General features: G+C 28.4%; 201 protein-coding genes, 1 other RNA gene, 2 pseudogenes, 1 CRISPR repeat array, 2 riboswitches and 3 other annotated features (1 of these 210 running past the window's edge). Of the genes and pseudogenes, 29 read left to right on the plus strand and 175 right to left on the minus strand.

Features of this window, described 5'->3' with window-relative positions; genetic code table 11:
* Both recX and IC218_RS08190 read left to right on the plus strand, forming a co-directional pair.
* A protein-coding gene (gene recX, locus IC218_RS08185; protein ID WP_227432519.1) for a recombination regulator RecX crosses the window boundary here: on the plus strand, window positions 1-142 show its end. The gene continues 497 nt to the left of window position 1, outside the view; 142 of the gene's 639 nt are visible here — the last part of the coding sequence; its start codon lies off the left edge, out of view; the stop codon is at window positions 140-142.
* Between the two features lie 162 nt (window positions 143-304).
* Window positions 305-2,308 carry an alpha-amylase family glycosyl hydrolase gene (locus IC218_RS08190; RefSeq protein WP_227482865.1) on the plus strand — a complete coding sequence of 668 codons (2,004 nt, stop codon included), beginning with the start codon at window positions 305-307 and terminating at the stop codon, window positions 2,306-2,308.
* A 103-nt stretch (window positions 2,309-2,411) separates the two neighbouring features.
* On the opposite strand, the gene IC218_RS08195 is transcribed toward IC218_RS08190, so the two are convergent.
* The 10 genes from IC218_RS08195 to IC218_RS08240 form a co-directional block, all read right to left on the minus strand.
* Window positions 2,412-2,723: an antibiotic biosynthesis monooxygenase gene (locus IC218_RS08195; protein WP_227824191.1), complete on the minus strand. Its 312-nt coding sequence runs from the start codon at window positions 2,721-2,723 to the stop codon at window positions 2,412-2,414.
* Window positions 2,724-2,801: 78 nt separating this feature from the next.
* Window positions 2,802-3,620 (minus strand): helix-turn-helix domain-containing protein, encoded by an 819-nt coding sequence (locus IC218_RS08200; RefSeq protein WP_227432516.1) that lies wholly within the window; start codon window positions 3,618-3,620, stop codon window positions 2,802-2,804.
* Window positions 3,621-3,719: 99 nt separating this feature from the next.
* Window positions 3,720-4,244, minus strand: a complete 525-nt coding sequence (locus IC218_RS08205; RefSeq protein ID WP_227432515.1) for an ECF transporter S component — start codon at window positions 4,242-4,244, stop codon at window positions 3,720-3,722.
* A gap of 25 nt (window positions 4,245-4,269) precedes the next feature.
* Window positions 4,270-5,412, minus strand: coding sequence for a pyridoxal-phosphate-dependent aminotransferase family protein (locus IC218_RS08210; protein WP_227824192.1), 1,143 nt, complete (start codon window positions 5,410-5,412; stop codon window positions 4,270-4,272).
* 321 nt (window positions 5,413-5,733) lie between these two features.
* Window positions 5,734-8,118, minus strand: a complete 2,385-nt coding sequence (locus tag IC218_RS08215; protein WP_227482866.1) for an ABC transporter permease — start codon at window positions 8,116-8,118, stop codon at window positions 5,734-5,736.
* Window positions 8,111-8,794 carry an ABC transporter ATP-binding protein gene (locus IC218_RS08220; protein WP_227432512.1) on the minus strand — a complete coding sequence of 228 codons (684 nt, stop codon included), beginning with the start codon at window positions 8,792-8,794 and terminating at the stop codon, window positions 8,111-8,113. Before IC218_RS08220 ends, IC218_RS08215 begins: the two co-directional genes overlap by 8 nt.
* A 115-nt stretch (window positions 8,795-8,909) precedes the next feature.
* Window positions 8,910-10,220 carry a sensor histidine kinase gene (locus tag IC218_RS08225; protein WP_227824193.1) on the minus strand — a complete coding sequence of 437 codons (1,311 nt, stop codon included), beginning with the start codon at window positions 10,218-10,220 and terminating at the stop codon, window positions 8,910-8,912.
* A complete protein-coding gene (locus IC218_RS08230) occupies window positions 10,214-10,921 on the minus strand; it encodes a response regulator transcription factor (protein WP_227432510.1) in 708 nt (235 codons plus the stop codon). Before IC218_RS08230 ends, IC218_RS08225 begins: the two co-directional genes overlap by 7 nt.
* A gap of 338 nt (window positions 10,922-11,259) precedes the next feature.
* Complete coding sequence (locus IC218_RS08235) at window positions 11,260-13,167, minus strand: bifunctional metallophosphatase/5'-nucleotidase (protein ID WP_227824194.1); 1,908 nt, start codon at window positions 13,165-13,167, stop codon at window positions 11,260-11,262.
* A gap of 207 nt (window positions 13,168-13,374) precedes the next feature.
* Window positions 13,375-14,259, minus strand: a complete 885-nt coding sequence (locus IC218_RS08240; RefSeq protein ID WP_227824195.1) for a DUF4846 domain-containing protein — start codon at window positions 14,257-14,259, stop codon at window positions 13,375-13,377.
* 206 nt (window positions 14,260-14,465) lie between these two features.
* Between IC218_RS08240 and IC218_RS08245 the strand changes: the two genes are divergently transcribed.
* Window positions 14,466-15,383, plus strand: a complete 918-nt coding sequence (locus IC218_RS08245; protein ID WP_227432507.1) for a ribonuclease Z — start codon at window positions 14,466-14,468, stop codon at window positions 15,381-15,383.
* 159 nt (window positions 15,384-15,542) lie between these two features.
* Here the strand turns inward: IC218_RS08245 and IC218_RS08250 are convergent, their stop codons facing one another.
* Window positions 15,543-16,877, minus strand: coding sequence for a CoA-disulfide reductase (locus tag IC218_RS08250; protein WP_227824196.1), 1,335 nt, complete (start codon window positions 16,875-16,877; stop codon window positions 15,543-15,545).
* A gap of 338 nt (window positions 16,878-17,215) precedes the next feature.
* On the opposite strand from IC218_RS08250, the gene IC218_RS08255 reads away from it, so the two are divergent.
* Window positions 17,216-18,604 carry a cation:dicarboxylate symporter family transporter gene (locus tag IC218_RS08255; RefSeq protein ID WP_227432505.1) on the plus strand — a complete coding sequence of 463 codons (1,389 nt, stop codon included), beginning with the start codon at window positions 17,216-17,218 and terminating at the stop codon, window positions 18,602-18,604.
* A 58-nt stretch (window positions 18,605-18,662) separates the two neighbouring features.
* Here the strand turns inward: IC218_RS08255 and IC218_RS08260 are convergent, their stop codons facing one another.
* From IC218_RS08260 to IC218_RS08330, 15 genes are all read right to left on the minus strand, one after another.
* Entirely contained in the window at window positions 18,663-19,871 is a 1,209-nt protein-coding gene (locus IC218_RS08260) for an alginate O-acetyltransferase AlgX-related protein (protein WP_227432504.1), read from the minus strand.
* 15 nt (window positions 19,872-19,886) lie between these two features.
* Window positions 19,887-21,305, minus strand: a complete 1,419-nt coding sequence (locus tag IC218_RS08265) for an MBOAT family O-acyltransferase (RefSeq protein ID WP_227432503.1) — start codon at window positions 21,303-21,305, stop codon at window positions 19,887-19,889.
* A gap of 16 nt (window positions 21,306-21,321) precedes the next feature.
* Window positions 21,322-22,398 carry a hypothetical protein gene (locus tag IC218_RS08270; protein WP_227824197.1) on the minus strand — a complete coding sequence of 359 codons (1,077 nt, stop codon included), beginning with the start codon at window positions 22,396-22,398 and terminating at the stop codon, window positions 21,322-21,324.
* Window positions 22,399-22,408: 10 nt separating this feature from the next.
* Window positions 22,409-24,712, minus strand: coding sequence for a glycosyltransferase (locus IC218_RS08275; protein WP_227482872.1), 2,304 nt, complete (start codon window positions 24,710-24,712; stop codon window positions 22,409-22,411).
* A 4-nt stretch (window positions 24,713-24,716) separates the two neighbouring features.
* On the minus strand, window positions 24,717-25,688 hold the full coding sequence (locus IC218_RS08280) for a glycoside hydrolase family 5 protein (RefSeq protein WP_227824198.1): 972 nt from the start codon (window positions 25,686-25,688) through the stop codon (window positions 24,717-24,719).
* A gap of 261 nt (window positions 25,689-25,949) precedes the next feature.
* Window positions 25,950-27,698, minus strand: a complete 1,749-nt coding sequence (locus IC218_RS08285) for a DUF4091 domain-containing protein (RefSeq protein ID WP_227824199.1) — start codon at window positions 27,696-27,698, stop codon at window positions 25,950-25,952.
* A 54-nt stretch (window positions 27,699-27,752) separates the two neighbouring features.
* Window positions 27,753-28,562 (minus strand): carbohydrate ABC transporter permease, encoded by an 810-nt coding sequence (locus IC218_RS08290; protein ID WP_227824200.1) that lies wholly within the window; start codon window positions 28,560-28,562, stop codon window positions 27,753-27,755.
* Window positions 28,563-28,577: 15 nt separating this feature from the next.
* A complete protein-coding gene (locus tag IC218_RS08295; RefSeq protein ID WP_227432497.1) occupies window positions 28,578-29,495 on the minus strand; it encodes a carbohydrate ABC transporter permease in 918 nt (305 codons plus the stop codon).
* A 98-nt stretch (window positions 29,496-29,593) separates the two neighbouring features.
* The gene (locus IC218_RS08300; RefSeq protein WP_227845603.1) at window positions 29,594-30,910 is read right to left on the minus strand and encodes an ABC transporter substrate-binding protein; all 1,317 of its coding nucleotides are present in this window, start codon (window positions 30,908-30,910) and stop codon (window positions 29,594-29,596) included.
* 264 nt (window positions 30,911-31,174) lie between these two features.
* Window positions 31,175-31,699, minus strand: a complete 525-nt coding sequence (locus IC218_RS08305; protein ID WP_227432496.1) for a hypothetical protein — start codon at window positions 31,697-31,699, stop codon at window positions 31,175-31,177.
* A 3-nt stretch (window positions 31,700-31,702) separates the two neighbouring features.
* Window positions 31,703-32,200: a pantetheine-phosphate adenylyltransferase gene (gene coaD / locus IC218_RS08310; RefSeq protein WP_227432495.1), complete on the minus strand. Its 498-nt coding sequence runs from the start codon at window positions 32,198-32,200 to the stop codon at window positions 31,703-31,705.
* Window position 32,201: 1 nt separating this feature from the next.
* The gene (gene rsmD / locus IC218_RS08315) at window positions 32,202-32,756 is read right to left on the minus strand and encodes a 16S rRNA (guanine(966)-N(2))-methyltransferase RsmD (RefSeq protein ID WP_227432494.1); all 555 of its coding nucleotides are present in this window, start codon (window positions 32,754-32,756) and stop codon (window positions 32,202-32,204) included.
* Between the two features lie 58 nt (window positions 32,757-32,814).
* Window positions 32,815-34,872 (minus strand): ATP-dependent DNA helicase RecG, encoded by a 2,058-nt coding sequence (recG, locus tag IC218_RS08320; protein ID WP_227432493.1) that lies wholly within the window; start codon window positions 34,870-34,872, stop codon window positions 32,815-32,817.
* Window positions 34,873-34,952: 80 nt separating this feature from the next.
* A complete protein-coding gene (locus IC218_RS08325) occupies window positions 34,953-36,596 on the minus strand; it encodes a DAK2 domain-containing protein (protein WP_227432492.1) in 1,644 nt (547 codons plus the stop codon).
* Window positions 36,597-36,614: 18 nt separating this feature from the next.
* Window positions 36,615-36,965, minus strand: a complete 351-nt coding sequence (locus IC218_RS08330; protein WP_227432491.1) for an Asp23/Gls24 family envelope stress response protein — start codon at window positions 36,963-36,965, stop codon at window positions 36,615-36,617.
* A gap of 359 nt (window positions 36,966-37,324) precedes the next feature.
* Between IC218_RS08330 and rpmB the strand changes: the two genes are divergently transcribed.
* Complete coding sequence (gene rpmB, locus IC218_RS08335) at window positions 37,325-37,513, plus strand: 50S ribosomal protein L28 (protein ID WP_003416297.1); 189 nt, start codon at window positions 37,325-37,327, stop codon at window positions 37,511-37,513.
* A gap of 160 nt (window positions 37,514-37,673) precedes the next feature.
* Here rpmB and IC218_RS08340 read toward each other — a convergent pair whose 3' ends face one another.
* Together IC218_RS08340 and IC218_RS08345 are read right to left on the minus strand one after the other, a co-directional pair.
* Window positions 37,674-37,826 (minus strand): hypothetical protein, encoded by a 153-nt coding sequence (locus IC218_RS08340; RefSeq protein WP_009893656.1) that lies wholly within the window; start codon window positions 37,824-37,826, stop codon window positions 37,674-37,676.
* A gap of 97 nt (window positions 37,827-37,923) precedes the next feature.
* Window positions 37,924-38,400 (minus strand): Rpn family recombination-promoting nuclease/putative transposase, encoded by a 477-nt coding sequence (locus IC218_RS08345; RefSeq protein ID WP_227432490.1) that lies wholly within the window; start codon window positions 38,398-38,400, stop codon window positions 37,924-37,926.
* A 218-nt stretch (window positions 38,401-38,618) separates the two neighbouring features.
* Here IC218_RS08345 and IC218_RS08350 point away from each other — a divergent pair, with 218 nt between their 5' ends.
* A complete protein-coding gene (locus IC218_RS08350) occupies window positions 38,619-39,374 on the plus strand; it encodes a MerR family transcriptional regulator (protein ID WP_227824201.1) in 756 nt (251 codons plus the stop codon).
* A 102-nt stretch (window positions 39,375-39,476) separates the two neighbouring features.
* Here IC218_RS08350 and IC218_RS08355 read toward each other — a convergent pair whose 3' ends face one another.
* The 23 genes from IC218_RS08355 to ltaE all read right to left on the minus strand — a co-directional run bounded on the left by IC218_RS08355 (window position 39,477) and on the right by ltaE (window position 63,624).
* The gene (locus tag IC218_RS08355; RefSeq protein ID WP_227824202.1) at window positions 39,477-41,819 is read right to left on the minus strand and encodes a sensor histidine kinase; all 2,343 of its coding nucleotides are present in this window, start codon (window positions 41,817-41,819) and stop codon (window positions 39,477-39,479) included.
* Window positions 41,791-42,507 carry a response regulator transcription factor gene (locus IC218_RS08360; RefSeq protein WP_227432488.1) on the minus strand — a complete coding sequence of 239 codons (717 nt, stop codon included), beginning with the start codon at window positions 42,505-42,507 and terminating at the stop codon, window positions 41,791-41,793. The genes IC218_RS08355 and IC218_RS08360 overlap by 29 nt, the downstream gene beginning before the upstream one ends.
* 401 nt (window positions 42,508-42,908) lie before the next feature.
* Window positions 42,909-43,565, minus strand: coding sequence for a nitroreductase family protein (locus IC218_RS08365; protein ID WP_227432487.1), 657 nt, complete (start codon window positions 43,563-43,565; stop codon window positions 42,909-42,911).
* A gap of 56 nt (window positions 43,566-43,621) precedes the next feature.
* Window positions 43,622-44,251 (minus strand): HAD family hydrolase, encoded by a 630-nt coding sequence (locus tag IC218_RS08370; RefSeq protein WP_227824203.1) that lies wholly within the window; start codon window positions 44,249-44,251, stop codon window positions 43,622-43,624.
* A 130-nt stretch (window positions 44,252-44,381) separates the two neighbouring features.
* Window positions 44,382-45,023, minus strand: coding sequence for a thiamine diphosphokinase (locus IC218_RS08375; RefSeq protein WP_227432485.1), 642 nt, complete (start codon window positions 45,021-45,023; stop codon window positions 44,382-44,384).
* An 8-nt stretch (window positions 45,024-45,031) separates the two neighbouring features.
* Entirely contained in the window at window positions 45,032-45,703 is a 672-nt protein-coding gene (gene rpe, locus IC218_RS08380) for a ribulose-phosphate 3-epimerase (protein WP_227432484.1), read from the minus strand.
* A 4-nt stretch (window positions 45,704-45,707) separates the two neighbouring features.
* Entirely contained in the window at window positions 45,708-46,592 is an 885-nt protein-coding gene (gene rsgA / locus IC218_RS08385) for a ribosome small subunit-dependent GTPase A (RefSeq protein ID WP_227432483.1), read from the minus strand.
* Window positions 46,593-46,688: 96 nt separating this feature from the next.
* Window positions 46,689-47,432 carry an elongation factor P 5-aminopentanone reductase gene (ymfI, locus tag IC218_RS08390; RefSeq protein WP_227432482.1) on the minus strand — a complete coding sequence of 248 codons (744 nt, stop codon included), beginning with the start codon at window positions 47,430-47,432 and terminating at the stop codon, window positions 46,689-46,691.
* Between the two features lie 107 nt (window positions 47,433-47,539).
* Window positions 47,540-49,546, minus strand: a complete 2,007-nt coding sequence (gene pknB, locus IC218_RS08395) for a Stk1 family PASTA domain-containing Ser/Thr kinase (RefSeq protein WP_227824204.1) — start codon at window positions 49,544-49,546, stop codon at window positions 47,540-47,542.
* 16 nt (window positions 49,547-49,562) lie between these two features.
* The gene (locus tag IC218_RS08400; RefSeq protein ID WP_227432480.1) at window positions 49,563-50,315 is read right to left on the minus strand and encodes a Stp1/IreP family PP2C-type Ser/Thr phosphatase; all 753 of its coding nucleotides are present in this window, start codon (window positions 50,313-50,315) and stop codon (window positions 49,563-49,565) included.
* Window positions 50,316-50,334: 19 nt separating this feature from the next.
* Window positions 50,335-51,366, minus strand: coding sequence for a 23S rRNA (adenine(2503)-C(2))-methyltransferase RlmN (gene rlmN / locus IC218_RS08405; RefSeq protein ID WP_227824205.1), 1,032 nt, complete (start codon window positions 51,364-51,366; stop codon window positions 50,335-50,337).
* A gap of 8 nt (window positions 51,367-51,374) precedes the next feature.
* Entirely contained in the window at window positions 51,375-52,700 is a 1,326-nt protein-coding gene (gene rsmB / locus IC218_RS08410) for a 16S rRNA (cytosine(967)-C(5))-methyltransferase RsmB (protein ID WP_227432478.1), read from the minus strand.
* 61 nt (window positions 52,701-52,761) lie between these two features.
* Window positions 52,762-53,463, minus strand: coding sequence for a zinc metallopeptidase (locus IC218_RS08415; RefSeq protein WP_227432477.1), 702 nt, complete (start codon window positions 53,461-53,463; stop codon window positions 52,762-52,764).
* A 69-nt stretch (window positions 53,464-53,532) separates the two neighbouring features.
* Window positions 53,533-54,285 (minus strand): DUF116 domain-containing protein, encoded by a 753-nt coding sequence (locus IC218_RS08420; RefSeq protein WP_227432476.1) that lies wholly within the window; start codon window positions 54,283-54,285, stop codon window positions 53,533-53,535.
* 9 nt (window positions 54,286-54,294) lie between these two features.
* Window positions 54,295-55,224 carry a methionyl-tRNA formyltransferase gene (gene fmt / locus IC218_RS08425; RefSeq protein ID WP_227432475.1) on the minus strand — a complete coding sequence of 310 codons (930 nt, stop codon included), beginning with the start codon at window positions 55,222-55,224 and terminating at the stop codon, window positions 54,295-54,297.
* Between the two features lie 14 nt (window positions 55,225-55,238).
* The gene (gene def / locus IC218_RS08430) at window positions 55,239-55,679 is read right to left on the minus strand and encodes a peptide deformylase (RefSeq protein ID WP_227432474.1); all 441 of its coding nucleotides are present in this window, start codon (window positions 55,677-55,679) and stop codon (window positions 55,239-55,241) included.
* Window positions 55,680-55,696: 17 nt separating this feature from the next.
* Window positions 55,697-58,186, minus strand: a complete 2,490-nt coding sequence (priA, locus tag IC218_RS08435; protein ID WP_227482878.1) for a primosomal protein N' — start codon at window positions 58,184-58,186, stop codon at window positions 55,697-55,699.
* A 280-nt stretch (window positions 58,187-58,466) separates the two neighbouring features.
* On the minus strand, window positions 58,467-59,666 hold the full coding sequence (gene coaBC / locus IC218_RS08440) for a bifunctional phosphopantothenoylcysteine decarboxylase/phosphopantothenate--cysteine ligase CoaBC (protein ID WP_227824206.1): 1,200 nt from the start codon (window positions 59,664-59,666) through the stop codon (window positions 58,467-58,469).
* Between the two features lie 4 nt (window positions 59,667-59,670).
* The gene (gene rpoZ / locus IC218_RS08445) at window positions 59,671-59,937 is read right to left on the minus strand and encodes a DNA-directed RNA polymerase subunit omega (RefSeq protein ID WP_227432471.1); all 267 of its coding nucleotides are present in this window, start codon (window positions 59,935-59,937) and stop codon (window positions 59,671-59,673) included.
* A 2-nt stretch (window positions 59,938-59,939) separates the two neighbouring features.
* Entirely contained in the window at window positions 59,940-60,557 is a 618-nt protein-coding gene (gene gmk, locus IC218_RS08450) for a guanylate kinase (RefSeq protein WP_227432470.1), read from the minus strand.
* A 29-nt stretch (window positions 60,558-60,586) separates the two neighbouring features.
* Window positions 60,587-61,468, minus strand: coding sequence for a YicC/YloC family endoribonuclease (locus IC218_RS08455; protein WP_227482880.1), 882 nt, complete (start codon window positions 61,466-61,468; stop codon window positions 60,587-60,589).
* A 3-nt stretch (window positions 61,469-61,471) separates the two neighbouring features.
* Window positions 61,472-62,302: a diaminopimelate epimerase gene (dapF, locus tag IC218_RS08460; RefSeq protein WP_227482881.1), complete on the minus strand. Its 831-nt coding sequence runs from the start codon at window positions 62,300-62,302 to the stop codon at window positions 61,472-61,474.
* Window positions 62,303-62,589: 287 nt separating this feature from the next.
* A complete protein-coding gene (gene ltaE, locus IC218_RS08465) occupies window positions 62,590-63,624 on the minus strand; it encodes a low-specificity L-threonine aldolase (RefSeq protein ID WP_227824207.1) in 1,035 nt (344 codons plus the stop codon).
* A gap of 310 nt (window positions 63,625-63,934) precedes the next feature.
* On the opposite strand from ltaE, the gene IC218_RS08470 reads away from it, so the two are divergent.
* Window positions 63,935-65,710: an NFACT family protein gene (locus IC218_RS08470; protein ID WP_227432466.1), complete on the plus strand. Its 1,776-nt coding sequence runs from the start codon at window positions 63,935-63,937 to the stop codon at window positions 65,708-65,710.
* Between the two features lie 189 nt (window positions 65,711-65,899).
* On the opposite strand, the gene cplR is transcribed toward IC218_RS08470, so the two are convergent.
* From cplR to IC218_RS08535, 13 genes are all read right to left on the minus strand, one after another.
* Window positions 65,900-67,558 (minus strand): ABC-F type ribosomal protection protein CplR, encoded by a 1,659-nt coding sequence (gene cplR / locus IC218_RS08475; protein ID WP_227824208.1) that lies wholly within the window; start codon window positions 67,556-67,558, stop codon window positions 65,900-65,902.
* 292 nt (window positions 67,559-67,850) lie between these two features.
* Window positions 67,851-69,059: a uracil-xanthine permease family protein gene (locus tag IC218_RS08480; RefSeq protein ID WP_227432465.1), complete on the minus strand. Its 1,209-nt coding sequence runs from the start codon at window positions 69,057-69,059 to the stop codon at window positions 67,851-67,853.
* A 284-nt stretch (window positions 69,060-69,343) separates the two neighbouring features.
* On the minus strand, window positions 69,344-69,877 hold the full coding sequence (pyrR, locus tag IC218_RS08485) for a bifunctional pyr operon transcriptional regulator/uracil phosphoribosyltransferase PyrR (RefSeq protein WP_227432464.1): 534 nt from the start codon (window positions 69,875-69,877) through the stop codon (window positions 69,344-69,346).
* Between the two features lie 362 nt (window positions 69,878-70,239).
* Window positions 70,240-71,187, minus strand: coding sequence for an RluA family pseudouridine synthase (locus IC218_RS08490; RefSeq protein ID WP_227862632.1), 948 nt, complete (start codon window positions 71,185-71,187; stop codon window positions 70,240-70,242).
* Entirely contained in the window at window positions 71,156-71,602 is a 447-nt protein-coding gene (gene lspA / locus IC218_RS08495) for a signal peptidase II (RefSeq protein ID WP_227432462.1), read from the minus strand. The genes IC218_RS08490 and lspA overlap by 32 nt, the downstream gene beginning before the upstream one ends.
* A gap of 302 nt (window positions 71,603-71,904) precedes the next feature.
* Window positions 71,905-72,684, minus strand: coding sequence for a polysaccharide deacetylase family protein (locus IC218_RS08500; RefSeq protein ID WP_227432461.1), 780 nt, complete (start codon window positions 72,682-72,684; stop codon window positions 71,905-71,907).
* A gap of 50 nt (window positions 72,685-72,734) precedes the next feature.
* The gene (locus tag IC218_RS08505) at window positions 72,735-73,217 is read right to left on the minus strand and encodes a TraR/DksA C4-type zinc finger protein (RefSeq protein ID WP_227432460.1); all 483 of its coding nucleotides are present in this window, start codon (window positions 73,215-73,217) and stop codon (window positions 72,735-72,737) included.
* 182 nt (window positions 73,218-73,399) lie between these two features.
* The gene (locus tag IC218_RS08510; RefSeq protein WP_227432459.1) at window positions 73,400-74,821 is read right to left on the minus strand and encodes a carbon starvation protein A; all 1,422 of its coding nucleotides are present in this window, start codon (window positions 74,819-74,821) and stop codon (window positions 73,400-73,402) included.
* Between the two features lie 145 nt (window positions 74,822-74,966).
* Window positions 74,967-75,737, minus strand: a complete 771-nt coding sequence (locus IC218_RS08515; protein ID WP_227432458.1) for a LytR/AlgR family response regulator transcription factor — start codon at window positions 75,735-75,737, stop codon at window positions 74,967-74,969.
* A 4-nt stretch (window positions 75,738-75,741) separates the two neighbouring features.
* Window positions 75,742-76,944, minus strand: coding sequence for a sensor histidine kinase (locus IC218_RS08520; protein WP_227432457.1), 1,203 nt, complete (start codon window positions 76,942-76,944; stop codon window positions 75,742-75,744).
* A 531-nt stretch (window positions 76,945-77,475) separates the two neighbouring features.
* Window positions 77,476-78,477 carry a tryptophan--tRNA ligase gene (trpS, locus tag IC218_RS08525; protein ID WP_227824209.1) on the minus strand — a complete coding sequence of 334 codons (1,002 nt, stop codon included), beginning with the start codon at window positions 78,475-78,477 and terminating at the stop codon, window positions 77,476-77,478.
* A 23-nt stretch (window positions 78,478-78,500) separates the two neighbouring features.
* Complete coding sequence (locus IC218_RS08530; RefSeq protein ID WP_227432455.1) at window positions 78,501-79,199, minus strand: 5'-methylthioadenosine/adenosylhomocysteine nucleosidase; 699 nt, start codon at window positions 79,197-79,199, stop codon at window positions 78,501-78,503.
* A gap of 42 nt (window positions 79,200-79,241) precedes the next feature.
* Window positions 79,242-79,482 (minus strand) — a binding site (T-box leader).
* A 93-nt stretch (window positions 79,483-79,575) separates the two neighbouring features.
* Entirely contained in the window at window positions 79,576-80,979 is a 1,404-nt protein-coding gene (locus tag IC218_RS08535; protein WP_227432454.1) for an APC family permease, read from the minus strand.
* A 472-nt stretch (window positions 80,980-81,451) separates the two neighbouring features.
* Between IC218_RS08535 and IC218_RS08540 the strand changes: the two genes are divergently transcribed.
* Window positions 81,452-82,528 carry a M24 family metallopeptidase gene (locus IC218_RS08540; RefSeq protein WP_227432453.1) on the plus strand — a complete coding sequence of 359 codons (1,077 nt, stop codon included), beginning with the start codon at window positions 81,452-81,454 and terminating at the stop codon, window positions 82,526-82,528.
* An 88-nt stretch (window positions 82,529-82,616) separates the two neighbouring features.
* Here the strand turns inward: IC218_RS08540 and IC218_RS08545 are convergent, their stop codons facing one another.
* Window positions 82,617-83,459 (minus strand): DegV family protein, encoded by an 843-nt coding sequence (locus tag IC218_RS08545; protein ID WP_227482886.1) that lies wholly within the window; start codon window positions 83,457-83,459, stop codon window positions 82,617-82,619.
* Window positions 83,460-83,643: 184 nt separating this feature from the next.
* Here IC218_RS08545 and IC218_RS08550 point away from each other — a divergent pair, with 184 nt between their 5' ends.
* On the plus strand, window positions 83,644-84,216 hold the full coding sequence (locus tag IC218_RS08550) for a TetR/AcrR family transcriptional regulator (protein WP_227432451.1): 573 nt from the start codon (window positions 83,644-83,646) through the stop codon (window positions 84,214-84,216).
* Between the two features lie 143 nt (window positions 84,217-84,359).
* On the opposite strand, the gene IC218_RS08555 is transcribed toward IC218_RS08550, so the two are convergent.
* The 9 genes from IC218_RS08555 to IC218_RS08595 all read right to left on the minus strand — a co-directional run bounded on the left by IC218_RS08555 (window position 84,360) and on the right by IC218_RS08595 (window position 93,026).
* Window positions 84,360-84,632 carry a hypothetical protein gene (locus IC218_RS08555; RefSeq protein WP_227432450.1) on the minus strand — a complete coding sequence of 91 codons (273 nt, stop codon included), beginning with the start codon at window positions 84,630-84,632 and terminating at the stop codon, window positions 84,360-84,362.
* A gap of 111 nt (window positions 84,633-84,743) precedes the next feature.
* A complete protein-coding gene (locus IC218_RS08560) occupies window positions 84,744-85,616 on the minus strand; it encodes a YitT family protein (protein WP_227824210.1) in 873 nt (290 codons plus the stop codon).
* 326 nt (window positions 85,617-85,942) lie between these two features.
* Window positions 85,943-89,050 (minus strand): isoleucine--tRNA ligase, encoded by a 3,108-nt coding sequence (gene ileS, locus IC218_RS08565; protein ID WP_227432448.1) that lies wholly within the window; start codon window positions 89,048-89,050, stop codon window positions 85,943-85,945.
* A gap of 89 nt (window positions 89,051-89,139) precedes the next feature.
* Window positions 89,140-89,372 (minus strand) — a binding site (T-box leader).
* Between the two features lie 173 nt (window positions 89,373-89,545).
* Entirely contained in the window at window positions 89,546-90,073 is a 528-nt protein-coding gene (locus tag IC218_RS08570; RefSeq protein WP_227432447.1) for a DivIVA domain-containing protein, read from the minus strand.
* A 34-nt stretch (window positions 90,074-90,107) separates the two neighbouring features.
* Window positions 90,108-90,893 (minus strand): RNA-binding protein, encoded by a 786-nt coding sequence (locus IC218_RS08575; protein WP_227482889.1) that lies wholly within the window; start codon window positions 90,891-90,893, stop codon window positions 90,108-90,110.
* A 9-nt stretch (window positions 90,894-90,902) separates the two neighbouring features.
* The gene (locus IC218_RS08580) at window positions 90,903-91,160 is read right to left on the minus strand and encodes a YggT family protein (RefSeq protein ID WP_054274603.1); all 258 of its coding nucleotides are present in this window, start codon (window positions 91,158-91,160) and stop codon (window positions 90,903-90,905) included.
* A gap of 18 nt (window positions 91,161-91,178) precedes the next feature.
* A complete protein-coding gene (locus IC218_RS08585) occupies window positions 91,179-91,637 on the minus strand; it encodes a cell division protein SepF (protein ID WP_227432445.1) in 459 nt (152 codons plus the stop codon).
* A gap of 39 nt (window positions 91,638-91,676) precedes the next feature.
* Window positions 91,677-92,381 (minus strand): YggS family pyridoxal phosphate-dependent enzyme, encoded by a 705-nt coding sequence (locus IC218_RS08590; RefSeq protein WP_227432444.1) that lies wholly within the window; start codon window positions 92,379-92,381, stop codon window positions 91,677-91,679.
* Window positions 92,382-92,390: 9 nt separating this feature from the next.
* On the minus strand, window positions 92,391-93,026 hold the full coding sequence (locus IC218_RS08595) for an HlyD family efflux transporter periplasmic adaptor subunit (RefSeq protein WP_227482890.1): 636 nt from the start codon (window positions 93,024-93,026) through the stop codon (window positions 92,391-92,393).
* Window positions 93,027-93,385: 359 nt separating this feature from the next.
* Here IC218_RS08595 and IC218_RS08600 point away from each other — a divergent pair, with 359 nt between their 5' ends.
* Complete coding sequence (locus IC218_RS08600; protein WP_227432442.1) at window positions 93,386-94,426, plus strand: PTS sugar transporter subunit IIC; 1,041 nt, start codon at window positions 93,386-93,388, stop codon at window positions 94,424-94,426.
* A gap of 466 nt (window positions 94,427-94,892) precedes the next feature.
* Here the strand turns inward: IC218_RS08600 and IC218_RS08605 are convergent, their stop codons facing one another.
* From IC218_RS08605 to IC218_RS08640, 8 genes are all read right to left on the minus strand, one after another.
* Window positions 94,893-96,248 (minus strand): PFL family protein, encoded by a 1,356-nt coding sequence (locus IC218_RS08605; RefSeq protein ID WP_227432441.1) that lies wholly within the window; start codon window positions 96,246-96,248, stop codon window positions 94,893-94,895.
* Between the two features lie 25 nt (window positions 96,249-96,273).
* Window positions 96,274-96,543, minus strand: a complete 270-nt coding sequence (locus IC218_RS08610) for an ACT domain-containing protein (RefSeq protein WP_227432440.1) — start codon at window positions 96,541-96,543, stop codon at window positions 96,274-96,276.
* A 291-nt stretch (window positions 96,544-96,834) separates the two neighbouring features.
* Window positions 96,835-98,811 (minus strand): Ig-like domain-containing protein, encoded by a 1,977-nt coding sequence (locus IC218_RS08615; RefSeq protein ID WP_227432439.1) that lies wholly within the window; start codon window positions 98,809-98,811, stop codon window positions 96,835-96,837.
* A 66-nt stretch (window positions 98,812-98,877) separates the two neighbouring features.
* Window positions 98,878-100,809 carry a hypothetical protein gene (locus IC218_RS08620; RefSeq protein ID WP_227432438.1) on the minus strand — a complete coding sequence of 644 codons (1,932 nt, stop codon included), beginning with the start codon at window positions 100,807-100,809 and terminating at the stop codon, window positions 98,878-98,880.
* Window positions 100,810-100,991: 182 nt separating this feature from the next.
* A complete protein-coding gene (gene spoIVA / locus IC218_RS08625; protein ID WP_227432437.1) occupies window positions 100,992-102,467 on the minus strand; it encodes a stage IV sporulation protein A in 1,476 nt (491 codons plus the stop codon).
* Between the two features lie 170 nt (window positions 102,468-102,637).
* Entirely contained in the window at window positions 102,638-103,933 is a 1,296-nt protein-coding gene (locus IC218_RS08630; RefSeq protein ID WP_227432436.1) for an MFS transporter, read from the minus strand.
* Window positions 103,934-104,095: 162 nt separating this feature from the next.
* Entirely contained in the window at window positions 104,096-105,550 is a 1,455-nt protein-coding gene (locus IC218_RS08635; RefSeq protein WP_255612845.1) for an amino acid permease, read from the minus strand.
* Between the two features lie 14 nt (window positions 105,551-105,564).
* The gene (locus tag IC218_RS08640; protein WP_227432434.1) at window positions 105,565-106,704 is read right to left on the minus strand and encodes a M24 family metallopeptidase; all 1,140 of its coding nucleotides are present in this window, start codon (window positions 106,702-106,704) and stop codon (window positions 105,565-105,567) included.
* A gap of 318 nt (window positions 106,705-107,022) precedes the next feature.
* Between IC218_RS08640 and IC218_RS08645 the strand changes: the two genes are divergently transcribed.
* Window positions 107,023-107,673: a TetR/AcrR family transcriptional regulator gene (locus tag IC218_RS08645; RefSeq protein WP_227482894.1), complete on the plus strand. Its 651-nt coding sequence runs from the start codon at window positions 107,023-107,025 to the stop codon at window positions 107,671-107,673.
* Window positions 107,674-107,747: 74 nt separating this feature from the next.
* Here IC218_RS08645 and IC218_RS08650 read toward each other — a convergent pair whose 3' ends face one another.
* From IC218_RS08650 to yfmF, 33 genes are all read right to left on the minus strand, one after another.
* Entirely contained in the window at window positions 107,748-108,767 is a 1,020-nt protein-coding gene (locus IC218_RS08650) for an NAD(P)H-dependent glycerol-3-phosphate dehydrogenase (protein WP_227432432.1), read from the minus strand.
* Between the two features lie 30 nt (window positions 108,768-108,797).
* Window positions 108,798-109,412 (minus strand): glycerol-3-phosphate 1-O-acyltransferase PlsY, encoded by a 615-nt coding sequence (plsY, locus tag IC218_RS08655; protein ID WP_227432431.1) that lies wholly within the window; start codon window positions 109,410-109,412, stop codon window positions 108,798-108,800.
* Between the two features lie 33 nt (window positions 109,413-109,445).
* Window positions 109,446-110,771 carry a ribosome biogenesis GTPase Der gene (gene der / locus IC218_RS08660; protein ID WP_255612844.1) on the minus strand — a complete coding sequence of 442 codons (1,326 nt, stop codon included), beginning with the start codon at window positions 110,769-110,771 and terminating at the stop codon, window positions 109,446-109,448.
* A 27-nt stretch (window positions 110,772-110,798) separates the two neighbouring features.
* Complete coding sequence (locus IC218_RS08665) at window positions 110,799-112,127, minus strand: DUF512 domain-containing protein (protein WP_227482895.1); 1,329 nt, start codon at window positions 112,125-112,127, stop codon at window positions 110,799-110,801.
* A gap of 236 nt (window positions 112,128-112,363) precedes the next feature.
* Window positions 112,364-112,564 carry a capping complex subunit for YIEGIA gene (locus IC218_RS08670; RefSeq protein ID WP_227432429.1) on the minus strand — a complete coding sequence of 67 codons (201 nt, stop codon included), beginning with the start codon at window positions 112,562-112,564 and terminating at the stop codon, window positions 112,364-112,366.
* A gap of 1 nt (window position 112,565) precedes the next feature.
* Complete coding sequence (locus tag IC218_RS08675) at window positions 112,566-113,498, minus strand: YIEGIA family protein (protein ID WP_227432428.1); 933 nt, start codon at window positions 113,496-113,498, stop codon at window positions 112,566-112,568.
* Between the two features lie 45 nt (window positions 113,499-113,543).
* A complete protein-coding gene (locus IC218_RS08680) occupies window positions 113,544-114,476 on the minus strand; it encodes a YIEGIA family protein (protein WP_227482896.1) in 933 nt (310 codons plus the stop codon).
* 58 nt (window positions 114,477-114,534) lie between these two features.
* Window positions 114,535-115,821: a HAMP domain-containing sensor histidine kinase gene (locus tag IC218_RS08685; protein WP_227482897.1), complete on the minus strand. Its 1,287-nt coding sequence runs from the start codon at window positions 115,819-115,821 to the stop codon at window positions 114,535-114,537.
* Between the two features lie 29 nt (window positions 115,822-115,850).
* Window positions 115,851-116,543 (minus strand): winged helix-turn-helix domain-containing protein, encoded by a 693-nt coding sequence (locus tag IC218_RS08690; RefSeq protein ID WP_227432425.1) that lies wholly within the window; start codon window positions 116,541-116,543, stop codon window positions 115,851-115,853.
* A gap of 14 nt (window positions 116,544-116,557) precedes the next feature.
* On the minus strand, window positions 116,558-117,319 hold the full coding sequence (pgeF, locus tag IC218_RS08695) for a peptidoglycan editing factor PgeF (RefSeq protein WP_413926659.1): 762 nt from the start codon (window positions 117,317-117,319) through the stop codon (window positions 116,558-116,560).
* Window positions 117,316-117,777: a transcriptional regulator NrdR gene (gene nrdR / locus IC218_RS08700; RefSeq protein ID WP_227824212.1), complete on the minus strand. Its 462-nt coding sequence runs from the start codon at window positions 117,775-117,777 to the stop codon at window positions 117,316-117,318. The genes pgeF and nrdR overlap by 4 nt, the downstream gene beginning before the upstream one ends.
* A 21-nt stretch (window positions 117,778-117,798) precedes the next feature.
* Window positions 117,799-118,062 carry a YlmC/YmxH family sporulation protein gene (locus tag IC218_RS08705; RefSeq protein WP_227432422.1) on the minus strand — a complete coding sequence of 88 codons (264 nt, stop codon included), beginning with the start codon at window positions 118,060-118,062 and terminating at the stop codon, window positions 117,799-117,801.
* Window positions 118,063-118,166: 104 nt separating this feature from the next.
* Entirely contained in the window at window positions 118,167-118,940 is a 774-nt protein-coding gene (gene sigG, locus IC218_RS08710; RefSeq protein ID WP_169468424.1) for an RNA polymerase sporulation sigma factor SigG, read from the minus strand.
* Window positions 118,941-119,031: 91 nt separating this feature from the next.
* Window positions 119,032-119,754 (minus strand): RNA polymerase sporulation sigma factor SigE, encoded by a 723-nt coding sequence (gene sigE, locus IC218_RS08715; protein WP_227432421.1) that lies wholly within the window; start codon window positions 119,752-119,754, stop codon window positions 119,032-119,034.
* A 24-nt stretch (window positions 119,755-119,778) separates the two neighbouring features.
* Window positions 119,779-120,624, minus strand: a complete 846-nt coding sequence (locus IC218_RS08720) for a sigma-E processing peptidase SpoIIGA (protein WP_227432420.1) — start codon at window positions 120,622-120,624, stop codon at window positions 119,779-119,781.
* A gap of 324 nt (window positions 120,625-120,948) precedes the next feature.
* Complete coding sequence (locus IC218_RS08725; RefSeq protein ID WP_227824213.1) at window positions 120,949-122,223, minus strand: ABC transporter substrate-binding protein; 1,275 nt, start codon at window positions 122,221-122,223, stop codon at window positions 120,949-120,951.
* Window positions 122,224-122,484: 261 nt separating this feature from the next.
* The gene (ftsZ, locus tag IC218_RS08730; protein ID WP_227432418.1) at window positions 122,485-123,645 is read right to left on the minus strand and encodes a cell division protein FtsZ; all 1,161 of its coding nucleotides are present in this window, start codon (window positions 123,643-123,645) and stop codon (window positions 122,485-122,487) included.
* A 189-nt stretch (window positions 123,646-123,834) separates the two neighbouring features.
* Entirely contained in the window at window positions 123,835-124,188 is a 354-nt protein-coding gene (locus tag IC218_RS08735; RefSeq protein WP_227432417.1) for a small basic family protein, read from the minus strand.
* Between the two features lie 98 nt (window positions 124,189-124,286).
* Window positions 124,287-124,961: a DUF881 domain-containing protein gene (locus tag IC218_RS08740; protein ID WP_227824214.1), complete on the minus strand. Its 675-nt coding sequence runs from the start codon at window positions 124,959-124,961 to the stop codon at window positions 124,287-124,289.
* Between the two features lie 4 nt (window positions 124,962-124,965).
* Window positions 124,966-125,664: a DUF881 domain-containing protein gene (locus IC218_RS08745; protein WP_227824215.1), complete on the minus strand. Its 699-nt coding sequence runs from the start codon at window positions 125,662-125,664 to the stop codon at window positions 124,966-124,968.
* Between the two features lie 22 nt (window positions 125,665-125,686).
* On the minus strand, window positions 125,687-126,427 hold the full coding sequence (locus tag IC218_RS08750; protein ID WP_227482900.1) for a cell division protein FtsQ/DivIB: 741 nt from the start codon (window positions 126,425-126,427) through the stop codon (window positions 125,687-125,689).
* A gap of 269 nt (window positions 126,428-126,696) precedes the next feature.
* On the minus strand, window positions 126,697-127,914 hold the full coding sequence (murG, locus tag IC218_RS08755) for an undecaprenyldiphospho-muramoylpentapeptide beta-N-acetylglucosaminyltransferase (protein ID WP_227482901.1): 1,218 nt from the start codon (window positions 127,912-127,914) through the stop codon (window positions 126,697-126,699).
* Between the two features lie 17 nt (window positions 127,915-127,931).
* On the minus strand, window positions 127,932-129,062 hold the full coding sequence (gene spoVE / locus IC218_RS08760; RefSeq protein ID WP_227432412.1) for a stage V sporulation protein E: 1,131 nt from the start codon (window positions 129,060-129,062) through the stop codon (window positions 127,932-127,934).
* A 51-nt stretch (window positions 129,063-129,113) separates the two neighbouring features.
* Window positions 129,114-130,469, minus strand: a complete 1,356-nt coding sequence (gene murD / locus IC218_RS08765; protein ID WP_227824216.1) for a UDP-N-acetylmuramoyl-L-alanine--D-glutamate ligase — start codon at window positions 130,467-130,469, stop codon at window positions 129,114-129,116.
* An 18-nt stretch (window positions 130,470-130,487) separates the two neighbouring features.
* Entirely contained in the window at window positions 130,488-131,456 is a 969-nt protein-coding gene (gene mraY / locus IC218_RS08770; RefSeq protein ID WP_227432410.1) for a phospho-N-acetylmuramoyl-pentapeptide-transferase, read from the minus strand.
* 40 nt (window positions 131,457-131,496) lie between these two features.
* On the minus strand, window positions 131,497-132,870 hold the full coding sequence (locus tag IC218_RS08775; RefSeq protein WP_227432409.1) for a UDP-N-acetylmuramoyl-tripeptide--D-alanyl-D-alanine ligase: 1,374 nt from the start codon (window positions 132,868-132,870) through the stop codon (window positions 131,497-131,499).
* Window positions 132,871-133,037: 167 nt separating this feature from the next.
* Complete coding sequence (locus tag IC218_RS08780) at window positions 133,038-135,017, minus strand: stage V sporulation protein D (protein ID WP_227432408.1); 1,980 nt, start codon at window positions 135,015-135,017, stop codon at window positions 133,038-133,040.
* A gap of 11 nt (window positions 135,018-135,028) precedes the next feature.
* Window positions 135,029-135,376, minus strand: a complete 348-nt coding sequence (locus tag IC218_RS08785) for a hypothetical protein (protein ID WP_227432407.1) — start codon at window positions 135,374-135,376, stop codon at window positions 135,029-135,031.
* Window positions 135,377-135,572: 196 nt separating this feature from the next.
* Entirely contained in the window at window positions 135,573-136,154 is a 582-nt protein-coding gene (locus IC218_RS08790; RefSeq protein ID WP_413927243.1) for a TVP38/TMEM64 family protein, read from the minus strand.
* 277 nt (window positions 136,155-136,431) lie between these two features.
* The gene (gene rsmH / locus IC218_RS08795) at window positions 136,432-137,367 is read right to left on the minus strand and encodes a 16S rRNA (cytosine(1402)-N(4))-methyltransferase RsmH (protein WP_227432406.1); all 936 of its coding nucleotides are present in this window, start codon (window positions 137,365-137,367) and stop codon (window positions 136,432-136,434) included.
* Between the two features lie 29 nt (window positions 137,368-137,396).
* Window positions 137,397-138,143, minus strand: coding sequence for a prolipoprotein diacylglyceryl transferase (gene lgt, locus IC218_RS08800; RefSeq protein WP_227482904.1), 747 nt, complete (start codon window positions 138,141-138,143; stop codon window positions 137,397-137,399).
* A 369-nt stretch (window positions 138,144-138,512) separates the two neighbouring features.
* Window positions 138,513-139,799, minus strand: coding sequence for an EF-P 5-aminopentanol modification-associated protein YfmH (gene yfmH, locus IC218_RS08805; RefSeq protein ID WP_227432404.1), 1,287 nt, complete (start codon window positions 139,797-139,799; stop codon window positions 138,513-138,515).
* A gap of 14 nt (window positions 139,800-139,813) precedes the next feature.
* Window positions 139,814-141,079, minus strand: a complete 1,266-nt coding sequence (yfmF, locus tag IC218_RS08810) for an EF-P 5-aminopentanol modification-associated protein YfmF (RefSeq protein WP_227824217.1) — start codon at window positions 141,077-141,079, stop codon at window positions 139,814-139,816.
* 315 nt (window positions 141,080-141,394) lie between these two features.
* Here yfmF and ychF point away from each other — a divergent pair, with 315 nt between their 5' ends.
* Window positions 141,395-142,492, plus strand: coding sequence for a redox-regulated ATPase YchF (gene ychF, locus IC218_RS08815; protein WP_227432402.1), 1,098 nt, complete (start codon window positions 141,395-141,397; stop codon window positions 142,490-142,492).
* A gap of 568 nt (window positions 142,493-143,060) precedes the next feature.
* On the opposite strand, the gene IC218_RS08820 is transcribed toward ychF, so the two are convergent.
* Together IC218_RS08820 and IC218_RS08825 are read right to left on the minus strand one after the other, a co-directional pair.
* Complete coding sequence (locus tag IC218_RS08820) at window positions 143,061-145,328, minus strand: EAL domain-containing protein (protein ID WP_227824218.1); 2,268 nt, start codon at window positions 145,326-145,328, stop codon at window positions 143,061-143,063.
* Between the two features lie 295 nt (window positions 145,329-145,623).
* On the minus strand, window positions 145,624-147,078 hold the full coding sequence (locus IC218_RS08825; protein ID WP_227482909.1) for a UDP-N-acetylmuramoyl-L-alanyl-D-glutamate--2,6-diaminopimelate ligase: 1,455 nt from the start codon (window positions 147,076-147,078) through the stop codon (window positions 145,624-145,626).
* A gap of 154 nt (window positions 147,079-147,232) precedes the next feature.
* Here IC218_RS08825 and IC218_RS08830 point away from each other — a divergent pair, with 154 nt between their 5' ends.
* Window positions 147,233-148,111: an AraC family transcriptional regulator gene (locus IC218_RS08830; RefSeq protein ID WP_227482910.1), complete on the plus strand. Its 879-nt coding sequence runs from the start codon at window positions 147,233-147,235 to the stop codon at window positions 148,109-148,111.
* 185 nt (window positions 148,112-148,296) lie between these two features.
* Here IC218_RS08830 and ptsG read toward each other — a convergent pair whose 3' ends face one another.
* The 4 genes and pseudogenes from ptsG to IC218_RS22185 all read right to left on the minus strand — a co-directional run.
* Window positions 148,297-150,378, minus strand: a complete 2,082-nt coding sequence (gene ptsG / locus IC218_RS08835) for a glucose-specific PTS transporter subunit IIBC (RefSeq protein ID WP_227824219.1) — start codon at window positions 150,376-150,378, stop codon at window positions 148,297-148,299.
* A gap of 289 nt (window positions 150,379-150,667) precedes the next feature.
* On the minus strand, window positions 150,668-151,510 hold the full coding sequence (licT, locus tag IC218_RS08840) for a BglG family transcription antiterminator LicT (RefSeq protein ID WP_227483783.1): 843 nt from the start codon (window positions 151,508-151,510) through the stop codon (window positions 150,668-150,670).
* Between the two features lie 256 nt (window positions 151,511-151,766).
* Window positions 151,767-153,806, minus strand: a complete 2,040-nt coding sequence (locus IC218_RS08845; protein ID WP_227824220.1) for a cation:proton antiporter — start codon at window positions 153,804-153,806, stop codon at window positions 151,767-151,769.
* 208 nt (window positions 153,807-154,014) lie between these two features.
* Window positions 154,015-154,098 (minus strand): annotated as a pseudogene (locus IC218_RS22185) (hypothetical protein); the annotation flags it as partial.
* Window positions 154,099-154,231: 133 nt separating this feature from the next.
* Here IC218_RS22185 and IC218_RS08850 point away from each other — a divergent pair.
* Window positions 154,232-154,426, plus strand: a complete 195-nt coding sequence (locus tag IC218_RS08850; protein WP_227824221.1) for an ABC transporter permease subunit — start codon at window positions 154,232-154,234, stop codon at window positions 154,424-154,426.
* 476 nt (window positions 154,427-154,902) lie between these two features.
* On the opposite strand, the gene IC218_RS08855 is transcribed toward IC218_RS08850, so the two are convergent.
* Entirely contained in the window at window positions 154,903-155,805 is a 903-nt protein-coding gene (locus IC218_RS08855; RefSeq protein WP_227824222.1) for a LysR family transcriptional regulator, read from the minus strand.
* Window positions 155,806-156,157: 352 nt separating this feature from the next.
* Between IC218_RS08855 and IC218_RS08860 the strand changes: the two genes are divergently transcribed.
* From IC218_RS08860 to IC218_RS08885, 6 genes are all read left to right on the plus strand, one after another.
* On the plus strand, window positions 156,158-157,336 hold the full coding sequence (locus tag IC218_RS08860) for an acetyl-CoA C-acetyltransferase (RefSeq protein ID WP_227824223.1): 1,179 nt from the start codon (window positions 156,158-156,160) through the stop codon (window positions 157,334-157,336).
* Window positions 157,337-157,344: 8 nt separating this feature from the next.
* Window positions 157,345-158,001, plus strand: a complete 657-nt coding sequence (locus IC218_RS08865) for a CoA transferase subunit A (RefSeq protein ID WP_227824224.1) — start codon at window positions 157,345-157,347, stop codon at window positions 157,999-158,001.
* Window positions 158,001-158,666 carry a 3-oxoacid CoA-transferase subunit B gene (locus tag IC218_RS08870; protein ID WP_227824225.1) on the plus strand — a complete coding sequence of 222 codons (666 nt, stop codon included), beginning with the start codon at window positions 158,001-158,003 and terminating at the stop codon, window positions 158,664-158,666. The genes IC218_RS08865 and IC218_RS08870 overlap by 1 nt, the downstream gene beginning before the upstream one ends.
* 97 nt (window positions 158,667-158,763) lie before the next feature.
* Complete coding sequence (locus IC218_RS08875) at window positions 158,764-159,540, plus strand: 3-hydroxybutyrate dehydrogenase (protein WP_227483788.1); 777 nt, start codon at window positions 158,764-158,766, stop codon at window positions 159,538-159,540.
* 63 nt (window positions 159,541-159,603) lie between these two features.
* Window positions 159,604-160,938, plus strand: coding sequence for a GntP family permease (locus IC218_RS08880; RefSeq protein ID WP_227432389.1), 1,335 nt, complete (start codon window positions 159,604-159,606; stop codon window positions 160,936-160,938).
* A gap of 409 nt (window positions 160,939-161,347) precedes the next feature.
* Entirely contained in the window at window positions 161,348-162,277 is a 930-nt protein-coding gene (locus IC218_RS08885) for a CAP domain-containing protein (protein WP_227824226.1), read from the plus strand.
* Between the two features lie 239 nt (window positions 162,278-162,516).
* Here the strand turns inward: IC218_RS08885 and IC218_RS08890 are convergent, their stop codons facing one another.
* The 6 genes from IC218_RS08890 to IC218_RS08915 all read right to left on the minus strand — a co-directional run bounded on the left by IC218_RS08890 (window position 162,517) and on the right by IC218_RS08915 (window position 170,737).
* A complete protein-coding gene (locus IC218_RS08890; RefSeq protein ID WP_227824227.1) occupies window positions 162,517-162,873 on the minus strand; it encodes a hypothetical protein in 357 nt (118 codons plus the stop codon).
* Window positions 162,874-163,157: 284 nt separating this feature from the next.
* On the minus strand, window positions 163,158-166,697 hold the full coding sequence (nifJ, locus tag IC218_RS08895; RefSeq protein WP_227432386.1) for a pyruvate:ferredoxin (flavodoxin) oxidoreductase: 3,540 nt from the start codon (window positions 166,695-166,697) through the stop codon (window positions 163,158-163,160).
* Window positions 166,698-167,211: 514 nt separating this feature from the next.
* Entirely contained in the window at window positions 167,212-167,781 is a 570-nt protein-coding gene (pduL, locus tag IC218_RS08900) for a phosphate propanoyltransferase (protein ID WP_227432385.1), read from the minus strand.
* A gap of 72 nt (window positions 167,782-167,853) precedes the next feature.
* Window positions 167,854-168,462 carry a flavodoxin family protein gene (locus IC218_RS08905; protein ID WP_227824228.1) on the minus strand — a complete coding sequence of 203 codons (609 nt, stop codon included), beginning with the start codon at window positions 168,460-168,462 and terminating at the stop codon, window positions 167,854-167,856.
* A 7-nt stretch (window positions 168,463-168,469) separates the two neighbouring features.
* Window positions 168,470-170,233: a GAF domain-containing SpoIIE family protein phosphatase gene (locus tag IC218_RS08910; RefSeq protein WP_227432383.1), complete on the minus strand. Its 1,764-nt coding sequence runs from the start codon at window positions 170,231-170,233 to the stop codon at window positions 168,470-168,472.
* 42 nt (window positions 170,234-170,275) lie between these two features.
* Window positions 170,276-170,737, minus strand: a complete 462-nt coding sequence (locus IC218_RS08915; RefSeq protein WP_227483794.1) for a hypothetical protein — start codon at window positions 170,735-170,737, stop codon at window positions 170,276-170,278.
* Between the two features lie 191 nt (window positions 170,738-170,928).
* Here IC218_RS08915 and IC218_RS08920 point away from each other — a divergent pair, with 191 nt between their 5' ends.
* Window positions 170,929-171,390, plus strand: a complete 462-nt coding sequence (locus tag IC218_RS08920; protein WP_227432381.1) for a hypothetical protein — start codon at window positions 170,929-170,931, stop codon at window positions 171,388-171,390.
* A gap of 97 nt (window positions 171,391-171,487) precedes the next feature.
* On the opposite strand, the gene IC218_RS08925 is transcribed toward IC218_RS08920, so the two are convergent.
* The 5 genes from IC218_RS08925 to hpt form a co-directional block, all read right to left on the minus strand.
* Window positions 171,488-171,658, minus strand: a complete 171-nt coding sequence (locus tag IC218_RS08925) for a hypothetical protein (RefSeq protein ID WP_003416012.1) — start codon at window positions 171,656-171,658, stop codon at window positions 171,488-171,490.
* Window positions 171,659-171,847: 189 nt separating this feature from the next.
* Complete coding sequence (locus IC218_RS08930) at window positions 171,848-172,069, minus strand: alpha/beta-type small acid-soluble spore protein (RefSeq protein ID WP_227432380.1); 222 nt, start codon at window positions 172,067-172,069, stop codon at window positions 171,848-171,850.
* Between the two features lie 83 nt (window positions 172,070-172,152).
* Complete coding sequence (locus IC218_RS08935) at window positions 172,153-173,379, minus strand: NAD(P)/FAD-dependent oxidoreductase (RefSeq protein WP_227483795.1); 1,227 nt, start codon at window positions 173,377-173,379, stop codon at window positions 172,153-172,155.
* A gap of 70 nt (window positions 173,380-173,449) precedes the next feature.
* Complete coding sequence (locus IC218_RS08940) at window positions 173,450-174,382, minus strand: phosphatase PAP2 family protein (protein WP_227432378.1); 933 nt, start codon at window positions 174,380-174,382, stop codon at window positions 173,450-173,452.
* 88 nt (window positions 174,383-174,470) lie between these two features.
* Window positions 174,471-174,998 carry a hypoxanthine phosphoribosyltransferase gene (hpt, locus tag IC218_RS08945; RefSeq protein WP_227432377.1) on the minus strand — a complete coding sequence of 176 codons (528 nt, stop codon included), beginning with the start codon at window positions 174,996-174,998 and terminating at the stop codon, window positions 174,471-174,473.
* A 228-nt stretch (window positions 174,999-175,226) separates the two neighbouring features.
* Between hpt and IC218_RS08950 the strand changes: the two genes are divergently transcribed.
* A complete protein-coding gene (locus IC218_RS08950; RefSeq protein ID WP_227824229.1) occupies window positions 175,227-176,303 on the plus strand; it encodes a pyridoxal phosphate-dependent aminotransferase in 1,077 nt (358 codons plus the stop codon).
* A gap of 119 nt (window positions 176,304-176,422) precedes the next feature.
* Here IC218_RS08950 and IC218_RS08955 read toward each other — a convergent pair whose 3' ends face one another.
* From IC218_RS08955 to IC218_RS08965, 3 genes are all read right to left on the minus strand, one after another.
* Complete coding sequence (locus IC218_RS08955; protein WP_227483798.1) at window positions 176,423-177,634, minus strand: dicarboxylate/amino acid:cation symporter; 1,212 nt, start codon at window positions 177,632-177,634, stop codon at window positions 176,423-176,425.
* 374 nt (window positions 177,635-178,008) lie between these two features.
* Window positions 178,009-178,392: a BlaI/MecI/CopY family transcriptional regulator gene (locus IC218_RS08960; protein WP_227483799.1), complete on the minus strand. Its 384-nt coding sequence runs from the start codon at window positions 178,390-178,392 to the stop codon at window positions 178,009-178,011.
* A gap of 32 nt (window positions 178,393-178,424) precedes the next feature.
* Window positions 178,425-178,814, minus strand: a complete 390-nt coding sequence (locus IC218_RS08965) for a BlaI/MecI/CopY family transcriptional regulator (protein ID WP_227483800.1) — start codon at window positions 178,812-178,814, stop codon at window positions 178,425-178,427.
* Between the two features lie 220 nt (window positions 178,815-179,034).
* Window positions 179,035-179,131, plus strand: a riboswitch (cyclic di-GMP riboswitch).
* Window positions 179,132-179,166: 35 nt separating this feature from the next.
* Here IC218_RS08965 and IC218_RS08970 point away from each other — a divergent pair.
* Both IC218_RS08970 and IC218_RS08975 read left to right on the plus strand, forming a co-directional pair.
* On the plus strand, window positions 179,167-179,343 hold the full coding sequence (locus IC218_RS08970) for a hypothetical protein (RefSeq protein ID WP_227483801.1): 177 nt from the start codon (window positions 179,167-179,169) through the stop codon (window positions 179,341-179,343).
* A gap of 82 nt (window positions 179,344-179,425) precedes the next feature.
* Window positions 179,426-179,629 carry a hypothetical protein gene (locus IC218_RS08975; protein WP_227483802.1) on the plus strand — a complete coding sequence of 68 codons (204 nt, stop codon included), beginning with the start codon at window positions 179,426-179,428 and terminating at the stop codon, window positions 179,627-179,629.
* Between the two features lie 589 nt (window positions 179,630-180,218).
* Here the strand turns inward: IC218_RS08975 and IC218_RS08980 are convergent.
* The 15 genes and pseudogenes from IC218_RS08980 to IC218_RS09050 form a co-directional block, all read right to left on the minus strand.
* Window positions 180,219-181,835, minus strand: a complete 1,617-nt coding sequence (locus IC218_RS08980) for a DUF6765 family protein (protein ID WP_227824230.1) — start codon at window positions 181,833-181,835, stop codon at window positions 180,219-180,221.
* Window positions 181,836-182,105: 270 nt separating this feature from the next.
* The gene (locus IC218_RS08985; RefSeq protein WP_227824231.1) at window positions 182,106-182,963 is read right to left on the minus strand and encodes an N-acetylmuramoyl-L-alanine amidase; all 858 of its coding nucleotides are present in this window, start codon (window positions 182,961-182,963) and stop codon (window positions 182,106-182,108) included.
* Complete coding sequence (locus IC218_RS08990; protein WP_076639254.1) at window positions 182,963-183,220, minus strand: phage holin family protein; 258 nt, start codon at window positions 183,218-183,220, stop codon at window positions 182,963-182,965. Before IC218_RS08990 ends, IC218_RS08985 begins: the two co-directional genes overlap by 1 nt.
* A 3-nt stretch (window positions 183,221-183,223) precedes the next feature.
* Window positions 183,224-183,511 carry a hypothetical protein gene (locus IC218_RS08995; RefSeq protein ID WP_143476988.1) on the minus strand — a complete coding sequence of 96 codons (288 nt, stop codon included), beginning with the start codon at window positions 183,509-183,511 and terminating at the stop codon, window positions 183,224-183,226.
* 104 nt (window positions 183,512-183,615) lie between these two features.
* Complete coding sequence (locus tag IC218_RS09000) at window positions 183,616-185,391, minus strand: glycine rich domain-containing protein (RefSeq protein ID WP_227824232.1); 1,776 nt, start codon at window positions 185,389-185,391, stop codon at window positions 183,616-183,618.
* Between the two features lie 135 nt (window positions 185,392-185,526).
* The gene (locus tag IC218_RS09005; protein ID WP_227824233.1) at window positions 185,527-185,709 is read right to left on the minus strand and encodes a hypothetical protein; all 183 of its coding nucleotides are present in this window, start codon (window positions 185,707-185,709) and stop codon (window positions 185,527-185,529) included.
* Window positions 185,709-186,002, minus strand: coding sequence for a hypothetical protein (locus tag IC218_RS09010; RefSeq protein ID WP_227824234.1), 294 nt, complete (start codon window positions 186,000-186,002; stop codon window positions 185,709-185,711). The genes IC218_RS09005 and IC218_RS09010 overlap by 1 nt, the downstream gene beginning before the upstream one ends.
* Window positions 186,003-186,022: 20 nt before the next feature.
* On the minus strand, window positions 186,023-186,706 hold the full coding sequence (locus IC218_RS09015; protein WP_227824235.1) for a hypothetical protein: 684 nt from the start codon (window positions 186,704-186,706) through the stop codon (window positions 186,023-186,025).
* 13 nt (window positions 186,707-186,719) lie between these two features.
* Complete coding sequence (locus IC218_RS09020; RefSeq protein WP_227824236.1) at window positions 186,720-187,619, minus strand: phage tail protein; 900 nt, start codon at window positions 187,617-187,619, stop codon at window positions 186,720-186,722.
* A complete protein-coding gene (locus IC218_RS09025; protein WP_227824237.1) occupies window positions 187,612-188,259 on the minus strand; it encodes a YmfQ family protein in 648 nt (215 codons plus the stop codon). Before IC218_RS09025 ends, IC218_RS09020 begins: the two co-directional genes overlap by 8 nt.
* Window positions 188,256-189,392 (minus strand): baseplate J/gp47 family protein, encoded by a 1,137-nt coding sequence (locus IC218_RS09030; protein ID WP_227824238.1) that lies wholly within the window; start codon window positions 189,390-189,392, stop codon window positions 188,256-188,258. Before IC218_RS09030 ends, IC218_RS09025 begins: the two co-directional genes overlap by 4 nt.
* An 8-nt stretch (window positions 189,393-189,400) precedes the next feature.
* Window positions 189,401-189,858 (minus strand): annotated as a pseudogene (locus IC218_RS22190) (DUF2634 domain-containing protein).
* A complete protein-coding gene (locus tag IC218_RS09040) occupies window positions 189,833-190,198 on the minus strand; it encodes a hypothetical protein (protein ID WP_227824239.1) in 366 nt (121 codons plus the stop codon). Before IC218_RS09040 ends, IC218_RS22190 begins: the two are co-directional and overlap by 26 nt.
* A complete protein-coding gene (locus IC218_RS09045) occupies window positions 190,191-191,153 on the minus strand; it encodes an XkdQ (protein WP_227824240.1) in 963 nt (320 codons plus the stop codon). The genes IC218_RS09040 and IC218_RS09045 overlap by 8 nt, the downstream gene beginning before the upstream one ends.
* Window positions 191,150-191,821 carry a LysM peptidoglycan-binding domain-containing protein gene (locus tag IC218_RS09050; RefSeq protein WP_227824241.1) on the minus strand — a complete coding sequence of 224 codons (672 nt, stop codon included), beginning with the start codon at window positions 191,819-191,821 and terminating at the stop codon, window positions 191,150-191,152. Before IC218_RS09050 ends, IC218_RS09045 begins: the two co-directional genes overlap by 4 nt.
* A 192-nt stretch (window positions 191,822-192,013) precedes the next feature.
* Window positions 192,014-192,831: a CRISPR direct-repeat array (repeat unit 29 nt; unit sequence CTTTACATACCACATAGTTAATATAAAAC).
* 329 nt (window positions 192,832-193,160) lie between these two features.
* Between IC218_RS09050 and IC218_RS09055 the strand changes: the two genes are divergently transcribed.
* Complete coding sequence (locus tag IC218_RS09055; RefSeq protein ID WP_227824242.1) at window positions 193,161-194,279, plus strand: site-specific integrase; 1,119 nt, start codon at window positions 193,161-193,163, stop codon at window positions 194,277-194,279.
* Window positions 194,280-194,445: 166 nt separating this feature from the next.
* Here IC218_RS09055 and IC218_RS09060 read toward each other — a convergent pair whose 3' ends face one another.
* From IC218_RS09060 to IC218_RS09085, 6 genes are all read right to left on the minus strand, one after another.
* A complete protein-coding gene (locus IC218_RS09060; RefSeq protein ID WP_227824243.1) occupies window positions 194,446-194,835 on the minus strand; it encodes a DUF1232 domain-containing protein in 390 nt (129 codons plus the stop codon).
* A 191-nt stretch (window positions 194,836-195,026) separates the two neighbouring features.
* Entirely contained in the window at window positions 195,027-196,028 is a 1,002-nt protein-coding gene (asnA, locus tag IC218_RS09065; protein ID WP_227432373.1) for an aspartate--ammonia ligase, read from the minus strand.
* A 58-nt stretch (window positions 196,029-196,086) separates the two neighbouring features.
* Window positions 196,087-196,342: a binding site (T-box leader), on the minus strand.
* Window positions 196,343-196,479: 137 nt separating this feature from the next.
* Window positions 196,480-197,670, minus strand: a complete 1,191-nt coding sequence (locus IC218_RS09070) for a MalY/PatB family protein (RefSeq protein WP_227824244.1) — start codon at window positions 197,668-197,670, stop codon at window positions 196,480-196,482.
* 283 nt (window positions 197,671-197,953) lie between these two features.
* Window positions 197,954-199,075, minus strand: coding sequence for a M20 peptidase aminoacylase family protein (locus tag IC218_RS09075; RefSeq protein WP_227432371.1), 1,122 nt, complete (start codon window positions 199,073-199,075; stop codon window positions 197,954-197,956).
* Between the two features lie 59 nt (window positions 199,076-199,134).
* Window positions 199,135-199,620 (minus strand): YjiG family protein, encoded by a 486-nt coding sequence (locus IC218_RS09080; RefSeq protein ID WP_227482732.1) that lies wholly within the window; start codon window positions 199,618-199,620, stop codon window positions 199,135-199,137.
* A 1-nt stretch (window position 199,621) separates the two neighbouring features.
* Window positions 199,622-200,290 (minus strand): nucleoside recognition domain-containing protein, encoded by a 669-nt coding sequence (locus IC218_RS09085; RefSeq protein WP_227432369.1) that lies wholly within the window; start codon window positions 200,288-200,290, stop codon window positions 199,622-199,624.
* Between the two features lie 387 nt (window positions 200,291-200,677).
* Between IC218_RS09085 and IC218_RS09090 the strand changes: the two genes are divergently transcribed.
* On the plus strand, window positions 200,678-202,702 hold the full coding sequence (locus IC218_RS09090; RefSeq protein WP_227824245.1) for a sigma-54 interaction domain-containing protein: 2,025 nt from the start codon (window positions 200,678-200,680) through the stop codon (window positions 202,700-202,702).
* 151 nt (window positions 202,703-202,853) lie between these two features.
* On the opposite strand, the gene IC218_RS09095 is transcribed toward IC218_RS09090, so the two are convergent.
* From IC218_RS09095 to IC218_RS09105, 3 genes are all read right to left on the minus strand, one after another.
* Window positions 202,854-204,041 (minus strand): DUF3798 domain-containing protein, encoded by a 1,188-nt coding sequence (locus IC218_RS09095; RefSeq protein ID WP_227824246.1) that lies wholly within the window; start codon window positions 204,039-204,041, stop codon window positions 202,854-202,856.
* A gap of 203 nt (window positions 204,042-204,244) precedes the next feature.
* The gene (gene brnQ, locus IC218_RS09100; protein ID WP_227432748.1) at window positions 204,245-205,516 is read right to left on the minus strand and encodes a branched-chain amino acid transport system II carrier protein; all 1,272 of its coding nucleotides are present in this window, start codon (window positions 205,514-205,516) and stop codon (window positions 204,245-204,247) included.
* 140 nt (window positions 205,517-205,656) lie between these two features.
* Window positions 205,657-206,310 carry a pentapeptide repeat-containing protein gene (locus IC218_RS09105; protein ID WP_227824247.1) on the minus strand — a complete coding sequence of 218 codons (654 nt, stop codon included), beginning with the start codon at window positions 206,308-206,310 and terminating at the stop codon, window positions 205,657-205,659.
* Between the two features lie 332 nt (window positions 206,311-206,642).
* A riboswitch (purine riboswitch) is annotated at window positions 206,643-206,744 on the plus strand.
* 71 nt (window positions 206,745-206,815) lie between these two features.
* Here IC218_RS09105 and IC218_RS09110 point away from each other — a divergent pair.
* Both IC218_RS09110 and IC218_RS09115 read left to right on the plus strand, forming a co-directional pair.
* The gene (locus IC218_RS09110) at window positions 206,816-208,159 is read left to right on the plus strand and encodes an NCS2 family permease (RefSeq protein ID WP_227432365.1); all 1,344 of its coding nucleotides are present in this window, start codon (window positions 206,816-206,818) and stop codon (window positions 208,157-208,159) included.
* Window positions 208,160-208,314: 155 nt separating this feature from the next.
* Window positions 208,315-209,679 carry an amidohydrolase gene (locus IC218_RS09115; RefSeq protein ID WP_227824248.1) on the plus strand — a complete coding sequence of 455 codons (1,365 nt, stop codon included), beginning with the start codon at window positions 208,315-208,317 and terminating at the stop codon, window positions 209,677-209,679.
* 367 nt (window positions 209,680-210,046) lie between these two features.
* Here IC218_RS09115 and IC218_RS09120 read toward each other — a convergent pair whose 3' ends face one another.
* From IC218_RS09120 to IC218_RS09150, 7 genes are all read right to left on the minus strand, one after another.
* Complete coding sequence (locus tag IC218_RS09120) at window positions 210,047-210,214, minus strand: hypothetical protein (protein WP_227432363.1); 168 nt, start codon at window positions 210,212-210,214, stop codon at window positions 210,047-210,049.
* A gap of 69 nt (window positions 210,215-210,283) precedes the next feature.
* Complete coding sequence (locus tag IC218_RS22195; protein WP_227824249.1) at window positions 210,284-212,149, minus strand: HIRAN domain-containing protein; 1,866 nt, start codon at window positions 212,147-212,149, stop codon at window positions 210,284-210,286.
* A 171-nt stretch (window positions 212,150-212,320) separates the two neighbouring features.
* Complete coding sequence (locus tag IC218_RS09130; protein WP_227824250.1) at window positions 212,321-213,103, minus strand: shikimate kinase; 783 nt, start codon at window positions 213,101-213,103, stop codon at window positions 212,321-212,323.
* 63 nt (window positions 213,104-213,166) lie between these two features.
* Complete coding sequence (locus tag IC218_RS09135) at window positions 213,167-214,384, minus strand: MFS transporter (RefSeq protein WP_227432360.1); 1,218 nt, start codon at window positions 214,382-214,384, stop codon at window positions 213,167-213,169.
* A gap of 220 nt (window positions 214,385-214,604) precedes the next feature.
* The gene (aroE, locus tag IC218_RS09140) at window positions 214,605-215,468 is read right to left on the minus strand and encodes a shikimate dehydrogenase (RefSeq protein ID WP_227432359.1); all 864 of its coding nucleotides are present in this window, start codon (window positions 215,466-215,468) and stop codon (window positions 214,605-214,607) included.
* A gap of 83 nt (window positions 215,469-215,551) precedes the next feature.
* Entirely contained in the window at window positions 215,552-217,474 is a 1,923-nt protein-coding gene (locus IC218_RS09145) for an FAD-dependent oxidoreductase (RefSeq protein WP_227432358.1), read from the minus strand.
* Between the two features lie 82 nt (window positions 217,475-217,556).
* The gene (locus tag IC218_RS09150) at window positions 217,557-218,405 is read right to left on the minus strand and encodes a sugar phosphate isomerase/epimerase family protein (RefSeq protein WP_227432357.1); all 849 of its coding nucleotides are present in this window, start codon (window positions 218,403-218,405) and stop codon (window positions 217,557-217,559) included.
* 413 nt (window positions 218,406-218,818) lie between these two features.
* Between IC218_RS09150 and IC218_RS09155 the strand changes: the two genes are divergently transcribed.
* On the plus strand, window positions 218,819-219,700 hold the full coding sequence (locus IC218_RS09155; protein WP_227432356.1) for a LysR family transcriptional regulator: 882 nt from the start codon (window positions 218,819-218,821) through the stop codon (window positions 219,698-219,700).
* Between the two features lie 210 nt (window positions 219,701-219,910).
* On the opposite strand, the gene IC218_RS09160 is transcribed toward IC218_RS09155, so the two are convergent.
* From IC218_RS09160 to rnpB, 8 genes are all read right to left on the minus strand, one after another.
* Window positions 219,911-220,720 carry a DUF3800 domain-containing protein gene (locus IC218_RS09160; protein ID WP_255613040.1) on the minus strand — a complete coding sequence of 270 codons (810 nt, stop codon included), beginning with the start codon at window positions 220,718-220,720 and terminating at the stop codon, window positions 219,911-219,913.
* Between the two features lie 211 nt (window positions 220,721-220,931).
* Window positions 220,932-222,866, minus strand: a complete 1,935-nt coding sequence (locus IC218_RS09165) for a cell wall-binding repeat-containing protein (RefSeq protein WP_227824251.1) — start codon at window positions 222,864-222,866, stop codon at window positions 220,932-220,934.
* Window positions 222,867-222,976: 110 nt separating this feature from the next.
* Window positions 222,977-223,990: a UDP-glucose 4-epimerase GalE gene (galE, locus tag IC218_RS09170; protein ID WP_227432353.1), complete on the minus strand. Its 1,014-nt coding sequence runs from the start codon at window positions 223,988-223,990 to the stop codon at window positions 222,977-222,979.
* Window positions 223,991-224,012: 22 nt separating this feature from the next.
* Window positions 224,013-224,888, minus strand: a complete 876-nt coding sequence (galU, locus tag IC218_RS09175) for a UTP--glucose-1-phosphate uridylyltransferase GalU (RefSeq protein ID WP_285894577.1) — start codon at window positions 224,886-224,888, stop codon at window positions 224,013-224,015.
* 193 nt (window positions 224,889-225,081) lie between these two features.
* Window positions 225,082-225,402 (minus strand): hypothetical protein, encoded by a 321-nt coding sequence (locus tag IC218_RS09180; RefSeq protein ID WP_227432352.1) that lies wholly within the window; start codon window positions 225,400-225,402, stop codon window positions 225,082-225,084.
* Complete coding sequence (locus IC218_RS09185) at window positions 225,392-227,383, minus strand: hypothetical protein (protein WP_227824252.1); 1,992 nt, start codon at window positions 227,381-227,383, stop codon at window positions 225,392-225,394. The genes IC218_RS09180 and IC218_RS09185 overlap by 11 nt, the downstream gene beginning before the upstream one ends.
* A gap of 122 nt (window positions 227,384-227,505) precedes the next feature.
* The gene (locus tag IC218_RS09190) at window positions 227,506-230,016 is read right to left on the minus strand and encodes an SPOR domain-containing protein (protein WP_227824253.1); all 2,511 of its coding nucleotides are present in this window, start codon (window positions 230,014-230,016) and stop codon (window positions 227,506-227,508) included.
* Window positions 230,017-230,292: 276 nt separating this feature from the next.
* Window positions 230,293-230,627: RNase P RNA component class A (rnpB, locus tag IC218_RS09195), an RNA gene on the minus strand.
* Window positions 230,628-230,686 lie beyond the last annotated feature (59 nt).

Below are 230,686 nucleotides of genomic sequence, written 5' to 3' on the forward strand. Positions count from 1 at the left end.
AAGATATGAAAGGGTAAAAAAAGAAGATAAAAAGAAAATATATCAAAAAATTTCTCAACATCTTTCCTATAAAGGCTTTGATTATGATATTATTAAAAGAGTTTTAAATAAACTTTTAAATTTTGATGAATCTGATATATAAGTATATTTTTAAATATACTAAGGAGGTAAATTATGAAACTAATTATTGGTGGTTTAAGCTTTTTATTAGGATTATATAATATATATCAATTATATAGAGAAGATAGTATGAGATAAGTATTATTTTATTAAAATATAATACTTATTATGGAGGGAAAATCAAATGAAAAGTCAAGAAAGATTTAAAATTTTAGACGTTGATGTTTATCTACAACCATTTGAGTCTGACATAAAAAAAAGGATGAAACACTATGAAGATGTAAAAGCAAAAATATTAACTAGCTGTGAAGATTTTAATTCTTTTGCAAATGGTCATCTTTATTATGGATTCCATCAAACAAATGATGGATGGTTTTATAGAGAGTGGGCTCCAAATGCAGATAGTTTATCATTAATTGGTGACTTTAATAATTGGAATAGAAAATCCCATCCTCTAAAAAAAATAGATTCTGGTAATTGGGAAATTTTTATACCTGATAAAAACAGCTTACCTCATAAATCTGAGGTAAAGGTACAAGTCACTACAAATGGGGAAACATTTGACCGCATACCATTATACATAAAGAGGGTAATCCAAAAGGATTCTGGTAGCTTTAATGGGCAGATATGGCAACCAAAAACTCCATTTAATTGGACTGATAATGAATTTGATTTAAAAAACATAACTTTCCCTTTAATCTACGAATGTCATATAGGTATGGCTACTGAAAAAGAATCTATTGGAACTTATAATGAATTTACTGAAAATATACTTCCTAGGATAAAGAAAGCTGGATACAATACTATTCAACTTATGGCTATCATGGAACATCCATATTATGCTTCTTTTGGATACCAAGTTTCAAACTTTTATGCAATTTCATCTAGATTTGGTACTCCTGAAGACTTAAAAAACCTTATAAATACAGCTCATTCAATGGGAATTGCTGTTTTATTAGACTTAGTTCACTCTCATGCTGTAAAAAATACTTTAGAGGGAATAAATGAATTTGATGGAAGTGAACATCAATTTTTCCATTCAGGTTCAAAAGGTAATCACCCTGCTTGGGGAACAAAACTCTTTAACTATGGTAAGCCTGAGGTAATTCATTTTTTACTTTCAAATATAAAATTTTGGCTAAATGAGTATCATTTTGATGGTTTTAGATTTGATGGCGTAACCTCAATGCTATATCATAACCACGGTCTTGGAGTTTCATTTGACAGTTATAAAAAGTATTTCAGTGCAAACACGGATATGGAAGCTATAACATATCTTCAATTTGCAAATGAATTAATAAAAGAAATCAAACCTAATTCAATAAGCATTGCAGAAGATATGAGTGGAATGCCTGGAATGTGTATACCTATAAGAGATGGTGGAATTGGCTTTGACTATAGATTAGCAATGGGAGTACCTGATTTTTGGATAAAAACTATCTCAAAATCTTCTGATGAAAATTGGGATTTAGGCAAAATGTGGTACGAGCTTACTACTAGACGTCCTGGTGAAAAAAACATTGGATATTGTGAATCTCATGACCAAGCATTAGTTGGTGATAAGACAATTATATTTTGGTTAGCAGATAAAGAAATGTATTGGAATATGGAAATAAACTCAAATAATCATATTATTGATAGAGCCATGTCTCTAAACAAATTAATTAAATTAGCAACATTTTCTCTAGCTGGTGAAGGATACCTAAATTTTATGGGAAATGAATTTGGACACCCTGAGTGGATTGACTTTCCACGTGAAGGAAACAATTGGAGTTATAAATATGCTAGAAGACAATGGAGTCTTTCAGAAAATGATAACTTAAAATATAAACAACTATTGAACTTTGATAAATCTATGCTTGAACTTACAAAATACAGTGATATTTTTGCACAGAATAGTTATGAACTTATACATATAGATAATGATAAAAAACTTTTAGTATACAGTAAGGGTAAATATTTATTTATATTTAATTTCCATCCTAATCTGATGCAATCAGTAGACATATCAAAATTCCAAGACAAAAAATACAAGACAGTATTAAGTACTGATATGATAGAGTTTGGAGGAAAAACAAGACCAGAAAACTTAATAGACTACGATATCTATTTTACTTCTACTCCTCCATCTTCTAAAATACCTATTGCATCTCTCACAGCAATAGTATTTTTAAATAATATTATCTAGATATAAATAACTACTAAAAGCCAAATAACAATTTTGATTTTAATACAAAATGTTATTTGGCTGATTTATTTTCTTGCTAATTAATTATTTTTTATATCTGACATTATAACTTCCAACTTTTAATTTGTGGAATTATATTCATCTTAACAGTCTGTGCCTTTAGAGCATTTCTAAATTTTTCAGTAGATGTATTTTTAAACATTTTACTAGAAGCACTTTTAAGATTTTCTATAGAATCCCAGTGTTGTATCATAATCCATTTTTGAGTTTTTTCATCATATAAAAGTTCAGTATCAATAAAGCCCGATTGAACAGAGTGAAAATTTATTTCTAAATCATTTACAATCTCTACAAATGCATCTTTTGATAAATGCTCTTCCACATTAAATTCTACTATTTCTGTAATAATTTTCATATACAAACCCTCCTATTTATCTTTCTTACATCATAACAAGAAGTAAATTAAAGGTATTGTAAAAAATCGACAATATAATTATAAATAGTTGTACGTTGTGTTTTCTTTAATAGTTTTATTCTCTTTAATAAATTTAATTGGCGATACTCCTGAAAACTGTTTAAATTCTTTAATAAAATGAGCTTGGTCATAATATTCATTTTCATAAATTAAGTCAAGAAAGTTATTATTTTTAGAGCTATAAATAAGCTGATTACTTACCATTTTAAATCTATATATTTTCCTTAGTATTTTAGGTGTATACCCAGTATATTTTAAACAAGCTCTTTCTAAAGTTTTAATATTTATGTTCATCTCATCACAAAACAATTTTATAGTGCTATATTGATTATTGTATATAAATAAATCTAGGAGATTTATCATCTTATTTATAACCAAATTTTCATCTAATACAGATACTAATATTTTTTCTAAATGTAAAACTATATCTTCTATTGATAATATTTGATTTAATGTACTTTCCAATTTCCCAACAAAACCTTTTGATACTTGTTTTAAGTCAACAAGTTGACCCTTAAACTCTGAAATTGGTATCTTTAAAAATGGATAGAGCCCAAATGGATAAAAAGAAATACCCATCACACGTATATTTCCACGTTGAATAACAAATCCATGCTTATCTCTTATTCCATTAAAATGTATATTACTTGCATTATAATTTTGATTTTCAATCTTATATTCCATAACATCAGAAAGATTAATGATAATATCTATACTATCTGTAGGTAATAACTTATTATTTAGCAATATATTTGATTTTGTTTCAAGGTACCAAATAAACTTTACCCAGGGTTTTAAACGAACATTTCTAACTGCATACCTTGTAACTGATAACATTGTAATTAACCTCTATCCTAAATTTTTTTATCATTATATACTTTATCTTTATATTATACAATATAATTTATCCTATCAAAAACTTAATCTATTCCATATCTATCTTATACATTTTTTTAATGCTTTAGAAATAGGAAGTGCTATTATAAGACCTATTAACACCTGCATTAAATTGCCTGGTATTGAAGTAAGTGGAATTATAAAATTACCATAAAGTATAACCTCTGTTACATAATATCCAAACAACATCCAAATTGATGAAACTACTACTCCTATTACATTAATCAAAAAATTTTCTCCATTCTTGCCATTTGCCCATACAATCTTTCCAAGTAAATACCCCATAATACCTCTAACTATAAATGTAAATGGAGCCCATAGAGTCCACCCAGATATCAAATCAAAAAGAGCCATCCCAATAGCACCTGATAACGCACCTTTTTTACTTCCAAATACTATTGCTGATATAAATAACATTGCTGTTCCTAAATGTACAAGACCTCCATTTATAGATATTGGCAATCTTATATTTATAAACTTGGTTGCAACAAATACTAACGCTATTAATAGTGACGTTTCTACCAAATCTTTTGTTGTAAATTTCTGTTTAGCTGTAGCTTCCATGCCACATCCTCCTTTTATATTGTGACTAAAAATAATATTTATTAAATAAATCTACTAAACTTCCATTTGTATTAAATTCTAATACTTTTAAACTTTTATCCAATACATTTAATATGTGAACTATTTTATCAAGACTAGCATTTTCCCCCATATGACCTATTCTCAAAATAGCATCCATATATTGATTTAATGATGTTGCAACAAGTGTATTGTAATTTTTAAGCATATAATCAGTAAGTTTTAATGCTCCTATACTTTTAGGTATTTTTATTGCTGTCACTGTATTAGAATATCCTTCTTCTAAAAACAATTCTAAACCATATTCTTCAACAGCTTGTCTTACACTAGAAGCTATTTTCTCATGTCTACTTAATACCTTTTCCACACCCTCTTCTAGTATATTGTCTAAGGCTCTATCAAGACCCATTATGTCACTTATTGGCATTGTATAAGGGAAATATTTTTTTTCGTAATATCCTTCCCATATACTTAAATTACAATAAAAACCTACTATGTCTGTTTTTCTATTTTTTATACAATTTTTTGCATCTTGACTTATACCGACTATAGTAAGACCCGCAGGTGCAGAAATAGCTTTTTGAGAACCGCCTAATATTACATCTATTTTAGATTCATCTACATTTAACCTTTCACCCACCATACCTGCCACAGAATCCACTACAGTTAAGATTCCATATTCCTTCAATAGCGGACATATCTCACTTACATCATTTAATACACCTGTTGGAGTATCACAATGAACCACTGTTGCATATTTAAAGTTATTATCCTTTTCTAAAAACTTTCTTAACTCATCAACATCTATACTTTTTGTATATTGACTTGAAAAAAGCACATACTCTCCACCATACATTTTTACAAAGTCTTTAAATCCTTCTCCATATATACCATTGTCAATTACAAGAACTCTATCACCCTTCTCTGTCAGTGAAGCACAAGCTGCTTCAAGTCCCAATATTCCTTCACCACTTAATATGTAAATATCATTCTTTGTACCAACTATATTTCCGAACTTTTCACATGTCTTCTTATAAAACTCAACAAAATCAACATCTATATCTGGGTTAGTTGTTTTCTCTGCTCTTATTAGCCTTACATTTTCTCTAGTTTCTGTTGGTCCTGGTGCATAATTAATTTTATTATTCATATATATCAGCTCCTTTTTATTTTCTATACGATTATTATACAAAATTTTCATTTTTCATGGTACAATTTTATATTTTTTTAGAATTGTACCAATACATTTTTTTCTGATAACAATCTTCTGAACATTAAACACACTATCACTTACAACTTAAATTGATAAGTTATATTAATAAGAATTTTATAACAGTAAAAACAACAAAATACAGGACATATGAACATTTAAGCCACTTGCCCTGTATTTGTATATTATTAACCTATTTAACTCTATTTTTATATCTTCTATAATCCTGTTTAAAAATTAAATATAGCTTTTTATATATTTTTATTCACTATATCTTACTCTATCAATAAGAGATTCTTTGTTAAAGCTTCTTCCTATTAAATAAGTTGTTATAAATTGAGCTATAAGGATAAATACAACCATAAATAAAATTGGTACTATTGGTAATGCATATGTTGCATAAGATAATCCAGTTTTTCTTAAAAATACAACTGCAATGTATCCTAATATACCTCCAAAGACAATACTTCCTATCATCATTCTAGAAGTATAATATATAGCTTCTGAATTAAGCATTTTTACTAATTGTCTATTAGTAAGTCCAATTGCTTGAAGCATACCAAGTTCTTTTTTTCTAGTAACTATACTAGTTATCATTGTATTTACAAGATTCATAAATCCAATAACACCTATTATACCAGTTAAAGTATAGCCCATTATTTTTATAAATGAAATCATCATCTTATTTGATTCTATTCTACTATCTAAAAAATCCGCTTCTAAATATCCATTAGATTTAGCAATTTTCTTTATAGCATCTTTAACTTCTTGATATTTTCCTTCTTCAGTATATATTCCAATGGTACTTGTTGTATCATATTTCAAAGCTCTATCTATAAAATCTTTTCCTATACCAAAACTTGGAGTTCCCATAGCTATTGCTTGAACTTTAAATTCTTTTTTTATCTCTTTATCTCCATCATATAGAGTTAATTTTATTTTATCTCCAGCCTTTACACCCATTTCTTTTGCTGTATCAAGGTGAGTAATGACTATTTCGTTTCCTGTTTGTAACCCTTCAAAATTTATTTTTCCATCTATTAGGTTTTTATTTAAATCCTTCACATCATTTTCATTTATGCTCTGTAAAAGGTCATGTTTAAACTCAACATTATAATCCTCCATCCCAATTTTTACAGAATTTCCTAATTCAGTTTTTTTGACTCCTTCTATACTCTTTACTTGGTTTAAAAAGTCTTTACCTAATGGATTATTCATTTGTAGAATATTCAAATTACTTTCAGGATTCTTGTCGCTATCCATTTCATATCCAGTAAATCTAACTTCTATATCATAAGGAAAATGCTCTCTAGCCATCTTCTCAGCATTAAAACTTTCTAAAGCAGTAGATACTGTTATAAATATAGTTCCACTTAACATAAGAGATGTCAGTGTCATATAAGTACGCTTTTTATTTCTTTCTAAATTTGCTTTTGATAAATTCTTTAAATTTATATTTTTATGTCCTTTTCTATCATTTTTACCACTTATTTCATTTCCAGTATATCTTACTGCATCAACTATAGATACCTTTGAAGCTACTTTCATTGGTTTCAAAAGTGATAAAACAACAGATATAAAACTTATTACCACAACCAATAATAGCACTGGTAATTGTGATGATTTTACATCTACATCCATAAATGATTTTATTATAATATTTGCAAGTGCATAACCTAAAATTGTTCCTACTGGTATTGCTATTCCTGCTAATATAAAGCCTTCCTTAAACACTATTGCTTTTACTTGTTTTTTAGTTGCACCAATTGCTCTAAGTTTTCCAAACTCTTGTACTTTAGTAACTATTGAGATGTAGAATATATTGTATATTACCAATATACTAGACAATACAATTACTAAGCCTATAAGAACTCCTCCTATCATTGTTTCACTATCTGGTTTTAAAGCATTTATATAATTTTCATTTACAAGTATATTATTAGTATCTAATCCTATATCATTTGCAATCTTATTTAATTTTTCTTTTGCCTGTTCTATAGATAAATCACTCTTATCTTTTAATTTAACATATATATTGAAATCTTCTTGTGACATATCTCTAGTATTTTTCATATATGTTTCTGATATAATAGCAGAATAATTCTTTCCTGCTTCATATATTTCACTAGTTTCTAAGATTCCAGTTATTATAAATTCTTTTTCTATTCTTTTGTCGCTTTTATAATCATCATAAGGTACTTTTATTTTTTCACCTAATTTTTGACCATGACCTAATGCTTTTAAAGCTCCACTATCTAGTACTATTTCATTTTCTTTTGTTGGTAATTTTCCTTTTATAAATTCAAAATTATTTAATTTTAAACCCTCTTCATTCATATATGATAATGAAATGGTTGTATCATCTTCTAGCTTCTCAACACCCACTCCATTCATTTTTCCAGCTAGTTCAATATCTGCATGATTACTTAATATTTCAGCTTGTTTTTCATTTACATTTGCTAATACTCCTTGATAATTGCCTGAATACTTTATTGTATTTTCCTTTTGATATTCTCTTGTATCGACAATATAAATACCTATAGATGAAAGCATCAATGTTGAAAGTATTATAGTTATTATTATTAATATACTTTTTGATTTATTTTGTTTTACATTACTTTTTGCTATTTTAGTAGTATTAATCATTTTTGTCACCAACCTTTGACACCTTACCATCCTCTATAAATATAACTCTATCAGCCATTTGAGCTATACTATCATCATGAGTTATCATAACCAAAGTTTGACTATATTTCTTAGACATAGACTTTAGTATACTCATAACTTCATCTGATGTTTTGGAATCCAAGTTTCCAGTTGGCTCATCAGCAAGTATTATGGCTGGTCTTGTTGCCAAAGCTCTTGCTATTGCTACTCTTTGTTGTTGACCTCCTGATAATGTATTTGGTAAAACATCGTGTTTATTTTCAAGCCCCAAAGATTTTAAAAGGTCTTTTATAAATTGTTCATCCACAGTTCTACCATCTAGACCGATTGGTAATACTACATTTTCCCATACATTAAGAGATGGAATTAGATTGTAGCTTTGAAATATAAAGCCTATTTTTCTTCTTCTAAATACGGCAAGTTCTTCTTCTTTCAATGTAAATATGTTTTTATTATCAATGTATACCTTGCCAGATGTAGGTATATCAAGACCACCTATCATATGTAACAATGTACTTTTTCCAGAACCAGATTTACCTATTATAGCTACAAATTCACCTTCATTTATTTCTAAATTTACATCATCTAAAGCTTTTACTAAACTTTCTCCTTCTCCATAATGTTTTGATAAACTTTCAGTATATAGTATTTTCATAAAATTATCCCCTCACTCTAAGTTATGTTGCTCCTTAATCATCTACTTCTAATTTGTGGAGCTGTTTATACTTATATAATATATGTAGAGGATTACATTCTCCTTTCAGTAAACATTACATAGTTGTAAGAAACAAAGAAAACTTACTTCCTTTTCCTAGATTAGAAGATACCATGATATTACCACCTTGTTCTTCCAAAATTTTTCTACTTAAATACAATCCTACACCACTACCTTCTATAGATTCAATTTCTTCATCTGTTCCTCTATAAAAACGTTTAAATATGTTATTAAATTCATTTTTTGCAATTCCTTTACCATTATCCTCTATTATGATTTTAAAATAGTTTACAGTCTCTTCTATGGATATATTTACTTCTCCATTTCTTTCTGTATACTTAACAGCATTGTCTAATACATTAAAAATACTTTCCTCAGTCCATTTTTTATCGTGAGGTATAATTCTACTATTAAATTCATTTATTTTTAATGTTATATTTTTAATTCTCGCTTTAGGAGTTATACTTTCTATAGCATTTAAAATAGTACTTTTTATGTTATTATCTTCTTTTTTTATGCTTATCATACTAATCTCTAGTCTTGATATGTTAACTAAAGAATTTATTAAATTTTCCAATTTATTTATAGAATTTTTATTAGTTAATAAAAACTCATGTGCTTCATCTTCGTCTAAGTCTTCTTCTATAAGTAATGTATTATATAATTTTAATGATGCTAAGGGAGTTTTTAATTGATGAGAAATGTCTGTTACTAATGATTTTACACTTTCCTTTTCTTTTTCTAATTTAATAAATTTTATCTTTAAACTTCTATTTAACTCATACAGGCAATTGTTAATCTTACTAAATGTACCCTCTTTAAAATACTCATTATATTCTACCAAATAACCAGAATTATCTAACTTGCTACCTTCTTTTAAATAATTTTCTTGTGCCATTTGCTCCACTATAAAATAAATCTTGCTTAATCTTTTGTTTATGTATCTTATAAAATAATATATTATTCCTGTAACGGCTATAAACATTATTAAAAAAACAAAAATTGATTCTTTAAAAAAAGATTTTAAATATATGCCAAAGTTTTTATCATTTGACATTTTATTTTCTAGCCCATATCCAAATTTTTCAAGTGCTTTTTCTCCAACCTCTGCATTACTATAGTCAAAATTATAAATAGACTTTACTATATCTACCTCATCATCTGGATATTTTTCAATCAACATACCTGCCATACTTTGAGTATTTTTTATTTGATGTTCATATAAAACATATAGTCTATTATATTCAAAAAATATAAATGCAAGTGTTACCACAAGCATGGATAAAATAGAATATATAACAGCCTTTTTCATTATATAGTCCTCTTTAATACTAAAATTTTCTTTGGTATTTATATCTTTTAACATTTTTTTATACTCCTTTCACCCCATATATATCCAACTCCTCTTACTGTTTTTATATACTTAGGTTCAGAAGGATTCTTTTCTACTTTTTGTCTAAGTCTTCTTATATTTACTGCAACTGTATTATCATCTACAAAATTACCACTACTATCCCATAAAGATTCTAATAGTTGTTCTTTGGTCAAAGCTTGCATTGAATTTTCCATCAAATATCTTAATAGTTTAGTCTCTGTTTTACTTAAAATTATTTCTTCTTCCTTGTCATCATTTTTTATAATCAGTTTATTTTCTATATAATAAAAAAACAAATCATCACAAACCAGTAAAGTGTAATTTTTTACTGTATTTACCCTTTTCATAAATGCATTTACTTTTGAGATTAATACCATCAAACTAAATGGCTTTGTAATATAATCATCTGCACCTAAATCATAACCTGTAACAATATCCACTTCTTCATCAAGTGCTGTAAGCATTATTATATAAACATCACTTTTCTTTCTAATCTCCTCACAAAAATCAAACCCACTTCCATCTGGTAAACCTATATCAGAAATAATTAAATTTATATCCTCTTTAAAAAAAATACCTCTTGCCTCTTCTATACTAAATGTATTAAAAACATTGTATCCCTCTTTTTTTAATTTAAAGCTAATCCCTCTATTTAAAGATTTATCATCTTCTAAAAGTAATATATTATTCATGTTTTTCTCCTCCATTATTATGTATACTAGCTAAATTATATCATACTAACTAAGCCATTTTATTTGACAATTTATAAATATTTTTTAATCATCAAGAAGATTTTACACACTTAGATAATAAAATAAACATACCAATGATAAGTTAATAATATATTTGTTTTTAATCAAGGGTACAATTATTGATTCGATATTACTATACATAAATAAAAAAACAAAGGTAATCCAGTATTTAAACATCCAATTACCTTTGCTTAGGTTTGTATTTTATATAATAATCAATACCTATTTATCAATAAATAATTATTAATTCTATTTTATTATTGATTTTATTACTAATTTTATTTTACTTTTTTATTTTTTAAATTTATCTGATTATTATTGAATAAGTAAATTAAAACACTCGAAGCTACAAATATAAACATACTATCTTTGATACCTAAATCGCCTGTTTTAGGAGATTTTTCTTTAATTTCTGCTTTAGATGCTTTTATATTAGAACTTTCTCTAGCTTTCATTTTATCTAAATTTTTACGTTTATTCTCATTTGAGTTTTTAGTATCCTCATTATTTGCACTGTCTTCACTATCATTTAAATTATCTTCATCACCATTTAATACTAAGTTACTCTCATTACTTTTAATTATCAATTCTTCCTTAGTTTTAATGCTAATTCTTCCATCTACACTCTTGCAGATTTCTTTTTTATACTCTATATACTCAATTACTGCGCTTTCTAAACTTCCAAAATCTTCTAAGATTGGTTCTTTTGATAAGCAAGGAAATTCATCTCCACCTAGTGCTATATAATCATTGGTTGCAACTGTATACTCTTTATTCATGTCAAGTGATTTTCCATCTTTCATAATACCAGTTATTTTTTCTCCTTCTTTCTGCTTTGGGTCAAAATAGTATGAGATTCCACACACTTGTAAAAAGGCTGAATTTTTTTCTGGATACAGTTTTACTCCATGTTCTAAAACACTTTTAATTTGTTCTCCTGTAAGTTTTTTAGTAACTATAGTATTGCTAAAAGGGAATACATCTGCAATACTTCCTATTGTTATATCCCCTTTTTCAATTGTATCTCTTATATTCCCCCCATTAAATAGCGAAATATCTGCTTTAGTTTTATCTAATAAGATATCACCTATTAAATTTCCTAGATTCGTTTCTTTTGTCCTTACATTTTCATATGAGCCATCTAGAGTATTTTTTGTTACTCCTATCACTTTATCTAAAACTTGTTCCTGCTGTTTCTTTATTTCACCAATCTTTTCACTTATGTTAGAATCAAGCTTATACTCTAATGCTTCTTCTTTTTCAATTAATCTTGCTGATTTATTTTCTATTTTTATATGTTCTGTATCATTAGTATCCAATGTTAACTTTACTTCACCAATATGTTCTAGATATTGCCCTGTGCTTACAATCAGTGTATCACCAACCTGTTTACCATTTTCAAACTTAGTATGGCTATGACCATCAATAATTAAATCAATACCATTAACTTTATTTGCTATATCTATACTATTTGGCTTACTTAAACTATTAGTTCCAATATGTGATATTGCAACTATTACATCAGCACCTTTTCTTTTTAATTCATTTACTTGCTCTTTTGCACTTTCTATAGGATTTCTAAACTCTAATCCTTCTACATTTTTAGAGCCTGTCTTACTTTTTGTTTCTTGGGTTGTAAGCCCAAAAAATCCTATTTTTATACCATCTATTTCTTTTATATCATTACTGTCAAATATGTTCTCATCATCTTCAAATATATTTGATGCTAAAAATTTTAAAGTTTTATCTCCTGAATTAGCAATTTTAGATAGCTCTAATAATCTATCCTTTCCATAATTGAAGTCATGATTTCCTGGAGTAATATAGTCATATCCAACACTTTTAATTAATTTAATTGCATCTTCACCTTTATTCATATTTACTATTGGTAACCCATGTAAGCAATCTCCTGCATCTACTAAAATTGAATTTGGAGTTTCCTTTTTTAATGTAGCTAGATTACCTATTTGTATATATTCATCACCTTCAGCATATCTTCCATGTATGTCATTAGTGTGAAAAATTGTTATTTCTTTAGATGAGTTTTCTATTTTGTGCTTAAAGTTATTTAATTGTTCTACACTTTTATAACTTTCTTCAAAACTCTCTAGTCCATAAGAAATAAAACTCTGGCCTGTTGTAATTAGAATTATAATTACTAAAATTAAATATCTTCTAATTTTCAATATAAGTTATCCTCCTAAAATTAGTTTCAGCTTTAAAATAAGACTCTTATTTTAAGATAAAGCTTTTTAGATAAATATTAGAATATATGAAGTTAATCATTTCGATTTTAATATTTATCTATCAATTTAATTTTGTCCATATCCAACAAGTTTTAATCTAGTTACATTTTTTCACACTTATATTTTCATTTATTTTATATGTATTTTTTAGAACCTTTTTAGCTGGTCTCTTTTAAAAGTCCATTGAGGAACTGTTAAATCCCCCTCAAAATTCAAGTTATACCAAGGACTTAAATTTGGTTGTTTACGATTAATAAGAAGCTGAGTTTGTTGAGCAGGCATATAACTTTGAGCTATCATAAAGACCTTTTCTCCGGTTTTTTCATTTTCTGCCATATCCATAATTATACTTGCATGTCCTGGACTGCCTCCAACTATAAAAACATCCCCTATTTTCATATCATCAAGTTGCACAGGTTTTAATTCTTTTTCAAGTGATAAAGTGCCTGAATAAGCAAATACTATATCCATAAATTTTCTAAAACTATCATATGATGTTGAATATTCACTTGCTTTATACCAACTTGAACCACTATCTTTTACTGAAATCCTATATCCTTCTGCCCATTTTGAATACTTAGCCTTAAAACCATCCACAAAGTCAAAGCTTATTTCATCATATCTCTTATTCTGATACAGGTATTCTGCTCTCATAAGCATAATTGCATCTGCACATTGATGCAAATCTCTATCACCAATATTGACATCGAATACACTATCATAGATACCTTTTGATTCCTTAGTTCTACCATCGTAATACTTAACTTTCTCACCATAATTTTTTAACTTAGTATTCCTCAAAAAACTTTCAAAGCTACCTTTTTCTACATCAACCCTTTTAAATCCTTTTGGTGGCTCATACCTATCTTTTAATATATTTTCATCTTTATGTACTACGATAGATTGCTCTTCTTTTTTAGAATTTTGAATATGGTTAGAACCTTCAACTGTTTTTTTACTTTCCCCATTACTGCATCCAACTAAAGTCAATATCATCAATGATAAAATAGTAATTTTCTTTGACGGTTTCATTAGATTTACCTCCTATAAATTTTTCAAAAATAAATGCAAAGTTATACTTATAGAGTTCTTGTATACTATTATACAAAATTTCTATTTACTAATATTTCTTGACTCAAATGCACATTTATTGTTGTATTTAATGTTAAAATAATTATAATAGGATATCATAATAAAAACAAACAACAGATTTGTGTTAATTTTAGAAAGGGGAAAAAATGATAGATTTAACTTTACTTGGATGTGGTGGAAATGTACCCATGCCACATAGATTTTTGTCTTCTGTATTCATGAATTATAAAGGCAGAAAAATACTAATTGATTGTGGTGAAGGCACTCAAGTATCTATGAAGTTGAAAAAATGTGGCTTTAAAGATATAGACTTGATTTGTATAACACATTTACATGGTGACCATATATTTGGACTTTTAGGGCTTCTATCAACGATTGGAAATAGCGGTCGTACAAGTGATTTAACTATAGTTGGTCCTATTGGAATAATTGATTGTATTCGTTCTATGAGAAATTTAGTAGAATACATACCCTATACTTTAAAAATTATAGAAAATCCTCAAGGTAGTTTTTCTTTAGATAATGAGTATTTGAAAAACATAGAGATTTCAACAATCCATTTAGAACACTCTATAGAGTGTATAGGATACAGTTTTAATTTTAAACGAAATCCTAAATTTGATATAAATAAAGCAACTCAAAATAAAGTTCCTAAAACAATATGGAAAAATCTTCAGGATGGTCAAAGTGTAGTTTTAAATTCAAAAAAATACACTCCAGACATGGTTTTAGGAGAACCAAGAAAAGGAGTTAAAGTAAGTCTTACAACAGATACAAGACCTATAGACTCAATACCTAACTTTATAAAAGATAGCGATTTATTTATATGTGAAGCTATGTATGGTGATGATTTAGATATTTCAAAAGCTGTCAAAAATAAGCATATGACTTTTAGAGAAGCTGCAAACCTTGCAAAACTAGGAAATGTTAAGCAACTTTTATTGACACACTTTAGCCCATCATTAGATATGCCTAACATGTACTTAGAAAATGCTACTAATGTTTTTGAAAATACGATTATTGGTGAAGATAGACTTAGCTTACACTTAAATTTTGATGAATAATTAATTTTACAGCTTTAGTAAAAATTATACTTAATAAAAATTTAGGAATGAACTTACCTTAGATAAAATTATTTTAGGGTAAACTCATTCCTTTAATATTTATTACTGTTATTTAATTTATTAATAGTTACTTAATTATTAATAGTTATTTAGATAAAATTATTTAGATACATTTCCAGCTACATTTAATACATCCCAGGTTCTTGCAAATGGTGGAGCATAACATAAATCTAACATCCCAAGTTGACTTGTGGTCATTTTTCCAAAGATAGCAGCTGCCAACACATTAGTTCTTTGAACAGCATCTTTAAAACCAGCTACTTGTCCACCTAAAATAACTTTTGTCTCTGCATCGTAAATAAGTTTTACATATATTTTATTTCTTCCAGGATAATAGTGAGTTTGATTATAATCAGAAATAAATTTGGATTTGAAGTTTAATCCCAAATCACTAGCTTGTTTCTCTGTAATTCCAGTTGAGGCAGCCTCCATATCCATAACCTTTATACAACTTGAGGATAGAGAACCTTGATAAGAGACTTCTTTACCTGCTAAGTTTTCTCCTACTATCCTACCTAATTTATTTGCTCCAGTTGCTAAAGGTATATATGCATTTTCATTACTCACTATATTCTTTATAGTTGCACAATCACCAGCAGAATATATATCTTCAACAGAAGTCCTGCCATATTCATCAACTACTATAGCTCCATTTTTTAATGTTTTTATATTTGTATTTTGTAAAAATTCCGTGTTAGGTTTTACACCAGTAGCAATTATCACAACATCTGTATCTATTGTACCTTTATTTGTTATTACTTTTTCCACTTTATCTTTTCCAGACAATTCTACAACTATCTCATCCAAATACAATTTTACATCGTGATTTCTTATTTCATCCTCTAAGACATCTGTAATTTCCTTATCAAATACTTGTGGTAATACTCTCTCTTCCAATTGAACTACATGTACATCTTTACCTAATTTTTTGCATGCTTCAACTGCTTCTAATCCTATAAATCCAGCACCTATTATTGTTACTTTTTTTATTTCTTTTCCACTTAATAATTTTTTTAGATATTCTCCATCATATAGGCTTTTTAGTGTAGAAACATTTTTTAAATCTATATTTTTTATAGGAGGCAGAATGCTTCTTGCCCCAGTTGCTATCATCAATTTATCATAGTAATCTTCGTATATCTCATCTGTTTTTACATTTTTTATTTTTATTTTCTTAGACTTAGTATCAACTGCAACAACCTCTCTAAATATATTTAAATCAATGCCCGATTCTCTAAGTTTTTCAGGTGTTCTTGCCAATAAATCATTAGCATCATCAAAAAAACCACCTACAAAATATGGCAACCCACAAGCTCCAAAAGACACTATTTCAGTTTTTTCATAAACTACAACCTCGTATTCAGGTTTAATTCTTTTTAATTTCGCTGCAGCACTCATACCAGCTGCAACACCACCAATTATTATTACTCTCATTTTATCTCTCCTTAGACGTCTAATTAATTTCTCTACTTAGTTTAAACTTTTCATTTAATATCTATTCTATGTATATATTTTCATGATAATTTTAGTTATTTTTTTAACATCTTTTTATTTGAAATCAAATTTTATAAAAGTTGTTCTTACATCCATTAATCTAATTCAAAGTCTTTAAACATATATTATACCCCCTTTTCATCTATTTAATCATATTTTGATAAATTAAATTATTTTATTCTATCTCGGTAAATTGTGATATAATATTGACATTTTTTTAATATATTGATATCATTTAAGCTTAGAAAAATTTATTTTTAGACAAAGGAGAAAAAATATTGGAAAACTCATTCTTATCACAATTTCTTATGATTACAGATTTTAAAACGATTTTTTTCATATTATTACTTATAGGTATATTTTTTATTGTTAGACAATTTGAAAAGAAAAAAATCAAATTTTCATTGAGAACAATATATGCTACAATAATTGGTCTTATATTGGGAATTATTATTCAAGCTTTTGCTGGTTTTCCTACTGATACAACTCAAATTACTTGGTTACAAGAAGTAAGCAAATGGTATAGTTTATTTGGTTCTGGATTTATGGACTTATTAAAAATGTTAGTAATACCTTTAGTTTTCTTATCAATTATAAAAGTAATTATTAACATGAAAGATAATAACCTTGGAACTTTGACATTTAAATCTTTAGGAATGCTCCTTATTACTACGGCTATAGCAGCAATTGTTGGAATTGTTGTTGCAAACACGATGAGATTAGGAGTAGGAGCTGATTTATCCAGTTTAGGTGGAAATCAAGAGCTTAAGGAAATAAACTCTCTTGTAGATACTTTAAGAGGATTATTACCATCAAATCCTGTAATGGCTATGGCAAATGGAAATATTGTAGCTACAATAATATTTGCTACATTTATAGGTACCTCAGTAAAGAGACTAAGTAAAAAACATTTTGAAACTATAAATCCATTTATAGATTTTATAGAAGCATCTTACAAGATAATTGTTAGTGTATCTATGACTGTTATCAAATTTATGCCTTATGCTGTAGTTGCACTACTTGCTAATACAATAACTTCACAAGGTATTAGTTCAATAATTTCTGTTTTATATTTTATATTAGCTCTTTATATATCAGTTGCAATATTATTTGTTATACATTTAATTTTTATAACTTTAAATGGTCTAAATCCTATTACTTATATAAAAAATTCAACTGAAGCTCTACTTCTAGCATTTACTTCACGTTCTAGTTTGGGAACATTACCCGTTACGATAGAAAGTTTAGTACAAAATCACGGAGTTGATGAGGGTGTATCAAGCTTTACAGCAAGTTTAGGTGCAAACATGGGTATGAATGGTTGTGCTGGCATATATCCTGCTTTAATGGCTGTTACTCTTGCTAATATGGCTGGAGTAAATATGGATATCAGTTTTTATGTTATGCTGTTAATTGTTATAACAATTAGTTCACTTGGAATAGCAGGTCTTCCAGGAACTGCTACAATAGCTGTTTCAGTTGTTATTTCTGGAGTAGGTCTTGGCTCTTATTTCCCACTAGTTGGTGGAATACTTGCAATAGACCCTATACTAGATATGGGACGTACAATGATAAATGTCAATGGTGCTATGGTATCTTCAATTACTGTAGGTAAGTCACTTGGAAAAGTTGATAAAGAAGTATTCAATAAGAAAAACATTTCTTAAAAAATATTATAAAAATAAATGGCTAACATAGTACAAAGTTAGCCATTTATTTTTTATTTTATTTACAAAATGGAAAAAATTCTTTTGTAAGGTTTTGAGGATATACAGATATAAAAACAAAGTCATAATCTTGAGACTTTGCATATTCTAATATATCTCCATCATAGTATCTAGGGTCTATCATATCCATAGTTGAACAAACAGAAGAAAAGAATGCTGCTGTTGGTACAATTAATGAGTCCTTAACAAATAACACTTTTAATCCTTCTGGATTTTCTATATTTTTAATTTTAACTAGTGGACGATTCCCCAATAAGTATGTAAAATATTTATCTGATTGTCCATCCATTAAATTAAGGTCAGCATTAAAAGGGTATGATAATATCAAACTCTCTTCAAACCTTCCTTTTAATTCAAATTTTTGAGATTTAGAATCTGTATAGTATGTATAATTCGTCTTAAATTTAGGATAAATTAGTGTAAAATCATCTATTCCACCATATAAAATTCCCGTCTTCCTTCCCATAGAACCAAGAAATGACCTAGGATATACAATCGAATTATAGTTTTCTTTATCTCTATAATAATAATTTTCATCTAATTTCATGTTATATTTTTTATTAAGCTGTTCAATCAATTCTCCAAATGCCCAAAAAGAAGTCTCTACTTTCCAATGGTGGTCTGTTTTAAAGAATAACTCATCTTTTGAAATACCACTTTTTAAAATATTTTTTCTAAAATCTATATAGTCAACATTATCATTTTTTAGTTCATTTAAAAAATTATCTGCTGTCTCATTACTATAGGAATAAGGTATGCCTTTAGGAAACTGTGTTACTCCTTTTATATATTTATCTGGAGTCATTAAATAAACTAATTTAGTATTTTGTTTATCCATTTCCTTAGAGAACTTACTTACTCTGTCTGACAATACATCAACTTGATTTGGAGATTTAGCAAAATATGTGTAATGCATTTTGCCAGAAGTATCTTTCACAACACTAAACTTTGAAAATTCATTTTTACCCATTAGTTTTTGCAAATATCCATAAGTTTCAATAAAAGTATTTTTATATATCACTTTGTCATTTACTGTATTATCAATAGACGATATAGTATCCTTTAAACTATTCTTATCATTAATTGATTTTTTTATTTCTTGTATCATATCTTTTCCAGAATAACAGATATTAGAGATAGAGAAGGTGAATAAAACAACTAAGAATATAATTGTAGTTATTAGCCTTACTTTAAAAAATCTATTCATACTTTTCCTCCTCAGCTAAAAATTAAAGTAAATAAATGGATTATAACTTCCAGTTACTAAATATGTCACAGAAATAAAGAACAATAAAATAGAACAAATTGGATAAAATAAATTAAATAATGTACTGTATTTAGCTTGTTCAACAACAAATTTATTAACTTTTTTTGCAATAGGTACACTAAAAATAAATGCAAATATAAAGAAAATCAAATATTCTTTCAAGAACATATATGTATAGTCACTCCACATAACTCCACTTGCACCAAACATAGCTTTAAAATAGTTATATGCTTCATTTAAATTTGGAGCTCTAAACAGTACCCATCCAAAGTTTACTACTAGTAAAGTATAAATATGTTTTATGAGATTATGATTTTCAATCTTTTCAAACATTATAAATCTCTCTATAATTAAAAAAACAAAATTCAAAATCCCCCAAATCACAAATGTCCATTCTGCACCATGCCATATTCCAGTAAATAACCATACTATAAACATATTTCTAATCATAATGTCTTTATTTAAAACTCTAGAACCACCAAGTGGAAAGTATATATAACTCTTAAACCACATTCCTAAAGAAATATGCCATCTTCTCCAAAACTCAGAAATTGATTTTGAAATATATGGATAATTAAAGTTTTCTTCAAATTTAAAACCAAACATAAGACCTAAACCTATGGCCATATCTGAATACGCAGAAAAGTCAAAAAATATTTGTAAAGTATAAGCTATTGAACCAAGCCAAGCCAACGATGTAGCTATTGAACCTTGACTATTCATAGTGTAAATATAATCTGCTACTATTGCCATATTATTAGAAATTAATATTTTTTTACCTAAACCAGTTATAAACCTACATGTTCCAATAGAAAATTTATTCCATGTTTCTTTTCTGTTATGAATTTGTTCTGCAACACTTTCATATCTAACTATAGGCCCTGCTATTAATTGTGGGAAAAAAGCTATATATAATCCTACATAAAAAGGATTCTTTTGAACTTCTCCATGTCCACGATAAACATCTATAACATAAGACATTCCTTGAAAGGTAAAAAATGAAATACCTATAGGTAAAACAATGCTTGGAATCGCAAGTTCTGTGTTAATAAGCGAACTAATATTTCTTAGTGCAAAAGCTAGATATTTAAATATAAATAGAACACCTATATTATATATACACATCAAAATCAAAATAATCTTTACTTTTACTTTACTTTTTCTATATCTGTCTACTATCAAACCAAATATATAATTCATTATTATAGAAGCTATCATAATAACAACAAATTTCGGCTCTCCCCAGGCATAAAAAAATAAACTAACAATAAGTAATATCATATTTTGGATTGTCCGATTAAATCTAAATAAATAATATAATACCAAAGTTATTGGCAAAAAATAAAATAAAAAAATCAAACTTGAAAATAACATGCTATACCTCCTCTCTTTACTCAGTTTTTAAGTGTTTTTTCCAATATAAGTATATCCCTAAGCATATTGCTAATAAGGATATAAATAAAATGCGAATAAAATTTACACTATTATTCATAGCATTTACTGTTTTCATATTTTGTACGGTTGGTGATTGTTTAGGGGATACTAAGGTATACGGAACACCATCTTTATCTTTTTGATTAATACTCCAAGACTGAGTCAATACTATCTTCTTTCCAACTTTAAACTTGTCATCAACATTAACTTTTAAAATAATTTCTCCAGGTTGTACTTCATTATTTAATGTTAATTTACCTTCCTGAGATATATTTACATTGTTTTGTTTTTCTACAAATGAGTACTTAATTTTTGAACTCTGTTCCAGTCCTGACACTTTATATTGACTTATACTTTGACCCAATACAGGTATTTGTACTTCTTCATCGCCAATTATTTTAATATTATGCAAGGATTCAAGTTGCTCCTCTAAAAGTAAAGATACTTTTCTTATAGTAATAACATTATGTTCTTCACTAGATGGAATAAATGTGATTCCCCACCCGTTAATATCTGATAGAACATCTGAATCTAACATGACATTATTTTTATCATTTATAAAACTGCTAAAATTCACATAAATTTTTCCTTCAAACTCACCTGGTATATCTATGCATCCATCTTTTATTTTATCTGAATATATTATATTTTGATTTTCAATAAATATTTCGCTACCTTCTTTTAACTTAAAGTCAAGCGTATCCTTACTTTGTATGTTTAAATTAATTCGCTGAGGACTTTTATTCTTATTTTGAATCTCAATATAAAAATTATGGAATACATTCCAGTCATCTTTTATATTTTTATAAATATATAGATAACGTTCTTTATTATTTTTAGAACTATCTGTCTCTATTTTTATACTTGTATTTTCATGTATAATGTTAGCACTTAAATTACTTTCCACCTTTTTAAAAGATAAATCTAAATTTTTATTACTTATTCCTGAACTTGTAAAAGTACTGTTTATAAAAAAAATAAACACTAAAATAAAATATTTTAAATAACACAAAAATACTTTTAAAATTTTCATTTTATCTCTCCTAAATATATTTCATTGGCTCAAACTCATCTGTGCATTCGTCTTTCTTTTCATTAGGTTTTGAAATTATAATTGTTTTATGTTGTAATATCCACTCCATCATTTCCTCTCTTAAAAATAAATTTTGCATTATACTATCAATATTATTTACTTTGTATAAAACACCCCTCATATCGGCTTTACCTTCACATAAATCACACTCAAGTATAATATTTTCATTAAGTTCTATTTCTATTTTTTGAGGATAAATATCTTTATTTTCAAAACCTAGTAATACATACTGATAATTAAAATTTACCAGTTTTACCTTACCTATATTTTCTATATCACTTTGGAAATCTGTATTAATTCTTGGACTTCTTCTCGATAAAGTTTTAGATTTTTCAATACGTTTTTTTACATTAATTTGCAAGTCATCAAAAAAACCTAATTGATTAGATATTGTCATTGGCAAAGTCGGCACCCTATCATGAACAATACACATCCAATTATCAAATTGATTATCTTCAATGTGTGTAATGTAACATGCATACTTCCACTTTGAGTTTATTTCCACAACATTAACTATCTTTGCCTTCATACTAGCTATATATATTTCATTTCCTGATTTTTCTTTAAACTCTACCTCAAATTCTTCTGGAGAAATATACTCTGGATTTTCCAATAAAAACGCAAATCCATTTTCTGATATATCAATTGTTTTTGAAGAAAGAATGTACGAATTTTGCTTTAGTTTAAAATCAATTTCAGCAACATAACGCTCAGATTTTCTTAATTGTTGTCTTCCTGATATAAACAGCATAGCCATAATAAGATTAAAAAGATTTCCAATTAACCAAAACAGTACGACTGAGTATGTCATTGAATTCATTTTAAATATTGATATAAACATCTTTAAGATTCCTATTATAGATAGCACTATGTATATAAAATATGGTGCTCCTTGCAAAACCTTATATATTCTTTTTTCTTCTGCTTTACTCTTATTGGTCACTGAAAATTTATTCTTAGATATTGCAAATGTTTCAAGTATTACTGCTGGCATTAAAGACTGAAACATTATAGTTTCATATATATTAGTCCATCTTGTGTTTCTTATATTTTGAGAAAATATTTTAAGGGATAAACTACTTAAAATATACATAGGTAACCAAAATATTAATACTTGAAGTAATGTGCATTTTACAACAATTACATTAAAGACTGAAAATAAAATGGGAGCCATTATATAAGTAAAGCGTTTTATACTTGCATACCAATAAGTAATTGAAGAAATATAACTTATTTTCTGCCAAAATCCTAAACCTTTTCTAAACAAAATATTCAATCGTCTACCTGTCTGTATGCATCCACGTGCCCATCTTTCACGTTGTTTAATAAGGCTTTTTAAATCTATTGGAGATAATCCTGATGCATGTACTTCTGGAATAGCATAGCATCTATATCCTTTACTTTGAATTAAAATCCCTGTTGCAAAATCTTCTGTGATAGAAAAAGTATAAAATCCTCCAACTTCATCTAAAGCTTCTCTTGAAATAACTGTATTACTACCGCCATAAATTACAGAATTGGTTTTATTTCTAGCTAACTGAATATCTCTATAAAAATAATCTTGTTCATTTGGAATTCTACCTTCAGAGTGTAAATTAAATTGGAATAAATCTGGATTATAGAAACTTTGTGGAGTTTGCACAAAACCAATCTTTTCGTATTGTTCTTTTTCTCCATCTTTTTTAGCCTGTTCATTTTTTAAAAAGTATGGTACTGTATCAATTAAAAAATCATGCATTGGTATCATATCTGCATCAAATGTAGCAATCAAAGGAGAGTTTGTATGCTGCATTGCATTATTTAGGTTTCCAGCTTTGGCTCCTTCTCTTTCTGTTCGAGTTATATAATTGACACCCATTTTTTCTGACAGAAGACGCATTTCTTCACGATTACCATCATCACATATATATATATGTACCTTTTTCTTATCAGGATATTGCATATGAAGACATCCATTTATTGTTTTTCTTACCAAGTCAACAGACTCATTATATGTTGCAATAAATACATCCACAGGTGGATAAAGTTCTTCACTTATAATTGGCTTTTCAGGATACTCAATATTAGACATTCCATAGTAATGTACAAACATTTCCATCATCCCTATTAACTCCACTGAAAGTAGTATTATCGCACAAATTAATGCAAACATCCCTTCTTCTTTAGGTATTGTATAAAAAATTCTCCACAATATATATATAATATTAGTAATAATAGTTAAGGTTATAAGTACCTTTTTTGAATTTTTCTTCATCAAATCACCTCTTTCCTACTAGTGCATTCAATATATCTTCATCCCAAGTACCTTCAACTTGATTATATATTCCAAATCCAGAGGCAAGTTCCCAGTAAGCCCATGAAAAATTTCGTTTTTCAGCCTCTTCTCTTACTGCTTTTATCCAAGCTACTCTTGAAGCTTCTGGTGCCTCTTTTGTTATTCCAAACTCTCCCAATAAAACTTTTACATTATTTTTATTAGCCCATTTCTCTACTGTATCAAATCTTTTCTTTAGATACTCAAGTTGTTCATTTGTTCCTTCCCAAGTAATATTGCTTAAGTTCTCAAACCCTTTATGATAGATATTTCCTTGGAATGCAAAATCATTTGGTTCATAATAGTGAAATGAAACTACTATATTAGAATTTTTAGGAATATTTAAATCCTTTAAATAATCAATTTGGTAGTAATTGTATGGACCCACTATAATTGTCCTTTTAGGATTAGTTTTTCTAATTATATTTATAGCTTCTTTAAAGTATTCATTTAGTAACTGTGGAGATAGGCTTTCTTTAGGCTCATTTAATAATTCAAAAACCAATTTTTTATCATATTTTTGATATCTATTAGCTATTTGTTGCCATATTTTTAAAAACTTCTCTTTATTAATTTGTGGTTCTTTCATAATGTCTTCAAAGTGATGTAAATCTAACACAACTACTAACTCTTTATCCAAAGCATACTTTATATGCCCATCAATCTTTTTGAAGAATTCTTCATCAATTTTATAATCATTAGAATCTGAAGTGTAATCAGAAAATCTTACTGGTATACGGACTGTATCAAAACCTGCCATTTTTATATCATCAAAATACTTATCTGACATTTTAACATCCCAAGGAAAATTTTTTGGTGATTCTAACGCATTACCTATGTTTATTCCTCGTTGCATTGTAACTTTATCATTATCTCCTCTTATTATAAAATAAAATCCAATAAAAGCTATACTCAAAAAGGCTGCTATACTAATACCTATTCTTTTTATGTTCCTCTCCCCCTAACTTATTTTTTGTATAATATTACTTTACTAGTTTTAGTCTATCTATAGAAGCTTTAATATCATTAGTACCCTATTATAACAAATTAAATTATATCATGTTATCTCTAATTATGCTTCTTTATAAATTTTATTCTAAATATACTTTTAAAAAAATATAAGGCAGTATATCTTAAAATAACTTTGATTATTTCTCGATATAATGCCTTATATTTTTTATAACTTATCTAACAAATCTAAAACTTGTTTTTTGACCTTATCATATCCAAAATTATCTAGTGAATATCCAAGCTCTATATTTCCGAAACCTTTAATTTCAGCATTTTCTTTTTTATTTAATAGAGTTTGCATAAGCTCAACTTCTATATATTCTCTTCCCTTTTCTTTTTCTAACATAGTAAATAACTCAAAATCTTGTATGCCAAATCTTAAGTTTTCCATTCTAACACTTCTAACAGGCTTTAAATCTTTTCCAGGATAAACAAAGAACATATCTCCAGCTTTCCAAATAGGGAATTTGTAACTTGCGTCTTTCCAAGGGTCTTCTGTCCATAAATTATAATCCCATCTTAAAAATCCATCAAGACCAAAATAATAAGTGTACCACCCTATTATTCTATTTTCTACAAAAGGAGAACTTATAAAACTATTTGGTTTTTCTGGGAAACAGCAAACAAACCAAGTCAATATTCCACCTTTATCATGCATTTTTTTCTTTAGATTTTCTATATCTTTATAATTTTGAATAGTAAGTTTTAAATTTATTGACATGTCATCAACTTCATCTTTAGCTCTATCTAAAAAGTTTTGGTCATGAGTTGCTGATTTATATTTAACTTGATGAGTACTTACAGTAGAGTTTATAAATTTGATACACTCTTTTACAACCTCTGGATTATTTGGTTCATCGGCTATAATTCTGATGCTATCCCATAGACCACATTCTATTAAATGATTTAATACTAATCCTATATACTCTTTTAAATCATCTGTATTATTTATGAATTTAAACACTTTGTCTTTTTCATCAAAGTATCTTACTCTTATAGGGTCTTTATAGCCCTCTATAGGGTTTCCAAACTCTCCAGCACACCAATTACCTAACAGACCAAATAAATCTATCTCCTGAGCCATTTTGTACTTACTAGCTATACTTATATACTTGTCCATGCTTTCAAAATTACACTTGATATTTCCATCTAAATCTTTTGAGACACCTACCATGTTGTATTCATATAAGTTTGATGGATTTTTATAGACTTTATAACAACTTTGACCTGCCCATGGATAATCTGAAACTATAACTGTTGCAACTTTTTCTCCTAAAGATGCTAGTTCTTTGAGATAATTATCTATTATCTCAAAATGTATATCAGACCACAATTCAACTTTATACATTCTAGCTAGACAACTTGGATGTTGCCATAAATCTAAAAAGAATTTACTTTCGTCCAAAGGCTTTAACACAACATTTTTTACTTCTATAGGCACATCAACTGTAAAAACTTTTTCTTCATCTTCATAACCAAAACTTTTGAATATATCAATACTTATATTAAACTTATTTCCTAAAAAATCCTCAGGTACTTGCCCTTCAATCCAAAACGTTTGAGGCAAATATTGTTCCACTAGTACATCTTTATCTCTCAAAATAGCATCATTTACAAATGCTTTTGTATCATCTTGAACGTACCCTAATATATTTATACTAAAATTATTTTCTAATCCATCAGGCACATTTAGACCTAATCTTACTCTATTTCCCAAGCCTTTCCATGATATAGTACTACTACCATCAATTGTGCAATTAAATTCTTCTGTAGCTTTCAGCATAATTTGAAATGCAAATTTTTCACCTTTAGCTACTACAATATTTAAATCCTTATGTTCCCAAGTTTCAGCTTCTATAACTGAGTATTTATTGTGTTTAAATGTGCAATCTTTCAATATATATGAAATTTCCATGTTTTGATTTCCTCCGCATCTATAGTTTTATTTTGTATTTTTAAATTAGACTATTTAACCTTTTATACCAGATAAAGATACACCCTCAACAAATTTACTTTGTAAAATTAAATAGAAAATAAATGGAGGTAAAAATGTTATTGTTGCTCCTGCCATCATTTGTCCATAATTTGTTATCTGGAATGTCTTAAGAGTGGATAACCCTACTGTTAATGTCCTCATTGCATCTTTAGTTGTTGCTATAAGAGGCCACATAAACTCATTCCATGCTCCCATGAAAGTAAATATAGCTAGTGTAATTAATGCTGGTTTGATTAGAGGTAACACTATTTGTACTAAAATTCTAAGGTCTGAACAACCATCTATTTTTGCTGATTCTAAGAGTTCTTTTGGTACTCCTAAAATAGCTTGTCTCATTATAAATACACCAAATGCAGTTGGTATTGGCATAATAAGAGCCAAATAACTATTTATCCATCCTAAGTGTTTCATTATTATATAAAGTGGTATCATTGTAACTTGAGATGGTATAATTAAAGTCATTATCATAAATAAAAATAACTTATCACTACCTTTAAAATCCATCTTCGCAAAAGAATACCCTGCTAATGTACTAAATACTAAGTTTAACAGTACTCCTGAAAAAGATACTATGGCTGTGTTTAAAAAATATTGCGTAAATCCTTTTTTAGTAAATATATCTATATAGTTTTGAAGTGTTACTGTTGAAAAAGATATATCCAAATTGTATGAATTATATGTTACCTTTAATGATATTATCAACATGTATATAAATGGTACTAAGCTTGTACATGCTATAAATAATAGCAACCCATCACTCAATAATCTCTTTGTTGTTTTCATATTATACCTACCTTTCTAAAAATCTGAACTGTCTCGTTTTACAAGTTTATTTTGTAAAATTGAAACTACTGCTATCAACAAAAATAATACATTTGCTACAGTCATTGCATATCCAGAATTGAAGTTTTTAAAGTTTAAGTTAAATGCATGCATAACTATACTCATAGTAGATATCCCTGGACCTCCACCTGTCACAGTATAAACCAAGTCAAATACTTGTAACGACCATATTGTTCCTAAAAACACAACCATTATTGTAGTTGGCTTTAGTAGTGGAACTGTTATTTTCATAAATTCTTGAAGTTTTGTAGCTCCATCAACCTTTGCTACCTCATAACAATGTTTTGGTAAATTCATTATAGCTGAAATATAAATTACCATAAAATATCCTATATTTTTCCACATAGATATAAACATAAGCGTAGGAAGTGCTGTTTTACTATCTCCCAAAAGTTTAGATGATTCTATTCCAAAAGCACCTAACAATTGATATATAATTGAACCTTCTCCATTTAATAAAGCTCTCCATACCATACCAATCAAAACCATAGACGACAATACAGGTATAAATATAGCTCCTTTAGCAAATGAAGCTATTTTACTATTTCCTTTTCCTGTAATCCAAACTGCCAAAATCAACGATAAAATAGTCTGGCAAGGTACTACTATAATAGCAAATTTAATCGTATTTATAATAGATACTTTTAATGTCTCATCTGTAAATAATTTTTTATAATTTTCTAAGCCTATAAATGTTGCTGGACTAATAATATTGTACTTTGTAAAACTAAAGTATATTGACATTATTATTGGTAATACATAAAATGCCACTAAAATTATGCCCAATGGTAATATGTATATATATGGTTTAATATTTAATTTTAATTTTTTTCTTGTTGAATTTTCTTCAAACTCTCTAACTAAGTTATTCATTTTTATCCTCTCCAATATAAATATTAGCATTGTACTTATAAATACAATGCTAATTTTAATCTGTAAAGTATTTTATAACATCTTACAGCCTTAAACTTTTATTGTGCTAATAAATCATTTGAATATTTTGCAGCATCATCTAACGCTTGTTTTGGAGTTTTATCTCCTGAAATCATAGTTTGAAGTTCTTTCCATAAATATTCATATATTTCAACACCATGTGGTCCTACTACCAATGGTCTATATACATCCTTATCATTTTCAACCATTGCTTTAAATCTTTCATCACCTTGATATGGTTCCCCTTTTGTTATTGGTGCTCTTGGTATCGCTTTATGGAATTCTGTCATTGATTCAACACTTAACATATGTTGTATTAATTTATATGCAAGTTTTTTATCTTTTGCTGATGACATTAAAGATAAATGGTCTACTGCTCCAAAAGTTGCAGCTTTCTTGTCTTCTAAACCAGTTACAAATCCCCAATTTAAATCTGGGAATGACTTATCAAATACACTTGTTGCAGCAGAAGACAACATTATAGTAAAGGCTGCTTTCCCTGGTCCAAATACACTTTCTATCATTTCATTGCTATCTTTAGATAAAGAATCTTCAGGTACATATGCTTGTAATTCTTTTAAGAAATTAGCTGCTTCTAAACCACTCTTATCATTAAATTTAACTGATTTTAAATCATCATTAAATATATCTCCACCAGCTTGCCATAAATATGGATACCAGTTCCAGTTCATGTTACCAAAAGTTTTAGCTCCCCATCCTTGAGCTAATCCCCATTGGTCTATTTTTCCATCGCCATCAGTATCCTTTGTTGCTTTTTGGCAGATTCTTTTAAAATCTTCCCATGTTTTAGGAGGTTTTTCTCCTATTTTATCTAGAATATCTTTGTTGTAGTATAATACACCTGGATTTGCTGCTTGGAATGGCATTCCATACATTCCACCCATCATTTCAGATGTTTTTATGTAAATAGATTGTTCTTTATCCTCTTTAGTTGCATAGTCAGTTAAATCTTCTACTGCTCCACTTTGTATAAACTGAGGATACATTTCTGCATACATATATCCAACATCAGGGCCTTCATCAGCACTTATGGCTGTTGCAAATTTTTCTGAATAATTTTCCCAAGGAATTATCTGTAAATCTACTTCACAGTTATTTTTTTCCTCAAATTTATCTAAAATAGGGTCCCAAACTTCCTTCATATTATCTTCTACTGGTGGCATCCAAAGAACTAGCTTTTCTTTTTCCCCATCCTTTTTTGCATCTTTTCCACTACCACTTGAACACCCTGTTATAAGTGTTGTAGTCATAATTGCCACCATAGCTAGTGAACACAATTTTTTCAACATACTCACCTTAATTCCCTCCATCTTGTTTGGTTTTTCTTTTTTCATTGTAATTCTACATAATTTTACTCCATTTAAAATATTATCAAAGCATGTATTTCTTGTCTAATCAGTTTTTTCTATATATTTTTTTTTATTATAGTTTTTTTCTATAGTGCCATTTTTAATTTTATTTTTTATAGCAATAAATATAGTTAAAATAAACTAGAATCTTTTAGTAAAATTTTTAATTTTAAAGTCTCTTTTATTAAATTACAACACAAAAAATAGACCATATAATTATATGGTCTGTTTTCATCTACTTAAAAAAGTTTATTTTTTAGGTCTAAGTTCAGCTTTATCTCTTTTTATTTCTTCTAATATTTCTTTTAAATTATACTCAACACTAGAAAGCACATCTTCTGCATATTCAATTGAACCAATTCTTATCTCATTGGCTATTCTTTCAGCCCTATCAACTATATCCTTAGCTCTTTGGTCTGCTTGAACAACAGGTTCACTTGACTCTACATAGGCTTTTACTACATCTTCAGAATTTTTCTTTAATTCTTCTATATTTTCTTGATATTCTTGCTGTATTCTTTCAGCTTCTTTTTGTGCTTGTTCAACTATGTTTGTAGCATCTTGTTTAGCTTGGCTTATTATTTTATTTCTTTCTTTATTTATCCAGACTGCCTGTGTTACTTCCTCTGGTATTAAAGTTCTTATATCATTAACTATTGCTAAAACTTCATCCTTATCTACAGTGCATTTATGAGAAAACGGAATTGTAGAAGCACTTCTAAATATCTCCTCTAACTGATCAAATAGTTCAATCATTTCTAAATCTATCTTCATATATCAATTACCCCCAGTAGTTTTTTTCTTTAATTCTTCCAAAACAATTTTTGGAACCAAATTTTTTATATCAGCATCAAAGAGCAAAACCTCTTTTATTAAAGATGAACTTATAAATGAATATTTTGTACAACTTGGTAAAATTATAGTCTCTATATCTGGATTAAGCTCTCTATTCATATGAGCCATTTGAAGCTCATAATCAACATCTGCACCACTTCTTACACCTCTAACTAATGCTCCAATTCCATTTTCTTGACAGTAACTTATTAATAGCCCATCAAAAGTTACAACTTTTATATTCTCTAGATGGCTTGTACTTTTTTTTATAAGTTCTACTCTTTCATCAAAGCTAAATAGACCTTTTTTATTAGGATTATTTAGGACTCCTATTTGTAATTCGTCAAATAACTTCGAAGCCCTGCAAATAATATCTAAATGTCCATTAGTGATTGGGTCAAAGCTTCCTGCAAATATAGCTTTTCTAGGTTTATTTTCCATTTTATGCCTCCATCTTATAAAAAGTTAATGTAGTATTTCCATATTTTTTATCTTTAGTTTTTTCTAACTTACATATTTTATCTGGAAATAAATCATTAGTATCATGTTCTACAACTATTATTCCATCTTCATTCAATAAATTGGAATTATCAATTTTTTCAATAGCTTCTATAAACATATTTTTATAATACGGAGGGTCCATAAAAATTATGTCAAATTTACTATTTTGTAACTTAAGCTTATCTATAGCAGTTTTAAAATCAAGGTTTAAAATAAAACTCTCATTTTCAACCCTTGCTTTTTTTATATTAGATTTAACAATTTCTATACTTTCTTTACTAATATCTACAAAAGTACATTCTTTGGCACCTCTTGACAAACACTCTATCCCTAAAGAACCAGTTCCAGCAAATAAATCTAGAACTTCACTTTCCATTATATATGAATTTATTATATTAAATAAAGACTCTTTTACTCTATCCGTTGTTGGCCTTACATCTTCATTTTTTGGAGTATTTAATTTTAATCCTCTTGCTTTTCCTGAAATTACTCTCAATATGACAATCTCCCTTCAGCACATTCTTACATCAATAATATTTTAACATAAATTAAAATCAATTTAATGAAATTTCTTCCAATGTATCTTTAAATTTATCTATAATTTCCTTTTTAAGTGGAATATTCTCTTTCAATTGTAGATTATTATCTTCACCTAATATATATCGAGCTTCCTGCTGTGCTAATTTTAATATTTTTATATGCTTAAACAAATTTGCTACTTTTAATTCTGGAAGTCCATGTTGTCTGGTCCCAAAAAACTCTCCAGGTCCTCTTATTTCTAAATCCTTTTCTGAAATTCTAAACCCATCATTTGTTTCTTCCATTATAGACATTCTCTGCCTGCATACATCTGTTTTAGAGTCGTAAATTAGCACACAATATGACTTATGGCTTCCTCTCCCAACTCTACCTCTAAGCTGATGTAATTGTGCAAGTCCAAACCTTTCAGCATTCTCTATTATCATTAGAGTTGCATTTGGCACATTGACACCAACTTCTATAACTGTTGTTGAAACCAAAATATCTATTTCTTTATTCTTAAAGTTACTCATTACTTCATCTTTTTCACTTGATTTCATTTTCCCATGAAGAAGTCCAAGTCTTAAATCTGAGAAGTATTCAGCTCTTAATTCCTCTACTAATTCAACAGCTGACTTAGCTTCTATTGATTCACTTTCTTCAACTAGTGGACATACAATATATACTTGCCTTCCCGATTCAACTTCTCTTCTTACTAGGTTATTGTAAGCTCTATCTCTCTTGCTCTTTTCAATAGCAAGTGTTTCTATTGGCTGTCTACCTGGGGGGAGTTCATCTATAATAGAAATATCTAAATCTCCATAAAGTATAAGTGCTAATGTTCTTGGTATTGGTGTTGCTGTCATTACCAGTATATCTGGATTTATTCCTTTTAATGAAAGTCTACTTCTTTGCATAACTCCAAATCTATGCTGCTCATCTGTTATAACTAGACCAATATTATTAAATTCAACTTTATCTTCAATTAATGCATGTGTTCCTATCAATATATCAATTTCATTATTTTTAATTTGTTCTAATACCATATCTTTTTGTTTTTTTGTAAGACTACCTATTAATAGACCTACATTTATACCAAAATCTTTTAAGGTTTCAGTAAGTGAAATATAATGCTGTCCTGCTAATATCTCTGTAGGTGCCATCAAAGCTCCTTGATAACCATTTAAGACACAATTTGCAAGTGCTAAGAGAGCAACTACTGTTTTACCACTACCTACATCACCTTGAACTAATCTATTCATTATTTTATCAGAATTCATATCATTTATAATTTCATCTAATGCTCTATTCTGAGCTTTAGTCAATTTAAATGGTAAAGAACTTATTATATTCTTTAAACTTTCACTTGTTGTAAATTTTATTCCGTTTTCTTTATTTCTTCCACTTTTAAATACAAACAGTCCCAACTGTAATATAAGTAATTCTTCAAATACAATTCTATATAAAGCTATTTTTAACGATTCCTTATTGCTTGGTGAATGAATATTTCTAACTGCAAAATCTATATTACATAATCTATATTTTTCTATAATTCTTTGTGGCATATATTCTTGTATAATTAATTCCTTATCTTCAAGTACAGTCTTAATTATGCTCATAATCTCTTTATTTGTAACACCATATGTAAGTTGATACACTGGCATAAATCTACATGTATTTTTAGGTGAATTAGTAAGGTACTCTAATTCACACGATGTAAGTTCTAAGTTATTAAATCTTTTCTTAACTTTTCCAAAAACTAATATTGAATCTCCAGGTCTAAATGTATTTTTTATATAAGTTTTATTAAAAAACACTAGTTTAGCCGAACCAGTTTCATCTTTTACATCAATCTTTGTTAAAGTCATTCCTTCTTTTGGACTAAATGTATTTATATTTGATATTACTGCTTTTATTGTAGCTTTTTCATCATTCTCCAACTGCGCTATTTTCTTAAGATTGTTTCTATCTTCAAATTGCCTTGGAAAATAATACAATAAATCTTTTAATGTGAATATACCCAGCTTATTTAGCTTACATGCCTTTTTAGGTCCTATCCCTTTAACATATTGAACATCTTTATATAAATCCAACAAATATATCACCTACTACACAAAAATCCTGTACAACCAACTTTATAAAAGCTACATGGTCATACAGGTTCTTATAATCATTATTCAACTGAAATTAAGTAATAATAAAGAGGTTGTCCTCCATAATATAATTCCACATCTACATCTTCAAATTTTTCTTCTAAAGAAGTACGAAGTTCATTTGCCTGAGATTCTGTAACATCTTCACCAAAGAATAAAGTTATTATAGCAGTATCCTCATCAACCAATTTTTCAATAAGATTTGATGTTACTTCATCTACATAATCCCCTGCTGATAATAATTTACCTTCTGCAATTCCAATTATATTACCTTCTTTAACATCAATTTCATTCATTACTGTATCCCTAACAGCAAAAGTTACTTGACCTGATTTAACTGAATTTAAAGCATTCATCATAGCTTCTTCATTTTCATCTTCACTTAATTCTCCATTAAATGTTACTAATGCAGCAAATCCTTGAGGTGTGTTTTTTGTAGGTATAACTATTATATTTTTATCACTCAATTCTTTAGCTTGGTTAGCAGCCATTATTATATTGCTGTTATTTGGGAAAATAAATATATTTTTAGCATTTATATCCTTTATGGCATTCATAAAATCTTCAGTACTTGGATTCATAGTTTGACCACCTTCTATTATATGGTCAACACCAAAGTCTTTAAATATATTTGCTAATCCTTCACCCATTGAAGTAGCTATGAATCCAAATTCTCTTTCTTCTTCTAAAGGCTCACTATCATTTTCTTTTTTTTCTTCTACTTCCAATATTGTATTTTCATGTTGTAACTTCATATTTTCTATTTTTATAGTTAATAATTGACCATACTTTAGAGCTTCTTGAAGCACGTTTCCTGGGTCATTAGTGTGTACATGTACCTTTATGACTCCATCATCTCCAACTACTGCTAAACTATCGCCATAAGCCATCATTATATCTCGTATTTTCGTATCTTCTACTTTAGAACTTTCTAGTATAAATTCTGTACAATAACAGTATTTTATATCATCTGTGCCAGTACTATTCTTTGGGAAGTCTATATTTGTTGCAATATTAGTGTCTAGGCTAGTATTTTTTATTTCTATATTGTTACCTTTCATAGAAGCCAACATACCTTCATATATAAGTACAAGCCCTTTTCCTCCAGAATCAACTACACCAGCATCCTTCAGATTTTTTAGAAGGTCTGGAGTTCTTTCTAGTGAAGCATTTGATTCCTTTACAAGCATACTTAAAAACTTTACTACATCTTTTTCTTTTTTAGCAGCTTTTACTGCAAACTCTCCGCTCTCTCTAACTACAGTAAGTATAGTTCCTTCAATTGGTTTTATTACAGCTTTATAAGCTGTATCAGAACCATTTTTAAAAGCTTTTGCTAAATCATCTGTTGATAATTTACTTTTTCCCTCTATAGACTTAGCTATACCTCTAATTATTTGTGAAAGTATAACTCCTGAGTTTCCTCTTGCACCCATTAAAGAACCTTTAGATAGTGCTTTTCCGATGTCTGATATATTATCATTGTCTACTTTCGCTAACTCTTTTAAGGCATAAGATATAGTTAAGGACATATTAGTCCCTGTATCTCCATCTGGTACAGGGAATACATTTAATTTGTCAACTAAATCTTTATTGTTTTGGAGATTGTTTGCACCTGAAATGAACATCTCTCTTAACCTTTTACCATCTATATACTGAATCATTTCTTTCCTCCTATAAAATTACTTCACTCTTATTCCTTGTACATTAATATCAATTTTAGTGACTCTTACACCAGTCATCTTTTCAACTACATATTTAACTCTATCTATTATGTTATTTGCAACTGTAGATATATTTGTACCATATTGTATTATAACATAAAGTTCTATTGCTATGGCATCTTCTTCTACTTCTTCTACTCTAACACCTTTAGTAGCATTTTCACCTTTTAATAATTCTACTATTCCTTTAGATTTAGATGCTAAACCTACTAGACCATAACTTTCCATTGCAGCTCTATATGTGACTTGAGCTATTACTTGATTATCTATTTCTATACTTCCATATTGATTCATTACCTTTGCACTCATGGTTGACCCCCTTAAGTTTTTTTTATTAAAAATGTTTCTTAATTTATTTTTTACTATTTTTACTTATTTATTATATAAAATTATAATCATATCATACTATAAATATGGTATAATTTAAACCTAGAAAAGTTTTTGGATAAAATTTCTTGTACTGTCTATATATTTAAAGAAAAATAATAATTATTTTTCAAATATATTTACTTTATATAAAATTATATATATAATTTTATATGATAATGAGAAATTCTTCAATATATGTAAGGCAAATATATATTTCTATTGCAAATTTTTGTTATTTATGATAATATAAATATGTTTTTAGTCTTTAAATAGTTATCATTTTAAGGAGGTGTGCGTAGATGGCAAAAGTATGTAGCGTATGTGGTAAAGGTAAGGTTTCTGGAAACCAAGTATCACACTCAAATAAACATAATAAAAGAACATGGTCAGCTAATTTAAGAAGCGTAAGAGCGATTATAGATGGAGCTCCTAAGAGAGTAAAAGTTTGTACTAGATGTTTACGTTCTGGTAAAATTGAAAGAGCTTAATAGCCACGTTTAAAAGCCTACTTCCGAAAGTAGGCTTTTTAAATTTAATCATTTTTACTCTTTCTCATAAATTTTAAAACTATGTTTGAAATCCATTTTGGTAACTTTATTGTTACTACTTTCATCAATACTCACCCCACACTTTATAGTTAAAATTATTTTAACAAAAAAATAATAATGCTCCACATCCAATAAGTATTAATGCGGTAAGTGCTGACCAAATCCAGCCAGGAAGCAACATAGATAAAATTACTGCCATTCCTGTTGCTAGACACAGTATTCCTAGCAATACCTTAGACTTGTTATTTCTCATGGAACACCTCCACATAGAACTTGTATCTACAAATATTTTCATATTTAAGTTTATGCGATAAGTTCCTATTTTAGACCGATAAATACATTATGTAATTTTAATTTTTTATACTGGAATTATTACTATCTTCTGATGCTGATTCTATAATATCTAAAATACCTCTTTTTTTACTTAACCTTTCAGGTCCACTATATAGAACTACTGGTATAACTTTTGGGAGTTTAAAATCTTTGCTTTCTATTTCTTCAAGACTCTTTTTCATTATAAAGCTTTTCCAAATTTGCTCTCTGTATGATTTTAATCTTGGTACAATCTCAGTATCCATTTCTGTTTGAAACTCCAACACTATATAGTGTGAAATTTTACGATTTTTAGAAAAAACTTTATAAATTATATCTACTTCCTTTCCTTTATATTCACATATAAAAGATGTTTCTAACTCTATACTTTTAAGAGTTAATTCCTTTGCTATTGAGACGCTTGTAAAATTTTGAATCAAACTTAAAAAACTTTCTTTATCTGAATATAACCTTCTATATTCTTCACGTTTTTCTTTGCTTCTTTTTAAATTCATACAATTCCTCCCAGGTTATAGATTCTCTATCTTTTGATAAAAATAATCTATAAATTTTATTTTTTAATTTTCACTAGTGATTATTGACACTTATGATTAAAATATCCAATAAAGATATTTTTTTATATTTTTATTAAAAGATATGAATTTTTATATTTTAATATATTGACATTGACGTTGCGTAAAAGTGTATATTTAATTTATAGGAGGTATTACTTATGGAATATACAGTTCAGAAATTAAGTAAAATAGCTGGTATAAGTACTAGAACCCTTAGATACTATGATGAAATCGAGCTTCTTAAGCCACTTAAAATAAATTCCTCAGGTTATCGTATATATGGTCAAAATGAAGTTAATAAGCTACAACAAATACTTTTTTATAGAGAGTTAGGCATTAGCTTAGAAAATATAAAAAACATTATAAATTCACCAACTTTTGACAGTCTAAGTGCATTAAAACAACATCATAGCAAATTACTAGCTAAAAGAAAACAAATTGACTTACTGATAGAAAATGTAACTAAAACTATAGCATTAAAGGAGGGAAAATATATTATGACAGATTTAGAAAAATTTGAAGGTTTTAAAGAAAAGATGATTGATGAAAATGAAAAAAATTATGGAACTGAAATTAGGGAAAAATATGGTGAAGATGTAATCAATCAATCAAATAGAAAATTTAAAAATATGTCTAAAAAAGATTATGAGGACTGGCAGGATTTAAGTACTGAGATAATTAGTAAACTCAAAAAAGCTTTTAAAACTGGTGATGCATCTAATGAACTTTCTCAAGAAGTTGCGAGATTACATCATAAATGGTTGAGTTACACTTGGAATGCCTACTCTAAGGAAGCTCATGCCGCTTTAGCACAGATGTATGTAGATGATGAACGTTTTACATCATATTATGATAAAGAACATCCTGGACTAGCAAAGTTTCTAAGAGATTCCATAGTATTCTATACAAGATAATAATCAATTTAAAGTAATAAAAAGAGTGCTACTTTAAAATAGCACTCTTAAAAAATTTTATTTTTCAAATTATATAGCTATAATCTGTGATAAAAATCTAACTTAGTTTTTATTAAAAGTAATTGTAACTTTAAATAAATCTCCATCTATATCTATCTTCATTTTACCACCTTGTAGCTCTACAAAACTTTTTGCTATTGCTAGACCAAGTCCAGAGCCTTCTGTATTACGTGACTTATCTCCTCTTACAAATCTCTCCATAATATCATCTACACTAAAATCAATTTCAGTTGCTGACATGTTTCTAAGCATGATTTTTACTTGTCTATCTGTTTCTAAAATATCAATATATACTCTTGAATTTGGCATTGCATATTTACTTATATTTATTATAAGATTCTCAAATACTCTAAATGTACGTTGACTATCTAATGGTAATATTATTTTTTCGCTAGAAAAATTATTTTTTATTTTCAGTGATGACTCTGCTATCTTATCATCTAATTCTAGTAATGTCTGTTTCATTAGAGATATAATATCTACATTTACTATGTTTAAGTGTACATCTCCACTATTTACTTTACTCACTTCAAATAAATCTTCTATTAAGTGTTGTAGTCTTTGTGACTTTCTATCCAATGTATCAATATACATTTTACGATTTTCATCTGTTATATTTTCATCCTTTAGTAAATCTATATAAGTGATTATAGATGTCAAAGGTGTTTTTAAGTCATGTGACACATTTGATATAAGCTCTGTTTTCATTTTTTGACTTTTAACTTCTTCATCTACAGCTTTTTTAAATCCAGATTGAATATTTCCAAGCTCATCTTTAATAGGATTAAAGAACCCTAAATCATCTTCCATATTTGCTTCTAAATTTCCATCTGAAATTTTCTTTGTAACATCTAAAAGTTGATTGTATTCACGTATTGTTTTCTTAGAGTAATCTGACAATACCTTAAATAAAACTATTGAGTAAATTAATGCAAGTATTATTCCAAAGAACCACATACTACACATTATAACTATAATTAATAAGTTTACTGCTAAAATTATAGCTATAGTTTTATTTGGCTTTTCTTTTAAATTTGTCATTCTAACTTGATTAATAACTACTTTACTTGATTTTTTAAACCATTTTAGAAACATCCCTGTCAAAGTATTTTTTACAAAGTACTCTTTTATTCCAACGTTTAGAATATGTTTTAAAAGTACTATAAATACAAATATTATTGAGAAGATTACAAACCAATAAATTAAATTCATTGAGCTTACTAATATATTTGCCATTTTACCACTTATATCATTTTTTATTAGATACTCGACATAATTTCCATTCAATGTGTTACTTATTATATCAGTAGGATATAAAGCTACAATACTCTGTATAATAACAATAGCAATAAAAAGTAACTCTAACGGTATTCTTGTGATTATCTCAAACCCTAATAACTCTTTAGATTTTCTATATGGAAATGCTACAGCTACAATTACAACTATAGATATTATGATTTTTATAATCATTGCAGAAATTTTATAATAAGAATTATTCTCTACATTATTTATATATCTACTTATATCATCACTACTATAAATCATCCCATAATTATTATATGAGCTATATGAATTATCTTGGCTTATTACTTTAGGTACCGCATATACCAATGTTTTATTTTTTATTGGAGATAATTTATATGAGATTGAATTTCCACCTAAATCTGTCTCCATCAAATCTTCTCTAGATTTAGATAATAACATTTGGCTGATAATCTTTTGGTCTACTCCATAAGAGTCTACAATATTTACTTTTCCATCTTTATCAAAATTCATCACAAGGTAAAACCTATAATTTGCTTTTATATTTTTAATCTTTTCTTGTCTTTCCTCATCATTCATAGTTGTCTCTTGAGGCTGCTTTTTATCAGATTCCTCTTTTGAAGTGTCATTTTTTGTTGTATCCAGTGCTTTTAACTCTTTATTCTCATTAAAAAGCTCAAAGTTATTTTCTTTATCAACTAAATAGTATTTTAAGTTTTTACTTGAATTATCAATAAAAGATTCCCATTCATCAAATTTTTCATTAAAATCTGCATTAATACTCTCATCAGTGTAATAGGTTTCTGAACCTTCATATGCGCTTTTCTCTTTACTAGTATTTTTTATATAATTTATAGTTTCTTCACTTAAAAAAAGCTTCGAAGGTTGTATCATCTTACCTTCTTGTTCTTCTTTCATATTGTGGTCTAAAACATAACTTCCTTTATATATGCTATCTACAAATCCTTCTTGCTCAAATGGATTTTTAGCTCCACCTTTAGCAGCTGACTGTATAGTCGAATATTGGCTAATCATACCTAATGATGCTGATAACATAAGTATAAAGACTATCACACTGATTATATATTTTTCCTTAAATTTTTTCGATTTTATATCCAACACCCCACACCACCTTTAAATATTTTGGATTTTTTGGGTCAATTTCTATCTTCTCCCTTATATTTCTAACATGTACCATAACTGTATCTGTGTTTACAGCATTTTCATTCCAAACTCTTTCATATATTTCGTCTGCAGAAAAAACCCTTCCTGCATTTCTCATAAGTAAACTTAATATCTTAAATTCTATAGGAGTTGTTTTTATATAATTTCCATCAATACTGACTTCTTTTGTATTTTCATTTAATTCTAATCCACCTATTACAAATATACCTTCATTATTTTCTGAACTTTCTTCTTTATTTTTTATCATATTTAGATACTTAGTATATCTTCTAAGTTGCGAATTAACTCTAGCCAATAACTCTAATGGCTTAAAAGGTTTTGTTACATAATCATCCGCTCCGATGTTAAGCCCCATTATTTTATCAACTTCTTCTGATTTTGCAGATAACATTATCACTGGAAAATTATGATTTTCTCTAAGTTTCATTGTAAGCGTTATTCCATCCATTTGAGGCATCATTATATCAACTATAGCTAAGTGTATTTCTTGGCTTTCTATAATTTTAAGACCTTCCAATCCATTGTAACCTTTAAAAACATTATACCCTTGATTTAAAAGGTATATTTCTATAGCATCTGCTATTTCCTTTTCATCTTCTACCACCAAAATATTATATGAATTCATTTTAATCTCCTTTATATCAATTAATTTATAAACTACCTTTACATATATGATTATACAATATGATAGAAGTTTTTCCATTTTTTTATAAATTTATAGTGGTCTATTCTAATTATTTATCTTTGATGTCCATTTTAGAACCCTCCCTTTAATTTAACTTCAATACTGTTTTACTTTATTTATATATCTAATATTAAAGCTAAAAACTTAAGATATTATATATACTTTTCTAAAGATTTTCTAAAGATTTAAATTTACTTGTTTTAATATACACAAAAAAAGTAGGCATTATTGTATTAATTAAATCAACAACCTGAAACATAAATTTAATATCAATAAAATCTACTTTTTAGTTTTTGCATACTTATTTTTAGTTTATTTACTTTTTATAAAAATTCTTGTTTTTATTTTATAAATGTACATATGTCTTCCACTGGTTTTTTAGATGGACTTCTTAAGTTGTCTTCTGGTACTCCAAGTGCTAACATTGCACCTAAGAAGTATTCGCCTTTTTCAAACCCTGTTTCTGCCTCTAAAACAGATTCTATCTCATCTGCTGCATAGTTTTGACTTGTCAACCAACAAGAACCATACCCAAGTTCAATTGCTGATAATGTAAAGTTTTCAATTGCTGCTCCTAAACTTTGCATGCCTGGATTTCTTATAAATAACTTATCTATAGTCTCTTTAGGTGCATTTATAAGTTCTAACTCATAATAGCCTGATGGGTTGTATACCTTTGTAAAAACTAATACCAAAACTGGAGCTTTTAAATAAAATAAAGTAAAGTTTGGCACAAATTTTCTAAATCTATTAGCTTTTTCTACTGATACTTTGTCCATCTCTACAAGTATTTCTTGTTGTTTTTTAGTTATCACATCTGCTATCTTTTCCATTAAATCACGACGCTTTATAACTACAAAATGCCAGTTTTGAATGTTTTTACCTGATGGAGCTGCCCCTGCTGCTTTTACCATTTTCAAAATATCTTCATCTAAAACATCTTGTTCTTTAAATTTTCTTACACTTTGTCTTTTGTAAATAGTATCTTGTAATTCCATTTTTAAGTCCCCCTGTAGATTATTTTTTTAATTTAAAAACAAACTTTAAACTTCCCTTATTTTAATATATCATGTTCTAACAAATCTTTAAATGACTCTATAGAATAATCATACTCATCCACATTTCCAAAACCATATTTTGCATATACAAAAGGAATCCCAGCAAATTTAGCACTATTTGCATCCCCTTGAGTATCTCCAATATAGATTGGATTAGTTAGTTTATTTCTATCAATTATGAGTTTATTATTTTCACCTTTATGCAATCCAGTATTTCCAGGACACTCAAAATCTATAAAGTAATTTTCTAGCTTATGTGCTTTTAAAAAAGATTCTATATATCCTTTTTGACAATTACTTACTATAAATAATTTATATTTTTTAGATAATTCTTCAAGAGTATTTTCTATGTCTTCAAATAATTTGCCTCCATATTCAGATAAGTAATCACATTCTCTTGCAGAACATTCATCTAATATATTCATTCTTTCTTCTTCATCTAAATCTGGAAAGAAACGCTTTGCTATTTCATCAAATGAAAGACCCATAACACTTCTAAATAATTCTACTGTAACATTTAAACCTATATCCTCACGTTTATCTAAGACCTCTTGCCATACCTTACATACTCCTTCAGTTGAATCCCATAGAGTTCCATCTAAATCAAAAATAATACTGTCTATCACAAAAAATCCCCCTTGCGTCAAAAATTATTATTTATTTATAATTATATATTAAAAAGCAGATACAATTATAAATATATTTTACTTGATTGTATCTGCTCTGTAATATAAAATCAATTATTAAAGTCCATTTTTATAAATTTCTAATTACAAGTACACATCCCTGCTCTACTTTAATTTTACAAGAATTCCCTAACATAACATTGGATATTCCAATAGGTACTGAATACTTCATATAATAATCATCCAAAGGATATTCCAAGCCAGTAAGTGTTACTCCTTTAGCATCTCCTTTTACAGCTATTACAGAAATAGTATCTCCTTTGTTTCCAAACAAGGTAAATTCTTCATTTTCAACTATATACATCTCTTCTTTATCTGAGAGTATCCTAGAATATATGCCATCTTCTTTTAAATAATATAATAGCTTTATATTTGCAAGGGTATGGTCAATTCTCCCACCTAAAGCACCAAAAAAATCAATATGGTTAGCTTTAAGAGTTTTAGCTAAAAAAAGACATAGTTCTGTATCAGTTTCATCCTTTTTAGATGGAAATTTTTCAAATTTAACACCTTGATTTCTATAGAAATTTATCTTGTCTTCTTCTACTGAATCTAAATCTCCCAAAATATAATCTGGTATTATATCCATTTTGTAGGTGTGATTTGCTCCTCCATCTGCACATATTATGCAGTCATAACATTCTTTAAGTATAATATCTCTTGTAATTTTATAATCTTCAATTTCACCATTTAAAACAATACAGATTTTCATACCTAAGTCTAAACTAATTCTTCAAGAGAAGCATTCTTTCTAAATAAATTAACTGTTTCTTGAATGTCATCACTTCCAAATATTGCAGAGCCTGCTACTATTACGTTAGCTCCTGCTTGCACAACTTCAGCCACATTTTTAGGACTTATACCACCATCAACTTCTATATCAATATTTAATCCTTTACTATCTATAAGTGTTTTTAATTCTTTAATTTTATCTAACACACAAGGTATGAATGATTGTCCTCCAAATCCAGGATTAACAGACATTAAAAGCACCATATCTAAATCAGATAGTACATGTTTAATAGTATCTATTGGTGTTGCTGGATTAAGCACTACACCTGCCTTTATTCCATGTGATTTTATATTTTGTATAGTTCTATGTAGATGTGTACAAGCTTCCTGATGAACAGTTATTATATCACATCCTGCTTTTACGAACTCTTCAATATATTGGTCTGGATTCTCTATCATTAGATGAGCATCAAATACCATATTTATATTCTCTTTTTTTAAACTTTTAACTACAAGTGGTCCTAGTGTGATATTTGGTACAAAATGTCCATCCATTACATCGATATGAAGATATTCACATCCTGCACTTTCCACTTTTCTTACATCCTCTAATAATTTTGCAAAATCTGCTGATAATATTGATGGTGCTAATTTAATCATGTTTCTAATACCTCCTACTGTTATTTTGTCTTATTTCATTTAGTAGCTGTATATAACTATCATATCTTTCTTTAGATATTTCTCCATTTGCAACAGCTTCTTTTATAGCACAATTAGGTTCATTTTCATGAATACATTTTGAACCAAACTTACAATCATTAAATTTATCAAATTCTATAAAATAATCTTTAAGTTCAACTTCTTCTATGTCTTCAAGTGCAAGTGAACTAAAACCTGGTGTATCTGCAACCATTCCACCAAACTCCAACTTTAAAAGTTCAGCATGACGAGTGGTATGTTTTCCTCTTTTTATTTTATCACTTACTACACCTGTTTGCAGTTGAAAATTTTCATCTATTTCATTTAATAAACTCGATTTTCCAACTCCAGACGGTCCTGCAAATACTACTACATTTTCTTTTAATTCATCTTTTACTTTATCTATATTTAACTTAGTGACATTACTTACAGGAATAACCTTATATCCACTAAGCTCGTATATCTTTTTAACATGCTCTAATATGTTATCATCATCTAAATCTGCTTTTGTAAGGATTATTACAGTTTCTAAATTTTCTTTTTCTGCCAAAACTATAAATCTATCTAAAAGAGATAAGTTTGGTTTAGGATTTTTTATTGCAAATACTATTAGTGCCTTATCTACATTTGCTATAGGTGGTCTTATAAGTTCTGTGTCTCTACTATCTATTTCTTCCACAATTCCCTTTTTTTCATCTTCATCAACAACACTTATTTTAACTCTGTCACCAACTAAAGGTGTTACTTTTTGCTTTCTAAATATACCTCTAGCCTTACATTCATAAAGACCTTTTTCTGTATCTACATAATAAAATCCGCTAATCCCTTTTATAATTTTTCCTTCTAGCATCAAATACCTCCCTTTATAAAATTATATAAACCTATACTGTTTATGAGTAGTATATAGTGTTATTCTTTCCTATTTTTATATAATACCACATTTTTTTTAAATAACAAATCCTCCGTTTGGGCTAATTACCTGACCAGTAATAAAACTTGATTTATCAGATGCTAAAAAAATAGCACAATTTGCTATATCTTCTGGTGTTCCTAATCTCATTAAAGGAGTTTCCTCTACAAGAACATCTATCTCATCTTCATTATATTCAGATAACATATCTGTATTAATAACTCCTGGTGCTATGCTATTTACTCGAATATTTGATGGAGCAACTTCTTTAGCTAATGCCTTTGTCATTCCTATTATACCTGCTTTTGATACAGAATAATGTACTTCACAAGAAGCACCTGATATACCCCAAATTGAAGATATATTAATTATGTTTCCTTTTTTTTCTGATATCATGTATTTTAAAGCAATTTGTGAACAATAAAAACTTCCTTTCAAGTTAATATTCATCATATTATCCCAATCTTCATCAGTTATATCTGTAAATAACTTATCTTGGCTTATACCAGCATTATTTATAAGTACATCTAATCCTCCAAACTCCTTTATACAATAATCTATCATATTTTCGACTTCTTCTCTATTTGAAATATTAGCTTTAAATAATTTTACAGAAAAACCCTTTTCGTTTAATACAGTGTATAATTCTTTAGCCTCATTTTCTGATTTATTAAAGTTTATTAATACATTATACCCATCTTTTGCAAATATTTTAGATATTGCTCTTCCAATTCCTCTAGAGCCTCCTGTTACCAAAACTGTTTTATTGTTTTTATTCATAAATATTTATCTCCCTTATAATTAATCTAATATTTTATACAAAACAAACTGCCCCTTTAAAGAAAATAATTTCTATAAAAGGACAGCTTTTTATTTTTAGCTACTATTTATTCTGATTTACCAATATTTCCACCAGTTCCTGCTGGAGTTTCTCCACTATTTCCTGAGTTTGAACCTCCTGAGTTATCTCCACTATTTCCTGAGTTTGAGTCTCCTGAATTATCTCCATTATTTCCTGAGTTTCCTCCACTATTTCCTGAATTATCTCCACTATTTCCTGAGTTTCCTCCACTATTTCCTGAATTTCCTCCGTTAGTTCCTGAGTTTGAACCTCCTGAACTTCCTCCACTATTTCCTGAGTTTGAACCTCCTGAACTTCCTCCACTATTTCCTGAGTTTGAACCAGGTGTTGTTGTATCATTCTCATCTGGTGTTGTTGGAGTCTTATTTGGTGTTGTTGGTGTTGGCGTATTTGATTTCTCTGAGCCTTTGCTAACATATAGGTCTATTTCATCACCTTCTTGAACACTTGATGAACCAGAACTAGGGCTCTGACTTAAAACTGTACCTTCTTTATATACTGAACTATACTCATACTTGACAGTTCCAACTTTCAATTTATTTTCCTCTATAATTTTTTTTGCATTAGTTAAAGTAATACCTACTACATTGGGAACTGAAGCTTCGTTTGCACCTTTACTTACAACGACATTTATGGTGTCACCTTTTTTAATATTTGTACTTCCACCTTCAGGTGTCTGCGATATTATACAATTTTTATCTACCTCACTGCTATACTCTTCACTTTTTACACTTAAGGACAATCCTTCTTTTTCAACTGCACTCTGTGCTTCCTCTAATGTCATATTCACAAGATTAGGAACAGTTAAATCTTTACTACCAAATCCTCCAGCAAATAAAAATTTATATGCTAAGAATACTTGTGCACATAAGATTACTATCAAAACTGCCGCGACTACTTTTAGTCTTTTTCTAGCTTTAGGACTTTCTTGTTTTTTCTTCTTTTTCTTAGCCCTCTTACTTTGAGTATTCTTAGGTTTTTGATTCTTTTTAGCTCTCATTATCTCTTCCTCATCTTCATCTTCTTCATCTTCTTCTTCATAAAAATCATCATAATAATCTTCATCTTCATCTAAATCAGCAACTTCTATAGGTTTAACTACTTTTTCCGGAACTGGCTTTGCAAGTACTGGATTTACAGCTTTATTAATCTCTTTTTCATCAATTTTCTTCGTTGCAAAATCATCGTATTCCTTTATAAAATCTAAGTCAATATTTTTTTCTATATAATCTATATCTTCTATTAACTCTTCAGCAGTTTGGTATCTATCTGCACTAGATTTTTCTGTAAGCTTTTTTATTGTAGTTCTTACACTTTGAGGAATCCTAACTTTTTCTTCTGATGTAAAATCTATATCATCATTGATATGTTGAAGTGCTATAGAAATTGGGCTATCTCCTCTAAATGGTACTTTTCCTATCAGCATTTCATATAAAACTATACCTAAAGAATACAAATCTGCATTATTAGTTACAAACTTTCCTTTAGCTTGCTCTGGTGAAAAATAGTGTACTGAGCCTATTATACTACCAATATTAGTCATAGTTGAATTTGAGACAGCTTTGGCTATACCAAAATCAGCTACTTTTACTACTCTTCCTTCATTGGATATGAGAATATTATGAGGTTTTATATCTCTATGTATAATCCCCTTTTTATGTGCAGCACTAAGTGCCATAGCTATTTGTTTTGTTATATCCAGTGCGGTATATTCGTCTAATATCCCTTCATCCTGTATAATTTCCTTCAAATTTTTTCCATCTACAAATTCCATTACAATGTAGTGAACTTTTCCATCTTCCCCAACATCATATACATTTACTATATTTGGATGTGAAAGGCTTGCTACTGCTTCTGCTTCTCTTTTAAATTTTGTTAAAAATTCATCGTCATCTACAAATTCAGGTCTGAGTACTTTAAGTGCAACAGTCCTGTTTAATAATCTGTCTTTAGCCTCATATACAAAGGCCATTCCTCCATCACCAATCTTCCTGATGATTTCATATCGATTTCCTAAAATTGTATCTCCCACAATATCACCGTCCTAATTATACTTTTATTACTATCACCGAAACATTATCTTTACCAGAAACATCATTGGCCATGCTTATCAATTCATCACTTATATCACTAATTCTCTCATATTCGTAATCTAATATTAAACTTCTTATATCTTCGTCATAAATAAACCCAGTTAATCCATCTGTTGCAAGAAGTATTATATCACTTTTTTTGATTTCCTTCTTAAAAATATCTACAACAACCATATCATCTGTTCCAATTGCTCTAGTTATTCTATTTCTCTGTGGATGTCTTCTCGCTTCTTCTTCTGTAATAACATGAGCCATCATAAGTTCTTCAACCACAGAATGGTCTATAGTTATTTTATCAAATTTTTCATCTGTTAACAAATAACATCTGCTATCTCCAACATTTGCCACATATAAGACATTATTATACACTATAGCTGTAACTAATGTAGTTCCCATTCCTTCAAATGCTATATCTTCCATAGATTTCTTGTGCACAATTGAGTTTACATTATTATAAGCCTGTTTTAGTATATCATCTATATAGTCTATTTTTACATTATCATGCTGTAATAAGTTTTCTTTTAGAAAATCAATTATATTTTCTACTGCTAACTTACTGGCGACTTCCCCCTTTTTATGTCCACCCATTCCATCAGCTATGGCAAATATTCCTATTGGACCATGTTCTGTATCTATAACTTCTCCCTCACAATAGTCTTCATTGTTTTTTCTTACTTTTCCTATATGGGAGGCACAACTATAAACCATACGACTTCCTCCTTACATATTACTTGTATTTTCTTCTCAATTGGCCACAAGCTCCACTAATATCAGAACCCATAGACATTCTAACTGTAGCAGGTATATTATTTTTCTCTAAACTATCTCTAAACTTATAAATAAATGCCTTGTCTGGCTTTTCATATTCTCTTTCTTCAACCTTATTTATTGGTATTAAATTTACATGGCATAGCATACCTTTTAAAAGCTTTGCTAATGCCTTTGCTTCATTTTCTGAGTCATTTACACCCTTTATAAGAGAGTATTCAAATGTAACCCTTCTATTTGTCTTTTTTATATAATATCTACAGGCATCTAGTATTTCTTTAATAGAATATGCATTTGCTACAGGCATAATCTTTCTTCTTTCTTCATCATATGGTGAATGAAGTGATAAAGCCAAATTTATAGCTATTTTCAAATCAGCCAACTCGTACATTTTAGGCACTATCCCACAAGTTGAAAGAGTTATATGTCTATACCCTATATTAAGACCATTTTTTTCATTAATTATTTTTAAAAATTGTTTTGTATTTTCAAAATTGTCAAGTGGCTCACCACTTCCCATTAAGACAAGATTTGATACTCTTTTTCCAGTATCTTCTTGAATTTTAATAACTTGGTCTAAAATCTCCCATGGTTCTAAGTTTCTAATCAATCCATCCATTGTAGATGCACAGAAGTTACATCCCATTCTACAACCTACTTGATTAGAAACACAAACAGTGACCCTACTGTCATAATCCATCATCACAGTTTCTATTATATTTCCATCATCTAATAAAAACAAATATTTTTTTGTGCCATCTACCTTAGATTCTAACTTTAATTCTATATCTATATGACCTATACATGAAACTTCTTCTAATTTATTTCTCAAACTTTTTGGTATATTATTCATGTCATCAAAAGTTTTTGCACCTTTGTATATCCAAGAAAATATTTGGCTCCCTCTAAAAGGTTTTTCATCTATAGTTTTCATAAATTCCTTGAGTTCATCTTCAGTAAAGTTTTTTAATACTATTTTTTTATCTTCCATTCTATTCACTACCTTATTCTCTTTAATTTTGCTATAAAAAACCCATCTATACCATGAATATTAGGATATATTTTTAAATATCCTTTATCTTGATTGTCTAAATCTACGTTTACTGTGTCAATTGGAGTCAATTCAAAATTATTATATTCTTCAATAAAAGAAGTAATTATATTTATGTTTTCCATATCTTGAACTGTACATGTACTATAGACTAAAGTTCCTCCAATTTTAACATACTTTGATGCATTTTCTAATATTTTCTTTTGTATAGAAGTAATATCTTCCAACTCTTCTTCTTTCTTATATTTAATTTCTGGTTTACGTCTTATTATACCAAGACCAGAACAAGGAACATCTGCTAAAACATAATCAAATTTATTTATGCTATTTTCATCAATTTCAGAAGCATCAAATCCTTCTACACATACATTTTTTAGACCAAGTCTATTTACAGTAGCTTTTATAAGCTTTAGTTTATGCTCAAAAATATCTCTAGCTATTACTTGACCTGTATTATTCATTAAAGTGGCTAAATGAGTAGATTTTCCACCAGGAGCACTACATACATCCAAAATCAATGAATCTTCCTTTGGATTAATTACTTTCCCTACTATCATAGAACTTATATCTTGAATTGTAAATAAACCAGCCTTAAATAACTCATTATTTTCTATATTTTTTAATTTTTCGACTTTTATAGCTTCTTCCACCATAGGGACTTTCAAACACATAATACCCTTTTCATTTAATTTTTCAATAAGCTCTTCTCTGCTAATTTTAAGTGTATTTGTTCTTATATAAATACTAGGCTTTTCATTGTTTGCTTCTAATAAATCTTCAGTAAATTCTTGTCCAAAATTTTCTATCCAATTTTTTATAATCCAAGAGTTATAAGAATACTTTATAGATAAGTATTTTACACTATCTTCCTCAGTTATGTCCATTATAGTATCTTTATTTCTTATTTCATTTCTAAGAATAGCATTTATAAAACCAGAAGATTTTTTATCATATTTTTTAGATAACTTCACAGTTTCATTAACTGCTGCATAATCTGATATACTATTTAAAAATAAAATTTGATATGTTCCCATTCTTAAAAAGATTTTAACATAAGTTGACATTTTTTTTACTTTTATTTTTGAAAGTTTATTAATTATATAATCTAAGTAATATTTATTTTCTACTACTCCATAGATTAACTCTGTTGCAAGTCCTCTATCCATATCGCTTATTTCTAAGTTTTTAAAATGCTTATTTATTGCAATATTTGAATAGTTATTATTTTTCTCTATATCACATAATACTTTAAATCCAATTTCTCTTGCATCCATATAAATTTCTCCCTTTTATTAAACATAAAAAAGGGTTGTTTCTAAACAACCCACTTTATTTTTAGTCATCTCTTCTTTGAGCTATTAGTAACAATCTAAGTAATTGAAGTATTGAAACTAGTGCTGCTGCAACATATGTTAAAGCTGCTGCTGAAAGCACTTTTCTACTTTGTCTTACCTCACCCTCATCTATAATACCTAGATTTCCAAGTTGAACAATTGCTCTACTAGAAGCATTAAATTCTACAGGCAATGTTATTATTTGGAATAGTACTGAAGCTGAAAACAATAGTATTCCAATTTTTAGAAATGGTCCAGCCATAATAAATCCTAGAAATATTAAAAACCAAGAAATACTTGAAGCAAAGTTTACTACTGGCACCAAACTACTTCTTATTTGAAGAGGTGCATAACCTTTAGCATGTTGCATTGCATGACCACATTCATGTGCAGCTACTGCAACAGAAGTTATTGATGTTCCATAATATACATCTTCTGATAATCTTACAGTTTTTCTTCTTGGGTCATAGTGGTCACTTAAATGACCTCTAACCATTTCTATCCTTACATCATACAAACCATTTGAATCAAGTACTCTTCTTGCTGTCTGTTCTCCAGTATATCCTCTACGTGTATTTACTCTTAAATACTTGTTTGTTGTTGAGCTCACTTTAAATTGAGCATATGCAGTGAATAATATAGCTGGAATTAATATAATCATCGTTGGGTCAAATCCCCAAAAGCCGCCATATACAGGGTACATAAATAACACTCTCCTAAAATATATTTTTATTATACATCCTCTTTAATATTCACATAACTTAAAAACAGTTTAATTACAAGCTAATATCTCTTTTCCTGTTAAAAAACTTATAGCTTTTTCAATATCTACTATGTCTACATTAGTATTTATACAAGGTCCATTAGGTCTTTTATTAAATACTCCTAAAACAGGAATTTTTTTTATATCTTGTATTCCAGATGTTAAATCTCTCTCACATGCAACAGCTATAACAGCTTTAGGTTTATTGTCAATTATAATTTTTCTAGCTAGAGTCCCTCCTGTAGCTACAAATACTTTTACTTTAACACTTTTATTTAGCTCAGCTAATTCTCCTATATTGCATTTTCCACATTTTTTACAATTATCTATATCATTAGTAACTTTTAGTTTGCAACTATTCTCTTGAATACAATGAGGTATTAAAATTATTATATCCTCTGGATTAAAATTATATTTATTACTGTATATATATTCATTATTTAACTTTATATATATTCTTCTAATTTCACTTTTTGACATACCAAATGATGATGCAATAAAAGATATAATGGGAAATAATACACTAACAATTTTAAAATTTATTTTCATTATATTTGAGTTAACATTTTTTCCTTTAATTACTCTATACGTAACTATTGTTGAGCATAGTATTATAAGTATTAGTGATATTACTACAGCATTTATTCCTAAGGAGAATATTTGAGTCAAACTAATTATAAAAAAGTTTGCAACTCCCATTAAAATCCCTAATATTAAGACTAAGATACCAACACTTGTTAAATACTTTTTTATATCTGTCATACTTTTCACCTAACTCAATACTACACCAATTTCTATAGTATTTCCTTTTATATATTCTCCAACTAGCATTCTCTTTTTATTTGGCATCTGAATTTCTTCAATTAAAAGTACCTTATCTTTAGTACTTACTTTTATGCCATCTTTATTTACCTCAATTATTGTACCTGCTTCTTTGTTACTTTCTTCCTCTAATACTTTAGTTTTCCAGATTTTCATCGTTACACCATTATAAGTAGTATAAGCACTTGGCCATGGATTTACACCTCTAACTAGATTGTGTATTTCCTTAGCATTTTTTGAAAAGTCTATATTACCTAGTGATTTATTCATTATTGGTGCATAAGAAAATTCCTCATGATTTTGTACTTCTCTTGGAGCAGTTCCTGCTTCTATCAACTTTAATGTTTCTTTTAAAGTTTCTGCTCCTATATTCATCATTTTATCATGAAGTTCTCCTGCTGTTATATTTTCATCAAGATTTACTTCTGTCTTTAATATCATATCTCCAGTGTCTAACCCTTCATCCATATACATAGTTGTAACACCTGTTTTTTCTTCGCCATTGATTATTACCCAATTTATAGGCGCCGCACCTCTATATTTTGGAAGTAAAGAAACATGGACATTTATACATCCAAACTTAGGAATTTCTAATATTTCTTTTGGAAGTATTTGCCCAAAAGCTACAACTACCATTACATCTGGCTTTAAAGATTTCATTGTATCTATAAAATCTTTGTCTCTAGCTTTAATTGGTTGATATACAGGTATATTATTTTCAATTGCAAGTTCTTTTACTGGACTCATGCCAAGTTTTTTACCTCTTCCTTTTGGTTTATCTGGCTGAGTTACAACTCCTAGTATTTCATACTTTTCATCTATTATTTTTTGTAAACAAGGAACTGCTATATCAGGAGTTCCCATAAATACTATTTTCATCAAATCAACCCCTACTATTTTTCTATTTTATCAACAAACAATATTCCCTCTAGATGGTCTATTTCATGACAAAACGCTCTAGCTAAAAGTTCTTCCCCTTCTAGCTCTATTGTTTCTCCATTTCTATTTAAAGCTCTAACTTTTACATAGTTTGGTCTTTTAACCTCTCCAGATTCTCCAACAACACTTAAACAACCTTCATCATCTATTTGTTCTCCAGATGTTTCTATTATTTCTGGGTTTATAAGTTCTATAAGTTCTTCTCCAATATCAATTACTACAACTCTTTTTAAAATTCCAACTTGAGGTGCAGCTAGTCCAACACCATCTGCATCATACATAGTTTCTGCCATATCGTCTAACAATTGTATTATTTTTGCATCAATTTTTTCAACTTTTTTTGATTTCTTTCTTAGTACTGGTTCTCCTATTTGAACTATTTGTCTTAAAGCCATTACACTTCCTCCTAAATTTATAATACACTATTTGGATTAATATCTATAGATACATTAATATTCTTATTAAATATCAAATCTCGTTTTGTTATACATATATATTTTATTATACCCTTTAAGAGATTAATTTCAATATTTTCATCTTTAAAGAGTATTTGCCATCTATAATTTTGATTTATTTTTGATATTGAGCATGGATTGGGTCCTAATATAAACCCTAAGTCGTTTATACCCCTTTTTTCTAATAAATAAATCAAAGATGCATGCATATTTTTTATATTTTTTATAACTAATCTTTCATCTTCACCACTAACAACTACGCTTAACATGTTATTAAAAGGAGAATATCCAAATGCCTTTCTTATCTTTATCTCATCTTCATAAAAACCTTCATAATTATACTCTATGGCATGCTTAATAGCATAATGCTCAGTATCATATGTTTGAAGTACTACTTTGCCTTCTTTGTCTGCTCTTCCTGCCCTTCCAGAAACTTGAGTTATCAACTGAAAGGTTGTTTCAAAACTTTTAAAATCAGGAAAATTTAGTATCATGTCTGCTGACAAAATACCTACTAAAGTTACATTATCAAAATCCAATCCTTTACTTAACATCTGTGTTCCTATCAATACATCTGCTTCTTTATCTTTGAACTTATTTAGTATTTCCTCTAATGAACCCTTTTTTGATGTTGTATCTTTATCCATTCTCAAAGTTTTTATATTTGGAAAAATACATTTTAACTCTTCCTCAATTTTTTGAGTTCCTACTCCAAATGGCTTAACATAATTACTTCCACATTCTGGGCATTCTTTTGGAATTTCTCTTTCATATCCACAATAATGGCATCTTCCAATATTACTTTTTTTATGATATGTCAAAGATATATCGCAATTTTCACATTGAAACACATAGCCACACTTTCTACATGATACAAAATTTGCATAACCTCTTCTATTTAAAAATAGTATTACCTGACTATTTTCTTCAATCGCACAACTTATTTCTCTTTGAAGTTTTAAACTAAATATACTTCTATTACCTATATCTAATTCATCTTTCATATCTACAACTTCAATATTTGGAAGTGGTTTATTGTTTGCTCTATTTTTTATATTTATAAGTTTATATTCACCAGTTTTTGCTCTATAATACTCTTCAATTGAAGGTGTCGCTGAACCTAAAATAAGAGTTAGATTATTTTTTAATGTCATAAATCTAGCTACTTCTATAGCGTTAAACTTAGGATTTTTTTCAGACTTATATGATGACTCATGAAATTCATCAATTATTATCAATCCTAAAGAATTAAAAGGAGCAAATAGTGCTGACCTAGCACCAATTAAAACTCTTATCTTGCCAGCTTTAACAGCTTTATAAACGTCGTGTTTTTCTCCTTCAGATAGTTTACTGTGAAACACTCCAACTAAATCGCCAAACCTACTCTTTAATCTATCTATCGTTTGGGGAGTTAATGCTATCTCAGGAACCAAAAATATACTATCTAAACCTTGGCTTAATGCAAATTCTATTATTTCCATATAAACTTCAGTCTTTCCACTTCCAGTTATACCATGAATTAAATATGGCTTTTTATCATCTATAAACATACTTGAATTTATCTCATCAACCGCTTGTTGTTGCTCATTGTTTAATTTTATACTTTTTGATATAGATTTGTAAATACTTTTTGGCTCTCTATAATAATCTTTAAATTCTAAAGTTATTAACTCTTTCTTACTCAAAGAGTTTATACTCTGCTTTGAAGCATTTAATAAATCCAATAAATCATTTATCTCTACATTTTCATTATTTTTAAGAAAATTTAATATCTCTTTTTGCTTGCTTCCTATGCTTATTTTATTTTGTTCTATATAATCATCAATTTTATCATTTTCTAAACTCAAAGATACATAGCATACTTTCTTCTCATTTTTATGATTTTTGTATTCCCAACATAATTTTATAATTCCATTTTTATTCATTGTATATAGATAATTATTTAGATTCGCTATATATTTTAACTTATCAACCTTAATTTTTCCTTTACTACCAACTACTTTTTCTACTATCTCTCTATTTTTATCACTCAGCTTTGATATCTTTTCATATAATTCAGTCTCACTTAATCCATTTAGCTTTTCACCTAGTAAAACTACTTTGTAATTATTTAGTTTATATCCTTTTGGATATATCAAATTTATACACTCTATATAAGTACACAAATATCTATTTTTCATCCAGTAAACCAACTCTAAATCTTCTTCTCTAAATATTGGATTTTCATCTAATATATCTATGATTTCTTTAGTCTTTATTTTTTCATCTAAATTATTTGTAAGTTGAAATACAAAGGCTTCTGTTGGTTTATTACCTCTTCCAAATGGCACTAATATTCTATGCCCAACACTTATAACTTCCTCTAAAAATACAGGAATTTGATATGTAAATAAATTGTCTGTGTATATAGTATTGCTTCTAACTATTACCTTTGCATATTTTTTCATTGTAAAACTCCTACTTAAAATTAATCTACTGCTCATATTTTAACACATTTCATAACATATCAAAAAAATCTCAGCATATCTAAAAAGTTTCAAGTTATTACTAATATTAGATATATCTTAATAATTAACTATTAATCATATTTTATACTTTACAGCAAAATAAATGCTGAAAACCACAATTTAACTGACATTTGCGAGTTTTTACTCGCTAAAAGTAAATTGCAGCTTTCAGCCACTTTAGCTGTGATAAAATACACAAATATCATATTTAAAAAAGTTCTTATTTCTCAAGTAACACTTTAATCTTATTTAATATAACATTAGCTACTTCTTCCTTTTTCATTTTAGGGTACTCAGTAATATTTCCTTCTGTATCTATTATTTTTACAATATTAGTATCAGTTCTAAAGCCAGCTCCCTCTTTAGTTAAATCATTTGCCACAATAAAATCTAAATTTTTCTTTTCAATTTTTCCTTTGGCATGTTCTATTAAGTCATTAGTTTCAGCAGCAAATCCAACTAATATCCTATCTTCCTTTATTTTTCCTATTTCATAAGCAATGTCATAATTCCTACTTAATTCTATTGATAAATCATCATTATTCTTTTTAATTTTTTTGTCAGAATAAGTTTTTGGCTTATAATCTGCAACTGCTGCACTTTGAATTACTATTTTATTTTCTTTTAAATTTGATACTACTGCCTCATACAAATCTTGTGCTGATTCTATTTGTACAAATTTTTTAAGGTTTTGTGGAATAGAGAGATTTGTAGGACCTGATATTAATGTTACATCAGCACCTCTAGATATAGCCTCTTTAGCTATAGAATATCCCATTTTACCAGAAGACCTATTAGTTAAATATCTTACTGGGTCTATACTTTCTACAGTTGGTCCAGCTGTAACTATTATACTTTGACCTTTCAAATCTTGCTCTTTCGTAAGATTGGCTAAAACTGCCTCTACTATTAAATCTGGTTTAGCTAGTTTTCCTGCTCCAATATCTCCACATGCAAGTCTTCCACTTTCTGGTTCTATAAATTTATATCCAAATTCCTCTAAAGTTTTTATATTTTTTTGGACAATTGGATTTTCATACATATTAGTATTCATAGCTGGTGCTATTAAAACTTGTGCTTTTGTTGCCATAACAGTAGTTGTTAACATATCATCAGCTATACCATTTGCAATTTTTCCTATAACATTTGCACTTGCTGGTACTATTAGAAACAAATCTGCCTTTTTTGCTAATGATATATGTTCAACTTCCCAAGATTTTGGTTCTTCAAACATATCTTCTACTACATAATTTTGACTTAGTGATTGAAGTGTAAGTGGTCTAACAAATTCTGTTGCTGATTTTGTCATTATAACATGGATATTTGCATTTAATTTTTTTAATTTACTTACAACATCACAAGCCTTGTATGCAGCTATTCCGCCGCTTATGCCAATTACAACAGTCTTATTTTTTAGCATGACCTTACTCCTCTTCTGAAATTTGTTGATGTTGCTCAGCGTAGTGTCTAGCTTCTTCTATCTCTATTTCTTCTTCTGTCAATAATCTATATGTTATTTTTCCACTTGCAACTTCCTTAGTAGCTACACATACGGGTTTTTCCTTAGCTTTGTTTGGAACATATGGTTCGTCTCCATCAATTAACTTTCTTGCTCTCTTTGAAACAGTCCCTACTAAGTAATATCTGTTGTCTATTTTTTCTAGTACCTCATTGATAGATGGTTTTAACATAATTATAATTCCTCCTTAAATTTCTCTATTATAATATTTTTATATCTGCTAACTTTATTCTTTTCAGATGATATTATACCTTCTATTTCTTTAGCAGATGTTTTCACATCTTCATTAAATATAAAATAATCATAATCCTTAATCATTTTTATTTCTTCATATGCACAACTAAATCTCTTTTCTATTTCTTCTTCTGTCTCTGTACCTCTTCCAACAATTCTATTTTTTAACTCTTCAAGTGATGGAGGTAATACAAATATAAATACTCCTTCTGGACAAACCTCTTTTATTTGTTTTGCTCCTTGCATTTCAATTTCTAGTAGCACATCCTGTCCTTTTTCTAAACATTCCATTATTGCTGCTTTTGGAGTTCCATAAAAATTATCATAAATTTGAGCATACTCCAAAAACTCACCTTTTCCTATCATATCTTCAAACTTTTCTTTACTTATGAAGAAATAATTTACTCCATCAACTTCTCCTGCTCTTGGTTTTCTTGTAGTAGCTGATACAGAAAGTTTTATTGTATCATTCTCTCTAAGTAATTCTTTGCAAATAGTACCTTTTCCTGCACCTGATGGACCTGATACAACTAGCAATAATCCTTTTTTTGTAAACATTTAAATATTCCCCTTCTAATATTGTATTCTTACTCTATGTTTTGTATTTGTTCTCTTATTTTTTCTAACTCACTTTTCACTTCTACTACTAAATTAGTTATATTTATATCAGATGATTTTGAACCTATTGTATTAGTTTCTCTGTTCATCTCCTGTATTAAGAAATCAATTTTTCTACCTATAGAATCGTCTTTAAATATAGTTTTTTTAAGCTGACCAATATGACTTTTAAACCTAACTATCTCTTCTGTTATACTACTTTTATCTGCATATATTGCAACTTCTTGTGCTAACCTATTTTCATCTATTATACTTGGGTCTTCTAGCATTTCACTTATTCTTGAATTTAGTTTTTCTCTATAGTCTTCTACAACACTACTTGAATATTTTTCAATTTCTTCTATATGATTTTTTAATAAGTCACATCTCATGGTAATATCTTCAGCTAGTTTTTTACCTTCTTCACTTCTCATTTCTCTTAGTTTTATCATTGCATCTTCTACAGCTTGATTTAACATCGACCATAGTAAATCTTCATCTTCATCTTTTTCTTCTATTTTTATAATATCAGGAAATCTTGCAACATTCATAACACTAATATCATCTATAATATCAAATTTGTCTTTTATTTCCTTTAAGATATCTATATATTGAGATGCTAATCCTTCATCAAAATTTAAGTTTACATCTTCTTTGCCTAATAAGTCAAATTTTATGTATAAATCAACTCTTCCTCTTTTTACATAGTTTTTTACTAAATTTCTAACTTTATCCTCTAAAAATGAAATTTTTCTTGGAAGACGTATATTTATATCTGAATATTTATGATTTATTGTTTTACATTCTACTAAAAAATAATAGTTGTCGTCTTTGTATTCTCCTCTTCCAAAACCAGTCATACTTATAGCCATTACCTAAACCTCCAAAACACCTTCACATATTTTTACTGCTGGACCTGTCATATAAGAAAACTCTCCTATATCTATTCGTACTGTTCCACCTTGAGAAGTCACATTTACACTATTTTCTACCATATCAAGTAAATTACATACTATTGCTGATGCAGTCATACCTGTTCCACATCCTAAAGTATATCCACAACCTCTTTCCCAAGTATAGACATGTATATTATACTTATCTTCTACTTTTACAAAATTTACATTCGTCTTTTTCGGAAATATTTTATTATTTTCAATCTCTTTTCCATATTTACAAACTTCATCTACATTTAATTCATCCACTATAACCACAGTGTGAGGAACCCCCATCAACATAGATGTAATCTTAAACTCTTTATCTAAAACTTTTATATTTTCTTGTACAAAACGTTCTTCATCAGTTAACACAGGAACATCTTTAGCTAAAAAACTTCCTTTTCCCATATTAACTTTTATAGTATTTATTTCTCCATTTATAGTGTTTATTTTTATATTTTTTACACCATCTAGTGTATCTACTGTAAAGTTTTCTTTTTTAACTATGCCATTATCATAAACAAACTTACAAAAACATCTAAGTCCATTTCCACACATAGCTGCTCTTGAACCATCAGAATTATAATACACCATTTCTACATCTGCAATTTCTGAATTTTTTACAACTAGTAACCCATCCGCACCTACAGAAAATCTTCTATGGCATACTTTTTTTGCTAAAACAGTATAATTTGATGAATCTATTTGGTCAAATCTTCCATCTATTGCAATAAAATCATTGCCTATTCCATGTAGTTTCCAAAATTTCATAAGTATCGCTCCTTTGTAAATTAACACTTAAACTATTATAACATAAAAAAATTCCCATAAACTTATAATTTATGGGAAAAGTTTTGTAATGACAACTATAATTTGAGGATGTGAGGGAGAGTTGCCATTACAATTAGGGTAATTATATTATGTTTTTAAGCTAGTTCTTTCTATGTTTATATAATAATATTTCTATATGAATTTTATGTATAGTTTATTTAAACTGTATATGAATTTTTTAAATAAAATATTTAGCATCTTCTATTTAGTTTTTTGAACATACCTAATTAGCATACACCTATTAATTCTTTAAGTGTTTTTAAAACATAATCTAAATCTTCTCTAGTAATATCTACATGAGTTACAAATCTATACTCCCCATTTTCCATTTTATTGATTTTTATATTTCTTTCAAAAAACTCTTTTATTAAAACATCTTCTTTTATTACATCTTCACTCATTTTAAAGAATACCATACTCAGGTCTGGACTAGTGTTATTTACTTCAATTCCTTCAATTTTATCCAACTCACAAGCTAAATATTTTGCATTATCATGGTCCTCATTTAATCTCAGTGTCATTTTTTCAATGGCAATTATACCAGCTGCTGCAACTATACCAACTTGTCTCATGCCTCCACCCATAACTTTTTGCTTTCTTCTAGCTTTTGCTATAAATTCTTTACTTCCAGCAAGAATAGAACCCATTGGTGCAGCTAAACCTTTTGATACACAGAACATAACACTGTCACAACATTGTGCAATTTCTTTAGCTTCTACACCTAAAGTTAATGCTGCATTGAATAATCTTGCTCCATCTAAATGCACTGGTAAATTGTGTTTTTCAGCTATTTTTTTAATTTCTTTTAAATTGTCAAGGCTTACAACAGTTCCACCTGAATATGCATTTTCTACACATATAAGACCTGTTTGTGGTTCATGTATATCATCTCTCCTAATAGCCTTCTCAACAAGCTCAGGATTAAGAGCTCCACTTTCATCTTCATCTATAGTTCTAAGTTGAACTCCAGCTATTACAGCAGGTGCTCCAACTTCATGAGTCACAATATGATACCCTTTACCAATAATGATTTCTTGACCTCTTAGGCAGTGAGTAAACAAAGATAACTGATTTCCAAAAGTTCCACTTGGAAGGAAAATAGCATCTTCTTTTCCAACTTTAGCTGCTGCTAATTCTTCAAGTTTATTTACAGTAGGGTCATCTCTAAAGATTGAATCTCCAACAGGAGCCTTTGCCATGGCTTCTCTCATTTCATCAGTAGGCATAGTAACAGTATCACTTCTTAAATCAATAAATTTCATTTTTTCAACCTTCTTTCATATTCATATACTATACAGCTTTAATATTTATTTAGCTTTGTAAAGTTTATATACTTTTATAAGTTATTCTTTACACACTAATTATACTACATTTGTTTTATATTTAAGCAAATTTAAATTATTAATTTAAAAATATACTTCCTATTCTCTTGTGAGTATATCCTGTAAGTATAAATAATTATAAAATTTACACATTAATCCATGTTGTTTAAATTCCCCCTAGTCATAGAGCATATATTATGTGTATAATTAATTTACTGACTTATTTTGGTCAAAGAAAGGGGTGCTATACATGGCATTAGATGGATTAGTTATACATTCAATAGTAGATGAATTATCATCAAAGCTTACAGGTGGAAAAATAGATAAGATTCATCAACCTGAAGATGATGAAGTAATTTTTAATATAAGAAACAACAAAGAAAATTTTAGATTGGTTTTAAGTGCAAGTGCTTCAAATCCTAGGGTTTATTTAACAAGCAATTATAAAAAAGAAAATCCGCTAAAGGCGCCTATGTTTTGTATGTTGCTTCGAAAATATATACAAGGTGGAAATATTATAGAAATTTCTCAAATTGGTTTTGAAAGAATAATAAAAATCAGTGTTGAATCTTTAGATGAATTAAAAGAAAAGACAATCAAAAATATTATAATTGAAATTATGGGAAGACATAGTAATATAATAGTAACTCATAATGAAGATGATAAAATTATAGATTCTATAAAAAGAGTGCCTTTTAGTATAAGTAGAGTTCGTCAGGTTTTACCTGGACATAGTTACTCATTGCCACCAAAGCAAGATAAACTTAACCCTCTTGATAATATATCTAAAGATTCTTTTATTAACAATCTAAATGAATTTGATGGACCTATTTTTAAGTCTATATATTCTAAATTTTTAGGTATAAGCCCTACTATCGCCAAAGAAATTTGTTATAGAGCAGATGTAAATCAAAACGCTATTAGCAAAGATATATCTAGTCAACAGTTTGATTCTTTATACAAAGAATTTTGTAGTTTATTTAATGATATAAATTCTAATAAGTTTTCACCTTGTATTGTTATAGATAAAAAATTAGATAAAGTCGTTGATTTCAGTTGTGTCAATCTTACATTGTTTAATGATTTATCATATATCAATAAAGAAAGCATCTCTAATATACTAGAGGATTTCTACAGAACTAAAGATATTAAAGATAGAATCAATCAACGTTCATCTGACTTAAAGAAAAGCATATCTGTTAAACTGGATAGACTTTATAACAAACTTAGAAAACAAGAAGAAGAATTATTAGAGTCTGAAAATGCAGATATTTATAAAGTAAAGGGTGAACTAATTACATCTTATATATATATGGTAGAAAAAGGGATGGAAAGTGTTGATGTTGCCAACTTCTATGATGAAGAGTGTAAAAATGTAACAATAGAATTAAATAAAAATTTGACTCCATCTGAAAACGCTCAAAAATATTTTAAAAAGTATACTAAAATGAAACATGCCAAAGTTGAAATATCTCACCAAATTTCATTAAACAAAGAAGAAATAGATTACTTAGAAAACATAATTTTGAGTATTGAAAACTGTGAAAATTTGGCTGAATTACAAGATATAAAAGAAGAACTTGGTAAAGTTGGATATATCAAAGCCCAAAAGAAAAGTAGTAAAAAAGACACTATTCCTTCTACAAAACCTCATGAATTTATTTCTTCTGATGGATTTAAAATCTTGGTTGGAAAAAACAACAAACAAAATGATTATCTTACATTAAGGCTTGCTGATAATGATGACTTATGGATGCATACAAAAAATATTCCAGGTTCTCACGTAATAATAAAATGTGCTGGTAAAGAAATTACTGATAATACTATATTTGAAGGAGCTATGTTAGCTGCATTTTTTAGCAAATCAAAGATTTCTTCTCAAGTACCTGTGGACTACACAAAGAAAAAAAATGTAAAGAAACCTAGTGGTTCTAAACCTGGCATGGTTATCTATGAAACTAATAGTACTATTTATGTTACTCCTGAAGAAGAAATGGTAGCTAAGCTTAAAATTAAATCCGAATAAAATATATCTCATAGATATAAAAATTTCTGACTGGTAAATAATAATATATTTATCATATTAACTAAAAGTAGTGGCATTCTTATTGTATAAGAATGCCACTTTTAAATTTGTTTATTTTTAGTTTTTTAATAATCAATACTTATATTTAAATTGATTAATTTCTATTTTTATAAAAAAACAACGATTAGTTTAATTTTGAACATTATTTTTTATACGTCTAATTTTTTCTAATAGCTCATTATATTCTAATTCATAACACTCTTTTTTTGCATTATCTTTTTCTATTGACAGCATAGATATAATGTTTGTAAGTCTATTTTCTAATACTAAAAGATTTTCTTGTTTAACTTTACTTTCTCTACTAGAAGTTTTTTTATTTCTACTAATGATATAATCACTATAGTTACAATCAAACTCCTTTATATTCTTATCTTTTATTTCTAAAAAATAGTCACAAATATGAGATATAAATACTCTATCATGAGATACTATAAGCATAGTTTTATCAGTATTTATCAATGCTTTTTCCAATGCTTCCATAGATTTTATATCCAAGTAATTAGTTGGCTCATCAAGAACTAAAAAATTATTATCTTCTAGTATTATTTTGCATAAAGCTATCTTTACTTTTTCACCCCCACTAAGAACTTTAACTTTTTTATAAACAGTATCACCTTTAAATCCAAATAAATTTAAATTTATTCTTATAAAAGACTCAGCAAATGAACTATTTGCTTTGATATTGTACAAAATACTCTTTTCCTCATCTAACAAATCTTGATTTTGGTCAAAATAACCTATCTTTACTTTGTTATTTATCCTTATACAATCATTTTTATTACTAAGTATTTCTTTTATCAGAGTACTTTTTCCACATCCATTATCGCCTAATAAAGCTATTTTCTTACCTCTTTTTACCTTGAAAGAAATATTATCTAGTAAAAGCTTTTTTCCCACATTTAAACTTAAATCCTTTAATTCCACTAAGTTTTTGCTGATTATTTCCATACCATCCTGTATTTTAATATTCATATTTGTACAAACTTTAGGCTTATCCTTTACTTCCAATTTCTCAATTCTACTTTTTAATGCTTTTACACTTGAATCTATTTTTTTCTTATTTGTTTGACCACCCATTTTATGGAGTCTAGCTTCTGAATTCCCCATTCGTTTTGGAGTCTTCCTTATACCATCACTTAAAGCTTTTTTGCCTAAAAGAGCTTTCTCCAATCTTTTTTTTTCATTTATATATTCATGATATTCAAAGTCAGATCTTTTTGTATCCGCATCCTTTTGTTCTAAATAATCAGTGTAATTACCTTTATAAACTTTTAATTTGCCACCTTCCAATTCCAATATAGTTGTACATAATTCATCTAAAAAACGTCTGTCATGAGATATTAATAATAATGCTCCTTTATGTCTCTTAAACATATTTTCCAAAATATCTATACTCTTTTTATCTAAATTTGAAGTTGGTTCATCTGCTATTATTATATTTTTCTTATTATTCAGTGCATCTGCTATCTTTAGCTTAACTTTTTCTCCTCCAGATAAATAATCTTCAAATTTATCTGGCGCATTTAATAGACTTTTTTCTTTACTATCATTACATTTTTCAATATTATTTTCACTCTGACTTATATATGAATAGCTATCTGTAAGATAAACACAACCTTCATCAATTTCTATTTCACCCAATATTGCTTTTAATAAAGTTGTTTTTCCCTGACCATTTGAACCCACTAAACCTATTCTCTCATTCTCTAATATTTCAAGTTTATCTATATCCAAAATTAATTTATCAGCATAATATTTTTTTAAATTTTCTACTTTTATTAACATCATAAAAAAATCCCTCCCTGGTATACTTAAATATAAGGAGAGATTTACATAAATAGGCACAATAACTAAACGTATAGACTATAATCTACTCTCCTTAATTTAAGCATTATAAATAAAGCCACCAATATAGGCTTTTCAAAATTTACAATACTTTAAATTATAAAAAATAGATTATATTCTCATCTTCCCAGTTACCTTACCCTTTCTTTTATTTATTTTTAATCATTATATCAACATTGATTGCCAATGTCTATAAAAAATTGATTATTTAAAATAATATATACTTAATTAATTATTATTTTTCAACTTTAAAATCTTGATTATTCAATATTCTATTTAGTACAATACCTACAATCGCAGCCAAACTAAGACCAGTTATCTTTACAGTACTTGTTATAGGAATTCCTATAGAAATCCCTTTATTAGATAAGTAAGTTGTTCCAAGACCTATCAATAATATAACTGCTATTATCAATATATTTACTTTACTTTCTACACAAGAACTATCTTTTATAGTTTTTAATCCAACATAAGTTATCATTGAAAATAACATTATACTGATTCCACCCATAACTGAACCTGGTATACTTTGAAGAAATCCTCCAAACTTCCCTACACATGCAAGCAATATAGCAAATACTGCTGTACGTCTAAGTATTGAAGGGTCATAGTTTTTAGTTATCGCCAGTACTGCTGTGTTTTCCCCATAAGTAGTGTTAGCTGGTCCACCTAAGCATCCTGCTACTATAGTTGCAAATCCATCACCAAGTAATGTTCTGTTTAATCCTGGATTCTCTATAAAGTTTTTTCCTACAACAGCACCATTAGTAGTCATATCTCCTATATGCTCCATAAATACAGCTAAAACAACTGGAGATATAATCACAATTGCTCCTAAGCTAAATTTAGGAATTGTAAAGTCAGGTATAGCAAGTAAACTTGCTTCTGTAATTGTAGTTATATCTACTAATCCTAGTACCAAACATATTATATATCCAGAAAAAACAGCTATTAATATACCTAATTGTTTTATAAATCCTCTACCAAACTTATTAGTCAAAATTGCTATTGCTAAAGTCAAAAAAGCTATTATAAAATTAGCTGAAGCCATATTAAAAGCCGTTGGTAATAAATTCAAACCTATAACTGCTATCATAGCTCCTGTAACTTGTGCTGGAAAATATAACTTAATTTTATCAACCCCAACTAATTTTACTATAATTGACATTATAATATAAATTAATCCTGCTACTATTATACCACCCTGAGCATATGCCAAATCTCCTCCATAAGCTTCTTTAGCTGCTAGTATAACAGGAATAAAAGCAAAACTTGAACCTAAAAATGCAGGTACTTTTCCTTCTGTACAAAAATGAAATATCAATGTACCAACACCAGCGCAAAAAATTGCAACTGATGGATTAAAGCCTGTTAAAATGGGAACTAATACTGTCGCTCCAAACATGGCCAATAAATGTTGTAAAGACATTATCGTTTTTTTCATAAAAACCTCCAAAAATTATTATATATGAATAAATCCTTTGTTCAATTAATATCTTTTAATTAATTATAATTCCCTAGATTCTATTTTTTAATCTCTATATACTTACTGTACAAACTATCATTTTTTTACATTTTACGACATTGAAAACCAAAATAAAGGAGAATAGAGACTACATTAATATACACATTAATAAACTTGTATTATTTATTTTGTGCAATATATGTAAGCTTTATCCTCCTCCATGACTATACAATGCTGAGCTTTTATATAATATTAAAAAACCACTATTCTTTGATTGTAACTGAATCTTCTCCATCAATTTCTAATAAACTAACAGATATAATTTCATGTCTTGAAGTAGGGACATTTTTTCCTACATAATCTGCTCTTATAGGCAATTCTCTATGTCCTCTGTCCACTAATACTGCTAATTGTATTGATTTAGGTCTTCCTATATCAATAATAGCATCAAGTGCTGCTCTTACAGTTCTTCCTGTATATAACACATCATCAACTAAAACTACTGTTTTATCATCTACATTAAAATCTAGATATGTTCCTTTGACTACTGGTTCAACATTAATTTTTTCTAAGTCATCTCTATAAAGTGTTATATCAATATCACCAGTATCTACTTTTGTTCCTTCTATTTGTTCTATTTTTTTAGATATTCTATTTGCGATTGGTACACCTCTAGTCTTTATTCCAACTAAGACTAGGTTTTCTACACCTTTATTTCTTTCAATTATCTCATGACTTATCCTAGTAATTGCTCTTGCTATAGCCTTTTCATCCATTAATTGAGCTTTTTCTACCATATCATAACTATTGTCAAAAAAATATATTCTCTTTTATTTTGACAAATCTACTCCTCTCTCTTAAATTTTTATAGAACCACTTTATTAAAATTTTCAATTTAAACAACAAAAAACTTCTCATCACAAGACAAGAAGCTTTTATATAAAAAAATATATAGTCTAATTCAGCAATTGTCTTACGATATCTCTGTATCGTTTAAAGATAATTTTTATACTCCATTAACTCAAATTATATATTTATATTTCAAATTTTTCAAGCTTTTTTAATCAAAATACTTTAATATAAAATATTTTAGCTAAACTTCACTAATTTTATCACTTGTATAAATCTAATTAGATGATTTATAATATCATACAAACTTTTATTTAATTTTTCTAAGAACTTCCTTAAAGTATTCTGGTAATTCTGAATCAAATTCAATATATTCCTTAGTGGTAGGATGTATAAATCCCAATTTCTTAGCATGTAAAGTTTGTCCCTTTAGTTTAAACTTATTTTCTTTAGGTCCATATACACTATCACCTAAAAGCGGATGATTTATAGATGAGGCATGAACTCTTATTTGATGAGTTCTACCAGTTTCAAGTCTAGCTCTCATATGAGTAAATTTATCAAATCTTTCTACCACTTCAAAATGAGTTACTGCATTTCTTCCATCTTTTACTACAGCCATTTTTAATCTATCCTTAGGATTTCTTCCTATTGGTTTGTCTACAGTTATTTTATCTTCTTTAACTACACCATAACATATAAATTCATACTCCCTAGTTATAGAATGCTCTTTTAATTGTTCTGCTAAAAAATTATGTGCATAATTATTTTTAGCTACCATAAGAAGACCAGAAGTATCTTTGTCTATTCTATGAACTATACCAGGTCTAATAACACCATTTATTGATGATAACTTATCTTTACAATGATACAAAATTCCATTTACCAATGTATTTTCATAATTTCCAGGAGCAGGGTGAACAACCATATCCTGAGACTTGTTAATTATTAAAATATCATCATCTTCAAATACAATATCTATTGGTATATTTTGAGCTACAACCTCTAGAACTTTAGGTTCTGGTATTTCTATAATAATCTTATCTTCTTCTTTAACTAAATATTTTGCTTTTTCTACTTTATTATTAACTTTTACTTTACCATCTTTTATAATTTTTTGTATGTAGCTTCTTGACATATCTCCTAATTGTTCTGCTAGATAAACATCAAGTCTAACCTCTTCTTCTTCTTCAAGCACTAAAAACTCTCTTACATTCTCCATCAAATCACCTACTTTTACTTTCAAAAAATAAAACATATATACATAAAAATACAGTTCCTACAACTACAAATACATCAGCTACATTAAATACATACTCCCATATAATCCTAAAGTCAAAATAATCTACTACAAACCCTAATCTAACTCTATCAATTAGATTTCCTAATGCACCAGATATTATTAATATGATTCCCAACTTTCCAGATGTATGTACTTTTCTTGTATTGAGATAATATAACCCAAATACTGTTGCAATTAGTGCAACTATTATAAATATCCATTGATTATTTTGTAATAGTCCAAATGCTGCACCTCTATTTTCAACATAAGTTAGATGAAATACATTCTTTATTATTGGTATTGTAGATACATTCACCAAATTATTTAACACCCATAGTTTAGACAATTGGTCTAATCCTATAAGCAGAATTATTATTAACACATATAACAATGATTTTTCCCCCTATAAATTATTTAAAAATCAATTTTGATTGAAATTCACTATTACCATTATACAAAAAAAATACTATAAAGAGCAACTCTGTTAAAATTGAATTTTTTAGTAAAACTAATCAAAAATAATATTAACCCTTCTATATTATAAATTGCTACAAATTTAAAATTACATTATTATGTATAAAAAATTTCAAAATACTCTATTATTCAATACTTTTTGTGTATTTTATAGCTTAAAGATTAATGATGCTTGTATTTTAGATTTACAAGCATCATTAGTCTTTAAACAAATATCTTTTATTTTTGTACTTGTTGATTTTTATCTAAATGTTGTATAAGTTCAGATACTGTTACAAATTTATACCCTTTTTCTTTTAACTTGGGAATTACTACTTCCAAAGCCTGTATAGTCTGTGATTTATTGTTTCTTTTATTATTATAATCATGTAGAAGTATTATATTTCCATTTTGTACTTTTGTAAGAATAGTATTAATAATACTATCAACGCCAGGATTTGACCAATCTCTAGGGTCCAAGTTTGACCAAAGAATTATATTCATACCTTTAGAAACTATAATATCACATACACTTTTGCTCATAGCTCTATATGGAGGTCTAAATATTTTGGGCTCTACTCCAATTACACTCTTTACAGCATTTTGTGTATCTGTTATTTCTTTTTCTACTTTATTATAACTATTTTTTTCAACATTTATATGTGTAAATGTATGATTACCTATCTCATGCCCTTCCTCATACTGTCTTTTTAGTAATTCCTTGTTATATGCAACTTTTTCTCCAACCACAAAAAAAGTTGCTTTTACATTATTTTTCTTTAGTATATCAAGTACTTGTGGTGTAAAGTCTTCATCTGGCCCATCATCAAAAGTCAATGCTAAAATTTTTTCGTCCTCATTTCCTTGCTTGATTATTACATCTTCATAATCGTTCTTTATATTGTCATTTAGACTATAAGCTTCTTTTACGCTATTTTGATTATGTGTATTATGACTATATGTATATACGCCTACTATTGATAATACACATATACATATACCCCACATTACTTTTTTCATGTCATTACCTCTTTTCTTAATTCGTTCTAACAATATATGATGTCAATTTTTTAATCTCTTAATGTTCCGTTTTTGTTTAAATCAGTTAAATTTGTTAGGTCTGTTGAATAAAAATTAGAATCCTCCACTTCAGGAGTTTCACTTGCGTGTCCTAATAAATCCTCTTCTTTTTTTGCACACTCATTGCATAAATTTGTATCAGGTAGTATATCCAATCTTTCTAAATCTATTTTATTATGACATAAATCACAAAGTCCGTATGTCCCATTTTCTATTTTAGATAATGCCATATCTATTTGATACAATCTACCTTCTTCATGATTTATTAAACTATTTTGCATATTTTGCATATATAAATCTGTTCCCATATCTCCTATATGATTATCATAACTAGATAACTCTCCTGATGAATACTTTTCACTGGTATGTTTATTTGTATCTCCAAATAAAGTATTGTCTTTCATATCTCCCACTAAATTAGTCAAATTTGCTCTTTCTTTCAATAATTTATCTTTGTATTTTTTAGTATCCATTTTTAACACCTCTAATTTTAATATTTATATCATAAAAATAGTATGTGGAAAACTAAATTAAAAATACAATAAAAAGTAAGATTTGATTTTTTCAAAAAAAAATTGTAGGCAAATTTTAAATTCACCTACAAATTTTTAAAACACATTTAAATGTTATATTTTTATTTTTTATAATAATTATATTAACTTGCTAATTTATGAGTATTTTGTTCTTTTATATCTTTAGCTTTTTTAAAGAATAAAATACCAAGAATTATTGCAACAGCAACACCTATTCCATTAGATATATTTACTGGTAGTCTAAAACCTTCTTTTGCCTGCATTATATAACTAAATGTTACTACAGTCATAAAAAGCGCTGGCAATGTAGTTATGTAGTGGTTTTTATTTGCTTTAACCAAATATGCAGAACCAGTCCATAACATTATCATAGCAAGTGTTTGATTTGCCCAAGAGAAGTATCTCCAAATTATATTAAAATCTATAAATGTAAGAGCAACACCTACTGCAAATAGTGGTAAAGCTATTAAAAATCTATTTTTAACTGCATCTTGATTGTAGTTCATTGCATCAGCTATTGTTAATCTAGCACTTCTAAATGCTGTATCACCTGAAGTTATAGGACATGCTACAACACCAAGTATAGCCAAAGCTCCTCCAATAGGCCCCATCAATCCAACAGATACTGTATTAACAACAGTAGCTGCTCCACCATCATTAAATATTACATTAAGTTGAGGTATACCATGGAAGTATGACATAGCTGCTGCTGCCCAAACTAAAGCTATTATTCCTTCTGCAACCATTGAACCATAAAATACTGGTCTTGCTTCACTTTCTCTTTCAACACATCTTGCCATAAGTGGTGATTGTGTTGCATGAAAACCTGATATTGCCCCACATGCTATTGTTATAAATAAATATGGGAATAGGGGTGTTCCATTTGGATTCATATTTTGTAAATTTATATTTGGTATGTTATATCCCTTTATTATTAATCCTCCTGCTACACCTACTGCCATAATTAATAAAGCTGCTCCAAATAAAGGATATATTTTTCCAATTAACTTATCTATTGGCAAAACAGTAGCCATTATATAATAAAGAATTATTACTCCAACCCATATTTGTGTATTTACTCCTGTTAATGTTTTTAGTAATCCTGCTGGACCTGTTATAAAAACAACTCCAACCAATACCAAAAGAATAACGCTAAATATTCTCATTGCTATTTTTGCACTATTGCCTAAGTAAAGACCTACTAACTCTGATGCAGATGTACCTTTATTCTTCATAGATAAATATCCAGAAGCAAAGTCATGTACACCACCTGCAAAAATTGTCCCAAATACTATCCATAAAAATGCTGATGGCCCAAATAATGCACCTTGTATAGCACCAAATATAGGACCTAAACCTGCGATATTTAAGAATTGAATTAAGAAAATTCTTTTCCATTTCATTGGAACATAATCTACACCATCTCTACAAGCTATAGCTGGAGTTTGATTTTTATCATTAATTCCAAAAACCTTTTCTACAAAAGTACCATAAATAAAATAACCTACTATAAGTACCACCATTGAACCTAAAAAACTTACCATAAATTCATCCCCTTAGTTTTTTTATAATTGCTTTATAAATTTTTATAAGTTTAAGAAAACTATTTCCAGTTCAAATAGTAATACTTTTTTGTACTAATATAAATGTTAATCACATTAAGTGCATATTTAAATACATGAAATGACTTTATATGTGCATTAATAGCCTAAATTCTTTTATTCTACTTCTACTTACAGTTACTTCATAATCACTATCTTTTAACTTCAATATGTATGTGTTATTAAACCATGGGATAATTTCTTTTACTTTAGTTAAATTTACTATGTAAGACCTGTGTGTTCTAAAAAAAGTTTTATCATTTATTATATTTTCTACTTCTGATATACCCTCTTTTAGTATAAATGTTTCCTTTTCAGTATATATAAATGTCTGTCTTTCATTAGCCTCACAGTAATATATATCATCAATATCTATTACAACCAATTTATCACCTTTCCAAAGGCTAATTTTATGTGTTATTTCCTCTATATTTTGATTTATTATACATTTTTTATCACTAGATATATAATTATTATCACTAGATATTTCACTACTATTTGTTTCACTTTTCTCTAACTTATCCAACATTGATGTAATCCTATCCTCAGAATAAGGCTTAAGTACATAGTCAAATACACCTAATGAAAAAGCATCTACTGCATAATTTTCATATGCTGTTATAAATACTATTTTAGGTCTTGCTTTAAATTGATTTAATGTTTTTGCAAGTAACATTCCATCAAGATGAGGTATATTTATGTCCAAAAAAATTACATCTATTTTATTTTCTTGAATAAAATCTAGTACTTCTATGCCATTAGTAAATTCACTTACTACCTCAATCTCGCTTTTATTTTCAATAAAATATCTCAATTCTTTTCTTGCTGGAAACTCATCCTCAACTATTATTGCTTTCATATTCTTACTCCTTTACGTAAAACATAATTAAAGTTCCTTTATCAGTTCTTCTCATATTAAGACCACTTCCATACATTAGCTTAAGTCTTAAATGAACATTATAAAGTCCAATCTTATTTTCTGGCATATTATCTTGATATACATTATTTATAACTTCTTCACTTATACCTATACCATTATCCTCAATCGATATTCTAATAGTATTTTCTAATGAATGTTGTAATTTTTTTATAGATATTTTTACCACACCAGCTCTTCCACTTTCCAAAACTCCATGTATAATTGCATTCTCTACTATTGGTTGTATAATTAAACTTGGAATTTTTATATTTACATCATCTATATCATAAATTATAGTTAATAAATCTCCAAATCTAGCCTTTTCTATTTCTACAAAAGATTTAACTTGCTCAATCTCTTTATTTATGTCTATCAAGTTATCACTATATTCAAGATTGTATCTCAAGTAAGTTGATAAATTTATTATGAGTTCTCTAGCTTTATCTGGATTAAATCTTATAAAGGATGCTATTGTATTTAGAGAATTAAATAAAAAATGCGGATTAATTTGCCTTTGAAGTGCTTTTATTTCTGCTTTATTTCTTGCTTCTATATCCTTTTTATCTTTTTCAATTCCCTCAACTATAGATATAACAAATCCTATACCAATTTGTCCGACAATTAGAGGCAAGTATATTCCATTAATTATTTGAATTGCCAGAGAATGAGGCTGTGATATTAAATATATAAGTAATATAGTAAAACTTTCAGAAATCATACCTACTAGTATTCCATATATCACTCTATGCTTCTTTGGTATCTTCTTATACAAAAATCCTGATAACACACCTGCTAGTATACTTGATAAAAGGCATGGCATGGATGTTATACCTCCAATATCCATAAAATACCTATGTATACCTGATAGCAACCCTGCTGTAATACCTACAATTGGTCCAAATAAAACGCCTCCTGATACTATAGATATTATTCGAGTATTTACTATTGACCCCATATAGTTTATGCCATTGTAAGTACCAAATATAGCTAGAAAAGTAAAAACTAAAGATATACAAATCAAATCATTTAAGCTATATTCTTCTTTTTGAAATATTTGTTTAAATGTTTTTAGCTTTGTTATTAGAAGAAATAATACTACAATAAGGCTTGTTTTTTCTATTAATGCTATTAAAATTGATGTTTTCATGTTTTTTCCTCTTATTTTTCCTATTTAAAATAATTTTTACATATGTTATTGGTATTATTTTTATGGCTTATTAAATACATAAAAAATAATTGCCTTAATTATTGTATCATATCAGTTAAACATAAAATCAAACTCATTTAATTATATATATAAATTTTTTTAAAACGTTTTTTTGATATATTATTGACAATTTTCTTTATAAGAGTTAAAATTAATTCATAAATTACATATTGAGTATAAAGTATAATGGATGTATGTTCAAGGTTAGTTCAGAAGGCTCTGGTTTTCTGATTTTTTTATGCTCAGTAGTGATATGCAAAAAAGAACAAAGTTAACGTCAGTTAACTTTTACCTTTATTCTACTTTCCCCAAAGTAAGAATAATCTAACCCCTTTGAGATGAGCAAAAGCTCATCTTTTTTTATTACAAAACTAAAGAGGATATTATCTTAATAATATCCTCTCTATTTCCTATCATATACTTTTTTAATAACTTTAAATATTTATTTACTAAAGAAGATATATAATATAATTAATATCTTCTCTCTATAAACCCAACCTTTTTATAAACTTTTCTAAGAGTTTTTCTAGCTTGCTTTTCAGCCTTTTCAGCTCCCATAGTATAGATTTTTTCTAAATAATCTTTATTATTAAGAAGGTCAACGTATTTTTCTCTTATTGGTCTTAAAGCTTCTGATACTACTTCAGCTACATCTTCTTTAAATACTCCATAACCTTTACCTTCATACATGTTTACAATTTCTTCTACACTCTTTTTACTTAAATTAGAATATATATCAAGTAAGTTTTTAATACCAGGTTGTTCATCAGTATACTTTACAACACCTAAAGAATCAGTAACACTTCTCTTAATCTTTCTCTTTATAGTATCTGAATCATCTGCCAATAATATAAATGCGTTGTCATTTGAATCAGATTTACTCATTTTCTTAGTTGGTTCTTGTAAACTCATTACTCTTGCTCCACCTTTTGGATAGTATCCTTCTGGGACTACAAATGTAGGTGAAAATCTATTATTAAATCTATTTGCTAAATCACGAGATAGCTCTAAATGTTGTTTTTGGTCATCTCCAACTGGAACCAAATCAGCTTGATATAATAGTATATCAGCAGCCATAAGAACTGGATACGTAAATAATCCTGCATTTAGATTTGCTTCACTCTTTTGTGATTTATCTTTAAATTGAGTCATTCTACTTAATTCACCCATATAAGTCATTGTATTTAATACCCACATAAGTTCAACATGCTCTTTAACATGTGATTGTATAAATATAGTATTTTTTTCTGGATCTAATCCACAAGCTAGATATTGAGCAAGTAATTCTATAGTATTAGCTCTCAAAACTTTAGGGTCTTGAGGTACTGTTATTGCATGTAAATCAACAATACTATAATAACAATTATAATTTTCTTGAAGTTCAGTCCAGTTTTTTATAGCTCCTAAATAGTTTCCTAGAGTCATCTTACCTGATGGTTGTGCACCACTAAATATAACCTTTTTTTCACTCATATGATTTGTACCTCCTTATATATTTATATTGATTTTAACATGCTTAATACGATATCTTTAGAATTGTTGGCGGCCTCATGTACAAATACTTCATATGCAACTCCAGCACTTCCATCTGCTTTATCAGACATTGCTCTTATTATGACAAATGGAACATTATTTAAGTAACATACATGAGCTATAGCTCCACCTTCCATCTCTCCACAATACCCGCCAAAATCATTTACTAACTCTTCTTTTAATTCTTTAGAGTTTATAAATATATCTCCTGTTACTACTCTTCCTTTTAATACTTTATGCGTTTTTGTTTCTTCTACAGAAGATTTATAAGCAGCTTCTACGAGTCTTTCATCTGCTTTAAATACAGATGTTTCCATTCTTGGTATAACACCTTTAGGGTCTCCAAATGCAGTAGTATCTATATCGTATTGTATCGCATCAGTTGAAATTACTATATCATTGACATTAAGATTTTCATTTAAAGCCCCCGCAACACCTGTATTGACAATAGCATCAACTTCAAATTCACTTATTAATATTTGTGCACAAAGAGCAGAGTTAACTTTTCCTATACCACATTTTACTAAAACAACATTTTTTCCTTCTAAAGTTCCTTTATGAAATTCTAAGCTAGCTTTTTTTACAATTTCTTTAATATCCATTAAATTCACTAATATACTTACTTCTTCATCCATTGCACCTATAATTCCTATTACGTTCATCTTTCCTCCTAAATTTTATATATTAAAAAATCCGTCCTAAATCAATAGGACGGATATATTTTCCGTGGTACCACCTAAATTTATATATACTCAAAGCTGAATATATATATCTTAATATGTGCTATAACGTGCACACACGATATCAGATAATCTACAGTCTTAAACTGCATTTCACATTACTCCTCAAAGACCCATTCAATAAATACTTTTTATTAAGTTCTCAGCACCCTTAATTCTCTGTGTAAAAGTCTATTTATTTACTCTTTCTTATCCCAGGATTTAATTTATTAATTTCTTTATTTTATAATATTCCTTATGATATAAATTGTCAACTATATATATAATAATATCCAAAATATATATTTAAAATACATTTTTATTTAGCTGTTCTCTTTTCATATCTATTCCATAACCATAGACCAGATAAGATAACTAGAAGACCTCCACCAATCATTTCTATTTCATATATGATATTTTCAGCAAATGTAGGCATAACTGGTGCTGCTGATAATAATATACCAACTACAGTTACAGTTAAAACCATTTTCGCTAAACCTATACAAGTACCTGTTGATTTTGCCATAGTATATGGTCTAATTTCATCTGGTCTCTCTTTTCTTAGCTTAATATAAGAAGCATATAACAATACATATGGGAATAATGCAGTTAATGCTGTCATAGTTACAAGAACATTGTATATAGCATCAACAGAAGGCATTAATGTAGTCACTAATAATATTATAGTAACTATTATTGCTTGAAGTATAACTGCTTTCGAAGGTATCTTGTGTTTATTTACTTCTACCAAACTATCTGGAAATACTCCTTTTTTAACACTACCAAATAACATTTTTATTGGTGATGCTATATAAAGAACTATTGCTCCTAATATTGAAAAAGCTATACCAAAAGCTATCAATTGAACTAACCAAGAACCTATTCCTAAAGATTCACAAACAGCTGCAAGCGCATCTAACACACCTTTAGAAGCAGTAATTTGGTCTGGTGGTATTATCATTGTTATTGCAATAGAACCTAATACATATAATGAAGCAACTATTCCAGCTGATATTAATATAGCTTTAGGGAAGTTCTTTTCAGGCTTATCTATCTCTGTTATAAAGTTAGCTGCAGTTTCTGCTCCTGCTAAACCAAACATTATAGCTGATATAGCAACAAATGCATCCATATTAAGTTTTGGAGTCATTGAAGCTATTGTATATGTTGAAGCCATATCATGTTTTTTCAATACTAATACTGCTAAAAATGAAAATATTATAAGTATAGCACTTGGTATTGTTGAACCTAATGCACCTGTATTAGTAAATATTTTTGTAAAGCTTATTCCTTTAGTTGCTATAATAGATAATATCCAGAATATTACTAAAGATAATATAAGTACAAATATCTTATTATCTGCAAGTGCTGGATTTCCTATTGTATAAGAAACATTTACTGCTAAAAAAGTTAGGAATGAAGAATACCAAAATATTTTAGCTGTCCAGTTTAACCAAGAAACTAAAAAGCCATATTTTTCTCCAAAGGCTTCCTTAACCCAATCATATAAACCTCCATCACCTTTTTGATATGTAGAAGCTAATTCAGCACAAATTAAAGCTCCTGGTACGAAATATATAAATGAGAATAATAACCACATAGGTATTGCACCTAATCCTAAACCGAAGCTTGACGCTGTCGACTTAGCTATCCATCTTATACCATATAAAGCTGATACATTCATAAATACCAAACTCCATAGGCCTATTTTTTTCTTTTCCATCCTATTATAATTTCCCCTCTCTTTATTAATTAAAAATTGATTTCATAACAGTTAAAATAACTTTAACCTATAAAATACTTTAAATAAAAATATTTATACCTCAAATTTAGATATTTTGAAATCAAAATTTACTAAAAGTGATAAATTTTGAAAGTTCTATCACTTTCTCTTTAATGATACTAAATTATTAAAATTGTTTCAATATTATTTTAATATAAAAATTTTTTTATTAATTTTCATAATTATATAACTATCTCAAATATATATTTTTACTTATTCAAGTTATTATTTTTATAAAATTTTCACAATATAAACTTATTTTACTTTTCTTTTAATGTAAAATAGGGAATTAAATTTAATATAAAAAATATATGTTAAAATTTTTTTATATTTCTAGAAGAAAAGTATACTAATTTTTGTTTAATAGTGCTAAAATTGATTTGTATCGAATTTTGATTAGGAGGAAATTATTATGAAGACTCAAAGATTAAATGCTGTACTTGAACAAATGAAAAAAGATGATATTTCTCAAATGTTGGTAAGTGATCCTACTTCAATATTTTATTTAACAGGATTACTAATCCACCCAGGTGAAAGACTGTTAGCTTTATACTTAAATTTAAATGGTAATAATAAATTATTTATAAATGAATTATTCCCAGTTGCAGAAGATTTAGGTGTTGAAATGGTTTGGTTTAATGATACTCAAAATCCAATAGAAATAGTAACTGAACATGTAGACAAAAACGCTACTATGGGTGTTGACAAAAACTGGCCAGCTAGATTCTTATTAAGCTTAATAGAATCAGGTGGAGGAAGTAAATTTGTAAACTCATCTTATATAATAGATACTTTAAGAATGTGTAAAGATGAAGAAGAAAAAGAATTAATGAGAATAGCTTCAAGATTAAATGACAAAGGTATGGAACAACTTAAAGCTACTGTTTCTGGTGAACTTACAGAAAAACAACTTGTTGGTAAATTATCTAAAATATATGAAGACTTAGGTGCTGATGGATTTTCATTTGACCCTATAATAGGATTTGGTCCTAATGGAGCTAATCCACATGGAGAACCAGGAAATGCTCTTGTAAAACCTGGTGATGCAATAATATTAGATATAGGTTGCATAAAAGATAATTATTGTGCTGATATGACAAGAACTGTATTCTATAAAGAAATACCTGAAAAAGGTAGAGAAATATTTGAAATAGTTCTTGAAGCCAATAAGAGAGCTGAAGCTATTGTAAAGCCAGGAGTTAGATTCTGTGATATAGATGCAGCTGCTCGTGATTACATAACTGAAAAAGGATATGGACAATACTTCACTCATAGAACTGGTCACTCTATAGGACTTGAAGTTCATGATAAGGGAGATGTATCTTCTATAAATACAGATACTGTACAACCAGGAATGATATTCTCTATAGAACCAGGTATATATTTACCAGGAGAGTTTGGAGTTAGAATAGAAGATTTAGTACTAGTTACTGAAGATGGTTGCGAAATACTAAACAAATATGACAAAGAAATATGTGTGGTTGGTTAATTATAAGATTAACTTAATAACATCAAAATAAGCTGTATAAAAATGATTTTATTCATTTTTATACAGCTTTAGCTTTTTAGTTTATTGTTTATATTGCAGTTATCAAAATTGCACCTTTTGAAGTATATGTTCCCATTACTGAACCAACTTCACAGATTACAACGTCTTTATATTTAACATCTTTTTCCATAGCTTCTCTTACTTTTTGAGCTTTTTCAGGGCAGTTAGCATGTCCTATAAATAAAACCTTCTCTTCTTTATCTATAATTTTTGATTCTACTAACTGAATCAGTTTTTTCAAGCTATTCCCTTCACCCCTTGCCTTATCTATTGGAGTTACAATCCCATCTGCAACTTGTATTATAGCCTTAAAATTTAATGTATTTATAATTTTTCCTGCTATTGGATTTATTCTACCTCCTTTTATAGCATTTTCTAATGTCTCTAGAGTTCCATAAAATGGTGGATTGTCTTTATATCTATCTATTATTGAAACAATTTCTTCAAGTTCTTTTCCTTCTTTTATTAATATTGCCGCTTTTAATACTAATTGTCCTATGCCAATTGACCCACTAAGTGAATCTATAATTTCAATTTTTTTATTATTTCCTTCTTTTTCGAACATGTCTTTTGCCAAAAGTGCACTATTATAAGTTCCAGATAATCCTGAACTTATGCTAATTACTAATATACTTTCCTCTTCGCATTGATATGCTTCTAAAAACTTATCTGGTGAAGGACATGATGTTTTTGGCAATAATTTACTTTCATCCATTTTTCTGTAGAAAGTTTCATTATCTATTTCCTTCCCAGATATATAGTTCTCTTCTCCAAAAGATACATTTAAACCAATAACTTCAATATTGTATTTCTCTATTATATGATTAGGTAAGTCACATGCACTGTCTACTATCAATTTTATTTTATCCATATTAACCTCACTATAAGATATTGTTTTTGTTTATTCAGTCGGTCGTACGACCGATTTAATTATTATTTTATATTTTGGATGAAAAAAAGTCAATAGATATAGATTCTTGCTTTATTGACAATAATTTTCTATAAGCTTATAATGTTATTAATTTGTTATAAATATACATAGAAAGGTAGGTTTTATGAAAACAAATAATATGAAACAAGCTATTTTATTATCTGCTACTAATTTAATAGCAAAAAATGGAGTTCAAAATACCAGTCTTGCTGATATTGCAAAAGATGTGAATATAAGTAAGGGTACACTATATTATCACTACTCATCTAAAAATGATATTATATATGACATTGCTGATACTCATTTAGAAGTTATAACTAGTGCTATATTAAACTGTGTAAAAAATGTCAAATCCAAAAATTCTCAAATAGAAATGGTCAACTTAATACTAGAAAAAATATCTACTATAGAAAGTCGTGGTAGAGTACATATGTATCTTATTTGTGAAGCTATTACTTCAAATGATGATTTAAAAGAAAGAATGAGATTGAAATATATTGAATGGCGAGCTACCCTTAAATCTGAAATTATTGAATCTCTTGAAAAATATAGTGGTGATGAGAATGAACAGGATGCTGAATCCTTTTCTTTTTTACTTATGTCTATAGTTGATGGTTTAGTTGTCCAAAGCTTGTTAAAAACAGAAAAAATGCCTTATGAAAATATCGCTTCTTTTTTAGTTAACCATTGGATTTAAACTTGATATTTTAATAATTAATAAAAGTGAACTATTAAAGTTTTTTAATTTAACAGCTCACTTTTTTATTTGCTATGAATAATTTTTATTTAAACCTTCATGGAATAACAAAATAAAAATCATTTTATTAATTTAAAATACTTCTATTTATGTTGATGTGTATGCCCATCTAAATGTTCATGCCCATGTATATGTGTATGTTCATGCCCATGCTCATGAGTTCCTGAAAATCCATCATCATGATTATGGTCATGACCTACACCATTTACATGCTCATGTTCATGTCCATGACTGTGAGAATGCTCGTGTGAATGTTGATGGTTATCTCCCCCACAGCATCCTTCTCCTCCAGTTCCACAGCATCCATTAGCATGTGGATTATGATGATTTCTTACTACAAATCTCTCTCTTAACATATTATTATACCTCCTAGTATATTATTGAGCACTTCATGTGCCCCATTAGTTACAGTATACATCTAACTAGGTACAATAACAAGATATATGGTATTTTTTAACACTTATATCTTATAAAAATTTATCCTTAAAACCTCCACCTTTTACTTCTTCTACATTGTTTACAGAAATAAAAGCTTCACTATCCATATCATAAATTAAATCCTTAAATTTACCTACTTCATTTGCAGATATGATACAGTAAATCATTTTTTTCTTATTCTGCGTATATGCTCCTTCTGCTTCTAAAAAAGTTACTCCTCTACCCATCTTATTCATTATTACTTTTGATATTTCTTCATATCTATTTGATATTAAAAGTATAGATTTTTTTCTATCAAAGCAATCTTTTGCTATATCCATTGTAAAAGAAATTATATACATAGTAATTAGAGTGTACATTACCAATTTTGCTCCAAATAAAAATGCACCTGCACATACTACAAAGAAATTAATAAATAAAAATGTATTTTTCATTGGTATATCGTACTTTCTTTTCATTATAGCTGCTATTATATCAAGCCCTCCAGCAGTAGCTCTTGCTTTAAAGGTCAATCCCATACCTATACCAGTTAAAACACCACCATAAATAGATTGTAGCATAGTATCATCTATTGGAAAATATTTAGCAATATCTTGTGTTAAACCAAGTGCAACAGAAAATAGTAACATATTTACAAAACTTATTAACAAAAATTTATTATCAAAATACTTCTTAGCTATAATAAATATTGGTATATTCATCAAAAAACTAGATAATCCCTGATTTATACCAAATAACTTATATAATATAACACAAATTCCAGCTACTCCTCCACTTAACAACTTGGCTGGTGCTAGATATAAATTTATTCCTAAGGTTGATAAAATCATTCCCAATATAATAAGACCATATTGCAAAAATATGTTATTATCAATACTTAGTTTTTTGCTTTCACCATACATCAAAACGCACCCCTTTGCATAATAAATAAACCACCCTGCATAATACACAATAAATTTAAAAATAAATTTACCAGAAGTAGCTCACTCTAAAATATTATTCATCCTCACTTAAACGTTTATTCACTAACATTTTATCATATGCTATAAATAATTTATATGATTTATATAAATTTATTTGTTGTAAATTTTGGAATATTAAAACATTTAATTATTGAAGTACAAAAACAATTAATTAAATAAAGAAATAAGCTATCTTTTTAAAAAAAGCCCTATAGAAATTTACAAATCATTTTCTATAGGACTCTTAATTAACAGCTTGTTATTTTTTATTTTCTTGTAACTTTTATACCTGTCATATGGTCATTTAAGTTTTGTTCTTCTAAAGATTTATCATCCACTCTATTTATTTCTAAAGCTAAAGTCTCAGACTTGATGTATTCATCAAAATGCTCAACAGCTTTAGCAATCTCATCATCACCACAGTAATCTATTACTATGTTGTCTAGTACTTCAAAGTTATTAGATTTTCTCAATTGTTGTACTTTAGATATAAATTCTCTAGCATATCCTTCATCAACTAACTCATCAGTTAATTTAGTATCTAGTATAACAAAAAGATTATTTTCAACAGATACATTAAATCCTTCTTTAGCAGTTATACCTATTAATACTAAGTCTTTATTAAATTCAAATGCTTCTCCATTTAAATCAACTGTTAAAGTTTCACCATTTTCAAGTTTATTAGCAGTTTCATGTGCATTTAACTTGTTTAATGCTCCTACAAATAAGTTCATCTTAGCGCCTAATATTGGTCCAGCTTCTTTAAAGTTTGGTTTTAGGCTAAAGTTCATATATTCATCTAAATCTTTAGCAAATACTACCTCTTTAACATTAAGCTCTTCTTTTATTAAATCAACTACATCACTTATTGTGTCTTCAAATTTACCATCTACTAATACTTTTTGTAATGGTTGACGAACTTTTATTCTCTCAACTTCTCTTGAAGCTCTACCTAAAGTAACTAGATTCTTAGCTAAATCCATTTTTTCTTCTAATTTAGTATCAACTAAACTCTCATTAAACTTAGGATATTCAGCTAAATGAACAGATACTTCTCCAGTTAGGTTTCTATACATTTCTTCTGACATATATGGAGCAAATGGTGCTATAGCTCTGCAAAGTCCATGTAATAATTCATAAGTTGTATTGTATACAGCTTTTTTATCTTCTGTTAATTCAGTTGCCCAGAATCTTCTTCTTGAACGTCTTATATACCAGTTAGATAAATCATCATTTATGAAATCTTGTATCATTCTTAAAGTTTTATTTAATTCAAATATCTCTAAATTTTCTTCTACATCTTTCATTAAATTATTGAATTTAGATAGTATCCATCTGTCAAGTTCTGGTCTATCTTTGTATTCTACAAAGAATTCAGTTGGATTTATATCATCTGTATTTGCATATAAAGTAAAGAAGTTATATACATTTTTCATAGTACCTATAAATTTACTTTGGATTTCTTTTAATCCATCCATATCAAATTTAGTTGGAGTCCATGGTGGAGAAACATATAGTAAATACCATCTTAGCGCATCTGCTCCATATTGATCAAACAACTGCATAGGATTTACTGTATTTCCTCTTGATTTACTCATTTTCTTTCCATCTTTATCAAGTACAAGGTCTGGAACTAAGACACTCTTATACGGTGCTTTTCCTAATACAAATGTTGATACTGCAAGTAATGAGTAGAACCAACCTCTAGTTTGGTCTATACCTTCTGATATATAATCAGCTGGGAATAGCTCATCAAAGTTTTCTTTGTTTTCAAATGGATAGTGGTGTTGTGCAAATGGCATAGCTCCACTATCAAACCAGCAGTCTATAACTTCTGTTACTCTTGTCATTGGTTTTCCACATTTTTCACACTTCAAGTGTATATCATCTACATATGGTCTATGAAGTTCTACAGTTTCTGGGTTTACATCTTCTATAGCTTTTTCAGCTAATTCTGCTCTTGAACCAACTGAATCTGTATGACCGCATTCACATCTCCATATAGGAAGTGGAGTTCCCCAATATCTAGTTCTTGATATTGCCCAGTCATTTAGATTTTCTAACCAGTTTCCAAATCTCTTTTCACCTACAAAGCCTGGGAACCATTTTACACCATTATTATTTTCTATTAATTTATCCTTAAGCTTAGTCATTTCTATATACCAGCTTGGTTTTGCATAGTACACAAGTGGAGTTTGGCATCTCCAACAATGTGGATAATTATGAACTACTTTTTCTTTACTATATAGTTTATTTTCAGAAGCTAGCCATTTTATTATTTCAACATCTAGCCCATCTTCCATTACAAATCTACCTTCCCAAGGAGTAGTTGTAAATTTACCAGTTTCATCTACTGGCTGTACAACTGGTAAATCGTATCTTTTACCTGTATTGTAGTCATCTTCACCAAATGCTGGTGCTGTATGAACTATTCCAGTACCATCTTCAGTAGTTACATAATCTCCTACTGTAATGAAAAATGCTTTTTTATCAACTTCTACAAAAGGCATTAATTGTTCATATTCTAAGCCTTCTAAATCTTTACCTTTCATTTCTTCTAAAACTTCATAGTCTTCACCTAGTACTTTATTAGCTAAAGGTTTAGATACATAATATACCTCATCACCTTTTTTAACTTTTAAGTAATCAACATCAGCATTCACTGTTAATGAAACATTTGATGGTAAAGTCCATGGAGTAGTTGTCCATGCTAAGAAATATTCATCAGCATCTTTTTTCTTAAATTTAGCTACAACTGTATTTGTCTTTACTTCTTTATATCCTTGTGCAACCTCATGACTAGCAAGACCAGTTCCACATCTTGGGCAATAAGGAAGTATTTTATGCCCTTCATATATATATCCTTCTTTATTGAACTTATTCAATATCCACCATACAGATTCTATATAGTTATTATCTAAAGTTATATATGGATTATCTAAGTCAACTTCATAAGCCATTCTCTCAGTCATTATTCTCCATTGTTTTTCAAATGAGAAAACTGACTCTCTACATTTTTGGTTAAATTCAGCTATTCCATATTCTTCTATTTGTTGCTTGCTAGTAAGACCTAATTCTTTTTCTACTTGTATTTCAACTGGCAATCCGTGTGTATCCCAACCAGCTTTTCTCTTTACTTGATAACCAGACATTGTTTTATATCTACAAACAGAATCTTTAAGTGTTCTAGATAAAACGTGATGTACTCCAGGATTTCCATTAGCTGTTGGAGGTCCTTCATAAAATACAAAACTTGGGTCGTCTTTACCTTTTTCTAGAGTTTTTTCAAGTATATCTATGTCTTTCCAATAGTCAAAAACTTGTGCTTCTGCTTGTTTCACAGAACTGTCCACCAATGGCTTAAATTTTGCCATGTAAATCACCCTTTCCTACAGTTATTATAATTCCAAAGTTTTTATTCTTTTACGTAAATTTGAATAATAAAAAACTCGTCCCCTTTAAACAAAGGGACGAGTTATCAATCGCGTTACCACCCTAATTCTATATGTGAACTTAACAATAGTCACATATAACACTCTAATAGTATAACGGCACTAACCGGCACAGCTTAATAAAGTTTAATCGTTCAGCCTGCAGCTCAAGAGTGATTCTCATCTTTATAAATTCCTTGGTTCTCAGCATACCCAATTCTCTGTAAAATTATCTAAAGATAATTGTCTCTATCAACGCTTTTAAAAATTTATCTGTGTTTATATGAAATTCTATAACAAATAATTTGAATAGTCAATATATTTTTGAAAAATATAATAATTTATATTTTTCTTACATATTTATCCTATTTTTTGTTTTTGTTATAGTATTCTCAAACTTAAACAATAATTCTACCTAAAATCCAGTAAAATTATTGTTTATTCTAAAGTTGTAGCAGCTTCATCATTACTATAATTATACACTGATGTACCTTCAAATGCATTTACACATTTTTCATCTACATCATAAAAAATCTCATCGACACTTCTTATTTCATCTTCTAACAATGATTTGAATTTATTTCTAAATATCTTAAATTCTTTAACTAAAGCATCGTACTCTTTTCTTATCTCTATAACACGATTATTAGCTTGTTCTATAATTTGTCTAGCCTTTAAATCTGCTTCTTCAACGATTATCTTAGCCTTTTTATTTGCTGCACTACAAGTGTCTTCTGCTGCACTTTGAGCAGTTATTAAAGTAGCTTTTAGTGTTTCTTCAATATTTTCATATTTATTTACTTGATCTTGATATAATCCTAATTTTTCTTTAAGAGCTGTATTCTCTCTACATAGAGATTCATAATCTTCTTTGATAATATCTAAAAACTCATCCACTTCTTCATCTCTATAACCTCTTAAACCTTTTTTAAACTCTTTATTTTCTATCTCAATTGGAGTTAGCATTACATTTCCTCCCAGCTATAATTTTAATTAGTCCTTATACAATTAATTTTGCTTGAACTTTTATTCTTCCTTTTTTAGTAATATCTCCTATTTGTGTTACTTTAGCTCTTCCTTTACCTCTAATAGAAATTAAATCATCATTTTTAATTATTTTAGAAGTTGAAGTTATCTTTTCATAATTGACATGGACTTTTTCTCCATTTATGTATTTTGCACTATCTTGCCTAGATATATTGTAAAGACTACTTATGATACAATCTAACCTATCTGAAGATACTGTAAATGATACTTCTTTATATTTTGAAGAACTATTAACAATATTTTCTCTGGAAATTTCCTTTACAATTACACTATTTCTTGAAACTTTCTCTAAATTTATGATTATAAAATCACAAATATCACTACTTACAACTACTTGACAAAAACTATCATGTATAATTATATCTCCAATTTTGTCTCTTTTTATACCTAGATTCAAAATTGCTCCTAAATAATCTTTATGAGATATACTTTTAAATTTAAAATTTCCTTCTATTTGTAAAAATCTAAGAGTATCTTCTATATCCTCATATTCCATGTAAAATGGATAAATAAATACAGTGCTTCTTTCAGCTTGTTCATAACCTCCATCCACACTGTATTTTATTTCATTAGTAGAATTTAATATATCTACAGCATTTCTCACTTCATATGGATTAAGAAACTCAGTAGACTTAACATCATAGTTTTTTATACAACTATTAGCCTTGTCTATTACTTTAAACATTTTATTTTTCAAGTCTACATCCTTTATGTGATTTGTCAATTTCAATTTGTCCATGTTATCACCTTAGAATATAACCAATACTAATTGTCTTAGGAACATCAATAATACTATTGCAATTAAAGGAGAAAAATCTATCGGCCCATTTGTGTATTTGTACATTATAGACCTGATTGGACCTTCTATTGGCTCTGTAAGATTTTCTAAAATCTCAAAAATTTTGCTTTGTCTTCCATTTGGAAACCAAGTCATCAAGCTTTTTATAACTATCATCCATGCTATTATGTCTAAAAGATAATATAGTGCAATTCTTATTGTTCCCATACATTAACCGCCTTTTTACTATTTATTTTGCCAAGGGAAGAATGCTTTGCTTTCTAATTCTTTTTTCATATTTGCATCTATATCTACATTATTAGGAGCTAGTATAAATATTGACTTAGAAACCTTTTGTATACTTCCATCTAAAACATAAACCGCTCCATTCATAAAATTAAATATAGATTTACGAACTTCAGAATTAGTCAATCCTTCCAAATTCACTATAACTGCCCTTCTTTGTTTTAGATGGTCTGCTATAGTTGCAGCTTCATCATAAACTTTAGGTTCAACTATTACAACTTTCATTTGAGAAGTTGTATGTAAATTTACAATTTTATTTGCTTTTGCAGCACTAAATCCTCCATTTATTTCTTCCTCTTGAACTATATCTTCCATACCACCTTCATATTCATCTTCAACATAATCTTCATCTTCATCAACTATCCAGTTCTTAAATTTAGATATTATTCCATTTGACATTATTAACTTCCTCCTTAGAATTTATTCAGATTTGAGTAATTATTTTTTATTGTAATTTCTTTCTCCAAAGATTGATGTTCCAACTCTAACAATGGTAGCCCCTTCCTCTATAGCAATTTCATAATCGTGACTCATTCCCATTGATAAAACATCCATACCTACATTAGATATGTTTAATTCTTTTATTTGTGTTGATAAATCTTTAAGACCTTTGAATACACCTCTTATTTCATCTTCATCTGCTACAAAAGGTGCCATTGTCATTAGACCTTTTATTTTTATATTTTTATATTTTTCTGACACTTCTTTGACAAAATCTATAACTTCTCCTTTGTCAAGTCCATGTTTAGATTCTTCTTTAGATATATTCACTTGTACTAAGCAATCTATTTCTCTATTTATTTGCTCAGCCCGTTTTTGAATTTCCTCGCATAATGCAACTCTATCTAAAGAATGTATCATACAAACTTTATCTATTATGTACTTAACTTTATTTGTTTGCAAAGTTCCTATTAAGTGCCAATTTAGTTTGTCACCTATAATATCATACTTTCTAGCTAATTCTTGAGGTTTATTTTCACCAACAGAAGTAATTCCTTCTTCCATTGCTTCATTAACTAAATCTACATCAACAGTTTTAGTAACTGCTAAAAGAGTGATTTCTTTACTATCTCTATTTACTTTTTTTGCAGCTTCATCAATTTTACTTCTTATTTCAGATAAATTCTCTTTAACAGAACCCATTATTATCACCTACTTTATCCTTATATTTGTGTTTATTTTGTTAGGTCTTAAAATTATTTTGTCATATAGATTAACACTTTTAACTCCATTTATGTCATTTTTATAATAATCCACAAATACAGAAGATTCATTTTCATAAGTTATCCCTTCTAGTATGACAAATTTTACACTTTGTGATTGTTCATCAATTACATATACACCACGTTTATTGTCTTTTGTTTTTATAGAAGTTTTAGGTATTTTTAAACATTCCATCTGATTATATATTATATCAAATTCTTCGACACTTGTATCCTGATTTCCAATAATTTGGTTACTTATTTTTAATTTTACCATTATTTTATTATTATTTTTATATATTTTGTAAACTTTTGCATCTATTTTTTGTTTGTCATATTCAATTACGACATCTTGATTTTTTTCAAATCTTTTATAATCTTCTTTATCAACATATATTGATAAATAACTACTCTGGTCATTAAAGTCTTTTTCTAGAGTACCTTCTGTACTAATTTTTGCATCGACTACTTCAGATTTTAATACTAATGTATCTACATTCTTACTAATAATCATTACTAAAATATTAAATACTAAATATATAAGAATACCAAGTATCACTAATCTGGTATATTTAACCTTTTTCAAAGACTCTCCCCCTATATAATTTCTTTCATTATAAATACTTCTTCTAAAAAAGGTTTATTCCTTTTTTATATGATAATAATTGTTTTTTTTCATATTAAATTTATTTTTTATCAATCTTCCTATACAAGATTGTATTATTTATATATAATTATATTGTAAAGTATAAGTTTAACTTAGATTTTAAACTTGCTTTATATACCTTTATAGTTATTTTTATTTTTAGATACAATATAAAACCAATTAAAATTTAAAATTACTTTTGTTCTGTTGTCATTAATTAGTTAATTATTTACACATTAGGATAACGTTATCATAAGCAAAAGTTTATGTCCTAAAAAAAATACAAGGAGGATTTTCTTATGTCAGAAATTTTATTAGGAACAGGTTTACTTTTATTGGTTCTATGTTGTTTCACAATTTTTAGTTACAAAGCTCCATATGGTATGAAAGCTATGGGAGCTCTTGCAAGTGCTGCTTGTGCTACTTTCTTAGTCGAGGCATTCAATCTTTCTTTACTTGGCGACGTTTTAGGTATGGAATTTTTTAGAAGTGTTGGAGCCGCTAATGGTAGCCTTGGTGGAGTTGCTGCTGCTATACTTGTGCCATTAGCTCTTGGTGTATCTCCAGTTTATGCTGTTTTAATAGGATTATCATGTTTAGATTTTTCTATATTATCTGGATTCGTTGCTGGATACTTTGTTTCTTTCTTAATTAAGTTTATAGAGAAAAAGGTACCACCTGGAGTGGATTTAGTAGTTGTAATCCTTCTATGTGCACCACTATCTCGTCTTATAGCATCAAATGTAGACCCATTAGTTAATAGTACACTACTACAAATCGGACAAGTTTTAATAGAGGCTACTAATATTAGTCCTATAGTAATGGGAATTATATTAGGAGGCTTAATAACAGTAGTTGGTACATCTCCACTTAGTTCAATGGCGCTTACGTCTATAATTGGTCTTACTGGTCTTCCTATGGCAATAGGAGCATTAGGTGCTTTTGGTTCAGCTTTTATGAACTCAACATTATTTGCAAGATTGAAGTTAGGATCTAAAAAAGATATTATATCTGTTGCTATTGAACCATTGACTCAATCAGACATAATTTCGGCAAATCCAATACCTATATATTGTACTAATTTCTTTGGAGGTGCTTTTTCTGGTATCATTGTAGCTTTGATGGGTCTTGTAAATATGACTCCAGGTACAGCTACACCTGTAGCTGGATTTGCTATAATGTTTGCCTATAATCCAGTTAATCAAGTACTCATAACAGCTGGCTTATGTGCCTTATTTAATGTAGCTGCAGGATTTTTAGGCTCGAAAATATTCAGTACTTTTAAAGTTCTTACTGCTGGTGAAATACGTGGTACTGATGTAGAAAAAGAAATTGCTTAAAAATAATAAGATTTATAAATTAATATTTTAAGTTAATATTTTAAATGATAAAGTTTTATATTGTAGGCAATTTTATTAATTGCAAGCGTTTTATTTTTATATTTATTTATGATTATTATGTGTGTTAAATATTTAGATAGTTTTTTATTTTTTTAATTTACTTTTTATTTAGTTTTTTATTTAGTTGATGTATTAAAAATAAATGTTAGTATAATTTATTACTATTAGATATCATAACTTTTAAGGTACATAAAAAGTTCTATTTAATAAAATTAAATAATATTAAAAAATAAAAGCGATACATGACCTTTTAAAAAGTCTATGTATCGCTTTGTTGTTATCACAATCTCAACAAAAATTTTAAAATTTATTATTTTAATTATAATCTTTCAATATATAGACTCACATAGACAACTTTAATTCTGTCATATAAATCTTTATTTGAATATTATTATATGTAATGTACTTAGTTTTTAAATGAATGTATAGGAGCTGGAATTCTTCCTCCTCTTTGAGTAAACAGTTCAGATGAATTTTTATTTATAGGCATTACTGGTGCTCGTCCTAAAAGACCTCCAAACTCGACCATATCACCTACATCACATCCTGGTGCTGGTATAATTCTAACTGCTGTAGTCTTATTATTAATCATACCTATTGCTGCTTCATCAGCTATCATAGCTCCAAGTGTACCTGCTGTAGTATCTCCTGGCACAGCTATCATATCAAGACCTACAGAACAAATTGCAGTCATAGCTTCAAGTTTATCTATACTTAAAGCACCCTTAATAACAGCATCAATCATACCTGCATCTTCAGATACTGGTATAAACGCTCCACTGAGTCCTCCAACATGTGAACATGCCATAACTCCACCCTTTTTAACTGCATCATTTAAAAGAGCTAGTGCTGCTGTAGTACCATGAGTACCAACAACTTCAAGTCCCATCTCTTCTAATATATTTGCTACTGAATCTCCAATTGCAGGTGTAGGGGCTAATGATAGGTCTATTATTCCAAATGGAACATCTAGTCTACTAGAAGCTTCTTTCGCTACAAGTTGTCCAACTCTTGTAATTTTAAACGCTGTCTTTTTAACAGTTTCTGCAACAACATCAAATGGCTCTCCTTTTACCTTTTCTAAAGCTCTCTTAACAACACCAGGACCACTTACACCAACATTGATAATTCTATCTGCTTCACCAACACCATGGAATGCTCCTGCCATAAATGGGTTATCTTCTACTGCATTACAAAATACTACTAGTTTTGCACAACCAAATCCTTTTGCATCTTTTGTCATTTCTGCAGTTTCTTTTATAATTTCTCCCATTTCTTTTACTGCATCCATATTTATACCACATCGTGTAGAACCTACATTTACTGAAGCACATACCTTATTAGTACTTGCCAAAGCTCTTGGAATTGATTTAATTAATATCTTATCACCTTTTGTATATCCCTTTTGAACCAATGCTGAGAATCCACCAATAAAGTCTATTCCTAAATCCTCTGCTGCTTTATCTAATGTCTGTGCGAATTTCACATAATCTTCTTCATCTGTTGCACCTGCAATAATGGATATTGGAGTTACTGATACTCTTTTATTTACAATTGGAATACCAAATTCACGTTCTATATCCTTACCAACTTTTACTAAGTCTTTAGCAGAATTCATAATTTTATTATATATTTTTTCTCTCGCTTTATCTCCATCAGGGTCTATACAATCTAGTAATGAAATCCCCATAGTTATAGTTCTTATATCTAACTGTTCTTCATCTATCATCTTGATTGTTTCAAGTATATTTCCTACATTCACTGTTATCACCTCCCCTTACTATTTACTACAGATTATGCATTGAATTAAAGATTTCTTCTCTTTGAATTTTTACATCTACTGATAATTTCTTTCCTCTTTCAATTAAATCTTCAACCGTTTGCTCAAAAGAATTTAATGCTTTTTCTAAATCAACTACCATAATCATTGTAAAATATTCTTGAAGTATTTTTTGTGAAATATCTACTATATTAATATTTTGCTTGTATAGCTCATCACTAATTCCTGCTACTATACCTGGTTTATCCTTTCCAATCACTGTTAAAATTGCTCTCATAATAATATCCTCCCTTATTTTTTTATAAATCTTACATTTTTACAAATTGAACTAGTTGCTAACATATATTTCATTTATTTGTTGGTAAATCACTTTTTATGTATATATTTAATATATTTTAATACCTATATATTCATTTGTCAATTTTTTTTCAATATTCTATTATTTTTATACTATTTAACCAAACTGTATATTATATATCATTTTATTAATAGTTATATATAGTTTTCATAATAATGAAAGGCATTACTTAGTAGCTTTATAATTTACTAAATAATACCTTTTTAAAAATTATTTTTTTATTTGTATGAATTCTATTACATTTTTTCTTACACTTGGATTTACAGCTAATATAGAAACAATCATAGTTGGAGTTAATATACAAAGTAAAAAGAAAATCTCTCTATTTAAATTATATTTTTTAAATATAGATTTAAGATTCTCATTGTCATTTGCTATTTCATCATAATTATTTACTCCTGATTTTTCATTGTTTATTTCTTTATTTCCGTTTACAAAAGCCTCTCCATAAGAGAAATATTGATTATTATTGCTAAATACTGATTTCTGTTTTAAATTATAATTGCTATCATCTTCTATCATTAAATTTTTACTATTAAATTTATTTTTATACTCATAATCATTTTCTTTATCAGCATTTATATCAGTATTTTCTTTATTATTTTGATGATTTTTATTATCGACACCACCAGCACTTGGTCCTATGTTATCTTCTGAATCATTTGGTTTTCCTCCATTAGAATCATTATTTTCATTACTACCATTGTCAGTATTTTCTTTATTTTCATTATTATCTTCTTCTTTATTTTTATTGTTATTACCCTCATTTTCACTACTGCCATCTCTATCTGGGTCATCTCTACCACCACCTCCACGATCACCTCCATCTATAATAACGTCTCGGTCATCTTCTGGTGTCATCTGACCATTGCCTCCACCCATCACAAATCCTGGTTTTAAAAATATATTTGAATATCCGTCCCTTAATCCACCTTCTACATTTACTCTAAAACATCTCAATTTAAAATCTTCAAAATCAAGTATAGTTTGGTTACTAATATAATTTAATTCTTTGCTTACCCAATTTATACCATCATCAGAATATTCTACAAATACCTTCTTGGCATTATATGGCATACTGTAATCTAAAATAGCTGAATAACCCTTTTTTGAGTTTATAAAAGATACTTCTAAATCGTTTATAGGTCCTTTATTTGTAACATGAACATATAAAATAGGCGCAACATTATGATTTAGCACTATATTATTTTCATTTAGATATTCTTCTTTAAATTTTCCTTTTATCACGAACTCTGCATTTTTATTTAAATCAGTATAGTAATTTGATAAATCCCAGTCCACATCTAACCTTTTAAACTTTCCACTAGAAGTTTTTAAAGTTACAGTTTGAGGAAATTTTAAATCTTCTATTTTATCTTCTTTTGTTATCATTATTTCCTCTTCAAAGACTCCAATACCTCTGCAATTACACCTTATAATATTATAATCATCATCTTGAGGTATATCTGGCATTATTGTATTTTGCTCTCCTATAATATAGACATTCTTGATCTCTGATACAATTGACCGTCCTTTTTTATTGTTACTTCTTAACCCTAAACTTTGCTGTTTATTATCATCATTGACAATTACTGAAGTATCCTCTATTTCGACTTCTCCCTTAGAATAAATTCCTATAGCATTTTCTCCATCAACTTCAATCGTTTTACAGTCTACTCTAACATTATTTTCCGAATAAATTCCTATAGCGTTTTCTCCACTTGCTTTTATGTTTCCAACCTCACCATAATATGTATCTATAATTAAATCAGCTTCTTCTTCTGCATACAAAGCAGTTCCATTTAAAGCAGTTATATTATCTATCCCTATCCTTAGCTTTCCTCCTCGTTCTACATGAATTACACCGTCTGTTTCACCTTCTCCAATTATATTTAATTCATTCCCATTGATAAAAAAGTTCCCTTTATCTTTTATGAGTATTTTATACTTATTGGTATCTATTGTAATCTTAGTTCCATATGGAATACTAAGTTCAAAATAACCATCTATTACCATATCACAAGAAAGAGTGTAAACTATTTTTTTATTATTATATTCATTTTTCAAAATCCAACTTTTAAAATCATTCAGACAATTATTTTCTTGGGAAAAACTCTTATTTGGGAAAAGTGCAAAAATCATAATTAACAAATTTATAAGAATAAAAGCTTTGTTTGTTTTGCTCATATTTTTCTCCTACTAATTCTCTTATCAAATAAAATTGAGTTATTTTAAACAATTTTACTTATTTTACTATTTAAATTTTATAAATTTATTTATATACTTTATGATACCAGGATTTACTGCTATTATTGAACATAGCATGATTAAAACTACAATTCCAATTCCAATGATGATTCCACTATTAAAATTTTGAGTTTTATTCTGTGATTGAGAAGGAGAGTCTAATTTATCATTAAACTTACCTACTTCAGAAGTATCTTCTCGATTTAAGGCATTATCGTCATTAAATGTATTTTGAGGAGATTTATAATTTTCATTATGACTTTCTGTTAATATTTCCTTTAAACTACTTTCAATTTTATTTTTCATGATTAAATCATTACTCTTAAAGTTTTTGTCTTGATTATTAATGTTTTTGTTTGTTTCATTCTCTGTCTTAATATCTTTTTCATCTGACTTATCATTTTTTTCATCTTGCTGAAGTTTATTGTCTTTTTCTTCATCATTAGATTCTGTATCTTTATTAGAATCTTCAGGTCTTTGCTTATCAATAGCTTCATTCTCATTATTGTCATTTGTATCTCCAATAATCTCAGAATCTTCTCTATCTGGGTCATCTCTACCGCCACCACCACGGTCTCCATCAATATCATCATTTTCCCGTTCATCATCTGGTGTCTCTTGGCTATCGCCACCTCCCGTTATAAATCCTGGTTTAAAAACTATATTTGAATACCCTTCTTTTAATCCTCCTTCCACTCTTACTCTAAAACAACGCAGCTTAAAATCTTCAAAGAAAAGTATAGCTTGGTCTCTAATATCCTCCTGTTCTTCAGATATCCAATTTATTCCGTCACTTGAATATTCAACAAAAACTTTACTTGCACTATATGGCATGTCATAATACAAAGCAGCTACATATCCATTTCTTGTATTTTGAAATTCCAATTCCAAATTATCTATTGGTTTTTTCTCTATAACAGATATATTCAAAATAGGAACAACATCATCATTTATTATAATTTTTTCTTTATTTAATGTTTCTGTTTTAAACTTTCCTGTTATACTAAAATTTTCTTCTTTTTTTAGCTTTTTATAATAATCAGTAAAATCCCATTCTACATCTATATCTATTTGATTACTACTAGATGTTTCTAATACCATATCTTTGGGAAATTTTATATTTTCTATTTTATCATCTTTACTTACTTTTATTTCTTCACTAAATACATTAATTCCCCTATGACAACATTTTACAATATTATATCCAGAATCTTCAGATATGGCTGGTATAAACTCATTATAACTATCAATTATATAAATATTTTTACTTTTTGATACAATTGATTTAACAGTTTTATCTGAACTTCTTAATAATCTAGTTTTGTTGTCATTATCATAAGCTCTTACTGATGTGCTTTCCAACTCAATATCACCTTTACAATATACTCCTACAGCATTTTTCCCTCTTACCTCTATATCCTTATATGGCACTCTAATGTCATTTTCAGAATAAATTCCTATAGCATTATTTCCATTTGCCCTTATATTTCCAATACTTTCATAGTATGAACTAAATCTTAAATAACCTCCTTCTTCAATATATAAGGCAGTTCCGTTGGTAGCAATTATATTATCTATACCTATATTTAATCTCCCTCCTTTTTCTACATGTATTACTCCATCTTCTCCACCCTCTCCTACTATATTCAATTCATTTTCTTGAATTATAAAATTCCCTTGGTCTTTTATTAAAATTTTATATTTATTAGTATCTATTGTGAGTTTAGCTTCATCTGGAGTGAAAAACCTATATTCTTCATCTATCACCATATCACAAGAAAGAGTGTAGACCATCTCTCCAGTATTGTTTTTATTTTCTTGATACCATATTTTAAAATCTTCAAGGCAATTATCCTCTTGTCCAAAGACTTTATGTGGAAAACTTATAAAACATAAAAATATTATATTTACAAAAATAAATATCTCATACTTTCTCATACTACACCTCTAGAATTTTTTTAGCTTAAAACAGCCTTGTCTAAAAATATACTTTACTCATTATAATTTTTCCACAATTATCAATTATTGTCAATTTATATAAAAACTTTTATTGATTTTTATAAATAAAAAGCTACTTGTTAAAGTAAACAAATATTTTACTTTAACAAGTAGCTATATTTTTATAACAAAATAGTTATGATATTAGAACTTCCTTCATTTACAATTTTTTGTAGAGTCTTTTGCATCTTGACTCTTATTTCCTCTGGCATAGTATACAATTTACTTTGAAGCTGTTCTTTTACTAAATCATGAAGTGACTTCCCAAACATATTTGATTCCCATAAATCTGCTGGTTGCTCTTCAAATACCTCCATAAGATATTTTATCATCTCCTCACCTTGATTTTGATTTCCAACTATAGGAGAAACTTCTGTAGATATATCTGCTTTTATAATGTGAAGTGATGGTGCGTTAGCTTTTAACTTAATACCATACTGTTTTCCTTGTTTCATTATTTCTGGTTCTTCCAAGCTAAGTTCTTCTAAAGAAGGGGCTACTACTCCATATCCTTTTATCTTAGCATCTATTAAAGCGCTTTCTATCTTATCATACTCATTTTTAACTTTAGATAGTCTAGTTATCAGGCTAAGTAATTGATAATCCCCTTCAATTTTAAATCCACTTTTTTCTTCAAGGACATTATAGAATAAATCTTGCTTTGTTTGTAAGTCAATGTTTATGACACCTTCCCCTAACTCTACATGGTCAACACCTGTATCATCTAAAAAATCTAACTCAGAGAAACCTTGCATAATTCCTTCTATATCTCTTATTTTACCTATATCTATAATGCTCTGTTTTAATGTTGTTATTATACTGCTTTTTATCCAGTGATTTCTCTCAAGACCTTCCACCCATTTAGGTAAGTTTATTCTTATTTCTGTAAGTGGGAAATCATATAGTACAGTTTCCATAACTTCTTCTATATCCTCATCTTCCATTTCAACTATATTCATTGGAAGGACTGGAACCTCATATTTTTCCTCTAATTCATTTCTAAGCAGACTTGTTTCTTCACTTCTAGGACTTAACGTATTTAAAACTACAGCAAATGGTTTTTTAAGATTTTTTAATTCTTGTATAACTCTCTCTTCTGGCTCTACATAGCTTTTTCTATCAATACCAGTAACTGAGCCATCTGTCAAGACAACTATTCCTATTGTAGAATGGTCTTTTATAACTTTTTTAGTCCCTATCTCTGCTGCTTTCTCAAATGTCATAGCTTCTTGTGACCAAGGAGTGGATACTAATCTTTGCTTTCCACCTTCCTCATGACCTAAAGCTCCTTCAACTATGTATCCAACACAATCTACCATTCTCACTTTTAAAGATACTGTGTCTTTTATTTTAATTTCTACACCATCTGCTGGTACAAATTTTGGCTCTACTGTCATTATAGTTTTGCCTGAACCACTTTGAGGTATCTCATCTCTTGTTCTATCTTTTTTGAACTCATTGTCTATATTTGGGATAACCAACTTTTCCATAAACTTTCTTATAAAAGTTGATTTTCCTGTTCTTACAGGCCCCACTACTCCAATATATATATCCCCCTGAGTCCTTTTGGATATATCTTCGTATATGTTATTATTCATATTATTCCTCCTATACATCTAATCTTATTAAATTATATTTAGATTTCGAGGTTAATATTCTTAAAATAGAAAAATAAAGACCAGCAATATTAATTTAGTTTACATATAGAAATTTGCAAATTTCAATGTAAATTAAATTATAATGCTAGCCTAAATAGTAATGTATTATATTAACTAACTTTAGTAGTATTTTCATTTGACTTACTATTCATTTCAATAAGCTCTTTACGTCTTTCTTTAGTCATATTCATCCATATAAATGTAAACACCAATCCAATTATGGCTACTATAGTAAGAACAATGAAGTAGTACTTATATCCAGTTACACCTGGAAATGCATCTAATATCTTTCCTGCTGCTAGAGGACAAAGTACTTCTGGAAGATATCCTAATGTAGCAACTATACCTATAGCAGTTCCTGATATTGATAGTGAATAATTACCTTCTTCAAGTAATGAATAATGTAAACCTTGAATTGCATACATAGATACATATATTGCAACACATCCAATCAATAGTACATAAATCATAGAAGATTTCGTTGGTGTAAAGATTACACCTAAAAGTCCTGCAATCATAAGTATAAATCCATAAGATATAATCTTTGATGAACCAACTTTATCTCCAAGCAATCCAGAAGCAGCTGATGCTACTGGTCTACAGTACTGAGCTAATATTGATATTGCAGATGCAAATACTACAGTAGCTCCAAATGCTTCAGTTGAATACGGCGTAAAATAATAAAATGACATATTAGCTGAATATGAACAAAACATTATTATTGTTATTATCCATGTATGAGGCATTTTTATTACTGTAAAGAAAGCTTCTTTATCAAATTTGGCTGATACCTCTTTTTCATTATCTTTTAACTTAAAAAATACTAATAATCCAACTATTACATTTATAGCTGAATACAGTACTATAATAGCTGTAAGACCAGATTTATCACTTACTTTTGATGAAATATATCCAAATAATATTAAGACTATAGATAAATGAATTGCATTGGTAATTCCACGACCACTTTCCATAAATCCAAAAGCTTTTCCTTGTTCATTTTCAGATGCTAACATCCTGACAGCTTTTACAAGAGCTGGCCAAAAAGTAAGTATTGTTGTTATTCCCCATAAAGCATGGATTAAAAATACAACAATATATGGAGGATAAAGCGTTAATACAAGACCAGATACCCCTGTAATAATTAAAGAACCTGAAAGTAGTTTTCTGGCTGAAATACGGTCTGCTAAGAAACCACCAAAAAGGTATGATACCATTGCAAGTAGACCATAAATGCTTCCTAAACTCCCCATTTGTGTATTTGTAAGATTAAATGCTTGTGCAAAAGTGTCATAGTAATAATTCTTTAAATATGGTAAAGCATATATAAAGGCTCCTGCTACAAAGAGTATTATCAAGACTTTGAAATTTTTCCAAATGCTTGGTTTATTCACTTCAACTGACATATTTCCTCCTTATGTAAATACTCATAAATTTTTATGACAACTAATTATTGATTTTTTAACATTTCAATATATTATAGATTTATTGATATGTTAAGTTAATTTATCCATAATTTTTAGTGAACTAAAGAGATACGCTTTTAGTTCACTAAAATAATTATATTTTTATTTATAGGAATCTCCAGAATTATTAGATACCTTCTTTTCATAGTTCTTCCATATCATTAAACCTGTTATTATAACAAAAAGACCTCCACCTATCATTTCAATCTCATAGACTATATTATCCTTTAAAGTCTCCATAACTGGTGCTGTTGAGAAAAGTATCCCTACTACAGTCACTACAAGTACCATTCTGGCTATATTGATACAAACTGAATCACTTTTTGCAATTGAGTATGGTCTTTCTTCGTTTGGTCTTGTCTTTCTAAGTCTTATATATGACGTAAAAAGTAATACATATGGAAACAAGGCTGTTAATGCTGTCATAGTTACAAGGACATTATATATATTATCTACTGACGGCAGTAAATTTGTTCCTATAAGAAGTAGACTCACTATTATAGCTTGAATTACTACAGCATTTGATGGTATATTGTGTTTATTTGTAACAGTTAATTGCTTAGGAAATACACCTTCTTTTACATTTCCAAAAAGCATCTTTACTGGACCTGCTATATAAAGTATTAGTGCTCCAAGTACTGATAAAGTTATCCCAAATGCTACTACTCTTATAAACCAGCTTCCTATTCCTAAATCTTGTGCAACTTTAGCTAGCGCATCTAGTATTCCTGTCGATGCTGCAATTTCATCTGGAGGAAGTATCATTGTTATTGCTACTGAACCTAGGATATAGATTCCTCCTATTAAAACAGCTACTGTCAATATAGCTTTAGGGAAGTTTTTCTTAGCATTATCCATTTCGGTTATGAAATTAGCAGTTGTTTCAGCTCCTGATAGTGCAAATATTATAGCAGATATAGAAACTAGTGAATTAGCATCTATCTTTGGTATTATATTTTGGATTGTATATACAGATGCTGATGGAGCTTTTTTGAGAATAACTACAGACATAAATGCCATCACTATAAGTAATATAGCAGGAATTGTAGAACCTAATGCTCCTGTATTTGTAAAGAATTTTCCAAATGCCATTCCACGAGTACTTACTAAGGATAACATCCAGAATATTATGAGTGAAAGCACTAAAATAAACATCTTATTGTTTGATAGAGCTGGATTTCCAAGCATATAAGCAATATTTATAGCTAAGAATGTCAAGAATGAGGAATACCAAAATATCTTTGATGTCCAATTTAACCATGACACCATAAATCCCCACTTCTCTCCATAAGCCTGTTTAACCCATTCTCCAAGTCCACCATCTTTTGGATATGTTGCAGCCAACTCTGCACATATAAGTGATGCTGGAACAAAGAATATAAAAGCAAACAATAACCAAACTGGTATCGAACCAAGACCCAACCCAAAACTAGAGGCAGTAGATTTAGCTATCCATCTAATCCCAAATAATGCTGATATATTCATAAATACTAAATCCCAAAATCCAATCTTCTTTTTCACTGTAATTCCTCCAATTTCAAATTTACTTAAATTCATACATATGTACTAATTTAAATATCAAGTATAAGCTCTTCAACACTTCTTGGATAATTAGTTATAATTGTAGCACTATTTTTACCTACTATTGCTGTATCTGAATGTCTAAATCCTCCAATTCCAGGTATATATATTCCTGGTTCCATAGAAAATACCATTCCTTCTTCTAATATTAATTCATTGTCAAATCTTAAATATGGTTCCTCATGTTCTGATAAACCTAAACCATGACCAATTCTGTGATTTGAATATAACTCTAGACCATGCTTTGCAACAACAGCTCTTGCTGCTTCATCCACCATTCTTGCTGGTATACCAGCTTTTATTGTATCTAATCCAGCTTGTTGAGCTTCTACTGCAATCTTAAATACTTCCTTTTGTCTTTCTGTTGGCTTACCTATAATAAAAGTTCTTTCATTTTCTGCTCTATAGTTTTCATACCAAACCTGTCTACTATGTATTACTATATCTCCTCTTTGAAGTATCCTAGTATTGGAGTCTAAATGTGGTTGTGCTGTTCTATCGATGCCTGAACAAGTCCAGTTTGCAAATCCGATATATGTATCAGGATAATTTTCAGATACATATTTTAGTAAAGCATTATCCCCTGCAACGTCAAATTCCAATTCACTCATCCCAACTCTAACATTTTCCAAAGAACCTTTTATTCCTATATCAGATAAGTAACCAGCTATCTTTAAAAATTCTATCTCTCTTGCATCTTTTACATATCTCATTTCAAATATTTTACTTCCAACATCTTTAATAGCAAATGATTTCTCAGTTATATATTCTGAAAAGCTTGCAGATACTATATCTTTTTCTATCCCAACAGTTATTCCTTTAGGATATCTATTTAAAATTATATCTAAGTAATGTTTATGTGATATTCCATGTTCTTTCATCTCTGGTATTTCATAATATACATATACATTATCAACTTTTGCAACTTCTTTAGCATGTAGCTCCTCTAATCCAGGTACTATTAATTCTATTTTATCTTGAGTTACTACTGTTACAATTGGTCTAGAGTAAGTTATTGCTTTAAATCCACTAATATAAAATTGGTTGTCTGGTTCAAATATTAGGGCAATTTCGATGTTTTTTTCATTCATATACTTTCTTAATCTTTCTAGTCTCATATTATTTGACATAGTGCACCTCTTTCTCAATATTTAGATAATTTATTCAACACAACAAAGATAAACATATTATTTTAAAATTATTAACATTTTTATTAATTGTTGTATTCGTATGTAAATTAAATTTATTTGTGATTATTTTATCATAATCATGATTATTTTGTCAATCATGATTTAATTTTAAAATATTTTTTATATTATTATGATTTTAAATTATCTAAAATATAACAAGTATACATTATATTTTGGAATATTATTCTTGATTTATGGTAAATTTAATGATAAAATCACGATTATATAAACTATATTGATTATTTGTAGGTGAATAAAATGACAAATAAAGAGTTACAAAAGAAAAGGATATTGATGTATTTCATAGAAGCTGCTCAAAACATTATGGAAAATGAAGGAATAGAAAATATTACACTTCGTAAGGTTGCAGATATGGCTGGCTATAACAGTTCAACCCTATACAACTACTTTAAAAATTTAGACCATCTAATATCATTTGCATCTATAAAATATTTTAAAGATTATAACTTGAATATTTCGAGGTGTATAGAGAATGTAAATGATGAATATAAGAAATATATAATTATGTGGAAATTATTTTGTAAACATTCTTTTGAAAATGCCCAAGCTTTTTATCAGGTATTTTTTAACTTGTCCAGTGATGAGCTTAGTTATATAACAAAACAATATTATGATATGTTTCCAGAAGATTTAGGTATTCATGACAGTGATATATCTTTAATGATTACAGGAAAAAGTATAAAAGAAAGAAATAAAATACTGTTGAACAATCTTGTAGATACTGGATATATACCAGCTAAAGATTTAGACATAATCAATGATATAATTATTTCTTTTTATCAAAATCTATTATTCTTAAAAAAGAACACAGGAAAAAATTCTAATGATGATGAATTAACTATGAAAATGATTTCTTCTATTGAATACATAATAAAACATGCTAAGTAATATTAAAATAGCCCTCTTTATATAAAGAGGGCTAAAACACGTCTATTATTTTTTTATTTTATTATGCAATAAATTTATATATCATCACCTAAAACTACTTCTTCCATTTCGTGCTTTTTGCTTCTCATCATTAGCTCTATTCCAACTTCTTTAGGATTTGCACCTTTAGTTATCACAGAATATATAGCATTAGTTATTGGCATATCTATATTCAGCTTTTCAGCAACATCATGTGCTACTTCAGTAGCCGTTATTCCTTCTACAACCATCTTTACTTCTTTTAATGTATCTTCTAAGCTCATACCTTGTCCTATAAGTATACCCGCTCTTCTATTTCTACTATGCATGCTTGTACAAGTAACTATTAAATCTCCAATGCCTGAAAGGCCTGCAAATGTAGACATGTTAGCTCCCATAGCAGTACCAAGTCTACTCATTTCACTAATTCCTCTTGTCATAAGAGCTGCTTTTGCATTGTCACCATACCCTAAACCATCACATATACCAGCACCGAAAGCTATAATATTTTTTAATGCTCCTCCAAGTTCAACTCCAACTATATCTGGATTTGTATAAACTCTAAGTTTAGGGCTCATAAATAAATCCTGTATACTCTGTGCTATTTTTAATTCTTTAGAGGCTACTACTACTGTAGTAGGTATATTTCTTGCTACTTCTTCAGCATGAGATGGGCCAGATAGTATTACATATGGATTTTGTGGCAATTCTTCTTCACATACCTGAGACAATCTAAGTCCAGTGCCTTTTTCAAGACCTTTTGCTACATTAACGATAATCTGTCCAGCTTTTACAAAGGGTTTTATTTTTTCACAAGTACTTCTTACTGCTTGAGATGGAACTGCTAAAACTATTACTTTGCAATTTTCTATAGTTTTTTCTATATCAGTACTTATAGTTATATTATGTGGAAATAATACTCCTGGTAAATAGTCTGTATTTTCTTTAGTCCTGTTTATTTTTTTAGCTTGTTCTTCTTTTCGAGTCCACATGCTAACATCATTACCTTTATTTGCAAGGCCTAAAGCTAATGCACTTCCCCAACTTCCAGTACCTAATACACATACTTTCTCCATGTTTAACACCACCTGAGTATAATATATTTACTATTCTTTCTTTTGACCAATTTTTCTTTCTGTCCCATTTAATAATCGCTTTATATTTGCTCTGTGATTATATATTACTGATATGGTTAAAAACAAAGCTACAACTAACCCTGCTTTATTTTTTGCTATAATCATAAATATTGGTGAACAACCTATACCAACAACAGAACCTAATGAGACATATTTTGTTATAATTACCACCAATATAAACACTGCCAAACACATTAATGTTATTGCTGGATTTACAGCAAGCATTGCACCTAGTGAAGTTGCAACACCTTTACCCCCTCTAAATCCTAAAACTGCTGGCCAATTATGACCTGCTACAACACATATAACTGCTAGATATCCAGCTAAAAGAGTATCTATACCAACCAACTTTGCTGCAATTTCCGATATCAAAACAGCAATTACACCTTTAAAAACATCACCTAAAAAAGTCATTGCTCCTGCTCTTTTCCCAAGTGTTCTAAGTACATTTGTCGAGCCTGCATTACCCGAACCTTGAGTCCTTATATCAACCCCAGCAATTCGCTTTGCAACTATATACGAAGTTGATATATTGCCTAATAAGTATGCAATTACAGCAATAATTATATAACTAAATATTTCCACTGAACTTACCCCCTTTAGTTATATTTTAGATATTTACTTTTTATTTTTTTGTCTATACTCAAACTTTATAGAAGTTCCTTCAAATCCAAAGTTTTCTCTTATCTTATTTTCAAGGTATCTTTGATATGAGAAGTGAGTTAAGTTCTTGTCATTTATAAATAAAGTAATTTTAGGAGGTCTAATGTCTGTTTGAGTTCCATAGTAAATTTTTAATCTTCTACCTTTATCAGATGGTGGCTGATTTAACATTACAGCTTCTCCAATTACTTCATTTAATGCTGAAGTTGATATTCTCTTAGAATGCTCATTTGATACATATTCAACTGTGTCTAATATTTTATTCATTCTTTGATTAGTCTTTGCAGAAACAAATACTATTGGAGCATACATCATAAATGGGAATTTTTCTTTTATATCTTTTGTGTAATTACTCATTGTCTTATTATCTTTTTCTATTAAGTCCCATTTATTGACTACAAATATACATCCCTTGCCTTCATCATGTGCTATACCTGCAACTTTTGTATCCTGTTCTGTAACGCCTTCCAAAGCGTCTATAACTATTAACACAACATCTGCTCTATCTACAGCACTCATAGCTCTTATTACGCTGTATTTTTCTATCGTCTCATATATTTTGCTCTTTCTTCTAAGCCCTGCTGTATCTATAAGAAGAAACTTCTGTCCATTTTTTTCAAAATAAGTATCTATTGCATCCCTAGTAGTTCCTGCAATTGGACTTACAATTACTCTTTCTTCTCCTAATATCTTATTAAGTATAGAACTCTTTCCTGCATTTGGCTTACCTGTTATAGCTACTCTTATTATATCTTCTTCATACTCTGTATCTAATCCTGCTGGAAAATTTTGAACTATCTCATCTAATAAGTCTCCAAATCCCATACTATTGGCTCCTGACACTCCAAAAGGAGTTCCAAAACCTAATTCATAAAAATCGTATATATTGTCAAACTGACTTTGACTATCAATTTTATTAACCACTAAAATTACTGGTTTTTTTGTTTTTCTAAGTATCTGAGCAATTTCTTTATCAGCAGCTGTTATTCCAGCCTTGCCATCAACTATAAAAAGTATTACATGTGACATATCCATTGCAAGCATAGCTTGATTTCTCATTTGAGATAATATTATATCTTCGCTATCAGGCTCAATACCTCCTGTATCTACTAATGTAAAATATTTATCTAACCATTCTACTTCTGCAAATATTCTATCTCTTGTAACTCCTGGTGTATCTTCAACTATTGATATCCTTTTTCCTGCAAATTTATTAAATATTGTAGACTTACCAACATTTGGTCTCCCAACTACAGCTACAACTGGCCTACTTATACTCATGTTGTTTCTCCTTCCATCTTTTGTTTTCTATTTTAAAATTTTATCCACAAAATCTTTTCCTTCATTTAAACATGGGATAATTTTTATTTTCATAAGTTCTTCTAACTGATTTAGTTCAATATTATCTAAGAAAATTTCTTCATCTGCTTTTAACATACTTCTTGTTATATAAAGAGCTTCTCCCAATTCCTTATGCTCAAGTTGCTCTTTTAAATCTTTAGCTGTTAAAAGGCCTGATACTGTTATTGTTTCTCCAAAAAACTTGTTTTTTATTTCATAAACATCTATTTGAAGATTTTTAAACTTGTCCATCATAGCATCTGCCATACTTTGTATAAATTCATATGCAGAATGTCCAGTAGCTATTGATACCTTTTTATCTCTTTTGAGAATATTCTCAGACAATGTGTTTAGATACTCTTCAATATCTGTTTTTAACTTACGTATCATACCTACACCATCTTCAAACTGTAAAAATCCTTCATACTCTTCATATCCAGGCAATTCTCTACTAGATAATATATAAAATTCATCTGATAAAAATGCAAATCGAGTTCCTATTTTCTCAAGATATATCTGTTGTATTTCATGTATTTGCTCTATAGTTTTACTTGCACCCTTATTATCAAATATATTTAATTCTACTAAATTTTCTCTATGCTTTGTAATTCCAACTGGAACTATAGCAACACTATTTACATATGGATAAAGTTGAGCTAATTCTTTTATTGTTCTATCCAATTCCTTTCCATCATTTATACCTGGACATAAAACAATTTGACAGTTCATCTCTATATGAGCATCTGCCAATCTCTTCATTATACCATATAATTTTCCTGCAAATTTATTACTTATCATTTTTTGTCTTAATTCTGGATTAGTTGTGTGCACAGATATATTTATAGGACTTATTCTGTATTTAATTATATTATTTATATCTTCTTCGCTCATATTTGTAAGTGTAACAAAATTTCCTTGTAAAAAAGACAATCTTGAGTCATCATCTTTAAAATAAAGTGTTTCTCTCATTCCTTCTGGCAATTGGTCTATAAAACAAAACATACATTTATTTCTACAACTTTTAGCTTGGTCAATTATTGGATTTGTAAATTCAACACCCAAATCTTCATCATAGTCTTTTTCTATCTCATATATGTAGACTTCGCCATCTTTTTTTTGTATCTCTACCTCTAAATACTCATCACTTAGTAAGAATCTATACTCTATTATATCATGTATTGGCTGTTCATTTACAGATATAAGTAAATCTCCTACTTCTATACCTATTTCTTCTGCAATACTATCTTTGTAAACTTTACTTATAATATTATTTATTTTTTTTACATTTACTTCCATTTTTTTCACCACTCTTTTATATTCATCAATATTTATTATAATATATTTTCATATACAGTTTATTACTTTATTATATTTTACAATAGCATTTTTAAACATTTCATGTCATAATAACACATTTTAATTCTAATAGTCAATATAAGTAAATAGCTATAAAAAGATTAAAACAAATAATATTCAAATTTAAATATTTTATAAATTTGAACATTATTTGCTCTTAAAAGTATCTTATCGTTTTAATGCTTTACTATTATTAATGTTCCATTAGTCATATCGTGAACCATTCCACCTACACACTTTGACATGAGCATCGCCTTATTTTGCAAGTCTTTTTCATCATTTGCATAAAATATTGGACAACCTCCACCATTTCTCATATTTTTATCTAGTGTAACTATTGCTAGGGTATATTCATTTAGACCTATATCCATTCCCATTTTATGCACTTCCTTTCTTTCCTATTTTATAGTTTTTCAGTGATAAGTTTTTACCTTTAGAACTTGAAAGTATTGGACATGATTTTACAGCTTCCATTACCTTTTCAACATTCCTATCTATTGGTAAATAAGCAATCATTATACTTTCATCATCTTTATTTCGTCTAGGTAATGGTACAAATGCAGGTTCTTCATAATCTCCATATAAACCTAATCTTGAATATATATTGTATACTATAGCTTGTCTTTGACCCGAATCAAATAATATTCCTGCATTAGCATAATCTCTATTTTTAGGAATTATTTGTATTCCTACACCTCTATTAATATATACTTCTCTATCACTTTTTAGACCTATATTTGTTATTCCTTTTAAATCTCCCACCTTCAATATAGATTCATTTACGAAGCTAATATCAGCAGGCATTACATCAGCTATATCTCCAATACTTTTTCTAGTAAGAAGTTTTTTAAGTATGAAAGCTAATAATAAACCACAAATTGAACTTATTATCAAACTCATACCTTCACTTATTTTAGTTTCTTCAATAATTACATAATATAATCCTATTGTTAAAAAAGATGTAACTATGCACATATAATTTCTTACTTCATAAGTTCTAGCTATCTCTTCTATAAATGCAGCTCCTCTTTTTACAAGTTGAACTTCTTCTAAGTTTTGTAATGTATTCCTTCTATTTGCTCTTACTTGTCTAAACTGTTCTGCTGCCAAAGATAAAAATGTTATCGATGTATAAGAACGATTTATAAGAGCTGGAACTAGTAATGCTCCTAATGCCGAAGCAACAAAGGCTAATATGAGCTGAGATAGTAAAACATTTGGTTGTGTAGGATACTGTTTTTGGTCTAAATTCAACATTATAACTCTTGATGTTATACCAATAATAACTGCAACAAAAAATACTCTATCCATTAAATCACTCCTAAAATATCTAATATAAAATGTTCACTTATAAATCTACAAAGTCTTTCTAGAAAAATCACTCTGTTTTCCTTTTGATGTCTCTATGATAGGAGTACTTTTTACTACATCTATCATTACATCTATATCCTTGACTATTGGTATATATGGTATAACCACAGTGCTTTTTTCTAAGTTAGTTTTAGATATAGCTACAATATCAACCTCATCTACATCTTTATCTATACCCATATGAATAAATAGATTATGTATTATAGCTTGTCTTTGTCCTATATCATTTACTATCCCAAATGCACCCAAATCTCTTGGTATAATTTCTATAGCTAAACATTCATTTTTATATTTTTCTCTTGTATTCTCTAAACCTATATTAGTTATTATTACACCATTTACTTTTAAAATAGGCCCTTCAAAACTTACTTCAGCAGGAACTATATCTGCTATATCTGCTATACTATTTCGTCTTAGAAACCTTCTAAAAATTAAACCAACCAAAGCTCCTGCTATAACAGCTAGTATTGTACAATAAATAAAGCTAAGGTCATATCGTTTTGAAACAGTAATATAAACTATAGAAGATACTAATGCAGAAAAAAGACTGATATAACTTCTAGATTCATACGTAGATGCTATTTCTTCTACATAAGCATCTCCCTTTGGTACTAATTCTTCATTGTCTATATTTTTTAATGTTATTCTTTCCTGCTCTGCAAGACCTTGAAATTGTTGTATCGCTACTGCAAAAAATGTTAATGCTGCAAACTCCTTATCTATAAGTGCAGGTAATGCTATTGCACCCAATGAAGCTGAAAGCCCTGATATTATTATTTGCTCTAAATAATCTTGTGGTCTCGATGGGTATTGCTTGTCTGTAACTCTTAAAACTAATCCTCTACATAATATTCCTATAATTACTGCTACTATAAAAGAGTGTCTAAATAAATTGGCACCTAATAAGCTTTCTTCCATTTTCTCAGCTCCTTCTCTTATATAGTTTGTGCAAAAAACAAAAAAAATTTCCTTCTATTTAAGGAAATTTTTTTTGTAGGATTGTAACAATAAATTCGCTACCAATACCAAGTTCACTTTTTACTTTTATACATCCATTTAATGATTTGACTATATGCTTCGTTATAGCCAATCCTAAACCCGTTCCTCCTACATCTCTACTTCTTGCTTTATCTACTCTATAGAAGCGTTCAAAGATACGTTCTACATCTTCTTTTGGTATTCCAACACCATTATCTATAACTTTGATTATTATTTTTTCTTCATCTTTTAAAACTACCACTTGTACAATACCATTATCTTGAGTATATTTTATAGCATTATCAACTAAATTTAAAAATACTTGTTTGATATAATCTCTATTAGAAAGTATGTTTATTGATTTATCATCACATTTATATAAAACTTCTATGTTTTTTTCACTAGCTGAACGTTGAGTTATTTCATATACTTCTCTAAATACATCGTATATTACAACATCTTCCATTAGAAGAGTGTCTTTATTTTCTACAAATGATAATAATAATATGTCGTCAATCAATCTTTTTAATCTGTCTGATTCACTTTCTATTATTTCCAAAAACCTATTTCTAGTGTTTGCATCTATATTTTCATTGGATTTTAATGTTTCAACAAATCCACTTATAGATGTAAGTGGTGTTTTAAGTTCATGACTTACATTAGCAACAAAATCACTTCTCATATTTTCAAGCTTCACTTTTTTAGTAATATCTTCTATGTTTACTATTGAGCCAATTATTACATTATTGGTATTTTGAAGATAAACTGGATCCACTTTTATTTTGTATACTATATCATCTTTAGTAGTAATCTTTGCAGTTTCATTTTCTTTAGAACCTATAAATTGAAGTATCTGCTTTAATATTTCTTCTTCTTTTATTACAGCATTGATATTATGTCCTTCAACTAGTTTGTTTGGTTCACTCTTTATCATTTCTTTAGCTTCATCATTTATCAATAATATGTTTCCATTTACATCTATAGCTAAAATTCCATGAGATATACTCTTTAATATAGACCTTAATTGTAAATGTTTATATTGTACTTCTTCCAATGTATCATCCATATTTTTTATCATATGATTAAAATTTCTGGCTAATTCGCCTAATTCGCCTTTAGCTGATATATTCAACCTAGCATGAAATTCCTTGTTACTTACTTTTTTTGAAACGTATATAAACTCTTTTAAATATTTTCTTAGTGTTACTGTATATCTTACAGACAATATTACAATGGCTATAGACAACATAACAATAAAAAAATATATGCTATTTAATTCTTCCACAAGATAACACTCCTAAAATATAACTTTTTCTAATCTATTTTGTATCCTACACCTCTTATAGTTTCTATATATTTTTCTGATTTATCTTCATCTTCTATTTTTTTTCTTAAATATCTTATATGGACATCTACTGTTCTAGTTTCTCCATAGTATTCATAGCCCCATATTTTATCTAAAAGATAGTTTCTTGAAAGTACTTTACCTTTATTCTGAATTAATAATTTTAACAGTTCAAACTCTTTAAGTGTTAACTCTATCTTTTCAGAACCTTTAGTAACTTCATGTTTTGATAAATCTAGTTTTAAATTACCTGTGGTAAGTATATTATTTTCTTCGCCTGTACTAGTTAAGTTATATCTTCTTAAAACAGAGCTAACCCTAGCTAACAATTCTTTTATACTAAATGGCTTGGTTATATAATCATCAGCACCTACTTCAAGCCCTTCAACCTTGTCATTTTCCATATTTTTAGCAGTAAGCATTATAACAGGAATATTTTTCAAGTCTTTATCACTTCTTATTTTTCTCAATACTTCTATTCCACTTATATTTGGTAGCATCCAATCTAAAAGTATTAAATCTGGTTTAACTTCCTTAGCTTTTATAAATCCATCAAATCCATCATATGAATAACTAACTTCGTAGTTTGACACCTCCAAATTGAATTTTAATAGCTCAACTATATGCATTTCATCGTCTATAACAAGCACTTTAGTATTCATTAAAAAGCTCCTCTCTATTTTATCTGTAGTACCGTTCCTATTCGCTCTGATGCCTTATTATGTTTTCTATAAGAGTGGAATTCATCTGCTCTACAACTAGTGCATAGATTTAAATTTATTATATTTTCTTTTTTGACTCCACTACATCTCAGCATATACTCATTAATTTTCCATAAATCTAAATAGTAACTTCCCTCTTTTATTATATAGAACTTTTCATCATTATTTGTAAGAATTGTGTTAAATTTTTCTACTAACTCCTCAGAAACTTCATAACAACAAGGTCCAATTGATGGTCCAATTATACATATCAAATCTTCAGGAGCTGTTTTATAAGTCTCAGACATCAATTTTATTGTTTTGTGACCTATATTACTAAAAGTACCTTTCCAGCCAGCATGTGCCAGTCCTATGGCTTTATTTTTAGCATCTATAATTGATATAGGTACGCAATCTGCTGTAAACAATAAAAGTGGTACTTTCTCTAAGTTTGTTATAAGTGCATCTCCTTCTATTCTTTGTCCTATATTCTCTCTACTAACTATGTTAACTATGTCTGAATGTATTTGAGAATTACTAGTTAAATTTTCAAACATTAAATCGCATTCCTTGCAAACCCTTAACATGTCTTCTTTACTTTTTGCATCTATATTTTTACAAGTTATAACTAGATTTATAGAATTTAATTTTTTATCAATTTCTTTACAATTGCTACTTAAGTTAACATACTCTTTAATATCTTCTACACTTTTTAGATTTATATAATCTTTCATCATTTGTCTCCTTTTTCTATTAGTATACTTTTAAGTTCATTTACAAAAGTATTTATATCTTTAAATTGTCTATACACAGAAGCAAATCTTACATAGGCAACTTCATCTAAATCTTTCAATTTATCCATTACCATTTCACCAATTTTTTTGGTTTCGATTTCTTCTATAAAGCATTTATTTATTTCATTTTCAATATGTACAACTATATTCTCAATATCTTCAACAGATACAGGTCTTTTTTCACATGCCTTTAATAGTCCATATTTTATTTTTTCTCTATCAAAATACTCTCTACTATTATCTTTTTTAATAACCATTAAAGGAGTAGTTTCTATTTTTTCATAAGTAGTAAATCTCTTTTTACATAATTCACATTCACGTCTTCTTCTAATAGATTTTAAATCTGTATGTCTAGAATCTATTACCTTTGATTCTTTATAATTGCAATAAGGACATTGCATCTGTATTCCTCCTTTGTTTAGCTATATATCAAATTCATCTAAGCTTAATTCTGAACCTATATTTACTATTATTGTATCACAACCTATTTTAAGTATATCATTCCAAAATATAACTTCTTCATCCCCTCCTCTTGAAAAAAAACTTCTACTTCCATCTCCAAAAATGGTAAATGAGACTACTTTTCCCTCATGAATATCCATATCTATGTCGATTATGAAACCCATCCTTTTTCCATTTTTTACATTTATAATTTCTTTTTCCATTATATCAGAAACTCTAATCATATTATACTCACCCTTCCTTTAAAAATAAATATGTATTTGGATAAAAAAAAATGACCTATATAGGTCATTTAAATTTAAAATTATGTTTACATTCCATGGATTACTTATACATACTTTCTCATATTTTTTAAAGCATTTTTTTCAATTCTTGATACTTGTGCTTGAGATATACCGATTTCATCAGCAACTTCTATCTGAGTTCTTCCTTTGTAAAATCTTAAATCTAATACCAACTTTTCTCTACTATTTAATTTTTTAATAGCTTCCTTAAGTGATATTTCTTGCAACCAGTTTTCATCAGTATCTTTTTTGTCTTGAACCTGATCCATTACAAATATGGCATCTCCATTATCTTGATATACTGGGTCAAATAAAGATATTGGATCTTGTATAGCATCAAGTGCCATTACAACTGACTCTACTTCTAATTCTAATTCCTTTGCTATTTCTGATACTGTTGGTTCTTTTGAATTTGTTCTAATTAATCTTTCTCTAACTTGTAGTGCCTTATATGCTATATCTTTTAATGATCTACTAACTCTGATTGGATTATTGTCTCTTAAGTATCTTCTAATTTCTCCTATAATCATAGGAACAGCATAAGTTGAAAATCTGACATTTTGACTTAAATCAAAATTATCTATAGCTTTTATAAGACCAATACAACCTATTTGAAATAAATCGTCTATATTTTCTCCTCTGTTGTTAAATTTTTTTATTACACTCAAGACTAACCTTAAATTTCCTCTTACAAATTGTTGTCTGGCTTCTTCATCACCACTTTTTATTTGTAATAAAAGTTCCTTCATTTGCTTATTTTTAAGAACTGGAAGTTCAGATGTATTAACACCACATATTTCAACCTTATTAACTTGCATACATTTCAGTCCTCTCTCAAAAAGTATTCATCTATTGAAATTATTTACATTTCCAATTTTTTTATACTTTTTAAGAAGAATTAATTTAGCATTATACAAATTTTTTCATTTCTTTTTGTAATCTTGAAATTATTTTCTTTTCAAGTCTAGATATGTAGGATTGAGATATTCCAAGCATTCCAGCAACTTCCTTTTGTGTTTTTTCAATACCTTTATCTATAAGTCCAAACCTTAATTCCATAATTTGCTTTTCTCTGTCACTTAATCTGTCAAGTGCCATAACCAATAAATCTCTATCTATTTCTTCTTCGATTATTTTATATATTTCATCATTTTCTGTACCTAAAACATCTGATAATAGAAGTTCATTTCCATCTAAGTCTATATTTAAAGGCTCATCAAATGATACCTCCGTTTTCTTTTTATTATTTTTTCTTAGATACATTAGTATTTCATTTTCTATACATCTCGAAGCATAGGTTGCTAATTTTATATTTTTATTTAATTTAAAAGTATTGACTGCCTTTATCAAACCTATAGTCCCTATAGAAATTAAATCCTCTACATCTATCCCTGTATTTTCAAATTTTCTTGATATGTAGACTACTAATCTCAAATTTCTTTCTATTAAAATTGATTTTACGGTTTCATCAGTTTCTAGCTTTTGCAAAAGTTCCATTTCTTCTGCTGGTTTTAGTGGTGGAGGAAGAATATTGGCTCCACCCATATAGTATATTCCTTTTGGCTTTATTATTTTTAATTTAATACCTAACATCGTAATAAAGCTTATGATTCTTTCTTTTAATCGTAACATCCTTTGTCCCCCTTAAATTTTTAGCTAGAATCCAGGCAATATATTTGGATTCATTATTGCCCCATATTCTCTATCATTAAAATTTGAAATACCAAGTATTATATTTCCTATCTTTTGCTCATCTACCTCTACATAATCAGCTTTTAGACCAATTATTATGCTTGTCTTATTACTTCCAGCATGTTTATAAGGTATTATTCTAACTCTCCCTGAAGTTCTGTCATCTAAACTACATATAATTTCCTGAGCTTTTTTCATATCTATATCTTCATAGTTAATATTTAATAGATTTTCTGGAATCAATCCTTCTAATACACTTGATTTGACTATTATTACATCACTTTGACTTATTGGGTCTTTTAATAAATTTCCACTATCAACTAATGCCTTACAGCAAAAGCTTTTTTCTAATAAGTTTATATTTATGGTCTTCGTAAGCTCTTTGATGTATTTAAGCATCTTCAAGTCTTTGTAAATGTACTTTAATAGTTCACAACTTACATAAGTACATGCAATTAAAAAAGATATTTTTAAATGGCTTATTCCTGTAAAATAAATTACAAAATAAGTACTTCCAGAAATAAAAATATTTACTAAATAAAAAACTAATGCTACATGAGCATAATCTTTCTTGCTCTTAGTCCTAAATGAAATTAAAGTTATAATACTCATGATTATTATTTTAAATGGCACTGTAAATAGTATATCCATTGATGGGTATAAATAAGCAACAGAGTAGGCTCCTCCTAAACTAGCCCCCAGCAACTTATTTTTTCTAGGATTATATTTTTTAGTAAGAATAGAAGTACAACTTATAATAATATAATTTATTACTAGGTTTTCTATAACATAGTACTCAATATACACCATGTATCCCCCCTTAAAACCTTTAAACATATTATAAGATAGTATGTACAAAATTTTATGTCACTTTTGACAGTCGAATCCAAAACAAATTCTATTTAAAAATAACAATGATATATGTCTTATACTTTATGTCGTCAAAAGATATTTTTTTAGCATCAAAGAAATAGACTTTTTTGTAGAATTCAATATATCTAGGTAGAAGTTATTCAACTCTACCTTTGGAATATTTCCATAAAAAAAGACTATGCGACTTAATAATATAGCAAGTAAATCGTTTACTTGTATAAAATTAAATTGCATAGTCTATAAATCAAATATAAAATTAAATTATTGTGCTAACAATTCATTTGCATATTTTGCAGATTCATTTAGTGCTTGTTCTGGAGTTTTGTCTCCAGCTATCATCATTTGAAGTTGTTTCCATAAGTGTTCATATATTTCTACTCCATGAGGTCCAACTGTTAATGGTCTGTACATATTTTTATCTTTTGTTACCATTTCTTCAAATCTTGGGTCTCCTTGATATTTTTCACCTTTAGCAACTGGTGCTCTTGGTATCTCTTTATGGAAAGCTTCCATTGAATCTTTGCTTAACATATATTCAAGAAGTTTAAATCCAAGTTCTTTGTTTTTACACGCTGACATTAAAGTTAAATCATCTACTGAGGCAAAACTACCAACTGTTTTATCTTCTAATGAAGTTACATATCCCCAGTTTAAGTCTGGGAATGATTTATCAAAAGTACTTGTAGCAGCAGAAGACAGCATTATAGTAAATGCAGCTTTTCCTGGTCCAAATACACTTTCAACCATCTCATTACTGTCTTTTGATAAAGCATTATCTGGTATATATTTTTTCATATCATTTATAAAGTTTGCAGCTTTTAATCCTTCTTTATTGTTAAATTTAACTGATTTTAAATCATCATTATATATATCTCCACCAGCTTGCCATAGATATGGATACCAGTTCCAGTTCAAACTACCAAACACTTTAGAACCCCAACCTTGTGCAAGACCCCATTGGTCTATTTTTCCATCTCCATCAGTATCTTCTGTTGCTTTTTCACATATTCTTTTAAAATCTTCCCACGTTTTAGGAGGTTTTTCTCCCAATTTTTCTAGTATATCTTTATTATAGTATAATACACCTGGATTAGCAGCTTCTATAGGTAAACCGTAAATTCCACCCATCATTTTTGCATTATCTAAGTATAAATAATTATCTGAAGTTCCTGATTTTTCTAAATAAGGAGTTAAATCTTCAACTGCTCCCATTTCTATAAATTGAGGAAACATTTCTGCATACATATACCCTATATCTGGCCCCTCACCTGCACTGATTGCAGTAGCATATTTTTCTGCATAATTATCCCATGGTACTATTTGGAATTCAATTTCACAGTTATTTTCCTTTTCAAATTTCTCAAGTACTGGTTTCCATGCATCTGCATCATGATCTGTTAACGGTGCAGACCATACAACTAATTTTTCTTTGCCATCTTTGCCTTTAGATTCTTCTTTTTTTGTACATCCAGCAAGAAGTGATGTTGACAAAATAGCAACCATGGCTAAAGAAAGAATTTTTTTTAGCTTAATCATACTTAATCCCCTTTCAGACTTTAATTTCTCTTTTTCCTCAAATTTTTACAATTCAATTCAGGTTTAATATTACCAAATAAAAATGTCATTGTCTAATTATAAAAAACTATAACCATTTATATAACTATCATTTTTTTCTATACTCAGTAGAAAAAACTTTACTTTTTTATTTTTTTTGATATTAAAATATGTTAAAAAAAATAGGAGATTAAAGTACAAAAAATAAAAAGAAGTCTATTGACTTCTTTATAAGTTTACATATTATCTTCTTCTTCTTAAAAATGTAGGTATTTCCATGCTCTCATCATCATCTTCTTCTATTATACTTGCCTTTTTAGGAGCTTCTATCTTTTCTTCAACCACAATTTCTTCTTCTTCTATTTCTTTTACAACTTGTTTTACAGTTGTATTCAGAGAAGACCTTATACTTGATTTAGGCTTAGTATCCAAATCTAAAATCCCACCTTGTAAACCTTCAAATCCTGTTGCGATTACTGTAATCATTATTTCATCGCCTAAATCTTCTTTTATAGAAGCACCAAATATAACATTTGCTTCTGGGTCACAAGATTCCATAACTAAAGTAGATGCTTCATTAACTTCAAATAATCCTAAGTTAGGACCACCTGTAACATTAAGAAGTACTCCTTTTGCTCCTTGTATTGATGTTTCTAAAAGTGGTGATTGGATAGCTTGTCTAGCAGCATCTATAGCTCTAGTTTCTCCACTAGCACTACCTATACCCATATGAGCAAGACCTTTATCTTTCATTATAGTAGTAACATCTGCAAAGTCTAAGTTTATTAATCCTTCAACTGCTATAAGGTCAGAAATTGATTGTATACCTTGTTTTAACACATCGTCTGCAACTGCAAAAGCATCCAGCATTGAAGTATTCTTTTGTACTATTTGTAAAAGTCTATCATTTGGTATTGTTATAAGAGTATCTACCTTTGACTTAAGCTCAGCTATTCCACCTTCAGCATTTTTCATTCTTATCTTACCTTCAAATGCAAAAGGTTTTGTAACTACACCTACTGTAAGGATACCCATTTCTTTAGCTAGGCCTGCAACTACTGGGGCAGCTCCTGTACCAGTACCACCACCCATTCCAGCTGTAACAAATACCATATCAGCTCCTTGAAGTAGTTTTACTATTTCATCTTTACTTTCTTCTGCAGCTCTTTTTCCTACTTCTGGATTAGCTCCTGCACCAAGTCCTCTAGTTAATTTTTCTCCTATTTGAACTTTATATTCAGCCTTTGATGTATATAAAGCTTGTTTATCTGTATTTACTGATATAAATTCAACGCCTTTAAGTTGAGCTTCTACCATTCTATTGACAGCATTGTTTCCACCGCCACCTACACCTATTACTTTAATTTGTGCACATTCTTCTAATTCTACGTCAAAGTTTAGCATCATAAACCCCCTTATCTCATGATTCAAAGTTATCGTATGTATTAATTATATCATTTTCTTCTTTTATTTTGTTAACCTTTAAGTAACATATTCCACAAAAACGTAAATTTTCCTTTTTAATTTTCTTACTTATATTGTCAAATATTACTCTTTAAGTATAAAATATTTTATGTATATCTCAAAAGTTCTTTAATTTTTATGTTTTTTATTCATAATATTGGCAATGATATAACGTCTAATTATAGATAAATTATTAAATAGTCTCATCCCAAAAACTAATACTGCCACATAGTAAAGTGAAATTCCCAACTTTTCTCCTATATAAGTCAATAATATAGCCAAGATAGCATTACCTATGAAACCAGTAACAAAAATTACATTATCATAGTTATCTTCAAAACTGGATTTTATAGCTCCAAATATAGAATCCATTATTGCAAGAATAGCTACTGACATATATATCGAATAATCCATAGAATATGTAAATGGAATGTAGTAACCTACTACCACACCAAATGCCAATCCTCCTAAAATCCATATCATAAATCCTCACCTCTTTATTTTACTTTGAAACACAACTATATTACAATCCTTTTTATTAATTTTTTTTATTTTTTCTTTATTTTTTTGTATTTTTCGTTTTATTTTGCAAATAAATTCACTCTATTTCCATTATTTTCCTCTATTTTTATATTAATCCCATATATATCCTTTAGAGATTTAGCATATGATTCTGGAGAATTTATAGCTGCACTCAATAAATCTATATCTCCTATAGCTTTTATTATAAATGGTTGTCCATATGTAGTATCATTCACTGTAATAGTTGCTCCTGAACATTTTATCTTACTTGTTGACAATACTCTTTCTCCATTTATAGATATTGCTTTTGCACCTGCTTTTTTCAAATCATTTAAAACTCTTAGAATGTCAATATCATGTATAATCAGGTCGTTTGGATTTTGTCCATCTTTTAATTCTCTTTCACTATCCTTCATAGTAATAGTTATTCCTGGACCTGTGACAGCTGAATAACCACTTAACTCTTTAACTTCTTCAAGTTCTTTTTTCATCAATGTTTGAATAGATTCATTTCCATTATTTTCTGCTTGCTTATATTCATCTAAAGTCTTTTTGTTACTTTTAAGAGCTTCTTTTAGATTTTTTATTTCCTTATTTGTATTTTCTATCTCACTTTCAATATTTTTAGTCTGGATCAATGTTATATACACTTTATTTGGGTTCAGTGATTTTATATAAGTTGATATGAAAATGCCTAATATGAATGCTCCTAATATAATCATTTTCTTTTTCATACTATTATTTCCTCTCTACTTTATCTGTATCACCATGTCCATTTATTTTTACATTATCATCTTTAATTACTTTTACCTTTGCATTATAATACGTTTCTATTTCCCAGACAATACCATACTTTATATTGAGCGCAGAAGCTAATGTATCAGAATCACCAATTGCCTTTATTGTAATTGGCTCCTTTATAACAGTGTCATTCATATAAAGTTTATCTTCTTTCAAATACATATATGTATTTGAAACTACTCTTTGATTATTTATAGATATGGCACTTGCTTGTGCTGAATTTAATTTATTTATCATTGACAGTAATAAATCATAATTATATAGTATACTGTCATTTTTATCAAAGCTTCCTAAAGTTTTTGTAGAATTTATTTCAACTTCAATACCTTTTCCTTCTACATCTGTATATCCAGCTAAAGTTTCATATTTTTCTATTTCTGATTTAAGTATATCTTGCTCTCCTTTTTCACTTTTACCTCTATATGTCTCTATATCTTTTTTTACACTATTAATTTCTGATTGAAGATTTTCTTTTTCTTTTTTTAGAGATTTAAGTTCTTCTGTAAGTTGCTCGCCTCTCTTAAAAGTCGTCATTCCTCTATTTTCTATATTAATAATTTTTAGTTGTAAACTAACGAGAACTCCCAATACAATACTTCCTATAATTATACTCTTATTTATAAACCTTTTTTTCAAAATATCACTTCCTTACAATTGTCTATCCTTCTGGACTATATACAGCTAGCTTTCCATAATTTAGATTTATAGTCCCACCATTGGTATTTTTATTTTGCAGGTCAATCAAAATTTTATTTACCCTAGATATATTATAATCTAAGTTATCATCATTAGAAAGTAAGATTTTTATATTGCTTCTCGTAAGCATATCTACATTCCCTTCTTTTTTAAAGTTTACATAATTTATTTTTCTATAAATACCTTCTTCTTTTAAATAATTTAAAGTCTTAAATACACTCTCTTTAGTTTTATAATTTTTAAATTTTATTGATTTTGTATCATTAATACTATAATCTACTTCCACTATCAAATCATTTTTACTTTCATTAGTGCCTTTTAATTCCTCTAATAAGTTCCCTTTTTTATCTATATAACAATAGTTATCTTCATCCTTTAATACCGCAAAAATTTCTTTTTCTTTTAAGCTTATAATTATCTTATTTGGAAGTTTCCTTTTTATTTCTACATCTTCTATATACGGATTTTTCATAAGCTTACTTTTCATGTCTTTAAAATTGTATGCAAATATATTTTCATGTGAACTTACATTTAACGCTTTCATTATATTTGACTTGGTGACTCTTTTATTTCCAATCACATCTATCCTATTTACATCAAATAAATCACTCCCTACAATAATACATATCCCAAAAGATAGCATAAGTATAAAAACTAAAACTATCATAACATTATTCGTATTTAGCTTCTTTCTCCTCTTCAAATACAATCAACCCCTTTGGTTAATAAATACACCTTTCGAGTTTATATTCCCTACAAAAAAAATATAATATTTAAAGTCAAATTTTCTCATTTTCTTACAAAACAATCTAATAAAACATTAAAAAAGAGGATTAAATTGATATTTCATCAAAATAAATATAAAATACTATATGTATTTTATAACTTAAAACTTATATACACATAAATAAACCCCTAATTTAGAATAATTTAGAAAATCTAATATATTATAAATTAGGGGTAAATATTTATTTATCGTTTCTTTATTCCTATTACTTTAGCCTGACCTTCTATACTTGGAGCTGCTTCTTTCTTTACTTCCTCAATAGCTTTTTCTTTTTTTGGTTTTTTAGCTGTTGATTTTTGTGTTGAGTTATATACCTTTATTATCTCATCATATATAAGGTCTATAGCCTCAGGTCTACCTATAGTTTTACTTGCATTTGCCATATCAACTAAAAGTTCTCTATCTCCTAAAAGTTTAAATACGGCTGTATTCAGGCTTTCTGGAGTTAAGTTTTTTTCCAAGATTGCAATCCCTGCCCCTTGCTTCTCTATACTCTTAGCATTGTACTCTTGATGATTTTCAGCAGTATATGCTTTAGGTATTATTATAGAAGGTTTACCAAGAGCTGTTATTTCAGCTAATGAAATTGCTCCTGCACTACCTATAACTAAATCACTTGCTGCAAGTGCATTTGCCATATCTTCTAAATAAGGTACTACTTTTTGGTATGGTTTAAGATTTATATTACTGATACTTTCCATAAATTCTTCATAATAGCTTTTTCCTGTTGCAAATATAAAAGCTATATCTTCATTTACCATATTTTTAATGACAAGTCTCATTGCATCATTTATTTTTCTTGAACCTCCACTACCACCGTAGCAAAGTACCATTTTTTTCTCTTCACTTATTCCTAAATTTTTTCTTGCGATATTTTTTCTTGATAACAAAATTTCTTTTCTAACTGGATTTCCTGTAAAAACTAATTTTTCTTCTGCTGCCTCAGGGAATCTTTTATGTGAATCTTCAAAACTTGTAAGTACCTTTGTAACTGTTTTAGATAAAATCTTATTAGTTACCCCAGGAAAAGAATTTTGCTCATGTATTATAGCTGGTATTTTTCCCATAGACGCATTAAATAAAACAGGTCCACTGACATATCCACCAGTTCCTATGACTACATCTGGCTTAAATTTTTTAACAATTTTTCTTGATTGTTCCAATCCTTTAAAAAGCTTAAAAACTCTTTTTACATTATCGAAGTCTATTTTTCTCTTAAATCCTTGTACTGTTACAGTTTTCAATTCAAATCCATACTTAGGAACTATTTCTGATTCTATTCCTTTTTCCGTCCCAACAAACATTATCTCGGCGTCTGGATGTTCATCTCTTATTTTGTTAGCAATAGCTATAGCTGGATATACGTGTCCTCCAGTTCCACCGCCTGATAATAAAACTTTCATCAAATCATCATCTCCTGTTAATTAATTTTGACATGCTTTGAGATGTTCAACACTATACCTACAGCCCCCATAAAGATGGTGAGTGAGGTACCTCCATAACTTATAAATGGTAGTGCTACACCTGTAGCTGGCATTGATGATGTTGCAACTGCTATATTTAAAGCTGCTTGTATTCCAATTTGTGCCCCTATACCTATGACAACCATACAAGCAAATACATTAGAAGTCTTCAAAGCTATTCTTACACATCTGTAGACTAAGGCTACAAATAGCATTATAACTATTATACAACCAATTAATCCTAACTCTTCTCCTATTATAGCAAATATAAAGTCATTTTGTGGCTCTGGTATATAAAAATACTTTTGCTTACTCTTTCCTAAGCCTAAACCAAACAGTCCTCCTGAACCTAATGCATATAAACCTTGTATTACCTGATACCCCTTACCAAGTGGGTCTTGAAATGGATCTAAAAAAGATGTAACACGACTAAGTCTATACGGTTCAGCAATTACTAATGCAGCAAATAAAGCAGCCCCACTTCCTATCATAGCAAATACAATTTTCATATCCATTCCAGCAACAAATATCATTACAAATGTAACTAGAATTACAGTACCTGCTGTTGACAAATTTGGTTGAAGTATTATCAACGCAAAAAATATTCCTGGAACTACGAGAAGTGGTACAACACCTTTTGTCAAAGATTTTATTTTATCATAATTTTTCTCAATCAATTTTGCAGTTAATATTATTGTAGCAAACTTTGCAATTTCTGCAGGCTGAAATGTTAAAGCACCTATCCCTAACCATCTTTTTGCTCCGTTTGCTTCTATTCCCAAAGGAGTTAAAACCAACAATAATAATACTACTGCTATAGCTCCAATTGCTGTAGCATTTTTCTTCCAAAAATTATAGTCTATTCTAGATGTAATAATCATAACTATAAATCCTAGTATAGCATATATTACATTTTTCTTTAGAAAATAGTATGCATCATTGTGTTTAAATGAAGATTGTATAAAACTTGCACTAAACACCATAACTATTCCTACAAATACTAAAAGCATAGTAGTATAAAATACTACTCCATCAAATTCAGTCTTCATCCTTATGTCAATTTGTTTTTTCAAATTTTCTTTAGGCATCCAACTAATCTACCTCCATTCTTCCATCTAAGTAAGTTTAGAGGTAAGAGATTATTTTAAATTGTTTACATTATCTTTGAAGTCTTTTCCTCTTACTTCAAAACTTTCATACATATCCCAACTTGCACAAGCTGGTGAAAGAAGCACTATATCTCCATTTTTTGAAATCTCATGAGAAGTCTTAACTGCTTCCTCCATATCTTTTACTATATGTATGTCATTAAATCCTTTATTTTTAGCACAATTTTCTATCTTTGGTGCAGTTTCTCCTAATAAGATTAATGATTTGACATATGATTTTGCAATTTCAAGAAGTTCATCAAAGTTGCTTCCCTTATCCATTCCTCCTGCTATAAGCACTATTGGTCTATTATAAGACTGTACAGCTTTTATAGTAGAATCTGGATTAGTTCCCTTTGAGTCATTTACATATATTACATTATCTAAGTTTCTTACAAACTCTTGTCTGTGTTCAACTCCTTTAAATGTCATCAATACATCTTTTATTACTTCTAAATCTACTTTACAAACATATGCTATTGCTATTGCTGCCATACAATTTTCTAAATTATGGCCTCCAGGCAAACTTACATCATCTTTATTTAGAAACTTAATCTTATCCTCTATATCTATTATTATGTCATTATTTTCTAAATATACTCCTCCATTTACTCTATGAGTTCTTGAAAAGTAAATTACTTTGGCATTACATTTATCAGCTAGGCCTCTCACTATTTCATCATCATAATTTAATATACAAAAATCTTCATCATTTTGATTCATAAATATTTTTGATTTAGCTTCTATGTACTTTTCCATAGTATGATGTCTATTTAGATGATCTTCTGTAATATTTAATATTGCACTTACTTTAGGTCTAAATTCATCCACACTTTCAAGTTGGAAACTACTCAGTTCAGTTACAAGTATAGATTCTTCATTTGAAGTTTCTATAGTATCTATTACAGGATTCCCTATATTACCAACTACATATGTATCTTTTTTGGCACTTGAAAAAATTTCTCCTACTAAGCTAGTTGTAGTTGTCTTACCATTTGTACCTGTAATCCCTATAAAAGTTGGATTATTTGACAATTTAAAAGCTAATTCTACCTCACCAATTATATACTTGCCTGAATTTTTTAGCTTCAAAATAAATGGCAAGTCTAATGGTACTCCTGGAGATACTACAACCATATCTACATCGTCTACAGCCTCTGGATGGCATCCTAATATGTATTCTATGTCATTTATAGATTTTAATTCATCAAGTATGTTTTTTAATTTATTTTCATCTTTAATATCATTTACAATTATACTTGCTCCTAATTTATCTAAATGTTTAATTGTAGATATACCAGTTTTTGCAAGCCCTACTAATAAAACTTTTTTTCCATTTAAGTCCATTTTTTATTCCCCCTAGGCCTAAAATACTGCTATTATACTTATCCAAGCTAAAACAACTGTAATAATCCAAAAAACAAATACAACTCTTGTTTCTGGCCAACCACATTGTTCAAAATGATGGTGTATTGGAGCCATCTTAAAGAATCTCTTTCTAGTTACTTTAAAATATCCAACTTGAATTAAAACTGATAGAGCTTCTGCAAAATAAATGCCTCCAATTATAGGTATTATAAGCACTGAATTAGTTAAAACTGAAAATGCTACAACCGCACCACCTAATGCCATTGAACCTGTATCTCCCATAAACACTCTAGCTGGATATGAATTAAATCCTAAAAAGCCTAGACATGCTCCAACAGTTGCTGCTGCTAAAACTGCAACTTCTGTATTGCCTGCAACTGAACTTGCAAACAACATAAAAAATACAGAAACAACTAAAGTCACTCCTGATGCTAGACCATCTAGACCATCAGTTAAATTTACAGCATTTACTATTGCTACTATTATAAACATCATTATTGGTATATATAGTATTCCAACATTTATTACAAAATCTGTAAATGGTATCATAAGTTGCGAAGCACTTGATGACGATGTATACTGATAAAAAGCAACATAAAAAGATAATGCAACTTGAAGGATTATTTTTTGATATGCTTTTAGTCCAAGTGACCTTTTTAGCTTTATTTTTATAAAGTCATCTAAAAAACCAATAAAACCAAAACCAGCAATACATATAAGACCTACTGCCATGTCATGACTAACTTTTACTCTTGTAAGTCCAGTTATTAGAATTGCAACAATCATTATAATTCCACCCATAGTCGGTGTTCCATTCTTAGCTAGATGTGTTTGAGGTCCATCATCTCTAACTGTCTGACCAAATTTAAATTTCCTAAGCATTGGTATAAATATTGGTCCTATTATAATTACTATCAAAAACGCAATCAATGCGGTGTACGTAAGCTCTGTTATTCCTAACATCATAAAACTCCTCTCCCTTGTCAATCAACTCATTAGTTTAAGCTTATTTATTTAGATATTCAACTATTTTTTCTAATTTCATGCCTCTTGAGCCTTTCACTAAAATAGTGTCTCCTGTTTTTATTAATTCATCTAATCGATTAAATACATCGTCTCTATTTTTAAAGTGATATATATTGGATGAATCGAATCCTAATCGTTTTGCTTCGTCTCCAATAAACACTGAGTTTTCACCTATAGTTATTATGATATCAGTATTATTCATAGATGATTTTCCAACTAATCTATGACCATACTCTGAAATTTCACCCATCTCAAGCATATCTCCAAGTATTGCTACTTTTCTACCTTTATATCTACCAAGTATTTTCAAGGCTGCTTCCATAGAATCTGGACTGGCATTATATGAGTCATTAATTATTGTTAATCTTTCATTTTTTATTATATCTAATCTCATTTTTGTCCCTTTGAAGTTTTTTAAACCTGTTTTTATACAATCCAAAGAAATATTTAAACTCATGCCAACTAATATCGCCGACATAGCATTATATATATTATGCTCTCCTATTGTTGGTATAAATATTTCCTCTTTTTTTCCATTTATGACACACGTAAATGTCAAACTATCTTCTTCCATAGTATAATCTTCACAATAAATGTCATTATCTTTCTTAAATCCAAATGTTTTTAACTTATATACATGCTCTTTTTCTTTTAATGTAGATAAAAATTTATCATCGCCATTTACAATCAAAGTATTTGTATCATCAAAATTTGAAGCAATCTCCAGCTTTGCCTTTAAAATCCCTTCCTGTGAACCTAGGTTTTCTATGTGTGACAATCCTATATTTGATATAACTGCAATTTTAGGATTTACTATGTCCACCAAATACTTTATTTCATTAAATCCAGACATTCCCATTTCTATTACAGCACACTCATGTTCTTTATTTAAATTAAACAAAGTCAAAGGAACCCCAAAATGATTATTTAGGTTCTTTTCATTTTTCAAGATGTTTAATTTTGCAGAAATAGCTGCATATATCATATCTCTAGTAGTTGTTTTTCCTACACTACCTGTAACACCTATAAATGGAATGTCAAATTTTTCTTTATAATATCTGGAAATATTTCCTAGAGCCAAAGTTGTATCTTTTACCTCTATTAAATTTATATCCGAACTTTCTAATTTTATTCCATTACTTTCATTTTTTATAAAAGTTTTGCATCCACTATCATATGCAGACTTTATAAAGGTATGCCCATCTAAATTTTCTCCAACTATGGCTACAAATGCATTTTGTGCATTTGCTTCCCTGCTATCTATAACTATATCACTTACACAGTCATTATAATCTCCATATATTAACTTTCCATTAGTTGCAAGTACTAACTCCTTTATTGTTAAGCACTCCATTCTCAAACTCCTCCTTATAAAACATTAGCTATATTATCTTAGCAACAAAAGGCAATGTATACCGTTACATATACATTGCCTACGATAACTCTTAACTTTATAATTATATACTATATTTCTGTTTTTTTGAAGATGTTTATGGATATATGTTAATTATCTGTTACTTTTTAGTTTTCAAAATATAGTGTTATACTTGAATCTTCATTAACTTTTATTCCAGGTTTTGGAAAAACATCCTTTACTTTTGTATCCTTTGGAATTTCTATATCTGTATCTAAATTTGGTTTTAACTTCGCATCTTCTAATGCTTTCACTGCATCCCCAATTTTTAAATTTCTTACATCTGGTACTTTGACTTGTTTCTTTTCATATTCAGCTTTTTCTTCTTCTTTATATACTGGTTTGACCCCTAAATATTTTAGAGAATCATTCATTATTTCTTTTACTATAGGTCCTGCTGTAGTACTACCAAATGCACTTACTCCTGTTGGCTCATCAACAATAGCAAGAACTACAATTTGTGGGTCATCACAAGGTGCTATTCCCACGAATGAACATATATATTTTCCTTGAGCATATTTACCATCTATAACCTTTTGAGCTGTACCTGTTTTCCCACCTAGTCTATATCCTGGTATATATGCAATTTTTCCTCCACCATCAGTTACAACTGACTCTGCAATCTCTAACATTTTTTTAGATGTTTCTTTAGATATAACATTTCTTACTTTTTTTGGTTTTACTGTCTCAGTTATATTACCTTTGTTATCAGTATAAGATTTTACTACTCTTGGTTGCATTAAATCTCCACCATTTGCTATTGATGATATAGCTGTTATAAGTTGTATTGGAGTTACTGATATTGATTGACCAAATGATATTGTAGCTAACTCAACTGGACCTACATTTTTTTCATTATACAATATTCCTTTAGCTTCTCCTGGTAAATCTATACCTGTCTTATTCATAAGACCAAAAGATTCTATATAATCATACATTTTACCAACACCTAATCTACTTCCTAATTCAACAAACACAGGGTTACAAGAATTTTGTACTGCTTGTTTAAACTCTTGTGTTCCATGAGGTCTATAGTGTCTCCAACATTTAATCTTTCTTCCTCCTACAGTTACACTACCTGTACATGTGAATTTCTCACCATCTTTTATTACTCCTTCTTCAAGAGCACTGGAAGATGTAATAAGTTTAAATGTAGAACCTGGTTCATATGTATCACTTACTGCTGGATTTCTCCACATTTGATAATAACCCTTTATTTTGTCTTTATCGCTATATTTTTCAAGTTCTTCTTGATAATATGGATATATTGGCGTTCTTGAGTCGTTAGGGTCATAATCTGGTTTTGATGCTAGAGCAAGTATATCGCCAGTTTTAGGATTCATTGCTATTGCAGTGACTTTCTTTGCATTATTTATTTCATAAGCCTTTTGTACTGCTTTTTCAGTATAATGTTGGATTACTTCATCTATAGACAATACAAGACCATTCCCCTGAACAGGTTCATAATATTTTTCCATACCTTGTGGAATTTCTCTACCTGAAGCATCGGTACTTACTATTAATTTTCCAGCTTTTCCTTTTAATTTTTTATCATATTGCATCTCTATACCAGATATCCCTGTTGCATCTGAAGAAGTATGACCTATTACATATGGTGCAAAATTTCCATAAGGATAATATCTTTGATTGTCTTCTGCTACCCATATTCCACCTAATTTAGCATCTCTTATTTTACTTGCCTTATCATCATCTATCCATCTTTTGACCTTTACAAGAGCCATATTTTTTTTGCTTATTAAAGCATAAATATCTTTATAATCTTCGTCCAAAATTTCAGCCACTTTTTCAGCCGCTTCTTTTTTATCTTCAACTTCTACAGGTTTGCACCAAACTGTATATTTAGTTACACTTACTGCCAATTCTTTCATGTTTCTATCATATATAGTTCCTCTTTTAGGCTCTATAGGTATATCTCTTGTTTGTTGTTCTAATGCTTTTGTACTCAACCAATTACCTTTCATAAGTTGTAGGTATCCAGTCCTAATAACAAGGCAAAAAAACAGTGCACATGCTAAAACAAGAACAAGTACCAGTCTTTTTTTGCTTATCCTTTTTACTTTTCTCAAACCTATTCCCCCTAGTTATCCACATTTATATACTTTATTTGTCCATCTTTTGGATAGTCCATATTGAGCAATTCCTTTGCTTTTAACTCAATTTCTTTTATTGATGTTTTTTCAGTTTCTTTTGCCTTTAGTTCCTCTAGTACTATCTCTTTTTTTCTTAAATCTTTTTGTAAATAATGAATATCATATTTCATTTCTGAAATTTTTGAATAACCACATAGATTCAATATTATTACTACGAAAGTTGTAATCAATAAAATACATTTAGCCCCTATTTTTTTATTAATTCTCTTTTTATAATTATTCTTTTTTTTATTTTTATATTCATTTAGATTATGTATTTTATAATTTTTTTTCAAATTATCACCCCGATAATATAGATTTTTAGATTTTCCTCTATACTATATTTGTTATTAATCATATCTCTTCCTTTAAAATTTCATCGCTAAATTAATACACTGTTACACAATCTATTTGTAATTTTTTCTATACACAACAAAAAATCTATAGATTCACTAATTCTTGAATTCAAACCTATAGATTTTACACTAATTTTTATTTATTTTTATCACTATATATTTTCTTTAACATATAAATCAATACACTTAAAGCAAATAATATTAAAAGTCCTGTCATCATGACTTTAGCTCCACCAGTCAACATACCACCAACATAAGAATATACAATGGTTGCTGGTAATTGTCCTACTCCAGTAGCTATAAAGAAAGATATAAAACTCATGGATGTTAGACCTGCTGCATAGCTCACAAGGTCAAAAGATATAAAAGGAAGCAATCTTGCAATTAAAATCGTATGTTTTCCATACTTATCAAAAAAACCATCTATACTTTCTAGTGCAAATTTGCTTGTAAGTTTTACAACTACATCTCTACCTAAAAATCTTCCAATTACAAAACAAATTGCAGCACCTGCCATTGCACTAATCCATGACAGTATAGCACCATTTACCCATCCAAATAAGGCTGCATTTGCAAAAGTAATTAAAAATGCAGGAAGAGGTGCAGCTATTGATTGTAATATCATAAGTGCAAATGATATTATCGGTGCCCAAACTCCAAATGATAATATGTACTCCTTAATTGCATCTAGATTTAACATACTCAGATAAAATATCATCTGATTTACCATTTTTTTAACAGGAGGTATAAAAAAGTAAATACCAAATACCCCCAATATAATACAAATTTTTATTAATAATTTTTTATGCTTATTCTCTATTTTTCTCCACTCCTAATATCTACTTTAGTTATATTATAACAGAAAATATTTTTCTATATTGTCGATTATATCATAGTTGTTTTCTATTCTAATAAAAACTATAATAGGTTTTAACTATAATTAAGAAGTTTATTATTTTATTACATCGCTAGTCCTTACTCTCAAACTATATAAATTATATTTTTTCCGCTACTCTCAATTTAGCACTTCTTGAACGTGGATTTACTTCTATTTCTTCAGCACTAGGTAATATTGGTTTTCTAGTTATTATTTTTACTTCAGATTCTTTATCACATTGACATATTGGTAAATGCTGTGGGCATATACAATCTGATGCGAGATATTTAAATGCATTCTTTACTATTCTATCTTCTAACGAATGAAATGTTATTATACAAATTCTACCATCTTCATTCATTATAGAAGAGGCATCATTTATCATTTTTGTAATTACTCCAAGTTCATTATTTACTTCTATTCGTATAGCTTGAAAAGTCCTTTTAGCTGGATGAGGCCCATCTATTCTAGCTTTTTTAGGAATAGCTTTTTTAATTATATCAACCAATTCACCTGTAGTTTCTATTGGTTTGTTCACTCTTTCCTCAACTATAAATTTAGCTATACGTTTAGCCCAGTTATCTTCACCATAATCTTTAATTATCTTAGCTAGCTCATCTTCTGCATAAGTGTTTACAACATCATATGCTGAAAATTCACACCTAACATCCATCCTCATATCAAGTGGTGCATCTTGCATATAAGAAAATCCTCTCTCAGCTTCATCAAGTTGATGAGATGAAACTCCTAAATCTGCTAATACACCATCTATCTTATAAACTCCGATTTTTTCCAATTCTTCTTTTATATTTTCAAAATTGCTATGAACAAATTTTACTCTGCTTTCATATTCACTTAATCTTTCTCTTGCTGTATTTATAGCATTTTTATCTTGGTCAAACCCTATAAATAATCCTTTATCTGATAATTTTTTTACTATTTCTTTGGAATGTCCTGCACCACCCATAGTACAGTCAACATATACTCCATCTGGTTTTATCTTTAAATTTTCTATACATTCATTTAAAAGAACTGATACATGATGAAATTCCATAACTACCTCCTTCAAACTTACTATTTAAATTATTCTTCAATACTGTTGCTTTTATTTCTCTTTGATAAATAAATATGTGCTATTATACCACCAATAACACCAACTAAACTTATCACTTGAGCCATTCTAAGTGGTCCTAACATTAAACTATCTGTTCTTAGTCCTTCTATAAAAAATCTTCCTATTGAATAAAGGGTTATATAAGTCACTATAACTTGTCCTTCGTATTTTTTATTTTTTCTAAACAATAATAAAACTATAAATATTCCAAAATCCCATATAGACTCATATAGAAAAGTTGGATGAACCTTTACTCCATCAACCATTATTCCCCATGGTAAATTAGTTGTACCTCCATGAGCTTCTCCGTTAATAAAGTTCCCCCATCTTCCTATAGCTTGTGCTAAAGGCATTCCAAGTATGACAGTATCAGCCATTTTTAAGAAATTAATATTTTTAACCTTAGTGTATATATAGCCAGCTAAGATTCCACCTATTAACCCTCCATGTATAGCAAGTCCGCCACCTCTGAAATTAAGTATTTGAAATAGATTTTGAGCATAATAACTCCAATTAAATATAACATAATATATTCTTGCACATATTAATCCAACAGGAATTGCTATGATAGCTATATTTAATACATCATCTTCTTTAAGCCCAACTCTTTTCGACTCTTTTATTGCTATTAAAGTTCCCAAAATCATGCCACTAGCCATAAGTATTCCATACCACATTATGTCTATCCCAAACAGTGTAAATGCGACTCTATCCATAACTCCACCTCTTTATCTTAATTAAAATATTTCCAAAGCAATACACCATGTTTACAATTAATTGTAATTATACTAAATTATGATAACATATTAATGTTAATTCTACAAAACATATTGATGTTGATTCTACAAATACTTAAAATATATTATACATGCTGTCTCAACAAAATTATGCATAAATTATTTACAAGCAAAGAAATTGGTGTATATTATACACCAATCTCTCTACAAATTTTTATTAATAATATTTAATTTTTACTAACTTAATTTGTATAAGTATATTCAACAAAATCACTTGCTACCTAAATAAAACAAGTATCAAAATTAACTATTTGGCCTTTAGCTACTTATTTGTAATATTCAAACGTTCTACTTAGGTTCTACAATAGAAATAACACAATACTCTTCTTTAAAGTGTTCTTTTAATCTCTCTTCAACTTCCTCAAAAGCAACATCCTTAATAATATCTAAATAATCCAATATATTTATATCTTTAAAGATATAAGATATAAAACTATTTCCTATAAAGTTTATAGAATCAAAACATTTAATAAATGAACCAATTTTTTTCTTTTTAGTTCTTTCAAACTCCTCTTTAGATAATCCTTCTTTTTTAGCTCTTTCTATATATTCAAGAATTATCTCTTTTACTTTTTTAGGTTCCTTAGAATCTCCAGCAATTACGCTAAAAGCATAGTCTACTTGAGATGAAAATCCAGCTCCAAAATTTTCATTTATTAGACCTTGCATATACAAATCTTCATAAAGTTTACTGCCCTTTTTAAATAACATACCTATAAGTATATCAGTTACAATTTCTTTACGTAAAAGTTCTTTTCCTTTTACACCTACATTATTATCTTTAAAACCTATGTTAAACATAGGTATAGATATAGGAAACTTTTCTATAACTTCTTTTTCCTTTACAGTTGCTGGTTCTTCAGGATAAAATCTTTCTATATTCTTAGAAAGTTTATCCACATCATAATTGTTTGCTTTTTTAGTTACATCTATTACCTTTTCTACATCCAAATCACCTACAACAAACAAAGCCATATTTCCTGGATTATAGAAAGTATTGTAACACTTATATAGTTCTTCCTTAGTTATCTTATATATACTATCTACTGTACCAGCTATATCAATTCTAGCAGGATAATTTACATACATAGCCTTTAGACAATTAAAATACACATTCCAGTCTGGATCATCATTGTACATTTTTATCTCTTGTGCTATTATACCTTTTTCCTTTTCAACATTTTCATCTGTAAAATAAGGTGTTTGAACATAATCAATTAAGTGCTCTAAACTTTCATAAAAATTTTCCGTAGCTGAAAATAAGTATGCTGTCATTGTAAAGTTAGTAAATGCATTTGCGCTTACACCTAATTTAGAAAATTTTTCAAAAGCATCTCCTCCATCAGGTTGTTCAAACATCTTATGTTCTAAAAAATGTGCAATTCCTTCATTTACTCTAATCTTTTTATCTTCTCCTATTGGAATAAATTCTAAGTCATTTGAACCATAATTAGTAGCTAAAATAGCATATTTTTTTGTAAAGCCTCTCTTTGGCATAAAATATACATCTAAGCCATTTTGTAATTTTTCATAATAAACTTCTTCTCTTAATATATCATTAACTATTTTTTCCATAGACATCTCCTCCATTAATTTCTTAAAAAGTATACAGTATCAAGTTCTATATCTTTTACAGCCTCAACTATATCTTTTTTAGTAACTTTCTCTATGCTAGATATTATGTCTTCTACTTCAGAATTTGTCTTTGCCATAGACTGAGAAAAAGCAAAATCAGACATTCCACCTATATTATCTGTTATAGATTTCATAGAGTTAACTAAAGCAAGCTTACTATTTTCTAACTCTTCATCAGATATATCTCCTGCTTTTAAACTTTCTAATTGTTCTTTTATTAATTTTACAGCTTTATCATAATCTTTAGTTTCTATTCCAGATGATATAAGCATAATACTTTTATACTTCTCTATTGAAGAGAAAATATAATAGCATAAGCTTTCCTTTTCTCTTACATTCACAAATAGTTTAGAGTGTGGACCACCACCTAATACATTACTTCCAACCACAAGGGCATAATATTTATCATTATCTGCATAATCTACATTTGCTCTATACCCCATAACTAATTTACCTTGAGTTATTTCCATTTTTTCGTCTACTACTTTTACTTCATCTACATGTTTTATGAAATCTTCTTTTGGTATATCTATAATATCTTCTCTTTCGAATTTTAAATTATTACTTATTATATCTACAACCTTATCTTCATCAAAATTACCTTCTACAACTATGTCTATTGGAGATGTTTTAAGTATATTTCTATAATGCTCATATAGCTCTTTTGAAGTTATGTTATCTATTTCATCTTCGTAACCAAACTCACTTATACTGTATCTTTCATTTCCACACATAGCTTCTATACATTTATCTTGTGCATATTCTTTTTTATCATTTATTATTGATTGTATCTTATCTCTTAAATTTTCTTTTTCAATATTTAAATATTCTTCTTTAAATCCACCATCTACAACAAGTGTATTATTTATTACTTCATTAAAAAATTCTACTACTTCTTCAAATATATTTTCATCTAAATACTTTTCACTTATATTAATTATTTTAAAACTTAGTACTTGACGCTCTCCACGTTTTACAGCATCAGCTCCCATAGACGAACCATATAAATCATCTAGTTTATTGGATATTGCTCTGGCACTAGGATATTTTTCACTTCCACTTGCTATTATTGATGGTATCAAAGCATTTTTTGTAGTTTCTTTTTTATCCAACAATCTCTGAACATACAAACTTATAAGATTTGATTTAAACTTTTCTGTTTTTATCAAAGTCAAATTAATATTATTACCTAAATTTATTATTTTCTTAGTATTAACCATATGTACCTCCTATTTTTTATTTAAACATCAATTTTAAAATTGAAATTTATTCATTTTTTGATTGTATATACTTATATATAAAAACCTTCTATTTAATTATATCCTTTTTATTATTTTCTAAAAGTAATATTTTTATTTAAATTTAAATATAAAGTTATTTAGAGCAGTCTGCTTTAAAGTCTAGTTTACAAGCTTCATATATATGATGTATAATCAATATGTATGTCTATAATTAAAACAATTTTACAATCCCATAGATTGATTGTTTAAAGTTATATAAAGAATATAAAAAGAATAAGAGAGAGGACGATTAATATGAAATTAGGTATAGTTGGTTTACCAAATGTAGGTAAAAGCACACTATTTAACGCAATAACTCAAGCAGGCGCAGAATCTGCAAATTACCCTTTTTGTACAATAGACCCAAACGTTGGAGTTGTATCTGTTCCAGATGAAAGATTAGATAAACTAAAAGAATTGTACAACTCTGAAAAAATAGTTCCTACTGCTATAGAATTTTGTGACATAGCTGGTTTAGTTAGAGGTGCTTCTAAAGGAGAAGGCTTAGGAAATAAATTTTTATCACATATAAGAGAAGTTGATGCAATCGTACATGTTGTCAGATGTTTTGAAGATGAAAATGTTATACATGTAGATGGTTCTGTTGAACCACTTCGCGATATAGAAACTATAAATTTAGAATTAATTTTCTCTGATATAGAGATTCTTGAAAGAAGAATTCATAAAACTCAAAAAGCCGCTAAAGCTGATAAAACTTTAGTTTCTGAGCTTGATTTGTTAAATTCAATCATGGCTACTTTAGAAAATAGTAAGTGTGTAAGAACTATGCAATTTACAGAAGATGAACAAAGCTTTGTAAATTCATTAGATTTACTTACATCTAAACCTGTAATATACGCTGCAAATGTATCAGAAGATGATTTGGCAGATGATGGAGAAAGTAATAAGTATGTTCAACAAGTTAAAGTATTTGCAGAAACAGAAGATGCTGAAGTTGTTGTTGTATGTGCACAAATAGAAGCAGAAATTTCTGAACTTGATTCTGCTGAAGAAAAGAAAGAATTTTTAGAAACATTAGGGCTTGAACAATCAGGGCTTGATAAACTTATAAAATCATCTTATGCCTTACTTGGTCTAATTTCATTCTTAACAGCTGGTCCAAAAGAAGTCAGAGCATGGACTATAAAGATTGGAAGTAAAGCACCTCAAGCAGGAGGAAAGATACATTCTGACATAGAAAGAGGATTTATCAGGGCTGAAACAATTGCTTTTAATGATTTAGTTGAACATGGTACTATGGCAGCTGCAAAAGAAAAAGGATTAGTTAAATTAGAAGGTAAAGAATACATAGTTAAAGATGGAGACGTAATATTATTTAGATTTAATGTTTAAAATGCTTATTTATCTACAATCTTAACTATTGTATTACAATAAAAAAATTAGAATAATAGAAACTTCTATTATATTATAATAGCTATTTAGATTTTATAAAAAAGAGAGTTTTTCTAAATGATTTTTGAAAATCATAGTAGAAGCTCTCTTTTTTAATTAAAGGTTTGTGGTTTTTAAAAACTATATAGTATTCCCACAGAAATTATGATTGTCAACAATGACAGTACTTTACTGTAATCCCAAATACGCTTTCCACCAAAACAAGCTTTCTTTCATCATTTACCATTTCCCTAATTGTTATATTACTCAAAAATTTTCCTCCCTTAAGTACTTGCATAATTGCTGATATTCTTATATTCACAAACTGTTACACTCAAATTAAAAACTTCTAGCCACGGAAAAATTATATCTCTTTTAGAAAATATTATATGCTCCATATAATGTAAAGTAATACTCTAAACCTAATTCATATTTTTATACCAAAGTATTTTTACATAAATAAAGTGAACTTTGACTATACAAAGTTCACTCTTCTTACAAATCTTTATTTCATTTTGTACTAAGTTTTTTAATTTGTACTCATACCTTCAATATCATTCCTATTTAATATCAACTTTTCGTATTCTTCTATTGGCATTGGTTTTGCAAATAAAAAGCCTTGAGCCATATCACATCCTATAAATCTTAAAAACTCTGCTTGTTCTAAGGTTTCAACTCCCTCTGAAACAACTTTTATATCAAGTTGCTTTGCCATCTGAACAATGCTTGAAACCACAATTTGACTCTTTTTTGTATCTTCTACTGTTATAAAAAATTGTCTATCTAATTTCAATACATCAATTGGCATATCTTTAAGCATATTTAAAGAAGAATAACCTGAACCAAAGTCATCCATAGATATTTTAAATCCTACAGATTTTAAATTCTGCATTATTTTAAATAACATTTTTGTATTATCAAATATTGCACTCTCTGTTAGTTCAATTTCAATTAAATTTGGTTCAATATCATATTCTTTTGCAATGTTTTCAAACTTTTCTATAAAGTCTGGATTTTCAAGATGTACTCTTGATAAATTTACTGATATAGGAAATCTAGGTAAGCCTTCATTTTCCCAACGTTTAAAGTTTTTACAAACTTGAATAAATACAAACATATCCAATTCTGTTATAAAACCATTCTTTTCAAAAATAGGAATAAACACGCCTGGACTTATTAATCCCTTTTTGGGATGTTGCCAACGTACAAGAGCTTCAGAACCTACTATTTTACCTGTAGATAATTCAATTTTAGGTTGCAAATACACCTTAAATTGTTCATTTTTTAAAGCATCGTGCATCTCTTGCTCAATATCACGTTCTTCTATAAGAGTTTCCTTTAAATTCTCAGCATAAATTTCATACACTTTTAAGTATTTTCTTTTTACTGTAGTCTTTGCAATCATAGCCTTATCAAGACAAGTAGATATATTTGTTTCTCCCTCTTCAATAAAATACACTCCTATAGATGGTATCAGATTAAGTTCTACATCTAAGCTAGTTTTTATCATAGATAATTTTTTACGCATAATTTCACATATCTCTATAACTGATTCTTTATCCTTCTTTTTTTCAAATATTATAGCAAAATTATCATTTGAAATTCTTGAAAATACAGACTCTTCTTTAAACATATTTTCAATCATCTTTGCAATTTTTCTTAATACTCTATCTCCCTCTTCATATCCAAATCTATCATTTACTAACTTAAATTTATCTATATCAAAATAAATTAAAACTAGATTTTTTTTCTCATGAGTGGATAAAAATTTACCACCTTCCAGATTAAATTTATTTGAATTTCCAATTCCTGTAATACTGTCTTTAAACGCAAATTCTTCTAACCTTTCCTTACTCTTTTTTTGCATAATCAATATATAAATTATTAATGATGTAAATATCACAATTAAAACTATACATGCTGATAGTGTAAGTTTTATAATAGCATAGGATTTTTCAGATACAGCAGTTCTAGGAACTTCAGAAAAAAGATACCAATCATTAATTCCTATTGGAGCATAACTTAAATAATATCCTTTTCCAGACATATTATAACTTAATGAACCTGATTTAGAATTTTTTATATTTAACTTCATATCATTAAGAGTAGATTTTGATAAGGCATTACTTTTATTTATATATGAAAATAAATTTTCCATATTAGAGTTTGCGTTTTTGCTACTTGGATTTAAAACAATATCACCATTACTATTAGCTATATAAGAATATCCTTTTCCATTAAAAGTTGGTACAGAGAGTATCTTTTCATATAACTTTGTACTATGTGTAGCAAATATAACACCAATAATCTTGTTCCCCTTATAAATTGGTACAGAGTACACATTAATGTCTTTATGATCTTTTATTACATCTTTTAACTTACCTGTTATGACTACTTCTCCTTGCATTGACTTGGAAAAATAATCTCTCTTAGAAAAATCTTCTACATAACCATCTGTAGTATATGCCATACCATCTGGTAGAATAACACCCATTCTTTTAAATGAACTATTTACAGATTCTCTTTTAAGTATTGAAATAATATTGTCCAATTCAAAAGATTCTTCTCCTTCAATATATATTGAAATTGATTGTAACAATTTTATATCGCCATTAATTTGTTTTTTTAACACATTGACACTTTGATTTGCTATTTCTGAAAGATATTGATTCGTTTCCTCACCTAGTGTCTTATTCAACTTTGAACCATAAATCAAACAGGAAATTGTAACTACTAAGATACTTATGATAGCAATTATGGACAAACCCTGCCTATTATTTTTTGCATCACCCAACATCACGCTTCCTGCCTTTCTGGAATCTATATGTATACAATTATTATTTTATATCAACTATTTTAACAATTTTGCGACAATACTTATTTTTCCATATTTACTGTAATTATACAAAATTATCAACTTTATTACAATAAAAAATTAATTAATATAGATAATACAATTTTAATAAATTATATTATCTATATTAAAGGTTACTAACATAATTTGCATTAATGTACACTACATAAAAAGAATATAATATCAAAATAATTTTGATATTATATTCTTAAAATATATATTTTATTAAATTTTCACCTTACATTTTACTTAAACATTCATTAGCAATCTCTTTATCATCAAAATGATGCTTAACCTTACCTATTATTTGGTAATTTTCATGCCCTTTACCTGTTATAATTACAACATCATCTTTCTTTGCCATACTTATAGCTTCTTCTATAGCTTGCTTTCTATCAGCAACAACATGATAATTTTTCTTTTCCTTATCTATTCCTTCAAGTATATCCTTTATTATTGCTTCTGGTTCTTCAGTTCTTGGATTATCAGAAGTTACAATACATATATCAGAATATTTTTGTCCAATAGCACCCATTAAAGGTCTCTTTTCAGTATCTCTATCTCCACCACATCCAAATACAGAAATTATTTTTCCTTCTGCAAATTGTTGTGTTGTCTTTAATACATTTTCAAGTGCATCAGGAGTATGAGCATAATCAACAATTACACTTATACCTTTATCGTTTGGTACAGTTTCAAACCTTCCTGATACTCCATTAGAAAGTCTAAGACCTTCTTTATATACTGGTTTAGGTATATCAAGTACATAACAAGCAGCTATAACAGCTAAAGTATTATATACTGTAAACATTCCTGGAACTGGTATAAATATAACTTCTTCATAAGAAGGAGTTATTAATCTATAAGATACACCATCTGAATCTGATTTTATATCTCTAGCCATAAAATCAGCATTAGTTTCAACTCCATATGTGTAACAAGGGACATCTATATCTTTTATATTTTCGTATATCTTTTTACCACCATCATCATCTATATTTATTATGTTTGCCATAGTAGTCTTAAAAAACAATTTTTCTTTAGCTTTTCTATAGTCTTCTAAATCTTTGTGAAAATCTAAATGGTCTGGTGTTAAGTTTGTGAATATTCCTAGTTTAAAGTCTGTTTCATCAACTCTATTTAGTGCTAATGAGTGTGATGAAACTTCCATAGCACAGTAATCACATCCATTATTTAACATATTATTAAAATGATATTGTAAATCTATACTTTCTGGAGTTGTTGAATTAGAAATAATGTCTTTTTCACCATCAAATATTTTTATAGTACCAATAAGACCAACTTTATTTTTATTCAAAGTTAATATTTCATTTAGTATAGTAGTTATACTAGTTTTTCCGTTAGTACCTGTAACTCCTATAACATTAAATTTTTGTGATGGATGATTATAAAAATTGTCAGCTATCTTTGCCATATCTTCTCTTGTATTTTTTACTTTTATAAACGTATACCCTTTTATATCTACATCTTCTTCAACAATAAAAGCTTTTGCTCCTTTGTTTATAGCATCTTTTACATATTTATGACCATCTGACACAAATCCTTTTATACATACAAATAATGTACCTTCTGTAACCTTTCTTGAATCATATTGTACACTATTAATATCTATATTTAATTCACCTTTGACACTGATTATATCCAACCCCTGTATAATATCATTTAATTTCATAAATGCTTTCCTCCCTTTAAACTCTTTTTGCTAAAATTACACTTCATGTAATATTATATTAAGAATTTTTTACTATGTGAATGGTTAAAAATGCTTGAAATATTGTAAAAAATGCTCTATAATTCTCTATAATATAATCTAAGAGAGGTCTTTTATGAAAATTACAGACAATAAAATTGGATACTTAAATGATAATTTTAAAATATTTAGTATCCGAGATAAAAAAGACATAGAATTTGAATACCATAATCACGATTTTAATAAGATAATTATATTTATAGATGGAAATGTAACTTATTTTGTTGAAGGAATTCCATATAAACTAAAACCTTGGGACATACTTTTTATTAGTAGTAATGAAATTCACAAACCAGTTATAGATTCAAATGTATTTTATGAAAGAATTGCAATATGGATTAGCCCAGAATTTATGAAAAAAAACAGTGATAATACTAGTGATTTAGAAAAATGTTTTAAGACAGCCACAGAAAATAAATGTAATCTATTGCGTTTAAAGATACATGACATTGAATCACTCAAACTTTTTATTGAGCAAATAAATATTTCTGAATCTAGTAATGAATTTGGAAATGAAATACTGAGAAATACCTTGTTCATACAGCTTATGATATTTTTAAATAGAATTTTCTTAAAAAACGAGAACATAGAATCTGTAGAAGATGTATTTTACGATGAAACTATAAAAAAAATATTAAACTATATAAACTTAAATATAGAGAATAAACTTTCTATAGACTGCATTGCATCTGAATTTTTTATAAGCAAATATTATCTCATGAGAAGATTTAAATCTCATACTGGAACATCCATACACAATTATATAATTCAAAAAAGACTGATTTTAGCTAAATCATTAATAACCAATGGACATCTTATGAGTGAAGTTTGTAGTAAATGTGGATTTAATGATTATTCTAGCTTTGTAAGAGCATTTAAAAAGTATTATGGTGTATCTCCTAAAAACTATCTAAACAATAAAAGCCCTTTAGATAGTAATTTGTTAGATGAATAAATAATTATTATAGATTTTATTTCAAGAAAAATTAGAGGTATTAGTAAAATAGACATACTAGTACCTCTAGTTGATTGAAATATAAATCATATATTTTTATTAATTAAACTAAAATATATAAATTAAAATTATGCTTATATAATTACTAAAACTCATACAAGTTTTAAGTATACATACTGATGTGTCTATCCTATTTTTTCAATACTCTCTTTTAATATACTTACACGATTACTTTCTTTTGCTGTGACTTTTCCCTTTTTAATGTTTAGTTTTTGATTTTGTTCTAAATTAGTAAATACTACTGGGCTTATTGTTGATAAACCATTTTTTTCAATATATTCTAAATCCATATTAACCAGTTTATCACCCGATTTAACTTCATCTCCTACATTTACAAATACATCAAACCCATTTCCTTCTAAGTTTACAGTCTCTATACCTAAATGTATAAGTATTTCTACTCCAGTTTTTTTAGATTTGATTATTATTGCATGTTTAGTTGGAAATACAACTCCAATAGTTCCATCTACTGGTGAATAAATTAATCCATCATCAGATTTAATTGCAAAACCATCGCCCATTAATTTACTTGAAAATACAGAGTCTGGAACTTCTTCTATACCTAAGATTTCTCCATTTGTCAATGAATAAATTTCTTCTTCCACCAAAGTATTACCTATATTAGTGTTTTCTGTGTTATTATTTTTTTCCATTTTCTTTTTATCTATATTTTTAATATCAGTATTTTCAATCTTTACTTTTCCCTCTATTATATCTTTTATATTAGATTTTATTGCATCTGATTTTGGACCAAATATAGCTTGGACATTGTTTCCAATAACCATTACACCTGCTGCTCCAAGTGATTTCAACTTTTCTTTATCCACTTTATCTATATCATTTACAACTAATCTAAGTCTTGTTATACAAGCATCTAAACTTTTTAAATTTTCTTTATTTCCTAAAGCTATTAGTATTTCTGATGCTAACTCATCTTTTGAAATCTCACTAGTCTCCACATTAGACTCTGATTCATCTTCTCTTCCTGGCGTCTTTAGGTTAAACTTTCTTATCATAAATCTAAACACACTATAATATAATACTGCAAATCCAATACCTACTAAAATAGCTAGATACCATGGAGTTCTATTAGGAAGTACACCAAATAGTAAGAAATCTATTAATCCTCCTGAAAATGTGAATCCGATTTTAACTCCTAATAGTTGCATTACTGCATATGATAAACCTGAAAATAAACAATGTACTACAAATAATGCTGGTGCAACAAATAAAAATGCAAACTCTATTGGTTCAGTTATTCCTGTTAAAAAAGATGTAAGTGCTGCTGATGCCATTATTCCTGCTACAAATTTTCTCTTTTCTGACTTTGCTTCATGTACCATAGCAAGTGCTGCTGCTGGAAGACCAAACATCATAAACGGAAACGCACCTGTCATAAAAGTACCTGCTGTGAAATTTACTCCATCTTTAAGTTGAGCAAAGAATATCTTTTGGTCACCCATTACAAGTTCACCTGCTTTGTTTACATATTCTCCAAATTGATACCAGAATGGATTATGGAAAACATGATGTAAACCAAATGGTATTAATAACCTTTCTAAAGACCCTTCCATAAATGCTGCTAATGTTTGATTTGCTTCTATAACATTTTTTGAAAAACTAAGTAATCCTTCTTGTATTGGTGGCCAAATAAATGATAATATGAGTCCTATTACTATTGCTGTTAATGATGTAACAATAGGCACAAATCTTTTACCTGCAAAAAAACCTAAATATTGAGGTAGTTCAATTTTATAAAATTTTTTATAAAGATAAGCAGCCACTATGCCTATTATAATACCACCAAATACACCTGTTTGAATTGTTGGTATTCCAACAATACTTGCATACATAGAGTTATCTATCATATCTTCTGTGACACCTGCCATAACACCCATAGACGTATTAAGGATTAAAAAACCTACTATAGCTGCCAATGCTGCTACACCTTCGCCTTCGGTTAGACCCACGGCTACACCAACTGCAAATATAAGTGGCAAGTTATTGAATATTATTTGCCCTGAACTTTCCATTATACTTATTATGAGTTGGAATGTAGGATTTGCTAGTGCTGGAAAATGAGCAAGTAACGCATCTCCTGCTAAAGCATTACTTACACCAAGCAATATACCTGCTGCTGGAAGTAATGCAACTGGTAACATTAAAGATTTTCCTACTTTTTGTAAAACACCAAATATTTTTTTCATTTACTTCTCTCTCCTTATTATTTTATATTTTTTAAATAAAAAAGACTTAAGTTTATAAAAAATTACACTAGTAGCTTTAATCCTAAAAATAAACCTCATGTTAATATAAATAAACCTATATCAACCTAATTTTAGAATTAAAAATAAACTGTTATAATTTTCTTATAAACCTAAGTCTTGCCTGCATTATCAGTAACAATCTTAATGTTTTAAAATTATTATATTGCTATTAAATTTTACATAATATCTTAAACACCGATATTGAATTTATATTTATTTAGTATGTTTATCATGAATTCAACACAGATATGACTCTTTTAATATGTAGTGTTAAATATAATAATTCATCTTGACTTACATAGTACTCATAGTTTTTCTCTACATGTGTCTTTATTTTATATGCACAATTATAGTCTTTTTCATACTTTATCTTGATTATATCTACAATATCATTATTAGTATCATTGAGTTCCTCTCTTTTTACTAATCTATTTGCAAAAAATTTTAAGTGTGTAAGAAGTCTATCATAATTTATATCATCTTCTTTAAACTCAACTCTATAATAATATCTTATAATATTTAGTATGTCTTTTACAATTTTAGTAATTAACAAGGATTCCTTTGAACTGCCTTTATAATTTGAATTTACTATGTGCATAGCTATAAATCCTGCCTCATCTAAAGGAAACTCTACATTAAATTCTTTATTTATATAATCTACAGCCCATTTTCCAATCTCGTATTCTTTTTTGTGAATTCTTTTTATTTCATGTAGTAAATCATTTTTTATATTTATATTTTCATGATATCTTTTAATTGCAAATGCAATATGGTCAGTAAGTGCTACATATATGTACTCATAAAGTTCAGTATTTAAAATGCCTTCTGCATGAGCAATTACCTCTGTACTCACTTCAAAAAACTTCTCATCAACCTGGCTTGCTAATTTTCCAATTTTATCTATAAAACTTTCATCTTGTGTTACAAAGGTTCTTTCAATTTTACTTTTATCTACTTCTTGACCTTTCTTTTTTTGAAATCCTATTCCACATCCTGTTAGTATTAATTCTTTTTTTTGGTTTTCATCTAAAACTAACACAACATTATTATTGTAAATTTGTTGAATAATCATAATCAATATCTCTCCCAAAATACAATTTCCCTTATTCATAAAAAAACACCTAAATTAAGATACAATTCACCTGTATATCCTAACTTAGGTATTGCCTGCTTCCCAGTAACAATCCAATTTGTTAACGCTCATAAATATTGTATTCAATTTATAGCTTTATTCTATTATAAATGGATATCTATGTCAAGCAATTATTGAAAACTGTTTCCTATTTTTTAGTACCAATAAAATTTAAATCCTATACAGTTTATTTTTTTCATTCTATCATCATCATTTCATCATAGAGAATATTTTCCAATAGTTCTTTAGCTACGTCTCTTGATATTTGTTTGGTTTCAACTAGTTGTTGAATACTATCTCTTTCACTTTGTATTGCCATTAATCTATAGTATACTACTTTTGCTTCAAATTTCTCATCATTATGAATTTTTCTAGTTAGCCAATTTAGATAACGATTATAAAATCTAATTACTATTAATGATTCATGCCTATTATCTTCATTAATATTTTTATTTATAAATGATATAGCTGTCTTTGTAGAAAGTGCATATGCATGGTGAAACTCTTTAATTAGTTCCTTATTTTCAGATATTATTTTTGTAATCTTTTCTTTTACTTCTGTTTTTACCTTTCTATCTATAATCCACATACTTATTTTTAATTTTACAATCTTAAATATTGATTTTTGGACAGATTTTCTCGATTTTGTAATATAAAATCTATATAACTCAAATGCTCTACCAGAAATTTTTCCATCATTCAATAATTTATGAACAGCTATTAAGCCTTGATTATCTGCCTCTGCAATCATCATATTTATAATTTTGTTATCTGGAATATTTAATATACCCTTTTCTAAATCTACTAGCTGCTCATTTAAATCATGTATTACTGGCTGTACCTCTTGCGCTTTTTCATTGCTAAGTTTTAAAATAGCTTCTTTTAAAATTAATTTATATGCCTCTCTATCAGACAATAAGTCTTCTGACTTTTGTACATTCTTTTTTAATAGTACTGGCAATAAAACTGTTGCGAGTAATAAACTTATAAGTATGACTTCTGATGATATAAACAAAACAATATCTCTCATTGGAAACATATCTTTATTGTCTAGGTAAAATGGTATAGATAGAGCAGTTGCAAGTGTAAATGTACCATGAACACCACAAGTAGCAACTATTAATGAATATTTCCATCTAGAAGTATCATCTTTTTCAAATTCTTCATTCTTAAATCCTAAAAAACCTGTAAAGAAATTATTTAAAGGATTTTTCTTGATTTTTATAAAAGAACTGTGCCATAAATACACCCATATAAATCTTATAATAAATAATATAACTACAATTAAAATAGCAATAAAAGTTAAATTTAATGCTATATCTTCGTTGTTAGTGATAATTCCTTGATATATACCTGGCAACAAAAAACCAAGTAATGTAAAGACAAACCCATTCAGTACATACTCCAAAACATACCATGTATTATCTGATATTATTCTCAATTTAGTTGTTGTATTTTGTAAATGTTCTTTTTCGATTCCATGGGCTATACCTGCCATTACAACTGCTAAAATTCCAGATACCCCTAGCTCTTCTGACACAAAATACACAAAAAGTGGAGTCATTATCTGTATGACTATTACCATTTGTATTTCTTCTAAATTCCACTTGTGCAAATTAAGTCTTATTTTTATAATTATATATCCTAAAATACTTCCTACTATTATTCCTCCAAATGCAGTAATCAAAAATTGAATACTTGCTTCTTTTATTGAAAAAAAGCCTGTAACGGTAGCAAGTACTGCAACTTTAAATGCCACTACTCCTGCAGCATCATTTAATAGCGATTCTCCTTCAAGTATATTCATCATATTTTTAGGAAAATCTAAACCTTGTGTAATTGATTTTACTGCTACTAAATCAGTTGGAGATATTACTGCTGCCAAAGCGAATGAAACTGATAGTGGCATTTCAGGAATAAGAAAATGTATAAAAATCCCACCTGCAAATACTGTTGTTAAAACCAGTCCAAATGCAAGAAGTAAAATTGGTCTTCTAAGTTCTAATAATTCTCTTCTTGATACATTTTGACCTTCACTAAATAATAGTGGAGCTATGACACATATTACGAATATATCTGGACTAAACGAAAAGGAAAATTTAAATGGTAAAATAGACAATAAAACACCTAATACAATTTGATAAATTGCAAGAGGAATATTGCTCCATTTTTTACTAAGTATAGTTGAAATTATTGTACAGACCAACAAACCTAATAAAGTTACTAAAATTGACATAGCTACCTCTCTTTTCAATATATAATTTATAGATTAGACTTATATATTAACTATCTTAATATTGATAGTATTACACTTTACATGTAATTATAAAATATTTACTTTAATCTATTATTCTTATTATATACGCCAAATTTAGTTTTGAAAACCTCTATACTAAGTGACATGCAACCATATGATTTTTTGAGATTTCCTTTAAAGCTGGTACTTATATTTTACATATTTCCTTACAATAAGGACATCTTGTATGGAACTTACATCCAGATGGTGGGTTTGTTGGAGATGGAATATCTCTCTATGATACTACTACTAAACTTCAAGAACCTAGGTTAAAACATATTTTTGGTACAGATGAACTAGGAAGAGATTACTTTGCTAGAACACTTTATGGAGGACGAATTTCACTTAGTGTTGGTATCTTATCAATGCTTATTTCTATAGTATTTGGTACTACTATAGGTGTTATTAGTGGCTATATTGGTGGGAAACTAGACCAGTTATTGATGAGATTAGTGGACATGCTTATGAGTATTCCAAGTTTTTTAGTTTTAATTGTATTAAATACTTATCTAGCTCCTAAGGCTTCTATAAAGAAACTATCACAGTTGCTGGTTCATTAAATATTGCAAATGCTATCTTAACTGAATCTGCACTTAGTTTTTTAGGACTTGGTATACAGTTACCTCTTGCATCATGGGGTAACATGTTTCAAGATGCTCAAAGACATATTTTTGATAAGTTATATTTAGCTGTATTTCCTGGCTTACTTATCTTCTTAACAGTTATGAGTTTAACTATAATAAGTAAAAAGTTCTCTAATAACACTTGATAATATCAATACTTTAAAATAAAAATACAAAATATTTTACAGTGAGTGTATAAATACACTCACTGCTTTTTATATATTTCAAAATAAAAATTTTATATATTATAGAATTTAATGAAGTTATATATTAAGTAACTTTAATAACCTTCTAAATTATTTATATATTATATAAAATTTATTTTCCCTTAATTAATATGTAGTTGAAAAACTAATAGTTTATTGTAATTGAACTTAATTATTTTATCTATGATTTGTTATTAAAATAACAAATCATAGATTCTTTTTACTAAAGAAATCTATAATAAATTTAAATACATGTTCATCTACATGACTATAGCGCTCTTTTTTAGGTCTACATAACACAACCTTCCATGTGATAGGGTCATTAAATGGTTTTTCTATAATTTGACTATTTTCAAAAAAATCGTGTACTGGTGATGGTAAAATAGTTATAAAGTCAGAATTTGTAGTTGACAACAACAAGAAATCCCAAGAACCAGACATAATATACCTCTTAAGTTTAACTTTTTCATCAGTAAATTTTTGCATTAATTTATGATGTATCATAAATGTAGGATTAAATATTGCAAGCAGTTCTTCATTTAAATCATTCCAATCTATTTTATTTTTCTTTGCGAGATGATGATTTATATTTAAAAATGCTGTAAGTTCGTCTTCTTGAAGTACATGTTCTGTTACTACACCCCTATCAATTTTATGTGGATGTAAAAGAACTGCATAATCTAATTCCTGCAAAATAAGCATTCTACTTAAATCGTATGCCCCCTTCTCTACTATATCAAATTCTATGTCTGGATTGTTTGCAACTAATTGTGCAACTACATCAGAAAAAGCTATTCCAAGTATAAGTGGTGGTATTCCTATTCTAACTTTCCCTTTAAACTGAACAGAATCTTCTCGCAAATCCTCCATCATATTTTTATATTCATTTATAATATTTTCTGCATTTACATAAAATCTTTCTCCTGCTGGAGTTAAGCCATTTAACCTGCCTTTATATCTCTCAAATAAATACACATTTTCATTTTCTTCAAAGGTTTTTATAATTTGACTTAAGGCTGGCTGAGATATGTGAAGAGTTTTTGATGCAATTGATAAATTAAAACCAGATTTCACTATTTCAACAAAATATTTTAACTGTTTTATATCCATTTCAAACCACCTTTCTTACAAGTATAGTTGATATTAATATTTTTTCTTATAAGAACATTTTATAAGAAAAGCGAAATAATTTCATTAATATTTTAACAAAATATTCCTATATATATATTCTAAATTTTTATCCTATAAATTTTCCTTATATGTTGTATAAAAAATTAGACTTAGACAAAACACATTTTTAGCCGTAATCTATAGTTAGAAAGAGGAAAACCTAAGGCATTAGGAATAAAAATAATTAAACTACTTAAAAACAAGTTTGTATTATAAGTAATTTATTATAGTGTTCTTCAAAGTTTTTTATTCAGAAAATTTCAAATAATCATTCAAGGAGGAACTATTAAATATGAAAGATGTAGTAATTGTATCATCAGTAAGAACACCTATAGGAAACTTTGGTGGCGTATTTAAAAATACTTCTGCTGTTCAACTTGGAGTTGTAGCTGTTAAGGAAGCTATATCACGTATAAAACTTGATTTATCTGAGATAGATGAAGTGATAATTGGAAATGTTCTACAAGCAGGTCTTGGACAAAATGTTGCTAGGCAAATTGCCATAAACTCAGGTATACCAAGTTCTGTACCAAGTTACACAGTAAATAAATTATGTGGCTCAGGACTTAAAAGCATTCAACTAGCAGCTCAATCAATTATAGCTGGTGAAAATGATGTAGTAATTGCAGGTGGTACTGAAAATATGAGTCAATCACCTTACATTATTCCTACTGCTCGTTTTGGTAGTAAAATGGGCAATGTTACTATGGTAGATAGTATGCTAACAGATGGTCTTATAGATGCTTTCAATCAATATCATATGGGAATTACTGCCGAAAATGTTGCTGATAAATTTGGAATTACAAGGGAAATGCAAGATAAAATAGCACTAGAAAGCCAAAATAAAGCTGAAGAAGCTATAAAAAACAATCGTTTTAAAGACGAAATTGTTCCAGTAGAAGCTGCGATAAATCATAGAGAAATTAAAACTATTGATACAGACGAATATCCTAAATTAAGCATGACATCTGAAATACTATCCAAGCTTAAACCTGCCTTTAAAAAAGATGGTACTGTAACAGCTGGAAATGCATCAGGAATTAATGATGGTGCAGCAATGATGATACTAATGAGTCAACAAAAAGCAGATGAACTTGGGCTTAAGCCGCTTGCTACAATAAAATCATATGCATCATCTGGTGTAGAACCTGAAATAATGGGAACTGGTCCAATTCCTGCAACTAAAAAAGCACTAGAAAAAGTGGGTCTTAATATTAACGATATAGACTTGATAGAGGCGAATGAAGCATTTGCAGCACAAGCACTTGCAGTTAAAAATGAACTTCAAATAGATTCGTCTAAACTAAATGTAAATGGTGGTGCAATAGCACTAGGACATCCAATAGGAGCAAGTGGAGCTAGAGTACTTGTAACCCTTATTTATGAAATGCAAAAACGTAAAGTAGAAACTGGCCTTGCAACACTTTGTATTGGTGGTGGTCAAGGAATAGCGATGATAGTTTCACGATAGGAGGAAATATGAATAAAATAGTTAGCATTGATGAGGCTCTATCTCACATCAAAGATGGAGATACAGTAATGGTTGGTGGATTCATGGCCAATGGTTCCCCAGAAAATTTAATTGATTATTTATGTGATAAAGGTATAAAAGATTTAACATTAGTTTGTAATGATACTGGTTTTATTGACAAGGGTGTTGGAAAGATGGTTGTTAATAAGCAGTTCAAAAAGATAATTGCCTCTCACATAGGATTAAACAAAGAAACAGGAAGACAGATGAATGATAATGAAACATGTGTCGAATTAGTTCCTCAAGGAACTCTTGCTGAACAAATTCGTGCAGCTGGTTATGGCTTAGGTGGAATACTAACACCAACTGGCATTGGTACTCTTATAGAAGAAGGAAAGCAAAAGATTGTTGTCGATAGTAAAGAATATCTTCTTGAAAAACCAATTCATGCTGATGTTGCTCTTTTATTTGCTTCAAAGGTAGATAAAGCAGGTAACTTAGTTTACAAAGGTTCTATGAATAACTTTAATAATTTAATGGCTTCAGCTGCTAATATTACAATAGTCGAGGCAGGCGAAATTGTTGAAATAGGTGATATCGACCCAAATGAAGTTACTACACCAGGTATTTTTGTGAATTACATCGTTGAAGGAGGTAATTTATAATGGATAAATTAGAAATACAAGAATATATTGCAAACAGAGTCTCTAAGGAATTAAAGGATGGAGCTGTTGTAAACCTTGGTATAGGCTTACCAACCAAAGTAGCCAATTATATTCCAGATGAGGTAAACGTTATTTTACAATCTGAAAATGGATTTCTAGGTCTAGGACCAGCTGAAAGTGGAAATTCAAGTGATGAAACTATTGTAAATGCTGGTGGTCAGCCAGTTACTATCCTTCCTGGAGGTTGTTTTTTCGATAGTGCCACTTCTTTTGGAATAATTAGAGGAGGTCATGTAGATATAACTGTTCTTGGAGCACTCCAAGTTGACAAATATGGTAACATAGCAAATTATATGATTCCAGGTAAAATGGTTCCTGGGATGGGTGGAGCTATGGATTTAGTAACTGGAGCAAAAAAAGTCATTGTAGCAATGGAACACACTTCAAAAGGTTCAGCAAAAATATTAAATAACTGTACTCTCCCACTTACTGCAACCAATGCTGTAGATTTAATTGTAACTGAGATGGGAGTTATAGAAGTAACTACAGATGGACTCCTTCTTATAGAAATAAATCCTATCTTCACATTAGACGAAGTTCTTTCTGCTACTGAAGCACCTTTAATATTGTCAGATTCATTAAATAAAGAGGCATCGATTATTTAAAATTAATCAAAATTACATCAGAAAATAAATTTAAAAGATGTAAAATATTAATACAAAAAATTAATATAAAAATAAAATTAAATTGGAGGAAATAAAAATGGTTAAAGACAAAGTTGTATTCGTAACAGGAGCTGCAAGTGGAATAGGTAAACAAATAGCTGAATCATTCTTGAAGAATGGTTCTAAGGTAGTATTCTCTGATATAAATCAAGAAGCACTAGATAAAGTTACATCAGAATTACAAAAAGAAGGTTATGATTGTGCAAATGTAAAGTGTGATGTAACTAAAGAAGAAGAAATTAACCATGCAATAGATAAAACTATAGAAAAATATGGAAGATTAGACATACTAATAAATAATGCTGGTCTTCAACATGTTGCTATGATAGAAGATTTCCCAACTGATAAATTTGAATTTATGATAAAAATAATGTTAACAGCACCTTTTATAGCTACTAAAAAAGTATTCCCTATAATGAAAAAACAAGGATTTGGTCGTATAATAAACATGGCTTCAATCAATGGTGTAATTGGATTTGCTGGTAAAGCTGCTTACAATTCAGCTAAACATGGACTTATAGGTCTAACAAAAGTTGCTGCACTTGAAGCTGCTGACTCAGGTATAACAGTTAATGCTATATGCCCTGGATATGTAGATACTCCACTTGTTAGAGGTCAATTTAATGACCTATCAAAAACTCGTAATGTACCACTAGAAAATGTATTAGAAGAAGTTCTATATCCACTTGTACCTCAAAAACGTCTACTAGATGTTCAAGAAATTGCTGATTATGCGATGTTCTTAGCTAGTGATAAGGCTAAAGGAATTACAGGACAAGCTTGCCTACTAGATGGAGGATATACTGCACAGTAGTTATTACATATTTAGGACTTGAGGAATTTATTCTTCAGGTCCTTCTACTAAGGAGGGATATTTATGAGTATTATCGCACCAATTGGTATAATTATTGGTATTATAGCTATTATATATTTTTCAGTTAAAGAAATTCATATAACTATAGCTGCTCCAATAGCAACTTTGATAGTTGTTCTCTTAAATAAAATGGATGTCGTGACATCAATGCTGGGTGCTGACAAAAATAATTATATGGGAGCACTTGGAAACTATATAATGAGTTACTTTGCAATATTCTTGTTAGGTTCTATACTTGCCAAGTTTATGGAGGAAAGTGGAGCTACTGTATCTATAGCTGATTTTATTCTAAATAAATTTGGTTCTAATCACCCTTATAGAGTTTTAGTTGCTATATTTATAGTAAGTTTTATATTAACATATGGTGGAATAAGTTTATTTGTAGTTATGTTTGCAGTTATTCCACTTGCAAGAACTCTATTTAAAAAACTTGATATTTCTTGGAATCTTATTCAGATACCTCTTTGGCTTGGAATTGCAACAATTACTATGACTATGATTCCTGGTACACCAGCTATTCAAAATGTTATTCCTATTCAGTACTTAAACACATCTCTTACTGCAGCAGCTATACCAAGTATTGCAGGAAGTATAGGTTGTGCTGTATTTGGTCTGGTATACATGAAATATACTTTAAACAAGAGTCTTAGGAAAGGAGAAACTTATGCAACTTACACTTCAGATGTAGAAGAAGAATCTTTAGATAGAGAGTTACCAGGATTTTTTGCAAGTATTTTTCCTCTATTGTCACTTGTAGTCATAGCAATATCTGGAAGTACTTTTGGTTCAGAGTTTATGAAAAAAAATGTAATTTACATAGCTTTAATAGTTGCAATTGTTTTATCTGCTTTTCTATTCCGTAAATTTTTATCATCAAAAATACAAACATTGAGTATTGGTGCTAGTGGTTCTATAGGACCTATTTTTGCAACATCTTCTGCTGTTGCATTTGGAGCTGTAATAATGGCTGCACCAGGCTTTGATATATTCAGTAAACTTATCATGTCAATACCAGGTAGTCCACTTATAAGTCTTACTGTTTTAACTTCAACAATGTCCGCAATAACAGGCTCCTCTTCTGGGGCTTTGGGAATAGTAATGCCGAACTTTGCAGATTATTATCTAAGTACTGGTATGAACCCAGAGTTAATCCATCGTGTTGCTACAATTGCTTCAAATATATTAACAATAGTACCTCAAAGTGGTGTGTTTCTTACATTCTTGAGTTTATCTAAATTAACACATAAAACTGGTTTTAAAGAAACTTTTATTGTGGTTGCAGTTGGTTCATTAATAGCAGAAATCATTGTAATTACATTAGGATTACTAATGTATTAAACTAAATCAAACTACAATTTATTATATAAAAAGTCATCTATTTATGATAGATGGCTTTTCTATTTTCAAGAATCTAATTAAAGATACTTTTTTTACTGATTTTCAAAGTATATATTAAATAAATATCACTAACTATAAAAAAAATTTACCACAACCAGAATTTTACATCATAGAATTATTATAAAAACACTATTTCTTCTAAAGCAGTTATGCCATACTATGCAGATTAATGATGAAAATTATCAAACATCATAAAATATACCTATTTATTCCAGGTATATTTTATTTACATATCTTTACAGTAAAAAAACACTTGATTCTATGTTAGTATAAATGCACGGGTACCCCCTACACTAAAGGTTACAATTTAGTAACATTTTTAGAATTTTTAGATTGAGAGGTGTTTATAATGAGAAAAAATATACCAACAAAATTAAAAACTATACTAGCTTTAGGAGTGTTAACCTTAGCAACAGCTTCCAGTGCTGTTACTGCAAGTGCTTCGTCACTTGAAAATAATATGAATATAAGTAATAAAAATTTAGTATATACTAATGCTAAATTTAAGTTTTCAGCAAAACCAAATTGTTCTGTAAAACCAGAACTTAAACCTGACAAAGATAATTCTTGTAAAGATAAGAATCACAATGACAAGAATTGTAATATTACTAACAAGCCTAATGGCAACAATAATTCAGGTTCTACTAATAAACCTGAGGATAATAATAACTCAGACTCTACTAAGCCTGAAGATAGTAATAAACCAGAGGACAATAAACCTGAGGACAACAACAGTTCAGACTCTAATAATAAGCCTGAAGACAATAATAACTCAGAATCTAATAAACCTGAGGACAACAACAATTCAGAATCTAATAATAAGCCTGAAGACAATAATAACTCAGAATCTAATAAACCTGAAGATAATAACAATTCAGGCTCTACAACTGGAAATTTTTCAGCTTACCAAAAAGAAGTTGTTGATTTAGTAAATGTAGAGAGATCTAAAGCTGGATTAAATCCACTTACTCTTGATGCTGATGTATCAAATGTCGCTACAAAAAAATCTCAAGACATGATTGACAACAACTACTTTGCACATAATTCTCCAACTTATGGTTCTCCATTTGACATGTTGAAAAAGTTTGGGATAAGCTATAAAACAGCTGGTGAAAATATAGCAATGGGACAAAAAACACCAAAAGAAGTTGTAAATGCTTGGATGAATTCTGAAGGTCATAGAAAAAATATATTAAATCCAAATTACAGTAAAATAGGTGTTGGAGTAGCACAAAAAAGTGGTGGTTCAATTTACTGGACACAAATCTTTGTAGGATAAAATACTCTTTTTCTATATATACAAAAAGAGTATCTCAAGATGATTTTTAAAAATCATAAATGGGATACTCTTTTGTATCTATACTATTATATAGTGTTTTATCTTTAATATATTTTTTATACTAAATATAGATTCTTTTAAAATGATAGATTTAAAGCTAAATCACAAAACTGAATACTTATATTTGAATATAAAATATAAATTCCTATATTATAAATATTATTTAATAATTAAATAATTTAAAAATCCATTATAAAAAAATAAAACCTTCCTTTTAGTGCCATTAGACTTCTTTCTAAAATCAAACTTAATGCTTCTAATTTGCGTTTTTTCTCCTCTTTATTCCAATAAAAAATACCTGGGTCAAGTAAAAAAGTAAAAACAGATAAAATTATCTCTGATACTTCTAAAGTATATTCACATTTAAATATGCCTTCTTCCACTCCTTGTTGAAATAGTTCTGCAACAATAGTAGAAAGTGAAGTAAGTATTTCTGCAAGAGATTTTTCATGGATTGAAGCATTAAATTGTTGATGAAGATATTCATCAATTGAAGATTCAACTGTTGATGTTATATAACTTTGAAATAATAACATCAGTTTTGAAAAATTATGTGGCCTATACTAGTAATTGTATATTATAGATTAACAAAAAAAGAAGAAAAAGACATGATAAATGAATTTGGAAACAATTATATTATTTATCGCAACAAAACAGGTATGTTTCTTCCTAAAATACTCCTAAAAAACATAGACAATATACCGAAACAAAATCTTAATTCTCACAGTTTGATATAAATAAAAAAGGGATACTATTTTTTAATAGTATCCCTAATTATTATCAAATCATATCTTAAATAAGCATTATAATATTTTAATTATTATTCAGCTAATTTTTTATATCCTTCGTATCTTTCTTTAGCATCAGCTTCAGCTTTTGCAAATAATCCATCAGCTTCTTCTGGGAATTGTTTAGCTATAGCAGAGTATCTTACTTGTGCAAGTATGAAATCTCTGAAGCTTGCAGTTGGTTCCTTAGAATCTAAAGTGAATGGGTTTTTACCTTCAGCTTTTACTTCTGGATTGAATCTGTATAAATGCCAGTATCCGCAAGCAACAGCTTGTGCTTCGTTAGCTACAGTTCTTCCCATACCTTCTTTTAATCCATGGTTTATACATGGAGCGTAAGCTATTATTAAAGATGGTCCATCATGTTTTTCAGCTTCTAGAACAGCTTTGATAAATTGGTTTTTATCAGCACCCATAGCAACTTGAGCTACATATACGTTTCCGTAAGTCATAGCCATCATACCTAGGTCTTTCTTTCTAGATTGTTTACCTGCTGCAGCAAATTTAGCCATAGCAGCAGCTGGAGTAGCTTTAGAAGCTTGACCTCCTGTATTTGAATATACTTCTGTATCAAATACAAGTACATTTACATTTTCGCCAGATGCAAGAACATGGTCTAATCCACCGTAACCGATGTCATATGCCCAACCGTCTCCACCTAGTATCCATTGAGATCTCTTAACTAGATAATCTTTTCTATCTCTTATAGCTTTTACTAATTCTTTAGCTTTTTCATCTGTGCAATCACAAGCTGGTTTTTCTAATAATTCAACAACTTTAGCACTTGCTACTTTAGATGCTTCTCCATCATTTCTAGAATCTAACCATTCTGTAAATACTGCTTTAGCATCTTCACAGATATCCATAGAAACTAATTCTGTCATAGCATCTACTATTTTTCCTCTTATTTGTTTAACAGCTGTGTACATACCAAATCCGTATTCAGCATTGTCTTCAAATAAAGAGTTTGCCCAAGATGGACCTTTGCCTTCATGGTTACAAGTATAAGGAGTTGAAGGTGCAGAAGCTCCCCATATAGAAGAACATCCAGTAGCATTAGATATCATCATTCTATCTCCATATAATTGTGTAACTAACTTGATGTATGCAGTTTCTCCACATCCAGCACATGCTCCTGAGAATTCCATTAATGGTTGTCTAAATTGACTTCCTTTAACAGTGTTTGCAGGCATAACATCAACTTTTGGAGCTACCTCTTCAGGATTTACTGCAAATGCCCAGTTATCTAACTCTGTATCAAGTTGAGTATCTATTGGTTTCATAACTAAAGCTTTTTCTTTAGCTGGACATATGTCAGCACAGTTTCCACATCCTGTACAATCTAGTGGACTAACTTGGATTCTATATTTTAATCCTTCTAATCCTTTACCTAATGCTTTTTTAGCTTCAAATCCTTTTGGAGCATTAGCTAATTCTTCTTCTGTAACTAAAACTGGTCTTATACATGCATGAGGGCATATAAAAGAACATTGGTTACATTGGATACAGTTATCCATTACCCACTCAGGAACATCAACAGCTATACCACGTTTTTCATAAGCTGAAGTACCACAAGGGAATGTTCCATCTTCTATACCATTGAATGTACTTACTGGTAAGTTATTACCTTCTTGTGCAGTCATTGGTCTTAATATATTTCTTATAAATTCTGGTTCTTTAACTTCTTCTTTATCTGCATCAACAGCATTTGCCCAAGAAGCTGGAACTTCAACTTTAACTAAAGCATTTATTCCTGCATCAACAGCAGCATAGTTCATGTTAACTATCTTTTCACCTTTTTTACCATAAGCTTTAACTATAGAATCTTTTAAGTATTTAACAGCATCTTCTTCTGGTATTATTTCAGCTAATTTAAAGAATGCAGATTGCATTATCATGTTTATTCTATTTCCAAGACCTATTTCTTGTCCTAGTTTAACAGCATTAACTGTATAGAATTTTATATCATTTTTAGCTATATATTGTTTCATATGAGCTGGTAAGTTTTCTTCAATTCCTGCTTGGTCCCATATAGTGTTAAGTACAAATGTACCACCTTTTTTAAGACCTTTTAATAAATCATATTGATAAACATATGATTGTTTATGACAGGCAATATAGTCAGCCTCATCTATTAAATAAGTAGCTCTTATTGGAGTATCACCAAATCTTAAGTGAGACATAGTTATACCACCAGATTTTTTAGAGTCATAATCAAAGTAAGCTTGAGCATATTTTTCAGTGTGGTCACCGATTATTTTTATAGCTTGTTTGTTAGCTCCAACAGTACCGTCAGAACCTAATCCCCAGAACTTACATCTTATAGTTCCTTTAGAAGCTATTTTAATTGATTCAGATGGAGCTAAAGAAGTATTAGTTACATCATCAACTATACCTACTGTAAATCCATTCTTAGGTTGTTCTGAAACTAAGTTATCAAAAACAGTTTTTATATCTGAAGGAGTAGTGTCTTTTGAACCTAATCCGTATCTTCCACCTATTATCATAGGAGCATTTTCTTTTCCATAGAATACATCACGTACATCTAAGTATAATGGTTCACCAGTTGAACCTGGCTCTTTAGTTCTATCAAGTACACATATTCTTTCAACAGTAGATGGCACAGCATCTAAGAAATGTTTCATTGAGAATGGTCTATATAAATGAACTTTAACTAAACCATATTTTTCTCCCTTAGCATTTAAGTAATCTATAGTTTCTTCTATTGTTTCTGTTACAGAACCCATAGCAATTAATATAGATTTAGCATCTTCTGCTCCATAGTAATCAAATAAACTATGTTTTCTACCTGTTAAATCGCTCATTTTTTCCATGTATTTTTCAACTATACCTACTATATTTTGATAGTATTTGTTAGAAGCTTCTCTAGTTTGGAAATATATATCTGGGTTTTGAGCAGTACCACGAGTAACTGGGTGATTTGGAGATAAAGCATTATCTCTAAATGCTTGAACTGCTTCAAAGTTTAATAAACTTGCATAATCTTCATTTTCTAATAATTCCACTTTTTGGATTTCATGTGAAGTTCTGAATCCATCAAAGAAATGTATAAATGGTAATTTACCTTCTATTGCAGCTAAATGTGCAACAGGCGCTATATCAGCTACTTCTTGAACTGAACCAGAAGCTAATAATACACATCCAGTTTGTCTAGCAGCCATAACGTCTTGATGATCCCCAAATATTGATAAAGCTTGAGATGCTAAAGCACGAGCACTTACATGGAATACTCCTGGTAATAACTCCCCTGCAACTTTATACATGTTAGGTATCATTAATAATAAACCTTGAGATGCTGTAAAAGTAGAAGTTAAAGCTCCACCTTGTAAAGAACCGTGGAATGCTCCTGCTGCTCCTGCTTCTGATTGCATTTCAACAACATTAACTTTTTGTCCAAATATATTTTTTCTTCCTTGTGACGCCCATTCATCAACTACTTCAGCCATAGTTGAAGATGGTGTGATTGGGTATATAGCTGCTACATCTGTAAATGCATAGGCAACGTGAGCTGCAGCTGTATTCCCATCAAGTGTTTTCATAAACTTAGCCATAATATGTATCCTCCTTGATAGCTACAATTGTACTTGTTTATAACAAGTCTATTTTTTTATATTTACATATAATTTACACAACAAAAATATAAACACACATAGTCGCGCAAATACTCTATCTTCTAATATAATACTACAGATTGGATAAAATTCCTTTGAAAATTGTAAATTAATTACATATTTAAGTAGATTTTTTTTTAAATTAAATATGTTAAGTTTTTTTCATAATTTTGTATACAATATATAATAAATTAAGTTAGATTTTTCAAACTTTTTTATCTATTTGCATATATTGGTATTAGGAGTAAAAGAGCCTTCTTTATCATATATAAATTTTATATATCTAATTTTACCATATTATATCATATTTTTGTAAGTTTTTATTATAGTTTTCATAATACCCCTTTATATTATAAATTAATCTATTAGATTAAATTTATAATATAGAAATTTATTACATTAAAAAATATGCTAGTAAATAAAATATTCACTAGCATAAATTTCATACATAAAACTAATCAACTATTAATTCTACTAAATCTCCATTTTTAACACCTGCTGCATTTCCTTCTTCCATGTCAACATGCATTTCTAAATTAAAGCTATCACTAGCTCTTACTAATACATTTTCAAATACTAATGCTCTTGGTCCAGATGTTTTAACTTTTACTATTTGTTTATCAGTTACACCAAATTTAGCAGCATCTTCATTGCTCATATGTATATGTCTAGAAGCAACTATAACTCCTTCTTTCATTTCAACTTCTCCAGCTGGTCCTACTAATTTAACACCAGGAGTTCCAGCTATATCACCAGATTCTTTTATTGGAGCTTTTACTCCTAATGGGAATCCATCTGCTAAAGAAATCTCAACTTGAGTTTGAGGTCTAGCTGGTCCTAAAACTCTAACTCCTTTTAGAGTCCCCTTTGGACCGACTAAATCAACTTTTTCTTCACAGGCAAATTGTCCTGGTTGAGATAATGGTTTAAATTTAGTTAATTCATGACCTGCTCCAAATAATACGTCTATATCAGCTTGACTCAAATGAACATGTTTATTAGATAATGCTATTGGTAATTTCATTGAAATTCCCTCCTTTAATTATTTTTAAATTATTGCAATACAATTATACATAATATTACTTACAAAATCAAATTATATTGAATCAATATAAACTTTTAGACTCTTCGACAGAGTGTCTTTAAACTCTTGATTATCTCTGTAGGGTATATTATCTGTATTGTTTAAATATATATTGTGTAAAAGTTTAGTATTTATACTCTTAAAGAAAAAGTCCATAACTATTTGCCCACCTTTAAATTGTGAATCATAAGGTTTACTACCTCCTACTGCAACGTACATACCTATACGCTTTTTATTCCTATCAATTGAAGGCTTATTTAATATATACTTACTCGCATAGATAGCTTGAGTTCTATCAACAACAGTTTTTACTTTAGCTGATATTGAATCAAAATGTACAGGACTTATTACTATAGTTCCTTTTGATTTATCAAACATTTTATATAGAGGTTTCATATCATCATTAAATTTGCAATACCCTGTCTTATTACAAAACCCACATGCTGTACAATATTCAATATACATATCATATATATTGAATATTTTACTACTAAGTCCACTCTCTTCTAATTTAAGTTTTATTTCATTTGCTATAAAACTACAGTTTCTATTATTTCTCGGACTTCCATTTATTATTATAATTTCTGGACTTTCAAGTTCTATTTTATTATTTAAATCCATAATCAATCTACCTATCCTTTAACATAACGATTAAAATATCATCATCATAATTATCTTTTGATGAAAAGTTTCTTAAATCTAATTTTAAATTTTCTACTATCAACTGGTGATTTAATCTAAAATTTTCTTTTAAAAAGTTTTCTAATCTATCTATACCATATTCTTCTTTTGATTTATTTTTTATTTCTAAAATTCCATCAGTATACATACATACCATTGCATAGTCTTCCATTGAAAGAGTATTGTTTTCATATGTTGCATCTTCCATTACCCCAATAGGTATTCCCTTTTTACAATTTAAGTTAGTTTCTATTGTTCCATCTTTTTTTACAACTACAGGGCTATAGTGTCCTGCATTAGATACTGTAATCATATTTTCTTTAATATCTATAAGTCCAATCAAACAAGTTGTAAATACTCCCATCTTGTCAAATTCATCATATAACATACTATTTAAATTTGTCATTATTTCTTGTGGTGTCTTATACTGATTACATAACACTTTAAAAGCACCTTTTATCATTGCAACAACATAATTCGAAACCATTCCATGACCCATTACATCAGCAACAATATAAACTATGTGTTCAGAATCTACCTTTGTAGCATAGTAAAAATCTCCACCTACTACTCTTGCTGGTTTATGATAAAAATAAAGTTCTTTTTCATCATTACAATCCATTTTACCTTTGTCCATAATAAGTTGTTGCTGTTTATTTAATACATTTAACTCATTCTCAAGAACCTTGTGCTTTACTTCTTTTTCATTGTGCTCATATAACTGCATACCAACCAAAACCTGTTTAGATAATATACTAAGAATATTTAAATCATCACTAGTGTAGTTTTTGCTGTTTGCACAAACAATGCATCCTATAGTCTCATTTTTATCTTGGAGTTTGTAATATATATAACTTTCCAAGTTTATCCCTTTTTGTGAACATGGTTTTAAATTATTTAAATATCCTCCTAAGGATTCTTTATTTACAAACTTGTCTAACATAGGATATAAATTTGTTTTCTTCTTATGCTCTGTATTATAACAGCTAAATATCTTATCTTTATTATCATGACCTGTTATAATTATCAAAGCTTCTTTACTATTAGTGATATTACACGCCTGTTTACTTAAGTTTTCTAAAAATCCATCTATACTTTTATTGAGATATAATTTTTTAGTAGCTTCATTTATAGCACTTATTGAACCTCTTAATTTATCAACCAAAATTTGTACATTATTATTTTTATTAGTTATTTCTATTGATAAACTTAAGAGAGATGCAACAGAAGATATAAAGTCTATATCTTGTTCTGTTAGAAAATCTTCTTCTGTCAAAAAGCAAGTCATAAATCCAACTACTTCATTATTTATGATAAAAGGAAAAACTATTCTACCAATGTAACCTTCAGATTTTGCTAAATCTCGTTCCCCTTCTGCTCTAGAATCTTCAAATACATTTTTTACATATATTATCTTTTTCTCATTTACAGCTTCATGGATATATTCTGGATATGTGTCAAAATCAATTTTTGCACCTTTAAGACTATTGATTGGAAAAATTTGAGGTACATATTCTAAAGTTTGTGAACATACTAAATAGGCATATTTAGAATCATTTTTATAAAATAGATTTACACATGCCTTTGTAGGGTGAACAACCTCTAACATTTTTTCTATTATTTTATCTTTTATATTAAAAAAATCTGTAGATTCAGTCACCATAGCAGATATTTCCACTAAATTCTTCATTTTATAATTGCCATTAGTCATACTCAATTTCTCCCCCTATATATTAAACTATTTATTAGTATTTTAACATACATTCTTTATAGTAAAAACAAAAACAACGACAAAACTAAGAACTAATATCCAGTTAAATCCTGTCAATATTCCTATAAGAAGTAATGTAATCAATGCATTTAGACCTGTTCTTCCCTTTTCATCCATAAAAGTTATCTTAGAGATGTCGATATTATTTTTTACATTGTTTATATGTTCCTTCACTTGTTCTTCCATATTTCTCTTATAAAGAATGTATACCACTCCAACTAGAAATACTCCTATACCTAATATCCAATTTAGATTAAATGCTACAATAAGCAGTATTGAACCAAAAACTAACTTTAAAAGTTTAAAAAACACACTGTCTATCTTTAAAGTTATATTTCTGATTTCTTTACATTCATCCCTTAATGAATATCCACTTGAATCTAAGTTATTAATCTTTGTTTTTACAATTTCAGAATAAAAAAGTTTTATTATCCCATTTAACATTTTCATCACTCCTAAATATTTTACATATATTTGTAAGTTTTACAATTATAATATTTTTTATACTTGGTAATAATAAAAAATAACAAATATTTTATAATTTAGTATTTATTGTAAATAAATTATTAAAACTTTATAGACTAAGTATAAATTTTTCAAAATAAATATTCTTACAATTAAAAGGAAGTGTTTTTGTGCAAATAGAACAACTCGATTTAGAAACAAGAAATAAAATATACTGCTATACAAAAAAAATTCTTAGAAAATACCAAAAAGGTATTATATCTGGAAAATTAACAGCAGATAAATTTGCAGATAATATATTATCTCAAGATTTTATAAATAGTATACTTGATGAAAAAATAATAAGTGAATATGAATTTAAGTTATCTTATATAGACTATATTGAAACTTTAATAAAAATACAAAATGAAAATTTGTCTAATTCAAGAAAAAAATCTACTAAGTCTATAAAAAGTTTTAATATCACTCAAATAATTCAATTGAAAAATTTATTACATGATACTGGTTATAATCTATCAATTCCATACAAGTACCTGACTCCTAAGGATATAGAAGGTATTATTACACTTATCAATACTGGGTCTATTGAACTTGGAAATGAAAGAATATATAATTATATATCAAAAGCATAATAAAATAAATTTATTATAAAAAGGCAATTTATTTAATATAAAATCTATTTTTTTATATTAAACAAATTGCCTTTTTAATTTTTATTTCTATATGATATTATCCAAGAGCTTTTTCTAATTTAGATAAGTGTTGTATTGGATAATATTTTAATAGTTCTTTAAACTGTTCTACTGATAATCCTTCTGTTGTCGTATATATTCTTATTTTTTCATCTAAATCACTATTAATAAATTTATTTTTTAAATCTTCAAAGTTTACACTACTCATTTTACATCACTCCTTATGTAATATATTCATTTGTACTATTTTATCCAGATTTCTAAAATTTATTACATAAAAATATCGACATATAAAACTTAATAAAAAAAAGCTATCTCAATTTAGAAATTACTTTCTATATTTGAGATAGCTCTAGCTATAACAATAGCCTAATAGTTATAAATAATTATTTATTAACTATCTGTTGTTTTTTCCAGCCATTTGTTGTTCAGCCATTTCAACTAATTTTTTAGTCATGTATCCACCTACATAACCATTTTCTCTTGCAGTAAGGTTTCCTTTATCAACTTGTTGATAATTACTCATACCAAGTTCATTAGCTATTTCTAATTTCATTTGGTTTAAAGCTTCTTTTGCTCCTGGTACTACTGTTTTGTTGTTGTTATTGTTACTTGCCATGTTGATTACCTTCCTTCTGTTTAATTTATTTTGTGTTGCTGATAATATTATGTGATTTTAAACATTTTTAATTCAGGTAATTTTTAGCAATTAAAACCTGCCAAATATCCAGTCGAAAAAGCTATTTGCAAATTAAATCCTCCTGTGTACGCATCTATATCTATTACTTCACCAGCAAAAAATAAACCTTCTATCAATTTTGATTCCATTGTACTTGAGTTTATCTCATTCACTTTTACTCCACCAGAAGTTATTATGGCTTCGTCAATAGGTCTATATCTTTTTACTGTAAATTTCAAATTTTTTAGTAAATGAACTAAATTTTTTCTTTGTTCTCTAGAAACTTGATGAACAACTGTATCTGGAGAAATCTCACTTAAATTTATTATTATAGGTATAAGTTTTTTAGGAAGCAAGTCATCCAATGCTTTTTCAAATTTTTTATTTGTATATTTTTGAAAATCTTTTTGAACTCTTTTATCTAATTTTTCTTCATCTAATGCAGGTTTTAAATCCAACAGTATAGTATAATTTTCTTTAGTTGTATCTTTCATCCTACAGCTTGCAGACTTTATTATAGGTCCATCTAAACCAAATTTAGTAAATTCAAGTTCTCCAAAATCATTATACACTTTCTTTTTTTTACTATTAAACACACTTATCTCAACATTTCTTAATGATAATTTTTCTAAATCTTTTACAAAACCTTCTTGAACTTCCATACCAATCAAAGATGGTTTTGTATCTACAATAGTATGACCCTGCGAAATAGCAAATTTATATCCATCACCAGTAGAACCAGTAAGTGGATAACTTAATCCACCCGTTGCTATTATGACAGAATCACACTTGATTTCTTTTTTATTGCTTAGAACTACTTTTTCAATTTTATTATTTTTAGATATTATTTTTTCTACCTTAGAGTTTAATAATATATTTACTTTTTTGCTTCTTACTTGTTTTTCAAGAGCTTTTACAACATCAAACGCTTTATCGCTTTCTGGAAAAACTCTTTTTCCTCTTTCTGTTTTAGTTTTTACTCCAAGATTATTAAACATACTTATTACATCATCATTTGTAAAAGTGTAAAAAGCACTATATAAGAATTTACCATTTGTAGGAACATTTTCTATTAATTCTTCTATATCACAATCATTAGTTATATTGCATCTACCTTTTCCTGTTATTGCAAGCTTCTTGCCTAACTTATGATTTTTTTCAATTAAAGTTACATCAAACCCTCTTTCAGATGCAGTTGAGGCTGCTATCATCCCTGCTGGTCCACCGCCTATTACTACTATTTTCTTCAAATAATCACTCTTTTCTACCCTTAAATTTTCTTAAAATTAAATTAGTCTCTATACAATAGTACAAATTAAATTAATTTAATTTCAAAATTTTAAATAATGCAGGAGCTCCTGCTATTCCATAAAAAACAACCAATGTATACTTAATAAAATTCATGAAAATTATACTCATACTAGAGTCACTTATATTTAAAGTCGTTATTAATATTGAAATCAACACTTTAATAGCAACATATAAAATTCCTATTGTGACTATTCCAATCAAAAACCTACATATTCTCGAAAATACTATGTTTTTGCTCTTTTTATTTTTATTACTAAAATTAATCTTTTTATTATTATTTTCTGTAGTAAATTTAACAAACTTATCTTCAACTATATACCCAAATATAAATCCTACTAGAATACCAAATTTTTCAAAATATTCAGGGCTTTTTAGAAATATTGCTATTAATATAAATGGGATGAGTAATGCTACAAGAAAAATATATTTTTTATTATCATCGATATAGTCAAATACTTTTACAAATACAATGGTAAAAAATATGCCAAGTATCCAACCAGCAATTACATCTATAGGCCAATGAACAGCCAAATATAGTCGAGATAATCCTACTCCTAAAACCATCACTGCACCCAACAAACGTATATAGTTTCTTTTAAATATAGTCATAATACTAACCCAAAATGTAGTTGCAGTTTGAGTATGTGCACTTGGAAAAGAGTATCCTCCAGCGGTAGAAACTCTCAGTGATTCAAGACCTTTTATACCTATTGGTCTAGGAGCTTTTACAAATTCTTTAATACCTAGGTTCACAATAAAATTTCCAACTATCGCGAACAACATTTTTTGTCCACATTTTTTATTTATACACCAATATATAACTGCTGTAATTAATATCAATAATGGTGCTTCTGTACTTACTGTAAATACAAGAAATATAAAATTTAAAATTGGATTTCTTAAACTCTGGAAAAATAATAATATACTCAATTGAATATCCATACCGATGTCTCCTTTACTAAAATTTTATATACTTAATTAAAAAGCACTAACTCCTACAGAGATTAGTGCTTTTAATTCACATTTAAGTCTATTCTACATCCTCAACTATACCTATATAAGGTAAATTTCTGTATTTTTCAGCATAATCTATTCCATAACCAACAATGAATTTATCTTCTATAACAAATCCAACATAGTCTACAGGTATATTAGCTTTTCTTCTTTGAGGCTTATCAAGTAGAGTGCATAATTTTAGAGATTTTGGATTTCTAGTTTTTAAAGCTGCAACTAGATTACTTAATGTTAAACCAGAATCTATTATATCCTCTACAATTAACACATTCTTTCCTTCAATATCTACATCTAAATCTTTTAATATTTTAACTGTACCAGAAGATTCTGTTGAATTTCCATAACTTGTAACACTCATAAAATCTATATTTACATCTAAATCTATACATCTTATTAAATCTGAAACAAATACACTAGCTCCTTTAAGTATACCTACTACTAGTAAATCTTCACCTTTAAAATCTTCTTCTATTTTTTTACCTAATTCATAAACTTTTGCTTTTATCTGTTCTTCTGTCAACATTTTTCCTGTAACTTTGTACATCTTGAGTCCTCCCGCTTTCCATCTATTAACCTATATATTATAGCATACTGAAATATCAATTAAAATCTTTTTCATCATTTTTAAACCTAAATTAACAGCTTATCCATACTTTTTTGCTTTTTCTCTTAAAAATTTGGAATAAATATTCCTTTGTATTATAATCTATATGTAAATATATTAATCGGTTATTTTTATTAATTATATAATTTTATTTTTGGAGGTACTTTTATGAGCACAAATCATGGAGCTAATTTATATAGTTTATCTAGTAAGTATGGCTTTTCAAAAGAAGAATTTATGGATTTTAGTTCTAATATAAACCCTTTTGGTACATCAGTTTTAGCCAAACAATACATTGTAAACAATATAGATATAGTATCTATGTATCCTGACCCTGATTACATAGACTTAAAAACTTCTATATCTAACTACTGTAAGTGTTCTATAGATAATATAGTACTTGGTAGTGGAGCTACAGAATTAATTTCATCTTTTATACATACAATTAACCCTAAACAAGCTCTTTTACTTTCTCCTGCTTATTCAGAGTATGAAAAAGAACTATCTAAAATTAATTGTTCTATAGATAAATATTTTGCTAATGAAGAAGATAATTTTCATATAAAATTAGAAAATCTTATAAATACTATTAATTCTAAAGACTATGATTTAGTTGTAATCTGCAATCCTAACAATCCAACTGGATTTGCATTTAACAAAATAGAAATAAAAGAAATATTAAAAAACACAAATAAATTTTTAATGATTGATGAAACTTATGTAGAGTTTACTGATACAAATATATACTCTTCTACTCAATTAGTCGATGATTATTCTAATTTATTTGTTATAAGAGGAACATCAAAATTTTTTTCAACACCAGGCATAAGACTTGGATATGGACTTATATCTGATAATGCTGTTAAGAATAAAATAAATAACAACTTAGATTTATGGAATATCAACATAATAGCCTCTAAGATGGGAGAAATAATGTTTAGAGATTCAAACTTTATCTCTAGTACTATTTCCTTAATGAATACTGAAAGAAATTACTTACTTGGGGAGCTTAAAAGCATAGACAGCCTAGATGTATATGATACTCAAGGTAATTTTATATTATGTAAAATTAAAACAAAGGAATTTACTGCTAAAGCTCTTCGTGAGAAACTAATTCCTCAAAAGATAATAATAAGAGATTGTTATTCATTTGAAGGTTTAGATGAATACTTTTTTAGAGTATGTATATTAAAGCCTGATGAAAATAAATTATTAATATCATCTCTTAAAACAGTTTTTAAATAGAAAAATACTAGATACAGATTAGCATAAAGAATACAAAAATATATAATTACGAAAGACTTATAATTATAAAAAAATGAGCTATCTCTTTTTGAGATAACTCATTTTTATTTATTAAGAAATTAAGCACTTTGCTTTTCTTTATTTCCTTTTTTACTCATTCCATCATTTATTTTATCGACAACTACTGCTATTGCATTATCTCCTGATACATTACATGCTGTACCAAAACTATCTTGAGTTAAGTATAAAGCTATCATTAAGCTCGCAAGACCACCATCTGATGGTATTCCAACCATTGGTAAGAAAGGAAGTGCACTCATTATAGCTCCTCCTGGTGCTCCTGGTGCTGCAACCATTGCTATCCCCAACATTGCAATGTAAGGGAATAATACATTGATTCCATGAGGCATACCATTCATCATTAAAACTGCTGTTGTAAATCCAGTTATAGATATCATACTACCTGATAGATGTATTGTTGCACAAAGAGGTACAACGAATTCTCTTATTTGTTTACTTACACCATTGTTTTCTGCACAACCAACGTTAACTGGTATAGTTGCTGCTGAAGATTGAGTACCTATAGCTGTTAAATATCCAGGTATTTGATTTTTTAACATTTTGATTGGATTCTTCCCTGAGAATGCTCCTGCTGCTGTAAATTGACATGCCATGTATACAAAGTGTAATGGTATTACCACTAAATAAACTTTCCAGAATACTCCTAATATTGTCCATACTTGTCCTGCTATAGTTATATTTGCAAAAGTTCCTGCTATATATAATGGTAATAAAGGTATAATTACTGTTGACAACGTTTTCGTTACTATTTCTTGGAATTCTTGGAAGAAATTAAATAGAACTTCTCCTTTTCCATGATTTCTTAAAGCTGATATTCCAAGTCCCATTACAAATGCAAACACTATTGCTGCTGTTACATCTACCATAGGCTCTAGTGGAATTGTAAATATTGGTGCTAACATTCCTGCTTCTGGGTCTCCAATTTGACTTGCTACACTTGCATCAATAAAATTTGGAAATATTAACATAGATACTGCAAATGACAATACTCCTGCAATTAAAGTAGAACCATATGCTATTCCTGTAGTTATTCCTAATAACTTTCCTGCTCCTGTTGCTAAATCAGCTATTCCTGCTGTTACAAATCCTATAATTATAAATGGTATGACAAACTTTAAGAATGCTGAGAATAAAGTACTAACTGTTACTAATATTTGAACTATTATTTCTGGTGCATAACTTCCGATTAAAATACCGACTATGATACCGATGATTAGTTTAGGCACTAAACCTATCTTTTTCTTACTCATAATTTTTCCCTCCATAAATTTTTTTAGATTAAGTATTCTTGTACATTGAATACTTTGTCAATCATTGAATCCCCCCACTTCTTATGATAATAGAGTTTTATCTCTCCGTCAACATTTTAACCATTTTTTGTTAATAATAAAAAGAATAACACTTATAAAGTGTTACTTTTATTTATTTTATTTTTTATATATGGCTATTTTTCAATATTTTTTAATGTTCAGACTATTTATTTTTTTAACTTTTGTCAGTTAGATGTCAGTAAAATATTTTATCCACAATTTTTATATAAGTTTTCCACAACTTATCAACACAACTATCCACAGCAATAAAAAAGGTAGCAACTATTTATATAGATGCTACCTTTTTGTATCTATTAATCTTCATCCTTCCAACTTTTTATCCAGTCCCCTATTTCTGTTATTTTGTCTTCTGTTATTTCTTCTCCATCATGTAATTTTGAAATCAGTTCTGATAGAGGATTGTTATGTAAACCTCCAAAAATTCTTTTACCTTCCAATTTTAGATATTCTTTTTCTTTTACTAATACTGTATAGTGTACATGTTTTCCAATTCGCTGAGATATTAAAAAACCTTTTTTAGTTAATCTTGATAAAAGTGTAATTGTAGTTGTATGTTTCCAGCCATACGTTTTTTCTGTCTCATCTGCAACATCTTTTGATATTACAGTTTTATAACCAGAATTCCAAATAAATTTCATGAGTTTCAATTCTGCATCTGGTAATTTTTTATTCAACATAATATTTCCCTTCTTTCTATATAAACATAAAATTATCTTTTTACTATATTTTGCATATTTTTTATAAATCTTTTTAATTTTTCTTCTATAACATTATTTATTTTATGTATCGTTGTAAATATTCTTATAAAAAAGTTATTATCTCTACTTGTATTTCTTTCTTCTTTTCTAGCACTTAAATATTCTTTTTTAGTTACTAGTACCTTATAATTTAATTTAAAACCTGTTCTTTTCTTATTTAATACTTTCATCTTTACTAATCTTTTAAGTAAAATTTCTGTAGTGCTTTTCCTCCATTTATACCTCTCCTGCATTGCTAATATTATTTCTTTTTTAGATAGAATAGACTTTTTCCTCCACACATATTCCATCAATATCAATTCTCCTCTACGTAGTTTGTCTATTACCTCTTGTTGCTCCATTTTTATGTCACTTCCTCAAATTCAATCTAGCTTAAATTAATAATAGGAGCTTTTTTATACAAAAACTACAGGTAAAATTTACCATATATTCAACCCATTTGTTTTGTTCTTTAAGGCGAAATAATTTTCATATTATTAAGATAACTATTAAAATTTTTAATTTTCTGACAGGTATGTTGAATAATAATTAATTCTAATGTATCATTGTAATTGTAGAATAAAACTAAATCAGCAAAACTAGAGAAATTTAGTGACGTAAAGCTATAGGGACTAAAACTTATAAAATTAATTATAAGTTATGTCAGCCAGTTGCCAAAAAGATATATTCTTTTTGTTTTTAGGGAGGTGAACAATGTATATGGGAAAAATGGATATGTGTACACACATATTAACCGCTTATATAGGTGATTCGTATGATTATTGTGATTTTATAGATACACAGTTAAATGATTTTATACTAAAGTACGGAGAAAATGTGGTAGAATCTTGCCTACATCAAGTGATGATATTGATAAGTAGGTATAATTAAATGGAATTTGTTTTCTAGAATAACCCTTTTTAGTTTTATCTACAATTTAAAATAAACTGTTGCTAAAAGAAAGGATTATAATATGTGTGCTTTTAAAATTTCCATACTAAAGAGAATTATAAATAATAAGCAACTAGAAGTTACAAGAAGTTTTGATTTAGATAATCTTATTTGTACTGCAAAAGAAATATTAGAAGAAAATGAGATTGATTTAATAATTACAGATGAAAAAAACAAAATTATTTGGAAAAATAAAAAAAGCACTCCCGTCCATGAGAATGCTTAATTGCAACTATAGAAGTGTATTCGTAGTACACTTCTATTTTTTTATTATATCACATAATTTAGGTTGTTAAAAAGAACTATTTAAATCAATTTTAAGGTGTATTGAGTAATGTTCTTGACAGTTTTATACCTTAATGTATTTCAAAAAAAATAAGCACTCCTATAAAAAGAGTGCTTTGGTGTATGTTAATGTATATATCTAATACAATTATAAAATGTCTTATGTTTTAGTATGATAATTTTCGTTCGTTTTATTATTACAGGTTATGCTATAGTTTTATGTATCCTGTTAATATTTGTAATATTTTATATACCCTTTGTACTTATTATTGATATACTTTAATTAAGAAGATTAAATATAATATGAGTTGGTGGTTATTTATGAAAAAGAATCTAAATACTTTTTTATGGTATATATTAGGTATATTTCTTTCGGGCTTTATACTATCATTGATATTTGGAAAATTGCTATACCTATTTTCCTATATACCTACGCTTTAAAAGGTAGCAACTGAACAATAGTTGTTACCCTTTAATCTATCTATTAGATAAAAATTTCTAATATGTCTTTTAAACATTCGCTCATATAATTATTTCATACAAGCAATCCCTAAACAGTCTAAATATCTCTTGCTATACTCTGAACTAAATTTATATACTGAGTATGAGCCCTGAAGGGCAAATATTTGTTTACCAGATTCTGGTTCCAGAGTAAAGTTTCCATATTTCTTAAATGCTCTTTCTTCTCCTGCTGTTATAGTTTTTCCTTTTTTAGTTAAAAAAGTTATTTTACCTATTGTTCTAGCTGGTATAGGTAAACCAGTAAACCATCCTATAGAACCACTTATTTTAATTATGTAATCATCTGCATCTAAATCCATAGATACTATGCTACCTCCAAAAGGTTCTCCATGTAGTTGAGTTTTATATTTTCCATCATACACAAACTGTATAGCATCAACTATAAAAGCTCCTCTAAGTATAATTTTTGTTACTCTATTTCTATTTTTAGCAAATTGGCTATCATCAAAAGTCTTGAATTCACAATATTCACTACACATTTCATCTAATTTTAATTTATTTTCTTCTAAGAAATTATTTACATAATCTATATGTTTCTTGGCTACTAGATTAAAATAATAATAGTTTGTTTTTTGTTTATTAGAAGATTTTTCAAATTCATTTTTCCATTTGTTTTTATCAAATTTATCTAAAGAACTATATCCTAAAGCTTTTATTGCTTTTTCCCATGCATCTGACTGGTCATCTTTTCTAGTTGTTATTACTTTTATAACTTCTGTTTTCTGATTTTCTGTTAAACTCTCATATTGATTTAGGCTAAAATCAGTACCATTCTTAATACACTTTAGTGCATATACCATTTGACAAAATGCTTTAAAGAAATTATCTTGATTATTTTTTTGTATCTTCACTTTATCATCAGTACAACTCCAATTTGGAACATATCTGTAATTAAGATATCCATAGTCTGGTATATGACCCATTCTTCCATGTCCAAGATATGCAATTCCTTCATATCCACCAACCTCAGGAGTACCAAAAACATTAATAGCATGCCAGCTACCATTACGATATTCTTCTGCTTTAGTCCATTTAGTTTCTTCTATGTATTTACTTTCTTCTGCTATAAATTCTTTAACATCATTAATATACCATTCAGGTCTTCCAATAAAATACATGTGTGCCCATGTATCTGCAAGTACATGCATTCTCATTCCAATAAATTGTAATTTATATTCTTCAGTACTATGAAAATAGATAAGGTCATTTATAATAGAAGAAACAGTTTCACTATTTGGTAAACACATTAATCTAAATCTTCTCTCATCTCCATCTTTAAATTTCCAGTTTGTTGTAAGTCCTGTGCTTTCTTTAACTCCATTATATTCATATTGGTTGTTCAAATTTCCAGGTAAAAAATGAAATGGTATCCATACTTTTCTTATTTCATTCAAACTATCAAGATTCCATTTATAGCCCCATGAAGTAAAATCTGCATAATATTTTTCAAATTCTAAAGTTGTCTGTACTGTAGGTAGTGTAAAATTTACATCTTCAAGAATCATACTCTTAGTTGATTCATCCACATATTGAGCAGCATAAGCTATTGTATTTGCATCAGAATCATTATAACCAGCTATTTTAGCTGCAAGATATGTACCATAATAGTGAAAATCTAAATTCATAAAATCACCTCTTAATTTTATTTTAATAAATAATTATATATGTACTTATATATAATTATTTATTAAAATAATAAATTAAATATTCAAAATATTCAACACTTGCTGTCTAACTAGTCATCAAAAACGCATAAATAGTCAAAAAACATATTTTTTTCTAGAAATATATGTTTTTATAAATTTAATAAATATATTTATAAGAAAAAATAGATAAGAAAAACTTTGATATAAATTTTTCTTATCTATATACTTGTTTAAATAAAACTTTAAAACTTATAATTTTTCTTTTACAAATTCTCTAGCCTTATCCATTGTAGACCATACATCATCAGCATATATCTGAGTAAACTTTTCTCCTGTGGTCTTACTCATTTCTTTCATCTTATTGCAAGTTACTCCACCAATTACATGCAAATTTTGTGTTTGATGCGGCTTATAGTCTTTTATGTCTACTACTAAATAACTTTCTTTTGACCTCTTGTAATATAGTCCTAAGATGTCTGCTGATACCTTATCATCACCACTGTACACTATTGTGTGTTTATACATTTTGCCCACCTCTACATTATTTATAGTTTTATTCAATACGCCTTCTACAATTAATTTGGCCATACCTTCATATCCAAGTTTCTTAGCCTTCTCATAATCTTCTTTATTATCACAAAAGAAACTTTCTATTAATATTGCTGTAGGTTTGGAACTATTTAAAATATATAAACTTTTATCTAATTTAGCACCTCTGTTACCTACTTCTTTATCTCCTTTTTTTCTTATGAAAGGTTTAGATAGTTTATCTACTACTCTTTGTGCATATTCCTTCCCTTTTTCACTATAGTAAAATACCTCTGTTCCAAAAGCTCCTACGCCACTTGAATTTAAATGCAACTCTATAAGTAAGTCATATCCTCCACTATTAATTCTAGGTATTTTGTAAGACTTTTCCTCACTCTTAGTTTTAAACTGCTTTTCGGGGCATATTATTACGTCCACCTTATGACCTTCTTTTCTGAATGTATCTGCTAATACTGGTGCAAGAGATTTATTATATTTATACTCGTTAACCACTCCATCAGCAGAAGTACATGCACCACTTTTTAAAATACTGTGTCCTACTGTTATACATATTTTCATTACTTTTCACCATCCTTTAGCTGTTTGTAAGTTTGATTTATACCTATTGATATACCCCAACAAATTACACCTTGTAAGACTGCATCAGCATTTAATCCCAGCATCCATACTGAAAAACCTATCCCAAGTATCAATAACACTACTGGAATATATTTATTATCTAGTTGTTTATATTTCTTACATCCTGCTCCTATAACATAAAGAGCAGCAACTAAAATTAACAACTGCTCTGGTATAAAACTTATTAAATTATCCATCTCTTATCCTCCTATTTTTTTTACAAGTTCATCAATCCTAAGATGTGCTTGTTTTGTACTTGCTTCTACTTTTACAACTCTTTCGCTTATATCTAGAAAACTAGCATTAAACTTAGTTATATCATGTTTTATATCTCTTACATTCTCGCATAAAAAATTTATTTGTTGTTCTAACTTAGTCGTTGTTTCTGTTTCATCTTGTATTTTTTTGTTTGAACTATTTCTAAATGCTAAGTAGGATATTATCACTCCTGCTACTGCACATAATAGATTTATGCTTATTTCTTCCATATACCCTCCTTATTTCTTACACAAAAAAGAACTTAGAATTGTCTAAGCTCTTTTTATTTAATTCTATTTGTATACAAACACCTATACTTGTTTTAATATCTTCATTAATCCCAATAAGTATTTACCATACGAACATTATAAGAATAAACATCAGACTTCTTTCTGCCAGGTGAATTTGTATAACCTCCTTGTATAACAACTCTCACAGAATCATTTTCATAAGTTAAGCTAAGAGTTCCATCACCATCATAAAATATTCTATAACTATTCAAATCTTTAGTATCAGTTTTAACATACTTAACACTTTTATGAACACCTGTGCTCATATCTCCTGGTGTAGTATAGTGAATAAAAGTAACATCAACATAGATACAAGTGCTTCTGCGAGTAAATGATGATGATGGATGATACATTCGAAAATCAACTGTAAAAGTATTTGGAGTACCTTTGCTATTCACTTTTGCAATATAAGGGTCTGACAGTTTATTACTAGCACTTTCAAGTTGAGTAGTCAATGTACCTATAGTATTTTTAAATCCAGTTATATAACTTGATAATTCTTGATAAGTATTTTCTTTTGTTGCAGGTAAACCAATGGTAGTTGCAATTAATTCTTTCCCTTTGTTGGCCTCTTGGAAAAAATAATCTGCACCATCAAAATAATCTTTTACCTTTTCAGATAATTCAACAAATGTATTGTTCAAACTTGCATCTATATCTTTTAATGCTAATACATTTACAATACTTCTTTTTCCACTTTTTAAACCTTCTTTCATTTCACTAATTTTACTTGCTATATCTTGTAGACTCGCATCATCACCTAATGGCATTATATTCTTACTAATACTTACAACTTTTTCAGCTGTAGAATTAGCGCTGTCTGTAACAACTATTTTAAGTGTGTGTAGTGCATTGTCTGTAAGTTCATAGTTTATTGTTTTTTCTGTTGTTAAATCGGTTGTGATTGTTTCTTTTAATATATCATCTATAAATATTTCTATCTTAGTTAGTAGTGCAGGGTCTGTGTGGTCTGCTTTGAATGTTGCTTGTGTATAGTTATAAGATGATACTGTTAAAAGTGGTAATGCTTGAAGTAATGTTATCTTAGCGTAACCATCTGCTCTTGTAGTATTTCCTCCAGCTGTCATGACCACATTTTCTAACCAATATTCTGAGGTTGATATATAACCAGGTGGCTTATAGCTATCTTTAGTTAGTGCATAACCGCTTCCACCACCAGCAGCACTTTGAGTTGTAACACAACCTGCACCACCAAACCATCCACCACCACCACCTATATGTTTATTATAACTACCACCTTTACCAAATAAACCATCAAAATCTGAACTATTATTAATACCGCCTTGATATTGTGTGCCACCACCTGCGAAATTACCTTGATAACCAATTCCGTTATCACCATTTAAACCGCCACCATGACCAAGTTTACTAACAGAAGATTCACTAGCACCACCGCCACCACCTGCTATAAGTATACGTGAAAGCAAACCTTCTAAATCATCCCAAGAAGAATTACCACTAGAAAGTCTTATATCAGTTGAACCACCACCATCAAATGACCATTTGTAAGGAGCAAAACTAGAATATCCACCAGCACCACCGCCATTATAACCAGTTCTAGTAAAAGAAGAAGTAGATAGAACTTTTTCATAACCTGACTGACCAACACAAATACGAAAATTAGTTTTCTCTTTTAATATAATTTCACCTTTTGCATAACCACCTTTTGCACAAGTAGTAAAATCATCAGCTTTATATCTACCACCACAAGCCCCCCAACATTCTAATTTATACTTGCCGGGTTTTAATGTAACACGTTGTTCACTTCCTGTATAATTAAATTCATAAACTGTAGCCATTTAATCCACCTCTTTCTTAATTTATGGTTTTATTGTACCTAATTTTAAAACCATAAACGTCTGCAAAGTGTAGATGAAGTGTAGGCAAAATGTAAATGAATTTATATATTTTTAGGAATAAAAAAAGAACATTACCTATTTTGTAGGTTCTGTTCCTTCTAATACTCCACTTTCTATAATTATATAATCTTCTACAGCCTTTCTGTACTCTGTGTTAGTAACATCATCCAATTTAAAAGGTCTGTCTTTTAAAGGGTTTAGCCCTTTATTTAATATTCTCTCTGCTAATATTCTTACTACAACATTATTTATATTCATTATAAAATTCCTCCTACTTTCTCATTTTCTGCAATCAATATTTGATTTTCTAACTCTTGTATTCTCTTTTGTTCTTCACTCACATATGTTGGTATTTCTTCTATAATAGGTTGTTTAGTTTCTATATTTATGCCTGTAATTCTATTTCTTGTATAATCTATACTTCCATATGGAATATCAATACCATGTAATTCAGTTATTGTATCATGTGGTAATACATCTCCAGTTGCTTCTCCTGTCTGCAACAGTATTTTCCCGGTTTGGTCATAGATTATTCTATTTGCTCTATTCATTTTATCACCTCATTTTTAATTTATTGTATTTTAAGAGCATACCATTTATAAGAGGATAAAGTAGAACTAGACTCTGTAAAGGCTGGTAATTTAATGCCTCCTCCACTAATGTAGACATCTCTTTTATTATTTTCATATAAATTTGAAGTACCACTGTTTAAAGTACTAGCACTAAATTGACAATTAAAGGATACATTTAATACAAAATCAGTTAGTATAACTGCTGATGAAGGAAAAGAACTTATAGCAATAACATAATATTTATTCCATTTATCACTTGTTGTGTATTCACACTCAGCAATAAAAACATTAGGAGAAAAACTTAGATTAGTAATATTAATCCAATAGCTAGGATTACTTGTACTGTTTAAATAGAATGTTTTAGCATATAAACTAGTATTTCTTACAACAGATGTTGTTCCTGTAGCATAATTGGATATTTTTATATTTCTAACTTTATTTATTAGACTTTGTATGCTTTCAATTTCATTTGCAGAAACATTTTTATTTGTTAAATTTACTGCTAAAGAACTCTTTAATGTTTCTATTTTTGTTTTAGTTGTCTCCAATTTATCTGTACCAGCAAAAGGATTACCCAATGCACTAGATATATTATTTTTGCCAGTTTGAAAATCAGCTTGTACATTTTCTAATGTAGTCATAAGTTCCTCTAAACTAGCATTATCAGTTAACTTTGTTGTCATATTTTCACCTCGCTTATATCATATCTATTAAATTATTTACTATAGTAATTCCTTTTACCCTTTGTCCGTTTACTTCTGCATTTAACAAATTTTGCTTTGTTGCTAATTCTTTTAGTGCTCCTTCAACATTATTACTCTTAAATAGATTATCTATGTCTTTTATAGTTGCTCTTTCTGCTGTTATCTGAATACTATCTAAACTAGCTTTTACCTCATTTACTGCATTTACAAGATTACTTTTGTTAGTTGTTGTTAAAGATGCTTTATTTCCTAAGTTAGTTACTACTTCATTTATAGCTTTTACAGTATTATTTTTGTTTACTGTACTAAGAGTAGTTGTATCCCCTATTTTATTATTAATATCTGTCTTAGCAGTTTCTAGGTTGCTTGTTAACTCTGTTTTAGTTGTATCTATTTTAGTGTCTAACTTATTGATATTTGTTAATATTTTTTCTTCATCTTTTTTAGTTAAAAATATTGCAGTTGGGTCAACAATTAAGGTCACTTTCTCTACATTAGATACCTCTATGATAAACTTCAAATACAAATCTTTCATAGCTCCATTGCCAACTTTTGGCTTATATGTTTCAGGACTTTTACAAATTGCAATCATATCGCCTTCATTATCTATAAGAGCCATTTCTCTAACTGTAAACCCACCTATTGAACCAGGTACACATGCTGTTGCAATAATCCAATTAGGATTATTTTCATCCTTGTCAAAAGCATTTATATTACCTTCCCAAACTTTATTTTTTAATGCTGTTTGCTCTTCTGTTGGATTGTAATAGCTTCCTCCTCCATCACCTGCTTGAATCTTCTCTAGTACTACTGATTTACCTAGCATTCCTGCGTTAGCAATCTTAGCCTTACCTATATTTGTAAGTATAGTGTAAAATTGTTCATCAGCCATTTATACCACCTCCTTTTGGATATACTGTTAATATTTCTGAACTCATGTTATGAGCTAATGCAAACTTAGCTTTGACATTAGCTTTTACTTCTTTACTTGAATAAGGATATACTGTTATTTCTTCACTCATAATTGTTGTTTGTGCAAAATAAGTTTTACTTTTTAATAAAGATACTAACTTATAACTTACAGATAAATGAGAAGGTTTTATAACATTTACTCTCTTATATAAATCTTCTAAATCTCGAGGAAAACCTTGAGTACTAGTTAATTCAACTCCAAAAGTATATGGAGATATGTTTTCATTTATTTTTATATTTGCACCTGTATAAGATTGAAGTATCATAGACATTCTTTTAGGTGTCATAATATATTTGCTTTGGAGCTTAGCAATGACTTTTCTTCTTCTAGTTTCTATAGCTTCATCTAGATTAGTAGCTAAACCTACTCTATTTTCCCAAAAACTTAAACCCCATGTTGCACTTTGAGGAAATAATTGTAATTCTATTTCTTTATTTAATAACTCTAAATTATCAAATTCGCTTCCTATAGCTTCATATAAGCTTTGCATTATGATAGATTGTTCATATATTGTTGACAATGTAAGAAGCATTTCTCTACCTTTTTTAGAAGCTATCATCCAACCACCTCGTTAACTATTTCCCCTACTCCGACCACTTGGTCCTGCAATTTTATATTTTCTTTTACATCATTTATAGTAAGATTAGAAAAGTCCTGTATACCTTCGTCTGTCAACATCATAGAACCCACTATAGCCTGTATAGCATTGTATGAGACCGTTCCACCTAAATCAATTTTATCTAAATATTTGTCTATCTTAGTTTTTAAATTGTTTAATACTGTTTCTTCACTAAAACTGTTACTAAATATAAAACTAGCTTTTACATTAATAAGTAATGTTTCGGGTGTTACAACTGTTACTAAAGCCCCGATAGGAGCTTTCCCATCCCTATTTTCTCCTTCTGATATATTTAATGGATATATATAATCTTGAACTGTATTTATCAACTCTTGTGTTGCTGCTTTTCTATTTTTGTCTAGTATTAATACTTTTACTGTCCCCGCTCCATTCCATTCGGGAACTACATAAGCATATCCAACTCCATCTACTTCTTTAGCCCATCTTATATAATCTGAACTAGCTCCACTTAATCGGTCCTCTTGTTCTGACACAAGGACTCTTTCTCTAAAATGTTCTTCGTCTTCTATATCTGTCCCGCCTTTGAAATCTTCTTTATTATTAACAGATTTAATCCCATTAATGGAACCTAATAAAACAGATATACTACCTTTAGATACATTTCCTATACTTCCAGTTTCTCTACATTCTGCTTTAATATCTACTGTTTCATTTTCTCCTATAGTTTTAGTTTCAAGAAGCTCAAACTCTATACTTTGTTTTTCATCTGTAGCTATAGTTGTAACAATAGTTCCTTTTGTAATGATAGTTCTTTGCATACCTGTAAATGTAATAACTCCAGTAGCCTTAGTTGGTTGATTTTTAAACACTCCCTTGCATTCTCCTAGCCATTCTAAATAAGTTCCATAAGAGGTCTGAGGAAATGCAATCTTTAAATTATTTTGTAATCCTAATTGTTTTAACTGTGCAACTTCTTCTGCCGTAGGTCTTGTTGCATCATAAATAAAGTCCCCTTCTAGTGTGCTCACATCTTGAAAGTTGCTTAACATCCTTTCGTGTATTACTTCTTCATCTTCTGTCAAAAATACTGGTATAGGTAGTTCTCTTTCCATATAATCACCTACCTTTTTATATTGCCATCAATCACTATATTTTCATCATCTATTGTTAGTACATCAAATTCGTAATTAACAAGCCTACTATTTTCAAGCCAATTGAATATAAAATTACTCACTTCTTTTGTATATGGATGAACTAAAATAGTTTCTTTTATTAACCTAGATATTTCAAGCTCTTTAGCACTTTGGGATAAGTTACTGGCAATTAAATCTTTTATTTCACTTCCATAACGTTTGTATAAGCTGACCTTTTGTACCTAGGTGTTAATATAGCCTTTTGACACCATTGTTTATATGCCTCTACCTTGTTACATCTTTTTAATGTTCCATCTGCATTTTTGACAAATTCACCTTTTATAAAATCAAATAAAAAAGACCCCTTTAGGTCCAGTTCATTTTCATTATTATTTTTTAATTCTACAGTTTCAAAAGTTTCATTTTGTGGAAATAGGTTTGGCATTTACAACCCTCCCAATTACTACAAATTCAGCCCCCATAATAGCTACTAATACATTATCACCTATATCTAGTGGCTTTAATTCTTCTGGAGTTTCTATTTTATGTTTATGTCTATATTCTGCACCTAACATTTCATCTGAAAGAGTAAAATAATCCTCTTGCAAGGTTAAATTCTCTAATACTAAATAATCTTGTATTTCATCTTTATAGCCACTTACTTTAAGACCATTTGCTGTTATTTCTGCAAGTTCACAACCCACTCCAAAAGTGCCATTTGCTACACTTTTACTCATATTTTCTTTTAATATTCTAGCAACCACATTAAATCTAGCATCAGTCATTAGTATAAAATTTCCTCCTTATATAATCTAGTGTCCCAACATTTAATTTCATTTTTGGCGCAGAGTCTAATGTATGAGTAACATCTATAACATAGTATTCTTTTCCTTTTAGAGATACCTTGTCACCTGCTCTTATTCTGTTTATGTCTACTACGCAATCTACACTTATTGTTTCCTCACCCGAATTAAACATTGCTTCTGCTGCTTTCTTAGCTTCTTTAGCATTAGTTATCTTTTCATCTTGTTTAATCTTTTGTAGAGTTCCATATTTGTCTGAGTCCTTCTTATAAGTTCCAATTATAGGTGCTTTTGTATTTTCATCTTTACTCTTACCTAACACTTTTACGGAAGTTACTGCATCATTAAAACTACTTGTAAAGTTTGCATCTTCTAATATACTATCTAATTTATATACATTTGCATTAGTACCAAGCTTGAATAATTTTAATTTATTATCCATTCTTACTCTAAATAAATCTCCACCCTTACTAGCTGTTTCCTTTAAATCCTTTTTAATCATATCTAGTATACTTGTCTTATGTATTACTTTAGCAAGTTTCTTCCCTGTATTAGCTAGATTGTAGTAAGGTATATTCCATTGTTTACAGTAATATTCAATCCTCTGTGTTGCTATATTTTCTTTAAAACTATATTGTTCTTCTGATTCTTCCATATAGACTGTTCTTTCTCTGCAAGACAATGTTAGTTTCTTACTCTTTTCACTTCTTCTAGTTTCCCATATGATTCCATCAAAGATTATTTCTTCTTTTTTACTCTCATATGCAATGTCAATTAGAACTATTTTATCACCTTTTTTAATTCCTATATCTTGAAGTTGCTTAGGTTCTACTAATGATACATCCATCTTATATGCAACTCCATCTATAGCTTCTGAAAGAGTTATTCCTTCATTGAAATTTGCAATGTCATATTTATTATTTAGTATTATTTTCATTTAGAAGGTATCACCAACTTTTGTCCTTTTTTAATAATATTTGGATTTTTACCAATAACTTTTTTATTTTCAGGTATATTATAAATTTCTTGCCACCTTGAACCTTTACCTAGAAATTTCTTTGCAATACTCCATAAAGTGTCTTTAGATGTAACTGTATATATTTTTGCTGATGATTGAGTATTGGGTCTATTGTCTTTTAAATCTGTTTTAGTATTACTTTTAGTTTCTTTTTTTAATGTCTCTATCTTCAGTTCTCTGTAAGTTCTAAATGTTATCTCAATGTCTCTATCTTCTTCTCTTCCTGCTGTTTGAGTATTACTAAAATTAGATATTGTAACTAATCCATTGTAACCAAAACCAGTTACTATTAAGCGTAATGGTTCGTCTTGGTCTACCCATTTTTCAAGCATTGCAACTACTTCGATTGGATTTTTTAACTCGCTATATCTGCAATAAGAAGCATCATATAAGTTAGGTAAGAATGTCTTGAATGATATTTCTCTTATCTTCTCTCCTTCTTTTTTAATGTCAAATTCACCTAGATTTACTATATCAATAGTTTCAAATCTTTTTTCTTTTTTTATAGATAAAGAATCTTGTGGATTAACTGGAAAATGGAAATCTATTTTTTCTTTTTCATTTTTTAGATATATGTCTATTACCAAGTTATCACTTCCTTTCTAAAGTATTTTTTAACATTACACCGCAGTTTTCTTACCATATATTCACTTCCTTTGATTTTTTGTATAAAAAAACACCTACTATTTAAGTAAGTGCTTTCTTTTTCTATTTAGTTTTTCTCCGCATAGTTAATATAAAACTATATTTTCAACTATTTAATCAGATTGTAAAAGATAATTTACATACCACTTAGTTAATATAAAACCAGAATTATTCTTGTTTTTAAGTAGAACATGTGTAAAATTTACATTCCATATAGTTAATATAAAACCTTTTATTGCTATATTAGCCGCACTTACAAAAGCATATTTACATACCACATAGTTAATATAAAATGTATTTGTAACAAGCTTAGTGGTTTCTAATATTGTTGCCTTTACATACCACATAGTTAATATAAAATTTAGGAGAAATATAATGAATAAGATATTTGTATTTTTCTTTACATACCACTTAGTTAATATAAAATCATGACCACATTCTGAACATATTTGAGAAGTATAAGCCTTTACATACCACATTGTTAATATAAAACTGGAGGATTAGTAATGATTACATCATATTTCTCCTTCTTTACATACCACTTAGTTAATATAAAACCAGTTTTAGCAGCATTATAACATTTAAGATGAGTGTGCTTTACATACCACATAGTTAATATAAAACAATTAGTAATATAAAGTTAAAAGTACACATAAAAAGCTTTACATACCACATAGTTAATATAAAACATTTCTTTATCTGTAAATTTTTTAGGTTTCTTGCCTCTTTACATACCACATAGTTAATATAAAACTAATAGCATTTTCTATACCTATTCTAAAGTTTATTGGCTTTACATACCACATAGTTAATATAAAACGAGGCAATTAAGCGTATACCTACCAAAGAAGAATTAAACTTTACATACCACATAGTTAATATAAAACGCAGTAAGCGATAAGATGTCTATGTTTATTGATTTGCTTTACATACCACATAGTTAATATAAAACCCCAAAATAAACTTAGCATTTCCAATACTTGCACATATACAACCTTCTCAAATTTGCAGTGAGCGACCAGTAGTGCAATTGATAACACTTATCAAACCTTCTCAATGCCTTATATTTCAACTGTTAAACCATACTTAAACAGAAAAATCGAACGCTGCAAAATTTATATATCTTTATTATATCATAAATAGATTACTTTTGAATATTTGTACCAATTTATAATTATACAAAAATAAAATATTTTTTTAATAAACTCTGAAATTTTTTTTTACTTGTTATAAAATATAATTAAGTAATCAACTTAAATCAACTCAAAGGATGGTGCTCTTATGGATATTAAGTCAGCCTTCATAAGAAAAAGAAGTGAAAAATTTCATGTATATGTGGAGTATGTGGAAGAAGAAACTGGCAAAAAGAAACAGAAAAGTTATGGAAGTTATGAAAAGAAAAAGGATGCTGAAAAACATTTAATTGAAATAAAAACTACTATAAACAATAATAAGTTTGTTGCTCCAAACACTGTAACGCTTGTAGACAGATGCTATAGATACATAGAGGAAAAAAAGTATGACTTTTCTCCATATACTTTAAGAAACAGAAAAAGTATAATTAGAAATCACATCCAACCTTTTTTTGAAGATATAAAATTAATTGATATTAGTCCAAACCTTTTACAAACATATGTCAATAAAATATATAAAAAATATTCTTTGAATTCCGCAAAAAATTCGATTAGTTTTTTAAATGCTTTATTGCATGAAGCTTATCGACTTAGAGAAATACAAGAAGATGTTTCTAAGTTTGTAATAACTCCAAATAAAGAAAATGCATCTACAACTAATTTTTATACCAAAGAGGAGGCTCAGATACTGTTAGAAAGGTGTCTTGATACTGATTTAGCTATACCTATCTATTTAATGTTAGGACTTGGTCTACGCTTCGGTGAAGCTGTAGGAATTAGATGGTGTGATGTTGAACTTAATAAAAGTATTATAAATGTAAAACAAACAATGATTCATGTTGATGGAAAAGTAACTTTTAAATCACCTAAAACAGATAAATCTAAAAGAAGATTGACAGCACCAACTGAGTTAATAATTTTGTTAAAAGATGAAAAGTTAAGACAAAGTAAATTAAAATTACAAGGGATACTAAAAAATGAATTAGATTTAGTATGTCTAAATTCAAAATTTAAACCTTGGACACAACAAATGTTTTTTAAACCTTTTAAAAGATTATTAGAGAACAACAATCTTAGGTATATAAAATTGCATGAACTTAGACATACAAATGCAACTTTGATGTTATTATCTGGCACTAACATAAAAACTATTTCAGAACGATTAGGTCATACAGATATAAAAATAACTATGAATAAATACTCTCATGTTTTAGAAGAAATGGACAAAGAAGCTTCTGATAATTTAAGTAAAATCTTGTTTAAATAATCGTCAGTTCTATGTCAGTAAGATGTCAGTTAATCATATATTTTTTTATTTGTCAGTTAGATGTCAGTCAAATATTTATTACTAGACAGTAGTAAAAAGCAGTATTTTACTACTATCTAGCAGCACTTAATATTGTATAATATCTAAGCATAACACTTATAAAATGTTATTCTTCTTCATCTTTTATAGAAGATTCTACATTTTCAATTATATTTGAATGTTTATCCTGTTTTGCAATGATTCTGTACTTATTAATTTCTTCATTCACAATACCTATACTCCAAATTAATACTATAGCATCATCTATAAATCCAAATGCTCCAGCGAGCATTTCAGGTATTATATCAATACCAGATACAAAGTAGGATACAGTAAAAACTAATACAGAAACTACTTTGACCTTATCAATTATATTTATTCTTTTATCTGTCATAAAATCTGGTAGTTTAAGTAAATCAAATATAAAAAGTAATCCAAACTTAGCATTTTTAAATCTTACTAAAATTTTTTTTAAAGTATCTAAAATTATATCAATAAATCTTTTTAAAAGTTCCATATTTATCACCTCTTATAATCATAGGTTACTCTACATTATAACCGATATAATTAATTTGATGAATATTTTAGATATAAATTTTATTAATTAGTTTATACTTAAATTGTATTGATTACATATGGACAGTTATATAATAACTTAAGTATTTTAAATTGTTTATAATTTTTACAATAATATTAATTTATTTTTAATTATAACAATTCAATTCCTGCATTTCTAAAATTTTCAATCATATCTTGTGGCCATACTCCAACTTGTACTTCCCCTATATGTGCCTTTTGCAAGAAATACATACAGATTCTTGATTGACCAATTCCTCCACCAATTGTATATGGAAGTTCACCATTTAAAAGCATTTTATGATAATCAAATTCTTTTCTATCTTCACATCCAGCAAGCTTTAACTGTCTATCTAGTGATTCTTCATCAACTCTAATTCCCATTGATGATAATTCTAATGCAGAATCTAGAACAGGGTTATAAAATAGTATATCTCCATTTAATTCCCAATCATCATAATCAGGGCTTCTTCCATCATGTTTTTCTCCTGATACTAATGTCTTTCCTATTTGTGTTATAAATACAGCTTTTTTATCTTTTACAATTTTATCTTCTCTATCTTTTGGCGATAACTCTGGATACATATCTTCTAATTCCTGTGATGTTATAAATGTTATTTCTTCTGGTAAAATTTCTTTTATACCTTCATACATACTACACACAAATATTTCAGTATCTTTAAATACTCCATATAATCTTTTTACAACGTCTTCTAAAGTTTTTTCATTTCTGCTACTTTTTTCTATAACTAATTCCCAGTCCCATTGGTCTACATATAAAGAATGTATATTGTCCAGTTCTTCATTTTTTCTTATTGCATTCATATCTGTATATAAACCACTTCCAACTGCAAAACCATATTTTTTAAGAGCTAATCTCTTCCATTTTGCAAGTGATTGAACAATTTCTGCATTTTTATCCATAAATGGTATATCAAAGCTTACTGCTTTTTCTCCATTTAAATTATCATTTGCACCTGTTTCAGGCAATACAAATAGTGGTGAAGAAACTCTTATTAGATTTAACTCATTACTCAATCTCATTTCAAAGAAATCTTTTAATTTTTTTATGGCTACTTGTGTATCAATTACATTTAGACTGCTTTTATAATCTTTTGGTATTATTGTACTCATACTATTCACTCCCTATATTCTATATATTTTTCCATTAAAAAAACCTCTCATCCCTATAAAAAGGGACGAAAGGTTGCTTTTCCGCGGTACCACCCTGATTAGTTTGAAATAGATTCAAACCCAGCTCATAATGTACAGATATTACTCGATACATCCCAATATGATAACGGTTTGGTTCCGACTAAGCCTACTCTTTTAAAATTTCAGTTAGCAACTCCAGGATGTTCTTCACTATAGACTTCATATTGGTCTCACACCATCACCAACTCGCTTTAATTACATTCTATACCTACTCTTCCTTTCAATGTCTTTAAAGTTTTATTTTTACTTTAATAAAAGTTAACTTTTATGTTTTCTATTTATTCATAATAGTATGATAAGTGATTAGTTAAATTTTGTCAAGTTTATTATTTTTTATTTTTTATATACTTTATACATTTTTACCCATGTTTTATAAGTTTTCAAATGTAGTTTTTAATCTATCCATACATTCTTTTAATAGAGATTGTGGGCATGCTACATTTATTCTTTCAAACCCAATACCTTCTTTTCCAAATATATAACCTTCATCAAATAATACATTGGCTTTTTTAAACATTAAATCTTCAAGTTCTACTTCATTTAATCCATAAGCAGTAAGGTCTAGCCAAGCTAGATATGTCCCTTCTGGGTAAACAAGTTTAACTTTTGGTAAGTATTCTTTTAAGTACTCATCAATAAATTTTATATTATTATCTAGATATTCATTTAATTCATCAAGCCAGTCTTCACTTTCATTATATGCTGCTATAGTAGCTACAATAGCAAAAGGATTTGGTGAAGTACCAACTCCAACAGCTGTAACTTCATCTTGATACTTCTTCTTTAACTCTTTATTATTCACTATTATATTGGATAATTGCATTCCAGCTAAATTGAATGTCTTACTTGGAGCTATACATGTGACTATTTTCTCTTTATATTCTGGGCATAATGATTGTAAAGGAATATGTTTAAATCCTTTTCGAATTAAGTCAGAATGTATTTCATCTGCTATTATCCACAAGTCATATTTTTTGCATATTTCTACGACTTTTTTTAATTCTTCTTCTCTCCATACTCTACCAACAGGATTGTGAGGGCTACAAAGAATAAGTACTTTATTATTGCCACACTTAGCTTTTTCTTCTAAATCAGTGTAATCCATTCTATAAGTTCCATTTTCATATATTAGAGAATTATTTATAACTTCCCTATTATTGCTTTTTATCTTTGCTTCAAATGGATAATATACTGGTTTTTGAATTATTACTCCTTCTCCAGAGTTTGTTAATATTCTTACTAAAATAGCTACAGCAGGTACAACTCCAGGGCTAAAAACAATATCTTCTCTATTTACTTCCCAGTTAAATCTTCTTTTATACCATCCACAAACTGCATCAAAGTATTCGTCACTATTATTAGAACTATACCCAAATATTTTATGGTCGATTTTTTTATGTAATGCTTCTATTATTGGTTCTGCACATTCAAAATCCATATCTGCAATCCAAAAAGGTAAACCATCTTTTTGTGCTTTTGGTGAACAATTAGTTCTGAAATCCCACTTTACACAGTCTGTTCCTACTCTGTCTACAACTCTATCAAAATTATATTTACTCATTTAAGCCTCCTAAAAATATAAATTCTATAAATATTAAATTTGTCACTACTTGTAATCTAAGGACATTTTACCACTCTACACACTATAATAATAATACTTTTTGGTTTAATAGATTTAAAATATACCTATTTTTCCTACAATAGATTTTTTCGATATTGTAAAAACAACTTCATTACAACAAAATAAAAAGAGACTATTTACGTCAATAATATTACAACTAACATAAAAAACCTCTTTTCATAAGTTTAAAAAATTTTAAATATAAATCAATTAACTTAAAATCTTATCCTAATCTCTTTTCAACTAGTCTGCACCAGATATCAACTCCATATTCTAAAGCCTTAGTATCAAACGTCACATTAGGATTGTGGAATCCTGGTGTAGCATCAGCACCTAGTCCAATATATGTAGTCTTACATTTTAGTTTTTGAGTATAATAGTGAAAATCTTCACCACCAGAGTTTTTAAATACACCTATAGATGCATCTTCACCAAGTACATCTTTAATAGTCTCTTCAGCTAAACTTACAAGACCTTCATCAAACTCTGCTGCTGGAACTCCATCTTTCGAAAGCAATATAGCCTCTGCGTTTATAGAACTTGCAGCGGTTTTTATAGCATGAATAGCTTTTTCTTTTAATTCTTCTATTATTTCATTACTCTCTGCTCTTATATCTAAAGCCATAAAAGCTTCATCTGGTATATTATTATATGTTTCACCTTTAACTGATATATTTGTAACTTTAATAGAATTTGGAACAGCTGGATTTACTCTTATTGCATTTATTGCATTTACTGCTAAACATACAGCATCTACTGCATTTACACCTAAGTGTGGCTTAGAACCATGACAAGTAATACCTTTAATAGTAAATTCCATTATGCAACTGGCACAATGATACATTGCAGGTATGGCCTTTCCTAATCTACAATCTTGCCCAGGTCTTAAATGCATACCTACCATCTCTTCAACATCATCTAATAAACCAGAATCTATTACTCTTAATGCTCCATAAAGTTTTTCTTCACCTGGTTGAAAAATTATTTTAAGTTTTCCTTTTTTTACTAAGTCCCTCTCTTTTATTAAACTTGCAGCTGTTAGAAGCATGGAAGTGTGACCATCATGACCACAAGCATGTATCATTTTCTTTTCTCCATCTATTATAAATTCTAATGCATCTATATCTGCTCTTATCGCAAATACTGGCCCTTCTTTTTTTGAGTCTATTGTTACTATAATGCCAGTTCCTGCAACACCTTCATCTATATTTTCAAATCCCATTTTTTTAAGTTCTTCTAAAATAAATGTAGATGTCTTGTATTCTTCAAATCCTTTTTCTGGAATTGTATGTAAATAATCATACACCTTATGTACATAGTCAATATAACTTTTATTATTTTCCATAATATAATACCTCCATAAATTTTAATTTTTACCTTATATTACTCTTTTCCATATGTTGTCTATACTACAAAATAATTCATTATAAGCATTGCAATACATCCATTTAAAGTTGCTATTATAAACATATGTGGATAGTATTTAGTTTTTAATTCGGCTGTTCCTAACAACCTACCCATAAACTGTATCTGAGCTCCTGAAAGTAATAACATTGGTAAAAGTATTGCAACATGTGCTTGATTTATTTGACCTGCTGTAAACAAGCCAGCTATTACCCCAGAAGCTCCTCCCATTGATATAAATATTGTCATTATTGCAGTTGCTGCAACACCTGGAAGTCCAAATATGCTCATTACAGGTGTGAAAATTGTTCCTATTATATCCAAAAGACCAGTTAAATTGAATATAGAAATTATAGCAAAACCAAATATAACATTTGGAGCCATTGAATTTGTGCTTATTTGAAACCCGTTTCTAGCTCCACCAATAAATGCATCTATCACATTTCCTTTTTTAACTTTCACCTCTTTTTTTGCTATATCACTCATATTAAGCTTCCTCCTTTTCGAATTTATTTAAGTATAATCTAAGTAAGTTTGCTCCAACAAATTTCATAATTAAGATTAAGGCAAGTGGTATAAATATTGGAACATCGCCTATAAATGGAAACAATGCTGCTCCTGAAGCAAAGAAATTTGTGATTGCAGATGCTCCAGAAAACTGAAATGCACAGAAAACAGCTTTTTGCTTTTCATCTATATACCCATCATCTTTAAGTTCCTTAGTCATAGATGCAGCAGCGTCTGTAGATTGTAAACTAGCTATTAAAGTTAATCCTGCAAATCCAGGTAATCCTAGTAATGGTTTTAATAGTGGACTAAGAAGTTTTTGCGCTGCTTTCATACCATCTAAGTGGTCTATAACTCTGACTATTCCAAGTGCAAACATAACTGATGGTATTAAAGTTAATGCATATAGCCATCCATCACGAGGACCAGTCCCTCCATCCCCTCTGAAGTTTGCAGCTAATGTACCTACACCATCATTAACTGTCCCCAGTGAACCAAAGTTTCCTAATACATTATTAAAATCTAGTACTTTTAATGCTCCAGGTGCATCTTTAAATATTCCTGAAAAGAATAATGCTCCTAATATTAATGCTACATACCCATACCATTTAACTTCTATTTTTTCTGTTGTTGATTCTAACTTGCTCATATAAATTCTCCCTCCTGCTTAAATAAATTTTATTAGTACACCTTTTCATTAAGCAAAACCCATGCCAATACTTTAATAATAATATTTTTTCATTTGTTTTTTTATTGTTAATTTTTTACATCATATAAATTGCTTGAAATTACTAACTTTTTAAACTTATATTTATACATCTTTTATTGTCATGCAGTAGAAAAAGCTTTATATTATAAAGATTTTTCTATATAATTTTTCAAACTAATTTTATAAATAGGATTTTATAGGATAAAAACCTATAAAATCCTATTATTTAGCTAAATGTATAAATTTATCATGTTATTTGTTGTATAATATAACTTGTTCTGCTCTTAAAAAAGCAAACTAAATATTACCTTAGTTAGGAGAAATAAAATGGACAGAAAAAAATTAATCCTTATAACATATGATAAATTAAATGCTGACCACTACAAAGAAGAGTTAATAAGCTTTTTTGGAGATGAAATAAGTATAGAAACTCAAAACATACTTGATGGTATAAGAGAGAATTTAGAGGGTGATGTAGTTCTTTCTCTATCACCTTTAACTAGTAATTTTTTAATAAAGCATTTCAAGGAAGATATTGAAATTATCCATGGAACAAAGGCACTTTCAAAGCTTGGATATGAGAAAATGATGAAACTACCTCCAGGTACAAAATCATTACTTATGACTACCAATAAAACTTCAGCGTTTGAAATGGCTACTTATTTATATAAAATAGGAATAAATCATATCGATTTTGTACCAACATACCCAAACTGTGAAGAAATATATGATTTAGATACAGCTATAACACCAGGTCAGACTAGATTTATACCAAAATATATAAAAAATATCGTTGACTTAGGTTGGAGAAAAATTTCATTAGATACATATATGTCGTTACTAGTAGTATTAAAGCTAAAAAACGAGAAGTTTATAGAAAAACTATACAAGCTATCTAAGGAAATACTTAGTCATGATTTTTTAAATACATCATTAGATAATATATCTAAATTAAAAACTATACTCTATATGACTATTGACGAAATTGGAGATGGATTAATATTTTTCAATACATTCAACAAGGTTACATTTGTAAATAAATCTTTACTAAGTATGTTGGAGTTAGATGAAAAGCTCATAAAATCACCTTCTTTAATGGAATATTTACCAAAGAGTTTTTTGGATAAAATCACTCAAAATCTAAACATAGATAATATGATTATATACATAGATGAAATAGACAAAAAATTTATACTATCAAAAAAACCATTTTATCTTTATAAAAATATAGAAGGTTGCTTAATTACATTAAAAGATGTAAGCAAGATAGAAATACTAGAACAAAAAATAAGAAGTGACTCTGTTAAAAGAGGTTATATAGCCAAGTATAAGTTCAATAATATAATTGGAAATAGCACTGTTATAAAAGACTGTATCAAAAAAGCAAAAAAAATGGCTCTTACAGATAACCCTATACTAATAACTGGTGAAACAGGTACTGGTAAAGAAGCTTTTACTCAATCAATACACAACCATTCTCCTAGAAAAAATAAACCTTTTGTAGCAATAAATTGTGCTTCACTTCCAAGTGAATTGCTTGAAAGTGAACTGTTTGGATATGAAGATGGTTCTTTTACTGGAGCAAAAAAGGGTGGAAAGAAAGGATTATTTGAATTAGCTCATACTGGAACCATATTTTTAGATGAGATAGGAGATATGCCACATGATTTACAAGTAAAACTCTTAAGAGTTTTACAAGAAAAGGAAATTAGAAAAATTGGTGGTACAAACATTATTCCAATTGATGTAAGAATACTAGCTGCTACAAACAAAAACCTAGAAAAATTAATTTTAGAAAATAAATTTAGAATGGATTTGTTTTACAGGATAAGTATGTTCACATTAGAGTTGCCTCCTCTTAGAAATAGATTAGAAGATATACCATTTCTTTTAGAATCGTTTTTAAAAGAACTTCCATATAAAAATATTAAACTCGATAAAAATCTATTAAAAGCTTTAAATTCTTATACTTGGATGGGCAATATCAGAGAATTGAGAAATTGTATTGAATATATGGCTTATATGGGTTCTAATCAACTTACGATAAATGACTTGCCACAAAATATATCTTCAAAATTAAATAATCATCATATGTTAGGAAATACCTCTATATTTCATGATTTAAATCAATATGATAAAAATATATGTGTTTCTATCCTAAAATCGTTATATATAAAGCCAATGGGAAGATCAAAACTCATGAAATTTATGGAGCATAATGTCACAGAATATGAAGTAAGAAGTATGCTAGAATATTTGACATCTAATGAATATTTAACTCCTGGTAAAGGAAGAAAAGGTAGCTCTATCACCGAAAAAGGTATAAAAATTATAGAAAATAATATATTTTAGTTTTATATTAATTCAAATTTACTACCTCAAAATTTATATTTATAATCATAAATTTTATTTTACTATAACTTATTATAAAATAATAAAAGATACCTTCAGCAAAAAAGCTATGAAGTAATAATTTTTATTATTAGTTTCATAGCTTTTAATATTAATATATTAATTGATTTAATATTACTGATTGATAATTATAAAGTGTATCTGTTAAAGGTATAAACTCTGAACCAATCCCAAATTTTAATTCTGCAAACGCCTCTAAATAGTCTGGGTCACATACATCTTCCTGTGTTAAATCTTGAAGTACCATTTCAGTCGCAAGATAAGTCGCTAATGATGGTATAAAAGCGTCCATTGGCATAGGATATCCACCAAGTCTATTTGACATGCCAGCAGCTTTAGCCTTTTCACTTATCATATCATTTATCTTGTCATAATTTTGAGCATCTTTTTTAGCTATTTTAAATCCCATAATGCTAGGATATGTATCTGTTGGTGATGGATTACTTTGCTCTGCAACTATATATTTTAACTCTAAAGCTTTAGTTAATATAACTTCATCCATATACTCATTTACACCAAATACATTTATATCTTTTCCATACTTCTTAACCTGTTTGTCTATATCTTCATTTAAAAATTGCTTCATTTTGCCCTTATCTTCTTCTGTATTTACATTTGGTGTATCAACTTGTACAAATTGCATTCCTAAACTTCTACAAGTCTCTTTAATTTTTTCCAGTCTTTTGGCTATATTGGCATCTTTCAAATCATCCTTAGATGCATAATGAATAAAAGCTTTTGCTCCCAGTTCCTTTGAACGTTCAACTAATAACTTTCCTCTTTCCTCTGTGTCAACTCCTAGATTTACATCTACATATTGACTCAATTGGTTTTTGTCCTCTCCCATAGGAGCTGAGATAGTTATTATTTCTGGACGCTTTTCTTTTACCTTTTGTAATGCTGGTAAAAGACCTACTTGGTCCGTTGATACTACAATCGCCTGAATTTCTTTATCATCAGTCAATTTTACTATTTCATTTATAGACTTATCTATATTAGAAGTAAAGTTTTCTGGCAACACAACATGTTTTATAGTTCGCTCAACTCTAGCTTCACCATCTTTTTCTTTATCAGTTTCATTAGCTTCCTTATACTCTTTTGCTAAATCTTCTACTATACTGTATTGTACTTTATTTTCAGATAATGGCTGAGTTACTACTGCAACTTTGAAATCATCAATGATTTTCTCTTTATCATTTTTGCCTGTAACTAAACTACACCCTGTAATCCCAATAATTAAACATATAGATAGCATAAGTGCTGTTATTTTTTTAAGCATTAGTTAAAACCTCCTAAATTTGTACTTTCTTATCACTATTACTAATTTTATCATACTTCAAAGAAAAATTATATTATAAAAAAATTATATGCTAACTATTATAATCCAATCTAAAAAGTACTATAGGTAGATTAGATTTTGATTAAATCTACCCATAGTACTAAAAAAATTATATATTATAAAATTAAATTAATTATAAATTATTATGCTATTTGTTTTTTGCTTTTTATGAAGTTCCCAACTATTCCACCCAATATAGCTGGTATTACCCAGTTAAAGCCCAAACCTGCAAGTGGTAAACTTTGTATAAATGGAACAGCTCCTGTCATTCCATTTACAGCTGATAATACACTAACTAGTAATGTAACATATGCTGCACCCTTAAATGCATTATCATTTTTTATATGCTTACCAGCTAATTCCATGATAACTATTGCCAATAAAACAGGATATATAGTTTGTAGAATTGGAACTGATATAGCTATTATAGCATCAACACCTAAATTAGATATAAGCATACTAGCCACACATATACCGATAACTAGTTGTTTATAAGTTGCTTTACTTATTCCTTCAAAATAAGTTGAAATTGATGCTGTTAGACCTGTAGAAGTAGTTAAACAGGCAAGTGCTACAATTACACCTAAAATTATCTTTCCTACTTGACCATATAATAGTATACTAGTTATCTCAACCAATAAAGATGCTTGAGGTATGCTAGTATCATATAAAGTTGAAGCTGTTGCTCCTAGATAAGTAAGACCACCATATACTAATGCCAGGAATACACAGGCTACAAAACCAGCTTTAATAGTCATACCTATTTGGTCTTTATCTGATGTATATCCTTTAGCCACTATAGACATTAACATTATAGTAGCCATAGACGCTGCACCTAGAGCATCCATTGTTTGATAACCTTGTGATATACCTTCACCAAATAGATTTTTATCTATCATATGTTCTGGACTCATAGGTCCTGCTGGAGATATTATCCCTTTTACAATTAGAACAAATAATACTAATAATAACGCTGGAGTTAAATATTTACCTATTATGTCTATAACTTTAGAAGACCTAATCGTAAATGCTAAAGTCAAACCAAAGAATATTACTGAAAATACTGCTTTAGCTACTGTTCCATGGTCTCCAAATATAGGTATAATACCCATTTCATATGTTGTTGCACAAGTTCTTGGTATAACAAGAAGTGCTAAACATGCTAGAGCAGCTACACTCATTACTCTTGCTAATCCTTTACCTGCTCTTCTAAGTACATCATCCATGCTTCCTTTACATCTTGCTGTTGCTATGATAACAAGCATTGCTATACCAGCATCTGCAACAACAAAGCCAACAAGAGGAATTAACCAGTCTTTACCGGATTCCATTCCTAAAAATGGAGGGAACATAAGATTTCCTGCGCCAAAGAACATAGAGAACAAAGCAAAACCAACTATAAAAATATCTCTCATCTGCTTACTCACACCAAACTACCCCCTTTGAAAATATTTTGAATATTAAGATAATCTTACTTTATTTTCATAAAAATGTCAATCTGGTAAAAATTCTCATATTGTTAACGTTTTCCCAATTTAATATTTGCATATAATTTTCATTTTATGATAATTCCCATCAGTTTTGTTAAATCAATTGCTTGCGACACATCAAAACAAGCTCCCCTAATATCATTTATTCCTACTTCAATACCTTCAATATTATTAGTGGTAAAATCTACTCCAGAAAGTTTAGTTCCATTAAAATTCGATTTTTTTAAATTTGTATACTCGAATACTAAATTTTCACTTTTTACTTCCTGAAACACAGAACTTTCAAAATTTGAATCTAAAATAGAAACTATCTTGAACTTAGAAAACGAGAAGTTAGAATATCTACCTAAAACATCCTTAAACAATACGTTTTTAAGTATACAATCATCCAATCTAACTCCTATTAATTTGCTGTCTTTAAATTCAACTCTGTATATACTTCCTCCATAGAAAGACGTATTGGATAAATTACAGTTTTCAAATACTACATCAAGTAAGTCAATCTTTTTTAAATTACAATTTTCAAAGGATACATTTCTAAATATACAAGATTCAAAACTTGCTCCTGTAATATCTAAATCACTTATAACCTCATTTTCTATAGTTTTATTAAATATTTTTTCATCATTGAATATATCATCTAATATAACTTCAATATTTTCAACATTTTCTAATTCCCCTGTAAATTTAGGCTTTTGTACTTTAATAATCTTAGTCATTTTCTCCTCCACTATAAATTATATTATTTTTAAACTCGTTTTTATTATTATATTAAGCTATTATATGTAATTTCAATATATTAAAAAGTTTTTACGAAATATTCTTGTATTCAGTACATTTATAATTATATCACAAACTTATTTATAATGAATTTCCATTAATAGCATAAGTGTTACAGAAGTATAACATTTATTATACTTCTGTAACATTTATCTTTAGAAATAATTATTCTTCATAAAAAATGACCTCGGTTTTTTATAAAATCGACAAAAAAACGAATAATTTCTTTAAATTTATTGTAAATAATACAATATTACGATATAATACAACAGAAAAACAAATAGAAAATGTTCATATAATATTAGTAATATGGTCTAATAGTCTCTACAAACTCACCTTAAATGAGTTTTCTATGAATAGAATGTTAACTTTAATATATATTCTATTCTATCTATATGAATATATATTTTTTTGTTTATATTTTAAAGTTTTTTGGAGGTAAAAATGGTACCAAACACTAATAATGTACAACCAGATGGAAATAATTCATCATTAAGCTTTTTAGACAAGATGTTTAAATTCAGCGAACGTGGCTCTAACCTTAAGACAGAAGTAATAGGTGGGGTTACTACATTCTTAACAATGGCATACATAGTTTTCGTAAATCCAGCAATATTATCTGAAGCTGGCATGGATAAAGCAGCACTTATAACAGTTACTATATTAGCTACAGCCATTGGTACACTGATATTTGCAATTTTAGGAAATGCACCATTTGCACTAGCACCTGGTATGGGTCTAAATGCATTCTTCACATATTCATTGGTTATAGGAGCAGGAATTCCATGGCAAACAGGTCTTGGAGTTGTATTCCTATCTGGATGTGTATTCTTCACACTCGCAGTAACAGGTCTACGAAAGACAATTGCTGATGCAATTCCTCGAGAATTAGCAGTAGCATCTTCAGCAGGTATAGGTCTTTTCCTTGCTTTTGTTGGTTTAAAAAACATGGGTGTTATAATTGCAAACCCAGATACAATAGTTTCACTTGCAGATTTTACACCAACAGTTTTAATAGCTCTTTTTGCACTTATCTTAATGGCAATATTAGAATACAAAAAAATTAAAGGTGGAATATTAATAAGTATAGTAGTCGCAACAGTAATATCTATTATATGTGGATTTGTAGAATTACCAACAGCAATAATCTCAACACCACCAAGTATAGCACCAATTGCTTTTAAATTAGATATTATAGGAGCGTTAAAATTCTCATTAATTGGACCTATATTCTCTTTCATGTTTATAGACATGTTTGATTCGTTAGCATTTCTTATCACTTGTTGCAAACAGATGGGTCTTGAAGATGAAAATGGAGAAATAAAGGACCTTGGAAAAATGTTATATGCAGATGTTTCTTCTACTTTAATAGGTTCGTTTTTAGGAACTAGTACAGTTACAACATTTGGAGAATCTGCTTCTGGTATAGCAGCAGGTGCAAGAACTGGACTTGCTTCTGTAGTAACAGCGGCATTATTCTTAGCTACACTTATATTTACACCATTACTTGGTATAGTTCCTACTTATGCTGCAGCACCTGCACTTGTCATGGTTGGTGTATTTATGTTTGAAAGTATAAAACAAATCGATTTTGCTGATAGTAAAATAGCAGTCCCTGCTTTTGTTACAGTTTTATTGATGCCTCTAACTTATAGTATAAGTATTGGTTTGTGTTTTGGATTTATTTCATATATAATAATGCATGTTGTAGCTAAAGAAACTGATAAGATTAGTATAACACTTTGGGTTATAGGTATACTTGCAGTTGTAAACTTAGTACTAAGTTAGTATTTTAATTTTGATATATTAAAAGCTTATTTATTTTTAATTTAAAAATAGCAAAATCAATTTTATATCTAAATTGATTTTGCTATTAACTTTATATATAAAATTTATTATCATAATATATAGATAGAAAAATACATAGAAAAGGGATGATATTTATGTCACAATTACTTATAAAAAATGCATATCTAATCACTATGAATACAGATAGAGAAGTATATGAGAATGGAAGTATACTTATTGAAGACAATATTATAAAAAAAGTTGGGAAATTTGATAATAATATTGTAGATAAAGATGCTGAAATATACGATGCTAATGGAAAAATATTAATGCCAGGATTAGTCAATACACACGTTCACTTATCTCAACAATTAGGTCGTGGTCTTTCTGATGATGTTGTTCTTTTAACATGGCTTAGAGAAAGAATCTGGCCATATGAAAGTAGCTTTAATTACGAAGATTCTTTAATCTCATCTACTGCATGTTGTGTAGAACTAATAAAATCTGGTGTCACTACATTTTTAGAGTCTGGTGGTCAATATGTCGATGCTATGGTTGAAGCTGTTGATAAAACTGGAATTAGAGCATGTCTAGCTAAATCAGTTATGGATACAGGAGATGGTCTTCCTGAAGCATGGCAAAAAACTACTGATGAAGAAATCAACACTCAATTAGATTTATATCATAAGTTTAATAATACATCTAATGAAAGAATTAAAATATGGTTTGCTTTAAGAACTATTTTTAATACAACTGAGGATTTACTTGTTAGAACTAAACAATTAGCTGACAAATACAACACAGGTATACATATGCATGTAGCTGAAATAGCTGATGAAATTTCATTTGTAAAACAAAATACTGGAGTTGGAACAGTTGAATATCTTGATAAGTTAGGCGTTTTGGGGCCAAACCTTTTAGCTGCTCATACAGTTTGGCTTACACATAAAGAAATTGATTTATTCAGATTACATGATGTAAAAGTTTCTCATAACCCTGGTGCAGCTATGAAAGTAGTACTAGGTTTTGCATCAATTCCTGAAATGCTAGAAAAAGGAATTCCAGTCTCAATTGGTACTGATGGGGCTCCTTCAAATAATAGAATGGATTTAATGAGAGATATGTATTTAACTTCATTAATACATAAAGGAAGAACTTTAAATCCAACAGTTATTCCAGCTGAACAAATATTAGAAATGGCTACTATAAATGGAGCAAAATGTGCTTTACTTGAAAAAGAAATTGGCAGTCTTGAAGTTGGCAAAAAAGCAGATATGATTATTCTTAATCCAGATACAATTCATTGCTTACCAATGCATAATCCAATTGGAAACATAGTGTATTCTATGACTAGCGAAAATGTAGATTCTACAATTTGTGATGGAAAGTGGCTTATGAAAGAAAGAAAGGTATTAGTTGTAAACGAATCTGAGTTATTGGAAAAAGTTAAAAGACAAGCTTCTAAAATAAAAGAAAAATCAGAAGTTAAAATTCCTTCTAAATTTAAAATTATAAAATAAAATAAAACCAATTGTTTTGTAGAGATACAGGTTCAAGTAAACTTGTATAGTCTACTTACAAAACAATTGGTTTCTTTATGCTATATTTTATTAAAATAAAAATAGCTATTATATTATAAATACATCACTAACAGTTAGGTTCAGATTTAGATTCATTTTTTTATACTTAGTTATATCATTACAACACATTAGGCACGCACTTTTTTGTTCATTCATTGGACAAACTTCACATGGTTTATCTCTATTCTAAAATACCTTATAACACAATTGATTTATCTCTGTGTTTGGAGCTATACTCAATATGTTTTGATTTATAAATAAAAGCTCATATGTATTCTTGTTTATCACATAAGTCCATTAATTCAAATTATCCATAACTGCTTTTATATATTTCTGGTATAAATGTCAAGGATTCTATTTCCTCTTTTGTCCAAAATCTATTTCCATTACACTCGTCAAAGCCTACATAACCACTAAATTCGCCCTCATCTAAGATTGTACATTGTGACATAGATTCTATCCATTGTACTTTCAAAATTTTATATAACCCATCATCAAGTGAAGATTGATTACAGTTTAAATTTCATATAATTCATAATATTATTTAGTTTATAACTTTTACCTTACTTCTATCTAATACCATTTTAAGTGAATTTTCAACAGTTTCAATCACGTCTTTATAACTTAAATATACGTTTATGTAAATATAATCTTCATCTAAATTGTATTCAGTTACTCTACAATACAAAAGTTTTCCTCCATCTAATAAATTACTCAAAATATAATTATCTTTTCTTGGAACATAACCTATTACATACCCAGTTTCTCCAACTATTTTAATAGCATTTTCATCATATAAATTATCTTTCTCTCTTTTTAGATAGTATATCTTACTCTTCTCCAATTCCTTTTCTAAATATTCTCTATTTCTAAACCTTGAGCCAGCAACAGCTACTGAAATCAAATAAATGTCTTTACCATGCTCATTTACCTTCAGCTTTTTAGTATTTACAAATTCTTTTTTTAAATTATTACTTTCATATAACAATCGTCTTAACTCATCTTTTAATTTGATATTTTTTTCTTTTTCATAAGCTTCTTTAACTATTTGCATTTCTTTAAGAGAAAGTCTCTCTCTATACCTCTTCAAAATATTTATAGATTCCTTACGTACTTCATTTATGTTTCCAAAAAGTCCTTTTAAAGATAAATTTTTCCCTTTAGGGTACAGTGATTTACTACCTTTAAGGACAATGAAAAATAACATATCATCATAATATTCTTGTGTTAATTTATTTTTTTCTATATCTTCCATTTTTCCAATTAACGCTTCTGTTTTAAATGTTTTTTCAAAAAAATCTAATAACTTCAACTTACAGCTTGCACTTCCCTTTTTAGATATATGCCAATATACCTCAAAATCTCGAATATCTTTATTTAAATATGGTAATAAATCATCAAAAGATAAACGTACATCATAGATTTCTGACATTTTTATCATATCTTCTGTCTTTCCATCAGCTTCATTTAATGCTTTAAAGAATATACTTTTCCACTTTTCACTAAGTAAAACATTATTCATTTCTTTCTTAAATTCAACTTTATCACAACTTACTTTGTCATCCTCTAAAACACCTACTGCTATTAAAAAAATAGAATACAGACTATCAAAGTTAGTCCCATAGCTTGCTACAATTGGAAGAAATTGATTCACTAATTCCACTTTATTCCCTATATATTTAAATTCTACACTTAACAAATAATTGCATATAAGATATGCTAAGTTGTTTACCTTATCTTTATCTAAATCTCGTCTTTCAAGATATTCGCTTAAATCTACTGTAGAAATAATATAGTTCATTAGTAATCCTTCATATTTTTTATCTTTATATCCTTCTTCAATTAAATAAGAGGTTATTTCAGAATCTAGATTTTCCATATTGACAATGGCAAATACTTTTATTGAGCCTGTAGATATTCTAGATAGATTAAACAAATATGTATTGTAAAACTCAAGTTTTCTAATAGTATTACTTAAGTAAAATATGTATTCTCCAGATTTAGAAAATGTATCCACTATTTCTCTTATATTATCTACATCTAAATAATTTTCACTTAAAACAAGCCCAAGTTTTACATACTCATCTTTTTCACTTGTATATATTAAATCCTCTGTTAGCTGATATAACCACTTTTCATCAATTATTCGCTCTTTTATTAGAGTGTTTATCTTTTTCATAAAAATTTCAAAATAACAAATTAGAGACTTATGACTATACTCTTCTAACAGGTCAATTTTATTAGATTCACTTCTATAAATATTTAAAATATTCTCTACCAAATTATTTGCAAGTTCTACTTGTTCTCTTAAAGGTATCTTTTCGTATATACATAAATAATTCATTTCAAATGATTCTTTATATCCATCATAATCCTTAATCTTTTGTAGTTGCTTAAAAATACTACCCACTAAATTATCCTCCTTTACATTATTATAATTTATATTGATTATACTACTTATTTTAATGAATTTACATTTTTACACATAAAAAAATATTACTAGAAATTAAAATTTCCAGTAATACTAATTGTACAAATATTAAAGTTTCATCGCTTAACAATGGTTTTGTTAAATTAGAATTTATTTATCAAGTTCCGTTAACTTTACGACCAGCTCTTCACAAATTTCTTTTATTGTTTTATTATCTGTATTTACAATAATATCTGCTGATGCCATATATTTCTCTTCTCGTCTTTTCATCAAATCAGATATAAATTCAACATTCATATTATTATTAAGTATTGGTCTTTCATCACTATGTTTAACACGTTGAAGAATAGTTTCTGGACTTGCTGTTAATAAAACAACTCTTCCACTTTTTTTCATATATTCTACATTTTTATCTCTAAGTACGATTCCTCCCCCACAGGAAACGACTAGTCCTTCTCTTTGTTGTAAATTTATTAATGCTTGGCTTTCAAGATTTCTAAAATATTCTTCTCCTCGTTTTTCAAATATTTCAGAAATACTCATCCCTTGATGCTCAACTATATATGCATCTGTTTCTACTTGCTCCATTTCTAATAAATGACTCAAGTATGATGATACAGTGCTTTTTCCGACCCCCATAAATCCAACAAGCATTATATTGTAAGAGAATAAATTTTTAGCCTGTATTTTCTTACTATTTTTTACTACATATCTGAAAATATCTATAATTTCATCTTCAAACTTATGACCTTTTAGCTTCTCAATTAATGCTACTTCTTTTTTATTTTCATAGTCTGGCTGTAAAATGGGAAGACCTTTTTCCTTTTTAATATCAATAATACCTTTTATACATTCCATTCTTTTCTCAAGTAAATCAATCAGCTCATCATCATATAAGTCTATTTTTTCTCTTATTTTTTCTATATTTTCCATTGTCACACCTCTTCTTTCAGACATGTTAAAATTAAAAATACTTACAATTATATTATACTAATGTTACATATTACAATCATGTACTTTTTCTTTTTCATATCTCATGTTTACAAACAATGCAAGTAAAATTCCAACAAATGTTATAGCTACATTGAATAGTACAACATATTTTGGCCCATTTACTCCACCAGATTTTGTAATAAATCCAGCTATATTTAAAATAACATAGTTAGCTATACTAGATGCAATCATAACTATAGATGTTATTTTTCCTTTATTAGTTGGAAACATTTCATTTGCTGTCGATGTAGTCAATTGAAGCACACCACCTGCTGCTGAATAACCTATTACAAATCCTCCTACCATACAAATAGTTGGAGACTGAACAAAATACACAATTAATAACATAATTGAAGCTATTACAGGATAGATAACAAGTATTCTTATTGGCTTAACATATTTTTTTATAAGCACAGAAGTTATTAATACTGCACAGATTACTCCCATTGAATAAAAAGATTGAATTTTTGTAGGGTCAGCCATACCATATAATTTACCTAATTCTTGATTACAATTTAGCCATAGTACAAATGTAGATGTACATGTAAATCCAATACAAACAAGAGCTATACTTGTTGGTGTAAACTTCATTTTCTCTGACTTAACAGTCTTTCCATTATTATCAATAACATTGTTAGCTGGAGGAAATGGCAATATAGCTATTAAAATTGCATCTACAATAATAAGAACAGCTGTTACTATAAAAATAACTTTAAATGATATTGAATTTGCTGCAACAAATCCAATTATAAAAGGAAGTAAAAATTGCGCTAAAGCTATTGTGAATTTAGTAAACATATTTGCTATTGTTCCTAGACTAGCAAATATCTCCATACAAGAAGGTGTTACACAAGTATCTAAAAATGAGTTTGCTGCACCTCCAATTACTGCAAATATATACGCTATGTAAAAATTTGGTGAAAATACAATTCCAATAAAGAAAATTGCATGTAGAAAATTACCTATAAGTCCACTTACCTTTCTTCCATATTTATCTGAAATAGGGCCTGCAAATGGATATGATATAAGTCTACCTAACCCTAATGCAGCAATAACTGCTAAAACAATACTCACATCAAGAGTTCCATCTGATAGTGTCTTAGCTCCCCACATAGATGCAAATTCTGGTTTATATTGTCCTAAAATTGAAATTCCAATACCAAGTAAAAAATATGAAAAATACAACGCTATGGCAGTAGGATAGTATTTTTTATTATTCATAGTTATTCTCCCATTCTTGTTAATTTCTTAACATTTTTATATACAATAAACGTATTCCCATAATGGGTTTAAAGAATAGCTAAACTTTTACATTTAACTATACCACCGATACAAAACCCACTATGACAACTTATAAAGTAATATCAAAATATTTTGTAAAGTAATATCAAAACATTGAGATACATATATATTCTATATTATTAAAGTATTATTTTTTCGTCTATTTAAAGTATAATTCTTTAATTTCTTCTACAGGCATTTCCAATCCAGTGTATAGATTAAAAGCCTCAGCTCCTTGATATAATAACATTCCTAATCCACCAATAGCTTTACAACCATTAGCTTCAGCATCCTCAATCATTTTTGTTTTATTTGGATTATAAACAACATCTGTTACAACTAACTCTTTTCTTAATACACTAACATCTTTTATATTAGTTTCATTATCATGAGGTTTCATCCCAATAAGCGTTGCATTTGTCAAAATATCACTTGATGATACTTCTTCATAAAGTTTTTCTGTATCTGCTAAATCATATAAATTAACAATACATTCTGGTACTTCTTTCTTTATATTTTCAATTGTTTGTTCCGCTCTTTTATAAAAATCATCCTTAGCATTGAAAATAGATATTTCTCTTGCTCCATCTAATGCACATTGTACTTGTATAGCAGTTGCCGCACCACCAGCACCCATAATCGTAAGTTTTTTACCCTTTACTTCAACTCCATTTTCTTTTAAATTACGAACATAACCAACACCATCTGTTATATGTCCAATTAACTTTCCATTTTCATTTACAATTGTATTACATGCTCCAATTATACGAGCAGCTGGAGAAAGTTCATCCATATATTCTGTAACAGCAGTTTTACATGGCATTGTTACATTTGCTCCTTTTATGTTGAACGTTTTTATAGCTGAAAGTGCATCTTTTACCTTGTCCACAGTAATATCAAAAGCTAAGTATCTATAATCTAAATCTAATTTTTCAAAACTATAATTATACATTAGTGGTGATTTAGAATGCCCCACTGGTGTACCTATTAATGCGAATAACCCTGTTCTTCCTGAAATTTCCATAATTTTATATCCTCCCAATATCATCAATTTCTTTGCAAATAATCTATTTAATTATTTGCAAAGAAACATCTATTTAATTTCAACTATATATTTAATGCTACTTCAAAAGCTTCTTTTGTTGCATCCAATGCTCTACGAGCCTTTACTGCATCCCCAACAACATAAGTTTCATTCACAAATTTCTTTACTTCTTCGCTTAATGGGTCATAATTACGAGAACCCATAGCAAGTACTACTGAATCGAAGCCTTTTAAATTATCTTCTGTTCCATCTGCAAGTGAATAGTCAACTCCATCGTTATAGAATTTAGCAACTTTAGCACCAGTAACAGTATGTATATTGTAACTTTCAAAATCATCCATAAGGAATTTACGATGTTCAGAAATTACATCTGCACCAACTTGTTCTCTTAATTCAATAACAGTAACATCATGTTCTTGTTCACCAAGGAAGGCTGCCACTTCACAACCAACCATTCCACCACCAACAACAAGAACTTTCTTTCCACAAGATTCTTTTCCATCAAGAAGATCCACTGCATGTATTAATCCTGATTCATTAATTCCTGGTATAGGAAGTACAAGTGGAGTTGCACCAGTAGCTACAATAACTGCATCAGGTGATTTTTCTTTTATAAACTCTACTGTAACTTCTGTATTAGTGTATATTTTTACACCATATTGATTGCACTTTGAAATATAACTACGAACTAAATTAGTAATATCTCCTTTACCTGGAGGATATGCAGCTAAACGCATTTGACCACCAAGCATTTCAGATTTTTCAACTAGAGTTACCTTATGCCCTCTCTCAGCACATACCCATGCTGCAAGCATACCTCCAACACCACCACCAACAACAAGAACTTCTTTTGTAGTTTCAGCTGGTTTAAGTTCAGATTCATGACCTAATATCGGATTTGCAAGACAAGCTATAGGCTTACCTTGGAACATATTTGGCACACAACCTTGTAGACACGCAATACATGGTATCATTTCATCTAACTTCCCATTTTTAGCTTTGTTAGGCATACTTGGGTCAGCTAAACTTTGTCTACCAAATGCTACTAAATCACATCTACCTTGACGAACCATTAATTCAGCAAATTGTGGCTCTGTATAGCGACCAACAGTTATTACTGGTATACTAACAGATTTCTTTATTTCTGTAACTAAATCTGCACTAAATCCAGCATGAAGAACTGTAGGAGCCCACATATATTCATCATGTATATGTATACTACGTGAAACATGAAGTCCATCTACTCCACAATCTTCTAAATAAGCTGCGATTACTGAACTATCATGTACATCAATTCCACCTAAAATATCATCTGTACTATTTATACGACATAGTATTGCTATAGAATTACCTACCTTTTTACGTATATTTTCAATTATAAGGCGAGGTAATCTCATTCTATTTTCAAAACATCCACCAAATTCATCTACACGTTTATTTGTCCTTGGTGATATAAAGCTACTAACTAAATATCCATGAGCACAGTGAACTTCAACAGCATCTACACCAGCTTTTTTTGCACGTAACGCAGCATCTCCATAAGATTCTATAAGTTCATATATTTCTTCAGTTGTTATTGCTAATGGTGTATTACGTCCATTTGACGCAGGTATTGCAGAAGCAGCTTTTAAAGGATACCCTGCAATTTTTTCATTTCCCTCAGAACCAGCATGTTGTAATTGTATAGATACTTTTGAACCTGCATTATGACAGGCATCTATTACATTTTTAAAACTATCTATTGTGCTATCATCATACAAACAAGGTTTACGAGGTCCTCCTTTAGCTTTCTTATCCACAACACTAGATTCTATAGTTATTAATCCAAAACCACCTAAGGCACGTTCAAGATAATAAGCCTTAGAAGTTTCACTTAAAGTACCATCTGTGTTTGCGAAATTATTTCCCATAGGAGGAACTACAAAACGGTTTGGAACTGTCATTGAACCAATTTTTATAGGTGTAAACATAGAACTAATCTTCATAAGGTTTTCCTTCCTTTCAAGTTTTATATTTTTTTCTTATATTTTTATGCTTTATATACTTTAATATCGAATAAGTCTATTTTTATTTTGGAGATACTTCTGGCCATGCTTTATCTAATACTTTTTTAGTTGCCTTAAATACAGTCTCAGCTGTAGTTGATAATCCTTTAGCTACTAAAGAATCAGATATTACTTCAACACCTATAACTTCTGGTGATATATTATGTTCTTTGATTATTTTTACAAATTCTTCTGTATTTCCATATCCTTCACCTGGAGCTACACGGTCATGTAGTGATTCATCTCTAAGTTTTTCATAAGGTGTCTCTAAAACATCACAAACTTGAATTGATACTATCTTTTCTGCTGGAACAGGTGCAAGGTCATCTACTGTTTGTTTTGCTCTAGCCCAGTGCCATGTATCTAATATAAGCATTGCATTTTCACGGTTACATCCTTTTACAACACGCCAAGCAGTAGCTAAATCTGGCACACCGCTGTATGGCATAAACTCAAGTCCTATAATAAGTTCTCCTGCTCTATCACATAATTCTCCTAATGCAGTTATAATTTGTTCTTCTGGTACCATTTCTAATAGACCACAGTTTATATGTTTAACATTAAATAAACGAGCCATATGATAAACATTTTGTTCTTTTTCTTGTTGAGCTTCTGTTCTATCCTCTTTAGTCCCCCATTGAGTTATATATTCTACTTCTGTAACTTTCATATTATATTCATCAAGAATTGAAAGCATTTCTTCGTCTGTAACTCCAGCGTTTTTTGCATCCACATAATTTTCAGCACGTAATCCAATGCCATCAAATCCAGCTTCTTTTGCAATACGCACTCTATCACGGAATGAAACTTCTGTGCCTAATGTATAAGAACTAATAGTAATTGGAATGTTAATATTTTTTTGATTATTCATAATTTAAATATGCCCCCTTTAATTTCTTTATAATTAATCTTTTTTTTGATTTTATTTTTTTATTTATTCTACTAGTAGCATTATTTTACTTTAAAAATAAAAATATTTTTTTGATTTATCTTTATCTAGATTTTATAAATTCATTGTATCATGAGACTTTATTAATAACAAATTGATAATTTCCTATCAATTCATAGATTTTGTTTATAGATTTTATTGATAATATAATTTATTAATATATACCTTAACTCTATCTATCTAAAATTTAAGACAAAAAACGATAAATTTCTTTAAAAGCTTTTATTATTACGCTGTAATCATATATAATAAAAATGTGAAAAACTTCTTTAAGGTCAACTTCTTTAAATACATACAAATAAAAAATACGATACTCATGAAAGGATGAACAAAAATTGAACTTATATCACTTACGCTATTTTGTTACATTGGCACATTTAGAGCACTATACAAAAGCAGCAGAAAATTTATCTATAACACAACCAAGTTTGAGTCATGCTATTTCTTTGTTAGAAAGTGAACTTGGAGTGTCTCTATTTGAAAAGGAAGGTAGAAATATAGTTTTAACTAAATATGGTAAAATATTTTTAAGAGACGTGGAAAAATCATTAGAAATCTTAGACTCAAGTGTAAAGTCACTAAAGATAACGGGTACTGGTGAAGGTCAAATTGACTTAGCTTTCCTTAGAACACTTGGTACAGACTTTATACCTGATATGGTTCATAGATTCTTAAAATCTAATCCTGATAAATCAATTGACTTTAAATTTCATACAGGTGTAACTACTGATATTATCCAAGGTCTTAAGGAAAGAAAATACGATATTGCTTTTTGCTCAAAACTTGAAAAAGAGAAGGGAATTGAATTTATACCTGTATCCAAACAAGATTTAGTATTAATTGTACCATATAGCCACCCACTGGCTACAAAAGATACTATAGATTTAAAAGAGACAATACCTTATCCTCAAATAGTATTTAATCAAAGAAGTGGACTTAGATATATAATTGATGACATGTTTAAAAAAATAAATCAACAACCTAACATAGTTCATGAGGTAGAAGAAGACCAGGTAGTTGCTGGATTAGTTGCAAAAAATTTCGGTATAGCTGTAGTACCAAATATGCCTATGCTTAAGTTTACAAAAGTAAAAGTAATTCAAATCGTTTACCCAAGTTGGGAAAGAAATTTTTACTTAGCAGTTATAAAGGATAGATATTTGCCTCCTGCAATTAAAAATTTCAAAAACTTTGTCATTAAAAATGCTCAATTATAAGTATTAATAAAAGAGGTTATTTTTAAATAGTCTCTTTTTTAGGGTTTCTTCCAAAATAAAAAAATCTATACTTCTAAAAGTATAGATTCTTAACTGACAGTCGGCATCCGAGTCTCAGTAATAAGCGTTATATAACAGCAACTGTATTTCAATTCCTGAATAACTAAGTTATTTATATTATATCAATTTTCTAAAAATTTGTCAATCTATCTATCTCATTTTTTCAAGCCATGGTCCAACAGGCTCTACAATCGGAACTTCTTTAAAACCCCAATTTCTTATGTCATTTAAACTAGTTGGAGTGTATATTTTACTTCTTACAGATTTAAATATTTTATTTTTTTCTCCATATTGCACACATTTTGGATTTGCTTCGATTAATCCTCTTCTAGCTCTACTAAGAGGATTACATAGAATATCAGCTATTTCTAAACCTTCTTTGTAATCTACATCTTCCTTTTTGGCAATTATAAAACCTTTTACCTTGTCTCTTAACTCTTCATCTATATCTAAATATATTGTCCCATTATTAAAAACATCAAAAAATGCCTTTTGTACTTTTAAATTTGAAACATCATCTCTTGATTCAATAACGATTCTTGCAGACTCTACATTTTCATTATTTACAAATGAATAGAAATTTTGAAGCACATGTATAAAAGCTACAACATAAGGTTCCTTTGAAGGTGCATAGTATTTTTTTAATCTAGCCTTATCTACTGTTACTGATATTATGGTGCACTCTAGTTTAGATAGAAATAAAGGTAATTCATCATAAAATAACTTAATTTGTGAATCATCAAACCTTTCAAATGCTCTTGACTTTCTGGATATATCAGTCAAGTGTATTCCTATATTACTAGTTCCAAAGCAATAATCTTTAAAGGCATCCATCTCTTTCCTTAAACAACAGACATAATCACCTTGACTCACTGCATATTTATATTCAAAAATTACTCCTGTTAATGTAAATGGGTCCTCATGATTTATATCAGCTCTCCCACTTTCATCAATAAACATTATATACTTCTTCTTTATAATTTCACTCACCCTCTTAACATATGATGATATCACCTATATTTATTTTATATGAGTTTTGAAAATATTCCAAGATTTTTAGATAACTTAAACTTAATTTTGTAATAAAAAAATTGAGATATAAACAATCAAAGCTTTAGGCTGTTGAATTTTACATCTCAATTTCATTTTATACATTATTTATATAGTTTTATTATTTTCTAAGAATATCTATTAATTTATCCATACCTATATAAGATACTCCTCCTCCAATTTGATAAGGAGTTTCAACTTTTTTATTTGCAAATACTCTATTTTGTTCTGCTGATAATCCTGAATTATCCATTAAAACTATTGGTGAGTGTAATTTTGCAGCTAATGGTCCAGCTGATAAAGCATCTACTAAAGCATCTGATTTGCTAACTAACACAGATTGTAAATCAGTATCGCCATAGAATTTTTCTATAACTTTAGCATTAGTATCTAATCTGTCATTTCCATATATTCTATTTCCTGAAACATCTTCAGTAGTTATTTCATTCATCTTAGCTATTGTTGAATCATTAATTGCATTTGGTCCACCTATAAAATATGCATTTTCTAATTTTCTTTCTGTTAGCCAAATATAAGATTCTTCTGTAATTCCATCTTTCTTAACTAGTATTATAGGTTGTTTTTCTTCTCCAGCTTTAGAAGCTACAGATAGAGCATCTGCCTCTCCATTTCCAGAAACCATATAAGCTGTCTTTATTTCTTCTCTGTTTCCAAGTTCATCAGCTATTCTTACAGCAGTTTGATATCTATCTTGACCTGATATTCTCTTTGTCTCTGCATTAAAAGTACTCTTTATTTCTTGCTCTAATTTAGAACTTATTGCATTTTCTCCACCTATTAAAATTACTGTTTTAGGTGCTAATGAATTCATTTCTGCAACAGTTTCAGTTGGTAATTTATCTGTATTAGTAAGTAATATTGTTGCATTGTAACTACTTGCCAAAGGCGTTGCTGTTATTCCATCTGCTATTGCATTTCCATTTACTAATACAACAGTATCTGAACTGTCAGCACCCCAATTTCCAACTTCACTTATTTTTTTAGCTGTATCAAATCTATTTGCTCCTACAACTGTGTTCCATGTAGGGTTTATTGTTCCATCTTCATTGAAAGTATAATCTTTTCCATCTATTTTTTGAGTTCCTGTTAGCATTTTACCTTCTTTGTCTAAATAGTAAGATTTACCTTCTAATTGCTGCCATCCTGTTTGCATTACTCCTGTTTTATCAAAGTAATACTTATTACCATCTATTTCTTGCCATCCTACTACTGATAAACCATCATTTCCTAGATAGTATTTCTTGTCATCTTTTTCTTGCCATCCTGTTTGCATTACTCCATCTGAATTAAAGTAATAAGTTTTTCCATCAATTACCTTCCATCCAGATACTCTTACTCCATCAGTTCCTAAGTAATATTTTTTGTTATTAATTGTCTTCCATCCTGTTTGCATTACTCCTGAAGCATCAAAATAATACATTTTTCCATTTACTTTTAACCAACTATTTTTTTGGTATGTTCCATCAGATTTTACATAATACTTCTTACCATTTTCTGTTTTCCATCCTGTTTGGTTTAAATTTATCTTATATTTTGCTGCTATTTTAGTATAACTGTCATTACTATAATCTATAATTACATCTGAACCTACTGGAACTTGGTCAAATAACCATCTAACCTCTTTATTGTGCATTCTTATACATCCACCAGAAATGTGTTTTCCTATAGAACTTTCATTATTATTTCCATGTATCCCATATGTATCTCCATAAGTTCCTTTTAGTGCTAATCCCATCCATCTATCTCCTAATGGATTTTTTGGGCTTCCTCCAGGTATATTTCCTTTATAATATGGTCTATTTTTTATCTTGTTAACTACCTTTGTTTTCCCTGTTGGTGTCTCTGAACCTTTTTTCCCTGTTGCAACTTTAAATTCTTTTACAAGCTTGCTATTTACAAAATATCCCAGAGTGTTTTTTCTTGAGTTTACTATAATTACATGTTTACTGGCTGCACTTGATTCTGGTACACCACATGCAAATACTAAAACTAAAGTCATTGCTAGTACTAAATACTTTTTTAGACTTTTTTTCACTACAACTTCCCCCTCTTTTAGAAACATAACTACACGCCTCTAATTATAACATAAAATTACCAATATCTTGTATTTACAAATTTGTTACATTTACCCCTTTAATATACATTTTATGCTTCGTATCCATTTGGATTCATACTTTGCCATCTCCAAGAATCTTGGCACATTTCTTCAAGTTCATATTTAGCTTTCCATCCAAGTTCTTTCTCTGCTTTTGATGAATCTGCATAACACATTGCTACATCTCCAGCTCTTCTTCCAACAATTTTGTATGGTATCTCTTTTCCACTGGCTTTAGAAAATGCTTTAACTAAATCAAGAACACTATATCCTTTACCAGTTCCTAAATTGTAAACAACAAGTCCTGGATTTTCTTCTAATTTTTGTAATGCCTTTACATGACCAGCAGCTAAATCTAATACATGTATATAATCTCTAACTCCAGTCCCATCATGAGTTGGATAATCATTTCCATATACACTTAGTTCTTTTAATTTACCCACTGCTATTTTTGTTATATAAGGCATTAAGTTACTTGGAATTCCATTTGGTTCTTCACCAATTCTTCCACTCTTATGAGCACCTACTGGATTAAAATATCTTAAAAGTGCTATATCTAATGACTCATCTGCTTTTGATATATCCACTAACATCTGCTCTATCATAAGCTTAGTTCTTCCATATGGATTAGTTACAGAAAGCGGGAAATCTTCTAATATCGGACAAGTATGTGGATCTCCATATACAGTAGCTGATGAACTAAATACAAATTTCTTAACACCATATTCTCTCATTAATTCAAATAAATTTAATGTACTTATTAGATTATTGCTATAATATTCAATTGGCTTTTCTACTGATTCTCCAACTGCTTTTAAAGCTGCAAAATGTATAATAGATTCAATATTATTTTCTTTAAATACAGTGTGCATTTCATTTTTATTAGTTATATCAATATTATAAAATTTTACTTGTTTTCCAGATAATTCTCTAATTCTATCAACTACTATTGAGTTACTATTACTTAAATTGTCAACTATAACAACTTCATAACCTGATTCTAAAAGTTCTATTGCTGTATGGCTTCCTATATATCCTGCTCCTCCAGCTACTAAAACCGCCATAGTAATTACCTCTTTTCTAAATTTATTTTTCGCTTACTTTTTTTCTCATATAAGCCATTAAATCATCTTTTAGATTTTCTCTTTTTAGAGCAAAATCTATTGTCGCCTCTAAAAAACCAATCTTATCTCCCACATCATACCTTCTTCCTTCAAAATTATAAGCATAGATAGCTTCTTGTTTTCCAAGAGTTTGAAGTGCATCTGTTAACTGTATTTCTCCACCCTTTCCAGGTGTTTGTTTCTCTAATATATCAAATATTGCAGGAGTTATTATATATCTTCCAAGTATGGCTATGTCTGATGGTGCTTCTTCAATTGCAGGCTTTTCAACCATATCTTTAACTTTATAAACCCTATCTTCTATATGTTTTATATCCAATATTCCATATTTGTTTGTATCTTCTTTAGCTATCTTTTGAACACCTAGTACAGTTGTTTTATATTCATTATAAGTATCTATTAATTGCTTTAGACAAGGCACATCTGAGTCTACTATATCATCACCTAATAATACAGCAAAAGGTTCATCTCCTATAAAACTTTTTGCACAGTAAATTGCATGTCCAAGACCTTTTGGCTCCTTTTGTCTTATATAGTGAATATTTACCATATTTGATATATCTCTTACCATTTCTAGCATTTCTGTCTTACCTTTTTGTTCTAATTCTAACTCTAATTCAACTGATTTATCGAAATGGTCTTCTATAGATTTTTTATTTCTACCTGTTATTATAAGAATTTCTTCAATTCCTGAGTCTATAGCTTCTTCTATTATATACTGTAAAGTTGGTTTATCTACTATAGGAAGCATTTCTTTGGGCTGTGATTTTGTTGCTGGTAAAAATCTAGTTCCTAGCCCTGCTGCTGGTATTATCGCTTTTTTTACTGTCATCTGCATTTTTTCACCCTTCTTCGTAAATTTTCTCTTGTACCAAATTAATATACCATATTTATACTTTTTCTTCAAACTCTATATTATCCCAATTCTTAACATTACAAGAACATAAAGGTAGATGAAATTTCATCTACCTTTAGTTTTTATAAGTTAATATATTATATTGTCTATATTCTACCTAAAACTCACATAGGTACTAAATTTCATCCAAAATACCCTTTATATCACTATCTATATCATCATCCAAATATGAATCTAAATCTTCTAAATCCACTTCTAATTCTTGATATGTCATGTCAACACTTACATCTTCATCTATATCCATTTCTGATATTAATTCTCCTAAGATGCTATTTCCATCAGTATCTAAATCTCCATCTATATCTTCACTTATATAGTTTTCATTCAAGACTTCATCTAAATCAATCTCATAATAAACTTCATTATTTTTTTCATCACTTGAATTCAGACCTAAAAACTCATAATTAAAATTCCATACATTGTATTTACTTGACATACTTCATTCCTCCTGTGAAAAACATATTTTCATCTAGCTTATTGGCTCCATAATCAACAGAATTATATATTTTTTCAATTATGTCTTTTCTTCTTTCATTTGTATTATTATTTAATGTCAATTGTCTAAATACATATGTATTTGTTATTCTCTCGAATAATACTTCTTTTATACTATCATCATTAATATTTTTATAATTTTTCCATAAAACTTCAAATAACTTAAACATCTCTCTACTAGTTTCATCCACATAGTAAGGATACATATTTTCTACTAAATGATTTAATCTTGATATAGCTTGTTTTAAAAATACATCCAAGTTTGCACTTTCACTTTCCTTTAACATCCTATAATTGTATCGCTTCTTATCTTCACCTGATATTACAAATATAATATTATCTAAACTTTTTTCAACTCCATCTAAATAACTACTTATATTGTATGATAAATCAAAGAATAAATTTTTAATCTGTCTAAATACTTGTACATCAAGTTTTGCATTATACTTTTCAAATAACTCTATATCTTGATTTTCTAATATTCTTGGAGTATAAGCTGATATCAAGTCTAAATTATTTCTCTGTTCTTGTATCTGATTATAAAGTGCATTTATGACTTCTATTCTTATTTCATCATTCAGTTCTCTTTCTAATACTTTATCAAATTCAGATTTCATGTAATAAATATTTCCAAAGAAATTAAATATTATCATATCATTCATAGCTTTAGACCAATTTTTATATAAAATCTCAACAGAAACGTCTTTAAGTAGTGGTTTTTTTGCATATATAAAGACATCTTGCATAAGTTTTTGAACCATACTTCTACTTAAATTTAAAATTATTTTTTGATTATTAAATTTTATTTCTGTTTCTACAAAATCAGAATTTTTACTTTCAATATCTCTATTAATTACAATATCTTTAACATCACTATTTTTTATAGATATAATTTCTTTTTGGAAAGACTTCATTATTGTTAAACTATTAAAATCTTCTTGGATAAAAAATGGGGCATGTTTTAATGTATATCCTACTATTTCATTTTCTATATCTTTTAAATCCTCTATTTGCATAGCTTCTTTATTTTTATCATTTATGTGCAAGTTAAATACATTTTTATTATCATATAATATAATGTCTTCTCCTAAAATTAACTTTGAACAATTATCTTTTGTTGACTTAACAATAGTTTTTTTAGACTTCTTATTTATAAAAATAAGTTGATCCTGATATTTTACTAAAAGCATATTAGTATTTTTATAATCAAATCCATCTATATTTCCTGATATTTTACAGAATACTATCTCACAATCTTTAGGAAGATTTCCTATTTTCTTATTATCTTTAACTCTCTCACTTAAATCGGCTGGAACTATATTTTCTACATTATTATTAAATATAGAAATAGACCTTACTATAAGACCTTCTCTTTCCATATGAAAATAACCCTTTAGAGAAACTCTCTTATCTTCTAAAATATATCTTTCTATATCATCAAAGTTTATTTCAAATCTATTTTTTCCACTGATAAATATAAACTTTTCATTATCTTTATTAATTCCACCCATATAAAATTTATTATCATCTAAACTCAAGATAGTCATGTTGTCTTTTAAATAAAATATAAATTCTCTTTGGTTCTTACAAATTAAATCATATTCATCTAAAGTTATTTTCATAGTTAAACTTGCTGTAACATTCTTACTTGAATTCTCACTTTTTATATAAAAAGGCAAGTTATCTCCATAAATGATTATTTGAGAACCTTCTAAAACTGCTTCTAACTTTTTTTTATTATCTGAAAAACTATATATATATTTTACCCCTGATTCATCATTAGCTTCATCTGCTTTGCTGATTATAATATTACCTAAATTTGTTATATGAAGTTTCTTAGATTCTTTTGAATATCTACTGATACCACTAAGCTCAAATCCATCTGAAAGCTCATATATAATTTTTTCTCCTAATTTCAACATACCTTCACCGCCTAAACAAAATTATAATTATTTTCTAAAGGTGAATAAAATGTCTCAAAATAAATAATATCTTTTAATACTTTTTATTTTGAGACATAATTCGTCCTTATTTAATAAATATCCTAAGCACCTTCAACTATTTCTTCATAAAGTTTATCTAAATGTTTAACATATTCACGATATCCAGATTTATTTTTTAACTCACTTCTTAAATCTTCATATTTTTGTCTAAGTTCTTCAGCACTTAATGAAGGAGCTGATTCTTTCAAATCTTCTAATTTGTAATCATAGTACTTATCATACATCGCTATATATGTATCAATAGATTTCTTAGCTAATTCATTACATTTTTCTTGTGCTTCTCCATACTCAGAATAATCACCTATCTTCACTTTATAATATCCATTCTCTTGAACTATTGTTGAAGAAATACCTTTAGCTTCATATTCTTTTGCTGTTTCTTTTGCTGTTGCTTCAACTTTAAGTGAACCTGCATAGACAGTATAATATACACCTTTACCGTCTTTATATGCTTCCATCTCTTTTGCTTTCTTTTCAGCTTTTTCTTTTTCCTCTGCTTTTGCCTTTTCTTCTGCTTCTTTCTTCTCTTTTTCAGCTTTTGCTTTCTTTTCTTCTTCTGTTTGTTTATTGTTGGCTTGTTGCTGAGTTGGTGCTTTTGGAGGTGTCGTGTCTTTATCATTTTTCTTGTTATTGCCTACTGTTATAAAGTATCCTACACCAACAATTGCCACTATAACTATAGCTATAATAGTCTCTTTTAATCTGCTTTTTTTAGAACCAACCTCTTCATCATCTATAGAATCTTCTTCATTTGATTCATAATTTTTTATTTCTGTTTTCTTTTCCTTAGAATTAGACTTAGAAGAATGTTTAGACTTTTTGCTATTTTTTTCTTTCTTGTTAATAGGTATTACTACTGATTTTTCACTTTCTACCTTTTTTTCTTCTGCTTCTTTTGGCATTTCATCACCTAATCCCTTACTTTCTTTTTCAGATTTAGGCTCATTACTTGCTGATAGTTTTTTATCTAACTCATCATTATTTATTGGTTTTTCTATTTTTATGTTGCGTTCTTCTTCTAAACTTTGGTTTATTTCTTCTAAGTTTTCTATATTTTCCTTAATAGATTCATCAGCTTCACCTGGAACTGTATCAGAAGTATTATCTAATCCAATCTCTTCCTTTTCAGTTTCTTCTAGCACATCCTCTTTTTTGCTTTCCTTTTTCATAAATCCAAATAATTTATCTTTTTTTCTACTCTTCTTATTTTCTGGTTCAATTATTTCTTCTTTATTTATATCATGATCTTTTTCAATATCTTCTTTATTTTCTATAGCATTCTCTACATTTTCATTCTTATTAATTACTTCTTCTTTAGTATCTTCCTCTATAGAAATGCTACTTCTAAAACAAACATCTTTATCTGCATTTTTTATCATATAAATATATTCTTCAATATCAATGTCTTTATTTTTTCTAGTTCTCTTTGATACAATATCGTGATTTTCTAATTCAGAAGATTTATCTTTTAGAACAATGTGTGCTTCTTCCCAAACATTTTCACTAATTTCTGTTTTATTTTTAATTACATAATCTATGAATTCCTTAAAATTTTCAGCACCAAATTCTCCAATTATAGTTAATCTCATCGCACCTTCTATAAGGTCTCTATTTCTTCTCTTCAAAAATTCTAATGCAACTGTTGCACAAACAAAGTCTTTAATAACTTCTCCACCAAAGCCATATCCTTCAACATAAGGAAGTTCTTCTAACCCACATAATTTTTTATATTCATTATATACAGTTTGAGATATACTTTCATCATTTAAACTATTTAGTTTATCCATAAACTTTGCTTCTACATCATTTATCTGCGGTTCTTTTCCTAATTCTGACTTTTTAACTGAATTTAATAAAACATCATTTTCTGAATTATCTTTACCTAATTGTAAATCTTCAATTTCTGTTGCTTTTATATCTTCACTGCTTTGTTCAGAATTCTCTTCTATATTTTTAGGTACTACCTCTTTGCTACTAGCTAATATCTTATTTACACAGAATATTATTTCTCTTTTTAGTTCTCTTTTAGCATCAGCTTGATTCTTAAGAAATAAACTTGCACAATCTTTCTTTTCTAAACTTATCTTTCTAAGTGTTATATTAAGAAGGTCTTTATATAGATTTAGAACCTTATAATCCTTTTCTAAACGTCTTCGTCTCTCTAATAGGTCCATTTTATCATAAGCTAAAAAACTACTTAAATCGTTGGCTTTTAGACAGTCTAAACCATCCTTCATTGCCTTATTTACATACTTTCTACATTTAGCTGTAGTTAATTCTAATTCTTTCTCTAATTCATCTATTTCAGGTATGTATTTATCTACTATCCATTTCCCGATAAGCGGTTCTGTATTTCTTGCTAATGTTTTATAAAACAATATATTAAATTTTAAAAGCTCAGCATATTTTGCTTCATTGAATTCTACTTTTTCAAATTTCTTTTCTAAAACACCTTCTAATTTTTCATTTATCTTAGACTCTTGTTTTAAAAAACTTGCTGTGACATTTAAAACAGTATTTCTTATTATATTATTTTCACTCAAAACCTTCACTCCTTAAATCAATTATTTTATTGTGATATTTACATTATGTAAAATTACTAATTTGATTATGATATTTTAATAATTAGTTACTAAATTTACTACATCTTATATCATATCATATTATTTACATCATTTTACTTTTTCTTTTTATATCCATCTTATATTATACCATTTTTAATATCTGTACTAACTTATATTACAATATTCCACAAAATTTTGAAAGTAAATTAGACAAATTTGCAAATAAAAAAACATCAGTTTAAACTGATGTTTCACCTATCGAAAAAATTAAGCAAGTCTATAAGCGGAGTTCTGTATTAGATAATCATCTTTCTAGGCTTATTGTCACCAATAAGCTCAAGCGACCTACCTACCGGAGAGTACGAGCAGCACTCTTTATTCCTATCTTGGTCTTGCTCCAGGTGGGGTTTACATAGCCAACTAGTCGCCTAGCTGCTGGTGAGCTCTTACCTCGCCTTTCCATCCTTACCACTTAAGTGGCGGTTTATTTCTGTTGCACTATCCTTAGGATTGCTCCCACTAGGTGTTACCTAGCACCCTGCTCTATGGAGCTCCGACTTTCCTCATGTAAAATTACATGCGATTATCTGGCTTACTTAATATTCATTTTACTTAGCTATATTATCATAAATACTTAAGTATGTCAAAGTAATATTAT

The organism is Clostridioides sp. ES-S-0005-03, assembly GCF_020658455.1.
Taxonomy (GTDB): domain Bacteria; phylum Bacillota; class Clostridia; order Peptostreptococcales; family Peptostreptococcaceae; genus Clostridioides.

Bases quoted from the DNA above. Each gene is read 5' to 3' on its own strand.
- IC218_RS08190 (WP_227482865.1), top strand. From the start codon at position 305: ATGAAAAGTCAAGAAAGATTTAAAATTTTAGACGTTGATGTTTATCTA.
- IC218_RS08195 (WP_227824191.1), bottom strand. From the start codon at position 2,723: ATGAAAATTATTACAGAAATAGTAGAATTTAATGTGGAAGAGCATTTA.
- IC218_RS08200 (WP_227432516.1), bottom strand. From the start codon at position 3,620: ATGTTATCAGTTACAAGGTATGCAGTTAGAAATGTTCGTTTAAAACCC.
- IC218_RS08205 (WP_227432515.1), bottom strand. From the start codon at position 4,244: ATGGAAGCTACAGCTAAACAGAAATTTACAACAAAAGATTTGGTAGAA.
- IC218_RS08210 (WP_227824192.1), bottom strand. From the start codon at position 5,412: ATGAATAATAAAATTAATTATGCACCAGGACCAACAGAAACTAGAGAA.
- IC218_RS08215 (WP_227482866.1), bottom strand. From the start codon at position 8,118: ATGATTAATACTACTAAAATAGCAAAAAGTAATGTAAAACAAAATAAA.
- IC218_RS08220 (WP_227432512.1), bottom strand. From the start codon at position 8,794: ATGAAAATACTATATACTGAAAGTTTATCAAAACATTATGGAGAAGGA.
- IC218_RS08225 (WP_227824193.1), bottom strand. From the start codon at position 10,220: ATGTTAAAAGATATAAATACCAAAGAAAATTTTAGTATTAAAGAGGAC.
- IC218_RS08230 (WP_227432510.1), bottom strand. From the start codon at position 10,921: ATGAATAATATATTACTTTTAGAAGATGATAAATCTTTAAATAGAGGG.
- IC218_RS08240 (WP_227824195.1), bottom strand. From the start codon at position 14,259: ATGAAACCGTCAAAGAAAATTACTATTTTATCATTGATGATATTGACT.
- IC218_RS08245 (WP_227432507.1), top strand. From the start codon at position 14,466: ATGATAGATTTAACTTTACTTGGATGTGGTGGAAATGTACCCATGCCA.
- IC218_RS08250 (WP_227824196.1), bottom strand. From the start codon at position 16,877: ATGAGAGTAATAATAATTGGTGGTGTTGCAGCTGGTATGAGTGCTGCA.
- IC218_RS08260 (WP_227432504.1), bottom strand. From the start codon at position 19,871: ATGAATAGATTTTTTAAAGTAAGGCTAATAACTACAATTATATTCTTA.
- IC218_RS08265 (WP_227432503.1), bottom strand. From the start codon at position 21,305: ATGTTATTTTCAAGTTTGATTTTTTTATTTTATTTTTTGCCAATAACT.
- IC218_RS08270 (WP_227824197.1), bottom strand. From the start codon at position 22,398: ATGAAAATTTTAAAAGTATTTTTGTGTTATTTAAAATATTTTATTTTA.
- IC218_RS08275 (WP_227482872.1), bottom strand. From the start codon at position 24,712: ATGAAGAAAAATTCAAAAAAGGTACTTATAACCTTAACTATTATTACT.
- IC218_RS08285 (WP_227824199.1), bottom strand. From the start codon at position 27,698: ATGGAAATTTCATATATATTGAAAGATTGCACATTTAAACACAATAAA.
- IC218_RS08290 (WP_227824200.1), bottom strand. From the start codon at position 28,562: ATGAAAACAACAAAGAGATTATTGAGTGATGGGTTGCTATTATTTATA.
- IC218_RS08295 (WP_227432497.1), bottom strand. From the start codon at position 29,495: ATGAATAACTTAGTTAGAGAGTTTGAAGAAAATTCAACAAGAAAAAAA.
- IC218_RS08300 (WP_227845603.1), bottom strand. From the start codon at position 30,910: ATGAAAAAAGAAAAACCAAACAAGATGGAGGGAATTAAGGTGAGTATG.
- IC218_RS08305 (WP_227432496.1), bottom strand. From the start codon at position 31,699: ATGAAGATAGATTTAGAAATGATTGAACTATTTGATCAGTTAGAGGAG.
- coaD (WP_227432495.1), bottom strand. From the start codon at position 32,200: ATGGAAAATAAACCTAGAAAAGCTATATTTGCAGGAAGCTTTGACCCA.
- IC218_RS08325 (WP_227432492.1), bottom strand. From the start codon at position 36,596: ATGATTCAGTATATAGATGGTAAAAGGTTAAGAGAGATGTTCATTTCA.
- IC218_RS08330 (WP_227432491.1), bottom strand. From the start codon at position 36,965: ATGAGTGCAAAGGTAATGAATCAATATGGAAGTATAGAAATAGATAAT.
- rpmB (WP_003416297.1), top strand. From the start codon at position 37,325: ATGGCAAAAGTATGTAGCGTATGTGGTAAAGGTAAGGTTTCTGGAAAC.
- IC218_RS08340 (WP_009893656.1), bottom strand. From the start codon at position 37,826: ATGAGAAATAACAAGTCTAAGGTATTGCTAGGAATACTGTGTCTAGCA.
- IC218_RS08345 (WP_227432490.1), bottom strand. From the start codon at position 38,400: ATGAATTTAAAAAGAAGCAAAGAAAAACGTGAAGAATATAGAAGGTTA.
- IC218_RS08350 (WP_227824201.1), top strand. From the start codon at position 38,619: ATGGAATATACAGTTCAGAAATTAAGTAAAATAGCTGGTATAAGTACT.
- IC218_RS08360 (WP_227432488.1), bottom strand. From the start codon at position 42,507: ATGAATTCATATAATATTTTGGTGGTAGAAGATGAAAAGGAAATAGCA.
- IC218_RS08365 (WP_227432487.1), bottom strand. From the start codon at position 43,565: ATGGAATTACAAGATACTATTTACAAAAGACAAAGTGTAAGAAAATTT.
- IC218_RS08375 (WP_227432485.1), bottom strand. From the start codon at position 45,023: ATGAAAATCTGTATTGTTTTAAATGGTGAAATTGAAGATTATAAAATT.
- rpe (WP_227432484.1), bottom strand. From the start codon at position 45,703: ATGATTAAATTAGCACCATCAATATTATCAGCAGATTTTGCAAAATTA.
- rsgA (WP_227432483.1), bottom strand. From the start codon at position 46,592: ATGCTAGAAGGAAAAATTATAAAAGGGATTAGCGGATTTTATTATGTA.
- ymfI (WP_227432482.1), bottom strand. From the start codon at position 47,432: ATGAATAAAAACAATAAAACAGTTTTGGTAACAGGAGGCTCTAGAGGA.
- IC218_RS08400 (WP_227432480.1), bottom strand. From the start codon at position 50,315: ATGGTTTATAGTTGTGCCTCCCATATAGGAAAAGTAAGAAAAAACAAT.
- rlmN (WP_227824205.1), bottom strand. From the start codon at position 51,366: ATGGAAGATAAAAAAATAGTATTAAAAAACTTTACTGAAGATGAACTC.
- rsmB (WP_227432478.1), bottom strand. From the start codon at position 52,700: ATGGATGCAAGAGAAATTGGATTTAAAGTATTATGTGATATAGAGAAA.
- IC218_RS08415 (WP_227432477.1), bottom strand. From the start codon at position 53,463: ATGTACCCTGTATATGGCGGCTTTTGGGGATTTGACCCAACGATGATT.
- IC218_RS08420 (WP_227432476.1), bottom strand. From the start codon at position 54,285: ATGACAGATATAAAAAAGTATTTAACAAGTGTTGGTATCTTAGTCTTA.
- fmt (WP_227432475.1), bottom strand. From the start codon at position 55,224: ATGAAAATAGTATTTATGGGAACTCCTGATATAGCAGTTCCTTGTTTA.
- def (WP_227432474.1), bottom strand. From the start codon at position 55,679: ATGGCTTTAAGACAAATAGTTCAAATAGGAGAACCAGTACTAAGAAAG.
- priA (WP_227482878.1), bottom strand. From the start codon at position 58,186: ATGAAAAAATATGCAAAGGTAATAGTTAGAAGCAATACTATATACACA.
- coaBC (WP_227824206.1), bottom strand. From the start codon at position 59,666: ATGCTAAAAAATAAGACTGTTGTAATTGGCATAAGCGGCGGAATAGCT.
- rpoZ (WP_227432471.1), bottom strand. From the start codon at position 59,937: ATGTTAAAACCATCTATCAATGAGGTACTAGAAAAAATAGACAACAGA.
- gmk (WP_227432470.1), bottom strand. From the start codon at position 60,557: ATGTTTACAAAAAAAGGATTATTGCTAGTTGTATCAGGTCCATCAGGT.
- IC218_RS08455 (WP_227482880.1), bottom strand. From the start codon at position 61,468: ATGGCTATAAGTATGACTGGTTTTGGAAGAGGAGAATACAAAGACGAC.
- dapF (WP_227482881.1), bottom strand. From the start codon at position 62,302: ATGAAATTTTGGAAACTACATGGAATAGGCAATGATTTTATTGCAATA.
- ltaE (WP_227824207.1), bottom strand. From the start codon at position 63,624: ATGAAATTTATTGATTTAAGAAGTGATACTGTTACTATGCCTACTGAT.
- IC218_RS08470 (WP_227432466.1), top strand. From the start codon at position 63,935: ATGGCATTAGATGGATTAGTTATACATTCAATAGTAGATGAATTATCA.
- cplR (WP_227824208.1), bottom strand. From the start codon at position 67,558: ATGATGTTAATAAAAGTAGAAAATTTAAAAAAATATTATGCTGATAAA.
- IC218_RS08480 (WP_227432465.1), bottom strand. From the start codon at position 69,059: ATGAAAAAAACGATAATGTCTTTACAACATTTATTGGCCATGTTTGGA.
- pyrR (WP_227432464.1), bottom strand. From the start codon at position 69,877: ATGGTAGAAAAAGCTCAATTAATGGATGAAAAGGCTATAGCAAGAGCA.
- IC218_RS08490 (WP_227862632.1), bottom strand. From the start codon at position 71,187: ATGTTTTATTTTTTGAAAGTAAAAGTAGGTGATTTGATGGAGAATGTA.
- IC218_RS08500 (WP_227432461.1), bottom strand. From the start codon at position 72,684: ATGAAAAAAGTAATGTGGGGTATATGTATATGTGTATTATCAATAGTA.
- IC218_RS08505 (WP_227432460.1), bottom strand. From the start codon at position 73,217: ATGGATACTAAAAAATACAAAGATAAATTATTGAAAGAAAGAGCAAAT.
- IC218_RS08510 (WP_227432459.1), bottom strand. From the start codon at position 74,821: ATGGTAAGTTTTTTAGGTTCAATGGTGGTACTTATAGTAGGTTATTTT.
- IC218_RS08515 (WP_227432458.1), bottom strand. From the start codon at position 75,737: ATGAAAGCAATAATAGTTGAGGATGAGTTTCCAGCAAGAAAAGAATTG.
- IC218_RS08520 (WP_227432457.1), bottom strand. From the start codon at position 76,944: ATGAAAACATCAATTTTAATAGCATTAATAGAAAAAACAAGCCTTATT.
- trpS (WP_227824209.1), bottom strand. From the start codon at position 78,477: ATGAGTGAAAAAAAGGTTATATTTAGTGGTGCACAACCATCAGGTAAG.
- IC218_RS08530 (WP_227432455.1), bottom strand. From the start codon at position 79,199: ATGAACGTAATAGGAATTATAGGTGCAATGGATGAAGAAGTAAGTATA.
- IC218_RS08535 (WP_227432454.1), bottom strand. From the start codon at position 80,979: ATGGAAAAGAAAAAAATAGGCCTATGGAGTTTGGTATTTATGAATGTA.
- IC218_RS08540 (WP_227432453.1), top strand. From the start codon at position 81,452: ATGAAGACTCAAAGATTAAATGCTGTACTTGAACAAATGAAAAAAGAT.
- IC218_RS08545 (WP_227482886.1), bottom strand. From the start codon at position 83,459: ATGGATAAAATAAAATTGATAGTAGACAGTGCATGTGACTTACCTAAT.
- IC218_RS08550 (WP_227432451.1), top strand. From the start codon at position 83,644: ATGAAAACAAATAATATGAAACAAGCTATTTTATTATCTGCTACTAAT.
- IC218_RS08555 (WP_227432450.1), bottom strand. From the start codon at position 84,632: ATGTTAAGAGAGAGATTTGTAGTAAGAAATCATCATAATCCACATGCT.
- IC218_RS08560 (WP_227824210.1), bottom strand. From the start codon at position 85,616: ATGTATGGTGAAAGCAAAAAACTAAGTATTGATAATAACATATTTTTG.
- ileS (WP_227432448.1), bottom strand. From the start codon at position 89,050: ATGGCAAAATTTAAGCCATTGGTGGACAGTTCTGTGAAACAAGCAGAA.
- IC218_RS08570 (WP_227432447.1), bottom strand. From the start codon at position 90,073: ATGCTAACTCCAATTGAGATAGAAAATAAAGAGTTTAAAAAAGGTTTA.
- IC218_RS08575 (WP_227482889.1), bottom strand. From the start codon at position 90,893: ATGGACAAATTGAAATTGACAAATCACATAAAGGATGTAGACTTGAAA.
- IC218_RS08580 (WP_054274603.1), bottom strand. From the start codon at position 91,160: ATGGGAACAATAAGAATTGCACTATATTATCTTTTAGACATAATAGCA.
- IC218_RS08585 (WP_227432445.1), bottom strand. From the start codon at position 91,637: ATGTCAAATGGAATAATATCTAAATTTAAGAACTGGATAGTTGATGAA.
- IC218_RS08590 (WP_227432444.1), bottom strand. From the start codon at position 92,381: ATGGGTTCTGTTAAAGAGAATTTATCTGAAATAAGAAGTAAAATTGAT.
- IC218_RS08600 (WP_227432442.1), top strand. From the start codon at position 93,386: ATGTCAGAAATTTTATTAGGAACAGGTTTACTTTTATTGGTTCTATGT.
- IC218_RS08610 (WP_227432440.1), bottom strand. From the start codon at position 96,543: ATGAGAGCAATTTTAACAGTGATTGGAAAGGATAAACCAGGTATAGTA.
- IC218_RS08615 (WP_227432439.1), bottom strand. From the start codon at position 98,811: ATGAGCAAAACAAACAAAGCTTTTATTCTTATAAATTTGTTAATTATG.
- IC218_RS08620 (WP_227432438.1), bottom strand. From the start codon at position 100,809: ATGAGAAAGTATGAGATATTTATTTTTGTAAATATAATATTTTTATGT.
- spoIVA (WP_227432437.1), bottom strand. From the start codon at position 102,467: ATGAATAATAACATATACGAAGATATATCCAAAAGGACTCAGGGGGAT.
- IC218_RS08630 (WP_227432436.1), bottom strand. From the start codon at position 103,933: ATGTCAGTTGAAGTGAATAAACCAAGCATTTGGAAAAATTTCAAAGTC.
- IC218_RS08635 (WP_255612845.1), bottom strand. From the start codon at position 105,550: ATGAATTTAAGTAAATTTGAAATTGGAGGAATTACAGTGAAAAAGAAG.
- IC218_RS08640 (WP_227432434.1), bottom strand. From the start codon at position 106,704: ATGTCAAATAATATGAGACTAGAAAGATTAAGAAAGTATATGAATGAA.
- IC218_RS08645 (WP_227482894.1), top strand. From the start codon at position 107,023: ATGACAAATAAAGAGTTACAAAAGAAAAGGATATTGATGTATTTCATA.
- IC218_RS08650 (WP_227432432.1), bottom strand. From the start codon at position 108,767: ATGGAGAAAGTATGTGTATTAGGTACTGGAAGTTGGGGAAGTGCATTA.
- der (WP_255612844.1), bottom strand. From the start codon at position 110,771: ATGAGTATAAGTAGGCCAGTTGTAGCTGTAGTTGGGAGACCAAATGTT.
- IC218_RS08665 (WP_227482895.1), bottom strand. From the start codon at position 112,127: ATGGAAGTAAATGTAAAAAAAATAAATAATATTATAAGTAAAGTTTAC.
- IC218_RS08670 (WP_227432429.1), bottom strand. From the start codon at position 112,564: ATGGGAATGGATATAGGTCTAAATGAATATACCCTAGCAATAGTTACA.
- IC218_RS08675 (WP_227432428.1), bottom strand. From the start codon at position 113,498: ATGGATAGAGTATTTTTTGTTGCAGTTATTATTGGTATAACATCAAGA.
- IC218_RS08680 (WP_227482896.1), bottom strand. From the start codon at position 114,476: ATGGAAGAAAGCTTATTAGGTGCCAATTTATTTAGACACTCTTTTATA.
- IC218_RS08690 (WP_227432425.1), bottom strand. From the start codon at position 116,543: ATGAATACTAAAGTGCTTGTTATAGACGATGAAATGCATATAGTTGAG.
- pgeF (WP_413926659.1), bottom strand. From the start codon at position 117,319: ATGATGAAAGATTATATAAATCTAAAAAGTGTAGAAGATATTAAAGAG.
- nrdR (WP_227824212.1), bottom strand. From the start codon at position 117,777: ATGCAATGTCCTTATTGCAATTATAAAGAATCAAAGGTAATAGATTCT.
- IC218_RS08705 (WP_227432422.1), bottom strand. From the start codon at position 118,062: ATGATTAGAGTTTCTGATATAATGGAAAAAGAAATTATAAATGTAAAA.
- sigG (WP_169468424.1), bottom strand. From the start codon at position 118,940: ATGCAAGTTAATAAGGTTGAAATATGTGGTGTTAATACATCTGAACTT.
- sigE (WP_227432421.1), bottom strand. From the start codon at position 119,754: ATGTTACGATTAAAAGAAAGAATCATAAGCTTTATTACGATGTTAGGT.
- IC218_RS08720 (WP_227432420.1), bottom strand. From the start codon at position 120,624: ATGGTGTATATTGAGTACTATGTTATAGAAAACCTAGTAATAAATTAT.
- IC218_RS08725 (WP_227824213.1), bottom strand. From the start codon at position 122,223: ATGATTAAGCTAAAAAAAATTCTTTCTTTAGCCATGGTTGCTATTTTG.
- ftsZ (WP_227432418.1), bottom strand. From the start codon at position 123,645: ATGCTAAACTTTGACGTAGAATTAGAAGAATGTGCACAAATTAAAGTA.
- IC218_RS08735 (WP_227432417.1), bottom strand. From the start codon at position 124,188: ATGATATGGATTTTAGGAGGATTGGCATTTGGTGTGGTAGTAGGTTAC.
- IC218_RS08740 (WP_227824214.1), bottom strand. From the start codon at position 124,961: ATGAAAAAGAAAATGATTATATTAGGAGCATTCATATTAGGCATTTTC.
- murG (WP_227482901.1), bottom strand. From the start codon at position 127,914: ATGAAAGTTTTATTATCAGGCGGTGGAACTGGAGGACACGTATATCCA.
- spoVE (WP_227432412.1), bottom strand. From the start codon at position 129,062: ATGCCTAAAGAAAATTTGAAAAAACAAATTGACATAAGGATGAAGACT.
- murD (WP_227824216.1), bottom strand. From the start codon at position 130,469: ATGGACTTAAATGGAAAAAAAGTTTTATTAGTAGGGCTTGCAAAAACT.
- mraY (WP_227432410.1), bottom strand. From the start codon at position 131,456: ATGATGTTAGGAATAACAGAGCTTACGTACACCGCATTGATTGCGTTT.
- IC218_RS08775 (WP_227432409.1), bottom strand. From the start codon at position 132,870: ATGGAGTGCTTAACAATAAAGGAGTTAGTACTTGCAACTAATGGAAAG.
- IC218_RS08790 (WP_413927243.1), bottom strand. From the start codon at position 136,154: ATGATATTTTATCTGAGTATGTTAAATCTAGATGCAATTAAGGAGTAC.
- rsmH (WP_227432406.1), bottom strand. From the start codon at position 137,367: ATGGAATTTCATCATGTATCAGTTCTTTTAAATGAATGTATAGAAAAT.
- lgt (WP_227482904.1), bottom strand. From the start codon at position 138,143: ATGGATAGAGTCGCATTTACACTGTTTGGGATAGACATAATGTGGTAT.
- yfmH (WP_227432404.1), bottom strand. From the start codon at position 139,799: ATGGAAAAAATAGTTAATGATATATTAAGAGAAGAAGTTTATTATGAA.
- yfmF (WP_227824217.1), bottom strand. From the start codon at position 141,079: ATGGTTAATACTAAGAAAATAATAAATTTAGGTAATAATATTAATTTG.
- ychF (WP_227432402.1), top strand. From the start codon at position 141,395: ATGAAATTAGGTATAGTTGGTTTACCAAATGTAGGTAAAAGCACACTA.
- IC218_RS08820 (WP_227824218.1), bottom strand. From the start codon at position 145,328: ATGTTGGGTGATGCAAAAAATAATAGGCAGGGTTTGTCCATAATTGCT.
- IC218_RS08825 (WP_227482909.1), bottom strand. From the start codon at position 147,078: ATGAAATTAAATGATATTATACAGGGGTTGGATATAATCAGTGTCAAA.
- IC218_RS08830 (WP_227482910.1), top strand. From the start codon at position 147,233: ATGAAAATTACAGACAATAAAATTGGATACTTAAATGATAATTTTAAA.
- ptsG (WP_227824219.1), bottom strand. From the start codon at position 150,378: ATGAAAAAAATATTTGGTGTTTTACAAAAAGTAGGAAAATCTTTAATG.
- licT (WP_227483783.1), bottom strand. From the start codon at position 151,510: ATGATTATTCAACAAATTTACAATAATAATGTTGTGTTAGTTTTAGAT.
- IC218_RS08845 (WP_227824220.1), bottom strand. From the start codon at position 153,806: ATGTCAATTTTAGTAACTTTATTAGGTTTGTTGGTCTGTACAATAATT.
- IC218_RS08850 (WP_227824221.1), top strand. From the start codon at position 154,232: ATGCTTATTTCTATAGTATTTGGTACTACTATAGGTGTTATTAGTGGC.
- IC218_RS08855 (WP_227824222.1), bottom strand. From the start codon at position 155,805: ATGGATATAAAACAGTTAAAATATTTTGTTGAAATAGTGAAATCTGGT.
- IC218_RS08860 (WP_227824223.1), top strand. From the start codon at position 156,158: ATGAAAGATGTAGTAATTGTATCATCAGTAAGAACACCTATAGGAAAC.
- IC218_RS08865 (WP_227824224.1), top strand. From the start codon at position 157,345: ATGAATAAAATAGTTAGCATTGATGAGGCTCTATCTCACATCAAAGAT.
- IC218_RS08870 (WP_227824225.1), top strand. From the start codon at position 158,001: ATGGATAAATTAGAAATACAAGAATATATTGCAAACAGAGTCTCTAAG.
- IC218_RS08875 (WP_227483788.1), top strand. From the start codon at position 158,764: ATGGTTAAAGACAAAGTTGTATTCGTAACAGGAGCTGCAAGTGGAATA.
- IC218_RS08880 (WP_227432389.1), top strand. From the start codon at position 159,604: ATGAGTATTATCGCACCAATTGGTATAATTATTGGTATTATAGCTATT.
- IC218_RS08885 (WP_227824226.1), top strand. From the start codon at position 161,348: ATGAGAAAAAATATACCAACAAAATTAAAAACTATACTAGCTTTAGGA.
- IC218_RS08890 (WP_227824227.1), bottom strand. From the start codon at position 162,873: ATGTTATTATTTCAAAGTTATATAACATCAACAGTTGAATCTTCAATT.
- nifJ (WP_227432386.1), bottom strand. From the start codon at position 166,697: ATGGCTAAGTTTATGAAAACACTTGATGGGAATACAGCTGCAGCTCAC.
- pduL (WP_227432385.1), bottom strand. From the start codon at position 167,781: ATGAAATTACCAATAGCATTATCTAATAAACATGTTCATTTGAGTCAA.
- IC218_RS08905 (WP_227824228.1), bottom strand. From the start codon at position 168,462: ATGGATTTAAATAATAAAATAGAACTTGAAAGTCCAGAAATTATAATA.
- IC218_RS08910 (WP_227432383.1), bottom strand. From the start codon at position 170,233: ATGACTAATGGCAATTATAAAATGAAGAATTTAGTGGAAATATCTGCT.
- IC218_RS08915 (WP_227483794.1), bottom strand. From the start codon at position 170,737: ATGTTAAATGGGATAATAAAACTTTTTTATTCTGAAATTGTAAAAACA.
- IC218_RS08925 (WP_003416012.1), bottom strand. From the start codon at position 171,658: ATGAGTAGTGTAAACTTTGAAGATTTAAAAAATAAATTTATTAATAGT.
- IC218_RS08930 (WP_227432380.1), bottom strand. From the start codon at position 172,069: ATGGCAAGTAACAATAACAACAACAAAACAGTAGTACCAGGAGCAAAA.
- IC218_RS08940 (WP_227432378.1), bottom strand. From the start codon at position 174,382: ATGGATATTCAATTGAGTATATTATTATTTTTCCAGAGTTTAAGAAAT.
- hpt (WP_227432377.1), bottom strand. From the start codon at position 174,998: ATGTACAAAGTTACAGGAAAAATGTTGACAGAAGAACAGATAAAAGCA.
- IC218_RS08950 (WP_227824229.1), top strand. From the start codon at position 175,227: ATGAGCACAAATCATGGAGCTAATTTATATAGTTTATCTAGTAAGTAT.
- IC218_RS08955 (WP_227483798.1), bottom strand. From the start codon at position 177,634: ATGAGTAAGAAAAAGATAGGTTTAGTGCCTAAACTAATCATCGGTATC.
- IC218_RS08960 (WP_227483799.1), bottom strand. From the start codon at position 178,392: ATGTTGAATAAAAAATTACCAGATGCAGAATTGAAACTCATGAAATTT.
- IC218_RS08965 (WP_227483800.1), bottom strand. From the start codon at position 178,814: ATGGAGCAACAAGAGGTAATAGACAAACTACGTAGAGGAGAATTGATA.
- IC218_RS08970 (WP_227483801.1), top strand. From the start codon at position 179,167: ATGTATATGGGAAAAATGGATATGTGTACACACATATTAACCGCTTAT.
- IC218_RS08975 (WP_227483802.1), top strand. From the start codon at position 179,426: ATGTGTGCTTTTAAAATTTCCATACTAAAGAGAATTATAAATAATAAG.
- IC218_RS08980 (WP_227824230.1), bottom strand. From the start codon at position 181,835: ATGAATTTAGATTTTCACTATTATGGTACATATCTTGCAGCTAAAATA.
- IC218_RS08985 (WP_227824231.1), bottom strand. From the start codon at position 182,963: ATGAAAATATGTATAACAGTAGGACACAGTATTTTAAAAAGTGGTGCA.
- IC218_RS08990 (WP_076639254.1), bottom strand. From the start codon at position 183,220: ATGGATAATTTAATAAGTTTTATACCAGAGCAGTTGTTAATTTTAGTT.
- IC218_RS08995 (WP_143476988.1), bottom strand. From the start codon at position 183,511: ATGGAAGAAATAAGCATAAATCTATTATGTGCAGTAGCAGGAGTGATA.
- IC218_RS09000 (WP_227824232.1), bottom strand. From the start codon at position 185,391: ATGGCTACAGTTTATGAATTTAATTATACAGGAAGTGAACAACGTGTT.
- IC218_RS09005 (WP_227824233.1), bottom strand. From the start codon at position 185,709: ATGAATATAAATAATGTTGTAGTAAGAATATTAGCAGAGAGAATATTA.
- IC218_RS09010 (WP_227824234.1), bottom strand. From the start codon at position 186,002: ATGAATAGAGCAAATAGAATAATCTATGACCAAACCGGGAAAATACTG.
- IC218_RS09015 (WP_227824235.1), bottom strand. From the start codon at position 186,706: ATGACAACAAAGTTAACTGATAATGCTAGTTTAGAGGAACTTATGACT.
- IC218_RS09020 (WP_227824236.1), bottom strand. From the start codon at position 187,619: ATGGCTGATGAACAATTTTACACTATACTTACAAATATAGGTAAGGCT.
- IC218_RS09025 (WP_227824237.1), bottom strand. From the start codon at position 188,259: ATGATAGCTTCTAAAAAAGGTAGAGAAATGCTTCTTACATTGTCAACA.
- IC218_RS09030 (WP_227824238.1), bottom strand. From the start codon at position 189,392: ATGGAAAGAGAACTACCTATACCAGTATTTTTGACAGAAGATGAAGAA.
- IC218_RS09040 (WP_227824239.1), bottom strand. From the start codon at position 190,198: ATGACTGATGCTAGATTTAATGTGGTTGCTAGAATATTAAAAGAAAAT.
- IC218_RS09045 (WP_227824240.1), bottom strand. From the start codon at position 191,153: ATGAAAATAATACTAAATAATAAATATGACATTGCAAATTTCAATGAA.
- IC218_RS09055 (WP_227824242.1), top strand. From the start codon at position 193,161: ATGGATATTAAGTCAGCCTTCATAAGAAAAAGAAGTGAAAAATTTCAT.
- IC218_RS09060 (WP_227824243.1), bottom strand. From the start codon at position 194,835: ATGGAACTTTTAAAAAGATTTATTGATATAATTTTAGATACTTTAAAA.
- asnA (WP_227432373.1), bottom strand. From the start codon at position 196,028: ATGAGTACAATAATACCAAAAGATTATAAAAGCAGTCTAAATGTAATT.
- IC218_RS09070 (WP_227824244.1), bottom strand. From the start codon at position 197,670: ATGAGTAAATATAATTTTGATAGAGTTGTAGACAGAGTAGGAACAGAC.
- IC218_RS09075 (WP_227432371.1), bottom strand. From the start codon at position 199,075: ATGGAAAATAATAAAAGTTATATTGACTATGTACATAAGGTGTATGAT.
- IC218_RS09080 (WP_227482732.1), bottom strand. From the start codon at position 199,620: ATGAGTGATATAGCAAAAAAAGAGGTGAAAGTTAAAAAAGGAAATGTG.
- IC218_RS09085 (WP_227432369.1), bottom strand. From the start codon at position 200,290: ATGAGCAAGTTAGAATCAACAACAGAAAAAATAGAAGTTAAATGGTAT.
- IC218_RS09090 (WP_227824245.1), top strand. From the start codon at position 200,678: ATGGACAGAAAAAAATTAATCCTTATAACATATGATAAATTAAATGCT.
- IC218_RS09095 (WP_227824246.1), bottom strand. From the start codon at position 204,041: ATGCTTAAAAAAATAACAGCACTTATGCTATCTATATGTTTAATTATT.
- brnQ (WP_227432748.1), bottom strand. From the start codon at position 205,516: ATGAGAGATATTTTTATAGTTGGTTTTGCTTTGTTCTCTATGTTCTTT.
- IC218_RS09105 (WP_227824247.1), bottom strand. From the start codon at position 206,310: ATGACTAAGATTATTAAAGTACAAAAGCCTAAATTTACAGGGGAATTA.
- IC218_RS09110 (WP_227432365.1), top strand. From the start codon at position 206,816: ATGGTACCAAACACTAATAATGTACAACCAGATGGAAATAATTCATCA.
- IC218_RS09115 (WP_227824248.1), top strand. From the start codon at position 208,315: ATGTCACAATTACTTATAAAAAATGCATATCTAATCACTATGAATACA.
- IC218_RS09130 (WP_227824250.1), bottom strand. From the start codon at position 213,103: ATGGAAAATATAGAAAAAATAAGAGAAAAAATAGACTTATATGATGAT.
- IC218_RS09135 (WP_227432360.1), bottom strand. From the start codon at position 214,384: ATGAATAATAAAAAATACTATCCTACTGCCATAGCGTTGTATTTTTCA.
- aroE (WP_227432359.1), bottom strand. From the start codon at position 215,468: ATGGAAATTTCAGGAAGAACAGGGTTATTCGCATTAATAGGTACACCA.
- IC218_RS09145 (WP_227432358.1), bottom strand. From the start codon at position 217,474: ATGAAGATTAGTTCTATGTTTACACCTATAAAAATTGGTTCAATGACA.
- IC218_RS09150 (WP_227432357.1), bottom strand. From the start codon at position 218,405: ATGAATAATCAAAAAAATATTAACATTCCAATTACTATTAGTTCTTAT.
- IC218_RS09160 (WP_255613040.1), bottom strand. From the start codon at position 220,720: ATGTTTATTGATGAAAGTGGGAGAGCTGATATAAATCATGAGGACCCA.
- galE (WP_227432353.1), bottom strand. From the start codon at position 223,990: ATGGCGGTTTTAGTAGCTGGAGGAGCAGGATATATAGGAAGCCATACA.
- galU (WP_285894577.1), bottom strand. From the start codon at position 224,888: ATGCAGATGACAGTAAAAAAAGCGATAATACCAGCAGCAGGGCTAGGA.
- IC218_RS09180 (WP_227432352.1), bottom strand. From the start codon at position 225,402: ATGTCAAGTAAATACAATGTATGGAATTTTAATTATGAGTTTTTAGGT.
- IC218_RS09185 (WP_227824252.1), bottom strand. From the start codon at position 227,383: ATGTTGAAATTAGGAGAAAAAATTATATATGAGCTTTCAGATGGATTT.